Genomic DNA, 207955 nt, shown 5'->3' with positions numbered 1-207955 from the left:
TAGAAGGCAAATCTTCTCCTTTTTTTGGAACAACTTCTACTATTGCTAAACCATCACCTCTTTTGAGACAAGTTTGTAGAGAATCATTCAATCTTTCTTGTATTCCATCTCTTGCAATTAATCTATCAACTACTACCTCAATATTATGAATTTGATTTTTATCTAATTCAATACTATCAGCAAGTTCTCTTACCTCGCCGTTGATTCTTACCCTAGCAAATCCCTCAGCAGCTAGTCCACTTATTAATTTTATATGTGTCCCCTTCTTCCCTCTTACAACAGGAGCCAACAATTGGTATCTCGTACCTTCTGGCAATAGAAGAATTTGATCAACCATTTCATCAATTGTTTGAGGCGCAATTGGAATACCACAGTGATGACAATGGGGTTCGCCAGCGCGACCAAACAACAATCTAAGATAATCTTGTATCTCAGTTACTGTTCCAACTGTTGATCGTGGATTATGACTTGTAGATTTTTGATCAATTGAAATGGCAGGCGATAAGCCCTCAATATTATCAACATCTGGCTTATCTACTTGACCCAAAAATTGTCTTGCATATGCCGAAAGACTCTCAACGTATCTTCTTTGACCTTCAGCAAAAATTGTATCGAAAGCCAAAGAACTTTTACCACTTCCACTTACACCTGTAAAAACTATAAATTTATTTCTAGGTAGAGAAAGATCAATATTTTTTAAATTATGCTGTCTAGCACCCCTAATATTGATCGCATTATCTTTATTAACATTACTATCGATTTTTATAACCATGTTTAAATCTATTTTTGATTTAAATGATTATTATAGTGGAATTTTTTCTATTTTATGCAGCTGACCTTTCGAGCAGTCTAAAAGCGTAATCATTTGCTTCGCCAAAACCTCCCCCAATCAGTTCTATTAATTCGTGTTTTCTCTCTTTTTTTGTAGTTAATTTTGATATTGAAGTATAAGTTGTTCCATTAACTACATTTTTATACACTTTGAAATGAGCTAACCCACCTGCAGCTAAAAAAGGCTGATGTGTAATACATAACACTTGTTGACCTTTAGAAATTTGTTTAATTAGCTCAACCAAAGAAAATAAAGATTTACCACTTAAACCGTTATCAATTTCATCCAAGAAGAAAGTATTTGGTTTTTTAGAAATACTAGATTTAATAGCTAATAAGAATCTTGACATTTCTCCACCAGAAATAACGCTTGATAAAGGAGCAAGCTTCTGATCAGGATTAGCAGAAAACAAAAAATTTATATTATCAATTCCTTCTTGTGATGGATTACATTGAGAAAATTGAATTGAAAAATTTGCATTTTCTAAGCCTAGATTTCTTAGAATAGAGATTACTGAATTTTGTAACTGTTTAGCAATTTTTTTTCTTTCAGTAGATTGGATAGTAAAAAGAGAATTTAAATTACTTTGTAAGTTTTTAATTTGATCTTCCATACTACGAATCTCATTGTCTGTATTGTTTTGTAAGAAATATGTCTTTAATTGATTTCTCTTTTCTATGAGTTGAGGCAACTCCAATGAAAAAGTTCTCTCCAAATTTTTTAAAAAAAATAGTCTTTTTTGTATTTCTGGCAGATTAGATTCAGTATTTTCTACGTCTTGTATGTAAGAATTTAGAGCAAAAATTAAATCCTCCACATTAGATTGAATACATAACAATTGCTCTCTAAATTTTTGAATTTTTAAATCGAAATCTGCTGTTCTGTTTAAATTTTTTATTGATTGATTTATCAAAAACGCTACTGATGGCTGATCATGACAAGAATTATTTAAATTATCAAGAGAAGCTTGAATCGAATTATTTATTTCGAGATTATTTACAAGTTTGTTTTCCAATGACTCTAATTCTAAGATTTCTTCTTTGGAATTTATATTGGCTTCCTCTAAAATCTTTAACATCTCTTTAATTGCCAAATTATTTTCTTCTTTTTTCCTAGACAATTCAATTTTTTCTTTGATTAATCCTTTTAAAACCTTGCTTTCTGCCCAAATATTTTTTATTTTTGCACTAATATCCCTCAATTCTTGTGAGCATAAATCATCAATTATTAATCTTCTCTTATCTAGAGAATCAAACATAAAAGTATCTGATTGACATGCGAAATCTATTAACAATCGACCCAGCTCTTCTAGAAGTTGTTTTTTAATAGATAAATTATTGAGGCTATATTTGGATAATACTTTATTATTTTTTTTATACGATTTTCTTTTGACTTTTAATTCTGAAGAACAGCTTTCAAAACCCTTGCTAATTAACCAATTATTAATTTGAGAAGAAGAAGAAAATTTTGCTTCAATAGCACAATGATCTTTTCCTGGACGTATTAAGTGCTTTAAAGGTATATTAGTTCCACCGAATAAAACATTTAAAGCATCTAAAATCAGTGATTTTCCTGAACCTGAATCTCCAGTAATTATATTCAAACCTTTTTCGAAATTAATTTCTATAATTTCTATCAAGGCAACATTTTCTATTTTTAATTGTATTAACATGATAAATCTTCCATATAAAAAAATTAACCTCTTTTTTAAAAAAATAAAGGTTTTAAATATATAAAGTTATGAAAGAAGATTTTACTGATTTTATAGAACTATCTGGACTATTGCATTATGATCCAGATACAATTTCCAAAATTTACAAAAAAAATCCTAAGAGGCTTTTAAAGAGACTTTGGCAAACACTGATACCAATTTTTGCATATATCTTTTCAGTTGGATGGGATAAATTAACTGGAAGATTAAAAATTGAAACCCAAGCGAGATTTAGAGCCAGAGAATTAACTAATTTATTGGTAGAACTTGGGCCTGCATTTGTTAAAGCAGGTCAAGCTTTATCCACAAGACCAGATATTATTCCAGGAATTCTTCTCGAAGAGTTATCTGAATTGCAAGATCAATTACCAGGATTTGATGGTGATAAGGCTATGGAATTAATAGAGGAGGATTTAGGTTCCAAAATAGATGCAATTTTTTTAGAAATTGATAAAAAACCAATTTCTGCTGCATCTTTAGGTCAAGTACACAAAGCTAAACTAAAAAATGAAGAAGTTGTTGCGGTTAAAGTTCAACGACCAGGTTTAAGAGAACAAATAACTTTAGATCTTTACATAGTTAGAAATATTGCTTATTGGCTAAAAAACAATATTGGATTGATAAGAAGTGACCTTGTGGCATTGATTGATGAATTAGGCAAAAGGGTTTTTGAAGAAATGGATTATTTAAATGAAGCAAATAATGCTGAAAAATTTAGAACAATGCATGAGCATAATCAAATGATTGCCGTACCAAAAATTTATAAAGAAATAACTTCTCGAAGAGTATTAACTATGGAATGGATCGATGGAACCAAATTAACGAATTTAGAAGATGTAAAAAAATTAGGAATCGATCCAGACAAAATGATTGATATAGGAGTGCAGTGCAGTTTAGAACAACTTTTAGAACATGGTTTTTTTCACGCTGACCCTCATCCAGGCAATTTATTAGCTTTAGAAGATGGAAGATTATGCTATCTAGATTTTGGAATGATGAGTGAAGTTTCTAGAGACTCTAGGTCTGGCTTAATACAAGCAGTTGTGCATTTAGTAAATAAAAACTTCGATAAATTATCCCAAGATTTCGTAAAATTAGGATTTTTATCAGAAGAAGTTAATTTAGAACCAATAGTTCCAGCCTTTCAAGATGTTTTTATTAACGCTGTTGAACAAGGCGTTTCACAAATGGATTTCAAAAGCGTTACAGACGATATGTCTGGTGTCATGTATAAATTCCCTTTCAAATTACCTCCATATTACGCACTCATAATTAGGTCTTTACTTACATTAGAAGGAATTGCTTTAAGCGTAGATCCAAATTTTAAAATATTAGGAGCAGCTTATCCATACTTTGCCAGAAGATTGATGGAGGACCCTGATCCACAATTAAGAGAAAGCTTAAGAGAAATGCTTTTTGATAATAAGAAATTTAAGTGGGATCGCTTAGAAGATCTACTTTCTAACGCAGCAAAGCAGACAAACCTAAATTTAGAAAAGCTTTTAGATGAAGTAATAAATCTTCTTTTTTCTCCAAATGGAGGATTTCTGAGAAATGAAATAATTGAAGGATTAACAAATCAAATAGATTTACTTAGTCTCAAAATATTGAAAAATTTAAATAACTACCTTCCGAACTCGATTAAACTAAATATAACTGATGAAAATAACAGTTTAAATTACGTTGTAATGTATATAGAGCCATTAAGAAACTTTTTGGAGATTTTACAAAAAGTGCCAGGATACTCTATAGATATTTTTCTAAAAAGAGTGCCTCGACTTATAAATGAGCCTTATACAAAAGAAATGGGTATAAAAATTGCAAGAAAAGTAACGGAAAAGAGTATGGTTAGACTTGTAAAGATTGCAGCTGGTGCAAATATCTAAAATGAAGTTTCTAATAATAAAAACATTTTTTGTACTATTAAGTTCTCAATTACTTTTTAATACTTCACAAGCTAATGCTGCCGAAGAAATTAAAATTGTTTATGGCATATTTTCTAGAACAATTAAAGTAAATTCATTAAAAACATTTGCTAAAGAAGGTCCTGCAACAAGAAAATTAAGAAGGATTTTAAAAGCTACTGGGTCAAGTGACAAAAAAATCAGATCAGTATTGAATAAAGAATTTGAAATTCCTATTACAATTGCAAGCAAATTACTATATTCAGAAATAGGGAATATTTTTTTAACAAGACTTTCAAGTATTATTCACCCGCCTAGGGCAGATGATAAACGAACAGGAATGTTAGCACTTAGAGCAAGTGTAATTCAAGGGATAAACATTGGAAATGGAGAAATAAATCTGATAAAATTTTTTGAAGGATATCCAACTAAATCTGTCATTTTGGATGTCAACGCTTTGAGCAAAGTTATGAATAAAGTAGAATCAATTTCAGAATTATTGGAATTTTTTACAAATTCTCCACTAGAAAAAATTAAATCAGACTAAACAACTATGGTGCTATTAAATAAAATCAAAAATAAACTACGTATCAATTACAGAAAAAAAAGATGGCCAGGTCTAATTAACGCATACAAACAATACCTTCCAGTTACTGATAAAACCCCAATTGTTTCCCTAAATGAAGGAAATACCCCTTTAATTCTTAGTGACTCAATTAGCAAATTAATTGGAAATGGAACAAAAGTTTTTTTAAAATATGACGGTCTAAATCCCACAGGTTCTTTTAAAGATCGTGGAATGACTATGGCTATTAGCAAAGCAAAGGAAGAAGGCCGTGAAGCAGTAATCTGCGCAAGTACTGGCAACACCTCTGCTGCTGCTGCTGCTTATGCTTCTAGAGGAGGATTAAAACCTTATGTTTTGATCCCAGAAGGATTTATAGCCCAAGGAAAGCTTGCACAAGCTTTAATATATGGAGCTGAGATAATATCTATTGATGGTAACTTTGATAAAGCTCTTGAAATTGTAAGAGATTTATCTTCAGAACATCCAATAGAACTTGTTAATTCTGTTAACCCATATCGAATACAAGGACAAAAAACTGCGGCTTTTGAAATTGTTGATGACTTAGGTATTATCCCTGATTGGCTTTGTATTCCAATGGGCAATGCTGGAAATATAACTGCTTATTGGTTAGGTTTTAAAGAATATTCAAAAATAAAGAGAAATTTGAAACTACCAATTATGATGGGTTTTCAATCTGAAGGATCTGCTCCATTAGTACAAAATATAATAGTTCAAAATCCCGATACAATCGCAACTGCAATAAGAATTGGAAATCCGGTCAATAGAGAAAAAGCAAAACAAGTAAAAAAAGAGAGTAAAGGAGACTTTCAGTCAGTTACAGATGAAGAAATAATCAATGCTTATAAAATTCTTGCCAAAGAAGGAGTATTTTGTGAACCTGCTAGTGCAGCATCCGTAGCTGGATTAATTAAAAATAAAAATAGAATCCAGAAAGAATCTACTATTGTTTGTGTTCTTACTGGAAATGGTTTAAAAGACCCTGATTGCGCAATTAAAAATAATGATGCAATTTTTAGGAAAAATATTGAACCTTCTTTAAAAAATATTACTAAAATCTTAGGTTATTAAAATCCAAAAAAATTAGTGTCTGTGGAAATCAAATAAAAACAAAACTAATTTGTTGAAAAACATATAAAAATTAATTCAATTTGTTGAATATTTTTTTGTATATTCAAAATATTTAAAATTATTCAACAAGTAAAAAGTTTTTTCCACTTTGTTAAATCTTCAGAAACAAAGTAAGAAACAGTTTTTAATTAAAAATTCCACAATTTACACAAGAACTACTACTATTATATTTTTTATTTTATTATTATTTATTATTAGAAAACAGAATAAAGATTAATTTATTGAATTTAATTTATTAAAAAAGTATATTGAGTGTGTAAAAAAGTTCCAAATTCCGATGGAGATTATTTGTAATCAAAATGAGTTAAATAATGCTATTCAATTAGTAAGCAAAGCAGTTTCTTTAAGACCAACTCATCCAATTCTTGCAAATATACTTTTAACAGCTGATCAAGGGACAAATAAAATTAGCTTGACAGGATTTGATCTGAATTTAGGAATTCAAACTTCTTTCGATGGAACTGTTAAAAATAGTGGAGCTATTACGATACCTTCAAAAATTTTATCTGAGATTGTAAACAAATTACCTAATGAAAGTCCTGTCTCTTTAGATGTTGATGAAAATTCAGATAATATTTTAATTAAAAGTGATAGAGGCTCTTTTAATCTTAAAGGGATACCCTCTGATGATTATCCTAATTTGCCATTTGTTGAAAGTGGAACTTCCTTAAATATCAACCCTAGTTCTTTTTTAAAAGCTTTAAAATCAACTATTTTTGCTACTGGTAATGATGACTCAAAGCAATTACTTACAGGAGTCAATTTTACTTTTAAACAAAATTATTTAGAGTCTGCTTCTACAGATGGTCATAGATTGGCAGTTAATTTAATTGGTGACGAAAAACATAGCCAAAATAAAGATAACTTATCTTCCAATGAAGAGGATTTATCAGTAACTATTCCAACAAGATCATTAAGAGAAATTGAAAAGTTAGTGTCCTTAAAAAGCTCAGAAAGTTCAATAAAACTTTTCTATGACAAAGGTCAGGTTGTTTTTATTTCTTCTAATCAAATAATTACAACCAGAACTCTTGAAGGTACCTATCCGAATTATTCACAATTGATTCCTGATACATTTTCAAAGACTTTTAATTTCAATACAAAACAATTGATTGATGCATTAGAAAGAATTGCTGTTGTAGCTGATCAGCAGAGTAGTGTTGTCAAGATGAAATTGGATAATACAGATTTAGCTTCAATAAGTGCAGATGCACAAGATATTGGAAACGCAAATGAATCAATACCTGTTTCCTACTCTGGAGAGGATTTTGATATTGCATTTAATGTCAGATACCTTTTAGAAGGTTTAAAAGTTATTAATTCTGAAAATGTATTATTAAAGTGTAATCTCTCAACTACTCCAGCTGTTTTTGTACCAGAAGATAATCTTAATTCTTTTACGTATTTAGTAATGCCAATTCAGGTTCGTTCTTAATTTGAAATTACCTAAAGAAATTTTGTTAAGCCAATTACTTACTTACAATGTTAAGGGTAATATTTCCCTTAATTACGGGAATGGTGAAAATGTTTGGATGCATCCTCCTGTTCACAGAATTTTAGGATGGTACACCCGTCCTTCTAATTTCGACTTACAAAGAAATGTTTGGCGATTAAATCAAATCAGTCAAATAATAGATAATGAAATTTATGTAAAAGGTGATCCAGCGATTTCTGATTTAGGAACTTTAAATAGGTTTCCAACTTTAATTCAAGCCAATCTTATAAATATAAATGGCTCAAAAATAGGAGTTATTGCAGATTTCTTATTTGACATGAAAACGGGCAGAATTAAATATTATTTAGTTTCTCGATCGAATCCTAATATTCCAGGTTCTAGTAGGTGGAAGTTAGAGATTGAAAATATAAATGACCAACAGCCTGGTTTAGTATTTTGTGAAAGCAATTCTTTAGATGATTTATCCTTAATAAAATCAAGTCTTAAGAATGAATTCTTACAAAAAGGAAAAAAAATTATTGGTAGATTTGATGATATGAAAAATATTGCTTCTAATAGATTAGAGCATTGGCTTGAAGAAGATGAAGATATAAACCAAAACTTAGATTTTGAACAAAAAAGTTTTTATAATGATGAGAGAAAATCAATATCTTTTAGAGATAAAAATGAAGATGACCCTTGGATCTAAAGAATGATAAATTTAGGAAATAATGATCTATATGATCTGAATGAAGCACTAAAAGTTGAAAATTTAACAATTAACGATTACGAGGAAATTTGTAAAAGATTAAAGAGAAAGCCAAATAGAACTGAACTAGGAATGTTTGGTGTTATGTGGTCAGAACATTGTTGTTACAGAAATTCAAAACCATTATTATCCAAGTTTCCCACTAAAGGGAAAAATGTATTGGTAGGACCTGGAGAAAATGCAGGCGTTATAGATGTTGGAAATAATCAAAAACTTGTTTTCAAAATTGAAAGTCATAATCATCCTTCTGCAATTGAACCTTTTCAAGGAGCAGCAACAGGCGTAGGAGGAATATTAAGAGATATTTTTACAATGGGAGCAAGGCCTATTGCAGTATTGAATTCGTTGAGATTCGGAAATCTTAATAAACCATCAAATGTTGAGTTACTTCGAGGTGTCGTCTCCGGTATTGCACATTATGGTAATTGTGTAGGTGTTCCTACTGTTGGAGGTGAAATTGACTTTGATGATAGTTATTCTGGAAATCCGCTAGTCAATGTTATGGCCTTAGGACTCTTAGAAACTCATGATATTGTTTGTTCTGGAGCTAAAAATGTAGGATCACCAGTATTATATGTTGGTAATACTACTGGCAGAGATGGCGTTGGTGGTGCAAGTTTTGCAAGTTCAGAATTGACTGCTACATCATTAGATGACAGACCTGCAGTTCAAGTAGGTGATCCATTTATTGAGAAAAGTCTTATAGAAGCCTGTTTAGATGCTTTTAAGACAGGAGATGTAATTGCAGCTCAAGATATGGGTGCAGCAGGTTTAACGTGCAGTAGTGCAGAAATGGCTGCTAATGGGAATTTAGGTATATCTATTAATTTAGATTTGGTACCTTCTAGAGAAGTTAATATGTCTCCATATCAATACTTATTATCTGAATCGCAAGAGAGAATGTTATTTGTCGTAAAGGAAGAAAAAATTAATAGCCTTATTCAAAAATTTAATAAGTGGGGATTATATGCAAAAGTAATTGGTGAAGTAATAGATACTAATGAGGTGATTGTTTCTCATAAAAGTAAAATTGTTGCTCAAATCCCTACTTCCGCTTTATCTCATGATACCCCTGTCAATGTTCATGATGTGATTAATAATCCACCTGATTATTTGTTAAAGAAATGGGAATGGAAAGAAAATAATTTACCAGAAATTAATGATCAAAAAATATTTTCATTGATGGATAATAAGAGTTTTTCTTATTCCCAAGTCATTTTAAAGCTTCTCTCTAATCCCTCAATAGCTTCAAAACAATGGATTTATAAACAATATGATTCTCAAGTACAGGCTAATACAGTTTTTAAACCTGGGGATTCAGATGCAGCTGTAATAAGATTAAGAGAACAAAGTGAAAAAAATATAAATAAAATATTCGCAGGTGTTGCTGTTTCGGTGGATTGTAATAGCAGATGGGTTTCTCTTGATCCTTTTAGAGGATCTATCGCTGCAGTTGCAGAATCTGCAAGAAATGTTAGTTGTGTTGGAGCTGAACCAATAGCAATTACAAATAATTTAAATTTTTCTTCCCCTGATACTGAAATAGGATATTGGCAACTTTCCTCTTCATGTAATGGAATTTCTGAAGCCTGTAAAGCCTTAGAAACTCCAGTAACAGGAGGAAATGTTTCGTTATACAATGAATCAAAAAATAAAGATAATGAAATTACTCCTATTAACCCCACTCCAGTCATTGGAATGGTTGGGAAGATAGATAATGTTGAAAAAGCAATAAATAGTGAATGGAAAAATATTAATGATCAAATATGGTTAATTGGCTCTCATAAATCGGAAATAACAATTTCAGCTAGTTCCTATTTGGAATATTTTCATGGAGAGATTACAGGTCGTCCTCCAAAAATAGATTTGTTTGATGAAAAGTTTTGTCAGAGTTTTTTAAGAAATGCGATTTTAAAAAGTTTTGTTATTTCGTCTCATGATATTAGTGATGGAGGTTTAGCTATAGCTATAGCAGAATGTTGTATTTTGTCTTCTAAAGGGGCAACTATAGAATTGAAGAATCATAATAATAGAAATGATAATTTGTTGTTTGCAGAAGGAGGTTCTAGGATTGTTTTTTCGATAGATAAAATGAAAGAGAAAGAATGGCTTAATTATCTAAAAAAAATTCCATTAAATTTTCAATCAAGTGTATATGTTAAAAAAATCGGATATGTATCGGGTGATAGTCTCAAGATTAAAATTGAAGATAAAAATATTTGCAATATTAGGGTTGAGGAATTAACCGAAAAATTTAATAATAGTATTTCAGGTCACTTTTAAATATGAAAAAAATTTCTCAACTATTAAAATTTTTAAGAAATTAAATTATGTGTGGCATAGTTGGAATCGTTTCTTCAGATGATGTAAATCAACAAATTTATGATAGTCTTTTGCTTCTGCAGCATAGAGGACAAGACTCAACGGGGATAGCAACAATGGAAAATACTATTTTCCATATACATAAAGCTCAAGGTCAGGTTAATACTGCTTATAGAACCAGAGATATGAGGAATTTAATCGGTAAAATTGGATTAGGTCATGTTAGGTATGCCACAAAGGGATCAGCAGAAAGTGTAGAGGAGGCTCAGCCTTTTTATGTTAATGCTCCTTATGGAATTGTTTTGATACATAATGGTAATTTGACTAATACTAGAGATCTAGAAAAACAATTATTTAATATTGATAAGCGGCATACAAATTCTTCAAGTGATACTGAAATGTTATTAAATGTATTTGCGACAGAATTGCAAGAAAAAATTCATAATCAAGAATTAGAACCTGATATTATATTTGATGCTGTTAAATCTTTACATAAAAGAATTCAGGGATCATATGCTTCAATTGCATTAATTTCAGGACATGGTTTATTAGCCTTTAGAGATCCCTATGGTATTAGACCTTTAGTTATAGGAAAAAGATTTTCCTCAACTACAAGAAAAGAAGAATGGATGATTGCTAGCGAATCTTTAGTGCTTGAAAATAACGATTATCAAGTAGTGAGAGATGTAGATCCTGGAGAAGCTATTTTTATAAATCTTAATGGCGATTTTTTTTCTAAGCAATGTTCTGATAATCCAATTTTATGTCCTTGTGCTTTTGAATATGTATATTTAGCTAGGCCAGATTCAATTATGAATGGAATTTCAGTTTATAAAGCTCGTTTAAAAATGGGGGATTATTTGTCTGAAACAATTAAAAAAACAATTAATTCTGGAGATGTTGATGTTGTAATGCCCATACCTGATTCTTCTCGACCTGCAGCTATGCAAGTTGCAAGACAGCTAGGCATAGAATACAGAGAAGGTTTTTTTAAAAATAGATATGTCGGAAGAACATTCATAATGCCAGGGCAGCAGAGACGTAAGAAATCTGTAAGACAAAAATTAAATGCTATGAGTGCAGAGTTTAAAAATAAAAATGTATTAATAGTTGATGACTCGATAGTAAGAGGTACTACTTCAAAAGAAATTGTCCAAATGGCTAAAGATGCAGGAGCAAATAAAGTTTTTTTTACATCAGCTGCACCTCCTGTTCGTTTTCCTCATGTTTATGGCATTAATATGCCTAATAGAGATGAGTTAATAGCTCACGATAAAACAATAAGTCAAATTGCTTATCAACTTAAAATTGATAATCTCGTTTATCAAAGTGTTGAAAATTTACGTAAATCTATAATAAGTGATTCTTCCATTGAAGATTTGGAGATGAGTTGTTTTACCGGTTCTTACGTAACAGGAGCAGTAAATCAAGAGTACTTAAGCTGGGTTGAGAATGAATATAAATCTTAGTTTAGAAAGTTTTTAAGTCGAAAACAATTTTCAATATGTTCGTCTTTATCTAGTTTCAAAAAGTCAACTAGAAAATTTGTTTTATTAGATTTGAAATTTAATTTATCAAATTCTAATCTAGCAGATTTATTTTTATTAGTTTCAATATCAAGGTAATGTTTACTTGGCAAAATCTTGAGGAAGTAATCATTTTTAACTTGAGTTTTTTCATTTAAATATCCCAAACTGTATTTATTCGCGTTATGAATTTCATTGCTATTTATACAAAAGATTTTTCCTTGCTTAGAAACTAAATAAATTTTTTCTTCATTTTGATATGGACAACAAGAAACAATCTTTTCCTTTGGTAAAAGTTTCACAAGCATTACTCCTTGAGATTGTTTACTAGTTGGTACTAAAAATTTATTTGCTAAATTAAATTTAAAAATTCTTCCTATAGAAGTTAATATTATTAAATTTTTTTCTTCATTAGAAATAAATGAATCAATTGTTTTAATATTAGTTTTTAATTTTGTGATTGAGAAAGATCTATTACTCTTAATCATATCTTCATCAAATAAAACTTTTTTAAATCTTCCATCTGAATTCAAGATGCATAAATAATTTGTAATTCTTTTTTTAATTGCATGAAAATTTATTATTTCATTTGGATCAATATTTCCAAGGCTTTTATTATCTAACTTATAGTCGTTATTAATATTTGGCTCCCAATCAATGTGAAAAACTTTTCCGGTATAAGTAATTCCAATTATCTTTAGATTTTTATCGATGTTACAAATGAATTTTTGAATATTTTTATTTTCAATAACTTTATTTACTTCTTCAAATGATTTTTTATAACTATTAAAAATCATTTTCCTTAAATATAGTCTATTGTCTATACATAATTTAGTTTTTTTATTTATAAATTCTTCTAATATCTGATTATTAATTGTTTCTAATTCTTCATTCTCATCTATATTTTTAAGTAGTTTTGTTTTTCTTTTGACATTATATTTTTTCTTTAATATTAATAATTCTTCAATTAATAATGCAAGTAATAATTTCCTTTCATTTAGTAGCTTTTGATAATAATCTTTTTTTTCTCCTAATTTTTTAATATCAAAATATATTTGATTTCTTTCCAGATTCGTTAATTTTTTTAAGGGCATATCCAAAACTGAATTTGCTTGTTTTTCACTTAAATCAAAATTATCAATTAATTTTGATTTAGCTTCTGCAGAATTTTCTGATTCTTCAATAATCTCAATAATTTGTTTAATGTGTTTTGTTGCTTTGGATAAACCTTCTAAAATTTCTAGTTTTTCAAGAGTGTTTTTTAGAAAGTAATTAGTTCTTTTTCTAATTGTTTCTTCTCGAAATTCAAGAAAATAGTTGAGATATTGCTTTAAGTTTAGTTGAATAGGTTTACCTTTAATTAAAGCTAAAAAAATGGCTCCAAAGTTGGTTTGAAGAGTTGTTTTTTTATATAAATTTGAAATTACAAGTTCAGTATTAGAATCCTTTTTTAATTCTATTACAATTCTCATTCCATCTCTATCGCTTTCATCTCTAATATCTGAGATCCCAATGATTTTGCCTGAATTAACAAGTTCTGCCAGTTTTTCAATCCAACCTGCCTTACTGATTTGATAAGGAAGTTCTGTAACTATTAATGCATTTCTTTTATGTTTTCCTTTGCCTAAATTTATTTCTTCCGTCGTTATGACGCCTCTTGTTGTTATTGATCCCTTTCCTGTTTCATAAAGTTCTTCTATTGCTCGACTATATATTAATTCTCCACCTGTAGGAAAATCTGGTCCTTTAATAATGTTAGAAAGTTTCTTATAACTTATATCTTTATTCTCTATTAAAGCAATTAAACCATCTACTATCTCCCCTAGGTTATGCGGGGGAATGTTTGTTGCCATACCAACCGCAATTCCTGATGATCCATTCAATAATAAAAATGGAAGTTGAGCTGGAAGAACTTCTGGTTCTTTTTGTGAACCATCAAAGTTATTTAAGAAATTTACTGTTTCTGATCCAATCTCTTCAAGAAATCCTGTGTGAGCTATCGGAGCTAATCTTGTCTCTGTGTACCTCATGGCTGCTGGTGGATCATTATCTACAGATCCAAAATTTCCATGGCCGTCTAGAGTAGGATATTTAGTTGAAAAATTTTGTACTAACCTTACTAACGCATCATATACTGCCTGATCTCCATGAGGATGGTACTTGCCAAGTACATCTCCAACAACCCTCGCACACTTTCTAAAAGGCCTATCCGGCGTTAATCCTAATTCGTACATTGCAAATAGTATCCTTCTCTGCACAGGCTTGAGGCCGTCTCTTGCATCTGGAAGAGCACGACCAACTATTACGCTCATTGCATACTCCAAATAAGAGCGTTGCATTTCTTCTTGGAGAGAGATAGAAGTGAATTTTTTCTTATCCATCAGAGCGTAAAATTAAATATGAATTGATTAACTAAATTAAGACTAATAGGTAAACAAACATTTACCAGTATTCCAAATTAAGAAGATGCATTTATTTTCGATTTTGCCAATATTACATCTCTTTGAAGTTGATCATTTTTTAAAAGGATTTCTGTTGAGGTTTGTAATTTTTCTCCCCACAACTGTTCTTTTCTATAATCATAGTTAGCATAGTTAGGATCTTTTGCTAAAGCTTTTTTTGCGAGTTGAATCGATAATTTAATATCTTTCATTCTTAAACATGAAGCAAGTCCTAGTAATGGTTCTGCATTCTCTTGAATTGAGATTGCTTCTTCAAAAAGTTTAATAGATAAATTGACATTATTCATCTCGAAATATGCTAAACCTTTATTATTTATTGCTTGCCAGAAATTAGGTTTAATTTTTACAGATTTAGAAAAGAACTTGATAGCTCTAGAGTAATTTTTTTCCATTAATAAAATATTTCCTAACTGAAAAATAGCTTTATGGTTATTTGGTTCAATCTTTAATCCAGTTTCTAAAGCAGTTTTTGCTTTTTGTAATTGTGAAATTTTTAAATAAACATTACTTTTAGCAAAGTATATTTCGCTAATATTTGGATTTATATTTTGAGCTTTTATTAGTGAATTTAATGCGTTTTTGTATAACTTGTTAGCTACCTGTGCTTCAGACAAAATTAACCATAGTTTTTCATTTTTATTGTTTATTTTCGTAGCTAATTTTGCCAAGTTAAGACTTTGTTTATATTGTCCAAAATATAAAAGTTGATATGCATTTTTTCCTATAGATAAACTTTCTGTTTGTAAATATTTGATTGTTGGGAAATAATAATATGGAACTAATGATTGCACTTGTTCCACTTTGAAAAAGTAGAAACTTATCAAAGAGAAGCAAATTATATTTTTTAAAATTTTTTTCATATATTTGTTGGGTTACTCGCAAGAGTTGCTTTTATATTTCTTCTCCACATCCATGGTTTAATTCTTTTTAATGTTGTTCCTTGAAGATTTTCTTCCCAAGTTTTGTCATCCCAGTCTAATGAATCAATATTTAGATTGTTAATCCATTTTTTTGGTTTAGTTTCAAAAGTATTGTTATGAGGCACTGATTTATTCCAAGGGCATATATCTTGGCAAATATCACATCCTGCAATCCATCCATTTAAATTTTCTTTTATTTTTTTTGGAATAGTTTCTTCTCTATTCTCTATGGTGTGATATGCAATACATAAGTCTGATTGTATTACAAAGGGTTCTACTATTGCTTTTGTGGGACACTGTTCAATACATTTATCACATTTTCCGCAAAGTGATTGATGAGGTTTGTCTGGTACTAGATCTTTTGTAAGTATCATAAAACCTAAAGTAAACCAAGAACCATTTTTTGTGCTTATTAAATTGCTATTTTTACCTATCCATCCAAGCCCTGATTCTTCAGCCCATGCTTTTTCAAGAAGTGGTGAAGTGTCTACACATATTTTCCATTTGCAATCTGGAATTTCTAGGTTAATCCATTTACCAATATTCTTTAATTTTTTATAAATTACTTTATGGTAATCTTCTCCTTGACCAAATTTTCCTACCTTGAAGATTTTATCTTTATTGTTGTTTTGTGAACTAATATAAGTAAATCCAACACTGAGAACACTTTTTGCTCCATCAAGAAGTGAGCCAATGTTTTTTCTCCTTTCTGCTTCCATCCATTTCATGTCACTATGGTGATTATTGGATAACCATCTGTCTAATGCCTTAGTTCTTAATTTTAAGCGTGGACTCCCTGGAATTGCAGCAATTCCAGATATTGCAAACCCTTCAATAATTGCCCTTTCTTTTAATTTTTTACTTACGTCTTTTTTTTCTTGGATAGTATTGGTCATTTCTTTATTATGTATAGGATTTTATTTAAAAGTTATTTTTTGGCGAGTAAACTAATAAATAATTTAAATTTATTAAATAAAAATATATCCTAATGAAGTAAAAACAGTTAAATTATTAGTAAAGTTAAACTAGTTAAAAACGTCGTTTTGGTTGATTCTAATCAAAATCAAGATTCGAACCTAGGATCTAGGCTTCAAAAGGATCTAAAAAATGATCTTATAGCTGGGTTGTTGGTTGTAATACCTTTAGCCACAACTATTTGGTTGTCATCATTAGTCAGTAAATTTGTTTTAACATTAGTTACTTCTGTTCCTAAGCAACTAAATCCTTTTATTACTTTAAATCCTTTATTACAAGATCTCATTAATCTTACTTTAGGTTTAACTGTTCCTTTGCTAGCTATTCTGCTCATAGGCTTAATGGCGAGGAATTTTGTAGGAAGATGGTTATTAGAATTCGGAGAAGGTACACTATCAAAAATTCCTGTAGCAGGAGCAGTTTATAAAACTCTTAAACAATTGCTTGAGACTTTTTTAAGTAATAAGTCTAATCGATTTAGAAGAGTTGTTTTAGTTGAATATCCTAGAGAGGGTCTATATAGTGTAGGTTTTGTGACTGGAGATGTTGGCCCCTCTCTTCAGCCAGAATTGGAAGAAAAGTTGCTAAGTGTTTTTATCCCTACAGCACCAAACCCCACTACTGGGTGGTACACATTGGTTCCTGAGGCCTCTGTTAAGGACTTAAATATTTCTGTTGAAGATGCTTTTAGAACAATAATTTCGGCTGGGATAGTTAATCCTGACGAGAAAAATAATACTACAAATCCAACATTTTCAAAATTATTTTCTCAACTACGTGCATCCACTAATACTTCTTCCTAATTGATGCATAATAATAGATCCCTTTCTAGAGAATTATCTTTAATTTCTTTAGGATTGATAAAAGATAAAGGTAATTTCAAATTGAATAAACTTCAGATAGAAGAGATTTTTGAATCCGCGTTGGATTCTCTTATAGACCATTGCAGAGATGAATTGGATAGTTGCGAATTAGAGTTGGAAAATGCATCACAAAAAATATTAGATAGTGAATTGCAAGAAGGTGTTGAGTCGTCTTTTGCAAATGTTAGAGAAGTGTTAAAAAAATCTCTAAAAAAGATTGAAATTGTAATGAATACGCTTTCTTTAACTTTAGACTTTCCAAAATTAATAGTATCTAGCGGACAAATTGATATTAGAGAAGATGTCACTCTTAGGATTAGTAATATAATGAATAATCTTTCAAGTATTGATTCTGATATTGATCAAGTAATGGATGGCTGGAGATTAAAAAGGTTACCAAGAGTTGATCGAGATATTTTGCGTTTAGCCTACGTAGATATTAATTTTTTACGTACACCTGTTGCTGTTGCGTGTGATGAGGCCGTCACTTTAGCTAATAAATATAGTGATATTCAAGGAAGAAAATTTATTAATGGAGTTTTAAGAAGATTACAAACAGTAAAATTGCAATGATTATTTGATATACATCAATAATCTTTTAAAATTGATAATGTAAGTACTATAAATATTAATGACTAATATTGATTCTGATAATTCTCGAGAGTGGGCTGCACAAGCTTATGCACTTTTAAAAAAACGACAAGAAGAACAGAAAGAGGAATTACAAAAGAAAGAAGAACAGAAGAAAGAAGAACAGAAGGAAGAAGAACAGAAGGAAGAAGAACAGAAGGAAGAAGAACAGAAGGAAGATTTGATTGAAATTTCTAGGAAAGAAGATATTCCCGGACCGCCTAAAATTATTACTGAAACTAAATTAGGAGAATTTGATGATAACTTTACATGGTCAGCAATGGTATTAGCTGCTCAAGGAAAAAAAATAAATCAAATATCGATAGATGAAATTGATTGGTTGACTAAATTAAGAAGAGGATTAGAAGAAACACGAAAAGGATTCGTTACTGAATTATTGGATAAATTGGGAGATGATCCTCTTACGCCTGAATCTCTTGATGATTTAGAGACTCTATTGATAAGAGCTGATGTCGGTATTGATTCAACTGATAAAGTTATAAGCTCTCTTAGAAAAAAGTTAAACGAGGAAGTTGTGGGTGCAGAAGCAGGAATAAAATTTTTAAAGAAGCAATTAAAATTAATTATTGATAAACCAATAAAAAATTCTGGGATTGATCTATTGGTACCTCAAAAGGGTAAGTTAAATGTCTGGCTATTAGTAGGAGTTAATGGGGTTGGCAAAACTACTACATTAGGAAAATTAGCATATTTGTCATCAAGTAGTAATTACAAAACCTTGATAGCTGCTGCAGATACTTTTAGAGCTGCAGCAGTAGAACAACTTAAAGTATGGGGTAAGAGGAGCAGTGTTGATGTTATATCGAATCAATCAAAAAATGCTGATCCAGCTGCTGTAGTTTTTGATGCAATTAATTCCGCAAAAAAAAGAAATGTTGACTTATTACTAGTTGATACAGCAGGTAGATTGCAAACAAAAAATAATTTGATGGATGAATTAGCAAAAATAAAAAAAATTATTGATAAAAAGGTTCCTGATGCAATTATCGAATCATTATTAGTTTTAGATGCTAGTCAGGGGCAAAATGGCTTAAAGCAAGCAAAAAGTTTTGCTAAATCAGCCAATTTAAGTGGAGCAATTATTACTAAACTAGATGGTACTTCTAGAGGAGGCGTCTCTTTAGCTATCTCTGAAGAAGTAAATTTGCCTATAAGATTTATTGGGGCAGGAGAAGGGATAAAAGATTTGAGACCTTTTAATAGTTATGAATTTGTAGAGGCTATGCTTGCAGATAAATAAATATTTAATTAAATTTTTTTAAAAATTATAATTTAATGTTAAAACATATTTATCTATTAGATTTGTTGTGAAAAATAATCAAAAAGAAAAACTATTTTCAAACACATTTATTCAAAAAATTTCAGATAATGAATCTAATTTGTCAATAATAAATAAATACAAAATTTCTGAGATTGCATCATCATTAGCATATTATTTAAAATCTTTTTCAAACATCCATAAATTACTAGATTATATTTGCTTAATCTTTAAACATATTTTTGATGAAAAAATAATATTAATTATTCCTTTAAATAATGAGGGAGAAATATGGCATGAAAATATAAAAATTTCTGCTAATAATGATTTTTTACTCATTCAAGAAGAAATTAATAATTTTTTTGATCAATTTAATTTTTCTAAAAATTTTAAAATAAAAGAAATTTTAACTTTCGAAAATGCTTTAAAAAATAATTTTAAAGAATATAAAATCGAAACAGAAAAATTATTATCTAGGGGTAAATGTAGAGGATTTATTTATATTTTTAGCAAAGATTTATCTGGGGAATCTATCACTCATGACTCTAATTTTAATTTTATTCAAAACTGTCTTGCTGTTGGATTAGAAAATTACTGCTTAATAAAAACAAAGAAAAAACATGAGAAGGTAGATAGAGAAATTTCTACTGGAGCTGAAATACAATCTCAATTACTCCCAGATTATTGTCCTATTATTTATGGTGTAGACCTTGCTGCACATTGTAGGCCTGCTCTTCAGTTAGGAGGCGATTACTATGATTTTATGTGCTTAAAGACGAATATATCAGAAAAAAGAAAAGAAAAAGCTAGATGGGCTTTAGTTATAGGCGATGTTATGGGCAAAGGTATTCCCGCGGGCCTTCTAATGACTATGCTCAGAGGAATGCTACGTGCAGAGGTCCTTACAGGTTTACCTCCAGATAGAATTTTGCATGATTTGAATCATTTAGCAATAAATGATCTAGATCAATCACATAGATTTGTGACATTATTCTATTCAGATTATGATCCTAGAACCAGAAAATTGAGATTTGCTAATGCAGCCCATAATCCTCCTTTACTTTGGAAAAGCTTAGATCAAAAAATTATAAAATTAGATGCAGAAGGATTTGTACTTGGGCTACAAAAAGACGCTGAATACAGTTGTGGTGAAATCATGCTTAATGAAAATGATTTGGTACTTTATTACACGGATGGAGTAATTGATACTTCAAATTCTTTAGGCGAAAGATTTGATGAGGAACGGTTAATTAAAACTCTTACAAAATTATGCAAGCAATCTTATACATCCCAAGAGATATTAAACAAAATATTTAAAAAATTAGATGACTTTACAGGACAAAATAGACATCTTGAAGATGATGCATCAATGGTTATTCTTCAATTAAAGTAGATATTTTTGTCACCGATATAAAAAAATGCTTTATTAGAGATATCTACGTTATTAATTGATATGGCAAAAGTATGGAGTAAAAGATTTGATAATACACTTAATCCTTTTATTGAAAAGTTTAATGCTTCAATTTGTTTTGATCGAAGACTTATTTTAGAAGATTTAGATTGTTCGATTGCCCACGCAAAAATGCTTGGAAAAACTCAAGTTTTATCTTCTTCTGAAACTTTGCAGATTATTAATGGTCTTGAGAGAATAAAAGCTGAGTTTTTAGAGGGTAAATTTTCTCCTAGTCCCCCGTCTGAAGATATTCACTATTGTATTGAAGAAAAACTAATTAGTTTAATTGGTGAAACTGGAAAGAAATTGCATACAGCTAGAAGCAGAAATGATCAAGTTGGTACAGATATAAGATTGTGGTTAAGAAAAGAGATTGACAATCTTGAAATTTTGATAAATGATTTGCAAAAATCTTTTTTTAATCTTGCGAAAGCAAATATTTATACCTTAATTCCTGGATATACACATATGCAAAGAGCACAACCATTATCTTTAGCTCACCATTTATTGGCTTATTTAGAAATGTTTCAAAGAGATCGCGAAAGGTTTAAAGAAGTAAGATCAAGAGTTAATACTTCTCCATTAGGAGCAGCAGCACTAGCGGGCACAAAAATTAAAATAGATAGAAACTTTACAGCTGCAGAATTGGGCTTTGAAAAGATTTATAAAAATAGTATTGATGCAGTGAGTGATAGAGATTTTTGCATAGAGTTTGTTTCTGCATCTGCTTTAGTAATGTCGCATTTGAGTAAAATTTCTGAAGAGATAATTTTGTGGGTAACTGATGAATTTTCTTTTGCAAAATTAACAGATAAATGCGCTACAGGCAGTAGCCTAATGCCCCAGAAAAAAAATCCAGATGTTCCAGAATTAATAAGAGGTAAAACGGGAAGAGTTTACGGACATCTCCAAGCATTATTAACAATGGTTAAAGGTGTACCACTTGCATATAATAAAGACTTTCAAGAGGATAAAGAGCCAATCTTTGATACTGCAGAAACTTTATCTTCTTGCATCAAAGCAATGACTATTTTAATGAATGAGGGCATAGAATTTAACATTAAAAATTTATCTTGTTCCGTAGAAAATGACTTTTCTAATGCTACTGACTTGGCAGATTACTTAGTTGCTAAAAATGTTCCTTTTAGGACTGCTTATCAAGTTGTGGGTGAAATTGTAAAGTATTGCTTAGAGAGAAAAATTTTATTTAAAAATTTGAAAATAGAAGAATTTAAAAAATTTCATCCCGAATTCGATAAGGATGTTTTCGTAGATCTTGAACCTTTTAATGTCGTTAAGTCAAGAATAAGTGAAGGTGGAACAGGTTTTACACAAGTTGAAAAAGAGGTACATAATTGGCAGAAAAAATTGTTACTTTGAATTTCAATTATTTTTCTCCAACAAGGGTGTGCTTTGAAGTAGAATGGCGAAGAATGTTTAAAAGCTACTTTTTGTGGTTTTTAAATTTTGGTAAATTTTCTTTGTTGATTTTAAAGTGAGTATTTTTGTTGGCAATTTGCCATTCCGCGCAGAGCGTGAAGATGTTTTACAGTTATTTGCCCCTTTTGGTGAAGTTTTAAATTGTTCTCTTCCTCTTGAAAGAGATACTGGAAGAAAAAGAGGATTCGCATTTGTTGAGATGGCAGATGAAGCAATTGAGTCAACAGCTATTGATGGTTTGCAAGGCACAGAGCTTATGGGCAGACCATTAAGAATAAATAAGGCAGAGCCCAGAGGTTCTGGAGGATCTCGTAGGGGAGGAAGAGGCGGCTATGGTGGAGGTAATAGTGGCGGCTATGGCTATGGTGGAGGTAATAGTGGCGGCTATGGCTATGGCTATGGCGGCGGTAATAGTGGCGGCTATGGCTATGGCGGAGGTAATAGTGGCGGTAATAATGAACCTAACAATTCTTATACCAATAAATCTTCTGGTGCAGAAGGTTGGGAAGATAGAAGTTACGGCAACTCTTCTGAAAATTCTGAATATGAAAGTGGCAGAAGTAGAAGAAAAAGAGGAGTGTCAAATGAAGGTAATGTATCAAACGAAGAGAATTAATAGCCCATTTCTTCAAGTTTAGAAGTCAACTTAAGAAGATACTCTATATCTAACTCTTTTTTTATAGATTTAATAGAAATTTGATTCCTCCATTTTTTTGCTTTTGGAATGCCTTCGACTAAATTTATAAGATGTTTGCAAATATCCCAAGATTTTCCTCCATTAGCTAAATGCTCATCTATATAGGGAATTAATGAAAAGATAATATTAGAAGCAGATTTGGATGGTGTATTTTTTCCATAAACTCTTTGGTCAATTTCAGACCACCTTAAGGGATATTTATAAACTGATCTCCCAATCATGACACCATCAAAATCGCCTAAGGCTTTTACCGAGTCATCGATATTTGTAAAACCTCCATTTATTTCTATTAATAATTCTGGATTTAATTTTTTCAATTTTTTTACTAAGTCATACTTAAGAGGAGGGATGTTTCTGTTTTGCTTTGGATTAAGACCTTTTAATATGGCTTTTCTTGCATGAACTATGAATCTGTCTGCACCAGCATTTGCTATGTACTTTACGAAGCTATTCAACTTTTTGAAACTATCATCTTCATCTACACCAATTCTGTGTTTAATCGTAATTGGTAAATTACAGCTATTTTTTAAGGATTCTATGCATTTTGCTACTTTTTCAGGATCTTTCATAAGTGAAGCTCCAAAATTTCCAGAACAGACTTTTGGACTTGGACAACCAACATTAAAGTTTATTTCGTCATAACCCCAATCCTGCGCCATTCGGGCAGCCTCGCTAAGGATTTCAGGATTATCTCCACCAAATTGAATTGATATAGGGTGTTCTTGATTATTAAAATCTAAAAATTTTTCTTTTTTATTGGTATAAATTAAACTTTGGGCCACAATCATTTCCGTATACAAGAGCGCTTCTGAACTTATTTTTCTCATTATCATCCTGAAGTGTTTATCAGTACAATCCATCATTGGAGCAATACTTAATTTATGAATATTCGTTATAGAATTAGATTGTATGGAGTTCATTTTTTATGTGATTAAAATATATGAATCAATTTCTATCAAGAAGATCCTTCATTCTAATTCTTACTATGTCAATTTTAAAAATAATCTTTAAGCCCATACAAGTATTAGCTTCTTCACTTACTCCTAAAGAAAAGTGGAATTTATCAAAAGATGAATGGAAATCTAGGCTTAGTCCAGAATCCTATTATATTTTGAGGGAGGAAGGAACTGAAAGAGCATTCAGTAGCCAATTAAATAACGAGAAAAGGAAAGGGGTTTTTCATTGCGCAGGATGTGATTTTCCGCTTTTTCTTTCAGATCAAAAGTACGATAGTGGTACAGGATGGCCAAGCTTTTGGGATTCAATCAAAGGCTCAGTTGAAACGAAAGTGGATTTCAAGTTAATTGTTCCAAGAACTGAATACCATTGTTCCAGATGTGGAGGTCATCAAGGACATGTTTTTAACGATGGTCCTCTTCCCACAGGAAAAAGATTTTGCAACAATGGACTAGCGTTAAGGTTTGTACCCAACTAAAAATTTGTGCGGCCTTCCGCAACTTGTTTTGTGCATCGCTTTAATAGAGAATAGTTTTAATAAATTTTTAAGAAAATGATTGAAAATCAATCAGACAATATTGATAATAAAGAAAGTGATGTTTCAAATCAGGATATTGCTCCTGTTGATTCCTTACTTCCAGATGATCAAACAATAGTAAATGATGAAATATCTTCCCAAAAAGTAGAAGAGATAAATGCTGAGGAATTAAAAAATACTATTTCGAATAATGATGCAAGGTTAGAACAGTTAGAAAAAGAACATGAAACATTGAAAAATCAATATGTAAGAATATCAGCAGATTTTGATAATTTCAGAAAAAGACAATCTAGAGATCAAGACGATTTAAAAATTCAACTTGTTTCTAAGTCCTTAACAGCAATACTTCCTATTGTTGATAATTTTGAGAGAGCAAGGCAACAACTCAAACCTGAAAGTGATGAAGCTCAAGCTCTCCATAGAAGTTATCAAGGATTGTATAAACAATTAGTAGAAGTTTTAAAGCAACAAGGAGTAGCACCTATGAGAGTTGTTGGTCAGCAATTTGATCCAAGCTTACATGAGGCTGTATTAAAAGAGCCTAGTCAAGAGCATAAAGAAGACTCTATTATAGAAGAACTTCAGAGAGGATACCATTTAGACGGCAAGGTCTTAAGACATGCATTGGTTAAAGTTTCTATGGGACCTGGTAAACAAAGTTCACAAGAGGAAGTAGAAAAGGATACAGTTGAAAGGGATATTGATTCAGAGGAAATTACTTCTGATGATATATAGATTCCAAATTTTTAGTTGAACATTATCTAATGGCTGATTTTTACCAAATACTTGGAGTTTCTAGAGATGCTGATGCTGACACTTTAAAAAGGGCTTATAGAAAATTAGCTAGACAATATCATCCTGATGTAAATAAAGAACCAGGAGCGGAAGATAAGTTTAAAGAAATTGGTAAGGCTTATGAAGCCTTGGCTGATCCTGAAACTAGAGCTAGATATGATCAATTTGGCGAGGCTGGTCTTGGAGGTGCTGCTGGAATTCCTGATATGGGTGATATGGGCGGCTTTGCGGATTTATTTGAAACTTTTTTTAATGGCTTTGGTGGGCAAAGTTCACAGGGGGGTAGAACTCAAAGAAGAGGTCCTCAACAAGGAGATGATTTAAGATACGATCTTAATATTGATTTTAAAGATGCTATCTTTGGCCAAAAAAGAGAAATTAAAATTCCCCATCTTGAGACATGTGAAATCTGTAAGGGAGCAGGAGCTAAACCAGGAACAGGACCAAAAACATGTACAACATGTGGAGGAAGTGGACAAGTAAGAAGAGCTACAAGAACACCATTTGGTAATTTCACGCAAGTAGCTGAATGTACTTCATGTAATGGTGTTGGTCAAATAATCGCAGATCCATGTACAAGTTGTGGCGGTAATGGTGTAAAACAAGTGAGAAAAAAATTACGAATTAATATTCCCGCAGGAGTTGATACTGGTACTAAATTAAGAGTTTCTGGAGAGGGAAATGTTGGTATGAGAGGCGGCCCGCCTGGAGATCTTTATGTTTTTATCAAGGTGAAGAATGATTCAAAATTAAAAAGAGATGGTGTGACTATTTACTCTGAAATAGCTGTGAGTTATCTACAGGCTATTTTAGGAGATACTGTTGAAATTATTACAGTTGATGGAAATGTTAATTTGAAAATTCCAAGTGGAACACAACCGAATACAACTCTCTCACTTGAGAATAAAGGTGTACCTAGACTTGGTAATCCAGTTGCCAGAGGAAACCATGAAGTCTTAGTAAAAGTAAAATTGCCAACTCGCATAACTGATGAAGAACGAAAGCTTTTAGAAGGCTTAGCTTCTCAATATTCAGATAAAAATATTAATTCAAGTAGTGGTCTGTTTAGTAAATTATTTGGTAAAGAATCCTAATGACTGCTTTAAAGTATTTGGATCTTAAATCGGTTCCATGCCCTTTAAATGTCGTCAAAATTAAATTAGCTTTAGAAAAGTTATCTAAAAATGAACAACTTATAGTTGAACTTGATAGAGGGGAACCAGAAGAAATGGTATTAAATAATTTAAAAGAGATTGGATGTTTGTTTAAACAAATTAAAGAAAATAAAAAATTTTTAAAAATAAAAATTTTGAATGAAAACTGATAGTAAACATCTAGCCTTAGTTACTAAAAAATTTAATGAATTTTTCTTGGTTGACTTGAAAAACAAAAAAAGCTTAGGAAGCAGTGACAGATTTTTATGTAAGGTCAGGAAGTCTATAAATTTTAGAGATCAATTAATTTATGTTGGAGATGAAGTAGTTATTAATAATATTGATTTAAGAAACAAGCGTGCAGTAATAAATAGTTTAAAACAAAGAAGAAATTTATTAATACGTCCATCAGTTGCAAATATTTCTAACATATATATTATTTGTTCCGTTGAAGAGCCAGAGTTGAATTTATCTCAAGTTAATAGGTTCTTGATATCAGCAGAATCGATGGGGGTTGAAGTTTCATTGGTTTTAACAAAGTGTGATTTAATTTCAGAGAAAAGAAGACTTTTTTTAATTGATAAATTTAGGAAGTGGGGTTATAAAGCAATTACTTTAAATTTAAAGAAACATCATTACTTCAAAAATTTATTAGCTGAGTTAAAGAAAAAAAAATGTTCAATATTTATGGGTCCATCTGGTGTTGGAAAAACGACTTTGCTTAATATGATAATTCCAGGTCTTAAAAATAATACTGCTCCAGTCTCTAATAAAATTAAGAGAGGGAAAAATACTACACGCAATGTTGAGTTATTTTCTCTTTCTAATAAAAGTTACATTGTGGATACCCCTGGTTTTAATATGCAAACTCTAGAAGTTGATTTTAGATTGTTACCAAATCTCTATCCGGAAATCTATAAACAAGTAAACGATGAAGAAATAAGATGTAAATTTCGTAATTGTTTACATTTGAATGATGAGGGCTGTAATTTAAATAAATCTTTTGAAAGATATCCTTTTTACAAAGCAATGATCGAGTCTTCTAAGAGTCACCATTATCAAAGCCAGGAAGGTTAAGATTTAATCCACCAGTCAAATCATTCATTCTTTCTTTCATCGTAGTAGTTGATAATTCATGAGCTTTTTGAAAAGCTTGTAAAATGTTTTGCTCTATTTTTTCTTTATCCGAATTTAAAATATTTTCTTGAACTTCTACCTTTAAAGGAAGTTGATTGCCACTTATCCAGACTTTTACCATTTCATCATCACTTTTGCCTTCAATCTCCATATTTTCAAGTTCATCTTGCAATTTTTGAGCATCTTGTTGAATTTGTTTAGCTTTTTTAAAAGCTTCTGTAAGTTGTCCAAAGTTAGGAAGTCCAAAACCCGCCATTTTTTAAAAAGTTTCTTTAATTAGGATAGTCAAAACCAATCATTCTTACTTCAGGTTGCAAATAAATTCCTTTTTTTTGTAGTACTTTTTGTTGAATTACAGTTATTAATTCATAAATATCTTTTGAACTTGCTGAAGAATTGTTAATTATAAAATTTGAATGCATTATAGAAATTTCTGCGCCGCCAATTTTAAATCCCTTTAAACCAATATCATCAATTAATTTTGCTGCATAATTATTTTCAGGATTTTTAAAAACACTACCAAAACTTGGAAGGTGATATGGTTGTTTTTCTGTTTTTAATTTCAAGTTATTTTTGGTTGTCTCAATTAATTTTTGGAGATTTCCATTTGGTTCAAAATATAGTTTCGCACTTATAATTGCCAAATCATTATTTTGAAAAGAGCTAGATCTATAATTAAAATTTATATCTTTTTTGTCAATTTCAAGTTTTTCATGCGTTTTATTATTAATAACTTTCACAGAAATAATATTTTTAGCTAGCGATAAATTTTCTGTACCAGCGTTCATATAAATTGCTCCCCCTACAGTTCCTGGAATTCCGACAGCCCATTCTCCTCCTTGTAATCCGTTTTTTGCGAGAGAATTAGATAATGTTGGGAGCATTACACCTGCTTCTGCTTCAACAATTCCTGAATATGGATCTATAGTTAAAGACTTCATTTTTTTTGTACATATAACTAAACCTTTTATGAAAATATTATTTATTAAAAGATTTGAACCTGCGCCAATTATTTGGCATCTTTGATTATTTAAATTAGACCATTCTATAAGATAATAAAATTCCTCAATACTTTTTGGTTCAGCAAAATATTCAGCTACCCCACCAACTTTTATAGTTGTATAACTACTCAGATTGCAATTCTCAGAAAAAATTTTTTTCATAAATTATTTTAATTGTTTTCCCCATTTAAAATCGACCAGAAATTATGACAATCACCAGCCCCCATATTCAAAATTAAATCCCCTTTTTGAGTTAGTTCGTCAAAGTTCTTTATGATTTCATGATAATTATTTATGAAACTAACATTTTTGTTCTTTTTATAAATCAGATCAGTGATCATTTTTGAATTAATTTTATCTTTATTTCTTTCTCCTGCTCCATAAATACTTGTTACGTAAATTACATCTGCTTTTGATAATTCATTAGCAAATTCTTTAGCGAATTTCTTTACTCTAGAGTATCTATGAGGTTGGAAAATAGCTATTAATCTATTTTCTTGAGATTGATTATTACTTTTTTGCTTGATAAATAATCTTCCTAATTTAATGGTTGCTTTTATTTCATTTGGATGATGTGCATAATCATCATATAAATTTCTTTCATCTATTTGGCCTCTAAATTCAAACCTTTTTTTTGGCAGTTTTAGGTATTTAATATTTTTTTTAATTTTTATAAAATCTACACCTATCATTCTTCCAGTTGCTATTGCAGCGGTGATATTAGATAAATTGTGTAATCCTGGAATTGGAATATTTAAACTACTAATAAAATTTCCACTTTCATAATATTGACCAATAGTATAATTTTTGTTTATTTCAGTTGGGATTAAGGCATAAGCGACGTTGGTTGGTGTAATGTTTGACCAATTATTATCAGAATAGAAATTATTTCTAGTGATTTCACAATCAAAATTAAGTAATAATTTTTTCGAGTTTGCAGCGAAATCTTTAAATGAAGAAATAACTTCATTTAAATTAGAAAAATGATCGCAATGATCAAAATCAATGTTATTAATTATTCCAATATCAGATTTATATTTATTTATTGTCCCATCAGATTCATCAACTTCAGCTACTAGAAATTTTGTATTTTCTAAATGACAATTTGAGTTGTAGATAGGAATGATTCCTCCAGTTATTGAAGAAGAATTATGAGTACATAACTCAAGTAGGGTAGAAAGAAATGTACTCGTTGATGTTTTTCCATGGCTACCTGCTATGGCTAATGAAGTATAAGACTTCATTAACATTGCAAGTATCTCTGAACGATGTTTTATTGGTAGATTTTTTTCCCTACAGTACGATAATTCTTCATTTTCTGACTTGATTGCTGTGCTTACAACAAAATTAATCAATTTGTTGTTAAATTTTGAATTTACAATTTCAATATTTTGTTTAATTTGAGAAGTAAAGATAAGTGCACCTAAATTTTCTAATTTATTGGTTTCGTTGTTTTCAACTAAATCAGATCCTGAGACTGAATAACCTTTTTTTAGTAAACCCATTGCTAATGCAGACATTCCAATACCTCCAACTCCTATAAAATGAAAATGACTTTTTAGTGGTAATTCTTTATTCAATGTTGATTATTTACTTAAAATTAAAATAACTTCTAAAAAATGTTTTGGTATTTTTTCTTAAAAAAAAATATTTTTCGTTTTTGAATTAATACAAAACTAGACTTATTTGCTTAATAAATCAAAAAAACCTTACGTTATTGCACAAAATTCAGTATGATCAGCAACTTAGGTTAATCATTTAGAAATTTTTAGTTATGACTTTGCGTGTTGCAATTAACGGGTTTGGCAGAATTGGTCGAAACTTTATGCGTTGTTGGCTTAGTAGGGGCGCTTACACCAATATTGAGGTAGTTGGTATTAATGTCACTTCTGATCCTAAGACCAATGCTCATCTTCTCAAATACGATTCTGTACTTGGCCAGCTTGACGGTGTTGATATTCAATATACAGATGACACTTTTGTAATTAATAACAAGACAATTAAGTGCTTCTCCGATAGAAACCCAATGAATCTTCCTTGGAAAGAATGGGGAGTAGATTTGGTTATTGAATCAACTGGAGTTTTTAATACAGATGTAGGAGCTAGTAAGCACTTGGAGGTAGGAGCAAAAAAAGTTATCTTAACTGCTCCTGGGAAAGGTGCTGGTGTGGGTACTTATGTTGTTGGAGTTAATGCTGATACATATAATCATAAAGATTATGATATTTTGAGTAATGCTAGTTGTACTACAAACTGCTTAGCTCCAGTTGTCAAGGTTTTAGACCAAACTTTTGGAATTAATAAAGGTTTGATGACTACAATTCATAGTTATACTGGTGATCAAAGAATTCTAGATAATAGTCATAGAGATTTAAGAAGAGCTAGAGCTGCTGCTACAAATATTGTTCCCACTTCTACAGGTGCCGCTAAAGCAGTAGCATTAGTTTACCCAGAAATGAAAGGCAAGTTGACAGGAATTGCAATGAGAGTTCCAACTCCTAACGTTTCAGCAGTTGACTTCGTTTTCGAATCTTCTAAATCTGTCACAAGCGAGGAAGTCAATAATGCTCTTAAAGAAGCTTCTTTAGGTTCAATGAAAGGAATTATTAAGTACGGAGATGAACCATTAGTGTCAAGCGATTATGCAGGTACTAATGAATCATCAATTGTTGATAGTGACCTTACTATGTGTATCGGAGATAATCTTGTTAAGGTCCTCGCATGGTATGACAACGAGTGGGGTTATAGTCAAAGAGTTGTAGATTTAGCAGAGATTGTTGCTAAAAAATGGGTATAATTAAAAGTGCTTGAAAGGTTTGTTTTTCAGTAGTTTATTTTTATTACTATCCTTAAATTCTATTGATGGTTCACCATTAGCAAAATAACCAATTTCGCTAATATTTTTATCAAGTTTAGATAAATTTTTTGCCCATCTTTTGGGTAATGAGAAAACTAATTCGTAATCCTCACCTCCAAAAAAATAATATTCGTCCCATTTGTCTCCTTTTGGCCAGTCCTTATCTTTAGGTATTTTTTCATAATTCATAATTGCTTTACATTTGCTAGCGATCGCTAAATCTTGTACAGCTTGAAATAGACCATCACTGCTATCAGTACATCCTATTCTCGTTATTTTTTTATTCGAACGAGTTTTAAGAAGATTTTTTAGAAAATTTGGGTAAACTTTAGGACGACAAAAATGTTCAACAGACTTACTGATTAATCTTTGATTAAGAGAAGTACTACTATCAAAATCAATTTTATTTTGTATCATAAATCCCAGTTTGCTAAGACCATGAATTCCTGTAGTTAAAATAATCTCTCCTGGTTTACACGCGTTTCTTCGTAATTCAAGTTCTCCTTGAATTCCAAAGGCTGTAATTGATATGGTTTTTTGATCCCCCTTTGAGCAATCTCCTCCAAGAATTATCCCACCATATTTTTTTAAAGCTTTATTTATCCCTTTATATAACTCTTCAACCCAAATCCACTCAGTTTTGGCAGGTAGAATTAGACTTATGGTAATTCCTATCGTTTTTTTACTACCACTGGATAATAAGTCAGAGATGTTGCAGGCAACTGCTTTCCATCCAAGGTCTTGAGGGCAAATAGTAACGTCGCTGAAATGAACATTTTCTACCAAAGAATCATTATTAACAAGTAAGTTATTATTTTGAGCTTTGATTAAAGCGCAATCATCTGAAACTTGATTTTTAGGCATAAATTTCCCAAGTCTATTTATTAATTCTTTTTCACCTATGTCTTCTAAAATTTCTTTATGCATGTAACTTGAGGTTTTCAATCCCTTCTAAAACATCAATGGAGATTATTGTGTCATCTTTGGTTAGCTCTTCTAATACCTCAAAACCATCTACAAGATAACCAAAGGCAGCATTCCTTCCATCAATTAGATTCCGGCCTGCTGGATTTAATTCTGCCTCATATAAAAAGAAGAAAAATTGCGATGAGCCGTCATCAACTGCGGTATTTGAGTGAGACCAACCTAGAGTTCCAAGCGTTGCGAATGGTAATGTTGGCGTTTCTGTGTAAAGGCCTAAGTCTTCAAAAGTTTGATTATAAAAAGTATCCTTTTCGCCAGGAATTCTAATTTCGAGAGGGACATGTCGTTCTTTATTTGTTTCAGGATCCACATAACCAATTGCTTCACCAATTGGATCACCTGTTTGAAGAACAAAAAATTCTTCTGCTCTGTTAATGGGTAAATCTTTATAGAAATTTTTTGAAGATAAATCTATAAATGCTCCTGCTGTAAGCGGGGCGTTAAATCCATCCACAATGGCGTTCATTTCTCCTTTGGAAGTTTTTATATTAACTTTTGCTCGTCCTAGTAATCTTGGTAAATTATCAAACTCTTCTGGAATATAGTAAGGAAATTGATTTGGTAGAAAATATTCTTCTAATCCACCTATTTTATCTAAAGCCTCTTTTCGAGTTGCTATAAATGAGTATTTATCCTTTGATTTGGAATGATCTTGAAGGCTATCAAAATTTTCTTTGAGTTCTAAAAATATTTTTTCAGCAATTTTCTTCTTATCGTTTGGTAGTTCTTGAATAATTCGACTTTGGTATTTTTTAAGTAAAGATTGACATTTTGTAACAGTTTTCGTAAGGGCGGGCCATCTTCCTCCTCTTACAAGATCACTAGTCTCTTCCAGTTTGTGCTGAATCTCTTTCAACTCAACTTGCTTTATAGGGAGTGCGTTTCTGAGGATCGCATTAGGGTCTTTTACCGCATTTCCAGTCGGTAAATCAGCAAGCACTTTAATGGGTTTAAAGAGAAAAAACTGTAAAATTATGATTAATAAGATTAAGAAAAGTTTGTTCTGATTTGATAAGAATTTTTGCATAGCACTCTTGCAGGTTTATGATCCTTGGGGATGTAATACAGGAATGATTTCCAGTAACGATTTTCGCACAGGTACTACCATCGAATTAGATGGACAAGTTTGGCGTGTTGTAGAATTTCTACATGTCAAGCCTGGTAAAGGTTCAGCTTTCGTGCGAACAAAATTAAAATCAGTTCAAAGCGGCAATGTGGTTGAAAAAACTTTTCGTGCCGGAGAATCAGTACAGCAGGCTATCCTTGAGAAGTCTAACCTGCAACACACTTATGTGGAGTCTGGAGATTATGTTTTTATGGATATGACAAGTTTTGAGGAGACAAGACTTTCCTCTGACCAAATTGGTAAAGGATCAAAGTATTTGAAAGAAGGAATGGAGGTTAATGTAATTTTCCATAATGGTAAAGTTTTAGAAGTGGAACTTCCAATATCTATTACTTTGAAAGTTACAGAAACTGATCCTGGAGTTAAAGGTGATACTGCTAGTGGGGGCACTAAACCAGCTATTCTAGAGACAGGTGCTCAAGTTATGGTTCCTTTATTTATTTCTGTGGGAGAAATGATTAAAGTTGATACTCGTAACGATAGTTATCTTGGACGGGAGAATTAATGGCTATGAAATTAGATCATGAAGACTTAAATCGCTTAATAGAGAAAATCTCTACAAGCGATATTCAAGAATTCTTACTAGAGGGAGAAGATTTTAAACTTGAAATAAAACGGAATTTATTTGATCAGAACCAAGTTACTAATAATATAGTTTCTAATACTTCATTTGATAGGCAAACAATTCCTAATCAAAAATCTATAAATGATAATGTCTCGATAGTTAATGATCTCGAATCTCCTCAGGTAGCGCCTCCTGGGCGTTCAGACCTCACTGATGTGACTTCTCCTATGGTTGGGACCTTCTATAGGGCTGCAGCGCCAGGGGAGGATCCATTCGTCGAAATAGGAAGTAATGTTAAGGTAGGCCAAACTATTTGCATTTTGGAAGCGATGAAATTAATGAATGAAATTGAATCTGAATTCAACTCTGAAATAATAGAGATTCTTGTTGAAAATGGAACCCCAGTTGAATTTGGTCAAGTTTTAATGCGTGTTAAGCAGTCTTAAATTTTTAGTCATTTCTATGGCACCCTTTATGGCCTCAATCATGCTTTGAGATTGAGCTATTCCTTTTCCAGCAATGTCAAATCCTGTTCCATGATCTGGAGATGTTCTTATGAAAGGTAAACCTATTGTGGTATTAACTGAGTAATTAAGAGCTATAACTTTCATTGGGATTAAACCTTGATCATGATACATAGCAAGAATGCCATCATGTTTTTCAGCATTTTTATCTCTCCAAGCTTTTGCGGAAGAATTCCAGCAACTATCCGGTGATAAAGGGCCTAATAAGTTAATATCTCTATTTTTCTCATGCCAATCTATCAATGCATCATTGAGCCAATCTTTTTCTTCATTACCCAAAATACCTTCTTCACCAGCATGAGGGTTTAAGCCGGCGACTTTTAAAATAGGTTTATCAATATAATTACTACAAAAGTCTTTGAAAAGATTTAATTTTGAATGGATTAATTCTTTAGTTAATTTCTTGGGGACCTCACTAAGAGCTATGTGGGTTGTAGCTAATAAAGTATTGAATCTCCAACCTGTAATGGGTGATTTAGCTGTGAATAACATTCCAACATTTTTTACTCCACACGATTTTGCTAATAGTTCAGTTTGACCAGAGAAATAATGCCCTGCTAGTGACCATGATTTCTTGCAGATTGGTCCAGTTACAAGTGCTGAATTAGGATACTGTTTTACAATTTCAATTGCTTTTGTTAAGTACAAGAAACTTGAATCACCATAACTTGCTTTAGATTCATTTTCAGATAAAGAAATTCCGAAATCATGGATTTGTAGATTGTCAGGATTTGCGAGGTTTTTCAGTCCTAGAGATCTTAGGTGTCTATATGTATTTTGTAAATTTTCTTTTGAACCAACTAATATGAAGTCAATATTTTCTGGCATCTCATTAGAATAAAGAGCTTTTAAGATTATTTCAGGTCCAATACCAGATTCATCTCCAACGCTTAATACTATTTTTAATGCTTGATTTGTATTTTTAAAATTCATAAAAAGTTTTTAAATTGATTAATTTTTAAATATTTAAAAAGCAATCTTTTAAACCTATTTTATAGTTTTTATAAATTAGTTTATAACCAAGTGTTTCGCATAATAGTTTATTAGAAACTCTTCTATTTTCCATCCAAAAAGATTGCGCGATAGCTGATAATTCCTTTTTTGCTTCTTCAAATAAAATAGGCTTTGGCATTCTTAAGCCAAGTAGATCGTAGCAATATTGAATAACTTCTATTTGAGAACAGGGTTCATCATCTGCAATATTAATAATTTGGTGAAACTTCAAGGAATCTTTATTTTGTAATAGAAAGATAATTGCATTTGTAATATCAGCAACATGAATCCTTGAAAATACTTGATGTTTTTTAGAGATGACGCGAATTTTTTGATTTTTAATTGCTTCAAAAGTGGACCTTCCTGGTCCATAAATACCTGGTAACCTAAAGATTTGTGCTGGCAAACCAGATTCAATCCATTCTCTTTCACAATTTAATCTATTATGGCTTCTCTTTTGAAAAGGATTAGGTTCGTCAATCTCAGATACCCAGTCACCTTTGGTATTCCCATATACTCCTGTAGTAGATAAATATCCAACCCATTCAAGTGACAAATTTTGGAGCTTTCCTTTTAGACTTTTTAGTACTGGATCATTACCATTTTTATCGGGGGGTATGCAACTAAGTACATGAGTTACTCCATCAAAAATTTTATCATTAGGAACTATACCGTTAGCACTGTTAAAAACAAAACTATTAGGATCTTTCTTTTCAGATCTCGAACTTGTTAAAGCAGTACAACCTAATTGTCTTATGGTATTTGCAAAGAAACTACCGCTAAAACCACATCCCAAGATTAAAAATTTATTTTCATTATTTAGTGAACTTGCGTGATTCTTCATGCGGCGCTAGAGTAGTACATATGTATTAAATAATGATGAAGATAGCTGTTAAGCCTGATTTACAATCAAAAACTTTTTGCATTAGTAAAACTAATACTTGTCTGATAGAAAAAGAAATCAGGTTAGTTAATTTTAAATTCTATCAAAAAATATTTGTCCTTCTGATTTCATTTTCGACAATTTTAATATTCCCAGAATCGCCAATAGAATTAGGCAATATATGTGAGAGTTATAACTCTAGAAAAATATGTAATGTTTGGTAATCACGCTGCTTTATATTCTGATTCATTATTTTCATAATGCTTATTACTTTTCTTGAAATTAGGATTAGCCCATTGCAATAATCTTATAGCTAATCTTAAGTCTCCTTCAAGCCAAGCTCTTATAGCCATTGCTCTTCTAGGATCATAAAATTTTTGTCTTCTATACCAACTTAATGCATTTTCATCCGATTTATCCCCATTACAAGAAAGACATGCAGGCACGCAATTTTCTGTGGTACTTAAGCCGCCTTGGCTACGTGGTAGTACATGGTCAATGGATTCAGATGGTTTCCCGCAATATATACAACTTTTGCCAGTAAATCTATGAATTGATTTTCGCCATTGTCTAAATCTGAACTTAGGACATAAATCCTCTAAAAACACCGCATCATTAATATGCATTCAGAATATTTAGTTAAATAAATAATCGCTTGAATATATCAAAAGTCAATATTTATTTGTCTTTTTTGCCAAAATTCAACTGTAAAAATATAATTTCGTGTTGTTAGATACAAAACAAAATTCGCTATATATTTATTAAAAAAATTGAAAAATATCAAATATTTAATTAATAGCTATATCTGTCAATTACCTCTTCTGAAAAATCTTCATTAGCCTCTTCTAGTTCTCTTTCTAACTGTTTTCTCTTCTCTGCCTTTTCTTGAGCTTCTTTTTCTTTTCTTTCTTCTTCTTGTTCTAATTCTCTTATTAGTTTTCTATTTGGATGAAGTTTATTTAAGTATTGCACGCAATAACTGAAGGTTTCTCTATCCCTTATTACAGATTCAGTAATTTGTGCTGCTGCTTGTTTAGGTGATACTTTGAAAAACCCCCCTTTTTGTTTTTTTATATATGTATATGCTGCATCCCAACTACTTTCATGGTCATTACCTCCATCTCTCATGGTACAAAAAATTTCTGCTCCAAATGAGCCTGCATTAACTTTGTATGTTTGAAGTGATAGAGGAGAAATGATCCCTAGGGTTAAAAAAATTAATTTTTTTTTACATCTTTGCATTGAACTTTTACCTCCTATTTAAAAATATCTTTTATTAGAAATATGTCTATAGATATTTAAGATTTTATTAATCCAAACCAGTTCAAACATTTTACAATTAAAGGAAGAATTAAAAGCACAGTAATCAACCTTACAGCATGAAGAGTCGCAACTGCAGCTCCTACTCCATATTCTGATCCTACAAGACTCATACCGCTTATACCTCCAGGTGCAGCGCCAAGAATTGTTGTTATTACATCAATATTAATTAATCTGCTTGTCCACAATCCAATTGCTAATCCAGTAACAACTAAAGTAAAAGTTATTAAAATCGCTGGCTTCCATAAGTTTTAAAGATCAACTAATGATTCTTTAGTTAACGATGTACCAATAACTGTTCCAATTCCAATTTCTAATATCGTTCTGGTACCAACTGGCCACTCTGCTATATCGATTTTGCCACTGATGCTAACTATGCTTGCTCCTATTAAAGCGCCTACAAGGGGAGCTGCGGGAATACCCGTCTTAAGAGCTAAAGCTCCACAAATGGTACCTGCAATTAAATAATAGATAAGATTTATATTTGGCATAAATTTGGAAGATGTTTCGACATAATATTAGAAAAAATCTTTTTTGCTTGGGTTTATAGTCAAATTTAATTTTGTTTTCTTCTCCTATTGTCCCCTTTTGTTGGCATAATATTATTTAAAGCATGAATTTTTATGTCTTCACAAATTTCATATAAAGCTAATAAAAGCTTTATAAAGAAAAAACTTTCTTTTTTCGAGGGTGGCCACCAGCTTGAAAAATTAGAGTTTGCTCTTGCAATAGCTCAAACTAAAGGGGATCAAAAAAAATCAAAAATACTTAGAAAAAAGATTGTTGAATTAGGTGGAAATGTTGAGGAGCCAGGAACCTAACTCAATTTCCCTCAAGATATTTTGATGCCACAACTAATGCTTCGCCAGCTTGTTTAGCTGTTATTTTCCCTTGATCAAGAAGTGTATTAGCTATAGCAGATATTACAGTAATAATATCTCTATCATTTACATATCCTAAGTGTCCGACTCTAAAAATTTTCCCCTTCAAGTGATCTTGACCGCCAGCGAGTAGGATATTAAATTTATTTTTTATTGTCTTTCTGAATTCTTCAGCATCCATTTCTTCAGTTTTTATTGCAGTAATTGAAGGGCTTAAATATTGTTTATCAGCAAATAATTTTAGATTTAAAGCCTTTATAGCATTGCTCATTGCTAATTTATGTTTGTTATGTTTTTGGAAAATATTGTCTAAACCTTCTTCGCGCATCATTTTTAAAGATTCATCTAAAGCAAAAACCAAATTAACTGCAGGAGTGTATGGATTACTGTTACTTGCAAGGCTTTTTCTGTACGATTTTAAATTTAAATAAAATTTTGGTAAGTTAGATTTTTCTGCAGCTTCCCATGCTTTTTTGCTCATTGCTATAAAACTAAGGCCTGGTGGTATCATGTAACCCTTTTGTGATCCAGATGCAACAACATCTAATTGCCATTTATCTACTGGCACATTGCATGCACCAAGACTTGTTACACAGTCAACAATAGATAAAGCTGTATTGTGTTCTCGAATATATGAGCTTATAGTTTCTAGATCATTAATTACACCTGTTGAGGTTTCAGAATGGGTTAAGATAACTGCCTTTATTTCTTTTTGTTTATCTTCTTCTAATATTTTTTTGAATTCTTCTGGATTAAGTGGAGTACCCCATTTGGCATCAATTCTTATTACTTCTAGCCCAAATGCTTTTGCAACTTTTACCCATCTTTCACCAAATTTTCCGTTTTCTCCACAAATTACTTTATCACCTTTATTTAATGTATTTATTATTCCAGCTTCCATTGCGGCAGTTCCACTTCCTGTAATTGTTAAGACATCATTTTGAGTTTGATGAAGCCATTGCAAATTTTTAGTAGTACTTTCTACCAGCTCTTGGAACTCTTTACTCCGGTGTCCTATTGGATGTTTACTTAATGCTTGTAAAACTTTTTCTGGAACTGGTGTTGGTCCAGGAATCATCAATGATAATTTTTGTTGTATGGCCACTTTTTATTAAATAGGTCATTCTTAGATTAGTTCTCATTATATATTTTTCAATTACTTGATTTGAAAAAAGGATTTTCTTTACCTTTGTGGGTTGCAGGAGCTGCGAGATCAGCATTAAAAAAACTATTGGGGCTTCCATTTGAAAATTATGAATTCATAAAAATTCCTAATGAAAATAAAAAAATAAACATTGAGATTCATTCTGTTGGTCTACTTAAAGGTGACTCGCATGCACTAGGAATTTCCTTTGCGAAGTCAGGCTTGGATCTTGACATTACACAAAACTTAGAAATATGGACAATAGCCTCTTTAGAAAAAATTTCTTTTAATAATGCTGTTCAAATAAATCCAATAAATATTATTGCAGGATCTGGCGTAGGTATTAATGAGGATACATCAGAGATTTGTATTTCTGATTTTGCTAAAGAAGTTTTATATGAAAATTTATTGGATATTATTCCAGACGGATTTAATTTAAATTTAGAAATTATTTTCCCAAATGGAGAGTTTTTATCCGAAAGAACCAGTAATAAGTCATTTGGTATTGTAGATGGTTTATCTATAATTGGAACTTCAGCTGAGACTTATTCGAGTGCTTCGCCTGATCAATTAGAAGAGGCTAAAAAAAAGTTAGCAAAGTTAATTAAAAATGACTTTAACGGGAAAGTTGTTTTTGTTATTGGCGAAAACGGTTTAAATTTGGCAAAAACTTATAATATTAATTTACCAATTATAAAAGTTGGTAACTGGATAGGACCACTATTAGTTGATGCTGCAATAAAAAATGTTAAAACATTAATTCTTTTTGGTTATCACGGAAAATTAATTAAATTAGCGGGTGGCATTTTTCATACACATAACCATCTGGCTGATGGAAGAATTGAGATTCTTGTTTATTTGGCAGTGAAAGAAAACGTGCCAAACGAAATAATACTCCAATTATCTCACTTAAATACTCTTGAAGATGCCTTATTAATGCTTGAAAGATTTAATAAATCAATAGCTGAAAAATTATTCCAAAATTTATCAAATACGATTGAAAAGCGTTCTTTTGCATATGTTAATAGGTATGTAAAAACGGATATGAAAATTGCAACAATCATGTTTGATAAAAAAAGGCAAATTAGGTGGTCGGGAACCAACGGTAATGATTATATTGCTTATTTTCAAAGAGATTAATTTTGATTGCTTATGCTTTTGTAAATAAATTGAGCTAACTTTTGTATATGAGTCAAAAATCTTTAAAAAAAGAACGAAATCCTTCAATATTAATTTTGGATTTCGGATCTCAATATTCTGAATTGATTGCAAGAAGAATTAGAGAAACTAATGTTTTTTCTCTTGTAGTAAGTAACCATACTTCAATTGAGGATATTCAGGATATTAGTCCTAAAGGGATAATTTTGAGTGGAGGCCCAAATTCTGTTTATGATCAAAATGCTCCTAAATGTGATGAAAAAATTTTTGATTTAGGAATTCCTATTCTTGGTATATGCTATGGAATGCAATTAATGGTCAAAGAACTTGGAGGTTCTGTTACTGCAGCTACTAAAAAAGCTGAGTATGGGAGAGCACCAATAAACATAGATTTAAAATGTGATCTTCTTTCTGATGTAGAAGATAAATCTATAATGTGGATGAGTCATGGTGATTCAATTAACTGTTTGCCTGATGGATTTAATAAAATTGCTCATACCGAAAACACACTCCATGCAGCAATTGCAAATGATACTAAGAAATTATTTGGCGTACAATTTCATCCTGAAGTAATTCATTCAGAGTTTGGGATGACAGTAATTAAAAATTTTGTTTATAAAATCTCTTGTTGTGAGGCTGATTGGACAACGGAAACCTTTTTAGAAGAGACAATTCCCAGAATAAGAGAACAGGTTGGAAATAAGAAAGTTTTGCTTGCATTGTCAGGAGGTGTTGATTCATCAACTCTTGCTTTTTTACTCAATAAAGCAATTGGAACACAGCTTACTTGCATGTTTATAGATCAAGGTTTCATGAGAAAAGGGGAACCGGAATTTTTAATGAATTTTTTTGATAAGAAATTTCATATAAAAGTTAAATATATAAACGCTAGGGAAAGATTTATTGCAAAATTAAAAGGGATTACTGATCCAGAACAGAAAAGAAAAATTATCGGGGAAGAATTTATTAGAGTATTTGAAGAAGAAAGTAATAGATTGGGACCTTTTCAGTATTTAGCTCAAGGTACTCTTTATCCTGATGTTATCGAAAGTGCTGGAACTAATATTGATCCCAAGACAGGTGAGAGAATTGCTGTGAAAATAAAAAGTCATCATAATGTGGGTGGATTACCAAAAGATCTGCAATTTAAATTAGTTGAGCCCTTAAGAAAACTTTTTAAGGATGAAGTTCGAAAATTAGGAGCAGCTTTAGGCTTGCCTGATGAAATTATTAAAAGACATCCATTCCCAGGCCCTGGTTTAGCGATAAGAATTTTGGGAGAAGTTACTAATGAAAAACTCGATTGTTTAAGAGATGCAGACTGGATAGTGAGAGATGAAATTAAAAAATCAGGTCTTTATAATGATATTTGGCAAGCTTTTGCAGTATTGTTACCGGTTAAAACTGTAGGAGTTATGGGTGATAAAAGGACTTATGCATGGCCAATTGTTATACGTTGTGTATCCAGTGAAGATGGTATGACAGCAGACTGGTCAAAAATTCCTTTTCAGATTTTAGAGAGAATTTCAAATAGAGTCGTCAATGAAGTCGATTCAGTTAATAGAGTTGTTTATGATATTACAAGCAAACCTCCAGGAACTATTGAGTGGGAATGAAAATAAGTTATAAACCTAGTCATAGTCTAAAAAAATAGGTTTCACGTAGGTTTCACGTCAAGTAAAAAGTAAGTCTCTATAGAGAAATCAAAAAAGAGCAATCATCTCTACACTTTCTCTTTTGAAAAATATCAAAGCAAAATGCAAAGTAAAAAGTCATTTCTTGTTAATTTTTGGATTTTTGAATTATATTTTGAAAAATTGTCTTAGAGATGTATCGGAAATATATAAGAAAATCTGCTAAGCAAATAATTGAAATTGCTGATGATTTGATCAAACAAAATGATGCTAAAGAATTAAAAATTTTAAAAATTGAAATTGGTACCAGAAAAAAAAGGGCAAAAATGCTCGAGGCAACTTTAAATAAAATCAATATATTTCTTGCTACATCGAATCAGCCAATAAATATTGGAAATAATCATCAAACTAAAGAAACCGAAACTGAAACTGAAATTGAAACCGAAACTATCGAAAGAATAGATATAAATAATATTTCAGATAATTCTACAAATGATGAGGGTCCGAGAGAAACCTCAATCCACGAAATTAGAAAAAGTGGATCGTACTTAACGGATGTCCCTTCTCATTACGAATTTTCGCGAAAGGGTAAAGGGATTGCTGGTTTTTCAAAAACTGAATTTGATAAATTTAATTGGGCGCAGAAATTTTTTTATTCGTTAGATGATTGGATAGATGAGTTAAAAAAAACATCTTTTGGTAAGAGTATTGATTTGCTTCCTGGTAAAATATTGCAGGAGATTGAGCAAAATGATCAAAATTATTTATACATATTTCCAATATTGACAGCTGCTGAAGATATATTTGAAAATGCAAGGGTAACTCTAAGAATAGGTTCTCAAAAAGCTGAGGGAAGAATAGTAAGTATTACAACTGGTAAAAATTCTTCAATTTCTATAACTACTGATCATTTTTTTGGCGAAAAAACTCAACCCGGAAAAATAATTGTTGATAATACCGCCATCATAGAATCTTTGAGAGATAGGATTGGCAATGAAATTGGACTTTCAAAGAAACAGAATGGAGATAAATCAATAGATAATTCGCTGGGATTGAATTTTAAATTTGCTGAAAATTTTATAAATAATAAATTTGATTATATTGATGCGAATTATTTCGAGAAAAAATTAGATTTAAATGATTCACAAAATTCTTTTTTATCGAAAGCAATTTCATCAGATATTAGTTATTTGTGGGGCCCTCCTGGGACGGGTAAAACGCAAACGCTTACATCTTTGATAGAAACTTTTTGTGAGAATAATGAAAGAACTTTAATTTGCTCTAATACAAATATGGCAGTAGATCAGGTTTTTCTTAAGCTCGCGAGAAAGGAAGATAATAAGAATGTAAAAAGAGGGAAAATTATAAGGCTTGGGAGAATCTTTAATGATGATTTGAGAGACAACTTCTTTGATTTAGTTTCTCTAGAGGGTATTTGCGATGCAAGAGCAAAAGAATTTAAAAAAGAAATTAATAAGTTAATGAATGCCAAGGAAAATGCTGAATCAAAAAATAGAGATTTATTGATTATAAATAAACTTTTTAAAGAGATAGATACACTAAATCAAAAAAGAAAACGTTTAAAGAATAAATACAAAGATTTGGAAATCGAACTTAATGAGAAACGAGATAATATAGATAATTTAGAAAGAGAAAATGAAGGATTACTTGAAAAATATAATTTAAGAATTGAGGGGAAAGGGGGCTTAAGAGGTATCTTTGGACGGAGTCCAGAGCAATTGAAGATTGATATTTCTTTCAATGATCAATCAATAGAAAAAATATTAAAACTTATTAATAAATTTAGAAAAAATTTAAGTGATATTAATGCTGAAGTTAAAGAAATTGATTCTTTATTAGACCAAATAGAAGAGAAAACAAAAGACTTTTCAAGAAGAGAAATTTTGATAAAAGTAAAAAATGTTCAAAATGAAATTAATAAATTCTCAGCAGATATTCAAGAAAATGAAAAAAAAATAGAAGAAATTAAAAAAGTTGTAATTGATGAATCAATTGTAATTGGAACAACTTTAACGAAGGTATTTTTGAGTGCTTCTGATTTAAATAAATTCGAAAATGTAATTATAGATGAGGCTTCAATGGGTCTTTTGCCTATGCTTTATTTAGCTTCATCATTGTCAAATAAAAGAATAATCATTTCAGGCGATTTTGCTCAATTATCCCCAATTTTTTCTTCAAAAAATCAAGATTTAAATGATCTACTAGGAAAGAATATATTTGAAATAACTGGCATAGCAGAAGAGGCTAGAACTAATAAATTAAATAATGAAACTAATTTGATAATGTTAGATACGCAATATCGAATGCATCCAAATATTTGTAATTTGATAAGTGAGTTTATGTATAAATCAAATTTAAAAAGTATTCCTCAAAAATCAAACAAAAAAAACCTTGAATCTCAAGTTTTAGATTCTGTAGTAACAACAATAATTGATACATCAACTGTATTTCCTTTTTCTTCTAATACAAATATAGGTTCTAAAATAAACCCTATGAATGCTTTGGTTGCTAGAAATATAATTAAACAATTAATTGAGAATTCACCAAATTATTCTTTAGGCTATTGTGCCCCTTTTAAAGGACAAATAAAGATTTTTAATGCTATTTCATCTGAGGAAATTTTAAATGAAGTTTCTAGTGGAACAGTTCATAGTTTTCAAGGAGATGAAAAAGATATAATTATTTACGATACTGTCGAAGCTAACAGTAATAATAAGACTTTACATCCATTTTTAACTTCTACTTATCCTGAAGCTGAGGGAGCAAAACTCTTAAATGTTGCAATTAGTCGAACAAAAAAACAAATTATTTTTATTGTGGATATGGCAAGTTTTGATAAAAAACTTCCAAATAATAGTTTTTTAAGAGAGATTCTATTTAAGTCTCAAAGTGAAGGCAAGGTTATAGATGCCAGAAAAATAATAAATTTAGAGACAATTACAAATGAGCTTTTAAAATCTTATTTTCAGCCTAAGAACTTTGATTTTCCTCTTGAAAATACCGGTATGGTTAATCAAGATCAATTTTTTCCTCTCCTATACAACGATATTACTTCAGCAAAAGAAGCGATAATTATCTATTCAGGTTTTTTTACACCTCAAAGGATACAAGAAATGTTGCCAAAATTAGTTCTTAAAATCAAAGAAGGTGTTTCTGTGAGAATAGTCGTTCCTTCTAATGAAACAAATGGATCTTTCGGCAAGAACCAGCCTGATGCATGCCTAAAAACTATTAAAGCATTACGACAAGAGGGAATTGTCGTAGATCAAAGAGCACGTTTTCATCAAAAAGCCGTTCTTATAGATTCAGATGTTGCCTGGTTTGGATCTTTAAACCCACTTTCTTATTCTGGTAAAACCCTTGAATCAATGCTGACAATCAGAGAAAAAGGAGTTTGTCTCGAAATGGCTGAGAGCCTTTCTCTTAAGATTACATCTAAAAGATCTAATCCAAAAGACTGGGCAAAATCTGAAAATCCTATATGTCCTGTTAATGGATGTGGTAAGCAGACAATTTATAGAAAATCTAAATTTGGAGAATATTATCCGTGCGAAAATCCTAATTGCTCAGGAAAAGCAAAATTTTATTAAAGCTTTAATTATATTTTTTTTATTTGATTCCAATTAAAAGTTTTTTTGCATTAATCCCATCCATAAGGAAAGAATTTTCTACATCCACCCGAATCAACAAAGAATCCTTCAGTAGCATCAATAATAGTTTTCATTTCTTTTGATAACTTTTGTCTTCCAAATTCACCATCTTGAGTAAAAGGAATCGAATAATAATAACCTTGTGAAAGTGATGGCATTAATGCTCTTAATTTCCCAGATTTCCTATCTTCTTTTGAAGTTGCTCTTCCTAATTGATTACCCACAAAATTCATAAAATGTCCTTGTCTTATTTTTTTTGTATTTTTTGTTCTTTCTTGATAAGTTTTTTCTTCGTCTAATGATTCAGGTAAATATGATCTTGCAACATAATATTGACCTCCATATCCATTCCAAATACCTATGTCAAGACCTAATGAAGGTTTATTTTTATAATTTAAAGTTCCTATACCTCCAGCTGAACCAGTATATTTCAAAGTTATAGTCACATCCGGTTCTACTTCACTTGTAAGAGTGCAAATTTCTTCTGCATTTACTGAAGGAATCAGAGTTAATAAGAGTGATAAAAAAAGTAAGCGTTTCATCTATATCTACCATCACGATATTTTAATTTGGTACTCTTTTCGCAAATATCAACATCAATCCATTCCATATTTGCAGTATGAGTTGGCATATCCTCTTTTGCCGCAACCGTGTACTTACACTTTCCTTTTTCTTTATAAACCCAATACCAAGGATACTTATAAAATTTGTTCTCTTTAATTCTGTCTGTTAGTATTTCCCAATATTTGTTGTTAACTAATTTAATTGCTTCTCTTTCTTCTTCAGTACATTCACCTTGCGATTCTGGGCAGGTATATTTGTGCCTTTTATATTGTTCTGAATTAGCAGGAGCACTAAAACCAAATATCAAAAATAGAAGAAATAGTTTTTTCAAATTATTATTTTTATATTAATTCTAATTATCCTGTCAATATAAAAATATTATGTCTTAAACTATAGGTTTCACGTGGGTTTCACGTAGAAAAATTTGTGTTATACTCAGCTGAGACCCATTGATATAACTGCCTTTTTTACTTACCTTTTTGTAGGGACTATTGAGTGGGAGTAGTTCTACGGTCATTTTATCAGTCATAGTGGGGGTTTAGTGGTTTGTCAAAGGTTTATCAAGTAGATTAGAGATACGATTTTACTGGGGTTTCGACTCTCTATTTGTCATAGGTTTGTCACGGCACTTTGGCACTTTTTCTGTTGAGAAATCGTAGAATAGTGGTTTCCTCTACATATTATTTCTCTAGGCGAATAAATTATTTCTTGATTAATACTTAAGGTCTTTATATTTGTTCTTTTTAGTAATGATTTCCATAGCAGGTCTGAGCATCTCTTTGTAGTTCTTCCATCCTCCTAAAGATTTTGTATTAATTGGTGAACGAACCTGAACATTACTTCTTGTTGAGATTTTACGATTATTTAAATGTGGCAATAAATATAAATCATTCCAGTTCCAACCTAACCAACGAATTAAGGATTTTATTTCCTTTGAAGGATGAGTCACTAACTCATCGTAATTTAATGAATATATATGATTTTTAAATTCTTTCTTATATGTTTGCATAATCTCATCTTGATCTGAATAGACTTCGGCAGAATCAACCAAACTTGAAGAGAAATTATTCCCTGTTGCGAAATGTGCTCTATAAATTGAAAGAATATTATCTAAAGGGTTTCTATAACAATGTATTATTTTTGCATTAGGAATTGCTTTGGCAATTATGCCTGCATACTGATAATTAAATAACCACTTATTTGTTGTGGGTGTTTTATTATCCTTTATTTCCAGTTTTTTCCAATATATTTCGCTAAGGTTTATTTGTTTTTCAGATTGCTTATATTCTCTATATGATTTTTCAAGGATATTTACTTCTCCAAGATCTCTTACTTTACTATTCAAACTGATTATTGATTCGATAAGGGTAGAACCACATCTAGGAAGACCTACTATAAAAATAGACATTGGAAAATTTTTAAATTCTTCATTATTTCTTTCAAAATTCTCTGAGGATATTTTTAATTTTTTAGTTTTATCGATTAATAAATTTGCTTCAGATTTATGTATTCTAAGTTTGATATTATTTGCAGTAATTAAATTCTCAGCACTTTCTTCATATTTGCCTTTTCCATGAAAAATATTTGATCTTGCAAAAAAAATATTCACTAATTCTCTGTTATTTTTATTTTTTAAAAGACTTTCAGAAAAAAGTTGATTATGCCATTTTTGACTTGTATCACTTGTTTGCATTGTTGATAGTGACAAATATGCATCCGTAAATTGAGGATCAACTTCAAGTGCTTTTTGAGTATATGTTTCTGCCTCTTTTAATCTACCCTGATCTTTTAATATGAATCCAAGATTATAGTGAGCAATAGCAAAGTCTGATTTAAGTTTAATTGTTTTTTTAAGTTCTAATTCTGCTTTTTCCAAATTTCCTTGACCTATGTATAAAACTGCGAGATTGTAGTAAGCATTTGCATATTCTGGATTTAAAGAAATTGCTTTTTTAAGTTCTAATTCTGCTTCTTTATGTTTGCCGATCTCGTTAAGGAATATTCCATAATTCGAAAAAATTCTATGGTCTTTTATTCCTTGTTTAATAAGATATGCATAGTATTTTGCTGCTTCTAATTTATTTCCTTGTGATTGTAGTTCGAATGCTTTTTTAATTAATTGACCGATATTTACTTTCTGTTTATTTTTTGAAGTTATTTCTTTCTTCGATTGGTTTTTTTCGCCAAAACCTTTCATTCTTTATAAAGATAGTTTCTTTACATAAATTATAGTCTTTACAAAAAAATTTTATAAAAATTTCACTGGTGAAATAAGGATTTAATTTGATTGAGGTTTCTAACGAATTCTCTACAATTAGTTCATCTAATTACAGGGAAAAGTATAAAGAATGGAAGTAATCGGTTTCAGATGGTTTTTAAGGGACAAAATTTTGTTTCTACATTTATAGATTTATGTCTTGATTTATGAAAAATTGACTTTTTGCACAGTACAAATTTTTGAGATACATATATGCTTTTTAAGCTCGTTATCTTGAGAATGAAACTTACAAAAAGCAGTGTGTACAAGTGTGTTACTATAAGTGGTAGTTCCTAGTAGTAAGTGAATTTTTTAAAAAAGTTTTGGAATAATGTTCAATTTTCTAGAGATATAGGTATTGACTTAGGTACTGCCAATACACTCATTCATGTTTCTGGAAAGGGGGTAATTCTTGAAGAGCCTTCAGTAGTTGCAATGGATTTAGAAGAGGGAGTTCCTTTGGCAGTTGGCGAAGAAGCAAAATCAATGTTAGGAAGAACTCCTGGAAATATAAAGGCTGTCAGACCTTTAAGGGATGGAGTTATTGCTGATTTTGATGCTGCGGAAAAAATGATACAAACATTTATTCAAAAATGTAATGAAGGCAAAGGTATATTAGCCCCTAGAATAGTTATTGGCATTCCAAGTGGCATTACAAGTGTTGAGCGAAGAGCAGTTAGAGAAGCTGGATTAGCAGGGGCCAGAGAAGTTTATTTAATTGATGAACCTGTTGCCGCCGCAATTGGTGCTTCTCTACCTGTAACTGAACCTGTTGGAACAATGATTGTTGATATTGGCGGAGGTACTACAGAAGTCGCAGTATTAAGTCTTGGGGGAACAGTTGTGAGCGAATCTCTTCGTATAGCAGGTGATGAAATAAATGACTCAATCTCCAGTTACCTTAAAAAAAAGCATAGTATGGCCGTGGGTGAGAGAACATCAGAAAAAATAAAAATTAAAATAGGTTCTGCTTTTCCTGATAATAATTTTGATAATACAACTTTTGAAGTTAGAGGTTTGCACTTATCTTCTGGGTTGCCAAGATCTTTAACACTAACCTCTGGAGAAGTTAGAGAAGCAATGGCAGATCCACTAAATAAAATTGTTGACGCTATTAAAAGAACCCTAGAGAGAACCCCCCCTGAATTAGCTGCAGATATTGTCGAAAGAGGCATCATGCTTGCTGGAGGTGGAGCTCTAATAAGAGGAATTAATGATTTAATTACTCAAGAGACTGGAATCTTTACACATATCGCAGAGGAACCTTTATTATGCGTAGTTAATGGTTGTGGAGAAATACTTGATGATTTTAGGAAACTTAAAAGGATTGTAGATACAATTGATGTAGGAACTAATTCAATCAGAAATTAAATAATAATTTGATTATCTTTTATACATTAATCTTTGATAATCAAGTTATTTGACTAGAATATTCAAGATTTTTTATTTTTCTAATAAATAAATTGTTTCTTTGCCAATTTTGTCTGGCTGCACTAATTTACAGCCTTTGTCTTTTTCTAAATCGCAATCTTTCGAGGCAGCGACAGTTTTCCATGAACAAACTTTTTCTTCTGAATATTCTTTTTGAATTTTCCATCCATCATTGATATATTGTTCGAGATCGCTATCTTCTTCGCATGAAATAATAATTTCAATACTATTTTCGTTTTCAGTAACTTTTTTTTCTGTTGTTTTGCAGCCTCCAATCAAAAAAAAGATCATAACAATGTAAGTTAATGTTTTATATTTTTTCATTGTGCTTTCATACAAATATTAAATTTTTCAATGGCTGTTTTTGGAAATCCGAGATTTAAAAACTTTTTATAATCACTATTATCTTGTTTGCATATTTTTTCTTTATTTTGAAATTGTATTTTTCTTTGTTCTCGAATTAATTGTTTTACTCTGAAATCCTCTTTTGATTTATAAATAAAGGGTATAGATCCCATAATTAAACCAATTATAAAAGAATATATTAGTGCTGATTTATATCTTTTCAAGTGAATCTTGAGATTACTTATTACAAAAAAATTATTTGTTTTAAACATAATTTTTATTTTTTTAATATTTTTGCTCCAATTCCTTGCAACTTTTTAGAGAAATCTTCATATCCTCTTTCTAAATATTCTAACCCTCTTACTATTGTTTTACCATTTGCAGAAAGTGCAGCAAGAGCTAATGCAGCAGTAGCCCTTAAATCAGATCCCATAACTACTTTTGCTTGTAATTTTTTGACTCCTACGACTGTTGCAATATTATCACTAACAGTAATATTTGCTCCCATACGATTTAGCTCATCAACATGATGCATTCTATTTTCAAATACTGTTTCTTTAATTTTTGAAGTTCCATTTGCTGTTGCCATTAAAGTCATAAAAGGAGCTTGTAGATCAGTGGGAAAACCGGGGAATGGACTAGTAGTTATATCTACTGAATTTAAAATTTGATTTGGAATAATTCTTAAAAAGTTTTTCGAATATTCGAACTTGCAACCACAAAGTTCTAATTTGTTAATTACTATTTTTAAGTGATTTGGTTCGCAAGGAAAAAGACTAATTTTTGATCTTGTTATGGCCCCAGCAATTAAAAAAGTACCGGCTTCAATTCTGTCAGGCATGACTGTGTAATCACATCCTTTTAGGGATTCAACTCCTTCAATTGTTATACATTCAGATCCCGCACCTTTTACTTTTGCACCCATTAGATTCAACATGTTTGCTAAATCTATGATTTCTGGTTCTTGTGCTGCGTTGTTTAAGATCGTAGTTCCTTTGGCTAAAGATGCTGCCATTAGTAATGTCTCAGTAGCACCTACACTTTTGCATTTAAAATCGATTGATGTTCCAAGCAATTTTTTGTTGGGCGTAATTACTTCAGCACTTAAATAGTTATTTTTGAATTTAAAAATAACTCCTAATTTTTTTAGTGAATTTATGTGCTCATCAATTGGTCTAGATCCTATTAAGCAACCTCCTGGTAGAGGTATATTCGCTTTGCCAAATCTAGCAAGGAGGGGCCCTATGCAAAAGAAACTAACTCTAAGAGCATTAAATAAATCAAAAAATAAATCCTCTGATGGAGGGCTAATTTCTTTAGTGTTTATTTCTAGTTGATTTGCTTTCGATTTTATATTCATACCCATTCTAGTTAATATTTTAGACATAATTGAAACATCTGAAATTCGAGGAACATTCAAAAGTTTAATTTGACCTTTGGAAAGAATTGAAGCTGCCATTAAAACTAAGGCTGAATTTTTTGCACCACTTATTTTTATTTTTCCTCCAAGTAGTTCGCCTCCTTCTATTTCCAAATGCTTGTTTTTAAAAAATATATTTTTCATTATTTTTATAATACTTCTTTTTAAATTCATCTTTTAAAAATCATGAAAAACATTTTTGTCAGATGAGCAATATTCTTTGTGGGATGCTAAATTCTTTTTTTTCCCAAAAAAATTTTTTATTTCAAAACTGAACTCTTCATTAGCGTTAATTAAGTAAGCAAACTGATGAATATTATTTTTTCTGTATTGTTCAACGACAGCGATCGGAGTGAGAAAAATCAGAAAAGTAATTATGAGTTCTTTGTCCATTTATAACTTGCAATTAATTTTAATTCTCTGAAGACAAATTCAAAGGTTTGATAATTTGAATAATTTCATTGTGTACTTTTCTACAAAGTGTTGTGTCTTTGGCCAATGGTTCATCGCTCCATATTTCAATAGAACATTCCTTTTGAGTTTGATTTACCCAAGAAATAAGAAGATTTACTTTTGTGAACTTATTATTAGAACTACTATATTCAGCATATAGTTGCTTTGAGTGCTCAAATCTTTTAGGAATAATCATTCCATAATTTTCTAATAAAGGTGCAAAACTATTGAATAAATGCCATGAAGGATTATTTAAATCAGGTGATCCCCATCACCGATTTACTAATAGTGTGCATTTAAAATAAGGTTACACACTTATACATACTATCACACACTTTTAAAATTTCATCCCTATTAAATAAAAAAATAATATAGAGATACTTGCAAAATGTAGTAGAAGTGTGTAACCTAAATTACACAAATTTTTAATGCTTAAACTAATGCCAACTAAGCTTGACAGAGTCCAAGTTCTTTTTAAGAAAGATTTATTTAACAAGCTTAGATTACTTGCGAGAATTGAGCGTAGATCATTATCTAGTATGGTTGGAAGCATAGTAGAAGATGCAATAAAATCCAATAAATATCAATCTCTTTTATCTAAGGCAAAGGCAAATGACTTAAAGTCAGAAATCATGGAAAGCAAATCAGTAATAAACGAAATCCTACAATCTGAGATATCTAATGAATTAGATTTTGATGCTAATTCAAAATTAAAGAAATTAGATGCAATACTTTCTTTAATATCAGAATCTAAAAAAGAATCATTGGAAGAACCATTGGAAGAACCATTGGAAGAAGATTTAATCGTAAAAGATCTACTTGTAGAAGATGCCCTGAAGCCACATGGTTTAATTGATGAAATTCAATCTAATACTGATTACAAGATTAATAAAATGAATGAAATGCTCCAAAAAATTCAACAAAAAAATGAGGTATAAATGTTTCAATCACAATATTAAAAGTTATCTTGCAAGGCAGGATTTTTCCATTTGATTATATGCCGGCTTGGATTTCCGCTATTTTTCGGATTTTGAATATAATAATTATTGAACATCTCTAGAAAAAAAGTTAAGCCAAGTTAAGAGGTTTTTACCTTTTGGAATTCTTCAATATGAAATTTTACGGTTAGTTTTTTAAGTCAAAATTAAGAAATAAGTAATGCAGAAATTAAAAATATTTGAAAAGCAAATGGTTGAATGGCAGAGTGGAGTTAGAATCCTCTATAAAGATCTCCAAAAATTTCATAATTGGTCAGATGATCAGGTTTGGGAAAAACTCAAAAGTGAGTTAAGAAGAATTTGTCTTGAGAGTGAATATGGTGAAGATGACTTGGCTTGGACTCGAGAACTTCTTACTTCAAAAAGAGATATAACTTTATGGGAAGCTGTAAGACTTACTATTAGATTTAAACATTCAACCCCTTTATTAGATGCTCTCAATAATCTAAGATATATCAAGACAAAGGATTAAAAAGATTTTTTGAATCAATTCCCTAAAGATTTTAATAATCCCGAAAAAGTCAGAGAATGGTATTTAGGAATTAAAGCAGTTTTTAAACATATACAACAAAAAAATAATTGGTTTAAACAAAAAGCGTGGGATAAATTAAAAATCGAACTTATAAATGCTGTAGGGTCTAAAAGTTTTATTCCAGATGATCTTGATTGGGTAGAAGGTATTTTAATTAAAGATATAAGGCCTACAACTCAAGAATGCTTGAGAGTTGCAAAAAGATATCCCCAAAAAACTCCGCTTTTAGATTCTTTGAAAAAATTTATTTGATTTTCTTTATATTAGATATCACTTACTCCTGTAAAAGTTTTCAGATTTTCTATAGTTTTAATAGGTTTATTTATTAGATCTTCATAATTAACTACTATTAAATTATTCTTAGGAATTAAATTTTTTGTTATTTGCCATTTTTCCAATATAAAAGATCTAGTTAATTTAGCGTCTTCTTTTGCGTCATCAATATATTCAATAAAGCCAAATTCTTTATTAAAGGACTTGATAGATTTTTCTATACTCTCTATATGACCAATTGTTCGCTCAATGTAAATAAATTTTGATTTAGGCCATAGCTCAATTAATAAGTCAACTCTTTTAGTAAATGCTGGAGCTTTATTGATGAAAATTTTCCCTGGTAATCCATCATGAATCCATGCCCATTGAAGAAGTAATTTTAATTGTTTTTTAAAATTTAATGTAGCTTTCCAGTTGTACCACCTTTCTAAATCTTTATGTAATGACTCTCCAAGACCAATAGATGTTGGCGGATGTTCACAACTGAATCTCATTAATGCGATATCTAACTCTTGAGGCCCATCTGCTAATAATGGTACCCAGTCAAAAAATCTTGTTTTAAAAGATGGCATCAACTTGCAAAAAAGTCTTTTAAAAATTAAGGCTGCTTGAGGGCAACATGAAAACGTGTTTTTATTGTTGCTGCTTTAGTAGCTTTGACTATTTCAGTATGCAGATATGTAGTACCACTTCTCCAGGAGCCTATAATGAAAATTGGATCAGGCATACTCTTTGGCTTCCTGTAAAGAATTCTTTGGATCCAATAAATTGGCTCTACTAAACAACCAAGTACAATGTTTTGGATTAAATAGAGAGAAAGTTTAGGAAATCTTCTCGCTCTTTTTAATAAAGAAAATTGAACAGAAGGCCTCAAACAACCAATAATTATTAATCTAGGATTTAAAAACAACAACGATCCTATCTTTTTATAGATTGTCAATTATAATCCAACTTCTAATAAACAGTTAAATAATTTATTAACTTTTTTAAATCTTTATTTGAAAAGATGATATTTCTAGTGATGGATTGGATGGAAACTTTTTTTGCTGAGAATTGTTTTCATTACTAATTTTCCCATAGGTAATATGTGTTATTATATCCTAAAATCATTTGATATCACTGAGATTTTTTTCTTTCTATTCAAGTTATTATTGCGTGGGATGAAGTCATCGAATAACTTAAAAAATTTAATGTTTTTAATTTATGTGAAGTTTTTTTTAAAATGAGATTTAAAAAGTAATGAGTGCAATTATTAAATTAAGCCGATCTACTGTTGAGAAATATATTAGTTGTCCAAGATGTTGTGTACTTGATAAAAAATATAAAATCAAACCACCATCATTACCATTTACTTTAAATATAGCTGTAGATAATTTATGTAAAAATGAATTTGATCACTATAGAAGAATTCAGCAGCCACATCCTTTATTTATTGAATATGGTATTGATGCTGTTCCCTTTAAACATACAGATCTAGAACGTTGGAGAAGTAATTTTCAAGGGATAAGATACCAGTCAAGTGAACATAATTATGATTTTGGTGGGGCTGTGGATGATATTTGGCAGAAAAAAAATGGGGATCTCATCATTATTGATGTAAAAGCAACATCAAGAAATAATTTTGACTGGTCTGAGACTTTTAATAAATACGAATATGCAAAAGCTTATAAGAGACAATTAGAGATGTATCAGTGGCTATTTAAAAAAAATGGTTTTCAAGTTTCTAAAGAAGCCTATCTTTTATATTTTAATGGAAAGAAAAATGAAGAGGCATTTAATAATCAACTAAATTTCGATGTACATCTAATTAAATTAGATTGTTCTACATCATGGGTAGAAAATAAGATAATTGATACAGTCAATTTATTGCGTTCGGATATTTTCCCTAAACCTTCCTTAAATTGCGAATACTGCAATTATTTAAAAAAGCGTTGGCAGTTATCAATAACTTAAAACTCATATAAAATTTTTTATATTTCTGGAAAAATAGTGAATTAAAGATAATCTTTAATTAGATTATAAATTTTGACTTTTGATAAAATCGAAAAACTCTGAAAGAAAGATAACTCATCATCTTCAACAAGATGTAGTAAAAGTATCTGGTAAAAAAATTTTTATTAATCCTTTTTTGTATTGGCGGAGGTTTGACGAAAATACCAATAGATGGCTTCGAGAACCTGGTCAAATGTCCGAGAATCAAATTGAACCTAATAGGAATCGTTTTTATCCGGAAATTGAGTGGGCTGATCTGAGTCATGAGCAAAAGCGTATAAAAGATGCGACTATTGAGATGTTTTTAAAAACTCTTGAATTGATTAGTACATTTCACCCTTATCTAAGTTCAGGGCAATTATTAGAAATTGAGAGAAAAATGGCCATCATAAAAAAAATTCCTTTTGAAAAGTGGGTTACAAAATCATTTGCTAAAAAAGCAAGATTACTAGAAAATGAAAAAAGAAAATTTCGAAGAGAAAGGTTTATTAATAGCTGGCGAGAATGGTTGAGTCTTGAAAATACTAAACAAGCTATTTTGCCATTAATCGTCACTATTTTTATTGCATCATTTATTGGTTGGTCTTTAGGAATTTCTAAAAATAGTTGTAATCCTTACTTTGAACAAAATTTAGATCAGTTAAATTAATTTTTTTATTTTATTCATTCATTATCGAACTTAATATTATTTTGAAAAAATAAATTTTTTATTTAATAATGTATATATAACAATGAATTAAAAAGTACAAGTTAAATGATTGAAAAGTTAAATCCAAATAATATTGAAAATGATGAGTTTAATTTTAATACTGAAGAAAGTGAATATAAAAATTTAATTAATAGACTTAAAGAGATAAGCGAAACAATAGCTTTAGTAGAAAAAACAATATTCAGATAAAAATTAAATTTTGATTAAAAGTAATTCTAATAAAGATCGAATTTTATTAAAGAGACAACCTTTAGTCTTGCTTATCTTTTCTTCTGTTTCTTTTTTATTGATTTTATTAAGATTAATTTTTTTACAATTATTAAATTATGAATCCTTCAAGAAAATGTCTGATGAAAACCGCATTAGACTTATTGCTTCTCAACCAATTCGCGGAAGAATAATTGATAAAAATGGCTATATTCTGGCAGATAGTAGAGTTCGATATTCTTTAATTATAAAGCCTCAATCTGTCAACGAAAGCAATTGGGAAAAACATAAATTAATTATTTCTGATTTATTAAATATTGATAGTAATTTAGTTCAAAAAAAATACTTAGATGGGTTAAAAAATCAGCAATTTTCAGTAACTATTATTGATGATTTAAATGTGGATCAATTAATTAAATTTAAGGAAAATGAAGATAATTTATTTAGTTTTCAAATAGCTACGAAATTAATTAGAAATTATCCTTATAAATCCGTTGCTGCTCATGTGATAGGTTATACGCAACCAATCACTGATTCAGAATATAAATTTTTATTTAAAAAAGGTTATAAATTAAATGACTTAATAGGGAGAACTGGAATTGAATATGCTTATGAAGACTTTATAAGAGGTGAATGGGGTGGAGAGATGATTGAAGTAAATTCTTTAGGAAAATTTCAAAAATCGTTGGGTATAAAACCTCCCAAACAAGGTAATCATATTGAATTGACAATTGACATGAATTTGCAATTAGTTGCTGAGGAAGTACTTAAAGATAAAAAAGCTGGAGCGATTATAGTTATGGATCCAAGAGATGGTGCAATAAGAGCAATGGCAAGTAAACCTACATTTGATTTGAATTTTTTTTCAAAGGATTTTAAGCCTGAAAAAGAATATAATAAGCTCTTTAATTCTTCTGAAAAACCTCTTTTTAATAGAGCATTAAATGCTTATGATCCAGGAAGTGTTTGGAAAATTGTAACAGCTTTAGCTGGCTTAGAAAGTGGTAAATTTCCTAGTGATACTTTGCTAGATACGAAACCATGTATCACTTATGGGGGGCAATGTTTTAGAGAACATAATGATTTAGGATTTGGTGTAATAGGTTACGAAGATGCTTTGAGAGTTTCAAGTAATACATTTTTTTATCAAGTCGGATATGGTGTAGGGGTTGATCAAATTCATGAGGTATCCAAAAAGCTTGGTTTTAATTCTTTATCTGGAATTGAAATTTCTGAACAAGAAAATATAGGATTAGTAGCTAATAGTGAATGGGCGAAGAAAGGTCGGGGATGGGGAGAACCAGGGAGAACTCCTTGGGTTCCAGAAGATATTGCAAGTATGTCTATTGGACAATTTGTTGTTCAAGTTACTCCTATTCAAATAGCTAGAGCATATGCCGCGATTGCAAATGGAGGTTATCTAGTTACTCCCCATTTAGCTAAAAAAGACGGAGAATATCTTACAGAGAAAAGACGCATTAAAATTGACATTGACAAAGGAAATATTCAGTTGATAAAAAGCGGTCTTAGGAAAGTAGTTGAATCTGGCACAGGTGTATCAATTAATTACGGAGTATCAAATTTACCTCCAGTTTCAGGCAAAACCGGAACCGCTGAAGATGGTGAAGGAGGTTCAGATCACGCTTGGTTCGTTTGCTATACTCCTTCTGAAAAGAGTGAGTTGGTAATAGTTGCTTTTGCACAAAATACTCCTGGGGGGGGGTCTGTTCATGCACTGCCTATGGCTAGAGAAATTTTAAAAGTTTGGAATGAAATGAAATGATATTAATTCTTTGTTTTTAAAAGTTTATGTTTTTAATTTTTTCATTTGCAAAAGTCTTTGTAGAATATCTTCAATAGTTTTGGTATCTATTGGTTTACTATATGAAGATAAAAGTTGTCTCCCTAATACTTGGCTTCCTAAATGGACTAATTGAATACGTAAAGACGTAAGAAGTTCTAATCCTATGCCACCAGAAAAAGTTGCAATTGCAATTGGTTGCCCATTAAATAAATTTCTAAAGTCATCTCCAGAAATAGAGAGCCATGCTATGAAATTAGAGAGTATTGGAGGTATGGATCCATTGTATTCAGGAGCACAAATTACCCACTTCTCAGTTTTGAAAAGCTTCTTTTTAATAGAAACTATTTCAACTGGAATATTGTCTTTAGTGTGAATTCGTGGATTAAATAATGGAATATCCAGTGTAGTAAGGTCTAATATCTCGGAACTTATTTTAAGTTCAATACTTTTTTCAAGGAACTTTTCAGAAAGTTCTAAGTTTTTTCCACAACTGGCCGAAATGATTATTAGATCTTTTGATTCAGTCATAAATGAGATAAATAAATTTAATAGTTCGCCCCAGTTTTGCGATGATGAACTGCGGTTAAACTATCGGATTTTAGTATATTACCGTGTAGTACCTCAGCATATATTACCCAATGATCTCCACATTCCATTCTCTCTTTTACAGAAGCATCTAACCATGCCAAAGACTCCGGAATAATTATCTGTTCATTGGGAGTTAATTCAATATTTAATCCTTCAAATCTGTCTTCTCCTGGTGCAAAGGGTTTTGTGAATCTTTTCAAAGGTTCTTTAAAATCTTTTTCACTTAGAATATTTAATGCGAATGCATCTCCAATTTGAAGAAGAGATTCTACAGATCTATCTTTTGCTACTGCAATACTTAATCCCGGTGGAGAAAAACTTGCTTGACTAACCCAAGACGCAAGCATGGCACCTTTGATATTATTCTCATCTTTTCCTTTAGAGGCAGTTAGAACACAAAGTGAACCAATAACTCTTCCAAGAGCTTGTAACTTTGGATCTGTTTTACTTGTAATCATTCCCGTATCTGATTTTCTAGAGTTTCTCTTTGCTTCTTTTATAATCTTTCTCCCAAAGTGAGTTCCTATTTCTTCTAGCTCTTTAATCTTGGGTTTATTTGGACTGAATTTAATTCTGATGGGGTCAAAACTGAACTTAAAGCCACCGTCTTTCAATTTTGATTCAAGTAAATCGATTGCCTCGCCGCTCCAACCAAAACTACCAAAAATTCCAACTGGTTTATCTCTATTGCCTTCTGATAATAATGTTCCTAGTGCACTTACTATAGGAGTTGGGGCGTGACCGCCCAGTGTGGGAGATCCGATTAAATATCCATCAGCATTTTGGATGGATTTTATAAGTACATCATTAGATATAAATTCACAATTAATACTTTCAACTTCCACTGAAGTTCTATTTATACCTTTAGCCAATGCATCACCTATCGATGCTGTATTTCCATATGCACTTGCATAAATTAAAGCAATTTTAGGATTATTTTTGGAGAGATTCTCACCCCATCTGATGTAGTCATTTAAAAAGCTTTTTAAGCTATATTCGATAGCTGGACCGTGTAATGGCGCAATAGTTTTTATGTCATACTCTGCAATCTTTTCAGTTATTGATATCACTTGATTAGACATTGGTGCCATAAGGCAATCGTAAAAGTGTTTTCTATCAACTTCTGTGCTAATTCTATTTGTCTCAGACCAATATTCAGATGCAATGTGTGCAGAGAAAATTTTTTCACTTATAAGAATTTCTTGGTTTCGTTCATAAATTATTAATCCTCCAGGCCAACGTGCTGTTGGAATAGGAATTAAATCTAGTAATAGATTATCTAATTCTAAATTAAGTTCTTTTTTTATTATGTTTATTTTGGGTAATTGAATTTCAACAAAGTTTTCTAAGTTAGGATTTCTTTGATTCCAAAGTTCGCTAATAAGTTTAAAACCAGGATTAGAGCAAGTAATAACAATGTTTTTAAATTGAGTACTAATATTTTTTATGGTTTCTATCATTTGGGGATTGATATGACCAGTAATGATATTAATTTTATCTAAATGAAATTGATCAAAGAAGTTGTATATTACCTTATTAAATGAATTTAAGTATTGTTTTTCAGGTGGATGAATAATAAAAAGTTCCCCATTACTTTTAATTAAAAAAGTATTAAAAGAGGTCCCTTTTTCAAGATTAAACTCAAGTTCAAATCTTTCTTTATTTTGATCTAGAAATCGAATACAAGTAAAATTTTCGGTAATAGCAAATTTTGAGAAGTTTTGATTTTCTGAGCTTATTTTTGTATTAATTTCTGACATCTTTAAAAATTGATTATCTAATAGTAGTAAGCGACTTGTTACTCCTGTAGGGATGGATTATCGATTTTCAAAGGATTTTCACCTATCGACCAAAACATTTTATTCTTTTGAAACTACTATATTATCTGTTGATTATACCTACAAATCAAAGTTTATGGACATATTTCTCTTACAAGAACAAACTAAGAACTTTTGTCTTTTTTGATTTATTCTGTTTGGTTATTTACTTTTTAAAAGTTATTTGTTTGAAGAGAAATTAAACAATGGAGAAATTCAAGAATAGAACCGTTAAAAAGAAGGTATTATTTAAAAAATATTATATTTAATAATTATTTCTCAGTATTTACAATGTTGCAAGTGAGGGTTTTATTCATTTTTTTTATTTCTTTTTTCTATCAGCAAAAGCGACTCCAACCATCAGAGAAAAGTATTCAGATAATTATTTAAAGTTAGTTGAATTAATTTTTGATAATCACAATATCGACATAATGAATAGAGATTTTTATGAAGGATATTCAATGAGTTTTAAAGATAAATGCAATGCTGAAGTCACATTAAAGACTTACTCATCTTTACGAAATATTTTCAAAGTTAATATATTTACTAATGAAAGTGAAATTAGTTTGGAAAGTATATAAATAAAAAATTCTTTCAAAACTCTAGGTGTAATGTTTGGTCAGTAGTGATTGGCAACTTTTCTGTGATGAACTGCTGTTTTACATGATAAATCAGAGACATTTCCATTCTCAACAATTCCGTAAATTATCCAATGATCTGGGGTCTCTAATCTGGAGCTTACTTTACAATCTAAAAAAGCCAGAGAATCTGAAAGCACTGGTCCTCCTTTTGCAAGGTTACTAATTACATCTACATCAGCAAATCTATCAGCTCCAGGGGCAAATCTTTTTAAAAAATGTCTGAACATTGTTTGATAGTTGTCTTCCCGCAAGATATTTACAACAAAACCCTTCCCGACTTGCATATATGATTCAATAGCTCTATCTTTTGCTACAGCGACTGTAATACCTGGTGGGGAAAAACTCGCCTGACTAACCCAACTTGCGACCATTGCACTTTGCCTAAATGTTGAAGCTTCTCCTTGGCTAGCTGTAACTACATACAATCCTCCACTTAATCTACCTAAAGCTTTATCTAAATTTGAATCCAGTCTCTTCATTGAGGCAATATTTTTCTTTTTGTTGATCAATTGACCTAAGTCGGTTCCAGCTTCTTCGAATTGTTGATAAACAATGGGATCTGGAATATTTTTCACTCTCAAAGGAGAAAAAGCTTCTTTCTGTCCAAGTTCTCTTAATTTGTTTGCTAAGGAATCTATTGGCTCATCATTTCCTCCGAATGCATCATAAACAGCCGTAATTTGTTTGGGTTTTAATGCAGCAAACAAAGTTCCAAGAGATTCTTTTAATTCATTATCTGAATCAACTGGCCATGTAGGAATAACTACTGCTTTTGATTCAGAAATTAAACCTGTTAATTCTTGAGGATCAGAAGATCTTAAATCAATTAATTGGACTTGAGCATTTGCTTTGCTTATTCCGTGAGATATAGCTTGGCTTAGTCGATCACAATATCCATAGTCGCTTATATAGCATACTGATACAAATTCATTCCCTTTACTTTTATTACTACTCCATTCTTGATACTTTCCTTTCCAAAAATTGACCTGATTATGAAGCAATGGTCCGTGACCAACGGCTATTGTCTTTAATTTAGGTAATTTATCTATTCTTTTAATTGCTTGTAGAACGCTTCTCGCATTAGGGCCCATTAAGCAATCATAATAAAAACGGAAATCGTCATATATTTCTTTTTGATCAGTGTCAAAAAATTCATCAGAACAATAATGTAATCCAAATGCATCGCATGTATATAGAACATGAGTACTGTGGTCATATGAAAAAATTGTATCTGGCCAATGCAAATTTGGTGCGCTTATAAATTCAATATTATGTTCTAAACCACTATTATGATTAGTTCCTAGATTTAAAAACTCCCCACTTTTAACTTCTAGACGTTTAAAGGGTATATGTATTTGGTCTTCAATAAATTTAAGCGCTAATTTTGAACCTACTAGTATTATATTTTGATTTAGTTCTAAGAGATTGCCAATTAGGCCAGAATGATCAGGTTCTGTATGGCTTGTGATGAGATAATCAATTTCTTGTGGGTTTACCTCCTTTAATAATTCTTGGAACCATAATTTTTCAAACTTTGTATGACTAGTATCAATAACTGCAAGCTTTTCTCCTTTAATAATAAAGCTATTATAAGTAGTACCATTCCTTAATCCAAATTCAATATCAAATCTACTACGATCCCAATCTAAAGATCTTATGGCACAAGAATCCTCGGCAAAGTTTTGGGATTGTACTGTCAACTTGTTATTTACTTTTGCCAATTTAGGATTACTCGTCTGGGCAGAGGTTATCATAGGATAATTATCTTTATAAATTAACTTTAGTTATATAGAATATAAATCTGCGTGATTATTTTTGCGAAATAACCGCAATTACGCTTTATATTAATTTTTTGTTCTTTTTTTTGTATAAATGACATCTCAACTAGTTAAAAAAATAATTACTGGAGATGAGATAAGAAATGCTTTTTTAAATTTTTATAGTGACAAATTACATAAAATCATTCCAAGCGCATCTTTAATTCCAGATGATCCTACGGTTATGCTCACAATAGCTGGAATGCTGCCTTTTAAACCAGTTTTTTTAGGTTTAAAAGAAAGACCATCAAAAAGGGCCACTTCTATTCAAAAGTGCATAAGAACAAACGATATAGAAAATGTTGGAGTTACAGCTAGACACCATACTTTTTTTGAAATGCTTGGGAATTTCTCTTTTGGAGATTATTTTAAGAGAGAGGCAATTCAATGGGCTTGGGAATTAGTTACTAACATTTATCAACTTTCTCCTCAAAATATTATTGTAAGCGTCTTTAAAGAAGACGAGGATTCGGCAAAAATTTGGAGAGAAGAAATTGGTATTCACCCAGATAGAATAGTAAAACTTGGTGAGAAGGATAATTTTTGGTCCTCAGGTAAAACTGGTCCATGTGGTCCTTGTTCTGAACTTTATTATGATTTTAATCCTGATAAAGGCTTGAAAAATATTGACTTAGAAGATGGAGATCGTTTTATTGAATTTTATAATCTTGTATTTATGCAATATAATCGTGATTCTAAAGGAAAATTAACAGATTTAAAATTTAAAAATATTGATACCGGAATGGGTCTTGAGAGAGTGGCACAAATTCTCCAAAGGAAAAGTAATAACTATGAAACCGATTTGATATTTCCGATCATTAAGAAGGCTTCAGAGATTTCAAGCATCGATTATTTTTCTTCTGATGAGAGAACTAAAGTCTCTTTCAAAATTCTTGGTGATCATACAAGAGCCGTTATACATTTAATTTCTGACGGAGTTTTAGCAAGCAATCTTGGAAGGGGATATATATTAAGAAGGCTTCTTAGAAGAATGGTTAGGCATGGGAGATTATTAGGAATAAAAAAAGAGTTTCTGTCAGATATCGCAAATGTAGGGATTAAATTAATGGAAAATAATTATCCAGATTTAAAAAATAATAAAGACTTAATTTTGAGCGAGATAAAAATTGAGGAAGTAAGATTTAGAGAAACTCTTGATAGGGGAGAGAAATTGCTAGATGAGATAATTTCTTCAGGGCAGAAATTAATTAATGGTTTTAAAGCTTTTGAACTTTATGATACCTATGGTTTTCCATTAGAACTTACAGAAGAAATTGCTGAAGAAAATCATATTAGCGTTGATATAGAGGGTTTTAATAGAGCAATGGATGCACAAAAAGAGAGAGCTAAAGCTGCTTCAAGTAATATCGATTTAACTCTTGAGGGTTCATTAGAACGAGAAATAGATTCATTTAATAAAACTATTTTTAATGGTGAAGATTGTTTGAATTCAGAAGCAAAAATACAAGGTATATTTCTTGACTCAAAATTAGTCAAGGATGCATCTGAAGGGCAAAGAGTTCAAATTGTTCTTGATCAAACTTCCTTTTATGGAGAATCTGGCGGCCAAGTTGGAGACAACGGAATCATTTGTTCCATAGATTCAGAACTAGAGGTATTCGTGGATAAAGTTGTTCGTAAAAAAAATGTATTCTTGCACTACGGAATAGTTAAAAAAGGATTATTGACTGTTGGGCAAATAATTAAAACTATTGTTAACCCCGCAAAAAGAGCTAGGGCTTCTGCAAATCATACGGCCACACATTTATTGCAATCTGCTCTCAAGGAAGTCGTTAATAAAAGTGTTAGTCAAAAAGGTTCATTGGTCGCATTTAATAAATTAAGATTTGATTTTAACGCCTCTAAACCAGTATCAGAAGATCAGATTAGGAAAGTTGAGTCTCTTGTTAATTCTTGGATTATTCAAAATCATTCACTTGTTATCCAAACTATGCCTAAAAGTGAAGCTCTTGAGAAGGGTGCATTGGCAATGTTTGGAGAGAAATATGGTGATGAGGTAAGAGTTGTAGATGTACCTGGTGTGTCGATGGAACTATGCGGTGGAACTCACGTCAAAACTACATCCGAATTAGGTTGTTTCAAAATTATTAGTGAAGAAGGCATCTCAGCTGGCGTGCGAAGAATCGAAGCATTATCAGGCCAATCAGCTTTCGACTATTTCAGTGAAAGAAATTCTTTAGTAAATCAACTAAGTGATTTGTTAAAAGCAAATCCTATTCAACTTTTTGATAGGGTTAATAATCTTCAATTAGAACTCATAAGAAAGAATAAAGAGATTAAAAAAATGAAAGATCAAATTGCGTTTTTTAAATACTCCTCTCTTCAATCATCCGCAGAAATAGTGAATTCTTTCTCAATATTAGTAAATCAAATTGATGGCTTAGATGGCAATTCTTTGCAATCTGCAGCGTTAAATTTAACTTCTCAATTAGGTAATAAATCATTAGTTATTCTTGGGGGTATACCAAATTCAGAAAACAGAAAGTTGTTATTTGTAGTTTCTTTTGGAGATGATGCAGTAAAAATAGGATTTCATGCAGGGAAATTAATTAATAAAATTGCAAGGATTTGTTCGGGAGGAGGCGGAGGGAAGCCTAATTTTGCTCAAGCAGGCGCAAAAGATATTGATAAGTTAAATGATGCTTTAAATTATGCAAAAAATCATTTGCACAATTTTTTAGAAAATTATTCTGACAAATAACTACTTTTTCTTAGACTTATCTCGATTTGATCAATTAATTTTCTTGCCTCTTCAATAGTTAAATTTTTTTGGTCAATCGCTGATTCAGTATTAATTCTTATAGCTTCAACCAAAGAAGCTGAATGGTAATCCAATAATTGCAAAATTTCAGATTTACTATCTTCTTTAATAATATTTTTAATCTTGTACGTATTTTCATGATTGATATCAATATGAACAACGTTTGTATTGCCGAATAAATTGTGAAAGTTTCCTAGTGCTTCTTGATAGGCTCCAGTCATGAAAATTCCAATTAAATAATCTTTATCTTGCTCTAGTTTATGTAAATTTAGCAATGATTTAATTTTGCCATTATCGATAAAACTATTTAGTTTTCCATCTGAATCACAAGTTAAATCGGCAAAGTTGCCTAAGCAGAATGGCTCTTCTAAGTGCCTATGTATTGGTACTATTGGAAAAATTTGATTAATTGCCCAGCTATCTGGAATAGATTTAAAGATAGATAAATTTGCATAATAAGTTGATGCAAGTGTCTCTGTGATTTCAGATAAATTAGGATGATTGATTTCATCATTACTCAAGTTGTTAGCAATTTCTTTTGCGCAAGCCCAAGTCAGTTCTTCGGCATAAGCTCTTTCTTCTAAACTTAAGAATCCTAATCTAAACGCCACTAAGCAATCTTCCTTAAACTTTTTTGCATCGTTCCATAGTTCAATTATTTCAGATAAATTTATCTTTTTATTATTGAGTTTTTTTAGTTCATAGAAAGTTTCAAGTAGATTTGAAATTATTAAGGATTGATTTTTCCCATCAAAAAATTCTAGTTTGGAATTTACATTGCTTGTGCCTAATACATTAAAAATTAAAACTGAACAATGACTAATTATTGCTCTTCCGCTTTCTGAGATTATAATTGGATGTTCAATTTTATTTAATTGACATGAATCTTTTATTGTTGCGATTACATCGTTAGCATAATTTTGAAGAGAATAATTTGTAGAAGTGTTGGAGGAAGTTTTAGTTCCATCGAAATCTATACCTAATCCTCCACCAACGTCGATATATTTCATTGGGGCTCCTAGTTTGCACAGTTGAACATATATCTGACTAGCCTCTTGTAATGTATCTTTTATTACAGCAATGTCACTTATTTGACTTCCTACATGAAAATGAAGCAATTTCATTTCTTTTATCAAATTTGCCTCTTTAAGTTCTTTTATTGTTGACATGATTTCGGGGATTGATAACCCAAATTTGGAATTATCTCCAACAGATTTGCTCCACCTCCCACTGCTTTTACTTGATAACTTTGCTCTAATTCCTAGCAAAGGGGTCGAGTTAAGATCCTGAACTGCTTGAATAATTCTTTTAACCTCATCACGTTGTTCAATAACTATTATTGGATTTTTTTTGAGTTTTCTGGCTAATGTAGCAATCTCAATATAATTTTTATCTTTATATCCGTTGCATATTAACAATGAATTTTGGTTTTCAAGTAGTGCAAGGCCAATTAATAATTCTGATTTACTTCCTACTTCTAAACCAAAATTCCATGGGCTTCCAAACTCTATTATTTTTTTCAGTACATTCTTCTGTTGATTGCATTTTACAGGAAAAACGCCTTGATAAATATTCTTATATTTATAAGTTTTTATTGCTTTTAAAAAAGCGTCATTTAATTCATTTATTCGATCTCTCAATATATCGTTAAATCTTATAATTAATGGGGTATTTATTTCTCTACTTTTAAGTTCTTTGACAAGCTGAAAAAGATCAATCTTTTCTGCTGATTTTTTATCTTTGGTTACTGAGATATTGCCTTTGGAATTAATAGAAAAATATTTATCACCCCACTTATCGATGTTGTAAGTCGAAATACTATCTTCAATAGTCCAATCTTTATTTAATTTTTTTGGCTCAAAATTGGTCAATTTATTTATCAGAAATTAAAAATGTTTTGAAAATAACTAAAAACGATATTTTATATTTTAATGATTACTTGCCAAGTTACCACCTAAAAGTTGAATATACTAAATAGTGATTATTAATTAAATGACTCAAGAGAGAACGTTTATTGCAATTAAACCAGATGGAGTTCAAAGAGGATATGTTTCTGAGATTATAGGCAGATTTGAAAAAAAAGGATTTAAATTGGTTGGTTTAAAGCAATTAATTCCTTCAAAAGATCTTGCTCAAAATCATTATGGAGTTCATAAAGAAAGACCCTTTTTTGGTGATTTAGTAAATTTTATTTCAAGTGGTCCAGTAGTTGCCATGGTTTGGCAAGGAGAAGGAGTTATTTTGAGCGCTAGAAAGTTAATAGGTGCAACAAAGCCTCTTGAAGCAGAGCCTGGTACAATTAGAGGTGATTTAGCTATTGATATCGGGAGAAATATAATTCATGGTTCTGATGGAGAAGACACAGCAAAATTTGAAATTAATCTATGGTTTAGCGAAGACGAATTATGCGAGTGGGAAACTTCTGATTCAAAATGGCGATCTGAAAATTAGAATTTAATTCTCAAATCTCTCTATACTAAATTTTTCAAGAAAGTTTATTTCTGTTTCTTTAAGACTTTTGTTTTGAACTAATTTAAAAATAAGATCACTTGTTATTGCAGAGAATAAAACCCCATTTCTATAATGTCCAGTAGCCAGAAATAGGTTTTCAATTTTAGATTTTCCAAGTATTGGTTTAAAGTCTGGTGTGCAAGGCCTAAATCCCCACCAATGTTCCATTTGTGGCCAATTAATTGCTTCAGGTAATAAAGAGCGTATACCTTCTTGCAGTTGATTTATACCACTAGGAGTATTTCCTTTATTAAATTTTGAATCTTTTTCAACTGTAGCTCCAACGATAATAAGTCCATCATCACGAGGTACTAGATAAGTTTTTGGTCCAAAAATAACTCTTTTCAAAAAATTTGCTGGACCTTGTATTGAGAGCATTTGTCCTTTTACAGGAAATACTGGAATCTTATTAAAAATTTTTTTACTCCAAGCACCGCTGCATAAAATTGCTTTTTCACAGTTAATTTTTTTAAGTTCCCCGGTCGCATTTAGGATTGTTGCACCAGTAATTTTGTTCTTTTCTACGGTCAAATCCTGTACTTCTGATCCTTCTTGAAATTTGACTCCATTCATGGAGCATGCCCTTTCAAGTGCACGCATCAGTCTTCTTCGGTTATCTATCTGTCCATCCTGTTCAAAAAGTAAACCATGTTTCCAAATCGAATTTATTCCATTAATTTCTCTTTGAAGATCTTTTTGATTTAAATACCTTCCGTATTTATAAGTAGGAAATTCTTTAAGTTCTTCTCTGTTTTTAAAAGGAACTAATATCCCACATTTCTTTAAACCGCATTTAATACAGCTATCTTTTTCAATACTTTTTATCCATTTTGGAATTAGGCTTTGGCTGTTTTGTCCAAACTTTAATAACTCATCTTCAAGACCTTCAGCATGAGTTGCTAACATTCCTGCTGCAACGAATCCAGCTGATTCACTTCTGTTTTTGCTTAAAACTAAAACTTTGAAATTATTTCTAGCAAATTCGTAAGCAATAGATAAACCTATCAGTCCACCGCCAATAATTAAAATTGAATTTTTTGTTTCTTTAGTCATTTAATATTTAATATTTTTAATTGTGTTTTAGTCCTCTTTTACCTTATATCCAATATTATTAATAAAGAGACATTTAATAATGAACAATTTTGAATCTTGGGAAGCTGTGATTGGTTTAGAAACCCATGTACAGCTTAATACGAAAAGTAAAATATTTACATCTGCTTCAACAGCTTTTGGTGATGCGCCTAATACGCATATAGACCCAGTAGTTTGCGGTTTACCAGGAACTCTTCCAGTTTTGAATGAAACTGTGCTTGAGTATGCAGTGAAAACCTCTTTAGCATTAAATTTAAATGTTGCAGAACACTGTAAATTTGATAGAAAACAATATTTTTATCCTGATCTGCCAAAAAATTATCAAATTTCACAATTTGATGAGCCTTTAGCTGAAAATGGCTGGTTAGAAGTTGAAATAATCGAAAAAGATAAAGAATCTTATATAAAAAAAATTGGTATTGAAAGGCTACACATGGAAGAAGACGCTGGCAAATTAGTTCATTCAGGTAGTGATAGATTAGCTGGCTCTAAGTACTCCTTAGTTGATTACAATCGTGCTGGAATAGCACTTTGTGAGATTGTAAGTAAACCAGATATTAGAACAGGTAGAGAAGCATCTGAATATGCTGCTGAGATTAGAAGAACAGTTAGATATCTAGGTGTATCAGATGGAAATATGCAGGAGGGTTCATTAAGATGTGATGTCAATATTTCAGTAAGAAAAGGACCTAACGCTCCTTTTGGTACCAAAGTGGAAATTAAAAACATGAATTCATTTTCCGCAATTCAAAAGGCTTGTGATTATGAGATAGCCAGACAAATAGAAGTTTACGAAAATGGGGGAGAAATCTACCAAGAAACAAGGTTGTGGGATGAAGCTAGGCAATTAACAAAAAGTATGCGATTAAAAGAGGGTAGTAGTGACTATAGATATTTTCCTGATCCTGACTTGGGACCAATTGAAATTTCAAAAGCACAAAAAGAAATATGGGTTAATGAACTCCCAGAATTACCTTCAAAGAAAAGAAATAAATATGTGAATGAATTTGGTTTGTCTGCATATGATGCAAGGGTAATTTCTGATGAAATTAACATGGCAAATTTTTTTGAAGAAACAGTAGCTAATGGTGCTGAGCCTAAACTAGCTTCAAATTGGGTGACAAGTGATATTGTGGGCTATTTAAAGGCAAACAAACTTAGTTTTAGTCAATTAAAGCTTAGTCCTCAAAATCTTGCTGAAATGATTAATATGATTTCAAAAAAAACTATTAGTGGAAAAATTGCAAAAGAAATTTTACCTGAACTAATTCAAAACAATATTTCACCGCAAAATTTAGTTGAAGAAAAAGGTTTAGCAATGATATCTGATTCTGCAAGTATTTTGCCAATAATTAATGAACTTCTTGCTCAATATCCTAATGAAGTTGAAGCATTTAGAAATGGTAAAACGAAATTAATTGGTTTTTTTGTTGGCCAACTTATGAAAAGAACAAAAGGTAAAGCTGATCCTAAACTTGCAAATAAACTTCTTGCAGAAAAGTTGAATAATTAAATTGTTAAATAAGCTCTCTTATCGTATTGATCCATTTATTTTGATCATCTGAATTATTCAAAATAACATCCGAAAGGTTTCTTTTTTTTTCAAAACTTAATTGTAGATTTATGGTTTCATAGGCTTCTTTTTCGCTAATTTTATCTCGCTTAATAAGTCTTTCCTTTTGTAGTTCTGCTGGACAATGAACTAACCATATTTCAGTACAAATATCTTCAAATTTTGCTTCAAATAATAGTGGAATCACTAATAATATAGTTTGATTATTTTTGTATTGACTACATTCATCTATCATTTTTTCTTTGATTAAGGGATGCAGCAGCTTTTCAATCCATTTTTTACTTTCTGTATTATTAAAAATAATTTTTTTTAAAAGTTTTCTATCTATTAATTTCTCCGAATTATTTGTACTATCAATTATTTGATTTCCAAAATAATTTAAGATTTTTTTATATCCATATGTGTTTGGTTTGGTTAATTCTCTTGATAAATTATCTGCATCTAGTATCGGAATATTTTTATATTCTCTAATATAATTTGTTATGGTTGACTTCCCACATGCAATACCTCCTGTCAAACCAATTCTTCTTTGTTTATTTTTTAATTTTTGAGGAATATTCATATATTTAATAATAATCTAATTACCTGTTTCTTTAGTATTAAGTAGTAGTTAGTATGAATTAAAATATAAAAGAGATTGAGCCAGTCTGATTCCATTTGGTCATTTGTTGATGAAGGTAATGCAACACCCAGCGGTTTTCTTTTTGCTGGAATATCTGCTGGATTAAAAGCTTCTAATAAGAAAGATTTAGCACTTATACTTGCTCCAGAAGGAAGCATCTTTAGCGGTAAGTTTACCCAATCAATAGTTCGCGCTTCTTGTGTAGATATTTCTGAGAAAAGGATTAAAAAATCTTCAGGTTTTCTACGCGCAATACTAATTAATTCTGGACAAGCAAATGCATGCACAGGAAATCTTGGACTTAAACATTTTCAAATTGCTACAGCAAAGATTGCAAAACTTTTAGGAATAAAAGAAGAGGAAGTTTTGATGTGCTCAACTGGTTTAATCGGTGTCCCTATAGAAATAAATAATTTAGTAAAAAATTTACCGAATTTAGTGAGTGATTTAAAAATTAATAATTTTCAAAATGCAGCAGAAGCAATTTTAACTACTGATTTGACTCCGAAAAAAGTTTTAATAGAGACGATTATTCAAGGTAAAAAAATAAAAATAGCAGGATTGGCAAAAGGATCAGGAATGATTTATCCCAATATGGCTACAATGCTTGCTTTTCTAACATGTGATGCGGGTATTGATAAAGAAGAATGGGATGAAATGATTTCCATTGCCGTTCAAAAATCTTTTAACGCAATATCAGTTGATGGAGAGACAAGCACAAATGATGCATTCGTTGGAATAAATGCAGGAGATAAAATTGATAAAAAATTTTTTCCAATCATCCAAAAAGGAATTGATATTGTGTGTCAAAACTTGGCAAAAAATATTGCAAGAGATGGAGAGGGAGCAAATTGTTTATTAGAAGTTTTAGTTAAAGGAGCAAAAAATATTGATGATGCAATTATGGTTGCAAAATCTATATGTAATTCTGCATTGGTAAAAACTGCAATACATGGCTGTGATCCAAATTGGGGAAGAATTATCTCAGCAGCAGGTAATTCTGGTATTAAATTTAATCTTAATGAAGTCGATTTGTTTATAGGTGATTATCAGATTTTGAAAAAGGGAAATTTCATACAATATGATTCATCAAAAGTGATCCACTATATGCAATCAAGAATGAAAGGTAAATATTTAGTAGACGATATTTTGCATATTATACTTGACCTGAATTCTGGCGAATCCAAGGGCACTGCATGGGGATGTGATTTGTCTAAAAAGTATGTTGAAATAAATAGCGAATATACGACTTAATTGAGATCCATTGCACCGCAAGGGATCTTAGCGAATAGGATAAAGTATGAAACACTAATAAAACAGTGCTTTAGAGGTAACAGGTAATCTTAGGAATAAAAATCAAAATAAAACACTAAATATTGAGTTTATTTGAGTGAATAAACTGCCAAATCTTTAGACTTGAGATCTCCTAAAGCGACTTTTTCTAGTCTTTCTAATCTTGCCATCAAGGTAGAAAGTTTATTCTCTAATTTTTGATTTTTGGAAAGTATTGTTTTGTTTTCCTTTTCAAGTGATTCAATTTTTTTTTCCATTACTTTTTTATCTTTCATAGTAATTTGAGAAGGTTTTGTGGCCTTCCCTAATTTCCAAACAAATCCTGCTCTAGCAGAAAACTGATCTTCAAAATCACCTGCGTAATCTTGTCCTGGCATAGTCATAGATGCTGCATAATTAATTGATAGTTTTTCATTAACCTTAGAAGTGCAACCGCCAGAAAAAGCGAAATCTCCTCCATGCGTCCCTGTTCCTAATCCGCATGCAATAGTTGTGTCAGTAGGAACTGTTGGTAGTCCAGTTAAAGCAGCATTAATGCACCAACATTATTAATTGATTGTTCTACATCTCTGCCATTAATTAACAATTTGGAACCATTGGTTATATCAATCGGAATAGATTTGCCATTAGCATCTTGTGCCCAAAATTTTTCTCTCCCATTCTCTTCTTTAAATACAGCAGAATTCTCACCAATATGAATGGCACCATCATTTTTATGTTCAATAAGTTTTTTTCCATTTATTTGTATTTGAGAATTGCCTGCGTTATCTGAAATAATATTTGGTCTCTTGATTTCGTCAAGGACTCCAGTATTACCATAAGATTGATGCCAAGGAGTAGTTGTTTCTTCCAAAGATTTTGTTTCGTTATTAAATAAGTAGTACACAGGATCAGCAGAATATTTTATGTGTTTTAGAAGCACTTCATCTTTAGTGGGAGCGTCAAGAATTTGGAACAAATCATATTGCGTTGTTAAGTATGGGGTAGCATCAAATACTTTGGTACCTTCTCCTGTTTGTGAATTAATTGTATTCACACTTTTTCCATTATCCGAGATACCCCAATAATCCCAATCTGCTTTTGCGGAATTAGAACCAAGTATTAGAGAAAATCCGATTAAAGATAATGCTAATAACTTTTTCATGCCTTTAATTTAGTTTTCTCTTAGTTTCCATGATTTTTTGATAAACGCTTCTTTTGTTTTAAGAACTAAGACTTATCGTTCATTTTTCTGTTAAGTAAACTGCAAATTTATTCTTTCATAAAACACTAATAAAACATTGTTCTAGTCATAGCATTTACTTTCAGCGAGAAAAATCAAAATAAAACACTAATAAAACACTAATCTAATCCTTGAGAACCATTGGTATAACTGACTTTTGTCTTCTATGTTGAAATAAATAGCGAATATACGACGTAGAAAATGTGATCTTTGGGATCAATTGATATAACTATATAAAATCTCAAAAAGAATACACATCTTTTGAGACTGTGATAATACTGTGATTATTATTTACTAATTTTTTTGAAGGTTAATCCTTTATTCATCTCTTGGTAATTAATAGTATTAGATGCTAAATCTTTCGATCCGACTTTACCTAATGCTACTTTTTCTAGTTTCTCTAATCTTGCTAAAAGTTCTTGGTTCTTTTCTTCAAGTGAGATAATTTTTGTTTGGAATTCTTTTTCTTTTATACTTATAAGTTCTGAATTTACTGGTTTTCCTAATTTCCAAACAAATCCTGCTCTTGCAGAGAAAGTATCTTCAAAATCACCCGCATAATCTTGTCCAGGCATAGTCATTGACGCTGCGTAGTTTACTGATAGTGTTTCATTTACTTTAGAAGCGCAACCACCAGCAAAAGCAAAATCTCCTCCATGAGTTCCAGTTCCAAAACCACATGCGAGAGTTGTGTCAGTTGGTACTGTTGGTAGTCCAGTTAAAGCAGCACTTAATGCTCCAACATTATTTATAGATTGTTCTACATCTCTTCCATTTATTAATAATTTAGTTCCGTTTGTGTAATCAATAGGAATTGGATTTCCTGCCGCATCTTTTGCATATACTTTTTGCCTACCGTTTTCTTCTTTCGTAATCCAAGAGTTTTCACCAATATGAAGTTCATCTCCTACATATTTCACAAGGCTCTTACCAGTTGATCCTCCTTGACTAATTCCATCATTATCAATTCTTAGTAATTCATCAGTGCCCTCTCCTCCTAATGAAACAAACTTTGTATCTGAAGCATCATCACAGTCACTATCTGTTGATTCACATTTTTTTTCAATTGTGTTATTTAATTTATTGATGACTCCTATATTTATTGGTACCGCCCCACTAGGTAATCCAGTCACAGTAATGTAGCCTTCAAATTCATTATTTTCAATATCATATTTTCTATATCTTCTTGCGGCACCGCCACCTCTATCATCTTCAAGGAAATATATTTTTCCTTCAGACTCATCTATTGTGAAATTACTTGATGTAAATGAATTGGTTCCAACATCTGGAAAGATATCTTCTTTCATTAGCGTAACTGCACCATCTGAGCTAAGTTTGTACAAGTTTGAAGTAGTATTGCCACCACTGTTAACTTTGGTTGGGTCTTCAGCGACAAAAAATCCTAAATCTGAAGTATTAGTAGTAACCTCTCCAGAAAATGATGCAAAAGGGGATAATAGTAAGGTTGAAGTAAAAAGAGAACTAAAAAGTTTTTTTGACAAGTTTTTCATTTTCCAATTTTAAATTTCTTAAATTTTACAAAATAATTAAAAACACATAAGTAAAAATGCTTACTTATCTTTATCTTTGTAACTTTATAAAAGTAGGAAATTCCCATCCCCCCTCTAAATAATAAATACTCACCTTTGGTATGAATGTGATTATTCTGTGATTACTCCTAAGATCACAGAAATTAATCCTAATTATTTCAATGGTTCTTATTTAAAAATCTAAAACTGTGATTATTATTTTGCCGACTGTGATTATGGTGTGATTATTTTCTAAAAATTCACTTAAGTAATAGCAATGGATTACAGCAAGGTGGATATACTAAATGCCAAAGGTGGAAATTAATAGCGAATATACTACTTAACGTCAAAACGCAGTTATAGGAATAGAGCTGAAGATGATATATATGTTGCTTACGATCTGCTTAAATTAAATTAGGACTTATTATTACTAATTAAATTTAGTTGTACTAGGTTAAACATAACCGTTAACTATGGTTGGATGTTCTTTGTTTTTGAACATTTTTCTATAATCATCATGCAATCTTTCAGTTGCTAATATTCTTTTTTTCATTGCATCTCTAATTAAATCCATCTCATTTAATTTTCGATTGAGAATGGTGAATGGAGTAGTTAGTTTCATAAAACCTCCTTTTTTAATAAAGACTAAAAATTAATAACTCAGTCGCAGTAAATTAAACAATTTTGATTTGTTGGATGTTCTCTACATTCTTTCTCCCAAAAGTTTTGAAACTCAGGGGTGCATTTCTCAAGTTCTTTTGGGGTTTCGTTGAGATTTAATCCTGCATAATTAAACGCAGTTAGGTATCTTGGAAGAATGTTAAATTGATTGAATAGTTTCATAAGACCTCCTAGATCTATATCTATATTGTCCTCCTATTAACTTGAAATTCATAGAGTATTATTACCCGAGTAAAAGTGCTTTGTGGTTGTCACGACTATCTTTCCCCATTAACTAGGAGTAGAAATAATCCAGGAGTCAAAAGCACTTCATCGACTTTGTGGACAGCGAGGTGCATACGACTCGAAGAGGGCAAACAAATGCCCTCTTATTTTATTTTTAGTAAACTTTTACTGATTATCTTTGCTAAATTCTATCGACATTAGCATTTAGAATATGAATGTTTAGATTTATCAAAATAGGAAAAAATTATGTTTGTAAGTATTGACTTATGCTTAGTCCCTATTGGAGTTGGAACTTCCCTATCTCCTTATATAAAAGAGTGTATTGAAGTTATCAAAAATGAAGGTCTTAACTATCAATTAGGAGCGAATGGAACTGCAATAGAGGGAGATTGGGATACAGTATTTGAATGTGTTAAAAAGTGCCATAAAAAAATTCATTCAAAAGGTGCGCCTAGAATTTATACAACAATGAAAGTTAATACTAGAATTGATAAAGAACAAAAATTCTCAGATAAAGTAAAAAGTGTATTAGATAAATAATGGAAAAAGAACGAAATTACGATAATGATGGATTAGACCCATCCGATGAGTATTTCAGAAAGAAGGAAAAAAGTAATGATAATACTTATTCCCCTCCACAAGAATCAGAACCACCACATTATTAAAAAATTCATTAATTGCATTAAATTTTATATGCCTTCATCCATCCCAGAAAAAGGTATTAATGATTTAGAGACAAAGTTTCCTAAATTAGCAGCAGAAGCAGATGGTTGGGATCCATCAACTGTTACTTATGGAAGTGGTAAAAAGATGCCTTGGAAATGTAAGGAGGGACATACTTGGAAGGCAACATTAACCAATAGAACCTCTCATGGTTATGGATGTCCCATTTGTGCAGAATATGGATTTAATCCAGAAAAACCTGCATAGTTTTATTTGATGAGAAGAAAAAATGAACAACAAATTGGAATCACTAATGACATAATTACCAGAATGCAAACTCATAAATCTAAAGGATGGAAAGAGGTTGACAAAATAGGTCCTATAAAATGGTCAACTAGTTTTAAATGTAGAAAATGAATTTAAGAGATGGTTAAAAGAAAAAATAGGACTTGCAGAAGGGACCACAGAAAACTGGTTTACCACCAATATGGAAGTTCATTCCCTTGCGGAACTAAAAGAAGAAAGTGGGATTGAGACATCTCTTTTTGCTTGAACTTTAACTTATAAGAAACATAATTTCCGATAAGACATAATGCCAATATTTTACTTTTTTGTTTAATTTACTGTTTCAGAACGCATGTTCTGTTGCTTACAGTTTGCTTACAGTTGTATTCACTTATGAAAGTAAGTGATCGCAAGCAATTATAGAGATTGTCTTTATATAGCAATGAATAGCGAATATACTACTTAAGCTTGATTAGATCTACTGGTAGATAATTATTTATATAAAGGAAAAGAATTGTTGAAGTTCCAATTACAGAACCAATAAAACCTCCAAAAAAGTTAACTATAATTCCATTTTTCTGAATTACTGGTTGTTCCTTTTTTTCTTTTTCAAAATTAGATGAGTCAACTACTTTTAAGCGCTGATTGGTTTTTGGCTGTTTAAGTTGTTGGTGTTGGATAAGTTTTTCGAAATCAGGCATGGAATTTGAGATGCAATTGAACAATAGGCAGACCATCCCGTCATTCGACGGGGATCTGATCTACCTAAATCGTCAACAGCTTCAAAAACGGCATTGCCAGATGCTTCTGCTTTATCAAAAGCTGAAAGTAAAGGAATAAATGTATCAAAAACGTGTAAACCAAAATTTTCCAAAGCCTGTTTAGCTTGTTGGGCTGCTTTTTGCTGTCTGAAATCTACTTTTACAATTACTACCGCATGGTTTACTTTTAAATTTCCTAATAAAGAAGCTAATTCAACAGTCAATTCTACTGATCTTGCTTTTGCAGTAGTTGGTAAGATTACTAAATCAGATCCATATGCTAGATGTTTTAGCTCTTCTTGATCACTGCTAGCTTGGCCATCAGTAATAACAATTTCTGATGATCTTGATGATTTTGCAGCTGAACTTACTGGGAAAACGGGAAATGGAAGATTACCTCTTGATGCGTACGCTAATGCTGATCTATTTTTGTCTGCATCCACTATGCAAACTTTTTTGCCTTCAGAATGCCAAACGCTTGCAAGGTGAACACTTGTACAGGTTTTAGCTACTCCTCCTTTTTGACCGCAAACAGTAATAAACAATTTTTTAATTTTATTTATCTTACTTTGGAGAATAATTTCTGAATGTCAATAGAAAACCTTTTTAAATGCTTTAAAACTTATTTTTTTTAAATATTATTAAAGGATCAATGTTTTTATGTAATTTAAAAAAGTGTTTTTTCAGAATAGTAAAGTTAAAAAAAGAATCGGATTAGGTACGTGGTCTTGGGGCAATAAACTCTTTTGGAATTATCAAACAAGTAATGATAATGATTTGAGTGAGACATTTAATGAAGCATTAAACAGAGGTATTGATTTGTTTGATACAGCAGATTCTTATGGAACTGGAACTCTAAATGGAAGAAGTGAATCACTTTTAGGTAAGTTTTTAGTAGATACTTCTATTGCTAAAAAAAAACGAATTCAAATAGCTACCAAGTTGGCACCTTATCCATGGAGGATTGGTAATAAAGGTTTTAATAAGTCATTTCTAAACAGTTTAGAGAGGTTGAATAATAAATTAGATATAGTCCAACTACATTGGTCAACAGCTAAATATAATCCTTGGCAAGAATTACAGTTTTTAGATAATCTTTGTGATCTATTAGATCAAGGATTTAATTTTCAAATTGGCCTATCAAATATCGGCCCTCAAAGATTAAAAATATTAATAAAACATTTATCAAAACGAGATAAGAAATTGAAAAGTGTTCAGATTCAGTTTTCTTTGCTTGCTCCAGATTTATTAAAACAAAATCAAGTTAAAAAAATATGCGATGAAAACAATATTGATTTCTTTGCTTATAGTCCTTTGTGCTTTGGAATTCTTTGTATTGATCCTGAAAAAGATGAGAAAAGAGATTGTACAGTTTTACGTAATGCTTTATTTGAAAACTATAAAAAACCAACACATGAACTTAGACGATGTTTGAAAAATATTGCTATGGAAAGATCTGTATCACAATCTCAAGTTGCAATTAATTGGTGTTGTTATCAGGGAGCTATTCCTCTTGTTGGTATGCGAAAAAAATCTCAAGTTATTGATATATCGAATGTTTTTAAATGGAATTTAACTAAAAACGAATTTCAATTACTTCAAGAAGTTTCAAGAAATTGTTTGAAAAAGATGCCAAGAAATCCCTTTTCTAGCATTTAGATGAATTTTATGCTGATATCTATTTGTTTTTTTTAATCTTATTATTGTTCCATAATTCTGTTGGAAATTTTTTACCTGTAAACCTAATTACTTTAGGTTGGAGATCTATTATCAAGTCGTTTATTCTTTTATCAGGATTCATCTTTAAATGTTTTCTTTTAGATAAGATAAATTAATTTTTATTAAATCTTCTCAGTATTTATACTTATTGAATTCAAAAAATTAACTTTAATACTATTGATTGCAGCAATATTTACACACTAAGCAGCTTTCTAATACTAAATTTTGCAAACAAATGAATGTGGAGTCCTTCCAGACTCCTCGTATCATTTGGTTGATAAGGCTGATATAACCCCATCTCCTTTAGGATCAAGCAGCAACTGGTGCTGTTTGACGGGAGAAACTAACGATTTTGTTAGCGTTTGTGTTTTTGCTCTAACCGAGCCAGCTTCAGTCACCTTCCTTATGCCCCGTCGAAACCATTACAACCCCAAAAAATGGAGTTGAGCGGAATCGAACCGCTGTCCGAAACATCGGTTGAGATCACCTAGTCCAATTGGACATTTATATTCTGACAGGCAAAATGAGAATTGAATAGTTTTTTTATTAAGTTTTTATCGTATATGAATGTAGTTGCATCAGCTCCAGAGGGATTGGAAGAATATTTAGCTGAAGAAATTTCAAATTTAGGCGGATCTAATATTAACACTTTTAAAAGATTTATTAATTTTGAATGTGATTATGCGACTTTTTACAGAGTTCATTTCTATTCCAGATTAGCTTTTCGTTTTTATAGAAAAATTGCAAGTTTTATTTGCTATGACAAGCAATCTTTATATGCAGGGGTTAGAGATTCATTCGATTGGTTAGATTGGTTGCACCATGAAAAAACGTTTAATGTTCAAGTAACTGGGAGAACATCTTCTTTAATTCATACACATTTTACTGCTCTTGAAGTGAAAAATTCTATAACTGATTTGCAACGGGCAGTTTGGAATAAAAGATCAAATATTTCTTTAGATCATCCTGATTTTATAATTCATCTTCATTTAAATAATAATAAAGCGATTATCAGTCTCCAAAGTAGTGTAGAAAGTTTACATAAACGAAGCTATAGGCCTGCAGTTGGGAATGCACCATTAAAAGAAAATTTAGCTTCTGGATTGATAAAGATGACTCAATGGAATGGCAAAGTCCCTTTAATTGACATTATGTGTGGTTCAGGAACTTTTTTAATTGAAGCTGTTAACCAATCTCTTAACGTCCCTATAAATATTGATCAAGTTTATCTTTTTGAGAATTGGTTGGACTTCAGGAAAGATATTTATCTTTATGAAAAAAATAAAGCCAAACATAAAATTATAAATTATGAAAAATTACCAAAAATTATTGGCTGCGAAATTAATAAAAAGGTTTTTGAGCAGGCCGAAGTAAACAAATCATTGGCAGGACTTGAAAACTATATTGAACTTATAAATATTGATTTTTTACAACTCCAATTAAAATTTACTCCTGGAATAATAATATGTAATCCTCCATATGGGAAAAAATTAGGTAATGAAAATGAACTCATTTGTTTATATGAAGAAATTGGGTCCTTTTTAAAGAAGAACTTTTCAGGTTGGGAATTTTGGCTACTTAGTGGAAATCCAAAACTAACAAAATATTTGAGAATGAAATCATCATTGAAAATACCTGTTAGTAATGGAGGCATTGATTGCAGATGGATAAAATATTTAATAAGATAATTTATTTTTTGCCTAAAACGGCTTTTGTTGTCTTCCCTAAGCCCTCCAATGTTTGAGGAAGATATGGACCTTTTGCTAATTTCCCACCAAGCTTCAAACTTAAGCCTGCAAGAAATAAATCGATAAATATTATTATTAATAAATTATATTCATTATTCCAGTTATTATATTTTTTTATAGAAAGAAAGAAAATAATATGAATGCAAATCAGAACTAATAATAGTAATGTGCCTCCAATTGCTAAAAATATCCCACCACTAATTAACCTTCTTTTTTCTCTATCTACTTCTTGAAGAGCTATTCTTACATGCAAATCCATCACTGAACTTGCTATCGCTGAAATTCTTGAAGCGGTATTTGTAAAGTTTTTATTTTTTGGTTTTTCCATATTATTTTCTCCCACTGTTGAGGAGAGTACCTATTAGTAATCCAATACCAGCGGCAATAGCAATAGATAAAATTGGTTTTTTTCTGATTGGACTTTCTATTCTCGGTCTCAGTGTATTGTTGAGTTCTTCTAGTAACTCTTCTAATTGACTTTCGATAGGTTCAATCTTTTCTGAGATTTCCCAGTTGTTTTCTCGTATTGAATCAATGATTTCCAATAGTTGGCGCTTTATTCCAATTGCAGAGGTTCCAGTATGGCTCGCTATTACTTCAACTAAATCATCAATACTCCCTTTGGTGGCTTCAAGAGTTTGCTGAGCAATATTAGGCCATTTTTCTTTAATTAAGGGTATTAAACTGTCAATTTTTTCAAGTAACCATTTCTCTGAGATAACTTCTTTCTCAGGAAGTGAAGAGTTATCTACTTTTTCTTCTACTTCTTTGGGAGGGTGATAAGTCTCCATTGTTTTAATTTGATTATTTTAAGATTAGACCTTATTTTCTTAATTTGGAACCCTTATCTAAAGATTTGTGCGATTTATATAGAATACAAACATATAAAAGTTTATTTACATTTTATTTATCTACTCGGTTCTGCAAGAAGGTTTTGTTAAGCTATTACTGAATTTATTAAATGAGCTTAAATTTCATCATGGATATCACATTTGCATCATTAATTTTTGCATCTCGCACAATCCCTACAGATTTTGGATTAGTAGCCGCAGCCATCGCGGGAGCAGGAAGTTTGCTATTCATTGCTTTAAGATTTGTCCCTGATGCAAGTAATTAAATAACAGGAACTATCTTCAATAAAATATAATTTTATCTCAATTTTGTTTTGAAAATAGATTCGATTTATTTATCAACTAGATAATGAGTAAATGGGTTTTGCTTGAACATAAAGTTTATTCGGGTAAATCTTTTGATCTTCATTATGATTTTCTTGTTGAAAATGAAATTGATTGTTTAACTTGGAAATTTCTAAAACTACCTTTATCGAATCAAGCTTCTGTAGAAATTTTTAAACAGCCAAATCATAGACTTGTATGGCTATCAAGGAAAGAACATCAACTTTCTGGGAATCGAGGTTTAGTAAAAAGAATTGATCATGGAATATTTAAAGATGTTTCTGATCAATTAAACTCCGATGATTTTCGATTTATTTTGGACGGTCAACTTCTGTATGGTTTGTTTGAAATTTCTGGTAATTCTTGTAGATTAAGTAAAAGTAATTAATATTCATTTATAAATAATCTTAATATTTCTCTTGAGAATGTGTGCAAATTAGTTATTCTTATTTAGCTATTGAGACTTGAGATTGGTACATATCAATCAGGTCGAATTTGAGAATTTTAAATCTTTTGGGGGAAGTGTAAAAATTCCTCTTGAAGAGGGTTTTACGGTGGTTACTGGGCCTAATGGTTCTGGGAAAAGTAATATTTTAGATGGAATTTTATTTTGTTTAGGTTTGGCTAATAGTAGAGGGATGAGAGCAGAAAGGTTGCCAGATCTAATAAACAATTCCAAAGTTAAAGAAGGTAAGTCATCCGAAACATTTGTATCAGTAAAATTTAATATTCAAGATTGGTCCCCTAGGGAGGACCTTCCACCCTTGGATTTAGAGGAGGAAGAAATCGCTCTTAATAAAGGGCAAAAAGAATGGGTCGTTTCTCGAAAATTGAGGCTTATGCCTGGTGGTTCTTATGTTTCGACTTATACCTCTGATGGAAAACAATGCACCTTGCAACAAATTCAGAGAATATTAAGAGATATTAGTGTTGATCCTGAGGGCAGCAATGTTGTTATGCAGGGCGATGTAACAAGAATAGTATCAATGAATAATAAGGAAAGGAGAAATCTTATTGATGAATTAGCAGGGGTGGCACTGTTTGATACAAGAATAGAACAAACTAATGCAAAATTAAATGACGTTTTTGAAAGACAAGAAAGGTGTGAAATTTTAGAAAATGAATTGCAATCCAGTAAAAATAAGCTTGAAAAAGAATGTGAAAAAGCTAAGCGATATAAAGAGTTAAAGGTAAAACTTTTTCAAATAATGGAGTTAGAGAAAGTTCTTATTTTCGAAAAGCAAGTTAAGCATGTTGAATCTATAGAGATTAAAGAAACTGAAATTGAAAAAAATAAAATTTTATTTAATGAACAAAAAGAATCTATTAATAACGAAATATCAGTCTTAGAAGGTGCTTTGAAAATACTTGTTGCTGAGCTTAAGGAGAAAGGAGAGGATAATTTGATAAAAGTGAATTCTGATATTGGCAGTATTAACTCTAGCTTGAGAGAACTCGATAGGATATCAATTTTGAATAAAGAAGAGGGCATTAAATTACAAAAGCAGAGAGATGAAATTGCAATATCTAAGAGGAATATTGAGTCAGAAAAGATGAGGCAAAAAAATTTTGATGATAACTTTTTAAATAAATTAAACTTGCAAATTAATGATCTTACTTTAAAACATAAATTATCCAGAAAAAAACTTTCTGATGCAGCGGGAGAATCTGGAGAATTCTCAAAACAAAGTATCAAATTAAATGCTGAGCTTGAAAGTATACAAAATATAATTAACCCTTTGGAAGTTAAAAAAAGGAAAATTGAAGAACAAACTATTCAAAATAACATTCAAAAAGATGAAATATCTTCTCAGATCAACGCGATTACTTTAGAAAAGCAGAAACTTTCAGAGAGAAATCGAATGAGAAAAGAGACATCTGACATGAAAAAAAATAATTTAGCAAGTAACAGTGCGGAAATTAATTCTTTAAAAAATGAAATTAATTTGTTAAATAAAACTAAATTAAGACTTAACAACGAGCAATTAAGGCTTGAAAAAGATTTATCTCGATTTGAAAGTAGAAAAGAAGCTTTAAATGAATCCAGGGGTTCATATGCTCTTAGAATTTTATTAGAAGCAGGTCTAGAGGGTATACATGGCTATGTTGCTCAACTTGGAGAGGTCAGTGAGAAAAATAGATATGCATTAGAAATTGCTGCAGGCAATAGGCTAGGACAAATTGTTGTTGACAATGATCATATTGCCGCTAAAGCAATTGAAATTCTTAAAAAGAAAAAGGCAGGAAGATTAACTTTTTTACCTTTAAATAGAATTAAAAGTCAAAAAAAGAATTATGCAATTTCAAGATTTGAAAATAATAAAGAGCAAGGATTTATTGATAAAGCTATTAATTTAATTACTTTTGATGAAGTTTATTCAGATGTTTTTAGATATGTTTTTGGAGATACGTTGGTTTTTTCAGACTTAGCATCAGCTAGGTTATCTAAGCAAAAAATTAGGTTAGTTACTTTAAGTGGAGAATTATTGGAAGCAAGTGGTGCTATTACAGGAGGTAGTAAGTTAAATAAAGATTTAGCTTATAGATTCGGAATTAATAATGATCTTGATAATTCTAGCCCTATACAAGAAAGATTAATAGTTATTGAAGAAGCTTTAAAAGAGTCAAATAATAATTTGATTATAAAAAATAATTTACTCAGTAAATTAAATTCTAATCGCAGTCAAATAATTGAGGATTGCGCCTCATTTAATAAAGAAATTGAAGTAAATAAAAATTCTCTTGAGGTATTCATGCAAAGAATTGAGGATGGTAAATTGAGATTAGATAAACTTGATAGTGCTAATAATTTATTATTTGTGGAGTTAGATCTTTTAAAAAATAAATTGAAACCCAATCAAGATAAGTTAGATCAATTGCAAATAATTCTTAAGGAAAATTATGAAAAAAATCAAAAATCATCTCTAATAGCTTTTAATAATGATTTTAACGATCTTGATAAAAAACTTGAATTGCTTATTAAAGAAAGAGATACACTATTAGATAAGAAGAATCAATTTGCTTTAAATAAAGAACGTATCAATAATTCATTGAAAATTACACTATTAGAAGAAAAAAACTTGCAGGAATCTATCAAAGAACTTGCAATTGCTCATAGTGAATGGATAGAAAAAAGAGATAAATTCAAAAAAGAGCTTTTAGTGCTCGATAATCAAAAAAATTCTCTAGAGAAGGATTTGGGTTTATTGAGAAGGAAAAGAGATGAATTAAACTCTTCAATTTCAAATAAAAGGCAAGAACATAATAACTATCTATTAAAGCTGGAATACCTTGAGAGAGATATTTCTTCTCTTAAAGAAGAGATGAGGAGCGAGAAAATAAAATTAGAAAACTATAAAAAAGATCTACCTAATCCTTCTCCGGAGTTTGGAGAATATGAAGGTAAGAGTCTTGAATCCTTGCAATCAGAAATAGCGATTATAAATGCAAAACTAGAAAGCTTAGAACCTGTAAATATGTTGGCTCTTGATGAATTAGAAGAATTAACTGAGAGATTAAATGGATTAAGAGAAAAATTAGAAATTCTATCTAATGAAAGATCTGAATTATTGCTCAGAATAGAAACTGTATCTACTATGCGTCAAGAGGCTTTTATGCAAGCATTTGTAGAAGTTGATAAACACTTTAGAGAGATTTTTGCAAATTTATCAGATGGAGATGGTTTCCTTCAGCTTGAAAATCCTAATTCTCCTTTGGAAGGAGGCTTGACTTTAGTTGCTCATCCTAAAGGAAAAAATGTCAGAAGACTAGCTTCTATGTCAGGAGGTGAAAAATCATTAACTGCCTTAAGTTTTTTATTTGCTTTGCAAAAATATAAACCTTCACCTTTTTATGCATTAGATGAGGTTGATAGTTTTTTAGATGGCATAAATGTTGAAAGGCTGTCAAAATTGATATCTAATCAGTCATCAAATGCTCAATTTATAGTCGTAAGTCATAGAAGGCCTATGATAAGCGCATCTGAACGAACAATTGGAGTTGCGCAAGCAAGAGGTGCTAATACTCAAGTTGTTGGGTTACCAAATGCTGCATAAGCACACTTTTTTATATTTATACGTCAGAATGATGAAAAGTTATTTATGAGTTTGTCTAACACATCTGCAAATAATAATCGTCCTAATTCTGTTCCTAGTGAACGGTTATGGTTAAGGTCTGAATTGATGGGTACACAGGTTATAACTACAGATACAGGTAGGCGCTTAGGTGTAGTTGGCGAGGTTGTTGTTGATATTGATAGAAGAGAGGTGGTCGCTTTGGGCCTTAGAGATAATCCACTTACAAGATTTTTGCCAGGCTTGCCAAAATGGATGCCCTTAGAAAGTATAAAGCAAGTTGGAGATGTCATATTAGTAGACTCCTTAGATTCATTGAGTGAAGGTTTTTCTCCAGAAAGATATGGAAAGGTAATTAATTGTCAGGTGATTACAGAATCTGGTCAACTTTTAGGAAGAGTTCTTGGTTTTTCTTTTGATATCGAGACTGGAGATTTGATTTCTCTTGTCATGGGTGCAGTTGGTGTGCCTCTTTTAGGGGAGGGAGTTTTAAGTACTTGGGAAATTCCTGCTGAAGAAATAGTCAGTAGTGGTACAGATAGGATTATTGTTTATGAAGGTGCTGAGGAGAAATTGAATCAATTAAGTAGTGGACTACTTGAGAAACTTGGTGTAGGAGGTTCTTCATGGGATGAAGGGGAAGGGAACGGATACTCAGCAAATCTTGTTCCAGTTGAGAATCAGTTAGTGTCTGGTTCAGAATACGAACAACAAAACAATTTGACTGAAGAATATGAAGAAGAAGTTATTGAACAAGATGATTATGAAGATGAACTGGAATATGTTGAAATAAAGAGTTCTTCAGAAGAACTTAATAATAGAAAAAAACTATATATGGAAAATGATTCTACTGATCAGATAGATAATTACGATAGTGTGAGTAAAATAGACGAAGAAAAAAATATTTATCTTAAACAAAATAAACAATTAAAGACTAGTTTGGCATCGAAAAGACCAATTCAAAATACAAATGAAACTTTAGATATTGAACCATTAGATGAAAAAAAATTAGCTCAAGATAATAAAAAATCAGAAAACTTTGAAATTGATGATCCTTGGTAATTAATAAAGTTTTTTTATTGAATTGAAAATCATATAAGCGAGTTTTTTTGCAGCACCTTTTCCCCCTCTTTCTTTGAGTAAATTATCACTTATATTTTTTAATTGATCCCTATTTTTAATTAGAAATAATGCTTCTCTTGCAATATTTATAGGCGAAATATTTCCTATTCTTTCAGGGACAATCATTTTTTTTGCTTTAATATTTGGCCAAGCAAAAAACTTCTTTTTTTTAAAATAGAAATATTTAACGATAAAAGTTTGGAATCTATTTATGAATGAAATTTTTCCAATTACGCCAAAAATTCCATCCCAGGCATTCATCATATTTAAATGTTGAGTTGGTAGAACTACTAACATTGGCAGAGAAATTGCTGCTAATTCTGCAGTATTTGCCCCAACTGTTGTAATCGCTAGATCACATTCTTTTAATATTTCATAACAAGGATGTTTTTTGATTACATAAATTTTTGTGTTTTTTGATGTTTCTATTACATAATCAAAACTGGAGTCTTTAATATTTTTAATTGTTTTGATTTTTGATGAGTAATATTTTGCAATAGGATTTCTTTCGCTTTGAAAGAATAAATATTCACTTTTATTGGTGGTTGGCGCAATGGGGATTATAAAATTTATATTTTGATTTTTTTTAGCTATATGATCTGCTATTTCTAAGAAGAAAGGAATACCAATAGAGAGCTTGGTTTTTTTAGACCCAGGCAACAATGCAATATGATGTTTTTCTTTATCTTTTAATGATATTTCACTATTTAATTTAATATCTGCCATTAAATCGCCTATTATTTGGCATTTATTTTTATATCTTTTAGGTATTAACTCTTTTACTTTTACATTCATAGCTGCAATTTCGTTTGTCCATTGAGGCCATCGTGAAATCCATTCAGCATATGTGATATTTAAATAACCTAATCTTTTGGCGAGTAAAATGCTCCAAAATTGATCTCCTCCAAGGAAAATAACTATTCCTTTTTTTGGCCAATTCGCAAAAGAACTTGGCTTTATTAATAATTCCCAAAAATTTTTTGATTTTGTAATTAATTCGAATTTATTCCATGAATTTGCTACTGTAAATTCTTTACCAGTCGCATTTGGACAAGGCACTAGGACTAACCTAAGAGCGAAACCCGGTTTATCTTTAAAATGTAAAGTATCATTTATTTTGTTAAGCTCATCCACTACAGGTTTCACCCATGTAGCTAATTCACCAGGACCATTAGAAACTATAACTACTGCAAGAGATTTTTTTTTCATTGCAGTTAGATCAGAATACATCAAATGCGGACGGCGAGACTTGAACTCGCAAGGCCTAAGCCACACGCTCCTTAGACGTGCGCGTCTACCAATTCCGCCACGTCCGCAAAGGGTTTTCAAGCACCTGCGGGTGTCTAAACCTTAGAAATATCATACATTATCAACTGAAATAAGGATGCAGTTCTGAAAGAGAATTTTTGAATATTATGAATTCTTTTTCTATTGCATAAAACAAATATTTATACATATATAACGTTTTAGGTTGTATTGTAAAAAATGTGCTCTGATCACTAAAAAATTTTTTTAAAAACTTTGGCAAAGAATTTTTTATTTTAAGTCATTTTCATTTCTTCAATTTAATTTTCAAAATGGTTGAAAAAGTTTTAATTGCTAATCGTGGAGAAATAGCTTTACGAATTGTTAGAAGTTGCAGAGAACTAGGTATTGCAACCGTAGCAGTTTATAGCACTGTAGATAAAAAAGCATTGCATGTCCAACTTGCTGATGAAGCGGTTTGTGTTGGCGACTCATTAAGCAATAAGAGTTATTTAAATATTCCAAATATACTTGCTGCTGCTACATCAAGAGGAGTTGATGCCATTCATCCTGGTTATGGATTTCTTGCCGAAAATGATAAATTTGCTGAGATGTGTAATGATCACGGCATAATTTTTATTGGTCCATCCCCCAACGCTATTAGATCTATGGGAGATAAATCTACGGCTAAAGAAACTATGGAAGAAGTGGGAGTTCCAACAGTCCCAGGTAGTAAGGGCTTATTATCAAGTGTTGATGAGGCTTATAAATTGGCAGATGATATTGGTTATCCGGTAATTATCAAAGCGACAGCTGGAGGAGGTGGAAGAGGTATGAGGCTGGTTGAAAATGCTGATAATCTTGAAAAAATGTTCAAAGCAGCTCAAGGTGAAGCAGAAGCAGCTTTTGGTAATGATGGCCTATATATGGAGAAATTTATAAAGAAGCCAAGACATGTAGAAATTCAAATTTTGGCAGATCGGTCTGGAAATGTTGTTCATTTAGGAGAGCGAGATTGTTCTGTTCAAAGAAGACATCAGAAATTATTGGAAGAGTCTCCTAGCCCTGCAATTAACACTGAATTAAGAAAAAAAATGGGAAAAGCAGCTATTGCTGCTGCAAAAAGTATTGGTTACGAAGGAGCTGGAACAGTTGAATTTTTAGTTGATGCCGATAATTTTTATTTCATGGAAATGAATACTAGGATTCAAGTTGAACATCCTGTTACTGAAATGGTTACGGGGGTTGATTTAATAGCTGAGCAAATTAAAATCGCAAGCGGTGCAAGCTTGGCGTTTAATCAAGATGATATCCATTTAAACGGACATGCGATTGAATGTAGAATCAATGCTGAAGATCCTTCTCATAATTTTCGACCATCACCTGGAAAAATAACTGGGTGGCTTCCTCCAGGTGGTCCTGGTGTAAGAGTGGATAGTCATGTTTATACCGGTTATGAAATACCTCCATTCTACGACTCTTTAATTGGTAAATTAATAGTTTGGGGAAAAGATCGCAATACTGCAATTAAACGTATGAATAGGGCTTTAAATGAATGTGCAGTAACTGGCATACCTACAACAATTAATTTTCATTTAACCTTATTGAATAAAGCTAAATTTAAGGAAGGTAAGATACATACTAAATATGTTGAAGAAGAATTATTGCCAAATTACTGAAGAATAATTAAATAATCTCTACGCAATATTTGTATGCAAGGCAATTTTTATAAGCCCTTGTTGACCAACTAAAATCTCTCTTAAAAAACTTATAACTCCAATCCAAATTACGGGTCCTACATCAACTCCTCCAATAGGGGGAATTATTTTTCTGGTTATGTTAAGAATAAAGCTTGATGGGATTGAAATTAATAACCATAACCCTTTACTTAAATCAATTTTTGGGTACCAAGTAAGAATTAATCTTATTAAAAAAACTATAGTTAGATATGATAGAAAAATTCCTAAACTAACATCTAAAAATTGGAGAGAGTTTTCAAGCAAGGAAATCACAATTATTTAACTCATCTTAATAAATAACCCACTGAAACGTATTTAATTCGTATTATAAATTGAGAATTAAATATTAAAAAAGTGTTTCACATCTCAAATTTATTATTAGCTGCAGATTTTTCTGCTGAAGTTGCAAGTAATTCTGCAGTTGGAATGATAGGGAGTTTTATTGCAGCCGCTTTACTTATCGTTATTCCAGCTTCTGCATTTTTGATTTTTGTAAGTCAAAACGATTCTATAAATCGTACTTCTGCTGGGGGACGCTAGTTTTTATAGAAGTTTTAAGTACACTATATATATAGGGTGATTTATATCTCCCTTTAAAAAATAAATTTTGGAGAAAGAATGTGGTCAATGCTAGTCTCAACTGGGCCAGTATTGTTGGTATAGTTCTAGCGGTATGTGGAGGGGGTCTTTATTTTTTAAGGTCTTTTAAACCTGCATTGGCAAGAGATTATGATGTTTTCTTTGCAGCTATAGGACTTTTGTGCGGGGGAATATTATTTTTTCAAGGCTGGAGATTAGATCCTATCCTACAGTTTGGTCAGTTTTTGTTAGCAGGAACTACAGTTTTTTTCGCGTATGAAAGTGTGCGATTGAGGGGAGTTGCTACTGATCAAGCTAGAAGGTCATCTTATTTTGATGATGATCCTATTTCCGATGTGCCTAGAAATTCTAGAGGGAGATTTAATGATGATTACGATAGGTTTGAAGAACCTGAGAGACCATCTAGAAGATTTAAACCTCAAGATGATTACTTTGAAGATGAATATATGGAAGGAAGATTGCGTAGGAGGGATGTTTCAAGAGCTATACCTGCCTCTGCTGTAAGTAGAAGAAGGCCATCTTCAAGAGAGTCAAATCAGTTTGAAAATGACCAACCTATAAGAAGAAGAAAGACTTCTGAAGATAGAGATAGTAATAAATCAGTAAGAAATAACTTTGGTGAGAGACGAAACTTATCTCGCAATGAAGTTAAAACAGGATCAAGACCTAGAATGAATCAGAGAGTATCTAGTCAAGAAAATATTTCTACTCCTAATGATTCTTCCCCATTAAGAAAGAACTCCATAAGATCTGCTATAAGGCAGCAAAATTCAAAAGAGCAAGTAGAAGATGCTTCATTCAAGGATACTAGTGCAGTAAAAAAAACGAGTGAGAATCGTAGAACAAGCTCCTCATTGAGATCAAGTTCAAAAAATAAAAATGGTAGATATACCGTAGGAACAAATAAAAAGAAACCTAGAGATAACAGTTCTAGATTTGACGATTAATTATAAGATTCCTGCCCATTTTAAAAATGATTGTTGACTAAATAATTCAATTAGTATTATTGCAAGGAATCCCATCATTGCAAATCTTCCATTGGTTTTCTCAGAATACCTACTCCATCCAAACTTATATTCATTTTCAATATCAATTGGTTTTTCATTTAATTTAATATCTGAAGTTTTTTCTTCGATGTAATTTGAGTCTTTCTGTTTTTCTTTAGAACTTTCATCCTCTAAATTAAAGACTTCTGAATTAGTTTGTTCTTCTTTAGAATTCATTTTTTTTCCTAATCCTTAAAATTATACTTATCAGAAGTCAATAGTTTCCAATCTCCTTGCCCATTTAATTCCAAAATGTTTTCATGAAAATCTTTTAAGCTCGGTCTATGTCCAACACTGATAAGAGAAAGTTCGCGTTCTTTGAGTAAACTATATAGTTTTTTTTCAGTGTCAATATCTAAAGCACTTGTTGCCTCATCAAGTACTGCAAATCTTGGAGAATTTAGCAAGAGTCTTGCAAAAGCTAATCTTTGTTGTTCTCCAAGAGAAAGAATTCTTGGCCAATCTTGTTTTATATCAAGGTTAGGATAACGATCGACTAAGGTTTTTAAATTTACTTCATGAAGAACAGAAGTAAGATGTTCATCACTAAATTTTTTTACTTCTGTGGGATAACATAATTGTTCCCTTAAAGAGCCTAGTAACATATAAGGCTTTTGGGGTATGAATAATAATTCACCAATTTTTGGTTTTTTAATTACTCCATAATCTGGTTCCCATAAACCACTAATCATTCTTAGTAAAGATGTTTTTCCACATCCAGAAGGTCCTACAACCAAAAGTGATTGGTTATTGTCGATGCTCAAATTTAAATTTTTAATTATTGTTTTATTTGAGCCTGGTGGGCAAAGGTCAGCATTATTAATGAGAATTGAGGGATAATCTGAAATAATTTTTTGATTGCTTTTAGGACTAGTTTGACTTATGGATTCTACTTTTGATTGAAATCCCTCTAATCTTCCAATCCCAGCAGTAAATTTTGCAAGTTCTTCTATTTGATTAACAATGAAAAATAACGAACCTTCGACCATTCCAAATGCAAAGCTTGCCTGAATAAATCGCCCATAATCAATATCACCTCTAAAGTAAGGTATTGCCATAATTAAATATGGAAAGAAATTTCCAGCATAATTAATGGATCTTCTCATGACGTCAATTATTACTCTCCAGATAATCAGCAAATTAAAGTTTCTTACTACTTCTCCTAATCTCCTTTCAGTTTCACTTCGTTCAGGGTTCTCCCCAGAGTAAAAAGCTATTGATTCTGCATTATCTCTAATATGTACTAAGCCATAACGAAAATCTGCTTCGTATCTAAGTTGATCAAAGTCTATCTTGACAAGATTTTTACCAGCAATTAAAAGGATAGAAGTTGCAAATGCAGCGTAACCAAATAAAGAAAAAGTAAGTGTTGTGCTGATACTCCATAAAATAAGAATATTAAGTGAAAATGTTAGTAGAGCATCAAAAATACCTAATGTAAAAGAAAGACTTTGCCCTGTAAAAGCTCTGGTATCATCTGTGATTCTTTGATCAGGATTATCTACATCAGTTTGCTCTTCATCATTTGGATTTAATTGGTAATAAGCTTTATTAGTCATATAATCTTTGACTAAACTTTTTGAAAGCCATTCTCTCCAAATTATTCCCAATTTATATGTAAAAAATATTTGGGAAACACGTATTGGTAGGGCAACAGCAAAACAACAAGCATAAATCCCCAATATCCGATAAAATCCATCTTCTTGCTTTTCTACTAAAGCATTTGTTAAATCTCTTGCTATGAATCCTATTCCTGCATTTATTCCGTTTACAGCTAAAAGCATTAATACAATTATCGCAAGGAATAACCAATGTAACCATCTACGGTTTTTTAATTGACGTCTTAAGCTAAAAAAGCTTCCTGATCCAATTAGAAATAAGGCAGAAAAAAGCAATCCCCAGCTACCAGCCCAAATCGCATTAACTGTATTTACTACACCTCCAAAATATTTTTCAAGAAAAATAGGTTGTACGCTTTCAAAAAAACTTATTATTCCTGTCAGACCAACTAGCACTATTCCTCCAACACAAAATAATAGAGATATCAAAAGCCATATAAATTGAAATCCATTACATTGATCAATGGGGAGAAAAAATGGCTGGGATAATTTCCTTAATTTTTGTAATTGGTAAAGTATCTTGGATTTATTTTTAACGGCTTTATTCATTACTCGGCAAGTTTTATAAAATAGATTATATCTTTTAGAAGTCTATTGACCAAAGCCAATAAATGATAATGCCCAGTCAGGAAGATTTAGGTAATTTAAAATTATCGCATCAAATTCATGCACTTTTACAAATGATTTATCTAAAGCCCACCACATTAAAAAAGGTAAATTAAATACAATTTGTAATTGCCATTTATATGTTAATACCTTCCAAATTTTTGTAAGAATCACTTTTTGGGAGTTGTCTAAGTTTTCCCAATTTTTAGTAACTAAATATAAAATATTTTTTTGTTCAGAATTTAGTGAGTCAGGTGTATTCATTTTATGTTTTTCTTATTTATAGCCAATAAACAATTATTTCGAGAGTTTTAGCCTGGTGGCCATTTCATTTTTCTCCCTGATAAGAAATGTATATGTAAATGAAAAACTGTTTGTCCTGATTCTTCTCCAGTATTAATTACAGTTCTCCAATTACTCAAGTTTTTGGACCTTGCTATTTTGCTTCCTGTAAACAATAAATGCCCTAATAGGTTTTTGTCCTCTAGCATACACTCAGATAGACTTACTATGGCCTTTTTGGGGATCACTAAGAAATGTACTGGAGCTTGAGGTGAAATATCATTAAATGCAATACAATGATCATCATCATGAAGTTTTTCGCATGGGATTTCACCATTTATTATTTTGGAGAAAATAGTTGTTTCGCTCATTTAAGATTTGTAAATTAATTAATTCATTGGGATAACATCTTTCATTTGATAACCTTCTTTCGTAAGCTCTTTTTTGAGGTCTTCTTTTGAAGTTACTCTATCCACGAATAGCACGCCATTTAAATGGTCGACCTCATGCTGAATACATCTTGCCAAGAGTCCATCAGCATTCATTTTTCTTGGTCTCCCCATTTCATCTCTAAACTTTAATTTTATGGTAGATGGTCTAATAACATTTAAGTAAACGCCTGGTATGCTCAAGCAACCCTCTTCATAAGAGTTAAGTGTAGATCCAAAAGCAGTAATTTCTGGATTAATTAAAATTAGAGGTTCTGCTGCAGAATCTTCAAAATTGATATCGATTACTAAAAGTTCTTTACTTATTCCGACTTGAGGAGCTGCCAGGCCTATCCCTTTTGCAGAATACATGCTCTGAAGCATCTCTCTTGCAAGTTTTCTTGTATCGATATCCACTTTACTTATTCTTTTAGCGGCAGTTCTTAAAGTGTTGCTTCCTAGTTTATATATTTCTAAAGGGGGATTATCAATAACCTCTTTTGTAACTTTAGTAGTAGAAACATTATTCCTTGATTTTCTTGCCAGATGTGAAAAATGATTTGCCACTATTTGTTGCGGTAGTTGATGGTTAAACTATAAAAATAATAACATTATTTTGAAACTTTGAATGCTATAAGTTCAATGAAAAATCACATTACACACAAAAGCGAAGATCTCAATAAATTAAAGAATTCTCATAAAGAGCTATTACTTGTAAAAAATTTAATTTTCTGGATTGAACCTCTAAATACAAAAAAGGAGGGAATAAATGCAATTTTTGTGAGACCTTTTAATAAAAAAAAATCGCGACCTCAGAATTTAACAGGAGAGAAATTTTATATAAAAAACTCCTTTCATGGATATGGAGGAATGTCATATAAATGTTTTGAATATGGCGAAAATATATATATTTTTTGGATTGATCAATTATCTAAATCATTATGGAGTCAAGTTTTTCAAATTAATATTCTTGAACATACTGATAATTATATTTTGCCAAAAGGAAATATAAATAAACTAACTAATTCAATAGAGGGCAATTTTGATGGATGTTTTTGCCTCAAGAACAAGTCTACATTAATTGGTTTAATTGAAATTAATAAAAATGATTATCTTTACTCTCTAAATATAAAGGAAATAAATCAAGATCTTAAAATACTTAAAAAATTTAATAATTTTGCTGGAGATTTATCTTCTAATACTTCGGTTAATTTACTGTCCTGGATAGAGTGGGATACTCCGTATATGCCTTGGGAAAAAAACGATCTTTTTTTTGCTGAAATTGATGTTTGCGGTCAATTAAAGAAAATAAAAAAATTTACGCATAAAAATATAAATAAAAATAAAAACGTTTCTTTTTTTCAACCTTATTGGATAAGTGAAAAAATTTTAGTATGTTCTGAAGATAGTTCTGGATGGTGGAACTTAATATTTCTAGATGTTAGTGAAATTGAGAGTATTTTTGTTATGAAAAGAGTTAAGAGGAATTTTATAGAATATGGAGCACCTCAATGGGTGTCTGGAATAAAATATTTTGCAGGAACGATTAAAAATTTCTTTTGTTTAGCAAAAAAAGAAAATAGTTTGATATTAGAACAATATAAAGATCTTGTGTTTAATAAAGAATTTTCTACTATTTTTACCTCCGTAAGTGATTTCAGTGTTTTTGGTGAGAATATTCTTTTAAAAGGTAATGGATTTGATTTTTTTGGAAATATACTTGAAATTGATTTTGCAGAAAAAGTTTCATCAAATTTTTCTGAGGAGATTTATATTGAACATATAAAAGATTGTTCAAAACCTGAATCTTTTTGGTTTAAAGGTTTTGAAGATCAATCTACTCATTCCTTTCTTTATAGGCCTCTTGAAGAAAAATTTATAAAGCCTCCGCTCTTAGTTAGAGCACATAGTGGACCAACTTCTTTTTTTGATGGATCATATAATCCTGAAGTTCAATATTGGACGTCTAAGGGATTTTTTGTTGCTGAAGTTAATTATGGAGGATCATCTGGCTTCGGCAAAGAGTATAGAGAGAGGTTGAATAATAAATGGGGTATTGTTGATTCTTATGATTGCAATGCACTAGTGCTTGAATTACTTAAATTAGATATAGTTGATAGAGATAAATTAGTAATTTTTGGTAACAGTGCTGGAGGACTCACTGCTCTAAATTGCTTGTCATATTGTTCTATTTTTACAGCCGCAATTTGCAAATATCCTGTTCTTGATCTTAAGGATATGCATTACAACACTCATAGGTTTGAAAAAGATTACTTAAATTCTTTGGTAGGAGATTATGCAAAAAACCATGATATTTACGTAAATAGATCGCCAATTCATCAAATGAACAAAATCAAAAAACCTATCCTTTTGTTTCATGGAAAAAAAGATTCAGTTATTTCATACAAACAAACTTTAAAAATTCAAGAAATATTGATTCGGAATAATAAATATTCAGAAGTTATTTTTTTCGAAAATGAAGGTCATGGTTTTAAAAATATTGAAAATAAAGAAATAGTAATGCAAAAAACTCAGGAATTTTTGAAAAATGCTTTGGATCTCTAAGAATGCATTTTTAGGAAATTAATAGTTTCTTTTAATTTTTCTATAAATATATCAATTTCATCTTTATTAGTTGTGAAATTCATGCTAATTCTAGCAGTTGATTTAATTCCAATATATCTGTGAAGAGGTTGACAGCAATGATGACCACTTCTTATACAAATCCCTTTCGAATCAAGAATTTCAGCAATATCATTTGAATGTATATTTTTTATATAAAAAGTAGCAAGTGATGCTCTGTATGGATCTATTTCTGGAGATGGACCTATAATTTCAATATTTTCTATCTGATTTAATTTTTTGAATAAATATTTAGTAATATTTTTTTCATATTCATTAATCTCATTCAATCCAATATTGTTTATATAATTTATAGCCTCAGCAAGACCTATGGCTTCTGCAATGGCAGGAGTTCCAGCTTCAAATTTATGAGGGAGTTCTGCCCAAGTACTTGTTTCTTCAAAAACATCCTGAATCATTTCTCCACCTCCAAAGAGAGGAGGAATCTTCTCTAGTATTTCTTTTCTTGACCAGAGGAAACCAATACCTGTTGGACCGCAAAGTTTATGTCCTGAACCCGCTAAAAAATCTATATCAAGATCAATTACATTCAGTTTTTGATGCGCTAAACTTTGACATGCATCTATTAGAACTAAAGAACCTTTTTGTTTAGCTAATTTAGTTATCTCTTTAATTGGATTACAGCACCCTAGTGTGTTGCTAATATGTACGAGGCTAACAAGCTTTGTTCTAGATGTTAATTTAGATTTAAAATCGTCAATATCTAATTTCCCATTTTTATCTATACCTATAAATTTTAATTTGCATTTATTTTTTGCTGCAACCATTTGCCAAGGAACAATATTGCTATGATGCTCCATAATTGATAAGAGAATTTCATCATTCTCTTTTAATGAAGATTCACCCCATGATTTAGCTGCGAGATTGATTGCTTCAGTAGCATTTCTAGTGAAAATAATTTCTTTTGTTGAATTAGCTTTTATATATTTACTTATTAAATATCTTGCATTTTCAAATTCTTCTGTTGCTTTAGCACTTAGTTGATGTGCACCTCTATGTACATTTGCATTAAAGTTTCTGTAATATTCATCAATTTTTTTTAAGACCTGTATCGGCTTTTGAGTAGTCGCAGCATGGTCTAAGTAAATGATTCCCTCATTAATTTTTGAATTCTTATTTAAAAGAGGAAAGTCTTTTTTTGTTATTTCAGGAAAATTTTGAATTGTTTCCATTAATTCTCATGTAAAAGCTTATCAAGCAAATCCCATCTATCTTTTGAAACGGGAATAAATGAAATTATTTCTTGAAAGTACGAGCTTAATTGTAGTTTACTTGCCTCTGTCAATGTGATACCTCTTGTGCGCATATAAAAAAGTTCTTCTTCATTTAATTGTGAAATTGTAGCTCCATGTTTGCATTTGACATCATCAGCGATGATTTCTAATTGGGGTTTGGTATCTATTTGTGCACGATTTGATAAAAGTAAATTTCTGCTTAATTGAGAAGCATCAGTTTTTTGAGCAATTTTCGGAACAATTATTGAACCTTCAAATATTGCATGTGATTTATCATCAGCAAGAGATTTGTTGATTTGATCTAAAAATCCATTTGGACCATTAAAGTCTATTTTTGTATGAGTAGAAATTTGTTCATCATTTTTTGTAATTTGCATGCCTTTGATATTGGTCTTAGCATTTCCTGCAGATTGTTTAACGCGAATTTCAAATCTTGCATAATCTAATTTGAAATGTAAAGATCCTAACTTGTATTCACTATTTTTTTGTTGAATTACATTGAGAGAATTTAATAGATGTGATTTGTTTTCACCGTAGGAAACAACACCATGAAATATGGAACTATTTTCTTCTAAACAAAGGAATGTGGATTGAGATAATGACGAGTTTTCTTCACATAGATTTACTTGTAATAATTCAATATCACAATTCTTTTCTACAAATATAACTAGGGTTTTTGCGGTTAAAGAATTACTTGAGGCATGACTAAAGATTTCAATAGGAGGGATTTTTGATCCGTTTATTTTTAATCCCAAAATATTCTTTTCACAACTTAAAGACAGATTTAGTAGATCACTCCAATGCTCGTTTTGATCAAAAGAAGATATCTTTTGCTTTATGTATTCATCTAATATATTTTTACTTAATTGCCGTATTGAATAATTTTCCCCTTTTAAGAAAATTTTGTTATCCTCCCCAATTACTAATCTAATAATGTTTTGAGTATTATTCAGAAAAGGGATATCAAATTTTGGATCTTTTTCATTGATTGAGTAGTCCAATAAGTTTGAAAATTTTGATTTATTTGAAAGTCTCCATAGTTCACTTTTAGGATTAGGGAGTGGATTTGATTGTAATTTATCAATACAGATTTTTTGTATTTCTGTTTGATTTTCAAATAATTTATTGGTTTTTATTTGTTCAATAATTTCCATTTCTTTAAGTCTCTTTTACAAAATTATCAGTCCATTCATAACCTTTTTTTTCAAGTTCTAATGCAAGATCACTCCCACCAGTTTTAATGATTTGGCCATCTGCCATAACGTGAACATAGTTGGGTTCAATTTCATCTAATAATCTTTGATAGTGTGTGATTAATATAATTCCAGTCTGTGCATTAGATATTTTTTTAATTCCTGATGCGACTATTCTAAGAGCATCAATATCCAGACCAGAATCGGTCTCATCTAGAATTGCTATCTTGGGCTCAAGTAAAGCCATTTGCAGAATTTCGTTTCTTTTCTTTTCACCTCCGGAAAATCCTTGATTTACGCTTCTTGATAGGAATGCATGATCCATTTTTACAAGTTCCAACTTTTCTTTAACTAATTCCTCAAAATCAAAAGTATCTAATTCTTCTTTATTGAGGAATTTTCTTCTAGCGTTTGTTGAAACTCTAAGAAATTCAAGATTACTCACGCCTGGGATCTCTATTGGATATTGAAAGCCAAGGAAAATTCCTGATTGAGCTCTTTCTTCAGGTTCTAGAGAGTTAATATTTTCTCCTGAAAATTTTATGTCCCCACTTGTAATACTATAAGAGGGATGTCCTGCAATAATTTTCGAAAGAGTACTTTTACCACATCCATTTCTTCCCATGATGGCATGGATTTCTCCTGGGTTGACAGTAAGAGAAACTCCCTTCAAAATTGGAAGATTATCAGTAGATGCAAAGAGATTTTGAACTTCTAATATTGGATCTGATTCTTTCATTTTTCTTTGCATTTCACTTTAGAAATTGATTAATTAACCTACTGATCCCTCGAGTTTAAGTGCCAGTAACTTATCGGCTTCAGCAGCAAACTCCATAGGTAATTGATTAAACACATCTCTGCAGAAACCACTGACCATCATAGATATTGCCTCCTCAAATTCTATACCTCTGCTCTGGAGATAAAAAAGTTGATCTTCGGAGATTCTACATGTGCTTGCTTCATGCTCAATTTCAGAATTGGGTTGTTGAGATTTGATATAAGGGAATGTATTTGCAGAAGCTTGATCCCCTATTAACATTGAATCACATTGGCTGTAATTTCTTGATCCAGTTGCTTTTGCCCCTACTTTGACAAGGCCTCTATAGCTATTTATTGAATTGCCAGCACTTATACCTTTGCTAACAATCGTTGATTTGGTTTTGGGACCTATATGGATCATTTTTGTACCGGTATCTGCTTGTTGAAGATTATTTGTGAGTGCTACTGAATAAAATTCCCCTACAGATTCTTCTCCTAAAAGAAGACAGCTAGGATATTTCCATGTAATTGCAGAACCAGTTTCAACTTGAGACCAACTAATTTTACTTCTCTTTCCCAAACATTTTCCTCTTTTGGTGACAAAATTAAAAATTCCGCCAACACCTTTTTCATCACCTGCATACCAATTTTGCACTGTTGAATATTTGATTGAAGCATCGTCAAGGGCTATTAGTTCCACAACCGCAGCATGCAGGGTATTTGTATCGAACATTGGCGCTGTACAGCCTTCTAGATAACTTACAGAACTTGATTCTTCAGCAATGATTAGTGTTCTCTCGAATTGTCCAGAATCTCCACTATTAATTCTGAAGTAGGAAGATAGGTCCATAGGACAGGTCACACCTTTTGGGATATAAACAAAAGAACCATCACTAAAAACAGCAGAATTTAGTGCTGCAAAATAATTATCGCTAGCTGGAACTACAGTACCTAAATATTTTTCAATCAAATTTGAGTGATTTTTTACTGCTTCACTGATTGAGGAAAATATAACTCCATGTTCGGCAAGTTCCTCTCTAAATGTTGTAGCTATAGAAACACTATCAAAGACAGCATCTACTGCTACATTTGTGAGTTTTTTTTGCTCAGTAAGAGGTATTCCTAATTTATCAAAAGTCTCAAGAAGTTTGGGATCAACTTCATCCAAACTAGCGATTTTTTCTTTTTGTTTGGGAGCAGAGTAATAAATTATATCTTGATAATCGATTTGTTTATATCCTAATCCTGCCCAATCAGGTTCCTCCATTTTTTGCCATTTTTTAAAGGCTTTTAATCTGAAATCAAGGAGATATTTTGGTTCTTCTTTTTTTTGTGAGATTAGTCTAACGATTTCTTCATTCAATCCCTTCGCAATTTTTTCAGTTTCAATATCGGTAACGAAACCATATTTGTAAGGCTCCTTTACTACATCTTTAACTAAATTTTCGTTAACCATGTTATCAAAAATAACCTATTACAATTACTTTTATATACTCTAACGAAAGATACCCCCAATATTGAGTTTTTTCCCCTTTATTAAATGAAAAATTAATGTCTAATCATTTTGATCCTTTGTCAAATCCTTTAAATATTCAAACTATTCAAGAAATTGATAATCTAGATCTACCAATAATACAGAAACATCATTTAAGAATTCTCACTCATTGCCTCCAGATTCTAAAAATCATAGCTGGAGATAATAGTTTTGAATCATGTGATACAAATCCTCTGAGAGCATGGTGTGATAATCAATCTAAAAAATTTGATGATAAAAAATTTAGTGACCTTTTTTATCAGCAATTAGAATTAACTGCAAAAAAGTTAAATACTTTTTCAAAGACAATAGATAAAAATCTTGAGGATTTAGATATTGATGATTTAGTACTTTTAGTTAAACAAAGTTAGAAATCGCCCTATATTGATCCCAAAGAAAAAATATATTTTTGTTGAGTCGTTAACAAATTTAGGTAATAAAATTTAAAAAAAAAGAAAATTAATTTACATTTAAATAATCTTTGGAAATTAATTAATTCCTTTATTACCAACAGGTTTGAAGATAAATAATGATTTTGTAAATTTATGAGTAGTCAGAGGATCCTGACGACAGGTGTAAAAGACACACAATTGGCCAAAAAAAAGAACATACTGATCCCAGGCAAAAATGGAGATTTTAAAGTGGCTGATGGGATCATGAATAAAGATCAATTACTCTCATTAACTCTCAGACAATTACGTCAAGAAGCAAGTAAATTATCAGTACCTCTATATAGTCGTAAAACAAAGGCAGTTCTAGTAGATTTAATACTTAAATATCAAGAAAAATCTCTTAAAAAAACAAATACCAGTGCACCTCAGCAAATTCTTAACAATTTTTTTGAGTCCAATACTCCAAAAAGTGGTGAAGAAGTTAAAACAAATGTAGTTTTCTTACCTCGGGATCCAGATTGGGCATACGTTTTTTGGCAAATTTCTGATGCTGATAGAGAAAAAGCAAAATCTTTGGGAGCAAACAAGTTATGTTTACGATTATTCGATGCTTCTGGTTCTGATGGAAGTAATTTGAACCAAGGAACACTTAGGGAGATAGCAGTAGATAGTTACAGTACTGAGTGGTACTTGCCAATCCCGCTCGCAGATAGAGACTATAAGGTTGAATTAGGTTACAAATATGGTTTTAACTGGATGTCTTTGGCATTTTCCTCAATAAGTCATGTTCCTGGATCTCATCCATCTGAGCAAATTCTTGATAAATTTGTACCTTTTAATTTGGATTCTACTTCTGAGTCAATTCCAGATATTTCAAATCCGATGGCTTCAGAACAAAATGGAATGCATGAAAGGTTATATCAAGCAGCGACAAACATATCTCTAAGAAGAAAAATTGGTTCAGAAGAATTTATGAAAAATCTTAATTCAACAAATGATAATCTTACTGACTCAGGAGCTGGTAATTGGTCTTCAGGTTTAAATGAATCTGGAACTGGTGTTGTTAAAAAAAGATCTTTTTGGCTTGTTGCAGATGCTGAATTAATTGTTTATGGAGCTACTGATCCTTCTGCGAAATTAACAATTGGTGGAGAAGATGTCCCCCTTGCTGCTGATGGTACTTTTAGGATTCAAGTCCCATTTAGAGATGGGACTCAAAAATACGATATCAAAGCTATTGACATATCTGGTAAGCAACAAAAAAGTATATCAATGAGATTTGATAGAACTACTCCACTTGACGATACTAATGAAAAAAATAATGCTGAGAGAGAGTGGTTTTAATCAATTAAATTAATGTTAAAAAAAATTGTAGCTTTCACCCCTTTGTTTGGAGCATTAACATTTCCACTTATAGTCCCAATTACAATTTCTAAATTTGGTGTTAATTACGGTATACTGAGTACTTTGTTAATTTCTTCATTATGGTTTATCGCTATGTTAAGAACATCCGAAATGCCTCATTAATTTATTTAGATTTTTTGAAGTTTCATGAAATTTATGAATGAAATCAATGTAATAAATATCAATTCTCCTTTCTCAGATCAAAAACCAGGAACTTCTGGTTTAAGAAAAAGCACTTTAAAGTTCCAGGAAGAGCATTATCTAGAAATATTTATAGAAGCAATTTTACTATCATTAGAAGATTTGCAAGCGTCAACATTAGTAGTTGGCGGGGATGGAAGATATGGAAATATTCAAGCAATAGAAAAAATTTTTCAAATATGCGTTGCTCATAAAGTACAAAAGGTTATTGTTCCAACAGGTGGTTTATTATCTACTCCTGCCACATCACATTTAATTAGAAAAGAAAATGCTATCGGTGGCATTATTCTTTCTGCAAGTCATAATCCTGGTGGGATTGATGGTGATTTTGGAGTTAAGTTGAATATCTCTAATGGTGGACCAGCTCCTGAGATGATTACTAATAAAATATTCAAAGTTTCACAATCACTAACTAGTTATAAAATTTGTAAAATACAAATTCCTGATTTAAGTAAGTATGGAAAGTATTCTTACGGGGAAACTAACTTAGAAATTATTGATGGATTGAAAGATTATTCTAATTTGATGGAGAAACTTTTTGATTTTGATCAAATTAGTGATTTTTTAAAAAAAGATTTCTCATTAATCTTTGATGCAATGAACGCAGTAACAGGCCCATACGCAAAAAATATTTTTGTTGAAAAAATGGGTCTCGCAAATGATTGTGTTATGAATGGTACTCCGTTAAAAGATTTTGGTGGTTTACATCCTGATCCCAACCTAACTTATGCATCTCATTTAGCTGATTTATTATTAAATAAAAAATCTTATAGTTTTGGTGCTGCTTGCGATGGAGATGGGGATAGGAATATGATTCTAGGAAGTGGATGTTTTGTAAATCCTAGTGATAGCCTTGCAGTTATAACTGCCAACACCAAATTTGTCCCTGGTTATAAAGATGGCATTACAGGTGTGGCGCGATCTATGCCAACCAGTTCAGCCGTTGATATTGTTGCGAGCGCATTAAATATTCCTTGTTTTGAGACACCTACGGGTTGGAAATTCTTTGGAAATCTTTTAGATAATAATTTAATTACTTTATGTGGCGAAGAAAGTTTTGGAACAGGTAGTAACCACGTAAGGGAGAAAGATGGATTATGGGCAGTTTTGTATTGGTTACAAGTTTTAGCTGAAAAAAATTGTTCTGTAAGTGATTTGATGCAGAATCATTGGAAACAATTTGGAAGGAATTATTATTCAAGACATGATTACGAGGCAATTCCCTCAAATACTGCTAATCAAATCTTTAGTAATCTAACTTCTATGATCGAAAATTTTAAAGGACGTAATTTTGCTGGTCAATTAGTTCAAGTTGCAGATAACTTTTCATATTTAGATCCTGTTGATGATTCTATAAGTGAAAATCAAGGTTTAAGATTGATTCTTGATGATAATTCTCGAGTAATTGTTCGTCTTTCTGGAACTGGAACAAAGGGTGCAACATTAAGACTCTACTTCGAGAAGTTTTTCAATTCAGAACAGAATCTTTCTTTAAATCCTCAGGTTGCTTTGAAACCTTTGATAAATGATTTAGATGCTTTATTAAACATTTCAAAACTTACTCAAATGGAAACTCCTACAGTAATTACATAGAATTGAAAGTAATGATTTTTTGATTTTATTTATATGCATTCAGAAAATTTATTTACTAATTATTCTCAAATAGAAAATAATGCACCTTTGGCAGATAAATTAAGACCAAAGAATTTGGAGGATTTTTTTGGTCAACAACCAATCCTGAATGAGAATTCGCTTTTAAGAAGTGCAATATTAAACGATAAGATTAGTAATTTTATTTTTTCTGGCCCTCCTGGTGTTGGAAAAACTACTCTAATTGAAATTATTTCCTTTAATACGCGGTCCAAATTAATTAAGTTAAATGCAGTATTATCAAGTGTCAAAGAATTAAGAAATGAAATCGCTGATGCAAAAGATAGATTAATAAATTCAAAAAGAAAAACAATTTTATTTATCGATGAGGTTCATAGATTTACATCAGTTCAACAAGATGCTCTATTACCTTCAATAGAAAATGGAACTATAACTTTTATTGGTGCTACAACTGAAAATCCTTTCTTTGCTGTTAATAAAGCGCTTGTTAGTAGGTCTCGTATCTTTACATTACTTCCTTTGGCAGAAAATGATTTGCAGAAAATAATAGAAAAAGTCTTAAATCACTATTCAAAACAAAAAGATTCAAAAAAGGTTTATTTAACCGAGGATGCGAAAAATCATTTAATTAAATTTTCTGGCGGTGATGCAAGAACATTAATAAATGCGCTAGAGATGGCCATAGAAACAACTGCTGAAAATGCTGCTAAAGAAATCAACATTAATCTCTCAATAGCAGAGGATGCAATTCAAAAGAAAAATATTGTTTACGATAAAAATGGTCAGAATCATTACGATGTAATAAGTGCCTTTATCAAGTCCATAAGAGGTTCTGATCCAGATGCAACTTTATTATGGCTTGCGAATATGCTGGAGGCTGGTGAAGATACTAATTTTATTTTTAGAAGACTACTAATATCTGCCAGTGAAGATATTGGAATAGCTGATCCTAATGCCATAGTAGTTGTACAATCCTGTTGTGATGCTTTTGATAGGGTTGGTTTTCCAGAAGGATTATATTTTTTAACGCAGGCTTCTTTATATTTAGCTATGTCTCCAAAAAGTAATAGTACGAAAAGTATTTTTAAAGCAATTGAAACAATCAAATTTACCAATGCTTTTGATGTTCCACTTCATTTAAAAAATAATTCTAATAGTTATGTTAATCCTCATAATTATCCAGGTAATTGGGTCGCACAAGAATATCTTCCTAAATCTTTAAAAGGTTTAAAAATATGGGAACCAAATAATAATGGATGGGAGAGAACTAAATATGAAGAACTAATTAGAAGAAAAGAAAACTAAAATTTTTCCGAACAACAAATAATCTCAGAATTAAAAGAAGTTTTTTCTTTGTAGGCTAAAGCTATAGTCCAATTATGGAAGCTAATCTGTGAATAATTTAAATGTATGTTTTTCTTTTTATGAATTAACTCTTTTTGATTTTCAAAAAATTGCCAATGGTTAATGTCTTTAGCTAATTTTCCATGATCCCATTTTATAGCCGCTTCAACAGCACACCATTGATTTAATATCATATTTTTTGTTAAATAATTATTATGGTTTGATTTGTTAGTATGAAAAAAATATTTTTCTGCAAATTTTATATGGTTAAAATCTCTATCTGTTCTCTCAACATCAATCCCTATTTTGCTTTTATGCCAGACTATAGTAATGGCATCTTTACAATGACTTAAACTGATATTTCCCATGCCAGAGGGTAAACTTGGAGGCTCTCCAGGATAAGCATTAATTGGAATTTCTAGGGGATCTAAATCAAAAAGTGTTGAAAGTGATTGTCTTAAATAAGCTCTCGTTTCCAAAAAAATCTTTGATCTTGAACTTGTTAGGTTTTTTGCAGTTTTAATTTCCTCTACCGTTGCGACATCTTGCACACCTTTAACCTCATAAAACCAAATTTTTGGTATTTTATATTCATACTCATTTAATAATTTCAATGGCTCTTAAGGTTGGCGACAAAGCACCAGAATTTAAATTAAAAGATTCTTTTGAGAAAGAAGTTTCTCTTAGTGATTTTAAAGGTAAAAGAATAATACTATATTTTTATCCAAAAGATAACACTCCAGGATGTACGAAAGAAGCCTGTAATTTTAAAGAGAATTGGGATTTACTCCAAAAAAATAATATTGTTGTGCTTGGTATTAGTAAAGATAATGCCTCTTCTCATCAGAAGTTTATAGAAAAATTTAATTTACCTTTTATTCTTTTAACTGATCCTGAACCTTTTAAAGTTTCTTCTGATTACGATAGCTATGGACTTAAGAAATTCATGGGAAAAGAATATATTGGAATGATGAGAAATACTTTTTTGATTGATACTGATGGTAACATCGAAAAAATTTACTTAAAGGTAAAAGCAGCAATAATGGCTGATCATATTATTGCTGATCTTGGATTAAAGTAGCTTTTTTATGGATAGGTGGTAAATGATCATACCTTCCATAACTAAGTTAGGAGCATGGATAATATTTTCTTTTTGAGTTTTTAGGTATTTTGTGATGAATTCAGAGTCTCCTCCACAGATTACTAAAATATCTTTTGCGGGATTAAATAAACTATTAATAACTCCAGTAAGAGAATTGATTACTCCTTTTAAAATTGCTTCTTCTGTATTAATTAAAAAATCTTTGATAGGAATATCATATTTTTTGGGAAATTTGAGATTTTTTGTATTTTGTTCCATTGATTTTAATTGTGTTACAAAACCTGGAATAAGTTGACCTCCAAGAATAGAACCATTTGAATTTAGTTTTGTTATTGATAATATCGTTCCAAAATCTGCAATTAGCAAATCTTTATTTAAAGGGTTTTCAATAATCTTTAAAGCTGCGATACAGGCAAGAGCTCTATCAACTCCAAAATAATCAGGGAGATTTGATAATTGAATATCTTTAGTTTTTATTTCATTTTCTTCTTTCAGCAAAAAATTAGGTAATTGCCCTACAGAAGCCCAAATCAAATGATCAAGATCTATATTTTTGGGAACTTGTTGATCTTTTTTAGTATGGAAGAATTTAGATTGATTTTGCGAATACTTAGCCCAATGAAGCCTACTATTGCCAACTAATAAAAAATTAATATCTGAGACCATTTTTTTATGATCAATTTAATTATCAGTGTGGATTCCACATTCTTGTTTAATACCACCAAATCTTGTATCTCTGCCTTGTGTTTCGATACCATCAGGACTGCTTGAATGCCAATCACCTACAGTAGAATAACCTTTGATAAAAAGAGGATGGGCAGGTAAATTATTCTCTTCCATATAATAAAAAATATCTTTATTTGTCCAATTTAATAAAGGTCTTAAAGAAAGTCTTTGTCGAATTATGTCTAGGCATTTCATTTTATTTCTATTTTCTGTTTGATTTGATCTAACACCGCTTGCCCAACAGTAAATATTATATTTTTCTAGACCATTTTCTAAAGGTTTTATTTTTCTTAATTCATGATATTTATCTAAATGACTCTCTTTATTTGTCTCCCAAAGTTTTCCGTGTAAAGCCTCCATTCTTGCTGGAGTTAATTCACTTTGTAGAACTTCTACTTCTAAAGACAAATCTTGAATCAGCTTTTCTGCGTATTGGTATGTTTCTTGAGGTAGGTAACCTGTATCTATCCAAAATATTTTGATTTTTTTTTGAAGACATAATTTGCTGACCATATTTAAAAGGACTGATGACTGTATTCCAAAACTTGTTGTAATTGCAAATTGATTATCAAACTTTTCATAACCCCATGTAAGCATTTCTTGAGGCTTCATATCTACTAGCTCTTGAATATATTTCCTTAAGTTAGGTTGAATATCTTTGTGGATGTTTTCAATCATTCTTCAAGTTGGTTATGAGTTTAATTTTATTTCGCTCAATTTGAAAATTATTCGTATAGTTTAATAATACATTTACGCATAACAATATTTCGCTAATGAAATCAATACAAAAACCAATAGTAATAGTTGGAGCAGGTTTTGCAGGTATGACATTTGCATTGAATTTAAAGAATCTTAATCCTTCTTTACCGATTCTTGTAGTTGATTCTGAATCTAACTTTATATTTAAACCTTTAATGTATGAAGTTTTAAGTAAAGAAATAAGAATGTGGGAGGCTACGCCAAAATTTGCAAATATTTTTTCTGATGCAGGGATAACTTTTTTAAAAAATTGCTTGACCAAGATTTCCTTCCAAGAAAATATTCTTCAATTTAGTGACGAATTAAAATTAAGTTATCAATATCTCATAATCTGTACAGGATCTATTCCAAATAGTTTTTCAATAAAAGGTGTAGATGAAAATTGTTATTTTTTTAATGATTTTCAAGATCTAAATAAATTAAAATCTTTTTTAAAAAAATCACAAAAAACTTCTTTTCATAAAAAGTTATTCATAGTTGGAGGTGGTCCCTCTGGTATCGAGTTGGCATGCAAAATTAAAGATATATTTCAAGATCAATTTGAAATTAATCTAATAGAAAAATCAAATGAAATTCTCAATAAGAACAAAATTTTTAATCGAGAACAAGCAGAGAAGGCATTAAAAAAAAGAAAAATTAACGTTCTTTTAAATTCCACAGTTAAAGAAGTTTCAGAAACTCAAATTAGTATTGATGGCGAGGATGGAATAACTTCTTTGGATAAAAATATTGTTATTTGGACTGCAGGTGTTAAACCTAATTTGTCTTATTTGGAAAATGATGAAATAACAAAAAAATTTGGAAGAATTTTAGTTAATGATAATTTGCAAATAGAAAACTATAAAAACTGTTTTGCTATTGGCGATGTTTCAATTATTGCAGGGATGGAGGATCTACCCATAACAGCTCAGGTTGCTATGCAGGAAGGAAATCATCTCGCTAAAAATCTAGAACTATTGTTTCAAGGAAAAGATCTTTTACCTTTTGAATTTCAAGATAATGGTGAAATGATTAGCTTAGGAATAGGGGAAGCTTCAATCTCTGGCCTTGGGGTTACTTTATCCGGTAAATTGGCTTTTGAGGCAAGAAGACTTATATATGCTTCTAAATTGCCTGATATAACTGAAAGCTTAAAATCTGCATCTTTATGGATATTCCAAAAAAAATCTATTTTTAAAAAGTTTCTTAAAAAAGATAATTTCAATTAAACTTTTTTGAAATTGTTTTTGGGTATATTGAGTTAAATAAGTTTCATATGAATTTAATTGCAGTTGTTAGTAATAATCATGATGCGTTTATAACGGTAGTTGTTTTAATAATGTCAATAATTTTATTTATAAAAAACACTATTGCGCCAGAGTTGACTGGTTTGTTATGTGTTGGAATATTTATAGCTACAGGGGTTCTTTCGCCTGAAAAAGCTTTAGCTGGATTTGGTAGCCCTTCCCTAATTACTCTTATGGGTTTATTTGCGGTTTCCTCTGCATTATTTAAAAGTGGTGCCTTAGACAGAGTAAGAGAATTGATTTCTTCTGAAAGTATTAGAACGCCAAGGAAATTAATTTCATTAATAGCTTTTTTAATTGCTCCAATATCTGGAATTGTACCTAATACGCCAGTAGTAGCATCCTTATTACCTTTAATTGAAGGTTGGTGCGAACGGAGAAATATCTCACCATCTAAAGTTTTATTACCTCTTTCTTTTGCTACTTTGCTAGGTGGAACTCTGACATTATTAGGTAGCTCAGTAAATCTTCTTGTAAGCGATATTAGTCAGCAATTAGGTTATGGAGCTTTGGAATTATTTAGTTTGACTTCAATCGGAATTCCTGTGTGGCTGATAGGTACAACCTATATGATCCTATTTTCAGGAATGCTTTTGCCAGATAGAGGGAGAAATAAGGATTTTATTAAAAATGGGGATATGAATATTTATTTTACTGAAGTTACTATCCCCTCTGCGTCAGAATTAGTTGGACAGTCTGTTAGAAATAGTAGATTGCAGAGACGATTTGATGTTGATGTTCTGGAATTGCAACGTAATGGAAAAGTTATTCTCCCTCCTTTGGCAGACAGAAAGATTGAACCGGATGATAGATTAATAATACGCGTTACAAGAGCTGACTTATTTAGACTGCAACAGGAACATACCATTTTATTAGGCGAGAATAAAACATCTTTTGGAGAAGCTAATGTTTTCTCAGATGATGAAGGTACTAAAACCTTTGAAGCATTGTTACCATCTGGCTCAACTTTAGCTGGTGCAAGTTTGAGAGAATTAAGATTCAGGCAGCGTCATAATGCAACAGTTTTGGCACTGAGAAGAGGTCAACAAACTGTTCAGGAGAGATTAGGCCAAGCTGTTTTAAGGGCTGGAGATGTTTTATTATTGCAAGCGCCTTTAGATTCAATAAGAGGTTTGCAGGCCAGCAATGATTTGCTTATTTTAGATCAATTCGAAGATGATTTACCTGTCTTGATAAAAAAACCTATAGCGATTGCAATTGCAATAGGAATGGTGGTTTTACCTACGGTTACTAATATTCCATTGGTAGGTTCCGTTCTTTTGGCAGTTATTGCAATGGTTGCTTTTGGCTGTTTAAGACCTGCAGAAATACAAAAATCAATTAGGTTAGACGTTATTTTATTGTTGGGATCCTTATCATGTTTTAGTGTTGCTATGCAAGTAACGGGACTAGCAGATTTAATAGCAGTCAATCTTGATTTTGCTCTTTATGGAATGCCTCTTTATTTTGCATTAGTCGTAATTTTTGTATTGACAGTTATTCTTACCCAATTTATAAGTAATGCTGCTTCGGTGGCTTTGATTTTACCTGTTGCCATTGAATTTTCAAATGTTTTAAGCATTTCACCTAGCGCTTTAATAATGCTTGTTTTATTCGGAGCAAGTCAATCTTTCTTGACTCCAATGGGTTATCAAACAAATTTAATGGTTTACGGTCCTGGGCGATATAGATTTTTTGATATCGCAAAATACGGAGCTGGATTAACACTTATAATGTCATTTACAGTGCCAGCTTTGATAATTCTAAATTTCAGATAAATAACGTGAAATTCACAAGTAATTTTTATAAGTTAAAAGATGCCTACAGAAAACTATCTGTACCTCAATTTACTATTGTTACAGGATTATTTATTATTTTCGTTGGAACTATAATTTTAAGTTCTCCATTATGTTCATCTTCAAAGGTTGGTTTGTGGGAAGCATTTTTTACATCTACTTCTGCTATAACAGTTACTGGCTTAACCATAATAGATATTGGGGTTGATTTAAATTTCTTTGGCCAAGTTTTCTTAGCTTTGATGCTTTTATCAGGTGGTCTAGGATTAATGGCTATTACGACATTTTTACAAGGCTTCGTTGTAAAGGGGACAAAGCTAAGAACTAGATTAGATAAAGGAAAGACTCTAGATGAATTTGGAGTTGGAGGAATTGGTCGAACTTTTCAAAGCATTGTTATAACTGCAACTTTCATAATATCTTTTGGAGCAATTGTTTTATATTCTTTTGGATTTGTAGATATTCAAAATAATTGGGAAAGACTTTGGTCCTCGATTTTTCACAGCATATCTGCATACAACAATGCAGGTTTTTCTTTATGGTCAAATAGTCTCCAAGACTATAGAACAAATTTTTTGGTTAATACTGTGTTTGTTTTTCTTATTGTCATGGGTGGACTGGGATGGAGAGTTATTGATGATATTTGGAGTAATAAAAAAAATCTTTCATATAAAAAATTGAGCCTTCATTCCAGACTAGTTATTAGGATAAGTTTTTCTCTAATATTCTTTGGATCATTAGGATTCTTCATAACTGAATCATTACTAAATAGTCAATTTTTTAATGATTTGAATTTGTTTGAAAGGTTATTATCATCAATCTTTGAAACAGTGAGTGCAAGAACTGCAGGCTTTACAAATTACCCGATCTCCATAAACTCTATCTCAGATACTGGTATTTTATTACTAATGACACTGATGTTTATTGGGGCAAGTACTGGAGGTACTGGTGGAGGCATCAAAACAACTACATTTATTGCGTTAATGGCTGCAACTAGATCTACTTTAAGAGGTCAGAAAGATGTAATTATTAGTAATAGATTAATATCAGACAAAGTTATTCTAAAGGCAGTTGGAATCACAGTTGGATCATTGCTTTTTGTTATTTTAATGGCAATGCTGCTAAGTACAACTAATACTTTTGTTAAAAAAGAATCTTTCACATTCCTAGAAATTCTGTTTACTTGCATATCTGCATTTGCAACAGTTGGTTTTGATATTGGTTTAACTGCAAAATTAAATCATTTTGGCCAATTTATTCTTATTGTTGGTATGTTTGTTGGTAGACTCGGTATCCTTTTGCTATTAAGCGCACTTTGGCAGGCTCTTTATAAGAGTAGAATAGATAGACAAAAGAGAATTGGCTATCCTAAGGCTGATCTTTATGTTTAGGTATTGACTGAGTTTTATTATGGCTGATTGGTGGCAGTGGTCTCAAGACAGAGGAAAAGAAGCACTTACTTTTGCAGTTGTTGGTGTTGGAAGATTTGGTACTGCTGTTTGTAGAGAACTTATAAGTAATGGTGCAGATGTTTTGGCTGCAGATTATTCGGAAAAAGCTATTGATGATTTGAGACAATTGGAACCTTCGATAGAAGCTAGAGTTGTAGATTGTACTGATGAAGAATCTATGAAGGAATCTGGCATACTTGAAATGAATACTGTTGTAGTAGGTATAAGTGAACCTATTGAAGCAAGTATAACTACAACACTGATTGCTAAGGATAGTGAAGGTAGCAAAGTCAAAAGAGTAATAGCAAGAGCTACGAGTGACTTACACGAAAAAATGTTAAAAAGGGTAGGTGCAGATAAAGTTGTTTTTCCTTCCAGAATGCAAGGTGAAAGATTGGGCTTAGAACTGGTCAGACCAAATCTAATTGAAAGATTGGAGCTAGATAACCAAACTGGTATAGATGAAATAACTGTACCAGAAGAATTTATTGGAAGATCTTTGAGAGATTTAAATTTGAGGAAAAATTATTTAGTAAATGTTCTTGCAGCTGGACCTGCGGGAAAGTTAACAGTTAATCCTCCTGCAAAATATATTTTGGAAAGAGGAAATATTTTGGTAGTTATGGGAAAAACTGTAGATTTACAGGAATTGCCTCAAAATTAATTATTTTTGATCAGTTTTTTTATAGTATCTAATTCTTTGACTAGCTTTTTTAAATCTCCTGGCGCTTTGCTTTTCAAGTTCGACTCTAAATTTATCTGTATTGAAATTATTTTCTGAGACAAGTGATTTGTCCTCTTTCTCGAAGTATTTTTTAATACCTTCTTGTATCAACACTTTTGCCATATTACTCACTGTTCTAGATTGATTACTAGCTAAAATATTCAGTTGTTCACATATTGATTCTGGAAGAACTACTTGAATTCTGGGAGATTTAGGCTTCCCATTTGTTGAGTTTTGACGGGTAGCCATGAGTCAAAGTTGATAACTGTTACTTAATAGTATACATTGTTAGTCAAGGATACTATCTTTGTGTATATTATTAGTAAGGAAATATATCTCCGTATCAATTAATTATTTTTATTGCCCTATGAAAAATTCAAGAAAACTTGATTCACCTAAAAGGTCGATAATTGATAGAAAGAAAAAAATATTAGTTAATTCTGATTCTCACGATAATGAAAATAGTGATGTTTTGGTATCAGCGGTAATCAGTCCATATTTGTTGACTCATCTTCACCATATTCTTCAACAGTCTGAGTATTATGCTCAAAAAGATGGAAGAAAATCTCATGCAGCTAACTTTGCGAAACTAAGAAAGGTTTTATGTTTAGACGCAAGAAGTATGGCAGATGCATCAGCAAAAGAAATAAAAGATACTGATAATGATTTATCTATTAATAAATATACTGAACAAAATGTAGCCTGAAGTAATAATCTATTAGTAAATAGATTTAAAAAAACATGACAAGTAATGCTGAAAAGCTCTATAAATTAATAGCAAACGACTCCAAAAAAAAACAAAGTTTGTTTATGACAGCCTTGACCAATCCCAAAAAGGCCTTAGATAAAATATGTGATATTGGCAGCGAATTGAATCTTGCGGTTACCAAAGAAGAGGTTATTGAATATTTAAGTACTATTGACGATGAGGCAACTAAAATGTGGTTAGTTAAGGCTCGAGGAGGTCTTTAGGAAAAGGTTTCGAAAAATTATTGTCTTGATTCGTCATAGGTTTTATTCTTTTGTTGTAGCCACCTCCACCAGCTAAAGTCCAAAAAAACCAATAACTTGGAATTGCAAGAGCGGCCGCTATGAAAATTACTACAATTTGTTCTATTCTTTTCATAAATTCAATTTTATTCCACAAAATATTTTTTTGTAAATAAGCCTAAGACTTTGTTAATTCTCTTTTAAAATAGTGATTAGATTTGAAGATGTAAGCAAAATTTATTCTACAGATATTGTTTTAAAAAATATTAATTGGGAGATTAAAAAAGGAGAAAAAGTTGGCTTAGTTGGTTCTAATGGTGCAGGTAAATCCATCCAATTTAAGATTTTAATTGGAGAGGAAGATCAAACAAGTGGATCTATCATCAAAGAGGGAAATCCTAAAATTGCACACTTAAAACAGGAGTTTGATTGTAACTTGAATTGTTCAGTGAGAGAGGAATTAGAAAGTTCTTTCAAAGATATACAAATTGTTGCCATTAAACTTTTAGAAATTGAGAAAAAAATGAAATCTTTGGATACAAAAAAACATTCCGATGAACTTGAAAAATTAGTCAATCAACTCGCAAGATATCAAGCAAAATTTGAAGCTTTAGGTGGTTATCAAATGCAATCTGATGTAGAGAAAATATTGCCTAAACTAGGATTTTCTGTAAATGATGCTGATAAATTAGTTGGCAACTTTTCAGGTGGTTGGCAGATGAAAGTTGCACTTGGAAAAATAATCTTACAAAAACCTGATTTGCTTTTACTTGATGAACCAACCAATCATTTAGATTTAGATACTATTTTCTGGTTGGAAGAATATCTTTCGTCCCTTAAGATAGCAATTATTATTATTAGCCATGATAGATATTTTTTAGACAAATTATGTAAAAAAATAATTTTTATAGATAGAGGAATAGCTGAAACATATAATGGGAACTATTCTTTTTTTGTAGAACAGAAATCTTTAAATGAAGAATCACACAATAAAGCATATCAATTACAACAAAAAGAAATTGAGATTCAGAAAAAGTATATAGATAAATTTAGAGCTAGTGCAAATAGAAGTTCTCAAGCCAAGAGTCGAGAAAAACAATTAAAAAAGATTTCTAAAATTGAGGCTCCTAGAGCAAAATCAAAAAGTCCCGCTTTTAATTTTCCAGAATGTCCTCGCTCAGGAAAATTAGTTCTAAATATCAAAAATTTATCTCATAGTTATGAAGATACTATTCTTTTTTTAGACGTGAATTTAAAGGTTTCTTCGGGAGAGAAAATAGCAATATTAGGACCTAATGGATGTGGTAAATCTACATTGCTTAAACTTATTATGAAAAAAATATCTCCTGAAATTGGAGAAATTAATCTTGGTAAACATAATATAATTACTAGCTATTATGAGCAGAACCAAGCTGAAGCACTTTCGCTTGAAGAAAGAGTGATTGATTTAATATGTAATAAATCTCCAGAATGGTCACAAAAAAAATTAAGAACATTTTTAGGAGGTTTTGGCTTTCAAAATGAAACTGTTTTTAAATATATAAAACAACTTAGTGGCGGAGAAAAGGCAAGATTAGCATTGGCTCTTATGATTATTAATCCTAGTAATTTTTTGCTATTGGATGAGCCAACTAATCATTTAGATCTGCAATCTAAGGAAAATCTAGAATTAGCAATTAAGAATTATAAAGGTTCATTATTAATCATTTCTCATGATCGATATTTCATTTCAAAGGTAGCAAATAGAATTGTCGAAATTAAAGATTCTAAGTTATTCTCTTATGATGGTAATTACGAATATTTTTTAGACAAAAAATAAAAACTACAAAAATTTTGTAATTAAATAAATAATCATTTTTGAAATTTTTTTTCACTTTTAAAAAAGTTTACATTTAGATAGGCAAGATCACTCATTTCTCTTTACATAGTTTACTGTCCTTGTTTACTGTTAAAAGTACAAAAAAAAGTTTTTAGTTATAAATATGACAAATTGTGATTTTAAGGAAAAAAAATTTCAAATTTCTGATCCTGTTGAAAGTTATTTTGAATGCATCTCTAGTTGTGATATTAAAGATGGTGATTGTATTTCTAGATGTGTAGAAATACTTAAACAAAATAACAGTTGACACTTTTAATTATTTTGTAGATTAGTAATGTCAGTTGGTATTACTTTTAATCTAATAAATTTATTTCTTCGCTTTAATACTATATTTATTTGTTTTTTAATACCATTTTTACTTATTTCGCTGATAACGTCTGAAGCGGTAGCAATTTCTTTATTACCCACTTTGATGATAATGTCACCTACCATAATTCCACTTTTTTCTGCTGGACTATTAGGGACTACATAACCAACTTTAACGACATTATTACTTGTTTCAAAATTACTTTCATCTTTTAGACTTATCCCAATCATTGGATGTATTACTTTTCCATTATTTATAAGTTGATAGGAAATTTCCTTTGCTTTATTGATAGGAATTGCGAAACTTAAACCTGCTCCAGGACCTGATCTGATCAACGTATTAATCCCAATTACTTCTCCGTTACTATTTAACAATGGACCTCCAGAATTTCCTGGATTAATAGCAGCATCTGTTTGAATAAGCTCAAGTTTTTTATCGTATATGCCTAATTGAGTAACGTTTCTTTTAAGATTACTAATAATACCAAGGGTAACTGTATTTTCCAAACCGAATGGATTTCCAACTGCGATTGCCCAATCACCAACTTTAATTTTTGTTGAATCGCCCAATTGTGCTTTTGGCCAAGGTCCTTTCCCTTCAATCTTAAGGACAGCTAAATCGGTAAAAAAGTCTTGACCTATTAGTTTTCCACTGAATTTTTTGCCGTTGGTCAAACCTATAATTACCTTATCTGATCCATTTACAACATGAGCATTAGTCATAACAAGTCCGTCTGCGAATATAAATCCACTTCCTTGGCTTTGCTCTATTCTTGGCTGATTGTTGTAAGGTAAATCTAGTCCAAAAAATCTCTCAAAATATGGGTCTAAAAATATTTGGGAATTGCTTTGAAATTTTCTTTTTTTAACATATCTTTGAGTATCAATTGTTACTACAGAAGAACCAGTTTTTTCAACAGCTTTAGTTATGAACGATTTATTGGAATCTTTATTAATCTCATTTAATTCTGAAGTAATTAATGGTTGAGATATTGTATTTAATGGGCAAAAAATTCCGATTGATATTGCTGAAGAGAGTAATAATATCTTTTTATTGAATCTTTTCAAATTTAACTTTTTTATTTTTTTCGAATTCATTAATAAGCAATATTGATGTATTTTTAATATAACTACTCAAAAAAATTAATTTAGTAAGCAGAATATTTTATTAACTTAGATAGCTAATTTTATTTTTTTCTGGCTATTATGATAATCATATATATATCTAATTAATTTATAAGTTTGATGACTATTCTATTTCCAATTATATATTCTGCAGCCTTAACCTACCTAGTATGGAAAGCATTTAAAGTAATGTCCAATGGTTGGAATATAACTGGTACTGAAAAAAAAGGTTTTAGTAGCCCCAATTTTAAACAAAAAAAGTACACAATACATCCCGAACTTCTAGATAAATCAGGAAACATAACTGAAGAGGAGTTATTAACAGTAAGATTTTCTAATGACAATGACTCTACCCTAGAAGAAAAGGGTACAACAACTGATTAAGCAATTTAAATTTTAAGGTAAACAAATTGGAATTAAGAACAAAAATTGTCTCGGCGGTCATAAGATCTCTAAAATTGCCACCAAGATTTCGTTTAAAAATGGTTAAAGAAGACCCTGTTAGGCTTGAACTAAGCCTAACACCTTCTTATGGTAAAAATCCAATTATTGTTGGTTTAGTAGAGTCTTTAGACTTAGTAGCTAGAAGAGATAGAGAAGGTAGATTGCCCAGAGATCTCCAGGGAACTTGGGATTGGACAGTAAGACATGGCAAAGTAAGTACAGGTGGATGGAACCCCATGTTAAAGGAAGCATTGCAAACAATGTTTGATACAGGATTGCCCGCCATTGTATATGAGGAATTAACGGGAGAGGAGTATCGACCTGTTGATGGAGTTAGACATGTTAAATAATTAATTTATTATTTATCATAAATTCTTCCTTAAAACGTTAAAATAATTAAATGAATAATGTAGTTAATTATGAATGATGAGAATCAACCAAGATTTGGCTTTGTAAATTTTGCTGAGACCTGGAATGGTCGAATGGCAATGATGGGTATTTTGATTGGCCTTGGTACTGAATTAATTACTGGACAAAGTATCCTTCGACAAATCGGAATAGGTTAGTTTCTTATTTTATTTCTTCTGCATTCACTTCAATAGTACTTTCACTTGGTTTGTTACCTAATTGATCATTCTTACTAATATCCTCTAAATCTAAACCACAGTTCATGCAAGTTTTATTTAAACCAAAATATATGGCACCACAATTACTACATGTGTTGATTTTTGATTTGTAAGAGTTAAAACCTAAAAATACTAAAAGTAATAATAAAAGAGGAATTAGCAAGAAAAGTAGTAGGACGTTACCGAGAAAGCTTATGAAAAAGTTAATTCCAAAAAAAGGAATGACTAAAAGTAAAATTAATGAGTAAGTAATAAATTTTATATTAGCTTTAAGAAAATAATTCATCGTAGTTATTACTATTTATATTTTTTCTTATTTACTAAGGACATACTAGCAATAACAACGCTCCAGCACTGCCCAAAATATAAAATTACTCCTAGTAGCCAAACCCATAAAGTAAGTACAAGAAAACCTCCAATAAAACCATATGCTTGAAATCTTGCTCCAAGTGAGAGAATACTTTTACTTACTGCCAGATTTAATGTTGTTAGGCCAATCCCAATAAGAAAAGATCCTGGCAACAGTGGCCTTAAAGGAACTTTTCTACTAGGTAAGAGGGCTTGTAATAAAAGAGCCATTAAAGAAAATCCAATTAGTGGTATTGCAAATTGACCCACTTGTAGTAGCGGTAACTTTACTAATAAATCAGAAATTAAATTATTAGATTGTGAAAGATTTTCCAAAACATTACTTGGGATCATTCTAAGATTCGCACTAATCTGGTCTAATACCATTAATAAACCTATAAAGAAGACTATTAGAAAAGCTTCAACTCTGTTTCGTAGAAACCTCGAAGCTTGTTCTCTCCAAGCAGCATTTGCTTTCTTAGAAGGTAATTCGTCTTCCCATAGCCTATCTGAACCTCTTTGGAGAGATAAATATGCATTTCCTGCTGTGAATAGCAAAAACATAGCCCCTAGAATACCTGCTCCAAAACCTTGATCAATCAAATTAAATAATGTTGTTTCTACTAATTCAACTACTGAAGGAGGTAAAACCTGAGCAGCAATAGAAATGATTTGTTGATCTAATCCCTCTTGTTTTCCAAGGAACCATGATGCTGTTGAAAGAGAAATTAGAAGTATAGGAAAAAATGATTGTAGTGTGTAGTAAGCAAATGCAGCACTTAAATCAATACAATCGGATTTGCTCCATCTCTCACAAGCTCCCCATAAACTTTTAAGTATCCATGTTGAGCTGCGTTGCATATTGATTTTCTTCAAATATTTATCTTATATATTATTTTTTATTGTATCTAATTAAGGGATTTTTCAAGCAATTATTTCTTTATGATGCAACTATTTTTCCAATAATAAATTACCCCATGGCTTTAAGATTTCAATTTTTTCTATAGATCTACAAGCAATTAATGGGAAATTAACATCGCTCATGTTTTGTCCTGAAACTAAATTCAAAGGATCTGTTTCTAACCACTCAATAGAACAATTTAGTTCTTCTAATAACAGCCAGGCCGCGGCAATATCCCATATCTTGGGGGTTGATTCTATTGCTCCGAAAGTTTGTCCCATCGCTACACTCGTTAGATTTAAACTCGATACACCCAAGAGTCTAATTTTGCCAGGAAATACTGAGTTTGGCTTTTTTTGTAAGATTTTTATAGATCTACTACACAAAGAAATGCATTCACTTTGGTGATTATTTTGGCTGGGATCTATTTTTTGATTATTTAACCAAACCCCTTTACCTTTAATGGATACAAACTTTTTTTTCAAAGTTGGGATTATTAAAAAAGAAGATTGCGGTTTGCCATCAACGAACCTTGCTACTGATATAGACCAGTAAGGAATACCCGCAGCAAAATTTGTTGTTCCATCAAGTGGATCGACCACCCAATAAGCTTTTGTATTAGGAATCAACTTCTCCCCTTCTTCACTGAGGACACCCTCACCTGGAGCAATTGAAGCTAGACCATCTACGATTGTCTTATCACTCCATAAATCACAACTGGTTAATAATGATCCATCTTCTTTATTGCTAGCGCTAATGTTTCCGAAATCTTTTATTTGACGTTGACCAACTAATTCAAATAAAGAGCCTAATTCATTTAGTTGATTATTAGTTAAATTTGGTAGATTCATCTTTGGATACTGCAAATAGACTCTTTATCTTGAATTTCATTATTATTTTTATCCAAACAATTTTTATTTATTTCAAGAAAAGTTAACCTTTCTAATTCATCTAAATTCAAGTTGTAATTATATAGAGCATTAATATGTTTTGATTTTGCGTTACTTAATTCACTTTGTCTTACAAGTACATCTTTGAGAGTTGATATTCCAACATCATATCGAAGCCTGGAAAGCCTTACAGACTCTTTGCTAGATTCAATTTCTTTTAGGGAAGAAATTATTTTCTCTTCATTTAATTTTAGATTCAAATAGGCTTTACTAATATTTGTGGTTAAAACATTTTTTAGATTTTTATAAGCATATTTATCAGATCCTGCATCTGCTATTTTTGATTTATAAGAGTTTTTATTCTGTCCGCCATTAAAAATACTCCATGCAAAATTTAAACTTATTGTATTTGTGTAGTTCGATCCAGACTTTTCAGAGTTAATCTTATTCGATAGAGAGTCTCCCTTGGAAAATGTACTTGCGAATATGTTGCTGATATAAATATTTGGCTTATTTTGAGATAAAAAACTTTTTGCTTGGCTCTTTTTAATAGAATTTTGAAGAAGGAGGTTTTTTAAAGAAAGATTTTTATTTAAACCTTCATTAATATTTTTATTTAATCTATGATTCCAAAAACCTGTTAGGTTTTGCTCTTGATTAATTGCAAAATCTCCCTTTATATTAAGGATCTCTTTAAGGGAAATTTTGTTAATTTCATTTTCTATTTTCTTTTCATTAAGAGATTGTTTATCTCTAGATAATTGAGCTTCTGCTTCAATAACTTCGAATTTTGTGCCAATTCCAGATTCTAACTTTGCCTTAGCATTATTCAAACTTGTAACTGACAAATCAAGTGTAAATTTTTTATTTTTGATATCTTGATATGACTTTTGGTATTTATGATACCTCATTCTTGCTTCTTGAATTAAATCTTTTTTCTTAATTTCATAATTATTTTCTGCAATTTTAAAATTTTCTTTGGCAATTTTTATGTCTAATCTCCTTAGGGGGTCGATCAAGTCCCATTTAATATTAAGAGAAGGATTAGCAGTAAATTGTGACGTTTTCAAAGTTTCTGAATTGCTATTATATTTTTTACCTGATACGTATTTTGGTAACCCATTGGCTTGGAAATCTAAGGATGGATATCTTTGACCAATTTGACTTGAAAGATTAAAACTAGCGGAGGTAACTAAATTTTGTAATGATTTTAGCTCTTCATTATTTAAGACAATTTTTTCTATATCTTGGTAACTGATAAAAGGTTTATTTGATTTTTCTTCTAAAACTTTATCGATTAAGCTTTTTTCCCCGTTCGATAGCACCTCTTGAGAGTGAATAAATAAAGCAAGAGGAAAAAATAAAACAGGATTTATTACTTTTTTAAGCATTTTTTATAGTATTTTTTTATTAGATTTGCCAATCAAAGTATCTATAATATCATTTGAATCATCAAGAACGTGAATTTGGGTATTCAATTGATTTTCTACTTCTTTAATATTTTTATCATCTAAAAACAAATCAGTATTAATTTTTAACATGATTGATGGGATGTAAATAGCCTCTCCTAAATCCTTATTTTGTAGTCCGAAAATAAGGTCTTCTCCAGTTAGAAGTCCAGTTACGACTTGCTCTTGTCCCCAATAAATGCTTGCTAAACCATATAAATTAATTGTCAATCCATCAATTAAGTTTAATTTTTTAACTATAGGAATAAGGGCTTCATAAACTAATTTACCAACAATCCAACTAACTTTTTTTGGCTTTTTTACTTTTTGAGGTAGGTTTTTAGACTTCTCACTTAATGTTTTTAGAAAACTTCTAATAGAGCCAACTCCATTAGATTCTTGTGGCATATTCTCGTAGGTGTTGTAACTAGGTAAAATTTTACCTGCGATTAAATACCATTCGTCTGCTAGCCAACAAAAACGAGTCCCAAGAGTTATTTGTAGAGAGTCTTGAATCATCTCTACTTGTTTAATGATTTTTTTTGCGTATTCTGAGCTTATTGATTTCAATCCATCATTTTCAGGTCTAAATTTTGTAAGTCCTACAGGAACTATTGCAACTGAAAGTACTGTTTGAGAATTTTTTTTGTAAAATTTTGCAAGTTCAAAAATTGATTTCTCAAGAATCTCTCCGTCATTTATATTTGGACATACAACAATTTGAGCATGTATTTGAATAGAGTTTTTTTCAAACCAGGAGATTTGGTCGAGAATTACTCCTGCTTTTTTATTATTTAATAATTTTTCTCGAGTATCAGGATCAGTAGCATGAACAGAAATAAATAGTGGGGATAGTTTTTGTGTGGAAATTCTCTCCCAGTCTTCTTTTTTTAAATTCGTAAGAGTTAGATAAGAGCCATAAAGGAAACTTAATCTATAATCATCATCTTTTAAGTAAAGACTCTTTCTTTTGCCGCTTGGCTGTTGATCAATAAAACAAAATGGACATTTATTGTTGCATTGCTTGATTGAATCAAATAAAGCATTTTTAAAATTTATACCTAAATTGACGTCTTGATCTTTTTCGATACTTATATTGTGAATTTCATCATTTTTATCTAAAACTGATATGTTTAAAACTTCTTCACTAATGAGAATCTGATAATCAATTAAATCTCTTGGTTTTTTTCCATTAATGCTAATAATAGAATCACCTGATTCAAATCCTATTTCTTGAGCAATGGAATTAGCTTCAATACTTTCAATTTCTGCAGGATTTATTTTATAGGTAATATTGGGAACCAAAATATCATTTGAATTTTCTTTATAATTAATTTCTTGCCACACAATGAAATTCCAAATATTCTTCTTTTTTTTATTCTAAACTTATATATGTCTCAAAGTGTATTAAATACTTTTAAAATACTAAATAAAATTCTGAGGTAAGGGGTCTTTAATTTATTAAAATATGGCATTCGCAGTTTTTTAAAACACGATTTAAATTAATTAAAATAACCTAACAAATTTTATTCATTGAAAGAATTAATTACAAAAAAAATTGAGGTGAAAGATAAATTGAACTATGAATTGAATATGAGAGTTGATTCCTATGACAGTACTATTCTGTCAAGTCCTATTTCTTTAAGATTGTGGTCTTCTTTTTTTGTGATTTTACCAATATTTGTTCAAGCTCCTTGGGTAAGATTAGAACCAATTAGTGCTCTTTGCTTCACTTTTTTAATTGTCTTAGGAGCATTTGTTTTGGATAAAACAAAATCAAACAAATGGTTTATTGTAAGTTCATTATTACTTGGTGTATCAGGAAGCTGGCTTGGTGGATGTTTGTTCTGGGGATGGTTAAGTCCATTTCCTATCTTACATATTCCTGTTGAAGCTGTAGTTCTCCCGTTGGCTTTAGTTGGACTTGGTACTAATTGGAAGATTGGTTCTAGTTTTTATATTTCTTCTTTATTTGGAACAGCAGTTACTGACATTACAATATTTTTAATCGGAATAATGGATCAATGGAGGGAGGTCATTACAGCAGACTCTGAAACTGCACCACTAATTCTTCAAAAAACTTCAGAGAATCTTATCCAAATAAAATCATTATCTATTATTGTTTTTGTTGCACTTATACTTTGGTTTATTTCAAAAGAAATTCTTGATTCTGCGAATATTAATACTACTAATGGTAAAGCACTCTTAGTTTCTAGTTATGTAATTCAAACGACATTAATTGTTGATGGTATTTTCATTTTTTTAGCAATTCTGCAACCAACTTTTAGTGGATTGGTTTAATGTTAAGACCTCCTTTTTCGCAAGAACCGATTCCATTAAATAATTGGGATGTTATTGTAATAGGCGCTGGAGCTGCAGGACTTATGACTTGTCTTGAATTACCTTCAGATTTAAAAGTGCTACTTTTAAATAGGAACACAAGCAAGATATCTTCTAGTAGATGGGCTCAAGGAGGAATAGCTTCTGTAGTTAGAAAAGAGGATTCATTCGATCTGCATGCTGATGATACTTTAAGAGCAGGAGACGGACTTTGTGATTTTCAAGCAGTGCAAATGCTGGTTAAAGAAGCCCCAATTTGTGTCGATAGGTTGCAGAATTTAGGGATGATTTTTGATCAAAGTTTTGATCAATTAGCTACTACCTTAGAAGCAGCCCATTCGCGAAGAAGAGTCTTGCATGTTAAAGATCGTACTGGAAGAGCATTAGTTGAAGTTCTAGAAGATCATATTGAAAATAAAAAAAATATCCTTCACTGCAGGGGCGTAAGAGTAACCGAACTTTTAATTGAAAATGAAGAATGTAAAGGAGTTCAGGTCCTTGATGGAGCAAATTTATATTGGATTCAATCAAGAGCTGTTGTTTTAGCTACCGGAGGGGGTGGTCATTTATTTACTAATACAACAAATCCTCCTCAATCATCTGGAGAAGGGATTGCTCTTGCATGGAAAGCAGGCGCTGCTATCGAAGATTTAGAGTTTGTTCAATTTCACCCAACTGCTTTGAAATTTTATGGCGCACCTTGCTTCTTAATTTCTGAGGCACTTAGAGGAGAAGGGGCCATTTTAATTGATAAAAATGGTGAAAGCCCAGTCAAAAATCTTAAAAATCGGGATTTAGCTACTAGAGATCAGGTCAGTAGAGCAATTATGAAAAATATGCATGATAATAATGTTGATCATGTTGGCTTAGATCTTCGGTATATTGACCCAGAAAAAATTGTAGAGCGATTTCCCACTATCTTAAGTCGATGTCAGGAATATGGAGTTAATCCTTTAAATGAGGTAATTCCTGTAGCGCCTGCAGCTCACTATTGGATGGGAGGTGTAAAAACCGATTTGAATGCTTCTTCTACAAGAAAAGGATTATACGCCGTAGGAGAAGTCGCTTCCACGGGAGTTCATGGTGCTAATCGATTGGCTAGTAATTCACTAATGGAATGCCTTGTTTTTGCCAGAAAAATGTCTTCGATTGTTTTGAATGATCCTCCTAAAGTTGCAAAATTTGATAGAGCATTCCAAAAATTTGATATTCAAGATCCGAAAGAAGATCAAATTTCTAAAATTGCTGAAAAAATTGATGAACTAAGAAAACTATGTTGGTCAAATTTAGGTGTATCTCGAAATAAGGTCAATATGAGTAAATTTCTAACTTATATTGAAGATGATATGGATCAAGTACATAACAATGCTTTGCTAAATAGTCTTGAAAAAATAAAATTTGATCAAAAAATCAAACTAAGTGAACGTAATAGGAGGGTATTGAATCTTTTAATTGATTTAAAGAATAGACAAATAACAACTATAACTTTATTAAAAGCTTGTCTATTTAGAGAAGAGAGTAGGGGAGGGCACTATAGAGATGATTTTCCAGATAAAAATAAAAATTGGGAATGTCATACTAGACAACAGGCAGATCAAAAAATTCATAAAAGATTTGTTAAAAATTAGGATCTCCTTGATAGCCGGTTTTTATCGCTAATTCATTCAAGTCACTTGTACCACTTGAGATTTTTCCATTTATTTCCCAAGAAGGAAATCCACTAATCCCTTTCGTTTGGCATAGCTCATATTGATTATCTTTGCCATCTTTAGCACATTCAACTATCTTTAACTCTTTTACGGCCTCCTTACCAAATAGTTGTTTCTGATCATGGCAATGTGGACACCAATACGCACTATACATAACAATATTGTTCTCTCTCAAAAATCTTGCAAATTTAACCTTCTGTGGAGAACTTGAAGTGGTAATTCGAGGGGAAACATTTTCTGTGGAACTTGTAACATCTTGAGCATTAGACGGGTCAACATTTGTTGACCAAATTAGACCGCCCAGTAGAACACTTATGGCTACTATAAAACCTCTAAAAATCATAGGTTCTCTACTTTCAAACTTTGCTCCAATCATAGAAATTATAAAGATAGAAAACGATAAAATTGCTGAAAGTATACAAAAAAAACAATATGCCTGAATCTTAAAAAACATTATATTTATTAACAAGAAACTAAATGTAGAGGAAGCGCAAGAAATTAGAAATATTAACCACCATAAAAACTTATTAAGCTTTTCTTTTGGAGAAATTAAATTAAGTGAAAGTATTATTGTGATAACTAATATCGATAGATATGTTATGAAGCCAGCTAATGAGAGAGGGATATTAACTTGATTATTTTCAAATAAAGTACCCCAAGGGCTATTTAAAACTGTTTCGCAGCCATTTTGTATCCCAGGGCATGAAAGTGAAGTAAATAATCCCCAGTTTTTTAAAGTAATCGAACCTGTATCAACAAAGCCTATAGTGCTAAGAATTGTGATTATGATTTTTGGCCATTTCAAATCTTTATTATTTCTATTTTTAAAAGTCTTAAGCGCCATAAAAATGAAAGTTTGTGATTTACATGATTTATCCTAATATTATCTTGGCATGAGAGTTGTTTACGAAATGCTGTTTAAATTTTTTAATTTCTAAAATTTGTGAAACAAAATAACCTCAATGTTAAAGATAAAAAACTATCTAAGATTGCATTTAGTCATGTTGGTTGTGAGAAAAATCTTGTTGATACTCAACATATGCAAGGCTTATTAGATAAAGAGGGGTATGAGGTTGATAGCAATATAAATGATGCAAATGTTGTAGTTGTAAATACTTGCAGTTTTATTGAAACAGCTAGAGAGGAATCTATAAGGAAAATTCTAGAATATACAAATCAAGGAAAGGAAGTAATTGTTGCAGGCTGTATGGCTCAGCATTTTAAAGACGAACTTCTGAGAGAAATACCTGAAATAAAAGGTTTGGTTGGCACAGGAGATTATCAAAAGATAGCAAAGGTTTTGAATAGAGTAGAAAAGGGAGAAATAGTTAATGAAGTTTCAAAAATACCGGAATTTATTGCAGATGAGGTAATGCCTCGTTTTGTAAATAAAGAAAAATTTGTTACTTATCTTCGTATTGCTGAGGGCTGCGATTATAACTGCGCTTTTTGTATTATTCCTAAGTTGAGAGGTCCTCAAAGAAGTAGAACAATAGAATCAATAGTTTCAGAAGCTAAAAGTCTTGCAAAGCAGGGTATTCAAGAAATTATATTAATTAGTCAAATAACAACTAATTATGGGAAAGATATTTATGGAAAACCTTCATTGGCAAAACTTTTGAATGAGCTTTCAAAAGTTTCCATTCCTTGGATAAGGATACATTATGCTTATCCAACTGGTTTAACTGATGAAGTTATTAGAGCTTTCAAAGATTCAAAAAATATTGTGCCTTATTTTGATTTACCACTTCAGCATAGTCATCCAGATGTCTTGAAGAGGATGAATAGACCTTGGCAGGCTTCTTTGAATGAATCAATTTTGAGCAAAATTAAAGAAGAAATCCCATCTGCTGTATTAAGAACAAGCCTCATTGTTGGTTTCCCAGGAGAAAAAAAAGAACATTTTGAACACCTTCTTAAATTTTTGGATAGACACAAGTTTGATCATGTAGGAGTATTTATTTTTTCTCCTGAGGAGGGAACTTCAGCTTTTGTGTTGCAAAATAGAGTACTCCCAGAGATCGCAGAAGCAAGAAAAGATAATGTTATTTCAGTTCAACAAAATATATCTAAAAAGAAAAATCAGTCATATGTTGGTTCAAAAATGAAGATTTTAGTGGAAAAAATATCTGACAATAATGAATTAATTGGTCGTTCTTACCATTTTGCGCCTGAAATTGATGGAAATGTAATTTTATCTATTAAAGATAATAATGATCTGAAAAATTATGTTGGCAAATTTGTTGAAGCAAATATTTGTTTTGCTGATGAATATGATTTGTACGGAGAGGCTATTAAAATTTTGTAGTTTTTTAAATTAATTTAACTACCCTTAAGAGCTTATCTAATGCGAAAGCAGCTCCAAAACCAAACCCTAGAAATGCAAAATAGAAAATAATGTTCATTAATTCTTTTATTTTTCTTTAATTTAACATCAGATCAAAAGATTCGATTTTTTCGTTTAATTTCTTAATCTTGAATATAGGGTAATTTTTTGTATAAACATTCTTCTGCTTTTTGTAATTCTCGACCTAAATATAGAGCATGATCAAATCTAGTTATCAAGTCATTTCTTTTTTCAGTGATCAATATTCCAAGTTGTTTGGCACTAATACCTTCAAACACTTCATTACTAACTCTTTTACTTTGAGAGTCGCATTTAATTGGCTCATTTGTTTCTGGATCAAGCGCAAATCCCTTGTCATTAATATTATTTAAAAAGTGCTCTAAAATTATTTTTTTTTCTTCTAAATCTACTTTTATAATAAAATAACCTTTTGGATCTAAGTCTATATATCTATTGGATAGATCATTATCCTTCTTTATTTTTTCTTCGAAACTTTTATTAGAATCCATTTTGACTTTTAATGACAAACTATATTACTAATATAATATTTGGTAAAGCCAAATAATTTTTACTTAAAGGGTATAGAGTTATTTTCAAATTCAATTTCCATCTCGGTTTGTCTATTTACTTCATTTAGCCAAGGATTAATAATATTTTCCATATTTTTGTCAAACCACTTATGAAGGCTTACGGTGCTTTTTGCAAAAAAACCCCTTCTTCGTTTATGTTTTCCACCTGCCCCAGGATCAAAAAAATCGATACTGTTTTTTATCGCCCATTCAATTGGCTGGTAGTAGCATAATTCAAAATGTAAATTAGAGATTTCTTCTTGACTGCCCCAATATCTGCCCCATAAGTTATTTTTATTTTTAACACACATTGACATCGCAAAAATATTATCAGAGTCTTTTTTTGTTGCGCTAAACAGCAAAAGGTTTTTTTTATTATCAAAAATTTTTTCGAAAAATGTAGATGTTAGATATTTACTTCCCCAGACTCCCCACCTCAGACAATGCTGCTCATAAAAATTATGCATTTTTTTGAGGATTTCTTGGTTTATATTATCTTCCTCAAAAATTTCTACTTTAATATTCTGTTTAATAATTGACTTTCTTTCTTTTTTTATATTTTTTCTCTGATTAGAGTTAAATCTAGACAGAAAGTCATCAAATGTTTTTTCTCCATGACTTCTCCATTCACTGCTGGAATTTATCCATTCATGGTATCCCAAAGATTTAAGATGATTACCCCAGCTTTCATCGATATATAAAAAATTACAACTTAAAATTTTGTTTGTAATTGCAAAGTTTTCGATATGTTTAATTAGTGAATTTGTAATTTCTGTCTTATCTTTGTTTTGTTTATATAGAAATTGATATCCATTTACAGGACTATAAGGACTCATTCCAATTAATTTAGGGTAATAATTTAAATTCAGTTCTTGAGCTAATCTTGCAAATGATTGATCAAAAATAAACTCTCCGTAACTATGATTTTTTAAAAAAAGTGGAGCAATACCTAATATTTCTTCATTGTTATAAACAACAAAATATAGAGGCTGCCAACCAGTTTCTCTTGAAACGCTTTTTGATACTTCAAGATTTTTGAGCCAGTCCCATTCATAAAATGGATTATTCACTTCATTTGTTAATTGATTCCATATCTCTTTGGAGATTTCTTTAATGGATAATTTTACTTTAACTTTATATATATTTTTTTTCATATATTATTTAATCCATTTCAAATTTTTTGTAATGAACGTGGATTTCATTATTCATTAAATTTTTAATTGATTTTATTTCCCATAGTTTTTTTAGATTAAAAATCTCATTTGATTGTTCTGGAGGGATCCATGTATATCTACCTCCAATAATTCGCGGAATTATTGTAATTTTTATATCTGTTATTAAATCCTCTTTTATAAATGAATTTATAAGTTTTGCACCTCCTAAAAGAGCTAGATCATTTATCCCTTTTTTTTTGAGTGAAATTAAAGTTTTTTCCCATGAATTGTCGAATAAGAGTTGTTTCTCAAAATCATTATTTGAGGAATTATCAACTATTTTTGAGCTAATTAGCCATCTTCTAATTGGTTGTTGAAAGTATTTCCAATTCTTGTTAAATCTCTTGCTATTTGAAGCAACTATGGAAATTGGTTGGCGTTCTGATATTTTTGCTTTTTTATGCCCAAAGTGATTTTTAATAAGGTATGTTGATTGATGGGCTTTTAATGTTTCTAAACCAAATATTGTGGCATCAACTAAAGACAAGTTTTTATTCAAAATTTCTCTATCTTTTTTACTACCAAGATGTGATTCTCCTCCATCAGGAAAAGCTATTCTCCCATCAAGACTTGATGCTATAACAATTGTTACTCTGGGGATACTCAAGCTTGAGCAAATAATGAATTTTCAAGATTCCTTTGTAGGGAATTTGGAATAGTTTGCTCAACATAAATCTCAGCAGCATTATTTGGGCTTTCTTGGAGTCTAATCTTATGTAGATTTGCTCCAATATTTTTAATGGGAGATGCAAGGATATCAGAAATATGTAATGCAATATTTTCACAAGTTGGAACGCAAGTTTTGAAATATTCAATATCTTTATTTAAAAAAGTATGATCAAATTGTTCCACAATAAGATCATCAATAATTGATTGTAGTGAAGGTAAATCACAAATCATCCCTGTTCTGGGGTTTATTTGTCCTCGAACAGTTACGTCAAGAAAATAATTATGGCCATGTCCATTAATTCTGGCGCATTTCCCATAAATTTTTTTGTTTTCACTTAAAGAGATTTCATCTTTGGCTAATCTATGAGCTGCATTGAAATGACTTTGAACTGTTAATAAAGCTTCCATGTTTTTCCCAGAATAATCTGCCCATAAAGTCGGGCTTTCATAAAGTCTTAAACTTGTGAGAGGTAAATCATTTTTTAAACGATTCCAAATAACCTTAACTAATGCTTCGGTTGTTGGGAGTATTCCATCCTCACTATAAATATTAAATTCTGGCCAGACATCATTTAAAAAACGAAAATCTAATTGTCCAGTAACCTCATTTTTAATAGAGTGTTTTACATCAGATAGATTTAAGACCATTCCATCTGAATCTAGTTCTCCACCCATTGATACAATGAGCTCATAATTATGACCATGTCCTGGTGCAAAACTACACTTTCCAAAAAGAGATAGATTTTCTTCTGGACTTTTTTCAGGAAGCCAATAACGATGACTAGAACTAAAGCAGGCACGTCGAGTTATGACGCATTCACGTCCCTTTCCATGTAATGAATGGGTTTGTGTAGAAGTCATTGCTGTCTGTAATAATACTATCTTAAGGTTTTATATACGCTTTTGTCTTTATGGAACAATCCATTATCGAAAAAATAGTTGAGGTCATCAAAGGTAGAAGCATATTTTTAATAGGAATGATGGGTTGTGGCAAGTCAGAAACTGGCTTAAAACTGGCTGATTTATTGAAATATAAATATATCGATTTAGATTCATTAATAGAAAAGTTGGCAAAAAAATCTATCAATCAGATTTTTAATGATGAAGGAGAAGATAATTTTCGTCAATTAGAGACAAACTGCCTCAAAGAGGCTATCAAAATTCCTTCATTAGTAATATCAACTGGAGGAGGGATAGTTACCAAGTCTGAAAACTGGGGAATATTAAGACAGGGAATAATTATATGGATAGATCTCGACAAAGATATTGCACTTGAGAGATTAAAGAATGAAATTCATAAAAGACCATTACTACAAGGAAAGAATCTAGGTGATTTATATACAAGTATTTTAAAATCTAGAGAAAATTTATATTCTCAAGCTGATTTAAGAATTGAGATAAAAAAAGAAAATGTTGAAGAAGTTGCAATGAAAATAATATATATGATGCATAAAGAAATCATTAATTAATTTGGTTCGATTCTCACTGCAAACCATTTAATAACGTATCCTGATTTTATTTCTAATTCATAAGTGCTTTCCAATATTTCTTGAAAAAATTCCTGATCAGGATCATCTACATTTTGATATATTGTTTGTGTCTCGGACTTACTTATCCAATTCCTTAACCATAAAATTGCTTCTTCCTTTGATACTATTTTTTCTTTTGAATCTGGCTCTAATAATACATAATGATCTGATGATCTTATTAATGGATTTGACATGATGAAAATTCTTCTTGGATTAATTCTTTGCTTAACTTTTCAAGGAATTTTTTTAGAAAGTTCTTTAGCTTCTGTTGATTCTAACGTAAGAGAGTTTTTGGAAAATCGTGTAAATCAATGGCCAGAAATATATTTACCAAATTTTAAATTTTCAGATACTTCTAAAGACTTAATTTATCCAAAATGGTTTGAGGGGAGTTGGCTTGTTACCTCTCGAAATATAACTAATGATTCAGAAGAACCAGTTATCTATAAAGTAAATTTCTTTAAGAATGATTCAGATTTAATTGTTGGTGATCGTGCAAAAAATTCTGAGTCTATTGGAAAGGCAATATTTGGGGATACCTTAATAAAGGTTGTAGATGATCCAAAAACAATTAATAATCAAATTACTTATCTAAAAGATGATTTTTATATTGATTCAAGAGTTACGGGGCGAAATCAGATCAATGATGAAAATATTTTTTTCGCTGATGAGCTAGTTATTCAAACAGCCCACAAACCAGGTGCTTCAAGGATTAATCAAGTCGAAACTATTAGTAAATTTCAAAAATGTTTTGGAGATAAATTCGAAGAAAGTAATTTAAAGAATTCAAATATTTGTGGATTTCAATATGTTGCTTCTTATGGTTCAAAAGTTGGTGATCCTTCTATCCACGCTATTAAAACAAATAAATATAAATTGACTTTTGAATTTATTGAGAGTTAGCGCTAAAAAGATACTCTTCTAAATTGTTCCTCCATATGAAGAGATTTTCTAGATAAGGGTTATTTATGTATTCTTGACATCCCTCTCCTGAGAGAATTGGCCCTGAAGACTTTGGAAATTTAAGAAGGGATAACTGAGCTGCAATTGAAATATCTGCAATTGATAAGCTATCTCCCACTAAATATTTTTTATTGATCAAGGATTTTGATAAAGCTTCAAGTAATTTTTGAAGTTCTAAATTATCTTTTGAAGACAAAACTACATTAGAGATTTTACTGAAATTTTTAAAGGGTAATTTATCAACAATACTTTTTATAGAAGAGGGTATTTCCTCTGGAAGTAATGCAGTTCTTAGCTGTGGATTTTCAATTGCAGATTTTATTAAAGCTTTTCTACAAGTTGTAGCCATTGTAGTATCTGCCCAATCTTCAATAAGTTTGCATTGCGCAAATAATATTGGTTCTTCAGGAAAGAGTGGATTATTATCATTTTTTTTATCTATGAATTCGCAAATGGTTGAAGAGTTATTAATAATTTGATCATTATCATCGACTATTATAGGGACTTGTTTTTGACCTGATAACTTAAAGATTTCAAATTGACCTATTCCTGGTGTTACTTCTTCAATTCGATATTGTAGTTTTTTTGCATGCAGAGCCATTCTTGTTTTTAAACAAAAAGCACTATGCCTAAATTGATATAATGTAATCATGCTGTTTAATGTTTGTTAAAACTTAGCTAAAAAAGTAATCTATTTGTGGAGCTAATGGGAGAATTTTTTACTAATGTCGCAAGATATCCTAAATATTTAATATCTATTATTATTGGGGGACTTGCTGCATTACTTGAACCTTTATTCAAGAATAGATCAAATCCACTAACAATAGTAGGTTTAATTTCTTCTGCTTTAAGTGCTTTCATAACTGTTTATTTTGTCTTGCAAGCAATGACAAATCCATTAAATTTACAATCATAATGCCAAATAATTACCGTCTTGCAAAAGTTTCTTCCCTTTTAAAAAAAGAAATAACCCTTATTTTGCAAAATGATTTAGAAAATAATATTATTAGAGATCATTTTGTCAATATTTCTAAGATTGATTTATCAGGTGATTTACAGCATTGTAAAATTTATATTACTTCAACTGCTGAAGAGAAAGTAAGGCAAGAGATTGTGGAAAATTTGAATACTGCGAAAAGCTTGATAAGGCGCAATTTAGGACAAAGAATAGTGATGCGCAGAGTGCCGGAGATAAATTTTAAAGAGGATATTGTTCTTGACAAAGGATTATCAGTCTTGAAAATTATTGATGAATTAAAAAATAAAAATCAAGATAATAATGTTGAGGATAATTATGCCAATAGTTGATCTACCTCTTGATCAAAAAAACATAATAATGACTCGATCAAAAGAGGGAATAATTGATATAAAAAAAATATTCAGAAGCAAGGGTGCCAATATATATGATTTTCCTGCAATAAGTATTGGCAATCCTGATGATTTAAATCCTCTTGACGAAGCTTTAAATCAAATAAATGATTTTCATTGGATTATTTTTTCTAGTAGTAATGGGATTAAATTTGTAGATAAGAGACTTAGATATTTTAATAGTTCGTTAAAAGAGTGTTCTAAAAAAACAAAAATTGCTGTAGTCGGAGAAAAAACTGCACAAACTCTAGATGATTTTGGTATCAAGGCTGATTTTATACCTCCTGAATTTGTTGCTGAAAGTTTAATTGATAATTTCCCGATTTCTGGTTATGGACTTCGTGTGTTTTTGCCAAGAGTCCAAACAGGTGGTAGGGATCTAATTGCAGATCAGTTTAGAAAGGCTGGTTCGCGTGTTTTTGAGGTAGCTGCATATGAAACTAGATGCCCTGATTCAATCCCTAAAGAAACAATTGATGTTATTTCTAAGCGAAAAGTTGATGCAATTATTTTCTCAAGTGGCAAAACTGTATCAAATTCTGCTGTTTTACTAGAGAAAACACTTGGTAAAAAATGGTTAAAATATTTAGATCAAACTAAATTGTTAACTATTGGACCTCAAACAACAAAAATATGTAAAAACATTTTTGGTAGAGTCGATAGTCAGGCACAAAAATATACTTTTGAAGGACTACTAGAGGTAGCAATTAATATTTTTAGTTAGAAAAATCTTTTTTATAATTCTTTTCAACTAATTCTTTAAATCTGTCAATATTTGCCTGTAATTCGTTTGTGACCATTTTGCCTAAAATATTCTCTTCCATAAAACGAGCAATTATTTTAGGTAACTCATATGTTATGGCTAGATTTACTATTGTTATTTGATCACTTTTGGTTTCGAAAATTACTGATCCCTCAGTTGGCAAACCTCCTATAGATTTCCATTTAAGTTTACTTTTTTCTATCCTTTCAGTAATTTGCGCTTTCCATTTAAACCTAAAACCATTTGCAGCTAAAGTCCATTCTGTTAAATCTGGTAATGTGGTGGTCTCTTCATCAACTGTTTTTACAGATTCAATCCAACTCATCCAAAGTGACATTGAGTCCAAATCACTCCATGTATTCCAAACATTTTCGAGCGGTGCATTAACAACTGTAAATACATCATGTTTTAGCCATGTACCCATTTTTTTAACTTACTGCAAGATTTTTTGCTAATTCGGCTTTCTTCTCTAAAATTGCTGCTGCAGCTAAATGACCACTCATTGTAGCTCCTTCCATAGAGTCTATATAATCTTGTTTTGTATAACTACCAGCCATAAAGAAATTAGAAATAGATGTTTTTTGATCTGGTCTAAATGGTTCCATACCTGGAGATTCTCTATAAAGGGATTGAGGAATTTGCACTATGTTACTCCAAAGCAATTTGAGGTTTTCTGAAGATGGAAATAGTCGACGAACTTCTTTATCTATTTCTTTTGTGATAATCTCTTTAGATCTACCCATCCATCTATCACCAGGAGTAAGAACACATTGTAGTAATGATCCCATATCTTTTTTTCTGTAATCTGCTGGACTTGCTAGTGCTAAATCAGCAAAACAACTGAAAGAAGCATCGGCAGAATATAGAAGGTTATCGAGTCCAGTGGGCGAGTTTCCAGTGTTATCTTTTTGTAGCTCGGTAACCCAACCGTCGTATCTTAATTGGATTGTGGCAACTGCTACTGCTCTTAGTTTTTTTAAACCTTCAAATTCTTTAAATTGATACCATTCTTTTGGAATTATTTTTTTTATTCCAGGAACATCACAGGCAGCTAAGAATTTATCTGCAAACACTGCTTTCACTCCTTCAGGAGAAGATATTTTTAACTGATTAACTGTATAAGAGGAAGATTCTTTTTCATAAACAATTTCTTCTACTTTATGGTTTAGATGGATTTTACCCCCTTTGTTTGTTATGTAATCGACAATAGGTCGTGTTAACCACTTATGAGGAGAACCTTTTAAAAGATTAAGCTTTGAGGCTTCTGTTTTTGAAGCAAACATCATGAAGATAGTTAACATACATCTTGCTGAAATATCTTTGCAATTGATAAAACCCAAAGCATATGCGATAGGATCCCACATTCTTTCTAAACTTTTTTCACTTCCACCATGATTTAAAAACCATTTTTTAAAACTAATTCTATCAAGATCTCGAATTATTTTCATTGCGCCTTCATAATCTATCAATCCTCTAAGTATTGGACTTGTACCGAGAGCGAGAGCATTTCTGAACTTGTCTTCCCAAGTAAGTTGTTGAGTTGTAAAAAATGCTTTTAGTCCATTAAAGGGAGCACCTAAGGGAAATCTGAAATCTAAAGATTTTAAATTGCCACCATTATTTATGAACAAATGAGTATGATCTTTCGGGAGTAAATGATCCAAAGCTCCCACTTTTTTCATTAATTTAAATAAATTTGCATAATTATAGAAAAATACATGTAATCCCATTTCTATGTGATTGCCATCCTTATCTTCCCAACTTCCTACTTTACCTCCCCAAAATGACCTGCTCTCGTAAATATCTACCTCGTGACCTTCATCAACTAAATTGACAGCTGCTGTAAGACCAGCTAATCCAGAACCAACTATTGCAATTTTCACTTTTTCTTAAAATTATAACAAATCAAGTTTGTATTTTGTTTGTTCTATGCATCCTATCAATTAAGTTTATATTATAGATAAAGGAAGTTTTTGTTTATGGAAAATGTAGAAATTAAACAGGAAATTAAGAATTCTGATGATGGGAAAGGTATCTTAATTACTAATGATGCTATAGAGCAAATTTCAAATTTATTAAGGGGTCAAATTGATAAGAAAGCACTCAGGGTTGGTGTAAGATCAGGAGGTTGCAGTGGGATGAGTTATACAATGGATTTTATAGGAATTGATGAAATAAATCCTGATGATAAAGTTTATGATTATTCATTGAATTCTGATCAAAGCTTTCAAGTTGTGTGCGATCCTAAAAGTCTCTTATACATATATGGAATGCAATTAGATTTTAGTAAGGAATTAATAGGCGGTGGCTTTAATTTTGTAAACCCTAACGCTTCTCAAACTTGTGGATGTGGAAGCTCCTTTGCAGTTTAAATAATAATGAATAACCAAATTAATCTTATTGAAGAGGATTTCAATGCAGCTCTTTCAAAGTATAAAGCTGGGCAAGATTTAATCCCTATCGTTCAAGATTTCCAAGAAATTATTCAGCAAATTCCAAATCATTTTGCTGCTTGGACATGTCTCTCATGGCTTCAACTAATCTTGAAAAATAATGAAGAAGCTTTGGCAGCTGCCAGACAAGCTGTTCGATTAAATCAGCAAGATCCACAAGCAAGAATGAATTTGACTCTAGCTCTTTTGGCTACTAATAACAAAGGTGTTAGAGATCATATTGAATTAATAAAAAAAATGTCGATTATGATGCCAGATGTTAAAAGTGAGTTGAAAGAATCAGTTGAAGATGGACTTAGTAGATATCCAGACTGGCCTGAATTAACAAAAGTCAAAAAATGGTTGGAATTTTAAATTGCCCAGAATTTTATTACTTAGTAATGGCCATGGAGAAGATCTATCTGGCAGCCTAATAGCTAACAAATTGGAAAATAGTGGTTACTCTGTAGATGCTTTGCCGATCGTTGGTAAAGGAATCCATTATCAAAAAGCAAAAATCAAAATTATAGGAAAAACACGTGAATTCAGCACTGGGGGTATTGGGTATAATTCTTTTAAGGGAAGATTAATTGAGATATTTGGAGGAGAAATAATTTATCTCCTAAAAAGATTATTTTTAACTTACAAAATAAGAAAAAAATATAATTATTTTTTTATTGTTGGTGACATTGTTCCAATATTTTTTGCATGGATATGTAATAAAGATTTTTTTACATATCTGGTTGCTTATTCTAGTCATTATGAAGGGAAGTTAAAATTACCATGGCCCTCTAAATTTTTTTTGCTTTCAAAAAAGGCAAAAAAAATATATACAAGAGATTGTCTTACGGCTAATGATTTAACTTTGCAATTAAAAAAGAAAGTATCTTTTTTGGGCAACCCATTTATGGATAAGTTTCTTTTTAGATATAAAGAATTAAATAAATCTGATTTTAGTATTGGACTATTTCCAGGAAGTAGATTTCCTGAGATTTTAGATAATTTTGTATTAATTTTGGAAGTGTTAGAGGGTCTGTCAAATTTGAGTTATTTTCAAAAAGTTGGATTTAATTTTGCAATAGTTAATGCTCTATCGTCATCGAAAATTAGGGAGATATTCAAAAATAGAAAATGGATATTCTTAGAAAAAATAAATGAAAAGAATCTATTGAAATTTCAATATAAATCTTTAAAGGTTAATGTATATTGGAATAGTTTTGATGAAATATTATTGAAAAGTAGATGCTGTATAAGTATGGCAGGTACAGCAGCAGAGCAAGCGATTGGATTAGGAAAACCAGTTATTCAGATTGAAGGGAAAGGTCCACAGTTTACAAAGTCTTTTGCAGAGGCGCAAAGAAGATTGCTTGGTAAATATGTTTTTTGTGCAAGTAATTATAAAAACAAGAATGATCAAATCAACCAGACAATAAACCTGATCATAAAGGTAATATATCTAATTAGTCTTAATAAAAAGTTTTTGGTTTCATGTAGCGAAAATGCTAAAAAAAGACTAGGTGCTAGCAAAGCTTGTATTAAAATGGTTGATGATGTAAATTTTGTCATCAAAAATGACTAAGGAAAATAATCAAAATAACTTAAAACAAATTATGGATAATTTGTTGCTAATAAACTTATTTACAGTAATTTTTTTGGCAATATTTTTTGTTTTTGCAATAATTATGCAATTAAACGGAATATTTATTTTTATTGATTTTATTCAGAGTGTTTGGAATCCTCTGGTAGTTCCATTAATAACTGTTCTAATTCTTGGTGCTCTAGTAAACGGCATTAATTCTTGGTGGAGGCGTAAATGGCTTTCTCAAGAAGAGGATATTTAAAATTAAAATTTTTCAGTTTGCTGCTTGTTACTTTTTGTCCCTCTAATACAACTTTTGCTCCATCTCCTAACAATATTTTCAGGACTGCTCCTGGGACTGGTAGTAAATTAGGTCGATTTAGGCATTTACCTAAGGTCTGAGAAAAATCCTTCATCAATACTGGATTTGGTGCGACAGCGTTAAATACTCCTGAATACTTTTTATCAACTAATGCGTTAGTTATTAAGGCACATAAATCACTTCTATGAATCCAACTCATCCATTGCATACCATCTCCAATTGGGCCACCTAGTCCAATTTTAAAAACAGGAAGCATTTTTCCTAATGCTCCTCCATCAGCCTCCAACACAATTCCAATTCTAAAAATAGCTAATCTTGAGAAAAATGGTTTTTCAGTAGCGACTGCTTCCCATTGTTTGCAAAGATTAGCTAGAAAGTCTTTTCCTCCAATACTATTTTCTGTGAATTCATCTGACAAACTTGTTCCGTAATAACCTATTGCTGATCCATTTATAATAACTTTTGGGTTAATTTTGAAATTTTTAAGAGTCTTTATCATGAATTTTGTTGTGTTAATTCTACTATTTTGAATCTCCAGTTTTTGTGAAGAAGTCCATTTTTTTTCTGCTATGGGTTCTCCCATTAAGTTTATAATTCCATCTGTCTCTCTTAAAATATTTATAAGATTTTCGTTATTCCAGTTTTGTTCTTTTGATAAATCTATTTGAAGAAATTTAAATTTATTGAAATCTAACTCAAGCTTTAATTTATTTATGGATTTTCTGCTTACTATGTATATTTCGTGGTTTTCATTTATTAATGTTGGCACTAATTCTTTACCAACAAATCCAGTACAGCCAAGTAGGAGAAGTCGCATATTCATAATATATTAATCACTTAAGACTATTAAATTTTTAGGACGTTTGTAATTATTATTCCGTAATCAATTTTTTTAAATATTTATCAATCAAGTTTTTGTATAATAAATTGCAATTAACTTCTGAGACTTTATTATGACAGATTCTATTCCAAAGAAAACTCTCAAGAAAGGAAGCTTAGTTTGTGTGGATAGAGCAATTTATATAAAAAGTATTGAGGCTCTTGCAAGTGATGATGATTTACCTAGTTATGTTTTTGAAGGTCCTGGAGAGATTCTTGCAGTCAAAGAGGAATATGCTCAGGTTAGATGGCGCAGACCTGTTCCAGATGTTTGGTTCAAATTAGATCAACTTAAAGAATATATTCAATAAAATTTAAATCTAAAAATTTTTATTTTTTGTCTCTAAAGCCATCTTTGATTGAATCCTTTTTGCTTCTTTAATCATTTCTTTGCCATCAAATAAGTAATCATCTACGTATCCTTGTGTATATCTATCAAACTCTAAAAGTGCATCTTTAACTTGCGAAAAACAATGATAAAGATTCAAACCTAAGGCTGAAATAGATTTAGGTACTATTTTTTTATTATAAATTTTATCAACTTTTTCTATTTTCTTTTGTGAAATATTTATGTAACTGCAAAAATTTTCCATTAATTGATCATCATAAGGATCCGCAGATAGTTCTTTTATTTCATTATTCAAAGGTTTAATTATTTGGCTAATTAATCTATTGATAGGATTGTAAATCTCTTTAATCCATGCCTCAACCTCTTTGTCTTTAATTGACGAATTATATTTTTTTGAATTAAATTTCTCTTCCCAATTTTCATTTAATGAATCAAGTAAGGTATTTGATGAGAAAATTTCTCTATCATATTTTTCTTTTTTTATTGGGTCGTTGAGAGTCTCCCAGGCATTTTGTATTGCAAGAAATCGTTCTTTTTGCCCCCCTTTATCAGGATGATGTTTCTTTACTAAAGAACGGTATGAAGATTTAATTTCATTCTTGGTTGCATTTTTTTCGATACCTAATTCGTCATAAAAATTTTTTTTCATTTTTAAAACGGGGATTAAAGATAACCATCTTTTCTGGCTTGAATTGAAGTATTCGATTCAAACATTGCTGTTGATAAATATCTTTCACCAAAACTTGGGAGAATTACTATTAATCTTTTATTCATTAGTTCCTTCCTTTTGCCGATTTTTATAGTTGCTGCTAGAGCTGCACCGCTGCTTATGCCCGATAAAAGACCTTCCAATCGAGCTAATAAACGCCCATAATGAAATGCTTCATCGTCATTTATTTTTATAATTTCATCTATTAAATTAGTATTCAATACTTTAGGTACGAAACCTGCTCCTATTCCTTGAATTGAATGAGATCCTGCGGTTTCACCAGAAATAACAGCACTTTTTTTGGGCTCTACAGCATAAATTTTGCAACTTGGATTAACTTTTTTTAAAAAACGTGCGCAACCAGTAATTGTTCCTCCTGTGCCTACTCCTGTAACTAGTCCATCTAAATTATTATTAGATTGGTCCCATATTTCTTTTGCAGTTGTTCTTTCATGAATATCGGGATTAGCAAAATTTTCAAATTGATTGAATTGATAGCTATTGGCAATGCTTAAAGACAACTCATTAGCTAAATCTAAGGCTCCTTTCATTCCTTCTTTTCCTGGTGTAAGTTGTAATTCAGCTCCATATGCTCTCAACATTGCCCTTCTTTCAATACTCATAGTATCTGGCATAGTTAATATCAATTTATAGCCTTTTGCGGCAGCAACCATTGCTAATGCGATGCCAGTATTTCCACTTGTTGCTTCAATTAATGTTGTTTTATTTGGCGTTATCAATCCTTCCTCTTCAGCTTTACATAACATTGAAAAAGCAATTCGATCTTTAACAGAGGCAGATGGATTAAAACTTTCAAGCTTGGCTATTATTTCTGGATAACAATTAAAGTACTTTCTGATTCGATTTAATTTAACTAATGGTGTATTTCCAACCAGAGAAGTGATATCATTTGCTATTTCCATGAAATGAATATTTGAATTGCAAAATTAAATCTATTATTTACATGATAATTGTATTTGAAGATCTTTTATATAATTTTCTCAAAAGAATTTAATTTAAAATAACTTTCTGAAGAAGATTATTTATTATTATAGATAGAGTTTTTGATAATTATTATGTATTCACTTGAATTAAGTCTCAGATATTCACCTTTTCCACTTGCAATTCAGAAGAAAGAATTCGAGGATGTTAAAAGAATTTATGACGAAATAAAAAATTCTATGAACGAAACTGTAGAGACCTCAAACTTGATTGAGTTAAGGTGTGACAAAGTGCAAGATAAATTAATCGCTGTCAGAGCTAAAGAAATTATTTCTGTGCAGATATATGAAAAATCATCAGTCGCAGGAGGAGCTAAAAGACCAGGATTTTCTCTAAATATAGACTAATAGAATTAATGATAAATTCTTTTGAAAATCAAATACCTCATATATATTTTAAAGATGTCTCTTTTTCATATCATGAAAAAAAAGAAAATTTAATTTTTAAATGTAATCTCTCAATAAAAAAAACTGGATTTTGGATGATCGTCGGTAAAAATGGAAGCGGAAAAAGTACTCTTTTAAAATTAATAAATGGAATAATTAAACCCAAAAATGGAATAGTTAATTGTAAGGCTAATATTGGTATGGTATTTCAAAATCCTGACCATCAGATATTGATGCCCAATTGCAGGAGTGAACTTTTGCTTAATATTAATCAGAATATAAGTGATTATCAAATTAGGAAAAAGATTGAATATGTTCTCGATCTGGTGGGACTCAATGGTTTTGAAAAAAGGCCAGTTCACACTTTAAGTGGAGGCCAAAAACAACGCTTAACTATTGCATGCGCTCTTATTAGTAATAAAAATTTTATTCTTTTGGATGAGCCTACAGCCTTACTTGATCCAACTAGTCAATTGAAAGTTTTGAAAACTATTAAAAATCTTACAAGTGACTATAAAAAACCTCTATCTGCTTTATGGATTACACACCGTTATGAAGAATTAACTTACGCTGATGCAGTAGCAGAGTTGAAAAATGGTGTTTTATCTGGCTGGCAAGAACCATCAAAATTTCAATATAATTGACACTTTTACTTGTCATAAGGTACTTTGAAGAGTTAAATTCGTAAAATGATCCTCGGTAGCTCAGCGGTAGAGCGATCGACTGTTAATCGATTGGTCGCAGGTTCGAATCCCGCCCGGGGAGTTCCTTAACAAATTTAAAAACAATCAAGAGACCTCATAAGTCTCTTTTTTTGTGACTATTACTAGGTTTAGAAGGAAACAAGATATTCAGTACATTCCAATAATAACCATCAGTTTTTAAAAATAGTTAGTGTAAAGTTAGTGTAATTCACAAAATATAACGAAATAGGTGTTCAAGAGTAGTCATACCAAGTCATTAGAGACTTGTTCGAAAACCGCCCGGGGAGTTTAATAAACGCCAAGAGACTTCAAGTAACTTCATGCGATGTCATGATACTTGGGGTTTTTAAAATGGGTAAATTATTTAAGAAAATAATCGATGCCCTCTTTAATTCTTCTTTGCGTCCTGTTTAATCTCCATATTTCTGCTTGAGTTCCTAATCTAAGTTCTGTTTTGTCACTAAAGATATACTTTTCCATAACAATTACTGGAGTTATGTCTGAAATTCCAGGAATATACCAACCTTCTTTCCCAAACCCAACGAGGATAAGATTCGCAAGAAAGGTGTTAATAATCCATATTCCAAATAAAAATCCAAAAACTTTTTCCATTGTACTGGGGTCTTTATCTTTTCCTGTTAATTTCTTTTTGATTAATTTTTTCATTTCTTTTGAGAAGTTTTTAAAAATTAAATCCTCATATAGTTTCCCCTCTTTCCCTTCGTATTCGTTATTAATAAATCTTTGGAGAATTATATTTTTTAAAAAATAAGATTTTTCTGCCTCTTCAGCAGAGGTTAAATTAATTTCATTAAGAATTATTTTTTTAATCTCATCTTTTTTAAAATCTTTAAATTCTTGTATTTGATATTCTTTTATTCTTTTAAAACCATCATAAATTAAGTTTTTAGAATCATTTTTTAAATTAGATTTACTTTGATCATTAGTAGTTAAGGTTTGCTTGGTACCACAAAAACTGCAGAATTTGGAATTATCTTTGATTTCTTTCCCACATTCACTACAAAACATTTAAGAGACTACGGGCATTACTTGCAGATAATATATCACGTGACTTTTAATTACCTCCACTTATCTCTTTTCCCATCTATCCACTGATCGATTTGATATTTAAGAAAAACAATTTTCTGAGCAGATAATTTGTGTTTTGGAGGAAATGTACCTTTTTCTACTTGGCGATTGATAGTTGAAACAGAAATTCCAATTAGATTTGATACTTCTTTGATGCTCAAAAAATGACGATTTTGAAGGTTCATAATGAATTTGAAAAGGGGTTAAAAATGGGCCATTTTTCCAAATTTTTCATTTTTATTAATTCAACAGCAGTCAACTTACTTCAACAAACCTTGCCTCGACTATCGCCAGGGGAGTTTAATTTAATTATCAAAAACTTCTTGAGACCCACAATAGGGTCTTTTTTATTGATTTGAATTCAATCTATTTATGAAATTGATTGGAATATGGTAAAAAATATTTTTGTGGTGGTAAGATTCCTCTAATTTTTTGGTTTTTTTAAAAAAAATTATGATCAAATAATAGAGGTTAAAATTTAGATTTTTTCTCATGGTATTTATTTAAATAAAAATGATGTTGAAATTTGCTTTGAATGCGACTAAATGATAAAAAATAAAGAAATTTAATTCTTAATAGTATTTAGAACAGTAACTAGAACAATATATATTTACTTAAAAATATATCGATAAAGGCTTGAATTTAATTTTTGATAAGTTTAAAGTACAGTATACAGAACAGTTTTATGAAATTCTTTATTAAACAAATTAGAAAACTAAATTGATCTTTAACTTCATGTAGTCAACATATATTTTCTTTTGGTTTCAAAATGGCTATTTCTAAGTAAATTCTAGTCATCCCACATATCCTTTTTCTCTTGATCTAAATTATTCCTTTCAAGTAATTCTAATCTTTCTTTCTGAGGATCTATTTCTGTGGAAAGAATGTTTCTATCATCAGGACATTTTGTTTGTATTTCTAGGGTAATTATTTCAAATTGTTCTCCAAAAAAATCAGACATTTCTCTCCATGCTTCCATTTCTTCTTCTTTGCCAATAGTGTCGTTTATCTGGTGAGAAATAATCTCTAGTACATATTTTTTAAGTTCTTGATGACTCATCGATTCAACTTTTTTTTGAACATATAATTCTTTAAGAGTTTCTAGTTGTTTTTTTGATAAATCAGAATAAATTAATGATTTCTTTTTCATAAATACTTAAATTTTTTTCAATATAGACAAAATTCTTACCTTAAACACTCAGAAAAAATCCAAAACTTTAAAATTAGTTGTAGCTACCTTTAAAACTGAGAATCCACATTAAAATCTAAAGTCAGATTCGTTACTATGACAATTTGAATTAGATATTCTTTATATTGAATCAATATTTTTCAATTTTTTTACTGAATTATTAAGTAATAGTTAATCAAATCAAAAGAAATTATAAAAATTAATTTTTTTAAAAAATCTACGTTTTCTCTTTAATCCCCTGCGGTTATTAAGTTACTTGATAAATCTAATTGATAAAAATGTTTACATTAATTCAGCAATCTTTGTAAATTCTTGAGAGAATCATATTACAAAAGTTTAATTTTAATTTAATAGTCTATAAATATGAAAATTTCAATCCTTTTAATCGAAGACGATCGCGATATGCGTGATTTAGTAGCAAGGCATTTAGAGCACTCTGGTTTCGATGTACAAAAAGCTGAAGATGGAATTAAAGGCCAAGCTTTAGCTCTTCAATATATACCAGACTTAATACTATTAGATTTAATGTTGCCTAGTGTTGATGGATTAACTTTATGTCAGAGGCTTAGAAGAGATGAAAGAACATCTAATATCCCAATTTTGATGATTACAGCATTGGGAGGACTTAAAGATAAAGTTACAGGATTTAATTCTGGAGCAGATGACTATATTACTAAACCATTTGATTTAGAAGAGTTACATGTTCGCATAAAAGCACTATTAAGAAGGACTAATAGAGCACAATTAAACTCCAGTAACCAGCAGGAAATTTTAAATTATGGTCCTCTCACTCTTGTGCCAGAAAGATTTGAAGCTATCTGGTTTGAAGCTCCTGTTAGATTAACCCATCTCGAGTTTGAATTAATTCATTGTCTTTTACAAAGGCATGGACAAACTGTATCGCCAGCATTGATTCTTAAAGAAGTATGGGGATACGAGCCTGATGATGATATTGAGACCATACGAGTTCATATTAGACACTTACGTACAAAGTTAGAACCCGATCCAAGAAAGCCTTTATACATAAAAACTGTCTATGGAGCAGGATATTGTCTCGAGTTACCTATAGGTTCCCAAGTTGAAACTGCAAAACAAGAGTTTATTCAAGCAAGAAATCCTGATTTAATAAAATCTGCAATAGATTAAATTTTATATATCCTCATTTGAAATTTTTAAAAAAGTAATTTCCCATGCCAACCTTGGTTGAATATTTTTTCTCAAATACAATTTCAAATTTTCAAGTTTTTTTACTAGATCACCATTTTTTGTCTTTCTCCACCAAATAATTTGAATGAAATTGACTAAAAAAATCTGTTCATATATCTCTAATTGTTCAGATATTAATTTAGATATTTCTAAGATTTCTAGACTATTTTTTATTGGATAATTTAATTTACTTGTAATTTTATCTGGTAATGCATTCCAAATTTCAATATTCTTGAATAATTGTCCTGGCGATCCATTCGCAGAGTATATTAAGTCTTGGACTTGAAATTCTGTATTAATATTAAATTTTGAATTATCTAAATAATCTTTTAAAATAGAATTTATTTTTTTACTGGAAAATGATCGAAACCTGACTATTTGGCATCTTGAAATGATCGTATCTAATAAAAGATTTAATTTTGATGTTAATAAAATAAAAATCCCGTTACTAGGTTCTTCTAAAGTTTTTAATAGGCAGTTTGAGGCTGCTTCATTTAAAAGATGTGCGTCATGAATTAAAACAACTTTTTTCCCCGAGTTTATTGATTTCTGACTCAGAAAAGTTTTGATATTACGTATTTGAGCGATCTTAATAATTTCAGATACATTTTTTGTTCTTTTTTCAATATCTGCACTTTTTGATCCTTTAGCTTCTAAAAGAGAACTAGGTTCGATAATTAGAAAATCAGGGTGGTTATTTTTGGTAATTATTTCTTCAATATTTCCTCTCGTGGAAGATTGTTTGAAAATCTCATTTATAAATCGAAGAGCAATTTGTTTTTTTCCTAATCCTTCTGCCCCATAGAAAATATAACCATTAGCAAATGATTTTTTTTTAATTATGCTGCTAATGCATGTACTGACTTCTTGATTAAACAAAAAATTATTTTTTTTAATCTCAATCATTTACTGGAAAAATTGTTTAATAAAGTTTCTTTAATTTGATTTGAAATAGTTTTAATATTTTGTGAGGCTGATATTATTTTCCAATTTTTTTCTTTAGCAATTAGTTTGAAGCCCTCATTTACCTTTTCTAAAAATCTAATACCTTCTGATTCTATTCTATCTGGAATTTCATTTTTTCTACGCGAGATACTTTCTGCTGGAGAAATTTCTAAGAAGAAAGTCAGATCAGGATATTCTCCTTGGCAAACAATAGATTCAATATTTTTAATTATTTCTAAATTTATATTTCTCCCAAAACCTTGATAAGCCAAGGTGGAAGCAGCAAATCTATCACTAATCACCCAATCATTGTTTTTTAAAGCAGGTGAAATAATTTTTGAGACATGCTCGGCTCTATCTGCTGAATAAAGCAATAATTCAGCAAGAGATGAAGGCTTATTACTTTCATTGTTATCGAGAATCAGACCTCTTAGTTTTTTACCTAAGATGCTACCTCCTGGCTCTCTTGTTGTGATTAATTTACAATCTTTTTTTATTAGACCACTTTTTGGGAGCCATTTAGATAGTTCATCTATTTGGGTAGTTTTACCACATCCATCAATACCTTCAATAACAATAAATTTTCCTTTCATTTAATCTAAAGATAACGCATTAATTACAACTGTAATTGAGCTAGTAGCCATTAATAATGCCGCTATTGATGGAGTAAGAAGTATGCCGTATTTAGGGAATAGAATGCCAGCCGCAATAGGAATAGCTATTAAGTTGTACCCGAAAGCCCATATTAGATTCTGCTTTATTTTTCTTATAGTTTTTTTTGCAAGATTTAATGCGTAGGGTAATCCATTAAGTTGGTCTCCCATCAATACTACATCTGCGTTTGCTTTGGCTATTTGAGTTCCTGATCCTACTGCAATACCCAGGTCTGAGGATGCTAATGCTGGAACATCATTTATTCCATCACCAATCATCGCTACTTTGTTATTGATTTTTAAATTTTCTATCATCTTTAGTTTCATTTTAGGAAGAAGATCCCATTTTACTTCAGTTTCTTTTAACCCAATTTTTTGCGCTAATGCTAAAACTGCTTGTTTTCTGTCTCCACTTAAAATATTGATTTTAAATTTGTTATTTCTCAAAGTCTGAACTGTTTTAATTGAATCCCCCCTGAGTAAATCTCCTAATAAAATGAAACCAAATAACTTATCTTTTATACTCACTCCAATGATTGTATTTGTTTGGGTATCTTTATTCTCAATGATTTTTTTTGCATTACTATCAATCATTATTCCTTTACTAAGTAGCCATTCAACATTCCCAATATTGATAATTCCATCAATTGAATTAAGTTCACCAGAAATACCTCTTCCTGATTCGGTGAAAATTTTTTTTATTGAGAATAAACTTAAGTTTTGTTCTTTGGCCTCTTGAATTAAGGCATTTGCAATTGGATGTCTGCTTTCTTTTTCTAAACTAGCAGCAACTCTTAATAAGAATAAAGGATCATTTTTAGTTTTATAATCAACAATAAAAGGCTTCCCTATTGTTAAGGTACCTGTCTTGTCAAAAATAATATGATTGATTTTTGAAGCAATTTCTATTTTGTCACCTCCTTTAAATAAAACTCCTTTTTTTGCAGCTTTACCCGATGCGACAGTTATTACTGTTGGTGTAGCTAAACCTAATGCACAAGGACATGCTATTACTAAAACAGCAATTGATAATTGAATCGCTAAACTGAGGAAATTTTCAGCATTACTACCAAGAGAACTATGCAGAGTATGAGTTGAGTTGGTTATGAATTGATGATGATTATGAATTAATAAATCAGGCCAAATTTGTTTTGCCCCCTTCCACCAGAAAAAGAAACTTAGAGTAGCAAATATGAGGACAAAATAAGTAAATTTACCTGCGATTTTATCAGCAATTCTTTGAATGGGAGGTTTATTAGCATTTACAGATTCAATAAGACTTACTAGTTTTGCAAGAGAAGAATCTCCTCCTACCTTTTGTACTTTAAGTCTTAGAGTTGAATTAAGATTTAGAGATCCACTGGATAAATTCTCTCCTTCTTTTACTTCTATAGGTTTGGACTCCCCAGTAATATGAGAGACATCAACATATGAGTTTCCTTGATTAACAACGCAGTCAGCAGGTATTCTGTCTCCTGCTAAGACTTGAATCTCTTGACCAGGTTTTAGAGCATTTACCCTTATTGTCTTTATTTGATTATCTTCTGTATAGATATTCGCCATTTCAGGTTGAAGATCTAATAACTCTCCAATGGATGAACTGGTTTGATATCTAGCTCTTTCTTCTAATAAACGGCCAATCAGGATAAATCCAAGAAGCATAACTGGTTCATTAAAAAAACAAGGAAAACCAGTAGCAGGGAATATTAAAGATAGGAGACTTGTTAAGTATGCGCTCGTTACTCCAAGAGCTACTAAAGAGTCCATATCAGGACGATTATTTATAAATGATTTAAATCCCTTAATTATTATTTCTCGTCCAGGCAGTAGCAAAGCTAACGTTGCGAGGGAGGCGTGAAAGAAAATATTCCCTAATATTGGAAGATTTATAAATTGTCCTTCTGCAAGGTGACCTAAAACTGAAAATAGCAAAAGTAATAGTGCAAAAGTTAGTTTTTGCCACTGGTTATTCCATTGCTTTTTTTTTTCTAATTCCGCTTTATTAATTTTTTTTGAGAAATCATTTATGTAAATCTCTGATGGAAACCCATTTTCTTTTAGGTTTTTCAGAACTTTTTCTATTTCTATATTTTTCTGGTTAATTTCAAAATATGCACTTTCAGTGAGTAAGTTAACAGAAACATTTTCGATACCATCAGAATTATTCAATATTTTTTCTACAGTACTAACGCAACCACCACATTTCATGCCTGTAATGTTTAATTGAATGCTCTTCATATTTTTTACGATAGAAGCAAATTAATAGTTAGCTTCATTTTTAACTATAATAATAAATGTTATAGAGTTTTTAAATAGTTATTTTTTAATTTACTATAAAACTTTTATTAGATTTAAAGCAGTGCCTAGTAATCAAAACAGAGACAATTTTATTGATAAAGCTTTTACTGTAATTGCAGAATCTATAGTTAAAATAATGCCTATTGCAGAGAAGGAAAAAAAAGCTTACATATATTATAGAGATGGCTTAGCCGCACAGAATAATGGGGATTATTCGGAAGCGTTAGAATATTACAAAGAAAGTTTATTGCTTGAAGAAAATAAAATTGATAGAGGGGAAACTCTAAAAAATATGGCAATAATATATATGAGTAATGGTGAAGAGGATTTGTCTATTGAAACTTATGAAAAAGCATTAGTCGAAAATCCTAAACAGCCATCATGTTTGAAAAATATAGGTCTAATTTATGAGAAAAGAGGAAGATACGCAGAACAAAATGGTGATTTAGATAAGCGAGATATTTGGTTTGATAAAGCTGCTGAAGTCTGGTCTAAAGCTGTGAGGTTATATCCTGGTGGCTATCTTGATATTGAGAATTGGCTAAAAAACTCAGGAAGAAGTTCAATTGATATGTACCTCTAATAAATTTAATAATTTAATAAAGAATAATCAACTGCTTCTTTAATATTAGAAATCTCTTTGATATTTATTGAATTTTTAAAATTATTATTTATTTCTTCGTCTAATTTTGGTACCACTATATTTTTGATTCCTAGTCTTGCAGCCTCTTCTATTTTTGTTCGAAGGTTATTTGATTTTCTAACTTGACCACTCAAACCTAATTCTCCGATAAATGAGCTACTCGCCAAAGGAGCGATATTTTTCAAACTTGATAAAATTGATATTGCTACACCCAAGTCAGATGATGGATCATTTATCTCAAAACCACCTCCAGTAGCTACATAACAATCAAATTCAGATAATTTAATGCCTACATGTTTTTCAATGACAGCTAAAATTTGATGTAATCTGTTTATATTAATTCCAGTTGTAGTTCTTCTTGGGTTACTGTAAAAGGTTTTATTAACAAGTGCTTGTATATCAACTGCGAATGGTCGACTGCCTTCGTTAGTTATCGTAGTTGTTACTCCTGATATGTTTTCTTTGTTTGTAAAGATTGAGCTTGGGTTTGTAATCTCTCTTAGGCCTTCTTCAAACATTTCAAAGATTCCAAGTTCAAAGGTCGATCCAAATCGATTCTTTATACTTCTAAGTAGTCTATGTGAGGAAATATTATCTCCCTCAAAGTTTATTACCACATCAACTAAATGCTCTAAAGTTTTTGGACCAGCCAAGGCCCCATCTTTCGTTACATGGCCAATAATTAAAAGTGCAATATTATTTTCTTTTGCAAGATTTTGCAATTCAGATGAACATGCCCTGACTTGAGAAACTGATCCTGGCGAACTTTCCATCTCATGATTATGGATCGCTTGAATACTATCAATAATTGCGAAATTTGGATTTACACGTTTAATCTCTTCAATAATTTGGGTTAAATTAGTTTCAGCAAAAATTTTTAAATCAAAACAGTTTTGATTTAATCTTTCCCATCTGATTTTTACTTGTTCTAAAGATTCTTCTGCAGTAACATATAAAACCTTCTCTTTAAGAGATATTTTTCCTGCTGATTGAAGTACTATTGTGCTTTTACCTATGCCTGGCTCTCCTCCAAGTAAAACTACAGATCCAGGAACTATACCACCTCCAAGAACTCGATCAAATTCCTTAAAGCCACTGGTAAATCTTGATATTTTTTTAGATGAAATCTCATTAAATTCTATGGACTTTTTACTATTTTTAATATCTTGATATTTAGATCTCTTGCTTTTAATTTCTTCAACAATGGAATTCCATGAGTTGCAATTAAGGCACCTTCCAAAGTATTGAGAAGTTTCAGAGCCACAATTCTGACAAATGAAAGACGATAATTTGCTAGTCATTTAGTATCTGAATGAATTAAAGGAACTAGAATATTTGGGATATTGCCCCTCTACAAGTTAGATTAGGTTAAGAACAAATTCTCTTTCTGATTAGCTAATAGAAACAAATGGCTCTATCTAGTCAAACTAAAGAAACAATCCTGGTCGCAGATGACGAGGCAAGTATAAGAAGAATTTTGGAGACGCGTCTCTCCATGATTGGCTACAAAGTTGTAACTGCATGCGATGGCAAAGAGGCACTAAAGTTATTTAAAGATTATGAGCCCGATTTAGTAGTCCTTGATGTCATGATGCCAAAGTTAGATGGTTATGGAGTTTGTCAAGAATTAAGAAAAGATTCCGATGTCCCAATTGTTATGTTAACTGCATTAGGAGACGTCGCAGATAGGATAACAGGTTTAGAATTAGGGGCTGATGATTACGTAGTTAAACCATTTAGCCCTAAGGAACTAGAAGCCAGAATCAGATGTGTTCTTAGAAGAATTGATAAAGAACAAATTCCTGGGATGCCTAATTCAGGATTAATTATGGTTACGGATATAAAAATTGATACAAATCGAAGACAAGTTTTTAAAAGCGATGAAAGAATTAGATTAACTGGTATGGAATTTAGTCTTCTAGAGCTTTTGGTAAGTAGGTCAGGAGAACCATTTAGTAGAGGAGAGATTTTAAAAGAGGTTTGGGGATACACACCCGAAAGACATGTAGATACAAGGGTAGTCGATGTTCACATATCAAGATTAAGATCAAAACTGGAAGCTGATCCAGCGAATCCTGAATTGATATTAACTGCAAGAGGTACAGGATATCTTTTTCAGCGTATTGTCGATATTGCAACTTTTGAGGGTAAATAAATGGGAAAAGACACTGTACATAAAAATAAAATCAATAAGCCTAGAGCCATCAGAAGATTAGTTATTTGGTATAAAAGAAACTCGGCTGTAACTTCAATAGTAGATACTGCAGCTAATTCTGCAGTAACAGCTAGTAATGTTGCTGGTAACGTAGTTTCTGGTGCTGGATCTGTCGTAAGTACAGCTAGTAATGTAGCTAGTAATGTTGCAGGTAATGTTGCAGGTAATGTAGTTTCCAGTGCTGAATCTGTTGTAAATACTGCTAGCAGTGTAGTTTCAAATGCTAGTTCGTTGGCTAAAAATACATTACAGCCACTAGTTTTTGATCCACTAAAAAGATTACAAAATAGCGATAATGTTTTAGATAAAGAGGAGGATACGCAATCTAATAGAATTTGGATCGCGGTTGATGGTATGGGTGGAGATTATGCCCCTGGCCCAATTCTCGAGGGGTGCCTTGAAGCGATCAGCAGATTACCGATTAATATAAAATTTGTTGGTAAAATTGAAAAAGTTAAAAATGAAGCAGAAAAAATTGGTTTAGTAGAATTACTTGAAAAAGAAATTGAAAATGATCGTCTTGAATTAATTGATAGTGGTGATCCTATAGGGATGAATGAAGAAGCTACTGCAGTCAGAAAGAGGAAAAATGCAAGTATAAATGTTGCAATGGATTTAGTGAGGAATAATAGTGCACAAGCTGTTTACTCAGCTGGTAATTCAGGAGCTATGATGGCTTCCGCCATATTTAGAATTGGTAGATTGAAAGGGATTGATAGACCAGCTATAGGGGCATTATTTCCAACAAGAGATCAAACTCGCCCTGTATTAGTCTTAGATGTTGGTGCAAATACTGATTGTAAACCATCTTATTTGCATCAGTTTGCTCTTTTGGGTAATATTTATGCGAAAGATGTCTTACAAGTAAAAAAACCAAGAATTGGCCTTTTAAATATCGGTGAAGAAGAATGTAAAGGTAATGATTTATCTTTAAAAACATTTGAATTACTTTCCACTGAAAAAAGTTTTGATTTTGGAGGTAACTGTGAAGGTCGAGATGTATTGTCAGGTAATTTTGATGTAGTCGTATGTGATGGTTTTACTGGCAATATATTATTAAAATTTCTTGAGTCTGTTGGAGGTGTTTTATTGGATATCTTAAGATCTGAGCTTCCAAGAGGGAGGCGCGGGAAGGTAGGTTCAGCTTTTTTAAAAAGTAATTTACTTAGAATTAAAAAAAGGTTAGATCATGCCGAACATGGTGGAGCCTTATTACTTGGTGTAAATGGTATTTGTGTGATCGGGCATGGGAGTAGTAAGTCCTTATCAGTAGTTAGCGCTCTTCGCCTGGCTCACTCGGCAGTTAATCATGATGTGATGGAAAATTTAAATCAACTTCAAAAGCTTCAAGTTTTAAATTCATAAAACATATTGCGTCAAATTTATGTTTGACTTATATAAGTAATTAAAAAACTCTTTTGGAAGGAATAAAGTTTAACCAGATTGGAGTCTCATTTAAAGGAAGTGGCAGTTATGTACCTGATCAAATTCTAACCAATCAAAAAATTAGTCAAAAGGTAGATACAAGTGATGAATGGATAAAATCTAGAACTGGCATTTCTGAGAGAAGAATTTCTAGCTTGCAAGATAATGTCACTGATATGGCTTACAAGGCAGCACTAACTGCGATTGAAATGGCTAGATGGGATATTAAAACGATAGATTTGATTATTTTAGCTACTTCTACTCCAAATGATTTGTTTGGTTCAGCCCCATCTGTTCAAGCTAAATTAGGGGCCTGTAATGCTGTGGCTTTTGATTTAACTGCCGCATGTAGTGGTTTTTTATTCGCCTTAATAACCGCCTCAAAATTTTTAAAAGGGGGTAGCTTTAAAAGGGCTATTGTTATAGGATCGGATCAATTATCTAGCTTTGTTGACTGGAATGATAGAAGAAGTTGTATTCTCTTTGGAGATGGTGCGGGTGCATTAGCAATCGAAGCTACAAATGAATTTGATAATTTCATTGGTTTTGATATGAAAACTGATGGAGGAAGAGGATCTTTTCTTAATCTTCCATCAAAAAATGATAAGAATTCAATAATTGATAACATTGATTTTTTAAGTGGAGGTTTTTCTTCAATTCAGATGAATGGTCAGGAAGTTTATAAATTCGCAGTTAAAGAAGTTCCGATAATTATTGATCGATTGCTGAGAAACAAAAATTATAGTTCTGATGAAGTTGATTGGCTTGTATTACATCAAGCTAATCAAAGAATATTGGATTCTGTAGGAGATAGGTTAAAAATTCCTAGAGAAAAAATTCTTAGCAATTTAGATAAATATGGTAATACTTCAGCAGCAACAATTCCATTAATGATGGATGAAGCCATTAGAGATAATAGAATTAAACAAAATGATATTATTGCCACAAGCGGATTTGGCGCTGGGCTAAGTTGGGGAGCAGCCCTTATTAAATGGGGTTAAAAACAAAATAGGATCATTATGACAATTGCATGGGTTTTCCCTGGACAGGGTTCGCAAAAAATTGGAATGGCTAAACAAATTCAAAATTTGGCCAATACTAAGGAGAGGTTTAGTTACGCTTCTGAGATATTTGAGAGAAATTTATTTGAAATTTGTGAGTGTAATACTGAATTAATTAATCCTCTTAGTGATTTGAATGACACAAGAAATACACAAATTTGTCTTTTTTTAGTTGAATCTATTTTATTAGATGCCTTAAAGGATAATGGTTGTAAACCAACTTATGTCGCTGGGCATAGTCTAGGAGAAATTACGGCACTGTATTGTGCGGATGTTTTTTCATTCGAGGATTGTGTATCACTAATAAAAGTAAGATCTCAATTAATGGTAAATGCTGGGAAAGGTTCTATGGCAGCAGTAATTGGCTTTGATAGAAATCAACTTGATTTATTAGTAACAAAAATTGATGATATTGTAATTGCTAATGATAATAGTTCCTCCCAAGTTGTCTTATCAGGTTCTAATGAAGCATTAGATAATTTATCGAGAGAGATTAATTGTAAAAGATTCCTGAAATTAAATGTTTCAGGTGCATTTCATTCCCCATTTATGAATGAGCCTTCAGAAAAATTTTCTGATTATTTAAAACAGATTAAATTTAAAAATCCTTCTTTCCCCGTCATTAGTAATTATGAACCTTCACTTTGTAGCGATCCAAATGAACTTAAAATTAGATTGGAAAATCAAATGTGTAATGGGGTGAGGTGGCGAGAAACTATGGATTTAATGGCAAAAGATAGTGATCTTCATATTGTTGAAATTGGCCCCTCAAATGTACTTAGTGGTTTAGCAAAAAGACATTTGAAAGATGTCAAAATTTCTCAAGTATCATCTTCTGATCAAATAAGTTATTAATTCTCATGAAAAATGATATTTTTCAAAAATTAACCTATCAATTAGTTAGCAAACTTTTTGTATTCCCAATTTATAAATTTGTATTTAAAGGACATCTATTAGGTAGAGAAAATATTCCGCAAAAAGATTCCTTTATTATGGTTTCTAATCATGGTTCTTTACTTGATCCTCCTTTGTTAGGGCATGCTCTTGGACGGAATATATCTTTTATGGCTAAGGCAGAGCTTTTTAAAATTCCTATTCTTGGCTTTATTATAAAAGCTTGTGGCGCGTATCCTGTAAAGAGAGGAATTGCTGATAAAAATACTATTAAAACAGCATGTAAAAAATTATTAAATAATAATAGTATTGGAATTTTTATTGATGGCAAGCGTCAAAAGAATGGTCGAGTTAATAAGCCAAAACAAGGCGCAGCATTATTAGCCTTTAAGAATCAAAAATTATTATTGCCTGTTGCAATAGTTAATTCACATAAACTAATAAGATTTAAATTCTGCATTCCTTTGTTTTCAAAAATAGTTATTAAAGTGGGACAACCTATTCAACCTCCACAAAGCTCATCAAGAGATGACTTAAATTATGTCACTATGAACCTTAAAGACAAGATTAATGATTTAATTGGATGAATACCTAGTTAATTGGAGAAATAGGGTAAAGTGGCAAAACTTTTTGCCATGAATTTGCATTTTTATTCAATAAATTTTTATTTGATAAATCTAATAATTCTGTTAAATCTTTCTCATCCTCATAATTAGCCTCAAAAAAAAGTTCTTTACTCTCCAATTCTTTAATAACTTTTGGTTCAACTGTTTCTCTGATTACTAGATCTGTATTTTTCTCTTCATCATGCAAAATTTCATACTTACCTGCAATAAACCCCTTTCGTTTTAATTTTTTGTAAATCCAGAATGTTTGTTTGTTTTTGAAAATATGGTTTTTTGATGCAATTCTTTTAGCCATAATTTCAAATGAACTAAAACTGTCTAAAGGACAATTTATTTGTTGTGAGATAGTCCTTGCTAAAACAACAATAAGTCTTGATGCATTGAAATTTGCCGGTCCTATGCTGACAGATATTTTATTTACTTGTTGCAAATTTTTTTTGGAAATGAATTTATTAAATTCAATAATCAAGTTATTACATAAGTCATTATCAAACTTTTTTATAAATAATTCATCACATGCAATATTATTATTTTTCCTATATCCAAAGCCAAAAGAACTATCTGTACTATGTATCACCAATGAAGGGTAGTTTTGTATTCGTTTGAGATAATGAGACATCTATTACCTTTAAACAGGTAATTCTAAACCGGGATTGATTTTAGACCACTTTCCATATTCTTCTATAAAACTTCCGCAAGATTGAACATCCCAATCAGTTTTGTAATCGCCATTATTATCTTTTACTATAGATACGTGTATGTATGGTTTAAGTGCTTTAAAATTAGGAATATCGCAAATATTTTCAACTTCATGATTATTTTCAACATCATGATAAGTAATACATCTATCAACCCATTTACAGTTAATGCAAATGCACATAATTAGAAAATAAAATGAAAATTAATAATATTCTTACTGATCATACACTAATAATTAATGAATTAGAAAAAAGTATAAAATTTTATAATTGGAATTCTATCTTATCTTTTTTACCTAAAGGATCATATTTAGTTGGCGGCTACATAAGAGATATTATTTTGGGCAGAGTTAAAGAGGAGGTAGATGTAGATATTGTCGTACCTCTAAATGCTATGGAAATTGGGAAAAAGATTGCAGACAATATTGAATCTAAATTAATAATCTTAGATGAGAAAAGAGGAGTGGTCAGAATTATTCTTAACCATATTTCAATTGATATTGCTAATCAGATTTCTTCCACTATCGAAGGTGATTTGAGTAGTAGGGACTTTTCGATTAATTCCATTGCTTTTTTATTTGATAAGAAGTGTTTGCTTGATCCGTTAAATGGACTAAAAGATCTAGAATGTTCACTACTGAGAACTTATTCAGAATCAAATCTACTTAATGATCCGTTAAGAATATTGAGATGTTTTCGGTTCGTTTCAGAGTTTAATTTCAAAATTGATCTGAAGTTAATTAGTTTTATACAGAAAAATAAAGGGAAATTATATCTTGTTGCCAAAGAGAGGATTAATTATGAAATACAGAAAATAGTAAATGGGGTAAATGCCATTGAGGCGGTAATTTTAGTAAAAAAATTTTATATATTTGGATCTGATCATTTATATAAAGATTCTTTTTTTTTGGATTTAAAGAAAATTAATTATGCAGAACTTCAACAAAATGAAAAGGAAAAATTTTTACCATTGTTCTTTATTTCCCAAATTTTTGATGAAGTATCTCTAGAAAAATATAATTTTAGTAAAGCTGAAATTTCAAAAACTAAGTTATTAAGAAAATGGCATTTTTTGCTAAAGAATAAAAATATCTCTCAGTTAAATGAATTAGATAGATTTGAATTACATCAAGAATTAGAGATGTTTCTTCCATGTTTTATTTTTTATTTACCTGAAAATATCCGTTTCGAGTGGCTTAATAGATGGCGAGACAAGGATGATAAATTATTTCATCCTTCAAATTTACTTAATGGTGATGTAATTAAAAAAAATTTAAAAATAAAGGACGGACCTCTCTTAGGAGAGCTTTTACAGTATCTTTCAAAGGAGCTTGCATATAAAAGATTGGATAATTTTAATGAAGCTATTTATAAAGCAAAGCAATGGATTGAACAAAATGCGCCAAAATGTGATTAAATACACATAGCTTAGTTTTGTTTAACGGTTCAGACTTCAAAATTATTTTAAAAAATTTATGAGCATTCGTATCTACATTGGCAATTTACCTCAAGGGTTTAATCCAAAAGAATTTGATAAGATTTTAAAATCAGTTTCTGATTCGATTAGGTTCAAAGCAGTTTTAGATAAGGAAACTAAGGAATGTAGGGGTTTTGGTTTCGCGACAACAAATAATGAAGAGAATGCGAATTTACTAATTCAAAAGTTGAATGGTTTCGAATTTAATGGTTCCAAATTAAGAGTAGAATTATCAGAAAAGAAAGATTCTGCTTCAAATAAAAGAAATAGTGGAAACTTAAACAAGAATAAGAAGAGGAAAGATTTTAAGAAAATTGTTCATAGTGATGCTCCTAATCTTGAAGCACCAGATCCAAGATGGGCTGGAGAACTGTCTAAATTGAAAGATTTGTTGGCAAACCAGAAGACACCTGCTTAGCTATTTAATTCGAGAAATTAAAAAAGATATTGGAATCTCAAAAGCTTTTACTGAATTTTTTACAAAAGCTCTATTATTGAATACATCATAATCTAACCTTTCTATGGAATCCAGTATTCCTCTGTAGAGACGTAAAGATGTCCAAACTGGCCATCTAGCGTCAGAAGACAACCACTTAATACCCTCTTCAGACTTTTGAAACCAATCTCGAGCCCTTGTTAATTGAAAGTTCATCAGCGCCTTCCACTGATTGTTTATGACGCCTTTTAAAAGTTCTTCTTCAGAATAATTAAATTCTTTAATATCTGCTTGTGGGATATATATTCTACCTCTTTGTCTATCTTCTCCGACATCTCTCAATATATTAGTTAATTGATTAGCTATTCCTAAAGCTATAGCTGCTTCTGAGGGGTCAGGCTTCGCACTCCATGGAGCTGATGTATAAGCGCTATCAATTCCCATGACATTCTGAGTCATTAAGCCAACAGTCCCTGCGACTCTATAACAATAGAGTTTTAATTCATCAAAATTTTTGTATCTAAATTTATTAAGATCCATCCGTTGACCATCTATCATGTCTATGTAAGGTTGGATATCTTGTGGATATTTTTGGATTGTATCTAATAGAACTGCATCTAATTCAGATTTAATATTTCCTTTAAATACATTCTTTGTATTTTCTTCCCATTTATCTAAATTATCTGAAAGTTCTTCTTCCGATTTAGTTGAGGCTTCTGTGCTATCCATTATTTCATCTGTTCTTCTACACCATACATAAATAGCCCAAATGGCTTTTCTTTTTTCCATTGGTAATAAAAGAGTTCCCAAGTAAAAGGTTTTAGCCCATTGTTGAGTCTCTTTTCGGCATATCTCGTATGCTTGATCTAGTTGAGAAATCGAATTGTTCAAAAAGTTTTAAATGAATTACTTTAAATGTTATTAAGAAACATTTTGAGGGATTTTGGAATATTCATTATTAATTGATTCCGCGCACAATTTACCACTTAAAACAGCTCCTTCCATAGATGCCAAATATTTTTGCATTGTATAGTCGCCAGCTAAGAAAAAGTTTTTTATGGGAGATTTTTGGCTAGGTCTAAAATCTTGGCATCCTGGAACGGCCTTGTAAACAGATCTTGGAGTTTTGACTACTTTATATTTTCTTAGTTGTGTTTTATCATCACCCATGAAATGTGTTGGGAATAGTTTTTTTAGTTCCTCCATAGTTGCATCAACTATGTCTTGATCACTTCTATTTATCCAGTCTTTTGCTGGTGCAAAAACCAATTCAAGCATTGATCTATTTGGATCTTCATATTCCTTACATGTGATACTCATATCAGCATAAACACTGAGGAGTGGAGATCTGCTGAAAAGTAAATGGTCAATATCTGTTAATTTTTTGTCAAACCATAAATGTATATTGATAACCGGTACGCCATTGAGACCATCTAATTTAGAAAAAACATCTAAACCTTTCCATTGTTTAGGAATCATTAATTTGAAGAGATCTACAGGCATTGCACTAACATAAGCATCAGCAATTAGTTCTTTCTTCTCTTTTTCGTTTAAAGAGGCAATAGTAAAACTTTTAACAGTGCTGTCTTCATTGAGATTGATTTGCCTTAGTGGACTATTCATATGAACTTCTCCACCACGAGAAGTGATATATTCAACCATTGGTTGGCAAAGCCTTTCTGGAGGAGCTCCATCAAGGAATGCCATTTTTGAACCATTTTTTTCTTGTAAAAATCTGTTTAGTGCTGTTAACAATACTGTGGATGATATTTCATCCGGTCCAATGAAATTTAAAGCTTTACTCATGGCTATAAAAACTTCATCGTTAACTCTTTCTGGAATATTGTGTTCCTTAATCCAATCTGTCCATGATTTGGTATCGCATTTGTCAAGATATTTTTGGCCTCTTAACATTGCAGGCACTAAACCTAATCCAAACAGAATTTTTTCCTTCCATGAGAGCATATCATTATTGCTAAGTATTGCCGAAACGCCGTTAACCGGAGCTGGTATATCGGGAAAGTCAAATCTACTGTAAGTTCCTGGCTCTGATGGCTGATTGAAAATCATTGAATGACTTTTCCATTGGAGTCTGTCCTCGATATCTAATTCCTTGAAAAGTTGCAACATATTGGGATAGGCTCCAAAAAATATATGCAAACCAGTTTCATACCAGTCTCCATCCTCGTCTTTCCAGGCAGCAACTTTTCCTCCTAGAACATCTCTAGCTTCTAGAACTATTGGAATGTGGCCATTATCAACTAGATATTTAGCACAAGATAAGCCCGCTAAACCCGCACCAGCAATTACAACACGCATTATCAAATAAAGAAATAATTTAACACTTAATAATAAGCTACATTAAAGTTAGAACATTATAGTTTTTTTCGTTGATTATTTTGTAAAGTTATGGAAAAAATGCTTTTAAAATCAACCACTCGCCATGTAAGGATTTTTACTGCTGAAGTAGTTGATAAAGAATTACAGTTTCATCCAAATAAACTAACTCTTGATTTGGATCCTGATAATGAGTTCATTTGGAATAAAGATTCATTAAACATAATAAATGAAAAATTTAATGAACTAATAAAAGAAAGAGCAGGGAAAGATTTAGACGATTACGAACTTCGGAAAATAGGATCAGAAATTGAAGGTTTAATTAAATTTTTGCTCCAAAATGGGCAATTAAGTTATAACCCAGATTGTAGAGTAATGAACTATTCAATGGGTTTACCGAAGACAAATGAGGTATTGTGAATAGACCACCCTCAAACAGAAGGCCAAGAAAAGGCTCAAATAGAAGTTATTACTCTTCAAAACCAAGAGATATCGATCCTTACAGGCAAAGAAATAGTAGATTGCCAGCTTCTTCTGCTGAACAAAAGATGAACTTCAGTAGAGGCACAATAGCTGTTCTTGCGGGAGTATTAATTCTAGGAGTTGGTATTGGCAGCGCGATTACTAGTACAACGGATGGAGGACAGGGAAATATAGCTAGTCAACAACAATTAGATATGGCTGTTCCAGATCCTGAATTTTGTAGACAATGGGGAGCGAGCGCTTTTGTGATTGACGTTGAAATGTATACAACTTTGAATCCATCTACAAGTTTTGTAACGCAACCAGCTCTACAGCCAGGTTGCGTAATTAGAAGAGAGAATTGGACAGTTTTACAAAAACAAGGAGCAATTAGTAATGAAGATGTAAGAGAATGTAAGCAAAGAATGAATACTTTTGCTTATATTGGATCTATAAGAGATAAACCAATAGTTAAGTGCGTTTATCAGACGGATGTAAATGAAAATAAATTTATAATTAAAGGTGATGGACAAGCCGAAGATGGAGGAGTAGGGATTAATAAAGAAGCAATCCAGTTCTGATAAATTTTTATATATTCTTCAATGGACTTTCTAAACTTGCAAATTGTGGCAGAATATTTTTCTTGAAAACTTCGGATGCTCTTGAAGTATATCGCGATGGATTTGTAATTAATTTAAGTTCTCTTTTAACCTCTAAGTCAGCAATAAACGCTTTATGTATTGTTCCAGCTGCTAATTCTCTTTCAATTGAAACAACAGGTAAAAACGAAGCTCCTAGACCTGATTGAACTGCATTCTTAATTGCTTCCAGAGAATTTAGTTCCATCTCGATTTTTAATCTTTGAATTTCAAGTCCAGAATCTTTAAGAAGTTTATCAACAACTTTTCTGGTTGTTGACTGAGAATCTAACGTTACGAAATTTAATTTGTATAGGTCTTCTTTTAAAACCTCTTTTTTGTTGGAAAGTGGATGTTTAGAGGGTAAAACTAGTGCTAATTCATCTGTAGCATATGGAATGACTTGTAGTAAATTTTCTAAATCTCCTGGTAATTGTCCTCCAATAATGGCTAAGTCAATTTGTCCATTAGCAACACTCCAGCCAGTTCTTCTAGTACTATGAACTTGAAGTCGAACTGATACATCGGGATATTTTTGTCTGAATAGTCCTATCATTCTTGGCATTAAATAAGTTCCAGTAGTTTGGCTCGCGCCAATGACAAGAGTTCCACCTTTTAAACTATTTAAATCTTCAATAGCTTTACAAGCTTCATCGCACTGATTCAAAATTCGTTCACAATATTCAAGAAGGAGTCTTCCTGCTTCAGTTAAAAGAGCTTTTCTACCACCTCTATCGAAGATTGTTATTTCTAGTTGTTTTTCTAGGTTTTGTATTTGTAAACTCACAGCAGGCTGGGTGACATAAAGTAAATCTGCAGCTTTTTTAAAACTTCCTTGAGCTGCAATAGCTTTTAATATTCTTAACTGGTCTAGAGTAAAGGGTAATTCCGGCATCCATTGTCCCTACAATTATCTATAATTCTATTACCTAAAAGTATTCTTGTTAAGAATTAAATTATTTGAATAATTAAAATTTATGGAGACTCATAAAACTTCTATTGTAATTTTATTATTGATTTTTATTTTTGCAGTAATACATAGTGGTGGAGCTGCTTTAAGAATTAAAGCAGAATCTATTATGGGACCAAGATTATGGCGCTTATGCTTTGTTCTTTTAAGTTTGCCATCTGCAATTATCTTGATTAGTTATTTTTTAGCTCACAGATATGATGGAATAAGATTATGGAATTTTCAGGGCAATAGTTTCGTTTTTTTAATAGTTTGGTTTTTAACTGCAATAAGTTTTTTATTTTTATATCCCGCTACTTACAATTTGTTAGAAATTCCTTCAGTTTTAAAACCTAAAGTGAGAATTTACGGAACGGGAATAATGAGAATTACAAGACATCCGCAAGCATTTGGTCAGATAATTTGGTGTTTTGCTCATACTTTATGGATTGGTTCATCTTTCACATTAATAACTTCTATTGGGTTAATATTTCATCATCTTTTTGCGATCTGGCATGGGGATAAAAGATTAGCCAAAAGATTTGGAGATGAATTTGAAAAGTTTAAACAAAATACTTCCATAATCCCTTTTATGGCAATATTTGAAGGAAGGCAAGAACTTAAAATTAAAGAATTTTTTAGGTTTTCTCAACTTGGCATATTAATGGCAATAGGTGTACTTTGGTGGTCCCATCAGTTTATAAATATTGCTGTTAAAACATTTAATTCATCATTTTTGTCGGAATTTTTCAATTGACAGTTTAAAATCTAAATATCAAGTTCTTTAAAAAATGCCTCAAGCTTCAGAAATTGCCTGGTTAATTCCTGTTTTCCCACTTATTGGAGCCGTGCTTTCTGGATTAGGACTAATAAGCATCAACAAGAAAATTAATAATTCTAGAGAAATTGTTTCTATAGGTCTGATCTCTTTCGTTGGTATTTCTGCCGTAATAAGTTATAAAGCTTTGATTGAACAAGTTAATGGTTATCAGTCTGTAGAGAAGTTATTTGTATGGGCTAATGCTGGCGATTTCACAATCCCAATGGGCTTTGTTCTTGATCCTTTGGGTAGTGTAATGCTTGCTTTAGTAACCACGATAACTTTGCTTGTGATGATTTATTCTCATGGTTATATGGCACATGACAAAGGTTACGTGAGATTTTTTACATATTTAGCCTTATTTAGTAGTTCAATGATGGGATTAATAATTAGTCCAAATTTATTAGAAATTTACGTTTTTTGGGAATTAGTGGGAATGTGTTCTTACTTATTGGTAGGTTTTTGGTATGACAGAGATGGTGCTGCCCACGCTGCCCAAAAAGCATTTGTTGTTAATAGAGTAGGGGATTTCGGATTATTACTCGGCATTCTTGGTTTATTTTGGGCAACGAATAGTTTTGATTTTCATGAAATAGCTAACGGAGTCTCTCAATCAGTATCTGATAATTCACTACCCATTTGGGCAGCTTTACTACTTTGTTTTTTGGTTTTTTTAGGCCCAATGGCAAAATCTGCACAGTTTCCTCTTCATGTATGGTTACCTGATGCGATGGAGGGTCCAACACCTATTTCTGCTCTGATCCATGCAGCTACGATGGTTGCTGCAGGAATATTTCTAGTAGCTCGGCTGCAACCTTTGTATTCAATATTCCCCTCTATACAGTTTATTATTGCTTTAGTTGGTACCATTACTTGTTTTTTGGGGGCCTCTATAGCTTTAACCCAAATGGATTTAAAAAAGGGATTAGCATACAGTACTGTTTCTCAACTTGGTTATATGATGCTTGCAATGGGTTGTGGAGCTCCAATAGCAGGAATTTTCCATTTGGTAACTCATGCATGTTTTAAGGCAATGTTATTTTTGGGATCTGGTTCGGTCATACATGCTATGGAAGAAGTCGTAGGGCATCAGCCTGTACTGGCTCAAGATATGAGATTGATGGGTGGTCTGAGAAAAAAAATGCCTTTTACCTCAGCAACATTTTTAATAGGTTGTGTAGCAATTAGTGGTATTCCTCCATTGGCAGGTTTTTGGAGTAAAGATGAGATCCTTGGAAACGCATTTATATCATTTCCTGCTTTTTGGTTCGTAGGACTTTTAACAGCTGGGATGACTGCTTTTTATATGTTTAGGCTTTATTTTTTGACATTTGAAGGAGATTTTAGAGGGGAGAATAAAGAATTACAAAAAAATCTTTTAATTGCCTCTAAAGTAATTCTAGATGAAGAGCACGAAGAAGAGAATGAAGATCATGGCTATATTCATGAGTCTCCATGGTCAATGACATTTCCTTTGGTCTTTCTAGCTGTCCCTTCTGTAGTTATAGGCTTTATTGGAATCCCATGGGATAGTAAATTCGGATATTTACTAGATCCTGAGGAAGCAGAGATTGCAGCCAAAGCTTTCGAATTAAAAGAATTTTTGCCCCTAGCGATCGCTTCAGTTCTTATTGCATCATTTGGAATCATTATTGCTTATCAAGCATATTTTGCAAAAAAAATTAATTTGTCAATTTTATTTGCAGAAAAGTTTCCTACTATTAATCGATTTTTATCAAATAAATGGTACCTAGATGATATTAATGAAAAAATATTTGTTAAAGGGAGTAGAAAATTAGCAAAAGAAGTCTTAGAGGTTGATTCTAAGGTTGTTGATGGTGTAGTCAATCTTACTGGACTTGTTACTTTAGGCAGTGGAGAAGGTTTAAAATATTTTGAGACCGGTAGAGCTCAATTTTATGCTCTTATTGTTTTTGGAGGAGTCATTCTATTGGTTGCTATATTTGGTTTTCAATCTCCCCAGGTAACTTAATTACAATTGTGTGTCTTCACTGTTTATTGGGATGAAAAAATATAGATAATTTCTAGACTTTATTTAAGATAAATTTCTTACTAAATTGAGTAACTATTTTTTTACACATTTTGCAACACAAATGTTAGGAATTTTAGGAGCTGGATTGTCCACTTTTCCTTGGCTATCTGCTTCAATTTTGTTCCCAATTGTTAGTGCGTTTGTAATACCTTTTTTCCCAGATAAAGGAGATGGGAAACAGGTTAGATGGTTTGCTTTATCTGTTGCATTAATAACTTTTTTAATAACTGTAGGTTCATATATCAATGGATTTGATATTAGTAATGACAATGTTCAACTTAAAGAAAATATCAATTGGCTCCCTGATTTAGGACTTACTTGGTCTGTTGGGGCTGATGGTATTTCCATGCCTTTAATATTATTAACTAGTTTTATAACTGCTTTAGCAGTTTTAGCTGCATGGCCAGTCAAGTTTAAACCAAAATTATTTTTCTTTTTAATATTAGTGATGGATGGTGGTCAAATCGCTGTATTCGCAGTTCAAGATATGCTTTTATTCTTTTTAACTTGGGAACTTGAGTTAATCCCAGTTTATTTACTATTGGCTATATGGGGTGGCAAAAACAGACAATATGCAGCGACAAAATTTATTATTTATACAGCTGGCAGCTCTATCTTTATCCTACTAGCAGCATTGGCTATGGGTTTCTACGGTACAGAAATTCCTAACTTTGAGTTTTCTCACTTGGCAGCTCAAGATTTTAATCAAAAATTCCAAATACTCTGTTATGTAGGCCTCTTAATTGCATTTGGAGTCAAACTCCCAATTGTACCTCTGCATACTTGGCTTCCAGATGCTCATGGAGAGGCTACAGCTCCCGTTCATATGCTCTTAGCTGGAATTTTATTGAAGATGGGAGGATATGCTCTTCTACGATTCAATGCACAATTGTTACCTCTTGCTCATGCTCAATTTGCCCCATTATTAATAGTTCTTGGAGTAGTAAATATAATTTATGCTGCATTAACTTCTTTTGCTCAAAGAAACCTTAAAAGAAAAATCGCATACAGTTCAATAAGTCATATGGGTTTCGTTCTTATTGGAATAGGGAGTTTTAGTAGTCTTGGAACAGGCGGAGCAATGCTCCAAATGGTAAGTCATGGTTTAATTGGAGCTAGTTTATTTTTTCTTGTTGGTGCTACCTATGACAGAACTAAGACTCTTAAACTTGATGAAATGAGTGGTGTAGGACAAAAAATGAGAATCATGTTTGCCTTATGGACTGCTTGTTCCCTTGCTTCGCTTGCTTTGCCTGGAATGAGTGGATTCGTTTCTGAATTAATGGTATTCACAGGATTTGTTACTGATGAAGTTTATACACTTCCGTTTAGAGTATTAATGGCCTCTCTAGCTGCTATCGGGGTAATACTTACTCCTATTTATTTACTATCTATGTTAAGAGAAATTTTCTTTGGTAAAGAAAATCCTAAATTAATTGAGGAACGAAAACTCATCGATGCAGAGCCTAGGGAAGTCTATATAATTGCTTGTTTACTTTTGCCGATAATTGGAATAGGTTTGTACCCAAGATTAGTTACTGAAAGTTATCTTGCTTCAATTAATAATTTAGTTGATAGAGATTTAAATGCTGTTAAAAGTGTTGCTAAAACTAAAATCTTTGCAGGAACTAAAAAAAATAGCATCTTAAAAGCTCCAACACTATAATTTTAAAATTAATAAAATATTATTTGGCATTAAATAATTAAGAAGATATCTTATGGTTAGTTATTAGCTATTTTAAAGTTTCTTTTCCCAATTCTATTGATAATCAACAATTAGGACCTAGATTATTGATTAAGTTTCTTCAAGACGCCGCAGGAAAAGGCGATCTTGATCCATGGGATATTGATGTAATAAGTGTAATTGATAGTTTCTTAGAGCAATACACACATACTTTCGAAAAAACTTCTAATGGTCAAAGTTCATATCATAAGGATTTATCTGAGACAAGCGAGGCATTTTTTGCAGCTTCTGTACTAGTAAATTTAAAGGCTCAAGTTTTGGAATCTGATGTTTTCAAAGAAAATTCGTCCGATTTTGAAGATGATTTTGAAGTGGATAATCAAGATTGGATTGATCAAGAATTTGATATTCCAAAATACCCTGAAAAATATTTAAGGAGAAGATCAATAGCACAACCAATTCTTCAAAGGACAACAACATTGGGAGAACTGGTAAGTCAATTAGAGTCGATTGCTGAAGTTATAGAAACCCAAGATCTTCTGCTAATGAAGAGAAAAAGAAATAATAAATATTCTAATAGGGCCTTAATTTCTCAAGTAAAATCATTAGCCCATCGCGAGAAACTGCCAGAAACTACTAAAGAATTAGGGAAATTTATTGATGGGTGGGAGAAAGCATTGCAGTGGACTGATTTTGAATATTTAGTGAAGAAATGGCAAAAAGTTGTAAAAAATGATTTAGATAAAGATCGTCTAGGGGTATTTTGGGCTTTGTTATTTTTATCATCTGAAAATAAAATTGAAATCAAACAAATTGAATCGTTATATGGCCCAATTCAAATTAAAAGAATAATTCCTGATGGAGCATTAGCTCAATTGCCTATAGAAAATCTTGAGGTAACAAATACTTCTTCCGCTATTGCTTAGCAGCTTAATAGTAATAACGTATAATCTTTAAAAAGAGGTTTTGTATTCATGAAGGCAATGATACTTGCGGCAGGAAAAGGTACCCGTGTTCAGCCCATAACCCACATTATTCCAAAACCAATGATACCGATTTTACAAAAACCTGTAATGGAGTTTCTTTTGGAACTCTTAAAAGAGCATGGCTTTAAAGAAATTATGGTTAATGTCTCTCACCTCGCTGAAGAAATTGAGAATTACTTTAGGGATGGTCAAAGATTCGGTGTGGAGATAGCATATAGTTTTGAAGGTAGAATTGAAGATGGAGAATTAATAGGAGATGCTTTAGGCTCAGCAGGGGGATTAAAAAAAATTCAAGATTTTCAAAAATTCTTTGATGAAACTTTTGTCGTCCTATGTGGCGATGCTTTAGTTGACTTAGATTTGACTGAAGCAGTTAAGAAACATAAGGAAAAGGGAGCAATTGCCAGTTTAATAACTAAAAAAGTGACTAGAGATCAAGTATCAAGTTATGGCGTAGTGGTCTCAGATAATAATGGTCGAATAAAGGCGTTTCAAGAAAAACCTTCTGTAGATAAAGCTTTAGGTGACTCTATTAATACAGGTATTTATCTTTTTGAACCTGAAATTTTTAATTTCATACCATCAGGTGAAAAATTTGATATTGGTGCTGATCTCTTTCCTAAACTTGTTGAAATGGATTTACCATTTTATGCACTACCAATGGATTTCGAATGGGTAGATATTGGAAAAGTTCCTGATTATTGGAGTGCTATTCGTAACGTATTGCAAGGAAAGGTAAGACAAGTAGAGATACCTGGCAAAGAAATTAAACCAGGAGTTTTCACTGGATTAAATGTCGCTGCTAATTGGGATACAGTTGATATTACTGGGCCAGTATATATTGGGGGAATGACAAGAATAGAAGATGGAGCAACAATTATTGGCCCTGCAATGATTGGCCCTAGTTGTTGTATTTGCGAAGGTGCAACAATTGATAATTCAATTATTTTTGATTATTCTAAAATTGGTAAGGGTGTTCAACTTGTTGATAAATTAGTATTTGGCCGTTACTGTGTGGGGAAAAATGGAGATCACTTCGATTTGCAAGATGCATCTTTGGATTGGTTGATAACAGATTCTAGAAGATCTGACATGACTGAGCCATCTCCACAGCAGAAGGCAATGGCAGAATTGTTAGGAACTGATTTGATTAATATTCCAGATTAAGATCAGCTTTTTCAAGAATCTCAGGGATTAAATGTTCTGCCTTAACTGCCATTAGATGAATACCATCTGCAATATTAATAAAATCTTGAGCTTGTTCAGCTGCGATCTGTATCCCTTCTTGTAAAGGGTGTTTAGCATCTTTAAGACGATTTAAAATATTTTCAGGGATGTATGCACCGGGAACGTATTTGTTTATAAAGAGTGCATTTTTGTAAGACTTTAAGAGAAATACACCTGCAATTACAGGAATTTCGAGAGGGTTGCTAATTTTTTCACAAAATTCAATCAAGTTCTCTTTTTCCATAACCATTTGAGTTTGTATGAATCTAGCTCCAGCCTCTTTTTTCTTTCTCATTCTATTTTGTAAACTTCTTTGATTTTTGCAACTTGGATCTGCTGCAGCTCCTGAAAATATAAAAGTTTTTTTGTCGGAAAGTTCTCCACAAGTAGGATCGATTCCTTGATTGAATGATTGAATTTGTTCAAGCAATCTAACTGACTCGAACTCGTGAACTGCTTTGGCATCTTGTTGATCACCGGCTTTTACTGAATCGCCAGTAATGCATAAGATGTTTTTAATTCCCAAAGCATTTGCTCCAAGAATATCTGATTGTAAAGCAATTTTATTACGATCTCTACAAGATATTTGCATTATTGGTTCTATCCCATTTTCCAGTAATAGTTTGGACATTGCCAAACTGCACATTCTCATTATCGCCCTGCTTCCGTCGGTAATGTTAACAGCATGTACCTTATCTTTCAAAAGTTGTGCTATCTTAAGAGATCTTATGGGGCTTGCACCTCTGGGTGGCATTAACTCAGCCGTTATGACCTTGGATTTTTTTTCTAAAATCTGCTGAAGTTTTGATTTCAATTGCTTTTGTTTCCTACTTAGTTAACAAGTGTAGTGAGATTGCTAAACTCAATTAATATATAAAAGGAAGTGTTTAAATGCAAATGGTTGAAGAAGATGTGAACAACATTGACATGATGGGTCTCTCAGCAAGAGAGATGGAAATCATTGATCTCGTAGCTGATGGGCTTACAAACCAAGAAATTGCTGTAAAGCTTACTATTAGTAAAAGAACTGTTGATAATCATGTAAGTAATATGTTTACAAAAACAGGTTCTAAAAATAGAGTGGCACTTTTGAATTGGGCAATGGATAATGGAAAGATTTGTAGAGATGGATTTAATTGTTGTTCTCTTCCTGACTCTGATCAAGATTAGTAGCCTTTATTTTTGTATCATCAGCTAAATCCATTAAACAATAATTTGTAGGGCCTAATTCAAAAAGTTCAACATATGCGATGCAGGCATCTTTGTCTGCATCAACAAACCTCAACATTCCTTCTTTGTCATAAAGACCATACATTTGAAGAAGAAAAAATTATATAAAATATAAAGAAAATATAAAGGAAAAGTGGCCCTTTTGACTAGTTTCTTTTGAGAGTTGTCAAATAGTCCTCTTCCCATTGTGAAAAAGGTTTATTAGCGAGACTGAAATTGGAGTAATGTTTAACCCCAGTAATTTCTTGAGCTATGAATGATGGGAGAGTTACATTTTCTTTTTCATTAGAAAGTTCAATTTCGGCAATTTCAAGTGGATAATTTTTTTCTTTAAAGCAATCTATAATCCAAAATTTGTTTTCAACTTCTAAAAAGAATCTTTCTTTTGTTATTTTATTTGAAAGGTTTGACATTATTATTTCACCATCTTTGCGTGGAATAGAGTATTCAAATTCAAAGTTCGTAAAGCTTTCTATATGTTTTTTTAATGCAATTTTATAGTCTTTACCTGTAAACCTTATTCTAATTATCCAATCATCTAAACTTTTTGATAAATATCCTTGTTCAATAAAAATTTTTTTTGTGATGAATTTTTTCCAATTATCTTTTTTTACAAGAAATCTTCTTTCTATTTCTAAGGCCATTTAAATTTTTGGATTTTTTAGAGATAAATCACCTTTCCAATCTAATTTCTTAATTAAAGTATTGTAATAATTAGTGCTTTTTTTAAACTTTATTATTTTGCATGGCGATCCCCCTTTTTTGATCTCACAAAAATAAGTTGCCTTAATGGTCATACATTTTGTACCGTCTCCCCATAATTTAATTTCCCCTTTACTTTTTTTTACTGGTTTCACGATTACCTTACTTGAATTAGGAATAACGATTGGTCTACTAGCTAAACTCATTGGGCATATAGGATTGATTATCATTGCATCTATACTAGGATGTACAATCGGACCTCCTGCAGCCATTGAGTATGCTGTTGAACCCGTAGATGTAGATATGATCAACCCATCACCTTTATATTCATTGACTTTCTCGTTATCGATTTCAATTTGTATTTGGTTGGTAGGGGAAATATCCTCTTCAACGGATTTAAAATAAAAATCATTTAATGCGTTGTAGCTTTTTATAATTTTTTTCTCAAGACTTGTTCCACTGATATAAACATTACAATTTAATCTATTACGAAAATCAATTATATAGTCTTCGTTTTCAAGGATTTCAATAAAAGATTTGTCAAATAAAAAATCTTTTTTTTGAGTAAGAAACCCCAAATTACCACCAATATTAATGCTCAATAAAGGAATATCGTAATCCGCTAATGCATTTGCACATTTCAGGAAGGTTCCATCCCCACCAAGAACAATTCCAATATCTGGTCGATAATCTGAATTACATAGATATTTTTCAATTTCATCTTTATGAAAATCACTTGCAATTCTGTTTGATTTGATATTTTTAGCTTCGAGGACTTTTTCACAGAATTTAGAAGCCTTTAGAGCTATAGAACTTTCTGAGCGATATACAATAAGCACTAATGAAAGGTTCATTTAATGCTTCTACCATTTTAATAAATTAAAACTTTCCATATCTACGGTCACCCTATTTCTGTAAAGAGATAACAATATAGCTAATCCAACTGCTGCTTCTGCGGCAGCAACAGTAATCACAAAAATTGTAAAAACTTGCCCTTGAATTAAATTATTATCAATATAGGAAGAAAATGTCATCAAGTTTATATTTACCGCATTAAGCATTAATTCAATGCTCATAAGAACTCTGACTGCATTTCTGCTATTTAATAATCCCCAAATACCAATACAAAATAGTGCTGAAGATACTATCAAAAAAGCTTGAATAGGAATTGATTCTAAATGCATCATAAGAAAGTTGAAAGGTTAGTTTTTATTTGTAAGTAATGGTTCTGATGACTTTTCAATTAACTCTTGATCAACAGGTAATCCAGTTGAAATATCTTCGTTCATTACATCTCTTCTAGCTAAAACAATAGCTCCAATCATTGCCATTAAAAGTAAAACTGAAGCAACTTCAAATGGGAGTAAATAATCACTAAATAGATGTTCACCAATTCTAATAGTTGATTCTTCTCCTATAGAGTTTTGAGGACTTGATAGGCTCCATACATTCGTCAAATCAACTCTTATTAAGAGGCTTAGTAAGGTTAAACAAATAGATGTTGATATGATTCTTCTCGATTTAATGTCATTGATGGGCTTTAAATCTTCTTTTTTATTAACTAGCATTATTGCAAAAATTATTAATACATTCACGGCACCTACATAAACTAAAACTTGTGCTGCAGCAACAAAACTTGCATTTAAAAGAAGATATAATCCTGCCACACTCATGAAAACCCCTCCAAGAAGAAAGGCTGAATAAACAATACTTTCGAGCAATACAACACCAAGTGCTCCTATAAGGACAATAAAAGATAGAACTGTAAAACAAATAATTTGGGTTGTTATAGCAATGGACATAAATTAAAGGAAATTAATTAATTGGATTAGAAACTTTATCTTTATTTTCATTGGATTCAGACCTCATCCAATCATAAACTTCTTCAGGTAATTTACCAACTCTATTATCTGAGGCTGGTATTTCATGAGGGTCCATGACTCCTTTGGGGAGATAGGCAAGCTCTCTTAAAGGTTTCACTGATGGATCTGTTGTGACATTTGTAGGTAGTCTACCAAGTGCAACATTATCGAAATTAAGATTGTGTCTGTCGAAAGTAGCTAATTCATATTCTTCGGTCATTGATAAACAATTAGTTGGACAATATTCAACGCAATTTCCGCAAAATATACAAACCCCAAAATCTATTGAATAATTTCTAAGTTCCTTTTTTTTGGTTTCTTTATTCATTACCCAATCAACCACTGGTAGATTTATTGGACATACTCTCACACAAACTTCACAAGCAATACATTTGTCAAATTCATAATGTATCCTTCCTCTATATCTTTCAGAAGGGATTAATTTTTCATATGGATATTGAACAGTAACAGGTCTTCTTCGAAGATGGTCAAAAGTTACTGATAAACCATTATATAAATATTTGCCAGCATTAAATGCTTCTTTAATATAGCTATTTATTTGTTGAAGGAAATTGTTCATTTTGAATAATTTACTTAGTTATTTTATTTTAGTGGATTAATTTTAAATTTAAGTATTTTTACTTAAATTTAACCACCAAAGAATTGCGGTAAAGCAAGTTTAAATCCTGCAGTTATCAAAAGATTAGCAAGAGAAATTGGAAGAAGAAACTTCCATCCTAGATCTAAAAGTTGATCTATTCTTACTCTAGGAGTTGTCCAACGTAATAATATTGCAATGAAAACCAAAAGATATGCTTTCATTACGGTCATTACAATTCCTATTGATGCGGTGAAAACCTGTATTAAGGGAGCATTAACGGGTAAATTAACAAATTTAGCTATTAATTCAACTGGAATAGGAAAACCCCATCCTCCCAAATAAAGTATTGATACCAATAATGCTGAAAGGATTAAATTAATGTAACTACCAAGGTAGAACAATGCGAATTTCATCCCTGCATATTCAGTTTGATATCCCGCAACTAATTCTTCTTCAGCTTCAGGTAAGTCAAAAGGAAGTCTTTCACATTCTGCAAGAGCACAAATCCAAAAGACTATAAAACCAACTGGTTGTCTCCAAATATTCCAACTCAGGATTCCAGCACCACTTTGTTGGTTAACAATGTCAATAGTACTTAGAGAATTTGTCATCAGTACGATAGCCAGTACAGATAAAGCTAAAGGTATTTCGTAACTTATTGATTGAGCTGCTGCTCTTAATCCTCCTAATAATGAATATTTGTTATTAGACGCATATCCGCTCATAAGCAGTCCTATTGGCTGAATACTACTTAAAGCAATCCAAAGGAAGATTCCTATACCAACGTTACTTATTAAAAGGTTTTGTCCAAAAGGAACAATTAGCCAGGATAGAATCACTGGGACAAGAACTAATATAGGTCCTGCAGTGAAGAGAATTCCATCAGCTTTAGCAGGAATAATATCTTCTTTGACAAGTAACTTAAGACCATCTGCAATTGGTTGGAGTACGCCAAGCGCTCCTGCATATTCTGGACCTATTCTTTGTTGAGCAGCAGCAGATATTTTTCTTTCAAGCCAAACTGTTACTAAAACTCCAACAACTGCCGCTACTAAAACCAAAAGCATGGGAAGAGGGAGCCAAATTATATGAGCTATTTCGCTAGAAAGGCCAAAACCTTTTAAGAATTCATTAAAACTATATTCGAGATCTAATCCGTATTCCAAAATTTTGATGTTATTTACTTAATACATTAACTCTTCACAAACAATATGTGTGTTTTTTTATGAAAAGATGCAAATATTATTCTCTATTTTCAAGGCTGATCCAACCTCTCGGTACTGAACCAGTATAGATTTGCGATGGTCTAAAAATTCTATTTGCTCCAAGTTGCTCTCTCCAATGAGCTAACCAACCAGCAACTCTTGAAATGGCAAAAATTGGAGTAAATAAATCACGAGGAATACCAAGTTTTCTATAAACAAGACCAGAATAAAAGTCCACGTTTGGGAATATGCCCTTAGGTCCAAGTCTTGGTATTGCCTCTTTCTCTAGCGATTTAGCAACTTCATACATTTCATCGGCTCCAAATCTAATAAAAAGCTCTTCTGCCAGTTTTTGAAGAATTATTGCTCTTGGATCTTTGACTTTATATTCTCTATGACCGAAGCCCATAATCTTGCTTTTATTCTTTATCGCCTTATCCAAAAAAGAAGCAGAATTTTCTGGAGTTTTGATTTCTTCTAACATTGCAATTACATCCTCATTAGCTCCTCCATGTAGCGGGCCTGCCAGGGTTCCTACTGCAGAGGCGATGACCGCGTATGGGTCTGTAAGAGTGCTTGCAGTCACTCTAGCGCTAAATGTACTTGCGTTTAAACTATGTTCGGCATGTAAAATTAAACATCTATCAAAAACTTTTGCAGCTATAGGATCTTGTTCTTTTTCAGTCAGCATGTAAAGGAAATTTGATGAGTAAGTTAAATCATCTCTAGGTTGAATAGGGTCTTGTCCTTTTCTAATAAGTTGAAACGCGGCAATCATAGTGGGTATTTTTGCTATTAGTCTTATCACAGCGTTGTATATGTAATTAGGATCATCTATTGCTCTACGCGAATAGAAAAGCCCCAAAGAAGCTGCACTAGATTGAAGAGCGTCCATAGGATGACCTGTTGCAGGGAAACATTTCATCATATCTCTGACTCTAAAACTTAACCTTCGATGCATCTGAACTTCTTGTTCAAAATCTCTTAGTTGAATAGCTGTGGGCAATTCACCCCAAATCAATAGATAAGCAGTTTCTAAAAAACTGCTTTTTTTGGAAAGTTCCTCAATGGAGTAGCCTCTGTATAATAATTTACCTTTGTTGCCGTCAATATCACATATAGATGAATTAGTAACTGGGACGCCCTCTAATCCTGGTTTTAAAATTAGTTTGTTACTATCCAATTTCTTAATTCAATATCAAATAATTATAGATTAAAGATAGTCAAATAATTTTTAATTAACCACAAGTTATTAACTTCACGAAAATTTAAATTGATTGTGTTTGAGGCTTCTTTGAATAACTTTATTAAAGTATTTTTAAACTTATTTCTTTGTAAAGAATTGGATTTTTTTCAGGAATATATTGTCTTATGATTTCTAGAGATTCTTCATTTGATATTTTTAAAATATTTCTTATGAGAAAATTAAGATCTTCCAGATTAGAAAAATATTCAATTTTGTTAAAATTTGCATCCTTGATATCAACTTTTGCATAAAGAAAAGCAGATTTATCTTTATTACTTTTTAAATTAAAGAATTTTTTTGATATTGTTTCTAATTTTTTACCATCAATTAAATAATTACTTATGATTTGTAAACCTGCTGATTCTATTGAATAGATAGTTTCAAAAGTTAATTGTTTGATTACATCGTCTTTTTCTTCAAGAATATCTTTCGAATATATCGAGTAAATAGCTTCATTTTGTTTCAATGTGTATTTGTTGAAATCTTTTATTTTTTTCATATCACTTAAATCCAGTTGATCTTCAGTATTTTTTTCATATGTAATAATCCAATCTTTATTTCCATTGAGCATTAAAATATTTTCATTTACTTTTTGATTAAACTCTTCAAAAAAACTTTTTTCAAAATCATTTATTAAAGGGTTTAGATATTTGTGAAAACTTTTTATATCACTAAAAATTGAAACTTGAGGATTATCTTTATTCGTGTTCTCTTTATTTATTAGTTTATCGTAAGTAAGAATACCAAGATTTTTTTTATTATTTAGTAAATATGATTTTAAAATTAAATTTTTATTTTTTAATTCAAATGTTGTAGCTATAACATCGTCACTTTTGTCTGGAAAATTTTCATTATTAAAAAATATACTTTTATCAAATCCCTTTGAAAATAATATATTTTTTTGGTTTTTTAGTTCAAAAAGTTCTCTCTCATATTGAGATGTTTTCTCTTTAATATCATTACTAGAATTAATACTATTTAAGATTAATTTCTTATCTGATGAAGCAATAATATAATTATCTTCGCTCTGATATATAAAGTTAAGAAAATTTATTTTATTTTCTCTATAAATTGGTACTATTTTATTAGTCTGATCAATTTGAGTTGAAAGATGCAATATATCATTTAGGTTTTTTTCTGACTTAATTTTAAAAACTATCAAAATATCATCTTTAAGCTTTTTATTATTCTCAAAAGTTGAAATTATAAGTTCATTATTATAAATATCTTCTAATTTATTATTGCCTAGATCTAAACCTAGGTAATCTAATATGGAATCTTTTATAAAAACAAAGTTATCTTGATTTTTTGGATTTTTATCTTTCTCAATATTATGGATAATATTAAAACTATCTAAATTTGAAATGAATAATAATTTATTATCTTCTGGTAAATATTTTAATATATTTAGTTGATCAATACTGGTACTTTGCTCCTTATTTTTGTTGGTAAAAGTTTTTTTAAAACCAAAAAAAAATAATAAGGATAATAATAGTATTATTGCTACTATTTTAAGTTTCATTCTCAATGTTTATTTTTATTTTTAACAATAAATTTGCACCTGCAACTTAATTTATTAAATTGTAAATAACATATAATTTAGCCTTTCCATTGGGAAATCATCCAAAATTAATCAATGCTTCTTGTCTCAATGATTGGTTTAATTCTGAGAAAGAAGATCCAGTCTTGATTGATGTAAGAGAACAGTCAGAGCTGGAAATAGCTCGTTTCTCAAAAGAATATTTACATCTACCAATTAGTAAAGTCACATCTGAATACGTTGAAGAAATATTTGCTGGTTTATTAGACAGAGAAATCGTTGTTTTCTGTCATGCAGGAATAAGAAGTTATAACTTTTGTCAATGGTCCCTAGATAATAATATTGTTAGCGAAATATGGAATTTGGAGGAGGGTATTGATGGATGGAGTAGATATATTGACCAATCAATTCCTAGGTATTAGTTAAATATCTAATGAAGAAGCAACAGTATTAACATCTTTGTCACCTCTTCCAGAGCAATTGATAACTATATGTGTATCTTTCTCAAGAGTAGGGCATAATTTATCTAACCAAGCAAAGGCATGGGACGTTTCAAGTGCTGGTATAATTCCTTCGAGTTCACTAACAATTCTCAAAGCATCCAAAGCTTCTTGATCTGTAACCGATCCATATTCTGCTCTCCCTATATCTTTTAAATGGCTATGTTCAGGCCCTACTCCAGGGTAATCTAAACCTGCACTTATTGAGTGGGCTTCTTGTACTTGGCCATTATCATCTTGTAAAAGAAGACTCATTGATCCATGCAAAATTCCAACTGACCCTTTAGTGATGGTTGCAGCATGTTGGTCACTATCAACTCCGCTTCCTGCAGCTTCAACCCCAATTAGGCGTACAGATCTTTCTTTAACGAAAGGATGGAAAAGGCCCATTGCATTTGATCCCCCACCTACACAAGCAAGTAAAATATCGGGTAATGATCCAAACGATTCCATACATTGTTTTTTAGTCTCTACTCCTATAACTGCATGAAAATCTCGCACAATTTTTGGGAAAGGGTGTGGCCCCGCAACGGATCCTAATATGTAGTGTGTAGTTTCGACATTAGAAACCCAATCTCTAATAGCTTCACTAGTGGCATCCTTAAGAGTTGCAGTGCCAGAATTTACAACATTAACTTCAGCTCCTAGCAGTTTCATCCTAAAGACGTTGAGGGATTGCCTTTTTATGTCTTCGGCACCCATATAGATAATACATTTCAAGCCGAACCTCGCACAAACAGTAGCCGTTGCGACTCCATGCTGACCTGCTCCAGTCTCTGCAATTATCCTTTTTTTACCCATTCTTATTGCTAATAAAGCTTGGCCAAGGGCATTATTAATTTTGTGAGCACCAGTATGATTTAAATCTTCTCTTTTAAGCCATATTCTTGAAGTTGCTTTTTTAGTTTTGTAATGTTCAGTAAGTCTTTTGGCTTCATAAAGTGGTGTTTCTCTTCCTACATAAGTCTTAAGTAGATGATTTAATTCTTTTACAAAAAGTTTATCTTTCCATGCATTTGATGCAGCTGTTTCAAGCTCAAAAAGAGCAGGCATTAGTGTTTCAGGAACATATTGACCCCCATATTTCCCAAATCTTCCTTCTTTCGAGGGTTGATTTAAATCTTCATTTGTATAATCTTGATCTTGGGGAGAAAATGTACTTACCACTCTTCTATAGAATAAGTATTAACTAACTATAGATTATATTGAAAATAATGGGAAAAAAGAATTGGATCGAATTTGAAAATCATGAAAATAAATCTGAAGAGACAGCTAAGATAAATACTTTTAATAAAAGATCAAAAATAAATATTTCAAAACAAAAAAAAGGTAAAAAGGGCAAAACAATCACTTTAATTCAGGGTTTAGAAACCGAGAATGAAATCCTTTTAAAAGAATTGCTTAAAAAAATTAAAGTATTTTGTGGTACTGGAGGAACATTAATTGATAGTAATATCCAGTTACAGGGCGATATGGTATCAAAATCAATTGAGTTTCTTAGTAAAGAGGGATTTCAAAATTTATAAAGCAGGGTTAGGATAGGTTTTAATTTTGAAGATATAAAAAATGAAAGAACAAGATCAAACAAATTCAACAAATATAAAGTGGCATAACTTAACTATTAATAGAGATAAGTTAGAGAAAATGAGAGGTCATAAAGGAATGGTTATTTGGTTTACAGGTTTATCAGGGTCTGGTAAGAGTACTTTAGCAAATGCTTTAAATGAAGTCTTACACTTAGATGGTTTTTCAACTTACGTTTTGGATGGAGATAATATAAGGCACGGTTTATGCAAAGATCTTGGGTTTTCCGATGAAGATAGAGAAGAAAATATAAGAAGAATTGGGGAAGTTGCAAATTTGTTTATGAATGCTGGGATAATAACTATTACAGCATTCGTTTCACCATTTATCAGCGATAGAGATAAGGTGAGAAAAATTATTGGATCTAAGGATTTTATTGAAGTTTATTGTGCTGCAGATATCAAAGTATGCGAAAACAGAGATACTAAAGGGTTATATAAGAAAGCTCGGATGGGAGAAATTAAAGATTTTACAGGTATTTCTAGTCCATATGAAGCTCCTCAGAATCCAGAAGTTGTTGTTGATACAGGTTCTTTAGATTTAAAGGATTCAGTTGAAAAAGTGATTACCTTTCTTAAAAAAGAAAATTTACTTTCAAAGAGCTAATAGATAAAACTAGTTTATTGATTTTGAAGATAATTTTCAGCTCCCATAGTTGATAATTTACTATTTTTTGTTCTTACCTTTGTATGAAGATTTTCTCTAAATTTTTTCAATTTTTCTTTCATTGATTCATCAAATAAACTAATCATCTCTATGGCCAATAATCCAGCATTTTGACCTCCATTTATTGCAACTGTTGCTACTGGTATCCCAGCAGGCATTTGAACAATCGATAAAAGAGAGTCAATCCCCTTAAGTGTCTTACTCTCTACAGGTACTCCTATAACAGGAATACAACTTATAGATGCCAACATTCCTGGAAGATGAGCAGCACCACCCGCTCCGGCGATTATTACTTTAATATTTTCTGAGTCTGCATTTTTTGCATATTCCATCATCTCAATAGGTGTCCTATGGGCTGAAAGTATACAAACTTCAGTTTTTATTCCAAATTCTTCCAAAATATCTACTGCAGGTTTCAAAGTTTTTAGATCTGAATCACTACCCATAACGACAGCAATTTTATAGATATCTTTAGAATTTAATTCTGACAAAATAACAAATCAATTCTTTCCCATAATGGCGCGCAATTTATTTAGTGACAATTAGTTAGTATAAAGAGATAAATTTTCATAGAAAATTATGACTTCAAATAAAATTATTGAAAAAAGTGAGGTTAGGGAGTATTTCAATGGAACTGGCTTTGAAAGGTGGAACAAAATTTATAGTAAATCTGACGAAATTAATACAGTTCAGAAAAATATTAGGAAAGGACATCAAAAGACAGTAGATGATGTAGTCTCATGCATCAGGAATTATCCTGAACTAACAAAAAAAAGTTATTGTGATGCTGGATGTGGTGTTGGAAGTCTAGCTATACCTTTATTAAGACTTGGTATAAAAGAATTACAGGTAAGCGATATTTCTTCTGAAATGATTAAAGAAACAAAGAATCGTATAAATAAATTGGGGTTGAACCAAGGTGAAGTAAAATATAAAGTTTGTGATCTGGAACAATTAAAAGGATTATTTGATGTCGTAGTTTGTTTGGATGTATTTATTCATTATCCTCAACCAGTTGCAGAAGAAATGGTTCAACATCTATGCGATTTAAGCAAAGAAAAATTAATCGTTAGCTTTGCTCCTTATACTCCAGTTCTTGCTGTTCTAAAAAATATAGGTAAATTGTTTCCTGGTCCAAGTAAAACTACAAGAGCTTATACATTAAAAGAAAAAGGCATTATTAATTCTGCTAATGAAAAGGGATTTACCGTAGTTAAAACTAAATTAAATCAAGCTCCTTTTTATTTCTCTAAACTAATTGAATTCAAAAAAATTAAATAATTTATTTTACTAAATGATTTTCAAGTGCATAACGAACCAATTCGGTTCTGCTAGAAGTACCTGTTTTAATAAAAAGTCTGCTTACATATTTTTCAACATTTCTAATAGATGTTTCTAGCTTTCTTGCGATTTCCTTGTTCATCAGCCCCTCTGCCACAAGTTGAAGTACACTAGCTTCTCTTGGAGTAAAACTAGGAAGATTTACTTTATTTTCTAAATTAGTAGGATTTTGCTCTGTGAGCATAGATTTTATTTCAGTAATTTGCTTCGCCATTTTGCTTACGTCAATATCTGCGAATCTTGCTGCTTCTTTTAGTAAACGTTCTTGTCTATTGATTACATTTTTAACTCTCGCAGCTAATTCATCGGGGTCGAAAGGTTTAGAAATATAATCATCAACTCCTGCAAGATAACCCTCTGTTCTGTCTAGGGTCATTCCTTTTGCGGTTAGGAAAATAACTGGAGTTCCTCCTAATTTTTCATCCTCTCTAATTTTTTCTAATAAAGCATAACCGTTAGCTCGGGGCATCATAATGTCGCTGATTATTAAATCAGGAAAAATTTTTTGAGCTTTTTCCCAACCATCCTCTCCATCTACTGCAATAAATATTTCAAAGCCTTCATCCTCTAGAAATGTTTTAACAGCTGTTCTTAAACCAGGTTCATCATCAACTAATAAAATTTTTGATTTTCTTACTGTTTCATTTTCTACTTGATTAATTTCATTCATTTTTTAAATTTTTGAATTTGATTTTCTAGTAATAAAGAGAATTTTATATACTAAATACAATGCTATCAACTCCCATACTACTAGACTATCAATCTTCAACTCCTTGCTCTAAAGATGTTGTTGATTCTATGAAACCTTTTTGGAGTGAGATATTTTCTAACCCTTCAAGTAAATCAAATTTAGCGGGAATAAACGCAAGCGCTATATTGGAAGCCTCAAGAGAAAAAATAGAACAAAATTTATTTCTTAATAATAAAAAGGTTATTTTTACAAGTGGGGCTACAGAATCTAATAATTTAGCTTTATTAGGTTTTGCAAGAAATTTTTATAAAAAAACAGGAAAATATGGACATATTATCACCATGAAAACGGAGCATAAGGCGGTGCTGGAGCCTTTGGAAAAATTAAAAAAAGAGGGATTTATGGTGACAGAAATTAGTCCAGAAAGAGACGGTTTAATTTCAGAAGAAAAGTTCATAAAGAATATAAGAGAAGATACATTTATGGCGAGCGTAATGTTGGCCAATAACGAAATAGGAGTTCTTCAGCCCATAGAGAATATTTCAAAGATCTGTAATTCAAGAGGAATAACTTTTCACTCAGATTTTGCACAATGTTTAGGTTATATCGAGTTAAAAGGTCTTTTATCAAATGTAAATATGATAACTATGAGTTCTCATAAAATTTATGGTCCCAAAGGGATAGGACTTCTTCTGATTGATGAAGAAATTAATTTGGAACCTTTAATTGTTGGAGGAGGGCAGGAATATGGTCTAAGATCTGGCACATTACCTCTCCCTCTAGTAGTAGGCTTTGCTAAGGCAATAGAGATAGCCGTTCTTAATCAAAAAAAGAATGCTGAGAAGTTACTTTTATGTAGAAATAACCTTTTAGAGGGTTTGTTAGAAAATAATTCTGGTTTATTAATTAATGGCTCCATAAAAAAAAGGTTACCGCATAATTTGAATTTGACTATATTGGATTTAAACGGAGCAAAGTTTCATAAACTTTTAAAATCTAAAATTATTTGTTCTAGTGGATCTGCATGCAGTAATGGTGAACCTTCTCACGTTTTGCTCGCCTTAGGTAGAACTTTTAAAGAAGCAGAATCTTCAATAAGGTTAAGTATTGGATTAAGCACTAGTTCAAAAGATATAAAACAAGCAATTCATATTCTTACAAATACGATTAAATCATTACGTTAGAAATTATTAACTCCTCAATTTAATTGAGCAATTCTTAATTTTCCACTTCTAGCTCTTTTATTTAGTTCGACTTCTTGTTCGGAAGGAGTTATTGGCTTTTTTGTCAGGTTTTTTAGTCTTTGATCATTCCTAAATGAACTTTTAACTAACCTATCCTCTAGGGAATGAAAACTAATAATAGAGATAATTCCGCCCGGCAAAAGCCATTCAGGGACAACTTGCAAAAATTTTTCTAATACTTCAATTTCTTTATTAACGGCAATTCTTAGTGCTTGAAATGTCCTTGTTGCTGGGTGAATTTTCTTATATCTTTGTTTTGGTGGGAAGCAGCCGGCAATAGAATAAGCTAACTCTTTTGTCCCAGAATATTTTCCATTTTCCTTCAAATCCATTTTTATTTTCCTAGCAATCTTTCTTGATAATCTCTCATCTCCATATTTATAAATTAGGTTAGCAAGATCTTTTTCATTTAAAGCCTCAATTAATTTCTCTGCATCAACCTCAAGAAAAGGATTCATGCGCATATCAAGTGGACCATCTTTTTGGAAACTAAATCCTCTTTTAGGATTATCAATTTGGTTACTATTTACTCCAAGATCTGCAATCACAAAAGAAACTTTTTCTTTTGGTTCAAAATCCGCAAAATTTGAAGCCCTTATATCAATCCTTTTTTTAAATTCATCAAGTTTTTTTGATGCAGATTTTCTGGCGAATGGATCTTGATCAAGTCCAATTATATTTAAATCTGAATATTTTCTTAATAAATGATATGAGTGCCCGCCTCCTCCTAAAGTCGCGTCTATTCCTTTAAGTTGGTTGTTGTTTATTAATGGGTAATGCTCTAATGAAGCCATAATCTCATCTGTCATAACTGATTTATGATTGAAAAAAGATGAATCAGATAGGTCAGTTTGCATAACTTTCGACTAAGATTTGTTTAGAAGTAAAATTTCGAATGGCTCAGTTAGAGACTAGAACAGAACCAATGGTGGTCAATTTTGGCCCTCACCATCCTTCAATGCATGGAGTTTTAAGGTTAGTTGTAACTCTTGACGGTGAGAATGTCATTGATTGTGAGCCTGTAATTGGATATTTACATAGAGGAATGGAAAAGATAGCTGAAAATAGGACAAATGTCATGTATGTCCCTTATGTAAGCAGAATGGATTACGCAGCAGGAATGTTTTATGAAGCTATTGTAGTAAATGCTCCTGAAAGATTAGCTAATATTCCAGTGCCTAAAAGAGCTAGTTACATAAGAGTTCTTATGCTGGAACTTAATCGTATTGCCAATCATCTTTTATGGCTTGGTCCCTTTTTAGCAGACGTAGGAGCTCAAACTCCATTTTTCTATATTTTTAGAGAAAGAGAAATGATTTATGATCTTTGGGAAGCTGCTACTGGACAAAGATTAATAAATAATAATTTCTTTAGGATAGGTGGTGTCGCATGTGATCTCCCATATGGATGGTTAGAAAAATGTATAGACTTTTGTGATTGGTTCGGTCCTAAGATAGATGAATACGAAAAATTAATAACAAATAATCCGATTTTTAGAAAAAGAATTGAAGGTCTTGGAACAATACAAAGAGACCAGGCAATTAACTGGTCTTTGTCTGGGCCAATGCTTAGAGCTTCTGGAGTTTCCTGGGATTTAAGGAAAGTAGATAGTTATGAATCTTATGAAGATTTTGATTGGCAGATTGCTTCAGAAAAAGAAGGTGATTGTTATGCGAGATATCGAGTAAGAATTGAAGAGATGAGACAATCACTAAGTATCATTCGCCAAGCCTGCAAAATGATTCCAGGAGGTCCAACAGAAAATTTAGAAGCTCAAAGAATGGCGACTGAAGATAAGAAGAGTGAAATATTTGGTATTGACTATCAATATGTAGCTAAGAAGGTTGCTCCAACTTTTAAAATTCCTAACGGAGAATTGTATACAAGATTAGAGTCCGGTAAAGGAGAAATAGGTGTATTTATTCAAGGAAATAATGAAGTCACCCCATGGAGATTTAAAATCAGAGCAGCTGATTTAAATAATCTGCAAATATTGCCTCATATCCTCAAAGGTGCCAAAATTGCTGATATTATGGCAATCCTTGGTTCAATAGATGTCATTATGGGATCTGTTGATAGATAACTTCTTTAAATGAACCCCTCTGATTGGTTAATATTGCAGAAGAAAGTACGATTTGGTGATTGTGATTCTGCTGGTGTAATTCATTTTCATAACTTATTAAAATGGTCGCATGAAGCTTGGGAAGAGAGTATTGAAATTTATGGGATTCCTTATCAAGATATTTTTCCAGATTTTTCTATAAGTAAAAGTCAAATTATTTTTCCCATAGTAAATTGCGAAGCGAACTTTCTTGCTCCTATAAAAATTGGAGATTTCTTAAAAGTAAAAATTGCCCCTCATAAAATTAATACTCATTTGTTCCAAGTAAATAGCTTTTTTATAAAAAATGGAAATAAAGTAGCAGAAGGAAAAATAATACATTGTTCTTTAGATGTTGATTCAAGAAACAAAATGGAGCTTCCCGATAAATTAGAAAGATGGATAGAGGCTTCAAATGTAAGTTCAAATTTAAAAGAATGTTAATTATTATTTTTTAAATTTATAGTTTATTTTTTCTGTACTGTTATTTTTGTTTTTAACAATCCACTTCTCAGGTTTTTCATGTTTAGGCCAACTTTGAGAAAATTTTTTTAATAAATTTAATGAATTTTCAATAGTTTTATGATTTGTAAGTTCTCTAAATTCAACAATTATTTGAATTTTATTTCCCCATAATTTGTCGGTTACTTTTGAAATATTGAATTTATTAATTGGGATATTCTCTTTCATAACGAAATTATTTAATCGAGATTCAATTACTTCTGGAAAAACGATTTCTCCTCCTGAATTAAAAGCATTGTCACTTCTTCCAAGAAAGTTTAAATATAAAGAATTATTGATTTGATTGATTTCACCTAAATCATTGGTTTGCCACCAACCATTTTTATTTTTGAAATTTTCAGTTTTTGAAGAGTTTATTATTTCGATTCCAATTCTGGCTGTTTTTATCTCGATTAATCCTTTTGCGTTAATTCTTATTTTTGTATCAGGTAGTATTTCTCCAACACTTTCAAAACCCATTAAGAATTCTTTCGGTTTTAAACTCGTAACCATTGCTGCTGTTTCAGTTGAGCCGTAACAAGGTGCTAATTTTATTTTTTTTTGTATACATTGTTCTGCAGTATCGTGTGAAACTGAAGCTCCACCTACCCAAATTAGATCAAAAATTTTTAGCCAGCTAATACCATCTTTTTCAGCTAAAAGTCTTTTTAATTGAGTAGGTACTAATGACGTAATCAAGTGTTGTTTGTTTTTTTTAGATTTAATTGTAAAAAGTAAAAGTTCTCGAGTTTGTTTTATTAAATTCGGAGAAATATTAATGCAATCACATCCCCAAATTTGACTTCTAAAAATTGGCATTAATCCACTTATATGGTTGAGGGGTAAAGTATTTAAAATTAAGCAGTTTTGCAATTCAAATCCTTGCTCTAATAACCATTGGCCTGATGTAGCGGCAGATAATTTAAGATTATCTAAATGGTGAAAACATTTTCTCGGTTTTCCAGAACTACCACTACTATTTAAGATAATTGCTGGTCCATTTTCATTAATTGAATCTAATGCATCTTCGTTTTCATGAAATTTGTTTTTTACATAAATAATTTTATTCTCTCTAATTTTTTTAATAATTTTCTCTACAGATTGAGTTTCATTATTTTCAACTTCAATAATATGAATTTTATTTTTCATAGTTGATTCCATATCATTTTTGCTTCATTTAAAAATAGAAACGAATTAGGGAATTTATTCATTGCTAAACCAGGAACTTTTGGAGTTGGTCCTTGTAATTGTAGAGACGATAAATGATAAAGCCATCTCCTTCCTATTCCAGTTTCAAATGAGGTACTTATAGATATTAAAGCTTTTTTATTTTCTAATTCTCTTAAAAGCTTAATTGGATTATTTTCCTGAGAAGGCCTTCGAATTTGCCAACCCTTCCACTCATCAATCAAAGTTGGAAATTTTAAAAGTGATTCATCTAAGGCTATTGGAATTTTTTTGTTGAGTTCTTTCATTCCATCAATATCATCAACAGAAAGAGGTTGTTCTAACCAATCTATATTCTTGTTATCTTTTAAAATATCAGTCCATCTATTAGCCATCTCTCTTCCCCAAGAACCATTAGCATCTATTCTTAACTTAATGTTATTACCTATTTGGCTTAAAATTTCTTCTAAAATTGCTTCTTCCTCATGGTTATTTTTTAATGCTACTTTCCATTTTATGGTTACTGATTTTCCAATATTAGATTGTCTTTTTTTAATTTCATTTAAATCTGAAATTACATTTTTAGGATTTAAAAGTATGGCTGTTTTATCAATTTCATCAAAGTAATAGTTTTCTTTAAAAATTATTTTTTCATTTATCTCTGCTAATGCAGAATTTATTGCAGATTGAATGCATGGGTGAAAACTATTTATTTGGTCAGATAAATTAAATAAACCTACATACTCAGGAATCATATTTAGTTGTTTTGCACATTTTTTTAAGCCTTCTTTATCAAGCGGTGAAACTTCTCCAAACCCAATTTTTTTATCATTACTTGTTAATTTAATTATCCAACCCGATTTTGTAAGGTAAGTGTTTTTAGAATTTTCTACTTTTGTAGATAACTTAAAGCTATAAAATTTTTTTTTAAATATTAAGTTCATTTATTAATCAAGTAATTAAATATTAATCCTGTGATTAAGCCAACTCCATTAAGAGTTTGAAATTTTATTGCGACGAATTTGCAATTTTTTATAGCTGAAGGTTTTTTATATGATGAGGTTACTAAGTTTATAAGTCTTATTGCTTGAGGAAAACTAATCAAATAAAGGATACAAAATACTGGAATAAATCCAGTAACTATAGTGAAAAGTTGAAAAATATATATTGTAAAAATTATCCAAGGTACAAATTGAGAACCTTTTTTTGATCCTAATCGAACTAAAGGTGAGTTTTTCCCATGCTTTTTATCTTCAGAAATTTGATGAAAATGAGAACAAAATAATACAAGAGTTGTTGCTAAGGAAGGTCCTGAACCAAGTAATAAAGAAACTTTCCAAGGAATATCTTCAAAGTAAATATTAGACGGATTTAAGGCAATTAAGACTGCAGAGTAAGCAAAAGGTCCAAATGCAATCCAGCATAATGGTTCTCCTAAACCTTGATAGCCAAATCTAAAAGGAGGTCCTTGATATAAATATCCTAAGAAGCAGCAAGCTGTCACCAAAATCAAAATGTTTATACTTGTTGATATTGAAATAATTGAAATTATTAATAAACCAATAACTAAAGATGTATATGCAATAAATGAAATTATTTTTTTATTTTTTACAAGATTTACAATTGAATGGAATTTGAATTCATCGATACCTGTTTCTGCGTCGAATAAATCATTAGTTAGATTTTCCCAAAGTAATATCAAAATTGCAGCTAAAGTAAATGCAATCAAATTATAAATTTTTACCTTTTCATATTGATTGAGTAAATAAGCCCCTGTTATAAAAACTGGAAGTATGGCAACAGAATAAAGAGGCCATTTTATTGCTTGTTTCCATAATTTTTTTTTATTTTCGTCCATTTTTAATAAACACACAAAATTTCATCAATATTAAATATAGTTTATAAATTGAGTTACATTTTTTACTTTATTGCATGATTTTTAGTTATTTTCAATAAGTAATGAAAAATGATTTAAACTTTACAGATTTTTTAAAAGATGTATTTACCTCTTTCGATAAGAAAGTGGAAAATTCTGGTTTAGTGAGTATTTGTCTAGAGATGCCATGTATTGATTTATTTCAAGTATATGAATTGTTTATAAATAAATATCCGTTTTCTTCATTTTGGGAGGAATGTGATGGCATTTCATATATTGCTTTCGAGAAATGTAAATATGTTACTTTGGATGGTCCAAAAAGATTTGAGGTAGCAAATGAGTTTAATTCTGAAAATTTTAAAAATTTAATTAACTTAACTTATGAATCAAATAATTCTGCACTTTCAAAAATAATTTATTTATTTTCTTTTTCTGAAAATTTGAATAATAAGAATTTATCCTCAGATGTTCCTAGTTTGGAAGCTATCTTACCAAAAATATTAATTATTAAAAGTGATAAGAATTGCTGGATAAGAATTAATGGTCATGTTGAAGGTAAATCATCATTAAGAACATTAATTGAAGAAATATGGACAATTAGAAATCAGGTTATTAATTCTGGCTCAGAATTAATAAAATCATCTGACTTAAAAACTAGTTTTGATTTTCCTATTATTGATGATTTCTTCGACTCCTTAGAAACTTCTAATAAAAATTTGAAAAAATTAGTAAATAGGGGAATGCAATTAGTAGAGAAAGGTATCCTCGAAAAGATAGTTTTAGCGAATAGGATTAAAATAAAAATTAAAAATAAATTAGATTTAGTAGAAATTTTAAAAAGATTAAAAAAGAATCAACCAAATACATGCAGATACGTTTGGAAAAGGAATAGTAAGGATATTTTGTTTGGAGCATCTCCAGAAAAATTATTTTCATTTAATAAACCTAATTTAACTTTGGAGGCTCTTGCTGGAACTATCTCAACTAATTCAAATTTTAAGAAACTCCTAAAAAGTACTAAAGAGTTAAAGGAACATAATTATGTAATACAGTATTTAATTAAATGTTTAGAAGTTTCAAAAATAACAAATTTTAAAAAAAGTGATATCAAGGTCAATTCATTTGGAGATATTTCTCATTTGCAAACACTCATTTTCTCTAAAGTTGAAAACATATGTCCTTTTGAATTGCTTGAAAACCTACATCCATCTCCGGCAGTTTGTGGATACCCAAAAAATGTCGCATTGGATTGGATAAACACTCTTGAGTCTTTCCCTCGAGGAAATTATGCTTCTCCAATGGGTTGGGTTGATGCATCAGGAAATGCTTCATTTCTTTTAGTAATAAGAGGTGCAAGATATATTGAAGAAAATATTGAATTTACTGCAGGTTCAGGTATAGTTTCAGGTTCTGTTTTAAAGAAAGAAATAGATGAGATTAAATTAAAATTTGAATCTATAGTAAAACAAATATTTTTCGCTAAAAATCCTAGATAATTTCCATTAATTTTTCAATAACTTCCTCTGAAACATTCTTATTGGATAAATTTTCTATTTCTCTTAAACCTGTTGGACTGGTTACATTAATCTCGCTAAGCATTCCATTTATTACATCAATACCCACAAAAAATAAACCTTCATCTTTGAAGTGATGAGATAACTCTGAGCAGATACTTTTTTCTTTTTCTGTTAGTAATGTTGGTTCGGCCTTACCGCCCATTGCCAAATTACTCCTAAAATCGCCTCCTTGAGGAATCCTATTAATAGAGCCAATTGCTTCACCATTTACGATAATTATTCTTTTATCACCATCTATGACTTCAGGAATAAATTTTTGCATCATAACCGGTAATTCTTCTTGAGAAGTGATTAATTCAATGATTGATTTTATTCCTGGAGAATTTTTATTTATCCTTATAACACCTTGACCACCTTTTCCTCCAAGAGGTTTTATGACTACTTCATTATTTATATTTGCAAAATTAATAAGATCTTTTACCTTACTCGCAACTATTGTAGGTGCCATTAAGTGGCTGTATCTCAAAGCACCTAGCTTTTCGTTCCATGCTCTTAATGATGAAGGTTTGTTAATTACTTTTACTCCTTTTCTTTCGGCAACTTCTAAAAGATGCGTTGCATATAAATAAGCCTCATTTACAGGAGGATCTTTTCTCATCCAAATGCAATTAAATTCGGCGAGAGGGATGCAATCATTCTCTTTGAAAGAAATCCACGGATTTACTTCAACTTTTAGGGAAGATGCCCATACTTCATCACCTCTGGCTTCAAGGTCTTGAGGAGTGCAACTCCATATTTCAATATTTTTTTTTGATGATGCTTGCATTAAAGCAGCAGATGAATCCTTTAAGGGATTTATATTTTTTATTGGATCTATTACGAATAGAAATTTCATAAGATCTAGTTTAATAATGCGTCTAATTTATTTTCATTTTCTAATGTGTAGAGATCATCGCAGCCTCCAATACCTGCATTATCTATAAATATTTGTGGTAATGTACTTCTACCATCTGCTCTTTCAGTCATCAATGCTCTTGCATCTTCATCCCCATCAATCTTGTATTCTGTAAAAGTTATATTTTTTTTCTTGAGTAGAGATTTTGCTTGAATACAGAATGGGCAATATTGCCAAGTATAAATTTCAACTTTGGACATTTTTTTAAAATAATACTTAGTTTATACTATTAAACAAAAGTGCTTGTTAGATTATAAATAACGATTAAATTCTATTTTGATAGATATTTCAGATTTCAAAAAAGATCTTTCGGAACTAACAGAGCGCCTGGGTAATGCTCAGGATTGTCTTTGACGTTCCAAGATTAAAAGCGAAAAGGAAGGAGTTAGAGCAGATTTCTGCTCAGCCTGAATTTTGGGAGAATCAAGAAGCAGCCAAAAAACAAATGTTAATACTCGATGATGTCAAAGCTCAACTCGAATTGTTAGATAAATGGAAAACTTTTATTTCTGATGCTAATGCCTCTCTTGAGCTTTATTCTTTAGAACCAGAAGAGGAAATGATTTTGGAATCCCAGCAGGGCCTGAAGAAATTAAGAGAGAATTTAGATAAATGGGAATTTGAAAGATTGTTATGTGGTGAATACGATAAGGAAGGAGCAGTAATTTCTATTAACGCAGGTGCCGGTGGAACAGATGCACAAGATTGGGTAGAGATCTTATTAAGAATGTATTCAAGATGGGCAGATAATAATCAAATGAGTCTTATCATCAATGAATTATCTCAAGGAGAAGAGGCAGGAATTAAAAGCGTAACGTTTGAAATTGATGGAAAATATGCATACGGCTATATGCAATATGAAAAAGGAACTCATAGATTAGTAAGAATTTCTCCTTTCAATGCTAATGGTAAAAGACAAACTAGCTTTGCTGGGGTAGAGGTTATGCCAAAATTAGATGACAATATTTCACTTGATATACCTGAAAAAGATTTGGAAATTACAACAAGTAGATCCGGCGGAGCTGGAGGACAAAATGTTAATAAAGTAGAAACAGCAGTAAGAATTGTTCATTTGCCTTCAGGAATTTCAGTAAGATGTACCCAAGAAAGATCTCAATTACAAAATAAAGAAAAAGCTATGTTACTTCTTAAGTCTAAACTACTAGTTATTGCTAAAGAACAACGAGCTGCAGAAGTCGCTGATATTAAAGGCGATATTGTGGAAGCTGCATGGGGCAATCAAATAAGAAATTATGTTTTCCATCCCTATCAAATGGTAAAAGATCTTAGGACTATGCAGGAGACTAATGACTTAGATAGTGTTTTAGATGGTGGACTTGAACCATTTATTCATGAATTATTACGCATTAATATTTCTTCTAACGACTCTCTTGAATAACTAATGGAAAATAAAAACGAAAATACAGAAAAAAAAGTTACGACTCCAAGCTTTATAAAGCTTGCTATGAGAAATATGGTAAGGAAGGGTTCAAAAAGCATTTCTCATTTTTCAATAACCTTTCTAGTTTTAATTGGAATATTAATACTTGTAGCCACAATAGGTAAGCCCAATATTCCTGTATAAGAATTTATGAAAGAAAAAATTATTTCTGAAATAAATTTAGATTTGGTTTTTAAATGTAATGATTTTTCCCAATTTTCAAATAAGTTAAAAGATAATAAAACTAAGCTTATTTTTGAATCTATTTTTTGGGAAAAAGTCTTTTTATCTTGGATAAATACAATATTAAAAAAAGACGATTACAAATTGCCAAAATTTATTTTTGAAAAAAAATCTTTTTCATTAGGCTTACAGATAATATCTAATCAAGAGATTGCTTCTATGAACCAGAAGTGGATGCAAAAAAATGGACCAACTGATGTTCTATCTTTTCCAATCATTTCTGATGAATCTCTAAATAATTTAGATCACATAGAGCTGGGAGATATATTTATATCATTAGAGATGGCATTTGAGCAATCCTATGAATATAAACATTCAATCTATAGAGAGATGCTCTGGTTGGCTAGTCATGGATTCTTACATCTTTTGGGATGGGAACATAATAATAATCTTGATTTAGAAAATATGTTAAATTTTCAGGAATATTTAATTACTCGATTAGATTAAAAAATCTATGGAAAAAAAAATAAACTCTTTAGAAAATCGAAAAGAATCATACAAAACTTCTAGTAATGTATTAATAAGTTTTAAGTATGCCTTCAGTGGAATTAGTTACGTATTGAAAACTTCAAGAAATTTTAAAATTCAATTAATTTGTGCATTTATAATTTTAATGATTGGTTTTTTACTTCAAATTAGTCTAAGTAATTATGTAACTTTGATTGCCACAATTATGTCTGTTTTAATATTAGAAATATTAAACACATCTATTGAATCAATAGTTGATTTAGTAATGAAAAAAGAATTTAATCGTTTGGCTAAAATTTCAAAAGATACTTCTGCAGGCGCAGTATTATTAGCTTCCATTAATTCTGTTATTATTGCTGTATATATTTTTGTTCCTAAAATAAAGTTGTTATTTTAAATCGATATAATTATGTTTCTTGTTATTGATAATTACGATAGTTTTACCTATAATCTTGTTCAATATTTAGGAGAACTTTCTGTTGAGCATGAAATAACTAAAGAATTAATAGTTAAAAGAAATGATGAAATTACTTTAGAAGAAATTATCAAACTAAATCCTAGTGGCATCTTATTATCTCCAGGTCCTGGTAATCCAGATCAATCTGGAATTTGTCTGCAAATACTAAACAAATTATCAAAAAATATTCCGATATTAGGAGTTTGTTTAGGTCATCAAGCTTTAGCCCAAGCTTTTGGAGGTAAGGTTTTAGTTGGGAAAGAACTTATGCATGGTAAGACATCCAAAATATTTCATAATCAAAAAGGATTGTTTAAAAATATTGAGAATCCCTTTGTAGCGACAAGGTACCATAGTCTTATAGTTGATTCAAGTTCTTTACCTTCTTGTTTCGAGATAACTGCGACTTTAGAAGACTCAACTATTATGGCTATTTCTCATAAAGAATATAGACATTTACATGGGGTGCAGTTTCATCCTGAAAGTGTATTGACACAATATGGTCATAAATTAATTAGTAATTTTCTAAAAATGGCTGAACAAAAGTAAAATACAAAAAAAATTAATATTATGATTTCTCAAATTAAAAACATTTTCTTTTTTATCTTATTTAGCTCTTTTTTACCTACCTCTTTATTGGCAAGGAATTTAGTAATAAAAAGTTTGGGACATAGTAGTTTTTTAATTAATAGCGCAGAAAAATCGATTCTTATAAATCCCTTTAAATCAATAGGTTGCGCAAGCAATTTAAAGGAGCCAAAAGAAGTCAATGTAGATTTTATTTTGGCTAGTTCTAGGCTTCCAGATGAAGGATATAACCCTAATGATCAATTAATGTTTGTTGAGCCGGGAATCTATCAATTTGAGGATATTTTATTAAATGGAATTTCTGTACCACATGACAGAGTAGATGGAAGAAGATTTGGGATGGCAACTGTTTGGAGTTGGGAGCAGAATGATCTTAAAATTGTTCATATGGGAGGAGCTGCTGGTGATATTGATATTAATACTCAAATTATTTTGTCTCGCCCAGATATCCTATTTATTTCAATTGGAGGAGGAATAAAATCTTACGATGGGGAAGAAGCCTCAAAAATAGTTAAGATTTTAAAACCTAATGTAGTTATTCCTGTTCACTTTGCACGTAGCAAACAAATTAATAAAGAATGTGATTTCTCAAATGCTGATTTATTTATCGAAAATATGAAAGATTTTAAAGTAAAATATGTTGGAAAAAATTTTAAAATAAAACCTAAAAGAATCGATCAAAATACAATTTATATTTTCGGTAATTAATTTATTAAATCTAAGACCTTGTAATTGTACCAGAAGAAAATCATTTGTTCTTTAGTTCCAATACTAACTCTTATTGACTGACCAATATCTTTTTTGTTTTCCATACTTCTAATAAGAATTCCTTTTTCTCTCATCTGTTGTATTAAAATTTTAGGATCTTTTTTTGGCCAAATTAAGAAATAATTACCACCACTAAAATGAGTTCTGATTTTTGTGGCTTTAAATTTATTTAAAATCCATTCCCTTGCTTTTTTTACTTCTAAAACATAATTATGAATATATGATTTGTCTTTAAGTGCTGCTAATGCTGCTTTTATAGCAAAGCTATTGACATCATATGGTCCTGTAACTTTGTTAATGTACTGAATTAAATTTTTATTGCCAAAAGTAAAACCTATTCTTAAACCCGCTAAACCTGCTGTTTTTGAAAGAGATTGGATTATCAGTATATTGGGATTCTTTTCAAAATCTATCGATTCAAGAAGACTATCACCATTAAATTTTTCATACAGTTCATCAACAATTATCAATGCATCGTGTTTAATATTAGCTAAGTTAATTATCTCTTTAGCGCTTAAAACTGTTCCTGTTGGATTATTTGGATTACAAATAAATATTAACTTTGGATTATAAGTTATAATTTTTTCACTAAATTCTTCGATGGGGAATAGAAAATTTTCTCCAATGTAAGAACAAGTTATTTTCTTCATTCCTCGCATTTCTGAACAAGGAGAATAGTAACCAAAAGTTGGATTTGTGGTTAGAAATATTTGATCTTTTTCTCCAAAGCAATTGAAAATTGCATGTATTGCTGCGTCTGCTCCATTAAAAATTCCTATCTCATCATTACTAAATTTTCTTGAATCAAGATATTTATCACATAAAAAATTTTTTAATAAATTATATTCCGGATAAATTGAAATCTCATCTAATTTTATGGCTTGTAATGCCTCCAAAACCTTAGGACTTGGGCCTAAGGTATTTTCATTAAAGTCTAAGCGGAGTAAATTTCTTCTATTTTCTAAAGGTGCAGAGTAAGACTGCATATTTATTATTTCTTCTCTTGGTTTTGGGAAAAGATTATTTAATGGATCAAAATCATTCATTACATTCTTTCTAAAGTTTCAATTCCTAGAAGATCTAAGCTTAATTTTAGTGTTTTTGCAGTTAGGTCACATAAATTAAGTCTAGAAATTTTTATATTTTTTTCTTCTTTGAGGATTGGAACTTGATCATAGAATCTATTAAAAGTCTGACATAGCTCAAACAGATAATTGCATAGTCTATTTGGCATTAAGTCTTTTTCAATAGAGATTATGACTTCATCGAACTTAAGTAATTTTCTGATAAGTTTCCACTCAGATTTATATTCATAATTTATGTATTGAAAATCTTTAGAGCCATAAACAAAATCATTTTTTCTTTTAATTCCTAAAATTCTTACAAGTGTATATAACAAATAAGGAGCCGTATTACCATTCAGTGAAAGCATTTTATCAAAACTAAATTGATAATTAGTAATCCTATTTTGACTTAAATCTGCATACTTAACAGCTCCTAATCCAATGATTCTTGAAGTATTTGCAATAAATTCTTCGGTCTCATAACGATTTTCATTTTCTAATCTTTTCAATAAATCTTCTTTTGCTCTTCTAACCGCTTCTTTTAATAAATCTTTTAGACGTATTGTTTTACCTTCCCTTGTCTTAAGTTTTTTGCCATCAATTCCTTGAACCAACCCAAAAGGGACATGGTCTACTTGACAATTATCTGGGATCCATTTTGCTTTTTTTGCAACTTGAAAAACTCCAGCAAAATGATTTGCTTGTCCATGATCAGTTACATAAATAATTCTTGAAGCATTATCCCCTTTAGGAGATTTATTGAATCTATATCTTATAGCAGCAAGATCTGTGGTGGCATAATTAAAACCACCATCTTTTTTTTGAATAATTAGCGGCAAAGGTTTGCCTTCTTTATTAGTCATCCCATCTAAAAATACACATTTTGCTCCTTGATCTTCTACAAGAATTTTTTTAAAATTCAAATCCTCAATAACTGATTTTAAGAAGGGATTATAAAAAGATTCACCTCTTTCTTTTATTTTTATTTTTAAATTTTTATAGATTTCATCAAATTCTTTTCTCGATTGATCACATAATAATTGCCAAGCTTGAATCGATTTACTATCTCCACTTTGTAACTTAACTACTTCCTCTCTAGATCTTTTTTGGAATTCAGATTCATTATCAAATCTTTTTTTTGATGCTTTATAAAATTCAACTAAATCACTTATCTTGATTTTTCCTATTTCTTCTAAATCATTTGAATATAAATCTTTTAGCTGAGTAATAAGCATTCCAAATTGTGTTCCCCAATCACCAACATGATTTAGTCTTAATACTTCATAACCTCGTAACTCGAAAATTCTGGATATTGAGTCCCCTATTATTGTGGATCTTAAATGCCCTACATGCATTTCTTTAGCAATATTTGGACTAGAAAAATCTACAATAACTTTATTTAATAAGCCACTATCTAAATCTTTTTTAATTTGAGGCAATCCAGCCCTTTGGCATTGAATATTTGATTTAATTTCATTTATTAGAACTTCATCTTTTAATTTTATATTTATAAATCCAGGTCCAGCTATTGCTAGATTCTTGCATAATTTTGATATGCTTTTATTTTTATTTAATAGGTTAATAAATTCATTACAAATATCTCTTGGATTCTTTTTATATATTTTAGATAAACTTAAACAAACATTACATTGATAATCACCAAACTCTTCTTTTGATGATTGTGTAATTAAATTTTTCCTAAGAATTTCGAACTCTCCTTCTTTATAATTTTTTTTAAGACTATCTAAAAGAGATTGTTCAAAGTTTTTTGTTAATTCTTCAAAAATGATTAGCATTATTTATTTAATTATTTATCTATATGATTAATTAATATAACGCATACTTAAATCAATCCAATTACTTTTGGTAATTGAAGAACTTGTTGAAATTAAATCAATACCTTTTATTAGGTATTTACTAATTTCATTAGGATTTATTCCAGAAACCTCTATTATTAAATTTTTATTGACCTCTTTTTTTAAGCTATTAATTGATAAATCTCTTAATTCTTCAACGTTTTTTTTGATTTCTTCAGGGCTAATTTCATCTAACAAGACACTATCTGCTCCTGCTAATACTGCTTCTCTTGCCTGTTCGATATTCTCAGCTTCAATTATGATATGAGTTGTAAAAGGTGAATTTAGTCGAATTTTTTTTACTGCATTCTTAAGATTATCTGTCCATGCAAGGTGATTTTCTTTTATCATAGCTGCGTCGTATAATCCCATTCTATGATTAACTCCACCTCCGCATTTGAATGCATATTTTTCAAATATTCTTAAGCCAGGAGTTGTTTTTCTAGTATCTGCTAGTTTTATATTTGTGCCTTCTAACTTATTTACAAGATTCTTTGTATGTGTTGATATTCCAGATAAATGCATTGCTATATTTAAGCTGATCCTTTCACCAGCGAGTAAACTTTTTGAAGGTCCATATATTTCTAAGAGTTTTTGATCTTTAACAAATTTATCTCCATCACAGATATTAAATTTTGAACTGATTTTTAAATCAATTTTTTTAAAGATTTCTTGTATAATCTCAACACCACAAAATATTCCATCTTCTTTTGCGATCCAATATGCTTTACCATTCTCTTCTGTAATAGAAGGATTTGTTAGATCTCCCCTACCTAAATCTTCATCGATCCAATTATCAATGATCTTTCTTATGCTTGGAGTATTTAAATCCACTAAACTAAAAAATAATTAATTAATAAAAATTCAACTGAAGTTTGAGAGTTAACTATATATCACTATGTAATTTAACTCAAATTTATTTACCAATACAAAACTTAGAAAAAATATTATCTAGAAGTTCCTCTGTTAATTCTTGACCAGTTATTTTAGATAAGTTTTGAATACCATCTCTAAGTTCTATTGATAACAAATCAAATGGCAATCTATTTTTAATTATTTTATCAGTATCATTTAAATTAGATAGGCAAGCAGACAAATTCGTTAGATGTCTTTCGTTTAAAAATATATTGATATTTTCTAATTGTTTTAGTCCGCATTTTTTTATTATTGTGTCGATTAATAATCTTTCACCATCATTATTTTTAATGCTCATAAGAATTGTGTTTTTTAACTTATTTGAGTTAATATTTTTAGAATCTATTAAATCTTTTTTATTTCCCAAAATAGTAATTAATTTTTCTTTAGGTATTTCTTTTATTATTTTTTCGTCTTCTTCATTAAATCCTTCTTCAAGACTATAAAGATAAATTATAAAATCTGAATCTTTAATTTTCCCAAAACTTTTTTTAATTCCAATACTTTCAATTTGTTCATAAGTTTCTCTTATGCCAGCAGTATCAATAATTTTCATTGGAATGTCATTAATCGTTAAATTCACTTCAATAACATCTCTAGTTGTTCCAGGAATATTAGTGACAATTGCCTTCTCTTTTTTTGCAAGTAAATTTAGTAATGAGCTTTTACCAACATTTGTTTTGCCTATAAGCGCAATGGATATTCCACTATGAATATATGAATTTCTTTTTGCATTTTCTATGAGTAATTCTATTTTCTCTTTTACTTTTTTAATGTTTTTTAGATATTTGGTGTAATCAAAATCTGTGAAGTCTTCTTCAAAATCAACTCTCGCCTCTATCTCGCAAAGTTCATTTATAAGGTCATTTTTTATATCATCAATTTTTTTCTTTATTTCTCCCTGAACCCCGCTAAAAGCTAACTCTGCTGATCTGATATTGCTTGCGTTAATTAATTGATTAATTGACTCGGCTTGAGTAAGGTCTATTTTTTCATTGAGAAAAGCTCTTTGACTAAATTCTCCTGGATTTGCCAGTCTAACTCTAGAATTACTAGATAATAATATTTTTAGAACTTTATTTACTAATATTATTCCTCCATGGCAATGAAGTTCAACAACATCCTCTCCTGTAAAGCTATTTGGTGATTTCATCACTAAAACTAACACCTCATCTATAATTTTATTTTGTTTATTTTCCTTAATAAAACCGTGAAAAACTCTATGTGATTCCCATGCATATTTAGATTTAGTTTTAACAATCTTTTTGCAAGAATTTATTGAGTCTTTCCCCGATACTCTTATTATCGCAACTCCTCCTTTTCCTATGCTTATAGCTGAAGCAATTGCTGCTATCGTATCTTCTGTAGTAACTATCGAATCCATCTCTCGCTTTGTTATAGATAATTAAGTAAGATTATCAAGAATTTAATTTTGAATTTTTCTTTCTGAATGAGATCTAAAAGAGATATTAGCTTTAAAAAAATTCTATCATTATTTAGGCATCAGAATGGTAGTCCTTTCTATAACGCTAAAGGTTTAGCTATAGGTGTATTTAGTGGGTGCTTTCCTTTTTTTGGATTCCAGACTTTAATAGGGGTATTTTTTGCGAAACTAGCTAAGGGAAATATTGTTCTAGCTGCAATTGGTACTTGGATAAGTAACCCCTTTACTTATATTCCACTTTATTATTTAAACTATAAAGTTGGTTCTATTGTTTTAAATAACTCGTCTAATAACACTATTGAAAAAAGTTTTGTTATCGATGACTTATGGAGACAAGGTCGAATTTTTTCACTAAAGCTACTATTAGGTTCATCTTGTGTGGGTTTATTATTAGCTTTGATTTGTGGCAGTATTGTTTTCTTTATCTATAAGATAAAAATTAAAAGATAGATTTATCTTATTTTTAAATTAACTT

Annotated in this window: 225 protein-coding genes, 2 tRNA genes and 2 pseudogenes (1 of these 229 only partly in view); 116 read left to right on the top strand and 113 right to left on the bottom strand. The window is 30.9% G+C overall.

The window, feature by feature from the left end; translation table 11 throughout:
- Positions 1 to 772: pseudogene (locus tag EU92_RS0109335) on the bottom strand (excinuclease ABC subunit UvrA); the annotation flags it as partial.
- A 52-nt stretch (positions 773 to 824) separates the two neighbouring features.
- On the bottom strand, positions 825 to 2504 hold the full coding sequence (locus EU92_RS00055; protein ID WP_032513224.1) for an AAA family ATPase: 1680 nt from the start codon (positions 2502 to 2504) through the stop codon (positions 825 to 827).
- 68 nt (positions 2505 to 2572) lie between these two features.
- On the opposite strand from EU92_RS00055, the gene EU92_RS00060 reads away from it, so the two are divergent.
- The 7 genes from EU92_RS00060 to purF all read left to right on the top strand — a co-directional run bounded on the left by EU92_RS00060 (position 2573) and on the right by purF (position 12159).
- The gene (locus EU92_RS00060; RefSeq protein ID WP_032513225.1) at positions 2573 to 4429 is read left to right on the top strand and encodes an ABC1 kinase family protein; all 1857 of its coding nucleotides are present in this window, start codon (positions 2573 to 2575) and stop codon (positions 4427 to 4429) included.
- 1 nt (position 4430) lies between these two features.
- Positions 4431 to 4994 carry an alpha/beta hydrolase gene (locus EU92_RS00065; RefSeq protein WP_032513226.1) on the top strand — a complete coding sequence of 188 codons (564 nt, stop codon included), beginning with the start codon at positions 4431 to 4433 and terminating at the stop codon, positions 4992 to 4994.
- 6 nt (positions 4995 to 5000) lie between these two features.
- Positions 5001 to 6104 carry a threonine synthase gene (thrC, locus tag EU92_RS00070; protein ID WP_032513227.1) on the top strand — a complete coding sequence of 368 codons (1104 nt, stop codon included), beginning with the start codon at positions 5001 to 5003 and terminating at the stop codon, positions 6102 to 6104.
- Between the two features lie 337 nt (positions 6105 to 6441).
- Positions 6442 to 7599, top strand: a complete 1158-nt coding sequence (dnaN, locus tag EU92_RS00075; protein WP_032513228.1) for a DNA polymerase III subunit beta — start codon at positions 6442 to 6444, stop codon at positions 7597 to 7599.
- Position 7600: 1 nt separating this feature from the next.
- Positions 7601 to 8308: a PRC-barrel domain-containing protein gene (locus tag EU92_RS00080; protein WP_032513229.1), complete on the top strand. Its 708-nt coding sequence runs from the start codon at positions 7601 to 7603 to the stop codon at positions 8306 to 8308.
- Positions 8309 to 8311: 3 nt separating this feature from the next.
- Positions 8312 to 10651 carry a phosphoribosylformylglycinamidine synthase subunit PurL gene (purL, locus tag EU92_RS00085; RefSeq protein WP_032513230.1) on the top strand — a complete coding sequence of 780 codons (2340 nt, stop codon included), beginning with the start codon at positions 8312 to 8314 and terminating at the stop codon, positions 10649 to 10651.
- Between the two features lie 47 nt (positions 10652 to 10698).
- Positions 10699 to 12159 (top strand): amidophosphoribosyltransferase, encoded by a 1461-nt coding sequence (purF, locus tag EU92_RS00090; protein ID WP_032513231.1) that lies wholly within the window; start codon positions 10699 to 10701, stop codon positions 12157 to 12159.
- Here the strand turns inward: purF and EU92_RS00095 are convergent.
- From EU92_RS00095 to queG, 3 genes are all read right to left on the bottom strand, one after another.
- Positions 12156 to 14597, bottom strand: coding sequence for a DNA gyrase/topoisomerase IV subunit A (locus tag EU92_RS00095; protein WP_032513232.1), 2442 nt, complete (start codon positions 14595 to 14597; stop codon positions 12156 to 12158). The genes purF and EU92_RS00095 overlap by 4 nt on opposite strands.
- A gap of 77 nt (positions 14598 to 14674) precedes the next feature.
- A complete protein-coding gene (locus tag EU92_RS00100) occupies positions 14675 to 15538 on the bottom strand; it encodes a tetratricopeptide repeat protein (RefSeq protein ID WP_032513233.1) in 864 nt (287 codons plus the stop codon).
- Complete coding sequence (gene queG / locus EU92_RS00105; protein ID WP_032513234.1) at positions 15535 to 16494, bottom strand: tRNA epoxyqueuosine(34) reductase QueG; 960 nt, start codon at positions 16492 to 16494, stop codon at positions 15535 to 15537. The genes EU92_RS00100 and queG overlap by 4 nt, the downstream gene beginning before the upstream one ends.
- Positions 16495 to 16641: 147 nt before the next feature.
- On the opposite strand from queG, the gene EU92_RS00110 reads away from it, so the two are divergent.
- The 6 genes from EU92_RS00110 (at position 16642) to EU92_RS00135 (ending at position 22854) form a co-directional block, all read left to right on the top strand.
- Positions 16642 to 17376 (top strand): DUF502 domain-containing protein, encoded by a 735-nt coding sequence (locus tag EU92_RS00110; RefSeq protein WP_032513235.1) that lies wholly within the window; start codon positions 16642 to 16644, stop codon positions 17374 to 17376.
- A 3-nt stretch (positions 17377 to 17379) separates the two neighbouring features.
- Positions 17380 to 18009 (top strand): transcription antitermination factor NusB, encoded by a 630-nt coding sequence (gene nusB, locus EU92_RS00115; protein ID WP_032513246.1) that lies wholly within the window; start codon positions 17380 to 17382, stop codon positions 18007 to 18009.
- A 58-nt stretch (positions 18010 to 18067) separates the two neighbouring features.
- Positions 18068 to 19327 carry a signal recognition particle-docking protein FtsY gene (ftsY, locus tag EU92_RS00120; protein ID WP_032523624.1) on the top strand — a complete coding sequence of 420 codons (1260 nt, stop codon included), beginning with the start codon at positions 18068 to 18070 and terminating at the stop codon, positions 19325 to 19327.
- Between the two features lie 67 nt (positions 19328 to 19394).
- Positions 19395 to 20738, top strand: coding sequence for a PP2C family protein-serine/threonine phosphatase (locus EU92_RS00125; RefSeq protein WP_032523323.1), 1344 nt, complete (start codon positions 19395 to 19397; stop codon positions 20736 to 20738).
- 60 nt (positions 20739 to 20798) lie between these two features.
- Complete coding sequence (gene argH / locus EU92_RS00130) at positions 20799 to 22178, top strand: argininosuccinate lyase (RefSeq protein WP_032513238.1); 1380 nt, start codon at positions 20799 to 20801, stop codon at positions 22176 to 22178.
- Positions 22179 to 22293: 115 nt separating this feature from the next.
- Positions 22294 to 22854 carry an RNA recognition motif domain-containing protein gene (locus EU92_RS00135; RefSeq protein WP_032523322.1) on the top strand — a complete coding sequence of 187 codons (561 nt, stop codon included), beginning with the start codon at positions 22294 to 22296 and terminating at the stop codon, positions 22852 to 22854.
- Here the strand turns inward: EU92_RS00135 and dusA are convergent.
- Entirely contained in the window at positions 22851 to 23855 is a 1005-nt protein-coding gene (gene dusA / locus EU92_RS00140) for a tRNA dihydrouridine(20/20a) synthase DusA (protein WP_032514071.1), read from the bottom strand. The genes EU92_RS00135 and dusA overlap by 4 nt on opposite strands.
- A gap of 20 nt (positions 23856 to 23875) precedes the next feature.
- Here dusA and msrB point away from each other — a divergent pair, with 20 nt between their 5' ends.
- The 5 genes from msrB to rsgA all read left to right on the top strand — a co-directional run bounded on the left by msrB (position 23876) and on the right by rsgA (position 27456).
- Positions 23876 to 24370, top strand: a complete 495-nt coding sequence (msrB, locus tag EU92_RS00145; RefSeq protein ID WP_032514072.1) for a peptide-methionine (R)-S-oxide reductase MsrB — start codon at positions 23876 to 23878, stop codon at positions 24368 to 24370.
- Between the two features lie 75 nt (positions 24371 to 24445).
- The gene (grpE, locus tag EU92_RS00150; RefSeq protein WP_032514073.1) at positions 24446 to 25165 is read left to right on the top strand and encodes a nucleotide exchange factor GrpE; all 720 of its coding nucleotides are present in this window, start codon (positions 24446 to 24448) and stop codon (positions 25163 to 25165) included.
- A 29-nt stretch (positions 25166 to 25194) separates the two neighbouring features.
- Positions 25195 to 26319, top strand: coding sequence for a molecular chaperone DnaJ (dnaJ, locus tag EU92_RS00155; protein ID WP_032523623.1), 1125 nt, complete (start codon positions 25195 to 25197; stop codon positions 26317 to 26319).
- Positions 26319 to 26549, top strand: coding sequence for a sulfurtransferase TusA family protein (locus tag EU92_RS00160; protein ID WP_032514075.1), 231 nt, complete (start codon positions 26319 to 26321; stop codon positions 26547 to 26549). Before dnaJ ends, EU92_RS00160 begins: the two co-directional genes overlap by 1 nt.
- Positions 26539 to 27456 (top strand): ribosome small subunit-dependent GTPase A, encoded by a 918-nt coding sequence (gene rsgA / locus EU92_RS00165; RefSeq protein WP_032514076.1) that lies wholly within the window; start codon positions 26539 to 26541, stop codon positions 27454 to 27456. The genes EU92_RS00160 and rsgA overlap by 11 nt, the downstream gene beginning before the upstream one ends.
- On the opposite strand, the gene EU92_RS00170 is transcribed toward rsgA, so the two are convergent.
- From EU92_RS00170 to murC, 3 genes are read right to left on the bottom strand one after another with little or no spacing between them, the layout of a single operon-like run.
- Entirely contained in the window at positions 27422 to 27772 is a 351-nt protein-coding gene (locus tag EU92_RS00170; RefSeq protein WP_032514077.1) for a YbaB/EbfC family nucleoid-associated protein, read from the bottom strand. The genes rsgA and EU92_RS00170 overlap by 35 nt on opposite strands.
- A 16-nt stretch (positions 27773 to 27788) precedes the next feature.
- Complete coding sequence (gene murB / locus EU92_RS00175; RefSeq protein ID WP_032514078.1) at positions 27789 to 28679, bottom strand: UDP-N-acetylmuramate dehydrogenase; 891 nt, start codon at positions 28677 to 28679, stop codon at positions 27789 to 27791.
- An 8-nt stretch (positions 28680 to 28687) separates the two neighbouring features.
- The gene (murC, locus tag EU92_RS00180; protein ID WP_032514079.1) at positions 28688 to 30097 is read right to left on the bottom strand and encodes a UDP-N-acetylmuramate--L-alanine ligase; all 1410 of its coding nucleotides are present in this window, start codon (positions 30095 to 30097) and stop codon (positions 28688 to 28690) included.
- 194 nt (positions 30098 to 30291) lie between these two features.
- Here murC and gap point away from each other — a divergent pair, with 194 nt between their 5' ends.
- Complete coding sequence (gene gap, locus EU92_RS00185) at positions 30292 to 31314, top strand: type I glyceraldehyde-3-phosphate dehydrogenase (protein ID WP_032514080.1); 1023 nt, start codon at positions 30292 to 30294, stop codon at positions 31312 to 31314.
- Here the strand turns inward: gap and thiL are convergent, their stop codons facing one another.
- A complete protein-coding gene (gene thiL, locus EU92_RS00190; protein WP_032514081.1) occupies positions 31315 to 32301 on the bottom strand; it encodes a thiamine-phosphate kinase in 987 nt (328 codons plus the stop codon). It lies immediately after the preceding gene.
- Positions 32294 to 33385, bottom strand: coding sequence for a peptidylprolyl isomerase (locus tag EU92_RS00195; RefSeq protein ID WP_032514082.1), 1092 nt, complete (start codon positions 33383 to 33385; stop codon positions 32294 to 32296). The genes thiL and EU92_RS00195 overlap by 8 nt, the downstream gene beginning before the upstream one ends.
- 43 nt (positions 33386 to 33428) lie before the next feature.
- On the opposite strand from EU92_RS00195, the gene efp reads away from it, so the two are divergent.
- Both efp and accB read left to right on the top strand, forming a co-directional pair.
- Positions 33429 to 33989 carry an elongation factor P gene (gene efp, locus EU92_RS00200; protein ID WP_032514118.1) on the top strand — a complete coding sequence of 187 codons (561 nt, stop codon included), beginning with the start codon at positions 33429 to 33431 and terminating at the stop codon, positions 33987 to 33989.
- Complete coding sequence (gene accB / locus EU92_RS00205) at positions 33989 to 34495, top strand: acetyl-CoA carboxylase biotin carboxyl carrier protein (protein ID WP_032514083.1); 507 nt, start codon at positions 33989 to 33991, stop codon at positions 34493 to 34495. The genes efp and accB overlap by 1 nt, the downstream gene beginning before the upstream one ends.
- Here accB and pdxA read toward each other — a convergent pair.
- The 5 genes and pseudogenes from pdxA to EU92_RS0109320 form a co-directional block, all read right to left on the bottom strand.
- Complete coding sequence (pdxA, locus tag EU92_RS00210; RefSeq protein ID WP_032514085.1) at positions 34472 to 35506, bottom strand: 4-hydroxythreonine-4-phosphate dehydrogenase PdxA; 1035 nt, start codon at positions 35504 to 35506, stop codon at positions 34472 to 34474. The two genes, accB and pdxA, sit on opposite strands and share 24 nt — an antisense overlap.
- Positions 35507 to 35531: 25 nt before the next feature.
- On the bottom strand, positions 35532 to 36410 hold the full coding sequence (locus EU92_RS00215; RefSeq protein WP_032514086.1) for an oxidoreductase: 879 nt from the start codon (positions 36408 to 36410) through the stop codon (positions 35532 to 35534).
- 263 nt (positions 36411 to 36673) lie between these two features.
- Positions 36674 to 37075: an HNH endonuclease gene (locus EU92_RS0109325; RefSeq protein WP_032514089.1), complete on the bottom strand. Its 402-nt coding sequence runs from the start codon at positions 37073 to 37075 to the stop codon at positions 36674 to 36676.
- Between the two features lie 166 nt (positions 37076 to 37241).
- A complete protein-coding gene (locus tag EU92_RS00220; protein ID WP_032514090.1) occupies positions 37242 to 37691 on the bottom strand; it encodes a DUF6554 family protein in 450 nt (149 codons plus the stop codon).
- Positions 37692 to 37747: 56 nt separating this feature from the next.
- Positions 37748 to 38260: pseudogene (locus EU92_RS0109320) on the bottom strand (AbrB family transcriptional regulator).
- A gap of 132 nt (positions 38261 to 38392) precedes the next feature.
- Here EU92_RS0109320 and EU92_RS00225 point away from each other — a divergent pair.
- The gene (locus tag EU92_RS00225) at positions 38393 to 38590 is read left to right on the top strand and encodes a hypothetical protein (protein ID WP_032514091.1); all 198 of its coding nucleotides are present in this window, start codon (positions 38393 to 38395) and stop codon (positions 38588 to 38590) included.
- 1 nt (position 38591) lies between these two features.
- Here EU92_RS00225 and EU92_RS00230 read toward each other — a convergent pair whose 3' ends face one another.
- Positions 38592 to 39728, bottom strand: coding sequence for a pyridoxal-phosphate-dependent aminotransferase family protein (locus EU92_RS00230; protein ID WP_032523622.1), 1137 nt, complete (start codon positions 39726 to 39728; stop codon positions 38592 to 38594).
- A gap of 87 nt (positions 39729 to 39815) precedes the next feature.
- Here EU92_RS00230 and cbiD point away from each other — a divergent pair, with 87 nt between their 5' ends.
- The 3 genes from cbiD to EU92_RS00245 all read left to right on the top strand — a co-directional run bounded on the left by cbiD (position 39816) and on the right by EU92_RS00245 (position 46197).
- Positions 39816 to 40934, top strand: coding sequence for a cobalt-precorrin-5B (C(1))-methyltransferase CbiD (gene cbiD, locus EU92_RS00235; RefSeq protein ID WP_032523620.1), 1119 nt, complete (start codon positions 39816 to 39818; stop codon positions 40932 to 40934).
- 47 nt (positions 40935 to 40981) lie between these two features.
- Positions 40982 to 42568 (top strand): glutamine-hydrolyzing GMP synthase, encoded by a 1587-nt coding sequence (gene guaA / locus EU92_RS00240; RefSeq protein WP_032514095.1) that lies wholly within the window; start codon positions 40982 to 40984, stop codon positions 42566 to 42568.
- A gap of 212 nt (positions 42569 to 42780) precedes the next feature.
- Entirely contained in the window at positions 42781 to 46197 is a 3417-nt protein-coding gene (locus EU92_RS00245) for an AAA domain-containing protein (RefSeq protein ID WP_032523619.1), read from the top strand.
- 50 nt (positions 46198 to 46247) lie between these two features.
- Here EU92_RS00245 and EU92_RS00250 read toward each other — a convergent pair whose 3' ends face one another.
- The 3 genes from EU92_RS00250 to EU92_RS00260 all read right to left on the bottom strand — a co-directional run bounded on the left by EU92_RS00250 (position 46248) and on the right by EU92_RS00260 (position 49018).
- Entirely contained in the window at positions 46248 to 46799 is a 552-nt protein-coding gene (locus tag EU92_RS00250) for a hypothetical protein (RefSeq protein WP_032523618.1), read from the bottom strand.
- On the bottom strand, positions 46796 to 47152 hold the full coding sequence (locus EU92_RS00255) for a hypothetical protein (RefSeq protein ID WP_032523617.1): 357 nt from the start codon (positions 47150 to 47152) through the stop codon (positions 46796 to 46798). The genes EU92_RS00250 and EU92_RS00255 overlap by 4 nt, the downstream gene beginning before the upstream one ends.
- A 381-nt stretch (positions 47153 to 47533) precedes the next feature.
- Positions 47534 to 49018, bottom strand: a complete 1485-nt coding sequence (locus tag EU92_RS00260; RefSeq protein ID WP_032514096.1) for a tetratricopeptide repeat-containing sulfotransferase family protein — start codon at positions 49016 to 49018, stop codon at positions 47534 to 47536.
- Between the two features lie 363 nt (positions 49019 to 49381).
- Between EU92_RS00260 and EU92_RS00265 the strand changes: the two genes are divergently transcribed.
- Positions 49382 to 50449: a rod shape-determining protein gene (locus tag EU92_RS00265; protein ID WP_032514097.1), complete on the top strand. Its 1068-nt coding sequence runs from the start codon at positions 49382 to 49384 to the stop codon at positions 50447 to 50449.
- A 72-nt stretch (positions 50450 to 50521) separates the two neighbouring features.
- Here the strand turns inward: EU92_RS00265 and EU92_RS00270 are convergent, their stop codons facing one another.
- The 5 genes from EU92_RS00270 to EU92_RS00290 are packed head-to-tail and all read right to left on the bottom strand — an operon-like array spanning position 50522 to position 52923.
- Positions 50522 to 50833, bottom strand: coding sequence for an alpha-2-macroglobulin (locus tag EU92_RS00270; RefSeq protein WP_241432590.1), 312 nt, complete (start codon positions 50831 to 50833; stop codon positions 50522 to 50524).
- Positions 50830 to 51126: a hypothetical protein gene (locus tag EU92_RS00275; protein WP_032514099.1), complete on the bottom strand. Its 297-nt coding sequence runs from the start codon at positions 51124 to 51126 to the stop codon at positions 50830 to 50832. The genes EU92_RS00270 and EU92_RS00275 overlap by 4 nt, the downstream gene beginning before the upstream one ends.
- A gap of 5 nt (positions 51127 to 51131) precedes the next feature.
- Positions 51132 to 52418, bottom strand: coding sequence for a UDP-N-acetylglucosamine 1-carboxyvinyltransferase (murA, locus tag EU92_RS00280; protein ID WP_241432589.1), 1287 nt, complete (start codon positions 52416 to 52418; stop codon positions 51132 to 51134).
- A 33-nt stretch (positions 52419 to 52451) separates the two neighbouring features.
- Positions 52452 to 52667, bottom strand: a complete 216-nt coding sequence (locus EU92_RS00285) for a hypothetical protein (RefSeq protein ID WP_032523616.1) — start codon at positions 52665 to 52667, stop codon at positions 52452 to 52454.
- Between the two features lie 19 nt (positions 52668 to 52686).
- A complete protein-coding gene (locus EU92_RS00290) occupies positions 52687 to 52923 on the bottom strand; it encodes a hypothetical protein (RefSeq protein WP_193741757.1) in 237 nt (78 codons plus the stop codon).
- A gap of 244 nt (positions 52924 to 53167) precedes the next feature.
- Here EU92_RS00290 and EU92_RS09740 point away from each other — a divergent pair, with 244 nt between their 5' ends.
- The 3 genes from EU92_RS09740 (at position 53168) to EU92_RS00300 (ending at position 54509) form a co-directional block, all read left to right on the top strand.
- Positions 53168 to 53665 carry a hypothetical protein gene (locus tag EU92_RS09740; RefSeq protein WP_158457725.1) on the top strand — a complete coding sequence of 166 codons (498 nt, stop codon included), beginning with the start codon at positions 53168 to 53170 and terminating at the stop codon, positions 53663 to 53665.
- A gap of 220 nt (positions 53666 to 53885) precedes the next feature.
- Positions 53886 to 54197 carry a hypothetical protein gene (locus EU92_RS00295; protein WP_032514103.1) on the top strand — a complete coding sequence of 104 codons (312 nt, stop codon included), beginning with the start codon at positions 53886 to 53888 and terminating at the stop codon, positions 54195 to 54197.
- 9 nt (positions 54198 to 54206) lie between these two features.
- Positions 54207 to 54509 carry a hypothetical protein gene (locus tag EU92_RS00300; protein ID WP_032514104.1) on the top strand — a complete coding sequence of 101 codons (303 nt, stop codon included), beginning with the start codon at positions 54207 to 54209 and terminating at the stop codon, positions 54507 to 54509.
- 11 nt (positions 54510 to 54520) lie between these two features.
- On the opposite strand, the gene EU92_RS0109310 is transcribed toward EU92_RS00300, so the two are convergent.
- Together EU92_RS0109310 and EU92_RS10215 are read right to left on the bottom strand one after the other, a co-directional pair.
- On the bottom strand, positions 54521 to 55102 hold the full coding sequence (locus EU92_RS0109310) for a sulfotransferase family protein (protein WP_241432588.1): 582 nt from the start codon (positions 55100 to 55102) through the stop codon (positions 54521 to 54523).
- Between the two features lie 26 nt (positions 55103 to 55128).
- Positions 55129 to 55440: a sulfotransferase gene (locus EU92_RS10215; RefSeq protein ID WP_241432587.1), complete on the bottom strand. Its 312-nt coding sequence runs from the start codon at positions 55438 to 55440 to the stop codon at positions 55129 to 55131.
- Positions 55441 to 55769: 329 nt separating this feature from the next.
- Here EU92_RS10215 and EU92_RS00305 point away from each other — a divergent pair, with 329 nt between their 5' ends.
- The 4 genes from EU92_RS00305 to mrdA all read left to right on the top strand — a co-directional run bounded on the left by EU92_RS00305 (position 55770) and on the right by mrdA (position 59221).
- Entirely contained in the window at positions 55770 to 56483 is a 714-nt protein-coding gene (locus tag EU92_RS00305; protein ID WP_032514105.1) for a PD-(D/E)XK nuclease family protein, read from the top strand.
- A gap of 79 nt (positions 56484 to 56562) precedes the next feature.
- Entirely contained in the window at positions 56563 to 57171 is a 609-nt protein-coding gene (locus EU92_RS00310; protein WP_032514106.1) for a hypothetical protein, read from the top strand.
- A gap of 105 nt (positions 57172 to 57276) precedes the next feature.
- Positions 57277 to 57420 (top strand): hypothetical protein, encoded by a 144-nt coding sequence (locus EU92_RS10075; RefSeq protein WP_193741758.1) that lies wholly within the window; start codon positions 57277 to 57279, stop codon positions 57418 to 57420.
- A gap of 10 nt (positions 57421 to 57430) precedes the next feature.
- Positions 57431 to 59221, top strand: a complete 1791-nt coding sequence (gene mrdA, locus EU92_RS00315) for a penicillin-binding protein 2 (RefSeq protein ID WP_072013185.1) — start codon at positions 57431 to 57433, stop codon at positions 59219 to 59221.
- Positions 59222 to 59245: 24 nt separating this feature from the next.
- On the opposite strand, the gene EU92_RS00320 is transcribed toward mrdA, so the two are convergent.
- The 3 genes from EU92_RS00320 to EU92_RS00330 form a co-directional block, all read right to left on the bottom strand.
- Positions 59246 to 59770 (bottom strand): NAD(P)H-dependent oxidoreductase, encoded by a 525-nt coding sequence (locus EU92_RS00320; protein ID WP_032514107.1) that lies wholly within the window; start codon positions 59768 to 59770, stop codon positions 59246 to 59248.
- 17 nt (positions 59771 to 59787) lie between these two features.
- On the bottom strand, positions 59788 to 61590 hold the full coding sequence (locus EU92_RS00325; RefSeq protein ID WP_032514108.1) for a diflavin flavoprotein: 1803 nt from the start codon (positions 61588 to 61590) through the stop codon (positions 59788 to 59790).
- Positions 61591 to 62266: 676 nt separating this feature from the next.
- Complete coding sequence (locus tag EU92_RS00330; protein ID WP_032514109.1) at positions 62267 to 64042, bottom strand: diflavin flavoprotein; 1776 nt, start codon at positions 64040 to 64042, stop codon at positions 62267 to 62269.
- A 118-nt stretch (positions 64043 to 64160) separates the two neighbouring features.
- On the opposite strand from EU92_RS00330, the gene alaS reads away from it, so the two are divergent.
- Positions 64161 to 66827, top strand: coding sequence for an alanine--tRNA ligase (gene alaS / locus EU92_RS00335; protein WP_032514110.1), 2667 nt, complete (start codon positions 64161 to 64163; stop codon positions 66825 to 66827).
- Here the strand turns inward: alaS and speA are convergent.
- A complete protein-coding gene (gene speA, locus EU92_RS00340; protein ID WP_032514111.1) occupies positions 66812 to 68758 on the bottom strand; it encodes a biosynthetic arginine decarboxylase in 1947 nt (648 codons plus the stop codon). The two genes, alaS and speA, sit on opposite strands and share 16 nt — an antisense overlap.
- A gap of 121 nt (positions 68759 to 68879) precedes the next feature.
- On the opposite strand from speA, the gene ndk reads away from it, so the two are divergent.
- Positions 68880 to 69338, top strand: coding sequence for a nucleoside-diphosphate kinase (gene ndk / locus EU92_RS00345; RefSeq protein WP_032514112.1), 459 nt, complete (start codon positions 68880 to 68882; stop codon positions 69336 to 69338).
- 3 nt (positions 69339 to 69341) lie between these two features.
- On the opposite strand, the gene thiO is transcribed toward ndk, so the two are convergent.
- Positions 69342 to 70451 carry a glycine oxidase ThiO gene (gene thiO, locus EU92_RS00350; RefSeq protein ID WP_032514113.1) on the bottom strand — a complete coding sequence of 370 codons (1110 nt, stop codon included), beginning with the start codon at positions 70449 to 70451 and terminating at the stop codon, positions 69342 to 69344.
- A gap of 79 nt (positions 70452 to 70530) precedes the next feature.
- Here thiO and gatB point away from each other — a divergent pair, with 79 nt between their 5' ends.
- The gene (gatB, locus tag EU92_RS00355) at positions 70531 to 72003 is read left to right on the top strand and encodes an Asp-tRNA(Asn)/Glu-tRNA(Gln) amidotransferase subunit GatB (RefSeq protein ID WP_032514114.1); all 1473 of its coding nucleotides are present in this window, start codon (positions 70531 to 70533) and stop codon (positions 72001 to 72003) included.
- Positions 72004 to 72007: 4 nt separating this feature from the next.
- On the opposite strand, the gene coaE is transcribed toward gatB, so the two are convergent.
- A complete protein-coding gene (gene coaE / locus EU92_RS00360) occupies positions 72008 to 72625 on the bottom strand; it encodes a dephospho-CoA kinase (protein WP_032514115.1) in 618 nt (205 codons plus the stop codon).
- A gap of 75 nt (positions 72626 to 72700) precedes the next feature.
- Here coaE and argJ point away from each other — a divergent pair, with 75 nt between their 5' ends.
- Positions 72701 to 73939 carry a bifunctional glutamate N-acetyltransferase/amino-acid acetyltransferase ArgJ gene (argJ, locus tag EU92_RS00365; protein WP_032514116.1) on the top strand — a complete coding sequence of 413 codons (1239 nt, stop codon included), beginning with the start codon at positions 72701 to 72703 and terminating at the stop codon, positions 73937 to 73939.
- Between the two features lie 128 nt (positions 73940 to 74067).
- Here argJ and EU92_RS00370 read toward each other — a convergent pair whose 3' ends face one another.
- Entirely contained in the window at positions 74068 to 74466 is a 399-nt protein-coding gene (locus EU92_RS00370; RefSeq protein WP_241432593.1) for a YadA-like family protein, read from the bottom strand.
- On the opposite strand from EU92_RS00370, the gene EU92_RS10340 reads away from it, so the two are divergent.
- On the top strand, positions 74405 to 74530 hold the full coding sequence (locus tag EU92_RS10340; RefSeq protein ID WP_275040542.1) for a hypothetical protein: 126 nt from the start codon (positions 74405 to 74407) through the stop codon (positions 74528 to 74530). The genes EU92_RS00370 and EU92_RS10340 overlap by 62 nt on opposite strands.
- Here the strand turns inward: EU92_RS10340 and EU92_RS00375 are convergent.
- The 4 genes from EU92_RS00375 to EU92_RS00385 all read right to left on the bottom strand — a co-directional run bounded on the left by EU92_RS00375 (position 74499) and on the right by EU92_RS00385 (position 77572).
- On the bottom strand, positions 74499 to 75122 hold the full coding sequence (locus tag EU92_RS00375; protein ID WP_032523614.1) for a hypothetical protein: 624 nt from the start codon (positions 75120 to 75122) through the stop codon (positions 74499 to 74501). The two genes, EU92_RS10340 and EU92_RS00375, sit on opposite strands and share 32 nt — an antisense overlap.
- A gap of 365 nt (positions 75123 to 75487) precedes the next feature.
- Entirely contained in the window at positions 75488 to 76711 is a 1224-nt protein-coding gene (locus EU92_RS00380; RefSeq protein WP_032514795.1) for a YadA C-terminal domain-containing protein, read from the bottom strand.
- Positions 76712 to 77183: 472 nt separating this feature from the next.
- Complete coding sequence (locus EU92_RS10070) at positions 77184 to 77351, bottom strand: hypothetical protein (protein WP_193741781.1); 168 nt, start codon at positions 77349 to 77351, stop codon at positions 77184 to 77186.
- Positions 77352 to 77389: 38 nt separating this feature from the next.
- Complete coding sequence (locus EU92_RS00385; RefSeq protein WP_025934672.1) at positions 77390 to 77572, bottom strand: hypothetical protein; 183 nt, start codon at positions 77570 to 77572, stop codon at positions 77390 to 77392.
- Positions 77573 to 77881: 309 nt separating this feature from the next.
- Here EU92_RS00385 and EU92_RS00390 point away from each other — a divergent pair, with 309 nt between their 5' ends.
- From EU92_RS00390 to EU92_RS10065, 4 genes are read left to right on the top strand one after another with little or no spacing between them, the layout of a single operon-like run.
- The gene (locus EU92_RS00390; RefSeq protein ID WP_032514794.1) at positions 77882 to 78175 is read left to right on the top strand and encodes an MTH1187 family thiamine-binding protein; all 294 of its coding nucleotides are present in this window, start codon (positions 77882 to 77884) and stop codon (positions 78173 to 78175) included.
- Positions 78175 to 78300, top strand: a complete 126-nt coding sequence (locus EU92_RS10335; protein WP_275040541.1) for a hypothetical protein — start codon at positions 78175 to 78177, stop codon at positions 78298 to 78300. The genes EU92_RS00390 and EU92_RS10335 overlap by 1 nt, the downstream gene beginning before the upstream one ends.
- Before the next feature lie 28 nt (positions 78301 to 78328).
- The gene (locus tag EU92_RS00395; protein WP_032514793.1) at positions 78329 to 78565 is read left to right on the top strand and encodes a zinc-ribbon domain-containing protein; all 237 of its coding nucleotides are present in this window, start codon (positions 78329 to 78331) and stop codon (positions 78563 to 78565) included.
- A 9-nt stretch (positions 78566 to 78574) separates the two neighbouring features.
- Entirely contained in the window at positions 78575 to 78715 is a 141-nt protein-coding gene (locus EU92_RS10065) for a hypothetical protein (protein WP_193741780.1), read from the top strand.
- Between the two features lie 502 nt (positions 78716 to 79217).
- On the opposite strand, the gene EU92_RS00400 is transcribed toward EU92_RS10065, so the two are convergent.
- A complete protein-coding gene (locus EU92_RS00400) occupies positions 79218 to 79889 on the bottom strand; it encodes an AAA family ATPase (protein ID WP_032514792.1) in 672 nt (223 codons plus the stop codon).
- Between the two features lie 130 nt (positions 79890 to 80019).
- Between EU92_RS00400 and EU92_RS00405 the strand changes: the two genes are divergently transcribed.
- A complete protein-coding gene (locus EU92_RS00405; RefSeq protein ID WP_032514790.1) occupies positions 80020 to 81003 on the top strand; it encodes an aldo/keto reductase in 984 nt (327 codons plus the stop codon).
- A 623-nt stretch (positions 81004 to 81626) separates the two neighbouring features.
- Positions 81627 to 82751 (top strand): THUMP domain-containing class I SAM-dependent RNA methyltransferase, encoded by a 1125-nt coding sequence (locus EU92_RS00410; RefSeq protein ID WP_032514789.1) that lies wholly within the window; start codon positions 81627 to 81629, stop codon positions 82749 to 82751.
- A gap of 1 nt (position 82752) precedes the next feature.
- Here EU92_RS00410 and EU92_RS00415 read toward each other — a convergent pair whose 3' ends face one another.
- Together EU92_RS00415 and EU92_RS00420 are read right to left on the bottom strand one after the other, a co-directional pair.
- A complete protein-coding gene (locus tag EU92_RS00415; RefSeq protein ID WP_032514821.1) occupies positions 82753 to 83139 on the bottom strand; it encodes a phage holin family protein in 387 nt (128 codons plus the stop codon).
- Between the two features lies 1 nt (position 83140).
- Positions 83141 to 83602 carry a DUF883 C-terminal domain-containing protein gene (locus EU92_RS00420; RefSeq protein ID WP_032514788.1) on the bottom strand — a complete coding sequence of 154 codons (462 nt, stop codon included), beginning with the start codon at positions 83600 to 83602 and terminating at the stop codon, positions 83141 to 83143.
- 188 nt (positions 83603 to 83790) lie between these two features.
- On the opposite strand from EU92_RS00420, the gene EU92_RS09730 reads away from it, so the two are divergent.
- From EU92_RS09730 to EU92_RS00435, 4 genes are all read left to right on the top strand, one after another.
- Entirely contained in the window at positions 83791 to 83928 is a 138-nt protein-coding gene (locus EU92_RS09730) for a hypothetical protein (RefSeq protein ID WP_002806908.1), read from the top strand.
- An 83-nt stretch (positions 83929 to 84011) separates the two neighbouring features.
- Complete coding sequence (locus EU92_RS00425; RefSeq protein WP_032514787.1) at positions 84012 to 84374, top strand: hypothetical protein; 363 nt, start codon at positions 84012 to 84014, stop codon at positions 84372 to 84374.
- A gap of 76 nt (positions 84375 to 84450) precedes the next feature.
- Positions 84451 to 88041, top strand: coding sequence for a chromosome segregation protein SMC (gene smc / locus EU92_RS00430; RefSeq protein ID WP_032514786.1), 3591 nt, complete (start codon positions 84451 to 84453; stop codon positions 88039 to 88041).
- 45 nt (positions 88042 to 88086) lie between these two features.
- Complete coding sequence (locus tag EU92_RS00435) at positions 88087 to 89121, top strand: PRC-barrel domain-containing protein (protein WP_032514785.1); 1035 nt, start codon at positions 88087 to 88089, stop codon at positions 89119 to 89121.
- Here EU92_RS00435 and EU92_RS00440 read toward each other — a convergent pair whose 3' ends face one another.
- Entirely contained in the window at positions 89122 to 90411 is a 1290-nt protein-coding gene (locus tag EU92_RS00440) for a hypothetical protein (protein WP_032514784.1), read from the bottom strand.
- Positions 90412 to 90415: 4 nt separating this feature from the next.
- Positions 90416 to 90497 (bottom strand) — tRNA-Leu (locus tag EU92_RS00445).
- A 261-nt stretch (positions 90498 to 90758) separates the two neighbouring features.
- Between EU92_RS00445 and accC the strand changes: the two genes are divergently transcribed.
- Positions 90759 to 92105 carry an acetyl-CoA carboxylase biotin carboxylase subunit gene (accC, locus tag EU92_RS00450; RefSeq protein ID WP_032514783.1) on the top strand — a complete coding sequence of 449 codons (1347 nt, stop codon included), beginning with the start codon at positions 90759 to 90761 and terminating at the stop codon, positions 92103 to 92105.
- Positions 92106 to 92123: 18 nt separating this feature from the next.
- Here accC and EU92_RS00455 read toward each other — a convergent pair whose 3' ends face one another.
- On the bottom strand, positions 92124 to 92429 hold the full coding sequence (locus EU92_RS00455; RefSeq protein WP_032514820.1) for a YggT family protein: 306 nt from the start codon (positions 92427 to 92429) through the stop codon (positions 92124 to 92126).
- Positions 92430 to 92519: 90 nt separating this feature from the next.
- Between EU92_RS00455 and psbX the strand changes: the two genes are divergently transcribed.
- Together psbX and EU92_RS00465 are read left to right on the top strand one after the other, a co-directional pair.
- Positions 92520 to 92705 carry a photosystem II reaction center X protein gene (gene psbX, locus EU92_RS00460; protein WP_032514782.1) on the top strand — a complete coding sequence of 62 codons (186 nt, stop codon included), beginning with the start codon at positions 92520 to 92522 and terminating at the stop codon, positions 92703 to 92705.
- 80 nt (positions 92706 to 92785) lie between these two features.
- Positions 92786 to 93712, top strand: coding sequence for a Ycf66 family protein (locus EU92_RS00465; RefSeq protein WP_032514780.1), 927 nt, complete (start codon positions 92786 to 92788; stop codon positions 93710 to 93712).
- Here EU92_RS00465 and EU92_RS00470 read toward each other — a convergent pair whose 3' ends face one another.
- The 5 genes from EU92_RS00470 to def are packed head-to-tail and all read right to left on the bottom strand — an operon-like array spanning position 93713 to position 97313.
- Positions 93713 to 93988 carry a chlorophyll a/b-binding protein gene (locus tag EU92_RS00470; RefSeq protein WP_032514779.1) on the bottom strand — a complete coding sequence of 92 codons (276 nt, stop codon included), beginning with the start codon at positions 93986 to 93988 and terminating at the stop codon, positions 93713 to 93715.
- Positions 93989 to 93996: 8 nt separating this feature from the next.
- Positions 93997 to 95979: an ABC transporter ATP-binding protein/permease gene (locus EU92_RS00475; RefSeq protein ID WP_032514778.1), complete on the bottom strand. Its 1983-nt coding sequence runs from the start codon at positions 95977 to 95979 to the stop codon at positions 93997 to 93999.
- A 42-nt stretch (positions 95980 to 96021) separates the two neighbouring features.
- Positions 96022 to 96300 carry a hypothetical protein gene (locus EU92_RS00480; RefSeq protein ID WP_032514777.1) on the bottom strand — a complete coding sequence of 93 codons (279 nt, stop codon included), beginning with the start codon at positions 96298 to 96300 and terminating at the stop codon, positions 96022 to 96024.
- A 47-nt stretch (positions 96301 to 96347) separates the two neighbouring features.
- Positions 96348 to 96689, bottom strand: coding sequence for a histidine triad nucleotide-binding protein (locus EU92_RS00485; RefSeq protein ID WP_032514776.1), 342 nt, complete (start codon positions 96687 to 96689; stop codon positions 96348 to 96350).
- A gap of 18 nt (positions 96690 to 96707) precedes the next feature.
- On the bottom strand, positions 96708 to 97313 hold the full coding sequence (gene def, locus EU92_RS00490; protein ID WP_032514775.1) for a peptide deformylase: 606 nt from the start codon (positions 97311 to 97313) through the stop codon (positions 96708 to 96710).
- Positions 97314 to 97388: 75 nt separating this feature from the next.
- Here def and EU92_RS00495 point away from each other — a divergent pair, with 75 nt between their 5' ends.
- The gene (locus EU92_RS00495; protein ID WP_241432586.1) at positions 97389 to 99311 is read left to right on the top strand and encodes an alpha/beta hydrolase family protein; all 1923 of its coding nucleotides are present in this window, start codon (positions 97389 to 97391) and stop codon (positions 99309 to 99311) included.
- On the opposite strand, the gene EU92_RS00500 is transcribed toward EU92_RS00495, so the two are convergent.
- From EU92_RS00500 to sufB, 4 genes are read right to left on the bottom strand one after another with little or no spacing between them, the layout of a single operon-like run.
- Positions 99308 to 100561, bottom strand: coding sequence for an aminotransferase class V-fold PLP-dependent enzyme (locus EU92_RS00500; RefSeq protein ID WP_032523334.1), 1254 nt, complete (start codon positions 100559 to 100561; stop codon positions 99308 to 99310). The two genes, EU92_RS00495 and EU92_RS00500, sit on opposite strands and share 4 nt — an antisense overlap.
- On the bottom strand, positions 100561 to 101778 hold the full coding sequence (locus EU92_RS00505; protein WP_032514773.1) for a SufD family Fe-S cluster assembly protein: 1218 nt from the start codon (positions 101776 to 101778) through the stop codon (positions 100561 to 100563). The genes EU92_RS00500 and EU92_RS00505 overlap by 1 nt, the downstream gene beginning before the upstream one ends.
- A gap of 4 nt (positions 101779 to 101782) precedes the next feature.
- Complete coding sequence (gene sufC / locus EU92_RS00510; RefSeq protein WP_032514772.1) at positions 101783 to 102568, bottom strand: Fe-S cluster assembly ATPase SufC; 786 nt, start codon at positions 102566 to 102568, stop codon at positions 101783 to 101785.
- Between the two features lie 21 nt (positions 102569 to 102589).
- On the bottom strand, positions 102590 to 104032 hold the full coding sequence (sufB, locus tag EU92_RS00515; protein WP_032514770.1) for a Fe-S cluster assembly protein SufB: 1443 nt from the start codon (positions 104030 to 104032) through the stop codon (positions 102590 to 102592).
- 95 nt (positions 104033 to 104127) lie between these two features.
- On the opposite strand from sufB, the gene EU92_RS00520 reads away from it, so the two are divergent.
- From EU92_RS00520 to EU92_RS00540, 4 genes are all read left to right on the top strand, one after another.
- Positions 104128 to 104481 carry a hypothetical protein gene (locus tag EU92_RS00520; RefSeq protein ID WP_032514768.1) on the top strand — a complete coding sequence of 118 codons (354 nt, stop codon included), beginning with the start codon at positions 104128 to 104130 and terminating at the stop codon, positions 104479 to 104481.
- Between the two features lie 270 nt (positions 104482 to 104751).
- The gene (locus EU92_RS00525; RefSeq protein ID WP_032514818.1) at positions 104752 to 105846 is read left to right on the top strand and encodes a DUF4912 domain-containing protein; all 1095 of its coding nucleotides are present in this window, start codon (positions 104752 to 104754) and stop codon (positions 105844 to 105846) included.
- A gap of 216 nt (positions 105847 to 106062) precedes the next feature.
- Positions 106063 to 107700 carry an alpha-D-glucose phosphate-specific phosphoglucomutase gene (locus EU92_RS00535; protein WP_032523337.1) on the top strand — a complete coding sequence of 546 codons (1638 nt, stop codon included), beginning with the start codon at positions 106063 to 106065 and terminating at the stop codon, positions 107698 to 107700.
- Between the two features lie 33 nt (positions 107701 to 107733).
- Entirely contained in the window at positions 107734 to 109023 is a 1290-nt protein-coding gene (locus tag EU92_RS00540; protein ID WP_032514764.1) for an AAA family ATPase, read from the top strand.
- Here the strand turns inward: EU92_RS00540 and EU92_RS00545 are convergent.
- Complete coding sequence (locus tag EU92_RS00545) at positions 109020 to 109676, bottom strand: 4'-phosphopantetheinyl transferase family protein (protein ID WP_032514763.1); 657 nt, start codon at positions 109674 to 109676, stop codon at positions 109020 to 109022. The genes EU92_RS00540 and EU92_RS00545 overlap by 4 nt on opposite strands.
- Between EU92_RS00545 and bcp the strand changes: the two genes are divergently transcribed.
- Positions 109676 to 110143: a thioredoxin-dependent thiol peroxidase gene (gene bcp / locus EU92_RS00550; RefSeq protein WP_032514817.1), complete on the top strand. Its 468-nt coding sequence runs from the start codon at positions 109676 to 109678 to the stop codon at positions 110141 to 110143. The genes EU92_RS00545 and bcp overlap by 1 nt on opposite strands.
- On the opposite strand, the gene EU92_RS00555 is transcribed toward bcp, so the two are convergent.
- Positions 110135 to 110830, bottom strand: a complete 696-nt coding sequence (locus EU92_RS00555) for a type III pantothenate kinase (protein ID WP_032514762.1) — start codon at positions 110828 to 110830, stop codon at positions 110135 to 110137. The genes bcp and EU92_RS00555 overlap by 9 nt on opposite strands.
- A 15-nt stretch (positions 110831 to 110845) precedes the next feature.
- On the bottom strand, positions 110846 to 111568 hold the full coding sequence (locus EU92_RS00560; protein WP_032523613.1) for a phosphoadenylyl-sulfate reductase: 723 nt from the start codon (positions 111566 to 111568) through the stop codon (positions 110846 to 110848).
- A 95-nt stretch (positions 111569 to 111663) separates the two neighbouring features.
- Between EU92_RS00560 and EU92_RS00565 the strand changes: the two genes are divergently transcribed.
- From EU92_RS00565 to EU92_RS00580, 4 genes are read left to right on the top strand one after another with little or no spacing between them, the layout of a single operon-like run.
- Positions 111664 to 112857, top strand: a complete 1194-nt coding sequence (locus EU92_RS00565; RefSeq protein ID WP_032514760.1) for an NAD(P)/FAD-dependent oxidoreductase — start codon at positions 111664 to 111666, stop codon at positions 112855 to 112857.
- A gap of 47 nt (positions 112858 to 112904) precedes the next feature.
- Entirely contained in the window at positions 112905 to 114713 is a 1809-nt protein-coding gene (locus EU92_RS00570; RefSeq protein ID WP_032523612.1) for an SLC13 family permease, read from the top strand.
- A 5-nt stretch (positions 114714 to 114718) separates the two neighbouring features.
- The gene (locus EU92_RS00575; protein ID WP_032514758.1) at positions 114719 to 116122 is read left to right on the top strand and encodes a potassium transporter TrkG; all 1404 of its coding nucleotides are present in this window, start codon (positions 114719 to 114721) and stop codon (positions 116120 to 116122) included.
- Between the two features lie 19 nt (positions 116123 to 116141).
- The gene (locus EU92_RS00580) at positions 116142 to 116846 is read left to right on the top strand and encodes a potassium channel family protein (RefSeq protein WP_032514757.1); all 705 of its coding nucleotides are present in this window, start codon (positions 116142 to 116144) and stop codon (positions 116844 to 116846) included.
- Here the strand turns inward: EU92_RS00580 and EU92_RS0109305 are convergent, their stop codons facing one another.
- Positions 116847 to 117155: a ribbon-helix-helix domain-containing protein gene (locus EU92_RS0109305; protein WP_032514756.1), complete on the bottom strand. Its 309-nt coding sequence runs from the start codon at positions 117153 to 117155 to the stop codon at positions 116847 to 116849.
- A gap of 118 nt (positions 117156 to 117273) precedes the next feature.
- On the opposite strand from EU92_RS0109305, the gene EU92_RS00585 reads away from it, so the two are divergent.
- Both EU92_RS00585 and EU92_RS00590 read left to right on the top strand, forming a co-directional pair.
- Positions 117274 to 117612, top strand: coding sequence for a hypothetical protein (locus EU92_RS00585; protein WP_032514755.1), 339 nt, complete (start codon positions 117274 to 117276; stop codon positions 117610 to 117612).
- Between the two features lie 35 nt (positions 117613 to 117647).
- Complete coding sequence (locus tag EU92_RS00590; protein ID WP_032514754.1) at positions 117648 to 117878, top strand: hypothetical protein; 231 nt, start codon at positions 117648 to 117650, stop codon at positions 117876 to 117878.
- Here EU92_RS00590 and EU92_RS10060 read toward each other — a convergent pair.
- Positions 117856 to 118032, bottom strand: a complete 177-nt coding sequence (locus EU92_RS10060; protein ID WP_193741779.1) for a hypothetical protein — start codon at positions 118030 to 118032, stop codon at positions 117856 to 117858. The two genes, EU92_RS00590 and EU92_RS10060, sit on opposite strands and share 23 nt — an antisense overlap.
- Positions 118033 to 118104: 72 nt before the next feature.
- Between EU92_RS10060 and EU92_RS00600 the strand changes: the two genes are divergently transcribed.
- A complete protein-coding gene (locus EU92_RS00600) occupies positions 118105 to 119715 on the top strand; it encodes an ABC-F family ATP-binding cassette domain-containing protein (RefSeq protein ID WP_032514752.1) in 1611 nt (536 codons plus the stop codon).
- 163 nt (positions 119716 to 119878) lie between these two features.
- Positions 119879 to 120022, top strand: coding sequence for a hypothetical protein (locus EU92_RS10055; RefSeq protein ID WP_193741778.1), 144 nt, complete (start codon positions 119879 to 119881; stop codon positions 120020 to 120022).
- A 5-nt stretch (positions 120023 to 120027) separates the two neighbouring features.
- Here the strand turns inward: EU92_RS10055 and EU92_RS00605 are convergent, their stop codons facing one another.
- Positions 120028 to 121179, bottom strand: a complete 1152-nt coding sequence (locus EU92_RS00605) for a trypsin-like peptidase domain-containing protein (protein ID WP_052045071.1) — start codon at positions 121177 to 121179, stop codon at positions 120028 to 120030.
- Positions 121180 to 121326: 147 nt separating this feature from the next.
- Between EU92_RS00605 and EU92_RS0109300 the strand changes: the two genes are divergently transcribed.
- From EU92_RS0109300 to EU92_RS00615, 3 genes are all read left to right on the top strand, one after another.
- A complete protein-coding gene (locus EU92_RS0109300) occupies positions 121327 to 121590 on the top strand; it encodes a DUF2973 domain-containing protein (RefSeq protein WP_032514751.1) in 264 nt (87 codons plus the stop codon).
- Between the two features lie 26 nt (positions 121591 to 121616).
- Positions 121617 to 122000 carry a hypothetical protein gene (locus EU92_RS00610; RefSeq protein WP_032514750.1) on the top strand — a complete coding sequence of 128 codons (384 nt, stop codon included), beginning with the start codon at positions 121617 to 121619 and terminating at the stop codon, positions 121998 to 122000.
- 69 nt (positions 122001 to 122069) lie between these two features.
- Positions 122070 to 122216, top strand: a complete 147-nt coding sequence (locus EU92_RS00615) for a high light inducible protein (RefSeq protein ID WP_011375661.1) — start codon at positions 122070 to 122072, stop codon at positions 122214 to 122216.
- Between the two features lie 4 nt (positions 122217 to 122220).
- Here the strand turns inward: EU92_RS00615 and EU92_RS0109295 are convergent, their stop codons facing one another.
- From EU92_RS0109295 to EU92_RS00635, 5 genes are all read right to left on the bottom strand, one after another.
- Complete coding sequence (locus EU92_RS0109295) at positions 122221 to 122562, bottom strand: hypothetical protein (RefSeq protein WP_032514748.1); 342 nt, start codon at positions 122560 to 122562, stop codon at positions 122221 to 122223.
- Between the two features lie 11 nt (positions 122563 to 122573).
- Positions 122574 to 123485 (bottom strand): YihY/virulence factor BrkB family protein, encoded by a 912-nt coding sequence (locus EU92_RS00620; RefSeq protein WP_032514747.1) that lies wholly within the window; start codon positions 123483 to 123485, stop codon positions 122574 to 122576.
- Positions 123486 to 123575: 90 nt separating this feature from the next.
- Entirely contained in the window at positions 123576 to 124376 is an 801-nt protein-coding gene (locus EU92_RS00625) for an inositol monophosphatase family protein (RefSeq protein ID WP_032514746.1), read from the bottom strand.
- Complete coding sequence (locus EU92_RS00630; RefSeq protein ID WP_032514745.1) at positions 124373 to 125806, bottom strand: TolC family protein; 1434 nt, start codon at positions 125804 to 125806, stop codon at positions 124373 to 124375. The genes EU92_RS00625 and EU92_RS00630 overlap by 4 nt, the downstream gene beginning before the upstream one ends.
- Positions 125807 to 125809: 3 nt before the next feature.
- On the bottom strand, positions 125810 to 127210 hold the full coding sequence (locus tag EU92_RS00635; RefSeq protein ID WP_032514744.1) for a TIGR03279 family radical SAM protein: 1401 nt from the start codon (positions 127208 to 127210) through the stop codon (positions 125810 to 125812).
- A gap of 186 nt (positions 127211 to 127396) precedes the next feature.
- Here EU92_RS00635 and EU92_RS00640 point away from each other — a divergent pair, with 186 nt between their 5' ends.
- Together EU92_RS00640 and nadB are read left to right on the top strand one after the other, a co-directional pair.
- A complete protein-coding gene (locus EU92_RS00640) occupies positions 127397 to 128164 on the top strand; it encodes a DUF3120 domain-containing protein (protein WP_032523333.1) in 768 nt (255 codons plus the stop codon).
- Complete coding sequence (nadB, locus tag EU92_RS00645; protein WP_032514742.1) at positions 128164 to 129831, top strand: L-aspartate oxidase; 1668 nt, start codon at positions 128164 to 128166, stop codon at positions 129829 to 129831. The genes EU92_RS00640 and nadB overlap by 1 nt, the downstream gene beginning before the upstream one ends.
- On the opposite strand, the gene EU92_RS00650 is transcribed toward nadB, so the two are convergent.
- Complete coding sequence (locus EU92_RS00650) at positions 129821 to 130756, bottom strand: vitamin K epoxide reductase family protein (RefSeq protein WP_032514740.1); 936 nt, start codon at positions 130754 to 130756, stop codon at positions 129821 to 129823. The two genes, nadB and EU92_RS00650, sit on opposite strands and share 11 nt — an antisense overlap.
- 99 nt (positions 130757 to 130855) lie before the next feature.
- Here EU92_RS00650 and rimO point away from each other — a divergent pair, with 99 nt between their 5' ends.
- The gene (gene rimO, locus EU92_RS00655; protein WP_032514738.1) at positions 130856 to 132220 is read left to right on the top strand and encodes a 30S ribosomal protein S12 methylthiotransferase RimO; all 1365 of its coding nucleotides are present in this window, start codon (positions 130856 to 130858) and stop codon (positions 132218 to 132220) included.
- Positions 132221 to 132224: 4 nt separating this feature from the next.
- Here rimO and petL read toward each other — a convergent pair whose 3' ends face one another.
- From petL to EU92_RS00675, 5 genes are all read right to left on the bottom strand, one after another.
- Positions 132225 to 132317 carry a cytochrome b6-f complex subunit PetL gene (gene petL, locus EU92_RS0109290; protein WP_032523611.1) on the bottom strand — a complete coding sequence of 31 codons (93 nt, stop codon included), beginning with the start codon at positions 132315 to 132317 and terminating at the stop codon, positions 132225 to 132227.
- A gap of 64 nt (positions 132318 to 132381) precedes the next feature.
- Positions 132382 to 132768, bottom strand: a complete 387-nt coding sequence (locus tag EU92_RS00660) for a DUF4346 domain-containing protein (protein WP_032514815.1) — start codon at positions 132766 to 132768, stop codon at positions 132382 to 132384.
- 59 nt (positions 132769 to 132827) lie between these two features.
- Positions 132828 to 133982 carry a peptidogalycan biosysnthesis protein gene (locus EU92_RS00665; RefSeq protein WP_032514737.1) on the bottom strand — a complete coding sequence of 385 codons (1155 nt, stop codon included), beginning with the start codon at positions 133980 to 133982 and terminating at the stop codon, positions 132828 to 132830.
- A 7-nt stretch (positions 133983 to 133989) separates the two neighbouring features.
- The gene (locus tag EU92_RS00670) at positions 133990 to 134649 is read right to left on the bottom strand and encodes a dihydrofolate reductase family protein (RefSeq protein ID WP_032514735.1); all 660 of its coding nucleotides are present in this window, start codon (positions 134647 to 134649) and stop codon (positions 133990 to 133992) included.
- Positions 134646 to 135572, bottom strand: coding sequence for a 6-pyruvoyl trahydropterin synthase family protein (locus EU92_RS00675; RefSeq protein WP_032514734.1), 927 nt, complete (start codon positions 135570 to 135572; stop codon positions 134646 to 134648). Before EU92_RS00675 ends, EU92_RS00670 begins: the two co-directional genes overlap by 4 nt.
- 50 nt (positions 135573 to 135622) lie before the next feature.
- On the opposite strand from EU92_RS00675, the gene EU92_RS00680 reads away from it, so the two are divergent.
- Positions 135623 to 136180: a shikimate kinase gene (locus EU92_RS00680; RefSeq protein WP_032514733.1), complete on the top strand. Its 558-nt coding sequence runs from the start codon at positions 135623 to 135625 to the stop codon at positions 136178 to 136180.
- Here EU92_RS00680 and EU92_RS00685 read toward each other — a convergent pair.
- Positions 136177 to 136434, bottom strand: coding sequence for a chlororespiratory reduction protein 7 (locus tag EU92_RS00685; protein WP_032514732.1), 258 nt, complete (start codon positions 136432 to 136434; stop codon positions 136177 to 136179). The two genes, EU92_RS00680 and EU92_RS00685, sit on opposite strands and share 4 nt — an antisense overlap.
- A 1-nt stretch (position 136435) precedes the next feature.
- Here EU92_RS00685 and EU92_RS00690 point away from each other — a divergent pair, with 1 nt between their 5' ends.
- Positions 136436 to 137143 (top strand): DUF6816 family protein, encoded by a 708-nt coding sequence (locus EU92_RS00690; RefSeq protein ID WP_080726908.1) that lies wholly within the window; start codon positions 136436 to 136438, stop codon positions 137141 to 137143.
- On the opposite strand, the gene EU92_RS00695 is transcribed toward EU92_RS00690, so the two are convergent.
- Entirely contained in the window at positions 137130 to 137855 is a 726-nt protein-coding gene (locus EU92_RS00695; protein ID WP_032514730.1) for a glutathione S-transferase family protein, read from the bottom strand. The two genes, EU92_RS00690 and EU92_RS00695, sit on opposite strands and share 14 nt — an antisense overlap.
- Before the next feature lie 54 nt (positions 137856 to 137909).
- Between EU92_RS00695 and EU92_RS00700 the strand changes: the two genes are divergently transcribed.
- Genes EU92_RS00700 through EU92_RS00710 form a run of 3 tightly spaced genes read left to right on the top strand, consistent with a single transcriptional unit; the run spans position 137910 to position 139295 of the window.
- Entirely contained in the window at positions 137910 to 138119 is a 210-nt protein-coding gene (locus EU92_RS00700) for a DUF751 family protein (protein ID WP_032514729.1), read from the top strand.
- Positions 138119 to 138511, top strand: a complete 393-nt coding sequence (rbfA, locus tag EU92_RS00705) for a 30S ribosome-binding factor RbfA (protein ID WP_032514728.1) — start codon at positions 138119 to 138121, stop codon at positions 138509 to 138511. Before EU92_RS00700 ends, rbfA begins: the two co-directional genes overlap by 1 nt.
- Entirely contained in the window at positions 138498 to 139295 is a 798-nt protein-coding gene (locus EU92_RS00710) for a uroporphyrinogen-III synthase (protein ID WP_032514814.1), read from the top strand. Before rbfA ends, EU92_RS00710 begins: the two co-directional genes overlap by 14 nt.
- Here EU92_RS00710 and EU92_RS00715 read toward each other — a convergent pair.
- Both EU92_RS00715 and zds read right to left on the bottom strand, forming a co-directional pair.
- Entirely contained in the window at positions 139288 to 139758 is a 471-nt protein-coding gene (locus EU92_RS00715; RefSeq protein WP_032514726.1) for an SRPBCC family protein, read from the bottom strand. The genes EU92_RS00710 and EU92_RS00715 overlap by 8 nt on opposite strands.
- 4 nt (positions 139759 to 139762) lie before the next feature.
- Positions 139763 to 141217 carry a 9,9'-di-cis-zeta-carotene desaturase gene (zds, locus tag EU92_RS00720; protein ID WP_032514724.1) on the bottom strand — a complete coding sequence of 485 codons (1455 nt, stop codon included), beginning with the start codon at positions 141215 to 141217 and terminating at the stop codon, positions 139763 to 139765.
- 96 nt (positions 141218 to 141313) lie between these two features.
- Here zds and EU92_RS00725 point away from each other — a divergent pair, with 96 nt between their 5' ends.
- The 4 genes from EU92_RS00725 to EU92_RS00740 are packed head-to-tail and all read left to right on the top strand — an operon-like array spanning position 141314 to position 143607.
- Complete coding sequence (locus tag EU92_RS00725) at positions 141314 to 141706, top strand: HesB/IscA family protein (RefSeq protein WP_032514723.1); 393 nt, start codon at positions 141314 to 141316, stop codon at positions 141704 to 141706.
- A 6-nt stretch (positions 141707 to 141712) separates the two neighbouring features.
- Positions 141713 to 142141 carry a hypothetical protein gene (locus EU92_RS00730; protein WP_032514721.1) on the top strand — a complete coding sequence of 143 codons (429 nt, stop codon included), beginning with the start codon at positions 141713 to 141715 and terminating at the stop codon, positions 142139 to 142141.
- Between the two features lies 1 nt (position 142142).
- Positions 142143 to 143345 (top strand): lipid-A-disaccharide synthase-related protein, encoded by a 1203-nt coding sequence (locus EU92_RS00735; protein WP_032514719.1) that lies wholly within the window; start codon positions 142143 to 142145, stop codon positions 143343 to 143345.
- Positions 143338 to 143607 (top strand): hypothetical protein, encoded by a 270-nt coding sequence (locus EU92_RS00740; RefSeq protein WP_032514717.1) that lies wholly within the window; start codon positions 143338 to 143340, stop codon positions 143605 to 143607. The genes EU92_RS00735 and EU92_RS00740 overlap by 8 nt, the downstream gene beginning before the upstream one ends.
- Here EU92_RS00740 and EU92_RS0109285 read toward each other — a convergent pair.
- Positions 143558 to 144484, bottom strand: a complete 927-nt coding sequence (locus tag EU92_RS0109285; RefSeq protein WP_032514813.1) for a TIGR01777 family oxidoreductase — start codon at positions 144482 to 144484, stop codon at positions 143558 to 143560. The two genes, EU92_RS00740 and EU92_RS0109285, sit on opposite strands and share 50 nt — an antisense overlap.
- A gap of 136 nt (positions 144485 to 144620) precedes the next feature.
- Here EU92_RS0109285 and EU92_RS00745 point away from each other — a divergent pair, with 136 nt between their 5' ends.
- Positions 144621 to 144857, top strand: coding sequence for an NAD(P)H-quinone oxidoreductase subunit O (locus EU92_RS00745; protein WP_032514716.1), 237 nt, complete (start codon positions 144621 to 144623; stop codon positions 144855 to 144857).
- A 9-nt stretch (positions 144858 to 144866) separates the two neighbouring features.
- Here the strand turns inward: EU92_RS00745 and EU92_RS00750 are convergent, their stop codons facing one another.
- Positions 144867 to 145544 carry a J domain-containing protein gene (locus EU92_RS00750; protein WP_032514715.1) on the bottom strand — a complete coding sequence of 226 codons (678 nt, stop codon included), beginning with the start codon at positions 145542 to 145544 and terminating at the stop codon, positions 144867 to 144869.
- A gap of 14 nt (positions 145545 to 145558) precedes the next feature.
- A complete protein-coding gene (gene cysK / locus EU92_RS00755; protein WP_032514713.1) occupies positions 145559 to 146527 on the bottom strand; it encodes a cysteine synthase A in 969 nt (322 codons plus the stop codon).
- Positions 146528 to 146680: 153 nt separating this feature from the next.
- On the opposite strand from cysK, the gene EU92_RS00760 reads away from it, so the two are divergent.
- The 3 genes from EU92_RS00760 to EU92_RS00770 all read left to right on the top strand — a co-directional run bounded on the left by EU92_RS00760 (position 146681) and on the right by EU92_RS00770 (position 147757).
- Entirely contained in the window at positions 146681 to 146953 is a 273-nt protein-coding gene (locus tag EU92_RS00760; RefSeq protein ID WP_032514711.1) for a hypothetical protein, read from the top strand.
- An 8-nt stretch (positions 146954 to 146961) separates the two neighbouring features.
- Complete coding sequence (locus EU92_RS00765; protein WP_032514710.1) at positions 146962 to 147636, top strand: ABC transporter ATP-binding protein; 675 nt, start codon at positions 146962 to 146964, stop codon at positions 147634 to 147636.
- Positions 147637 to 147685: 49 nt separating this feature from the next.
- Positions 147686 to 147757 (top strand) — tRNA-Asn (locus EU92_RS00770).
- 299 nt (positions 147758 to 148056) lie between these two features.
- On the opposite strand, the gene EU92_RS00775 is transcribed toward EU92_RS00770, so the two are convergent.
- The 3 genes from EU92_RS00775 to EU92_RS00780 all read right to left on the bottom strand — a co-directional run bounded on the left by EU92_RS00775 (position 148057) and on the right by EU92_RS00780 (position 149935).
- Positions 148057 to 148725: a zinc ribbon domain-containing protein gene (locus tag EU92_RS00775; RefSeq protein WP_032514709.1), complete on the bottom strand. Its 669-nt coding sequence runs from the start codon at positions 148723 to 148725 to the stop codon at positions 148057 to 148059.
- Positions 148726 to 148775: 50 nt separating this feature from the next.
- Positions 148776 to 148970: a helix-turn-helix transcriptional regulator gene (locus tag EU92_RS09620; protein WP_032514708.1), complete on the bottom strand. Its 195-nt coding sequence runs from the start codon at positions 148968 to 148970 to the stop codon at positions 148776 to 148778.
- A 605-nt stretch (positions 148971 to 149575) separates the two neighbouring features.
- Entirely contained in the window at positions 149576 to 149935 is a 360-nt protein-coding gene (locus EU92_RS00780; protein WP_032514707.1) for a DUF7326 family protein, read from the bottom strand.
- A 402-nt stretch (positions 149936 to 150337) separates the two neighbouring features.
- Between EU92_RS00780 and EU92_RS00785 the strand changes: the two genes are divergently transcribed.
- Entirely contained in the window at positions 150338 to 151120 is a 783-nt protein-coding gene (locus EU92_RS00785) for a response regulator transcription factor (RefSeq protein WP_032514705.1), read from the top strand.
- Positions 151121 to 151123: 3 nt separating this feature from the next.
- On the opposite strand, the gene EU92_RS00790 is transcribed toward EU92_RS00785, so the two are convergent.
- The 3 genes from EU92_RS00790 to EU92_RS00800 are packed head-to-tail and all read right to left on the bottom strand — an operon-like array spanning position 151124 to position 155016.
- Positions 151124 to 152086, bottom strand: coding sequence for a DNA polymerase III subunit delta' (locus EU92_RS00790; protein WP_032514704.1), 963 nt, complete (start codon positions 152084 to 152086; stop codon positions 151124 to 151126).
- Positions 152083 to 152718: a dTMP kinase gene (gene tmk / locus EU92_RS00795; RefSeq protein WP_032514703.1), complete on the bottom strand. Its 636-nt coding sequence runs from the start codon at positions 152716 to 152718 to the stop codon at positions 152083 to 152085. Before tmk ends, EU92_RS00790 begins: the two co-directional genes overlap by 4 nt.
- Entirely contained in the window at positions 152719 to 155016 is a 2298-nt protein-coding gene (locus EU92_RS00800; RefSeq protein WP_032514702.1) for a heavy metal translocating P-type ATPase, read from the bottom strand.
- Between the two features lie 121 nt (positions 155017 to 155137).
- Between EU92_RS00800 and EU92_RS00805 the strand changes: the two genes are divergently transcribed.
- Positions 155138 to 155659, top strand: coding sequence for a photosystem I assembly protein Ycf3 (locus tag EU92_RS00805; protein WP_032514701.1), 522 nt, complete (start codon positions 155138 to 155140; stop codon positions 155657 to 155659).
- 5 nt (positions 155660 to 155664) lie between these two features.
- On the opposite strand, the gene radA is transcribed toward EU92_RS00805, so the two are convergent.
- Positions 155665 to 157020 (bottom strand): DNA repair protein RadA, encoded by a 1356-nt coding sequence (gene radA, locus EU92_RS00810; protein ID WP_032523609.1) that lies wholly within the window; start codon positions 157018 to 157020, stop codon positions 155665 to 155667.
- A 107-nt stretch (positions 157021 to 157127) separates the two neighbouring features.
- On the opposite strand from radA, the gene rpaB reads away from it, so the two are divergent.
- The 5 genes from rpaB to EU92_RS00835 are packed head-to-tail and all read left to right on the top strand — an operon-like array spanning position 157128 to position 161901.
- Entirely contained in the window at positions 157128 to 157874 is a 747-nt protein-coding gene (rpaB, locus tag EU92_RS00815) for a response regulator transcription factor RpaB (protein WP_032514699.1), read from the top strand.
- Positions 157875 to 159299 (top strand): phosphate acyltransferase PlsX, encoded by a 1425-nt coding sequence (gene plsX, locus EU92_RS00820; protein ID WP_032514698.1) that lies wholly within the window; start codon positions 157875 to 157877, stop codon positions 159297 to 159299.
- A gap of 53 nt (positions 159300 to 159352) precedes the next feature.
- On the top strand, positions 159353 to 160360 hold the full coding sequence (locus EU92_RS00825) for a beta-ketoacyl-ACP synthase III (RefSeq protein ID WP_032514697.1): 1008 nt from the start codon (positions 159353 to 159355) through the stop codon (positions 160358 to 160360).
- An 18-nt stretch (positions 160361 to 160378) separates the two neighbouring features.
- Positions 160379 to 161275, top strand: coding sequence for an ACP S-malonyltransferase (gene fabD / locus EU92_RS00830; RefSeq protein WP_032514696.1), 897 nt, complete (start codon positions 160379 to 160381; stop codon positions 161273 to 161275).
- Positions 161276 to 161280: 5 nt separating this feature from the next.
- Entirely contained in the window at positions 161281 to 161901 is a 621-nt protein-coding gene (locus tag EU92_RS00835; RefSeq protein WP_032514695.1) for a lysophospholipid acyltransferase family protein, read from the top strand.
- Positions 161902 to 161905: 4 nt separating this feature from the next.
- On the opposite strand, the gene EU92_RS00840 is transcribed toward EU92_RS00835, so the two are convergent.
- Both EU92_RS00840 and EU92_RS00845 read right to left on the bottom strand, forming a co-directional pair.
- A complete protein-coding gene (locus EU92_RS00840; RefSeq protein ID WP_032523331.1) occupies positions 161906 to 162559 on the bottom strand; it encodes a molecular chaperone in 654 nt (217 codons plus the stop codon).
- Between the two features lie 9 nt (positions 162560 to 162568).
- Entirely contained in the window at positions 162569 to 162820 is a 252-nt protein-coding gene (locus tag EU92_RS00845; protein ID WP_032514692.1) for a Ycf34 family protein, read from the bottom strand.
- Between the two features lie 14 nt (positions 162821 to 162834).
- Between EU92_RS00845 and EU92_RS00850 the strand changes: the two genes are divergently transcribed.
- Positions 162835 to 164055, top strand: a complete 1221-nt coding sequence (locus tag EU92_RS00850) for a CCA tRNA nucleotidyltransferase (RefSeq protein ID WP_193741777.1) — start codon at positions 162835 to 162837, stop codon at positions 164053 to 164055.
- Between the two features lie 58 nt (positions 164056 to 164113).
- Positions 164114 to 164533, top strand: coding sequence for an RNA recognition motif domain-containing protein (locus tag EU92_RS00855; RefSeq protein ID WP_032514690.1), 420 nt, complete (start codon positions 164114 to 164116; stop codon positions 164531 to 164533).
- Here EU92_RS00855 and EU92_RS00860 read toward each other — a convergent pair whose 3' ends face one another.
- Together EU92_RS00860 and pds are read right to left on the bottom strand one after the other, a co-directional pair.
- The gene (locus EU92_RS00860; RefSeq protein ID WP_032514689.1) at positions 164534 to 165442 is read right to left on the bottom strand and encodes a phytoene synthase; all 909 of its coding nucleotides are present in this window, start codon (positions 165440 to 165442) and stop codon (positions 164534 to 164536) included.
- A 30-nt stretch (positions 165443 to 165472) separates the two neighbouring features.
- Entirely contained in the window at positions 165473 to 166870 is a 1398-nt protein-coding gene (gene pds / locus EU92_RS00865; protein ID WP_032514687.1) for a 15-cis-phytoene desaturase, read from the bottom strand.
- A 90-nt stretch (positions 166871 to 166960) separates the two neighbouring features.
- Here pds and ndhM point away from each other — a divergent pair, with 90 nt between their 5' ends.
- Together ndhM and EU92_RS00875 are read left to right on the top strand one after the other, a co-directional pair.
- The gene (gene ndhM, locus EU92_RS00870) at positions 166961 to 167308 is read left to right on the top strand and encodes an NAD(P)H-quinone oxidoreductase subunit M (RefSeq protein WP_032514686.1); all 348 of its coding nucleotides are present in this window, start codon (positions 166961 to 166963) and stop codon (positions 167306 to 167308) included.
- Complete coding sequence (locus EU92_RS00875; RefSeq protein ID WP_032514685.1) at positions 167305 to 167931, top strand: DUF3172 domain-containing protein; 627 nt, start codon at positions 167305 to 167307, stop codon at positions 167929 to 167931. Before ndhM ends, EU92_RS00875 begins: the two co-directional genes overlap by 4 nt.
- 7 nt (positions 167932 to 167938) lie before the next feature.
- On the opposite strand, the gene EU92_RS00880 is transcribed toward EU92_RS00875, so the two are convergent.
- Positions 167939 to 168883 carry a LysR family transcriptional regulator gene (locus EU92_RS00880; RefSeq protein WP_032514684.1) on the bottom strand — a complete coding sequence of 315 codons (945 nt, stop codon included), beginning with the start codon at positions 168881 to 168883 and terminating at the stop codon, positions 167939 to 167941.
- Between the two features lie 82 nt (positions 168884 to 168965).
- Between EU92_RS00880 and EU92_RS00885 the strand changes: the two genes are divergently transcribed.
- The 5 genes from EU92_RS00885 (at position 168966) to EU92_RS00905 (ending at position 175647) form a co-directional block, all read left to right on the top strand.
- Positions 168966 to 169694 carry an NnrU family protein gene (locus tag EU92_RS00885; RefSeq protein WP_032514683.1) on the top strand — a complete coding sequence of 243 codons (729 nt, stop codon included), beginning with the start codon at positions 168966 to 168968 and terminating at the stop codon, positions 169692 to 169694.
- A gap of 34 nt (positions 169695 to 169728) precedes the next feature.
- Positions 169729 to 171750: an NAD(P)H-quinone oxidoreductase subunit 5 gene (locus tag EU92_RS00890; protein ID WP_032514682.1), complete on the top strand. Its 2022-nt coding sequence runs from the start codon at positions 169729 to 169731 to the stop codon at positions 171748 to 171750.
- Positions 171751 to 171871: 121 nt separating this feature from the next.
- The gene (locus EU92_RS00895) at positions 171872 to 173476 is read left to right on the top strand and encodes an NAD(P)H-quinone oxidoreductase subunit 4 (protein ID WP_032514681.1); all 1605 of its coding nucleotides are present in this window, start codon (positions 171872 to 171874) and stop codon (positions 173474 to 173476) included.
- Positions 173477 to 173601: 125 nt separating this feature from the next.
- Positions 173602 to 174420 carry a segregation/condensation protein A gene (locus EU92_RS00900; protein WP_241432585.1) on the top strand — a complete coding sequence of 273 codons (819 nt, stop codon included), beginning with the start codon at positions 173602 to 173604 and terminating at the stop codon, positions 174418 to 174420.
- A gap of 48 nt (positions 174421 to 174468) precedes the next feature.
- Positions 174469 to 175647: a nucleotidyltransferase family protein gene (locus EU92_RS00905; protein ID WP_032514677.1), complete on the top strand. Its 1179-nt coding sequence runs from the start codon at positions 174469 to 174471 to the stop codon at positions 175645 to 175647.
- Here EU92_RS00905 and EU92_RS00910 read toward each other — a convergent pair.
- Positions 175631 to 176521: a methylenetetrahydrofolate reductase gene (locus EU92_RS00910; protein ID WP_032514676.1), complete on the bottom strand. Its 891-nt coding sequence runs from the start codon at positions 176519 to 176521 to the stop codon at positions 175631 to 175633. The two genes, EU92_RS00905 and EU92_RS00910, sit on opposite strands and share 17 nt — an antisense overlap.
- A 77-nt stretch (positions 176522 to 176598) precedes the next feature.
- On the opposite strand from EU92_RS00910, the gene EU92_RS00915 reads away from it, so the two are divergent.
- The gene (locus EU92_RS00915; RefSeq protein ID WP_032514674.1) at positions 176599 to 176877 is read left to right on the top strand and encodes a helix-turn-helix domain-containing protein; all 279 of its coding nucleotides are present in this window, start codon (positions 176599 to 176601) and stop codon (positions 176875 to 176877) included.
- On the opposite strand, the gene EU92_RS09615 is transcribed toward EU92_RS00915, so the two are convergent.
- The 9 genes from EU92_RS09615 to EU92_RS00955 all read right to left on the bottom strand — a co-directional run bounded on the left by EU92_RS09615 (position 176840) and on the right by EU92_RS00955 (position 184075).
- Positions 176840 to 177022, bottom strand: coding sequence for a hypothetical protein (locus EU92_RS09615; RefSeq protein ID WP_032514673.1), 183 nt, complete (start codon positions 177020 to 177022; stop codon positions 176840 to 176842). The genes EU92_RS00915 and EU92_RS09615 overlap by 38 nt on opposite strands.
- A gap of 61 nt (positions 177023 to 177083) precedes the next feature.
- Positions 177084 to 177581, bottom strand: coding sequence for a CYTH domain-containing protein (locus tag EU92_RS00920; protein WP_032514671.1), 498 nt, complete (start codon positions 177579 to 177581; stop codon positions 177084 to 177086).
- Positions 177582 to 178493 carry an NAD(+) kinase gene (locus EU92_RS00925; RefSeq protein ID WP_032514669.1) on the bottom strand — a complete coding sequence of 304 codons (912 nt, stop codon included), beginning with the start codon at positions 178491 to 178493 and terminating at the stop codon, positions 177582 to 177584.
- A gap of 9 nt (positions 178494 to 178502) precedes the next feature.
- Entirely contained in the window at positions 178503 to 178823 is a 321-nt protein-coding gene (gene nuoK / locus EU92_RS00930) for an NADH-quinone oxidoreductase subunit NuoK (protein ID WP_032514668.1), read from the bottom strand.
- An 18-nt stretch (positions 178824 to 178841) separates the two neighbouring features.
- Positions 178842 to 179441, bottom strand: a complete 600-nt coding sequence (locus EU92_RS00935; RefSeq protein ID WP_032514667.1) for an NADH-quinone oxidoreductase subunit J — start codon at positions 179439 to 179441, stop codon at positions 178842 to 178844.
- Between the two features lie 13 nt (positions 179442 to 179454).
- Positions 179455 to 180081: an NAD(P)H-quinone oxidoreductase subunit I gene (gene ndhI / locus EU92_RS00940; protein ID WP_032514665.1), complete on the bottom strand. Its 627-nt coding sequence runs from the start codon at positions 180079 to 180081 to the stop codon at positions 179455 to 179457.
- 68 nt (positions 180082 to 180149) lie between these two features.
- Complete coding sequence (gene nuoH / locus EU92_RS00945; protein ID WP_032514664.1) at positions 180150 to 181268, bottom strand: NADH-quinone oxidoreductase subunit NuoH; 1119 nt, start codon at positions 181266 to 181268, stop codon at positions 180150 to 180152.
- A gap of 76 nt (positions 181269 to 181344) precedes the next feature.
- Positions 181345 to 182490, bottom strand: a complete 1146-nt coding sequence (locus EU92_RS00950; protein WP_032514662.1) for a citrate synthase — start codon at positions 182488 to 182490, stop codon at positions 181345 to 181347.
- A gap of 124 nt (positions 182491 to 182614) precedes the next feature.
- Positions 182615 to 184075, bottom strand: coding sequence for a hypothetical protein (locus EU92_RS00955; RefSeq protein ID WP_032514661.1), 1461 nt, complete (start codon positions 184073 to 184075; stop codon positions 182615 to 182617).
- 89 nt (positions 184076 to 184164) lie between these two features.
- Here EU92_RS00955 and EU92_RS00960 point away from each other — a divergent pair, with 89 nt between their 5' ends.
- Positions 184165 to 184515: a rhodanese-like domain-containing protein gene (locus EU92_RS00960; RefSeq protein ID WP_032514660.1), complete on the top strand. Its 351-nt coding sequence runs from the start codon at positions 184165 to 184167 to the stop codon at positions 184513 to 184515.
- On the opposite strand, the gene trpB is transcribed toward EU92_RS00960, so the two are convergent.
- Positions 184516 to 185760 carry a tryptophan synthase subunit beta gene (gene trpB, locus EU92_RS00965; RefSeq protein ID WP_032514658.1) on the bottom strand — a complete coding sequence of 415 codons (1245 nt, stop codon included), beginning with the start codon at positions 185758 to 185760 and terminating at the stop codon, positions 184516 to 184518. It lies immediately after the preceding gene.
- Between the two features lie 47 nt (positions 185761 to 185807).
- On the opposite strand from trpB, the gene EU92_RS00970 reads away from it, so the two are divergent.
- Both EU92_RS00970 and cysC read left to right on the top strand, forming a co-directional pair.
- The gene (locus EU92_RS00970) at positions 185808 to 186119 is read left to right on the top strand and encodes a translation initiation factor SUI1 (protein WP_032514656.1); all 312 of its coding nucleotides are present in this window, start codon (positions 185808 to 185810) and stop codon (positions 186117 to 186119) included.
- A 40-nt stretch (positions 186120 to 186159) separates the two neighbouring features.
- Complete coding sequence (gene cysC / locus EU92_RS00975) at positions 186160 to 186783, top strand: adenylyl-sulfate kinase (RefSeq protein WP_032514655.1); 624 nt, start codon at positions 186160 to 186162, stop codon at positions 186781 to 186783.
- A gap of 14 nt (positions 186784 to 186797) precedes the next feature.
- Here cysC and purE read toward each other — a convergent pair whose 3' ends face one another.
- On the bottom strand, positions 186798 to 187334 hold the full coding sequence (gene purE / locus EU92_RS00980) for a 5-(carboxyamino)imidazole ribonucleotide mutase (RefSeq protein ID WP_032514653.1): 537 nt from the start codon (positions 187332 to 187334) through the stop codon (positions 186798 to 186800).
- Between the two features lie 88 nt (positions 187335 to 187422).
- On the opposite strand from purE, the gene bchM reads away from it, so the two are divergent.
- Complete coding sequence (bchM, locus tag EU92_RS00985) at positions 187423 to 188124, top strand: magnesium protoporphyrin IX methyltransferase (protein WP_032514652.1); 702 nt, start codon at positions 187423 to 187425, stop codon at positions 188122 to 188124.
- A gap of 1 nt (position 188125) precedes the next feature.
- Here the strand turns inward: bchM and EU92_RS00990 are convergent, their stop codons facing one another.
- A complete protein-coding gene (locus EU92_RS00990) occupies positions 188126 to 188854 on the bottom strand; it encodes a response regulator transcription factor (protein ID WP_032514651.1) in 729 nt (242 codons plus the stop codon).
- A gap of 59 nt (positions 188855 to 188913) precedes the next feature.
- On the opposite strand from EU92_RS00990, the gene EU92_RS00995 reads away from it, so the two are divergent.
- Positions 188914 to 190059: a cysteine desulfurase family protein gene (locus EU92_RS00995; protein ID WP_032514650.1), complete on the top strand. Its 1146-nt coding sequence runs from the start codon at positions 188914 to 188916 to the stop codon at positions 190057 to 190059.
- A 14-nt stretch (positions 190060 to 190073) separates the two neighbouring features.
- Here the strand turns inward: EU92_RS00995 and rsmH are convergent, their stop codons facing one another.
- Complete coding sequence (gene rsmH, locus EU92_RS01000; protein ID WP_032514649.1) at positions 190074 to 190976, bottom strand: 16S rRNA (cytosine(1402)-N(4))-methyltransferase RsmH; 903 nt, start codon at positions 190974 to 190976, stop codon at positions 190074 to 190076.
- Positions 190977 to 191014: 38 nt separating this feature from the next.
- Here rsmH and EU92_RS01005 point away from each other — a divergent pair, with 38 nt between their 5' ends.
- The gene (locus EU92_RS01005; RefSeq protein WP_032514648.1) at positions 191015 to 192202 is read left to right on the top strand and encodes an NAD(P)H-quinone oxidoreductase subunit H; all 1188 of its coding nucleotides are present in this window, start codon (positions 191015 to 191017) and stop codon (positions 192200 to 192202) included.
- Between the two features lie 9 nt (positions 192203 to 192211).
- Positions 192212 to 192664 (top strand): acyl-CoA thioesterase, encoded by a 453-nt coding sequence (locus EU92_RS01010; protein ID WP_032514646.1) that lies wholly within the window; start codon positions 192212 to 192214, stop codon positions 192662 to 192664.
- A 3-nt stretch (positions 192665 to 192667) separates the two neighbouring features.
- Here EU92_RS01010 and EU92_RS01015 read toward each other — a convergent pair whose 3' ends face one another.
- The 3 genes from EU92_RS01015 to menA are packed head-to-tail and all read right to left on the bottom strand — an operon-like array spanning position 192668 to position 195746.
- Positions 192668 to 193870 (bottom strand): AMP-binding protein, encoded by a 1203-nt coding sequence (locus tag EU92_RS01015; protein ID WP_032514811.1) that lies wholly within the window; start codon positions 193868 to 193870, stop codon positions 192668 to 192670.
- Entirely contained in the window at positions 193867 to 194832 is a 966-nt protein-coding gene (locus EU92_RS01020; RefSeq protein WP_032514643.1) for an o-succinylbenzoate synthase, read from the bottom strand. The genes EU92_RS01015 and EU92_RS01020 overlap by 4 nt, the downstream gene beginning before the upstream one ends.
- On the bottom strand, positions 194829 to 195746 hold the full coding sequence (gene menA / locus EU92_RS01025; protein WP_032514642.1) for a 2-carboxy-1,4-naphthoquinone phytyltransferase: 918 nt from the start codon (positions 195744 to 195746) through the stop codon (positions 194829 to 194831). The genes EU92_RS01020 and menA overlap by 4 nt, the downstream gene beginning before the upstream one ends.
- Before the next feature lie 101 nt (positions 195747 to 195847).
- On the opposite strand from menA, the gene EU92_RS01030 reads away from it, so the two are divergent.
- Positions 195848 to 197260, top strand: a complete 1413-nt coding sequence (locus tag EU92_RS01030; protein WP_032514641.1) for a chorismate-binding protein — start codon at positions 195848 to 195850, stop codon at positions 197258 to 197260.
- Here the strand turns inward: EU92_RS01030 and gshB are convergent.
- Both gshB and grxC read right to left on the bottom strand, forming a co-directional pair.
- A complete protein-coding gene (gene gshB / locus EU92_RS01035) occupies positions 197253 to 198176 on the bottom strand; it encodes a glutathione synthase (protein WP_032514640.1) in 924 nt (307 codons plus the stop codon). The genes EU92_RS01030 and gshB overlap by 8 nt on opposite strands.
- Positions 198177 to 198181: 5 nt before the next feature.
- Positions 198182 to 198436, bottom strand: coding sequence for a glutaredoxin 3 (gene grxC, locus EU92_RS01040; protein WP_032523608.1), 255 nt, complete (start codon positions 198434 to 198436; stop codon positions 198182 to 198184).
- 76 nt (positions 198437 to 198512) lie between these two features.
- On the opposite strand from grxC, the gene prfB reads away from it, so the two are divergent.
- From prfB to EU92_RS01070, 6 genes are all read left to right on the top strand, one after another.
- Positions 198513 to 199635, top strand: a protein-coding gene (gene prfB, locus EU92_RS01045) for a peptide chain release factor 2 (RefSeq protein ID WP_158457730.1) whose coding sequence is annotated in 2 segments (ribosomal slippage) — positions 198513 to 198587 and positions 198589 to 199635 — 1122 coding nt in all. Because the reading frame shifts where the segments join, the coding sequence is not laid out codon by codon here.
- Positions 199636 to 199638: 3 nt separating this feature from the next.
- Positions 199639 to 199821, top strand: coding sequence for a DUF3285 domain-containing protein (locus EU92_RS01050; protein WP_032514636.1), 183 nt, complete (start codon positions 199639 to 199641; stop codon positions 199819 to 199821).
- Positions 199822 to 199827: 6 nt separating this feature from the next.
- The gene (gene ybeY / locus EU92_RS01055; protein ID WP_032514635.1) at positions 199828 to 200367 is read left to right on the top strand and encodes an rRNA maturation RNase YbeY; all 540 of its coding nucleotides are present in this window, start codon (positions 199828 to 199830) and stop codon (positions 200365 to 200367) included.
- Positions 200368 to 200374: 7 nt separating this feature from the next.
- Positions 200375 to 200785 (top strand): diacylglycerol kinase family protein, encoded by a 411-nt coding sequence (locus EU92_RS01060; RefSeq protein ID WP_032514634.1) that lies wholly within the window; start codon positions 200375 to 200377, stop codon positions 200783 to 200785.
- A gap of 12 nt (positions 200786 to 200797) precedes the next feature.
- Positions 200798 to 201394 (top strand): anthranilate synthase component II, encoded by a 597-nt coding sequence (locus EU92_RS01065; protein ID WP_032514633.1) that lies wholly within the window; start codon positions 200798 to 200800, stop codon positions 201392 to 201394.
- Positions 201395 to 201415: 21 nt separating this feature from the next.
- On the top strand, positions 201416 to 202141 hold the full coding sequence (locus EU92_RS01070) for an MBL fold metallo-hydrolase (protein ID WP_032514632.1): 726 nt from the start codon (positions 201416 to 201418) through the stop codon (positions 202139 to 202141).
- Here EU92_RS01070 and EU92_RS01075 read toward each other — a convergent pair.
- The 4 genes from EU92_RS01075 to mnmE form a co-directional block, all read right to left on the bottom strand.
- Complete coding sequence (locus EU92_RS01075) at positions 202138 to 203247, bottom strand: pyridoxal phosphate-dependent aminotransferase (RefSeq protein ID WP_032514631.1); 1110 nt, start codon at positions 203245 to 203247, stop codon at positions 202138 to 202140. The two genes, EU92_RS01070 and EU92_RS01075, sit on opposite strands and share 4 nt — an antisense overlap.
- Positions 203247 to 205061 (bottom strand): arginine--tRNA ligase, encoded by a 1815-nt coding sequence (argS, locus tag EU92_RS01080; RefSeq protein ID WP_032514630.1) that lies wholly within the window; start codon positions 205059 to 205061, stop codon positions 203247 to 203249. The genes EU92_RS01075 and argS overlap by 1 nt, the downstream gene beginning before the upstream one ends.
- Positions 205062 to 205088: 27 nt before the next feature.
- Positions 205089 to 205955 (bottom strand): carboxylating nicotinate-nucleotide diphosphorylase, encoded by an 867-nt coding sequence (nadC, locus tag EU92_RS01085; protein ID WP_032514629.1) that lies wholly within the window; start codon positions 205953 to 205955, stop codon positions 205089 to 205091.
- Positions 205956 to 206037: 82 nt separating this feature from the next.
- The gene (gene mnmE / locus EU92_RS01090) at positions 206038 to 207420 is read right to left on the bottom strand and encodes a tRNA uridine-5-carboxymethylaminomethyl(34) synthesis GTPase MnmE (protein ID WP_032514628.1); all 1383 of its coding nucleotides are present in this window, start codon (positions 207418 to 207420) and stop codon (positions 206038 to 206040) included.
- A 66-nt stretch (positions 207421 to 207486) separates the two neighbouring features.
- On the opposite strand from mnmE, the gene EU92_RS01095 reads away from it, so the two are divergent.
- Entirely contained in the window at positions 207487 to 207930 is a 444-nt protein-coding gene (locus EU92_RS01095) for a DUF2062 domain-containing protein (protein ID WP_032514627.1), read from the top strand.
- Positions 207931 to 207948: 18 nt separating this feature from the next.
- On the opposite strand, the gene EU92_RS01100 is transcribed toward EU92_RS01095, so the two are convergent.
- Positions 207949 to 207955 carry the end of a RelA/SpoT family protein gene (locus EU92_RS01100; protein ID WP_032514626.1) on the bottom strand. 2303 nt of this gene lie beyond the right edge of the window, so the window shows 7 of its 2310 coding nt (coding positions 2304-2310); the start codon falls outside the window, past its right edge — the gene reads right to left on this strand; its stop codon occupies positions 207949 to 207951.

It is taken from the genome of Prochlorococcus marinus str. MIT 9107, from assembly GCF_000759855.1.
In the GTDB taxonomy this organism is placed as follows: Bacteria; Cyanobacteriota; Cyanobacteriia; order PCC-6307; family Cyanobiaceae; genus Prochlorococcus_A; species Prochlorococcus_A marinus_N.
This window is presented reverse-complemented; position numbering and strand designations above follow the sequence as displayed.

Bases quoted from the DNA above. Each gene is read 5' to 3' on its own strand.
- EU92_RS00390 (WP_032514794.1), top strand. From the start codon at position 77,882: ATGTTTGTAAGTATTGACTTATGCTTAGTCCCTATTGGAGTTGGAACT.
- EU92_RS00725 (WP_032514723.1), top strand. From the start codon at position 141,314: ATGGAAAATGTAGAAATTAAACAGGAAATTAAGAATTCTGATGATGGG.
- EU92_RS00095 (WP_032513232.1), bottom strand. From the start codon at position 14,597: ATGGATAAGAAAAAATTCACTTCTATCTCTCTCCAAGAAGAAATGCAA.
- plsX (WP_032514698.1), top strand. From the start codon at position 157,875: ATGGGAAAAGACACTGTACATAAAAATAAAATCAATAAGCCTAGAGCC.
- efp (WP_032514118.1), top strand. From the start codon at position 33,429: ATGATTTCCAGTAACGATTTTCGCACAGGTACTACCATCGAATTAGAT.
- EU92_RS00290 (WP_193741757.1), bottom strand. From the start codon at position 52,923: ATGATTATTCCTAAAAGATTTGAGCACTCAAAGCAACTATATGCTGAA.
- EU92_RS00100 (WP_032513233.1), bottom strand. From the start codon at position 15,538: ATGAAAAAAATTTTAAAAAATATAATTTGCTTCTCTTTGATAAGTTTC.
- EU92_RS00060 (WP_032513225.1), top strand. From the start codon at position 2,573: ATGAAAGAAGATTTTACTGATTTTATAGAACTATCTGGACTATTGCAT.
- argS (WP_032514630.1), bottom strand. From the start codon at position 205,061: ATGCTAATCATTTTTGAAGAATTAACAAAAAACTTTGAACAATCTCTT.
- EU92_RS00245 (WP_032523619.1), top strand. From the start codon at position 42,781: ATGTATCGGAAATATATAAGAAAATCTGCTAAGCAAATAATTGAAATT.
- EU92_RS00970 (WP_032514656.1), top strand. From the start codon at position 185,808: ATGGGAAAAAAGAATTGGATCGAATTTGAAAATCATGAAAATAAATCT.
- EU92_RS00230 (WP_032523622.1), bottom strand. From the start codon at position 39,728: ATGATTCCTGGACCAACACCAGTTCCAGAAAAAGTTTTACAAGCATTA.
- rsgA (WP_032514076.1), top strand. From the start codon at position 26,539: ATGAAAACTGATAGTAAACATCTAGCCTTAGTTACTAAAAAATTTAAT.
- coaE (WP_032514115.1), bottom strand. From the start codon at position 72,625: ATGAATATTCCTCAAAAATTAAAAAATAAACAAAGAAGAATTGGTTTG.
- argH (WP_032513238.1), top strand. From the start codon at position 20,799: ATGGCAAAAGTATGGAGTAAAAGATTTGATAATACACTTAATCCTTTT.
- EU92_RS00395 (WP_032514793.1), top strand. From the start codon at position 78,329: ATGCCTTCATCCATCCCAGAAAAAGGTATTAATGATTTAGAGACAAAG.
- EU92_RS00565 (WP_032514760.1), top strand. From the start codon at position 111,664: ATGAAATCAATACAAAAACCAATAGTAATAGTTGGAGCAGGTTTTGCA.
- EU92_RS00535 (WP_032523337.1), top strand. From the start codon at position 106,063: ATGAATGAAATCAATGTAATAAATATCAATTCTCCTTTCTCAGATCAA.
- EU92_RS00855 (WP_032514690.1), top strand. From the start codon at position 164,114: ATGAGCATTCGTATCTACATTGGCAATTTACCTCAAGGGTTTAATCCA.
- EU92_RS10065 (WP_193741780.1), top strand. From the start codon at position 78,575: ATGAGAAGAAAAAATGAACAACAAATTGGAATCACTAATGACATAATT.
- EU92_RS00380 (WP_032514795.1), bottom strand. From the start codon at position 76,711: ATGAAAAACTTGTCAAAAAAACTTTTTAGTTCTCTTTTTACTTCAACC.
- ftsY (WP_032523624.1), top strand. From the start codon at position 18,068: ATGACTAATATTGATTCTGATAATTCTCGAGAGTGGGCTGCACAAGCT.
- queG (WP_032513234.1), bottom strand. From the start codon at position 16,494: ATGACCAATACTATCCAAGAAAAAAAAGACGTAAGTAAAAAATTAAAA.
- EU92_RS00295 (WP_032514103.1), top strand. From the start codon at position 53,886: ATGCAGAAATTAAAAATATTTGAAAAGCAAATGGTTGAATGGCAGAGT.
- EU92_RS00745 (WP_032514716.1), top strand. From the start codon at position 144,621: ATGACAGATTCTATTCCAAAGAAAACTCTCAAGAAAGGAAGCTTAGTT.
- msrB (WP_032514072.1), top strand. From the start codon at position 23,876: ATGAATCAATTTCTATCAAGAAGATCCTTCATTCTAATTCTTACTATG.
- EU92_RS00470 (WP_032514779.1), bottom strand. From the start codon at position 93,988: ATGAATTCTAAAGAAGAACAAACTAATTCAGAAGTCTTTAATTTAGAG.
- tmk (WP_032514703.1), bottom strand. From the start codon at position 152,718: ATGAAAGGAAAATTTATTGTTATTGAAGGTATTGATGGATGTGGTAAA.
- rsmH (WP_032514649.1), bottom strand. From the start codon at position 190,976: ATGCAAACTGACCTATCTGATTCATCTTTTTTCAATCATAAATCAGTT.
- EU92_RS01015 (WP_032514811.1), bottom strand. From the start codon at position 193,870: ATGAAAAATAAAATTCATATTATTGAAGTTGAAAATAATGAAACTCAA.
- EU92_RS01020 (WP_032514643.1), bottom strand. From the start codon at position 194,832: ATGAACTTAATATTTAAAAAAAAATTTTATAGCTTTAAGTTATCTACA.
- cysC (WP_032514655.1), top strand. From the start codon at position 186,160: ATGAAAGAACAAGATCAAACAAATTCAACAAATATAAAGTGGCATAAC.
- EU92_RS00990 (WP_032514651.1), bottom strand. From the start codon at position 188,854: ATGAATGAAATTAATCAAGTAGAAAATGAAACAGTAAGAAAATCAAAA.
- EU92_RS00170 (WP_032514077.1), bottom strand. From the start codon at position 27,772: ATGGCGGGTTTTGGACTTCCTAACTTTGGACAACTTACAGAAGCTTTT.
- EU92_RS00520 (WP_032514768.1), top strand. From the start codon at position 104,128: ATGTCTAATCATTTTGATCCTTTGTCAAATCCTTTAAATATTCAAACT.
- cysK (WP_032514713.1), bottom strand. From the start codon at position 146,527: ATGGAAATAGCAAATGATATCACTTCTCTGGTTGGAAATACACCATTA.
- EU92_RS00700 (WP_032514729.1), top strand. From the start codon at position 137,910: ATGGGAGAATTTTTTACTAATGTCGCAAGATATCCTAAATATTTAATA.
- gap (WP_032514080.1), top strand. From the start codon at position 30,292: ATGACTTTGCGTGTTGCAATTAACGGGTTTGGCAGAATTGGTCGAAAC.
- radA (WP_032523609.1), bottom strand. From the start codon at position 157,020: ATGACTAGCAAATTATCGTCTTTCATTTGTCAGAATTGTGGCTCTGAA.
- EU92_RS00270 (WP_241432590.1), bottom strand. From the start codon at position 50,833: ATGAAAAAATATAAAACATTAACTTACATTGTTATGATCTTTTTTTTG.
- accB (WP_032514083.1), top strand. From the start codon at position 33,989: ATGGCTATGAAATTAGATCATGAAGACTTAAATCGCTTAATAGAGAAA.
- EU92_RS00285 (WP_032523616.1), bottom strand. From the start codon at position 52,667: ATGGACAAAGAACTCATAATTACTTTTCTGATTTTTCTCACTCCGATC.
- petL (WP_032523611.1), bottom strand. From the start codon at position 132,317: ATGAACATTATTTTCTATTTTGCATTTCTAGGGTTTGGTTTTGGAGCT.
- EU92_RS10070 (WP_193741781.1), bottom strand. From the start codon at position 77,351: ATGAAACTAACTACTCCATTCACCATTCTCAATCGAAAATTAAATGAG.
- EU92_RS00485 (WP_032514776.1), bottom strand. From the start codon at position 96,689: ATGAGCGAAACAACTATTTTCTCCAAAATAATAAATGGTGAAATCCCA.
- EU92_RS00690 (WP_080726908.1), top strand. From the start codon at position 136,436: ATGAAAATTCTTCTTGGATTAATTCTTTGCTTAACTTTTCAAGGAATT.
- EU92_RS10060 (WP_193741779.1), bottom strand. From the start codon at position 118,032: ATGAAAAGAATAGAACAAATTGTAGTAATTTTCATAGCGGCCGCTCTT.
- EU92_RS0109325 (WP_032514089.1), bottom strand. From the start codon at position 37,075: ATGCATATTAATGATGCGGTGTTTTTAGAGGATTTATGTCCTAAGTTC.
- nadB (WP_032514742.1), top strand. From the start codon at position 128,164: ATGTTAAGACCTCCTTTTTCGCAAGAACCGATTCCATTAAATAATTGG.
- EU92_RS00385 (WP_025934672.1), bottom strand. From the start codon at position 77,572: ATGAAACTATTCAATCAATTTAACATTCTTCCAAGATACCTAACTGCG.
- EU92_RS00415 (WP_032514821.1), bottom strand. From the start codon at position 83,139: ATGGAAAAACCAAAAAATAAAAACTTTACAAATACCGCTTCAAGAATT.
- EU92_RS00260 (WP_032514096.1), bottom strand. From the start codon at position 49,018: ATGAAAGGTTTTGGCGAAAAAAACCAATCGAAGAAAGAAATAACTTCA.
- EU92_RS00665 (WP_032514737.1), bottom strand. From the start codon at position 133,982: ATGAAAAAAAATATATATAAAGTTAAAGTAAAATTATCCATTAAAGAA.
- EU92_RS0109305 (WP_032514756.1), bottom strand. From the start codon at position 117,155: ATGGCTACCCGTCAAAACTCAACAAATGGGAAGCCTAAATCTCCCAGA.
- EU92_RS00710 (WP_032514814.1), top strand. From the start codon at position 138,498: ATGCCAATAGTTGATCTACCTCTTGATCAAAAAAACATAATAATGACT.
- EU92_RS00885 (WP_032514683.1), top strand. From the start codon at position 168,966: ATGGAGACTCATAAAACTTCTATTGTAATTTTATTATTGATTTTTATT.
- EU92_RS00935 (WP_032514667.1), bottom strand. From the start codon at position 179,441: ATGTCCATTGCTATAACAACCCAAATTATTTGTTTTACAGTTCTATCT.
- EU92_RS00325 (WP_032514108.1), bottom strand. From the start codon at position 61,590: ATGTCAGAAATTAATACAAAAATAAGCTCAGAAAATCAAAACTTCTCA.
- rbfA (WP_032514728.1), top strand. From the start codon at position 138,119: ATGCCAAATAATTACCGTCTTGCAAAAGTTTCTTCCCTTTTAAAAAAA.
- dnaN (WP_032513228.1), top strand. From the start codon at position 6,442: ATGGAGATTATTTGTAATCAAAATGAGTTAAATAATGCTATTCAATTA.
- EU92_RS00065 (WP_032513226.1), top strand. From the start codon at position 4,431: ATGAAGTTTCTAATAATAAAAACATTTTTTGTACTATTAAGTTCTCAA.
- EU92_RS00590 (WP_032514754.1), top strand. From the start codon at position 117,648: ATGACAAGTAATGCTGAAAAGCTCTATAAATTAATAGCAAACGACTCC.
- EU92_RS00650 (WP_032514740.1), bottom strand. From the start codon at position 130,756: ATGGCGCTTAAGACTTTTAAAAATAGAAATAATAAAGATTTGAAATGG.
- nuoK (WP_032514668.1), bottom strand. From the start codon at position 178,823: ATGCATTTAGAATCAATTCCTATTCAAGCTTTTTTGATAGTATCTTCA.
- grpE (WP_032514073.1), top strand. From the start codon at position 24,446: ATGATTGAAAATCAATCAGACAATATTGATAATAAAGAAAGTGATGTT.
- ybeY (WP_032514635.1), top strand. From the start codon at position 199,828: ATGAAAGAAAAAATTATTTCTGAAATAAATTTAGATTTGGTTTTTAAA.
- EU92_RS00055 (WP_032513224.1), bottom strand. From the start codon at position 2,504: ATGTTAATACAATTAAAAATAGAAAATGTTGCCTTGATAGAAATTATA.
- EU92_RS00920 (WP_032514671.1), bottom strand. From the start codon at position 177,581: ATGGCCTTAGAAATAGAAAGAAGATTTCTTGTAAAAAAAGATAATTGG.
- EU92_RS00555 (WP_032514762.1), bottom strand. From the start codon at position 110,830: ATGGTCTCAGATATTAATTTTTTATTAGTTGGCAATAGTAGGCTTCAT.
- EU92_RS00685 (WP_032514732.1), bottom strand. From the start codon at position 136,434: ATGTCAAATCCATTAATAAGATCATCAGATCATTATGTATTATTAGAG.
- EU92_RS01050 (WP_032514636.1), top strand. From the start codon at position 199,639: ATGGAAAATAAAAACGAAAATACAGAAAAAAAAGTTACGACTCCAAGC.
- EU92_RS01095 (WP_032514627.1), top strand. From the start codon at position 207,487: ATGAGATCTAAAAGAGATATTAGCTTTAAAAAAATTCTATCATTATTT.
- dnaJ (WP_032523623.1), top strand. From the start codon at position 25,195: ATGGCTGATTTTTACCAAATACTTGGAGTTTCTAGAGATGCTGATGCT.
- EU92_RS00780 (WP_032514707.1), bottom strand. From the start codon at position 149,935: ATGAAAAAGAAATCATTAATTTATTCTGATTTATCAAAAAAACAACTA.
- EU92_RS00560 (WP_032523613.1), bottom strand. From the start codon at position 111,568: ATGATTGAAAACATCCACAAAGATATTCAACCTAACTTAAGGAAATAT.
- EU92_RS00440 (WP_032514784.1), bottom strand. From the start codon at position 90,411: ATGTATTCTGATCTAACTGCAATGAAAAAAAAATCTCTTGCAGTAGTT.
- EU92_RS00495 (WP_241432586.1), top strand. From the start codon at position 97,389: ATGAAAAATCACATTACACACAAAAGCGAAGATCTCAATAAATTAAAG.
- purF (WP_032513231.1), top strand. From the start codon at position 10,699: ATGTGTGGCATAGTTGGAATCGTTTCTTCAGATGATGTAAATCAACAA.
- EU92_RS00995 (WP_032514650.1), top strand. From the start codon at position 188,914: ATGCTATCAACTCCCATACTACTAGACTATCAATCTTCAACTCCTTGC.
- EU92_RS09740 (WP_158457725.1), top strand. From the start codon at position 53,168: ATGCCAACTAAGCTTGACAGAGTCCAAGTTCTTTTTAAGAAAGATTTA.
- EU92_RS01070 (WP_032514632.1), top strand. From the start codon at position 201,416: ATGATTTCTCAAATTAAAAACATTTTCTTTTTTATCTTATTTAGCTCT.
- EU92_RS10055 (WP_193741778.1), top strand. From the start codon at position 119,879: ATGACAAATTGTGATTTTAAGGAAAAAAAATTTCAAATTTCTGATCCT.
- ndk (WP_032514112.1), top strand. From the start codon at position 68,880: ATGACTCAAGAGAGAACGTTTATTGCAATTAAACCAGATGGAGTTCAA.
- EU92_RS01030 (WP_032514641.1), top strand. From the start codon at position 195,848: ATGAAAAATGATTTAAACTTTACAGATTTTTTAAAAGATGTATTTACC.
- EU92_RS00740 (WP_032514717.1), top strand. From the start codon at position 143,338: ATGACTAAGGAAAATAATCAAAATAACTTAAAACAAATTATGGATAAT.
- EU92_RS00715 (WP_032514726.1), bottom strand. From the start codon at position 139,758: ATGGGTACATGGCTAAAACATGATGTATTTACAGTTGTTAATGCACCG.
- grxC (WP_032523608.1), bottom strand. From the start codon at position 198,436: ATGTCCAAAGTTGAAATTTATACTTGGCAATATTGCCCATTCTGTATT.
- sufB (WP_032514770.1), bottom strand. From the start codon at position 104,032: ATGGTTAACGAAAATTTAGTTAAAGATGTAGTAAAGGAGCCTTACAAA.
- EU92_RS00580 (WP_032514757.1), top strand. From the start codon at position 116,142: ATGGCTGATTGGTGGCAGTGGTCTCAAGACAGAGGAAAAGAAGCACTT.
- EU92_RS00505 (WP_032514773.1), bottom strand. From the start codon at position 101,778: ATGGAAATTATTGAACAAATAAAAACCAATAAATTATTTGAAAATCAA.
- rpaB (WP_032514699.1), top strand. From the start codon at position 157,128: ATGGCTCTATCTAGTCAAACTAAAGAAACAATCCTGGTCGCAGATGAC.
- EU92_RS0109300 (WP_032514751.1), top strand. From the start codon at position 121,327: ATGACTATTCTATTTCCAATTATATATTCTGCAGCCTTAACCTACCTA.
- EU92_RS00675 (WP_032514734.1), bottom strand. From the start codon at position 135,572: ATGACTTCTACACAAACCCATTCATTACATGGAAAGGGACGTGAATGC.
- purL (WP_032513230.1), top strand. From the start codon at position 8,312: ATGATAAATTTAGGAAATAATGATCTATATGATCTGAATGAAGCACTA.
- EU92_RS00925 (WP_032514669.1), bottom strand. From the start codon at position 178,493: ATGAACCTTTCATTAGTGCTTATTGTATATCGCTCAGAAAGTTCTATA.
- EU92_RS0109285 (WP_032514813.1), bottom strand. From the start codon at position 144,484: ATGCGACTTCTCCTACTTGGCTGTACTGGATTTGTTGGTAAAGAATTA.
- bchM (WP_032514652.1), top strand. From the start codon at position 187,423: ATGACTTCAAATAAAATTATTGAAAAAAGTGAGGTTAGGGAGTATTTC.
- EU92_RS00835 (WP_032514695.1), top strand. From the start codon at position 161,281: ATGAAAAATGATATTTTTCAAAAATTAACCTATCAATTAGTTAGCAAA.
- EU92_RS00800 (WP_032514702.1), bottom strand. From the start codon at position 155,016: ATGAAGAGCATTCAATTAAACATTACAGGCATGAAATGTGGTGGTTGC.
- EU92_RS00160 (WP_032514075.1), top strand. From the start codon at position 26,319: ATGACTGCTTTAAAGTATTTGGATCTTAAATCGGTTCCATGCCCTTTA.
- EU92_RS00305 (WP_032514105.1), top strand. From the start codon at position 55,770: ATGAGTGCAATTATTAAATTAAGCCGATCTACTGTTGAGAAATATATT.
- EU92_RS00785 (WP_032514705.1), top strand. From the start codon at position 150,338: ATGAAAATTTCAATCCTTTTAATCGAAGACGATCGCGATATGCGTGAT.
- fabD (WP_032514696.1), top strand. From the start codon at position 160,379: ATGACAATTGCATGGGTTTTCCCTGGACAGGGTTCGCAAAAAATTGGA.
- EU92_RS00375 (WP_032523614.1), bottom strand. From the start codon at position 75,122: ATGAAAAAGTTATTAGCATTATCTTTAATCGGATTTTCTCTAATACTT.
- EU92_RS00750 (WP_032514715.1), bottom strand. From the start codon at position 145,544: ATGAAAAAAAATTTTTATGACGAATTAGGTATCGAAAAAAATGCAACC.
- EU92_RS00480 (WP_032514777.1), bottom strand. From the start codon at position 96,300: ATGAATACACCTGACTCACTAAATTCTGAACAAAAAAATATTTTATAT.
- EU92_RS00895 (WP_032514681.1), top strand. From the start codon at position 171,872: ATGTTAGGAATTTTAGGAGCTGGATTGTCCACTTTTCCTTGGCTATCT.
- EU92_RS00320 (WP_032514107.1), bottom strand. From the start codon at position 59,770: ATGACTGAATCAAAAGATCTAATAATCATTTCGGCCAGTTGTGGAAAA.
- EU92_RS00955 (WP_032514661.1), bottom strand. From the start codon at position 184,075: ATGAAACTTAAAATAGTAGCAATAATACTATTATTATCCTTATTATTT.
- EU92_RS10075 (WP_193741758.1), top strand. From the start codon at position 57,277: ATGATTGAAAAGTTAAATCCAAATAATATTGAAAATGATGAGTTTAAT.
- EU92_RS00680 (WP_032514733.1), top strand. From the start codon at position 135,623: ATGGAACAATCCATTATCGAAAAAATAGTTGAGGTCATCAAAGGTAGA.
- EU92_RS00420 (WP_032514788.1), bottom strand. From the start codon at position 83,602: ATGGAGACTTATCACCCTCCCAAAGAAGTAGAAGAAAAAGTAGATAAC.
- menA (WP_032514642.1), bottom strand. From the start codon at position 195,746: ATGGACGAAAATAAAAAAAAATTATGGAAACAAGCAATAAAATGGCCT.
- thiO (WP_032514113.1), bottom strand. From the start codon at position 70,451: ATGACTAAAGAAACAAAAAATTCAATTTTAATTATTGGCGGTGGACTG.
- EU92_RS00195 (WP_032514082.1), bottom strand. From the start codon at position 33,385: ATGCAAAAATTCTTATCAAATCAGAACAAACTTTTCTTAATCTTATTA.
- gatB (WP_032514114.1), top strand. From the start codon at position 70,531: ATGAACAATTTTGAATCTTGGGAAGCTGTGATTGGTTTAGAAACCCAT.
- EU92_RS00475 (WP_032514778.1), bottom strand. From the start codon at position 95,979: ATGAATAAAGCCGTTAAAAATAAATCCAAGATACTTTACCAATTACAA.
- sufC (WP_032514772.1), bottom strand. From the start codon at position 102,568: ATGCAAAGAAAAATGAAAGAATCAGATCCAATATTAGAAGTTCAAAAT.
- EU92_RS00435 (WP_032514785.1), top strand. From the start codon at position 88,087: ATGAGTTTGTCTAACACATCTGCAAATAATAATCGTCCTAATTCTGTT.
- EU92_RS00215 (WP_032514086.1), bottom strand. From the start codon at position 36,410: ATGAAGAATCACGCAAGTTCACTAAATAATGAAAATAAATTTTTAATC.
- EU92_RS00915 (WP_032514674.1), top strand. From the start codon at position 176,599: ATGCAAATGGTTGAAGAAGATGTGAACAACATTGACATGATGGGTCTC.
- EU92_RS00760 (WP_032514711.1), top strand. From the start codon at position 146,681: ATGTATTCACTTGAATTAAGTCTCAGATATTCACCTTTTCCACTTGCA.
- EU92_RS00330 (WP_032514109.1), bottom strand. From the start codon at position 64,042: ATGATAACCTCTGCCCAGACGAGTAATCCTAAATTGGCAAAAGTAAAT.
- EU92_RS01060 (WP_032514634.1), top strand. From the start codon at position 200,375: ATGGAAAAAAAAATAAACTCTTTAGAAAATCGAAAAGAATCATACAAA.
- EU92_RS00605 (WP_052045071.1), bottom strand. From the start codon at position 121,179: ATGAATTCGAAAAAAATAAAAAAGTTAAATTTGAAAAGATTCAATAAA.
- EU92_RS0109295 (WP_032514748.1), bottom strand. From the start codon at position 122,562: ATGAATTATTTTCTTAAAGCTAATATAAAATTTATTACTTACTCATTA.
- accC (WP_032514783.1), top strand. From the start codon at position 90,759: ATGGTTGAAAAAGTTTTAATTGCTAATCGTGGAGAAATAGCTTTACGA.
- EU92_RS01010 (WP_032514646.1), top strand. From the start codon at position 192,212: ATGAACCCCTCTGATTGGTTAATATTGCAGAAGAAAGTACGATTTGGT.
- EU92_RS00570 (WP_032523612.1), top strand. From the start codon at position 112,905: ATGAATTTAATTGCAGTTGTTAGTAATAATCATGATGCGTTTATAACG.
- EU92_RS0109310 (WP_241432588.1), bottom strand. From the start codon at position 55,102: ATGCCATCTTTTAAAACAAGATTTTTTGACTGGGTACCATTATTAGCA.
- EU92_RS01075 (WP_032514631.1), bottom strand. From the start codon at position 203,247: ATGAATGATTTTGATCCATTAAATAATCTTTTCCCAAAACCAAGAGAA.
- EU92_RS00220 (WP_032514090.1), bottom strand. From the start codon at position 37,691: ATGCAAAGATGTAAAAAAAAATTAATTTTTTTAACCCTAGGGATCATT.
- thiL (WP_032514081.1), bottom strand. From the start codon at position 32,301: ATGCATAAAGAAATTTTAGAAGACATAGGTGAAAAAGAATTAATAAAT.
- EU92_RS00790 (WP_032514704.1), bottom strand. From the start codon at position 152,086: ATGATTGAGATTAAAAAAAATAATTTTTTGTTTAATCAAGAAGTCAGT.
- EU92_RS00275 (WP_032514099.1), bottom strand. From the start codon at position 51,126: ATGTTTAAAACAAATAATTTTTTTGTAATAAGTAATCTCAAGATTCAC.
- dusA (WP_032514071.1), bottom strand. From the start codon at position 23,855: ATGAACTCCATACAATCTAATTCTATAACGAATATTCATAAATTAAGT.
- EU92_RS00695 (WP_032514730.1), bottom strand. From the start codon at position 137,855: ATGATTACATTATATCAATTTAGGCATAGTGCTTTTTGTTTAAAAACA.
- EU92_RS00660 (WP_032514815.1), bottom strand. From the start codon at position 132,768: ATGGATTCTAATAAAAGTTTCGAAGAAAAAATAAAGAAGGATAATGAT.
- EU92_RS00250 (WP_032523618.1), bottom strand. From the start codon at position 46,799: ATGAAACGCTTACTTTTTTTATCACTCTTATTAACTCTGATTCCTTCA.
- ndhM (WP_032514686.1), top strand. From the start codon at position 166,961: ATGGAAAAAATGCTTTTAAAATCAACCACTCGCCATGTAAGGATTTTT.
- ndhI (WP_032514665.1), bottom strand. From the start codon at position 180,081: ATGAACAATTTCCTTCAACAAATAAATAGCTATATTAAAGAAGCATTT.
- EU92_RS00225 (WP_032514091.1), top strand. From the start codon at position 38,393: ATGTCTTCACAAATTTCATATAAAGCTAATAAAAGCTTTATAAAGAAA.
- EU92_RS00425 (WP_032514787.1), top strand. From the start codon at position 84,012: ATGAGTAAATGGGTTTTGCTTGAACATAAAGTTTATTCGGGTAAATCT.
- bcp (WP_032514817.1), top strand. From the start codon at position 109,676: ATGGCTCTTAAGGTTGGCGACAAAGCACCAGAATTTAAATTAAAAGAT.
- pds (WP_032514687.1), bottom strand. From the start codon at position 166,870: ATGCGTGTTGTAATTGCTGGTGCGGGTTTAGCGGGCTTATCTTGTGCT.
- EU92_RS00850 (WP_193741777.1), top strand. From the start codon at position 162,835: ATGAAAATTAATAATATTCTTACTGATCATACACTAATAATTAATGAA.
- gshB (WP_032514640.1), bottom strand. From the start codon at position 198,176: ATGAAATTTCTATTCGTAATAGATCCAATAAAAAATATAAATCCCTTA.
- murA (WP_241432589.1), bottom strand. From the start codon at position 52,418: ATGAAAAATATATTTTTTAAAAACAAGCATTTGGAAATAGAAGGAGGC.
- EU92_RS00630 (WP_032514745.1), bottom strand. From the start codon at position 125,806: ATGCTTAAAAAAGTAATAAATCCTGTTTTATTTTTTCCTCTTGCTTTA.
- guaA (WP_032514095.1), top strand. From the start codon at position 40,982: ATGAGTCAAAAATCTTTAAAAAAAGAACGAAATCCTTCAATATTAATT.
- mnmE (WP_032514628.1), bottom strand. From the start codon at position 207,420: ATGGATTCGATAGTTACTACAGAAGATACGATAGCAGCAATTGCTTCA.
- EU92_RS00625 (WP_032514746.1), bottom strand. From the start codon at position 124,376: ATGAATCTACCAAATTTAACTAATAATCAACTAAATGAATTAGGCTCT.
- EU92_RS00845 (WP_032514692.1), bottom strand. From the start codon at position 162,820: ATGTGCATTTGCATTAACTGTAAATGGGTTGATAGATGTATTACTTAT.
- EU92_RS00730 (WP_032514721.1), top strand. From the start codon at position 141,713: ATGAATAACCAAATTAATCTTATTGAAGAGGATTTCAATGCAGCTCTT.
- EU92_RS00620 (WP_032514747.1), bottom strand. From the start codon at position 123,485: ATGCAACGCAGCTCAACATGGATACTTAAAAGTTTATGGGGAGCTTGT.
- EU92_RS01065 (WP_032514633.1), top strand. From the start codon at position 200,798: ATGTTTCTTGTTATTGATAATTACGATAGTTTTACCTATAATCTTGTT.
- EU92_RS09615 (WP_032514673.1), bottom strand. From the start codon at position 177,022: ATGTATGGTCTTTATGACAAAGAAGGAATGTTGAGGTTTGTTGATGCA.
- EU92_RS00905 (WP_032514677.1), top strand. From the start codon at position 174,469: ATGAAGGCAATGATACTTGCGGCAGGAAAAGGTACCCGTGTTCAGCCC.
- EU92_RS00840 (WP_032523331.1), bottom strand. From the start codon at position 162,559: ATGTCTCATTATCTCAAACGAATACAAAACTACCCTTCATTGGTGATA.
- thrC (WP_032513227.1), top strand. From the start codon at position 5,001: ATGGTGCTATTAAATAAAATCAAAAATAAACTACGTATCAATTACAGA.
- murB (WP_032514078.1), bottom strand. From the start codon at position 28,679: ATGAAAAAAATTTTTTCTGAGAATTGCAATCTGAGTAGTTATACAACT.
- EU92_RS00615 (WP_011375661.1), top strand. From the start codon at position 122,070: ATGAATGATGAGAATCAACCAAGATTTGGCTTTGTAAATTTTGCTGAG.
- EU92_RS00540 (WP_032514764.1), top strand. From the start codon at position 107,734: ATGCATTCAGAAAATTTATTTACTAATTATTCTCAAATAGAAAATAAT.
- EU92_RS00765 (WP_032514710.1), top strand. From the start codon at position 146,962: ATGATAAATTCTTTTGAAAATCAAATACCTCATATATATTTTAAAGAT.
- EU92_RS00880 (WP_032514684.1), bottom strand. From the start codon at position 168,883: ATGCCGGAATTACCCTTTACTCTAGACCAGTTAAGAATATTAAAAGCT.
- EU92_RS00585 (WP_032514755.1), top strand. From the start codon at position 117,274: ATGAAAAATTCAAGAAAACTTGATTCACCTAAAAGGTCGATAATTGAT.
- EU92_RS10335 (WP_275040541.1), top strand. From the start codon at position 78,175: ATGGAAAAAGAACGAAATTACGATAATGATGGATTAGACCCATCCGAT.
- pdxA (WP_032514085.1), bottom strand. From the start codon at position 35,506: ATGAATTTTAAAAATACAAATCAAGCATTAAAAATAGTATTAAGCGTT.
- EU92_RS00500 (WP_032523334.1), bottom strand. From the start codon at position 100,561: ATGGAAACAATTCAAAATTTTCCTGAAATAACAAAAAAAGACTTTCCT.
- EU92_RS00890 (WP_032514682.1), top strand. From the start codon at position 169,729: ATGCCTCAAGCTTCAGAAATTGCCTGGTTAATTCCTGTTTTCCCACTT.
- EU92_RS00410 (WP_032514789.1), top strand. From the start codon at position 81,627: ATGAATGTAGTTGCATCAGCTCCAGAGGGATTGGAAGAATATTTAGCT.
- alaS (WP_032514110.1), top strand. From the start codon at position 64,161: ATGACATCTCAACTAGTTAAAAAAATAATTACTGGAGATGAGATAAGA.
- nusB (WP_032513246.1), top strand. From the start codon at position 17,380: ATGCATAATAATAGATCCCTTTCTAGAGAATTATCTTTAATTTCTTTA.
- EU92_RS09730 (WP_002806908.1), top strand. From the start codon at position 83,791: ATGGATATCACATTTGCATCATTAATTTTTGCATCTCGCACAATCCCT.
- EU92_RS09620 (WP_032514708.1), bottom strand. From the start codon at position 148,970: ATGAACCTTCAAAATCGTCATTTTTTGAGCATCAAAGAAGTATCAAAT.
- EU92_RS01005 (WP_032514648.1), top strand. From the start codon at position 191,015: ATGGCTCAGTTAGAGACTAGAACAGAACCAATGGTGGTCAATTTTGGC.
- EU92_RS00775 (WP_032514709.1), bottom strand. From the start codon at position 148,725: ATGTTTTGTAGTGAATGTGGGAAAGAAATCAAAGATAATTCCAAATTC.